The following is a 166,895-nucleotide window of genomic DNA, read 5'->3' as shown; positions in this document are numbered from 1 at the left end:
TTGGGTAAATAATTTTATGTGTTGTAATGATTTAATCAATTTAAATGCCGGTAAATACAAATCAGAGCAAGAAATCCAATTTAAAAAAGAGATCATCAAAGGTCAAGGTTGGCCAGAATGGATGGTCGAAGCCTTTAATGCAACGTCACAAGAAGAGTTAGCTGAAATCAAACAAAAGTATCATGTTAAACCATAATGAGTAGCTTGGATATTAAGTAAAATAACAAAGAGTAAGGAAAAACCATGCCATCAAAATATCGTCCACAAATTCTAGGTTGGATTGGTGATTTAGATAAAGGGACTCAATATATAACCGGTGCCGATGATCGCTTACTTTATGCCAATGATAACTATTGTGCTTTTATTCGGAAAATAAAATCAGATCAGATTTTTTATTTATGTATTTTTTCTTTTGTAGCTATTGGTTTAATTCCAATAATGATTTTATGGTTATTATTAATTTTCGTATATAATATTTATAATCAATTACATATAACAATTTTAGGTGTTTCAGCGTTTATTATATGTTTTATTGCCTTCTACGTTATTATCCCTGAAGTATATCAAAACCTTTTTACTCGTCGTGGTAGCCCAATTATATTTAACCGTAAAACAGGTAAAGTGTATGTGAATGAAAGCTATTTTTTTAACTTCAAGGTATTAAGAAATCCGCTTACCTTTTTTCACCCAAACAAAAAGCGAATCAAAGAGTATGATTGGGCGTATTTACAAGGGGTAGTGGTACATAATTTTTCCAATTATTCGCTCAATACGACCATATTAATGGTTTGTAAGCCCCATACCCATAAAACAATTGACCATATCCTGTTAGATCCAGCACGCGTCGGTGTAGGGAGTTATATGGTCTGGGGTTGGGTAAATAATTTTATGTGTTGTAATGATTTAATCAATTTAAATGCCGGTAAATACAAATCAGAGCAAGAAATCCAATTTAAAAAAGAGATCATCAAAGGTCAAGGTTGGCCAGAATGGATGGTAGAAGCCTTTAATGCAACGTCACAATCAGAGTTAGCAGAAATCAAACAAAAGTATCATGTTAAACCATAATGAGCAGTTAGGATACTAAGTAAAATAATAAGGAGTAAGGGAAAACCATGCCATCAAAATATCGTCCACAAATTCTAGGTTGGATTGGTGATTTAGATAAAGGAACTCAATATATAACGGGTGCCGATGATCGCTTACTTTATGCCAATGATAACTATTGTGCTTTTATCCGAAAAATAAAATCAGATCAGTTTTTTTATATATTTATTTATTTAATAGCACTAATTTTGGGAATTGGAATAATAATTACAAGTTTAAGTATGGTTATTTATTTTAATCCCAAAACAGAAAAAATTATATTGTATTTGACAATATTTATTTTAATAACAAGCTGTTTTGCAATTTACGCAAGTGTAATTCCAGAATTATATCAAAATCTGTTTACACGTCGAGGTAGTCCAATCATATTTAACCGTAAAACAGGTAAAGTGTATGTGAATGAAAGCTATTTTTTTAATTTTAAAGTATTACGAAATCCGCTTACTTTTTTACACCCAAACAAAAAGCGCATCAAAGAGTATGATTGGGCGCATTTACAAGGGGTAGTGGTACATAATTTTTCCATTTACTCACAGAATACGACCATATTAATGGTTTGTAAGCCCCATACCCATAAAACAATTGACCATATCCTGTTAGATCCAGCACGCGCAGGTATAGGGAGTTATATGGTCTGGGGTTGGGTAAATAATTTTATGTGTTGTAATGATTTAATCAATTTAAATGCCGGTAAATACAAATCAGAGCAAGAAATTCAATTTAAAAAAGAGATCATCAAAGGTCAAGGTTGGCCAGAATGGATGGTAGAAGCCTTTAATGCAACGTCACAAGAAGAGTTAGCAGAAATCAAAGAAAAGTATCATGTTAAAGCATAATGAGCAGTTAGGATACTAAGTGAAATAATAATCTTTAATTTTAGAATAATTGAAGCGGTAAACGATTATTGGAATATATTATTGTTTTACTTAAGTAAAAGAGACGAAAATAAGAAGAAGTTGGCTCCTCCAACAGGACTTGAACCTGTGACATACGGATTAACAGTCCGCCGTTCTACCGACTGAACTATGGAGGAACCGAAATGTAGCGCGCATATTATAGATTTAATTGCGCCATGTCAACAGTTAAATTATTTAAAAGTGTTTTTTCTTTAATTTTCTACATTATTGTGTAGATAATAAGCGAATCATTTTAAATAAATGAGTCTGTCTAAGTAATTGCTGTGGATGTGAACCAAGCTCTCCTTGTGGAATCGATTGCTTGAGCGAACGATAATAATTATGCCAATAAGGTATAATTTTTTGATTTGTTACATCTTTAAAATTCATTGGATATAATTGAAAATAGTCACTGTTATCCTCTGTTTTGAAAGCGTAAGTAATAAGTTGGCTACAATAAAATCCTTCAGCTTCGGGGTGAAAGCTATGATTGTAAGGTAAACCTAAGCAATTTTGCACTCGCTCTACTGCGTTTTTAATCATTTTTGAATTGTAAATGGTTGCAACAATATGATATTTACCATCCAATAAAAAATCACTAATAGGCTGTTTTATCACACCTTTTTTTTGATTAGCTTCAATAATGATATTATTACCAATATATAAACCAACATGGTTGATACTGTTAGTTAACTCATCCTTATTAGGTGCTGCACCAGAACGGCTTACAGCACCATTGAATGAATTGTTTTGTTTAACTGTTTGGAAAATAATATCACCACATTGGAGATTATTGCTTTTTAGCACGGTAGCGCCATAGTGAAAACATTACAGTGGTTGCAATGATAAATTTAAGAGCATCAATACCAACAAATGGGAAATAACCCACTTTTAGAGCATCGATAAATGTAATGTGTAAATAGCCCATTAAATAAACCACACCAAAAACAAATAATAGTTGGTGAGCGCAAGCGAACGCAATTAAGCCTAAAATAAAGTGACGATCGTAACCTTTTTCAGCGGCAAAACCAGCTAAATAAGCACTAAATACATAGCCATACAAGTAACCTGCAGAAGGTGAAGCTAGTGCCATAAATCCACCACTACCATTTGCAAATAGTGGTAATCCCATTGCACCTAAAAAGAGATATTGGAGTATGGCTAATGCACCTAATTTACGACCTAAAAAAGCACCAATTAGTAATACGGCCAATGATTGTAAAGAAAACGGGACTGGATAAGTTGGGATACTGATATTAGCCGCTACTCCTAACAATAACGCTGCACTTGTTGTGACCAAAAGTTTGCGCTGCCATGAAGTTAAATCAACCAGTGTTGAGATAAATGTTGGATAATAAGATGTTATTTGTTGTTTCATTGTTTTTTACCTTTAAGACATAATGGTAATGTTATGATAGCGCAATAATTCTCAATGTAAACTATTTTTATTATAAAAAGTTTACTTATTTGAATTTTTATTAGTCTAGTATTTATGATGTGAGTTACCACACACTAACGCGTGTGATAACTATATAATAAGTTGTTTTTGATTAGATTAAATATGGATTGGTTTTGCGTTCATTGCCAAATGTTGACATTGGTCCATGTCCCGGTATGAATACAAAATCGTCACCAAGAGGGAGTAATTTATGTGTAATTGCAGAGATTAAACTGTCATGATTACCTCGTGGAAAATCTGTCCGTCCGACACTTCCTTTAAAGAGTACATCACCAACAAAAGCAAGTTTATCTGGATGATTTATAAACACAATATGTCCTGGAGTATGACCTGGACAAAATAGTACATCAAGAATTATTTTACCAACTTGAATTTGCGCACCTTCTTGTAACCACTGATCGGGTAGAAATTGTTCAGTATAAGGAAAGCCAAATTGAACACTTTGTTGAGGTAAACTATTAAATAAAAATTCATCTTCTTGGCTAGGTCCAATAATTTTGACATTAAAATGGTTAGCCAATGAAACTGCTGCACCGACATGATCTAAATGACCATGAGTTAATAAAATTTGTTTTATGTTGACGCCAAGTTTTTCAACTGCTTTTTGTAGAAGCTCTGGTTCACCACCAGGATCAATAAAAGCCGCTTCATTGGTTTCATCACACCAAATAATGCTACAATTTTCTTCAAAAGAGGTAACTGGGATGATCTGATATTGAAACATATTTTTATCTCCTTACCGATGAGCGATTAGGTTTTGTCCATCTTGCCCTTTTAATCGAGCAAAAATAAAGCTAGATAGCACCGTAACCACTCCGAGTATAATAAAGGTTATTTGAAAAGCATGAATGGTACTAGTTGTATTACTGATTAGTCGTACTAATACGGCTCCAAACCCAGTACCAAAACTGATTGCGAGTTGTTGATTAACTGCCATTAAACTATTGCCACTACTTGTTGTTTCTCCATGTAAGTTAGCTAATGTAATGCTATTCATGGCAGTAAATTGCATTGAATTGACACCACCAATGCAAAACAGTAATAAACATATTACTGCAATGGGTGTAGATAAATTGAGTTGAGACATTAAAAAAATTAATATACCAGCAAAAATAGTGTTGGCAATCAGCACCAAACGATAGCCAAGTCGCGATAAAATACGTGGTATAAATAATCTCAGGCAGATTGAAGCAAGAGCCATTGGCACAAGCATTACGCCTGCAAACATCGGTGTATAACCAAACCCAACTTGGAGCAATAATGGGATGAGGAAAGGTACTCCAGAGATACCTAATCGACAAACTAAATTACCCACGATACCAATTTTAAATGTCCTAATATCAAATAGAGAAAGCGGGAAAAGTGGCGCTTTAGCTTTTTGGGCATATCTACGGTAAATAAATAAGAAAATTATACTAATTACCGCCAGAATTAATGAAAAATGACCAACTTGATTATGACTTAAAAACTCAACACTTAATGTGGCACTAATAAAAGTGATAACAATAAATAGAAAGCCGAATAGATCAAAAGGCATGCGTTCACCTTTGATATTTGGCATGTAACGCCAACTAATAATTGCGCCTAATATTCCAATTGGCAGATTAATGAAAAAGACCCAGTGCCAACTTACCATATCAACTAAGTAACCACCCAAAACCGGTCCTAATACTGGCCCGACTAATCCTGGAATTGTTGCGGTATTGAGTGCAACTAAAAACTCACTTCGTTTGAATGATTTAATTAATACTAAACGAGAGACCGGTACCATCATTGAGCCACCAATACCTTGGATAACTCGAGAAATATCTAAAAAAATTAATGAATTTGATAATGCACAAAGTAATGATCCCACAGTAAATAGTGAAACCGCCATGACGAAAATGTTTCGAGTTCCAAATCTATCTGATAAAAATCCACTCACAGGAATAAATAAGGCTAAGGTCAAAGCATAGCTAATGACTGCAGATTGCATATTCAATGGTGATTCATTGAGATCTTTTGCCATCGTAGGTAGTGCGGTGTTTAATATAGAGGTATCAAGTGATTGCATAAAAAACGCGAATGCTGCAATCCACGGTAATATGCGATAAACAAAAGGTGATAACTGTATTTCGCTATTCATTCTTATTTGGCCTAAAATTGATCCGGAAGTGGGGGTGCAGAAATTAGAGATAAGTATGCACCAAAGATTGTACTCTCCATTCTATTATAAAGAAGGAGAGTACAAGACGAGTGTTATTTTACAATATTATTTGTCAATTGTTGTTTTTTTCTGCTGCTTTGTTGGTTTGCCTTGCCAATAGCCAGCTAGTAGTGAACCAGAAATATTATGCCATACAGAAAAGACAGCGGCTGGTAGTGCTGAAAGAGCAGCGAAGTAATTTGTACCAAGTGTAGCAGCTAAAGCAGAATTTTGCATACCGACTTCAAGTGACATAGTTCGACAGGTTGATTCATCAAATCCAAATAGTCGTCCTCCCCAATATCCACCAAGCAAGCCTAATCCATTATGCAATATGACGGCAAAAATCACTGTAAATCCAACTTGACCAATTTGGGTATGGCTTCCTGCCACTACTATGCAGAGAATTAACAAGATGCAGAGCATTGACATTAATGGTAAAAAACGTTCACATTTTTTTACGACAGGGAATAATAAATGATGAACTAAAAGACCAAATAAAATAGGGAACAAAACTATTTGGATAATATGCGTTAACATATCCCAAATAGGCACTTCGACAGTGGTTCCTACTAAAATGTACGTTAATATAGGTGTCACAATGACGCCGACTAAAGTCGAAACTGACGAGATAGTGATCGACAGTGCTACATCGCCTTTGGCTAAATAAATCATCACATTTGAAGCAGTGCCACTGGCAACACTACCTACTAATACCATACCGACTAATAATTCAGGTCGCATTGTAAATAATTTAGATAACAATAATGCAGCTAAAGGCATCACAATATAATGTAGCAAAGTGCAAATAATGACAGCTTTAGGGCGTGTTACCACTCGTTTAAAATCGTCAAAGCTCAATGTTACACCCATAGTAAACATGACGAACATTAATAATTGTGATGTATAAGGTCGTATTGGAAGAAAAGTATTGGGTAAGAAATATGCTATTATCGCGCAAATGATTGCCCATAATGGAAATAATCGAGTAAGCGAAATAATAGATTGAACAAAGAGTTGATTAAATCGTTGTGCCATAAAAACCTACCGCGCAGTTTAATAAAATAACTTCATAATAATTATATGGTTATTTTAAAATTTGTTTTAGAATTTTATTTTATTGATTCTATTAAATAGCGTCAAGGTATTTGTTAAAATTTCGTTAAGTATTTGTGAAGATGGTTCACTACGAAGTTGCGAAAGAATTTTGAAAACTTCGACGATATTTTCCGGACGATTGATTTGTCCTTGCTGACCGCTAAGGGGCATATCAGGTGCATCAGTTTCAAGGACTAGACTTTCTAATGGTAATTTGGCAATAGCATTACGCGTTTTATTGGCTCGAGTGTAACTGATGACGCCACCAACACCGATATAATAGCCGAGTTTAATAAATTGCATGGCTTGTTGATAACTACCTGAAAAACCATGTATTACGCCACGGCAGGGTAAATTGGCTTGATGTAATTCATGATACATTACGTCGTGTGTTTTGCGAGAGTGAATTAAAACAGGCAAATTAAAACGTTTAGCTAATGATAATTGTGATCTAAAAAAAGTTAATTGTTGTTGCCAGTCTACAGTTAAATTATATCGATCTAATCCTATTTCACCTATGGCTACTAACTTGTTAGGACTTTCTTCTATAATTTGGGTTAATTGTTGTAGATCTGTTTCAGTATGTTGATAAATAGGGTGTAAACCTAAAGCTGCATATATTTCTTCATGCTCATTAGCTAGTTGTAATATAGTTTCGTAATGGGTTACAGATACGGCAGGTATAATTAATCCGGCAATATTAGCTTGACGAAGACGATTTATTGATTCATTTAGATTATTGGTAAAAGCAGGAAAATCAAAATGACAATGTGTATCAATAAACATAATATTTCCTATTCTACAGTTACTTGATGTAATAAAATTGGCAATAAAAAACGTTTTGCATATAGTGTGATTTGTTCAATTAATGTTGCCGTTAATTCTGGATAAAGACGTGAATAATAACTGTCGCACTCTCCAGGATTATGGTTATTTCCTTGCCAAGTACTTAATAGATCTTTAATAGCTTTTTCACTTGGTATTATTTCGCAAGTTTTGGTGTTATAAGCAGAGGTTAACCAGCTCCATGCACTTTGTATTGGCATCATTAATGGGTGGTTAATTCCTTGTAAATAACCTTCCACTAGTGTGGTTAATAGGTTTAAAGCATCTTTGGGATTCAAATGTGAAAAGCGCCATTCATTGTCTTCTCGACCATACAAGCGACTTTGATTATCCCAATTATTTGGATATAAAATACAATAAATCAAATGATCAATCCATAGCGATATCCCATTACGAATCGAAAGTTTAGACGGTCGCCATGTTAAAATACCATCTTGTTGAATATGTGTTAACCAACCTTGCAATTGATAGTTTTGTTGGTTAGTGGTGATCGTTAGATTAACTTCTTGAGTATCAATACCAAGTAGCTCTTGCTGGATTTTGTCTGCTAATGATTGCATAGTTTCATTTTGCTCATCATAGAGAATTTGCCCAAAAGCGCCGTCCGGTAATTCACCTGTTAATGCTAATCGTTGATAAAAAACATCACTATCTTGGCTATCTTTGTCAATCAGTTGATTTAAGATCTGTAAATTTAATTGGTAACGCTTCAACGCATTGAGATTAAAATTTTCCGCATCGGGTAAGGTATCATCGAGATAATTAACATAATAATTAAACCGTTTTTGTAAAAATAATCTAATAGGGTGTTGATAGAAACGTTTTAATTCATCAAGGTTTATATTATCAATGGCAATCGTCGAGATTTCACTAATAAAGGATTCGCTTTCACCTTTTTGTAGGGCTGCGGGTAACCACTCATCAGCATAGCTTTTGGGGTTTTGTAGGTAGTTTTTCGGATTGAAAGGTGTTCGTGTATGCATAATCTTCAAAAAATCAAGAGAATGATTTACTTGTGGTGAATTATCGGGCGTTGGTAAACAATAATGCTGATCAATATATTCCCAAAGTTCATCGACTAATACTGATGGATAACGCTCACTGTCATCTTTCATGTCACGCCCTATATAACTAATATATAGTTGTTGTTGGGCGGATAAAATAGCTTCTAAAAATAGATAACGGTCATCGTTACGTCGGCTACGATCACCTCGTCTAGGATGCTGTGCAATTAAATCAAAATCAAGAGGAAGCGATGTTCTTGGATAATCACCATCATTCATTCCTAATAAACAAACAATTTTAAAAGGAATAGAGCGCATAGGCATCATGGTACAAAAATTGATTTTGCCAACTAAAAATCGATGAGCTAAATGATTTTGTTCTAATCGAGATTGCATTGCATCATGTAAAACCGTAACTGAAATATTGTCAGAAAACTTGGCAATTAAACCGCTACTGATTAATTTCTGCCATTCATCTTCAATCATTAGTAAGATTGATTCTCTTTGCTGATTACTTACAAAAAAATCATTTATCAGTTCAAAGCAACAACTTTGCCATTCTATCAAGGGTTTGGCTTCACTTAAGATGGTAAACCATTTACGAACCACACTAATAAACTCAGCTAACTGGCCAATTAATTCTGCATCAAGTCCAGTTGCACCGTCATAAGGCAATATCTGTTGCCAACCGCCTTGCTCACTACTCATTGTATAGCCGAGCAGTAATCGTTCTAATCCAAATATCCAACTATGCGCATTATCAAGTCCAAAACGAATTCCTGATTCGATTATCCAGGTTCTGAGTAACGTTAACTGAGATTCATTGATAGCAAATTTTTCTGCTATTGCAGGAATTTCGAGAAGATTAAACAGTTCTTCAGCGGTAAATCGACTTTGTGGAAAATTTAGAATAGCAAAAAAACCTTGAACCATTGGATCGATATTTCGTGCTTTTTGATCAGATATAGTAAAAGGTAAATAGCGCTGACCTGAAGCATTACCAAATACGGCTCGAATATAAGGAACATATCGGTCGATATCCGAAACCATAACTATACAATCACGTAATTCAACAGTAGGATCGGCATCAAAAACAGACAATAGATAATCATATAATACTTCGACTTCACGTTGTTCACTATGGCAGGCATGAAAAGAGATCGATTGATCGGTCAATGCAATGGGGTGTTTATCTTGGTTACTTTGATAAAGTTCTAAAATATCTTGTTGAACAGCATGAAGTAAGCAAGAATGTGTCTGATCGGCAAATGCTTCAATATCTTGTTTATTACTAAACTCTTGTAATAAAAATAGGTTATCACGCCCCAATTTTCCCCATGAAGTAAGCAAGGCATTTGGTACTTGGTCGTAAGTATTTTGTATATCAGTTAACTGTTTCTCTATGATATCTCCCCAATACCATTTACAAGGGTTATTAAACATTAAATGTACTTCAATATGTTCCCCAAGCGCTGAAAGAAGCGATAAATAAATAGGAGGAAGGGAAGTGATACCAAAAATGAATACCCGCTTTGGTAGTTGTTTTAGCAGTACACTGTCAAGCTCATCATTTAATAAAATATCAAGCATTTGTTGATAAATATTAGCGCGATGATAAGGTGGACTTACTGATACGAGTTGACGCCACAATTCAGCTTGCCATATTTCATCAGGGTGATGATTTAATTCAGCAACAGTGTTATTGGCTTCCCATTTTGCTAGCCAATCAGGACGGTACACTAAATATTGGTCAAATAAACGAGCGATACGTGTTGCCAGTTGATATAGTTTTCTATCTTGTTTATCTATACTTAGATAATGTTTAAGTGTGCTAAATTCGACTTGTTCAATGATTTTTGGCAATAGAGTATATAATCGCCATGTCATGGATTCTGTATTGTAGCTATTTTCAGTGGGTGCATCGGGCAATAGGATTTGATACATTTGCCAAATAAATTCAGTAGGAAAAGGAAAAGCAATATTAGCTACAATGCCAAGTTCTTCCGCAAGTTCAATTTGTAACCATTGAGCCATCCCTTGACTCTGAACGATAATCTGGTCAGATACAAATACCTCTTCTAACGGCTGTAGTCGCATTAATTGACACATGAGTGATTTAAGCAAATCGACTTGGTTGGAATGATAAATGTTAAACATAGTGGCATGGGCTTAAATAAGATTAAACAGATTATCGCTGATAGTAACTAATAAATCCAGCTAGTCTTATAGGTTGTCATGTTTTAATAAAGAAAAGTATGGATAGATAAATTGAGATAAAGTTAATTACTTTTTTGTAAAGAAGTTTCAGGTTAACCATATGTTTACGTATAAGATGTAGCTGAATTCAACAACGTTTTTATCTGTAATTTTGCTTTTTAAAACGTAGTTTTACTCTACATTTGGTTTGGTTAATTACAAAAGTTTGAGTTGAAAATATCAGTAAAATAGAATAAAGATTAGAAAAATCGAATAGTTAACTTGATGAAGTTATCTATCTTTTTGAATGTATTAAATTATTAAGATCAGATTGTTGCTGTAATTTAAAAGGTTACAAAATTGTTTTCGTAACCTTTTATTTTTTGAGATAAGACATCTAAATGTTAATTATTGACCTATACGACGAGTTAATTCAATAACACGTATTTTGGCAAGCGCTTTAGATAGTTCAGCCGATGCTTGTGCAAAAGACATATCGTTATTTGGATTATTGATATGTTCTTGTGCTTGTCTAACGGCTTCTTGCGCTCTTGCTTCATCTAGATCTTCACCACGAATAGCTGTATCTGCTAGGATAGTTACTATCTTTGGTTGCACTTCTAAGATGCCACCAGATAGGTAGATAAACTCTTCTTCACCATCAGCTTTAACAATTCCCACCATTCCCGGTTTAATGGTTGTCAGCAGTGGTGTGTGGCCTGGATAAATTCCCAGTTCACCTTCTCTACCTGTTACTCTGATTCGCTGAACATCACCCGAAAACAGGTGAGATTCAGCACTAACAACTTCTAATTGATAGGAAGTTAGTGCCATAATACTATCTCCGTTCAATGAATCTCTTAGAGAGATTTCGCTTTCTCAATCGCTTCATCGATTGAACCAACCATATAAAATGCCTGTTCAGGAATATGGTCATAATCACCTTTCATAATGCCACTAAATGCACTAATAGTATCTTTTAATGGTACATATTTACCTGGTGAACCAGTGAACACTTCGGCAACGAAGAATGGTTGAGATAAGAAACGTTGAATTTTACGAGCGCGAGCAACGATCAATTTATCGTCTTCAGATAATTCATCCATACCAAGAATAGCAATGATATCTTTTAATTCTTGATAACGTTGTAGAATTGATTGTACACCACGTGCGCAGTCATAGTGTTCTTGACCAACCACTAATGGATCTAATTGGCGACTAGTTGAATCCAATGGATCCACCGCTGGATAGATACCTAAAGAAGCAATTTGACGACTTAATACGATAGTTGCATCTAAGTGGGCAAAAGTTGTTGCTGGTGATGGGTCAGTTAAGTCATCCGCAGGTACATATACTGCTTGGATTGAAGTAATTGAACCTGTTTTAGTTGATGTAATACGTTCTTGTAATAATCCCATTTCTTCGGCTAGTGTCGGTTGGTAACCTACCGCAGATGGCATACGACCTAATAGTGCAGATACTTCAGTACCGGCTAAGGTATAACGGTAAATATTATCGATGAATAATAGTACGTCTTTACCTTCATCACGGAATTTTTCTGCCATAGTTAATCCCGTTAATGCAACACGTAAACGGTTTCCAGGCGGCTCATTCATCTGCCCATAAACTAACGATACTTTATCTAATACGTTAGATTCTTTCATTTCATGATAGAAGTCGTTACCTTCACGAGTACGTTCACCAACACCTGTAAATACAGAGTATCCTGAGTGTTCGATCGCGATATTACGAATTAATTCCATCATGTTAACGGTTTTACCTACACCGGCACCACCAAACAGACCAACTTTACCACCTTTTGCAAATGGACAAATTAAGTCAATAACTTTAATACCCGTTTCGAGTAGTTCGGTGGAGTTAGCGAGTTCTTCATATGAAGGCGCTGCACGGTGAATAGCCCAACGTTCTTCTTCGCCAATTGGACCTGCTTTATCAACAGGATCTCCAAGCACGTTCATAATACGACCAAGTGTTTTAGTACCAACAGGTACTTCAATACCGTGACCTGTATTTACTACTTTAAGTCCACGTCTTAAACCATCAGATGATCCCATTGCGATACAACACACAACGCCACCACCTAATTGTTGTTGAACTTCCAGAACTAATTTTTCAGTGCCAGTTTCCACTTCTAATGCATCATATACCTTTGGTACTGCATCTTCTGGGAATTCGACATCAACCACCGCACCGATGATCTGGACAATCTTTCCAGTAGCCATTTTTATTCCTCTACGTCTTTTTCTTAACTATAAGCCAATATTTAGCACTAACCTGAAACAGCGGCTGCACCGGACACAATATCAATCAATTCATTGGTGATAGCACCTTGACGTGCTTTGTTATACACAATTTGTAATTCATTAATTAAGTTTGCACCGTTATCTGTTGCTGCTTTCATGGCCACCATTCTTGCTGCTTGTTCACTCGCTAGATTTTCAACCACAGCTTGATAAACTTGTGATTCTATATAACGACGTAAAATCACATCTAATAATGATTTTGCATCTGGCTCATAAATATAATCCCATGATGAAGCTTTAAGTTCGTTATCTTCTGATGATGGTAATGGTAATAGTTGCTGTATTGTCGGTTTTTGTGACATAGTATTAATAAATTTATTGGTTACAATATACAATTTATCAATTTTTCGGTCATCATAGGACTCAAGCATTGTTTTTACCGGACCAATCAAATCTGATAAAGTTGGTTCGTCGCCCAAGTTGGTGACTTGGGTTAAGATGTTGGTTTTTACTGAAGAGAAAAACGACACACCTCGAGAACCAATTAAAGCAACATCAGCTTCAACACCTTTTTCCTGCCATGCTGACATATCAGCAAGGACAGTTTTAAAAAGATTGATATTTAAACCACCACATAAACCACGATCGGTTGAAATGATAAGATAGCCAACTCGCTTAACATCCCTCTCTTCTAAATAAGGATGTTTAGTACCTATTTGAGCTAACGCTAAATGTCCAATTACTTCTCGAATCATTTCAGCATAAGGGCGACTTGATGCCATTCTATCTTGCGTTTTACGCATTTTTGAATTAGCAACCATTTCCATTGCTTTGGTGATTTTTTGCGTACTTTGGATACTGGCAATTTTCGTTCTAATCTCTTTTGCATTAGCCATTTTTTACCTCACCCTTACCAAGTTTGAGTTGATTTGAAGCTTTCAAGCATTGCTTTTAACTTACTTTCAATCTCATCATTGTAATTTCCTGTTTCGTCAATTAATTTGACAAAATCAGCATATTGACTATGGGCATAAGCAAGTAGTGCAGTTTCAAATGATAACACTTTAGCTAATTCTACATCTTCCAGATAACCACGTTCAGCTGCATAAAGAACAATTGATTGTTCAGCAACTGTCATTGGCGAATATTGCTTTTGTTTCAATAATTCTGTTACTTTTTCACCATGACTTAATTGATTACGTGTTGCTTCATCTAAGTCTGATGCAAACTGTGAGAATGCCGCTAGTTCACGATACTGTGCTAGTGCGGTACGAATACCACCAGATAATTTTTTCATTATCTTAGTTTGTGCAGCACCACCTACCCGCGAAACAGAAATACCTGGGTTAACCGCAGGACGAATACCTGAGTTAAATAGGCTTGTTTCAAGGAATATCTGACCGTCAGTAATTGAAATTACGTTAGTTGGTACGAACGCAGAAACGTCACCAGCTTGAGTTTCAATAATTGGTAATGCGGTTAACGAACCAGTTTTACCTTTGACTTCACCCTTAGTAAATTCTTCAACATAAGCTTCGTTTACACGTGCAGCACGTTCCAATAAGCGGGAATGAAGATAGAATACATCACCAGGATAAGCTTCACGTCCAGGTGGACGACGAAGTAATAAAGAAATTTGACGATAAGCAACGGCTTGTTTAGATAAATCATCATAGACAATCAGTGCATCTTGACCACGATCGCGGAAGTATTCTCCCATTGCACAACCAGCATATGGTGCTAAATATTGCAGTGCAGCTGATTCAGATGCAGAAGCAACAACGACAATCGTATTTTTAAGTGCGCCATGTTCTTCAAGTTTACGCACTACGTTAGCAATAGTTGATTGTTTTTGACCAATTGCTACATAAATACATTTAACACCAGAATCACGTTGGTTGATGATTGCATCAATAGCCAATGCAGTTTTACCGGTTTGACGGTCACCGATGATAAGTTCACGTTGACCACGACCAATTGGAATCATTGAGTCAACCGCTTTATAACCAGTTTGTAGTGCTTGGTCAACAGATTGACGATCGATAACGCCTGGCGCAACCACTTCAACCGGTGAGAATCCATCATGTTGAATTGATCCTTTGCCGTCAATTGGCTCACCAAGTGTATTAATAACACGTCCTAATAAACCATCACCTACTGGTACTTGCAAAATACGTCCAGTACACTGTACTTTCATACCTTCTGATAAGTCTTCATATGGACCCATAACGACGGCACCGACTGAATCTCTTTCTAGGTTTAATGCCATTGCATAACGGTTACCTGGTAAAGCAATCATTTCGCCTTGCATTACATCGGTTAATCCGTGGATACGAAGAATACCATCACTTACTGATATGATAGTTCCTTCATTGTGAGCGTCACTCACAATATTGAACTGAGCTATCCGCTCTTTAATTAGTTCACTTATTTCAGTTGAATTTAGATGCATTATCAGTCCCCTTAAGACTGTAGAGCGTCATTTAAACGATTTAAACGCCCTCTGATACTACTATCAATAACCATATCGCCCGTACGAATAATAAAACCAGAAATGAGCGAATTATCGATATGACATTTTAGTTTTACTTTTCGTGATAAACGTTTTTCGACAGCGATAGAAATCTTATCAAGTTGTTCACTAGATAGTGCTTGAGCTGATATCACATCGACATCTGCTTGCGCTTCTCTATCTAAACAAAGTTGTTCAAACAAGCCAAGCACCTCTGGAAGAAGTGGTAATCGCTTGTTTTCAGCCATAATCTTAATAAAATTAGTGCTAAACTCATCCAATACATCTTTACAAATGTTAATGAGTAGATTAGCCACAGAATCAGTTTTCATGTCAGATGTTAGAATACTTCTTATTTGTTCGTCTTGACTGACTTCAGAAGTTAACACCAACATTTTATGCCATGATTCAATGCTGTTCTTTTCTACCGCAAAATCGAAAGCGGCTTTAGCATAAGGGCGAGCAATCGTAATTAAGTCAGCCATTGCTCTTTTCTCCTTATAATTCAGCTACAAGTTTATCAATGATGTCGCTATTTGCGGCTTCATTAACAGAACGTTCAATAATTTTTTCTGCACCGGCAATAGCGAGTGTAGCGACTTGCTGTTTGAGCTCTTCTCTCGCTCGTTTGCGTTCAGCCTCTACTTCGGCAAGTCCTTGAGCAACAATTCGTTCTTTTTCACGAGAAGCTTCTTGTTTTGCTTCTTCAAGAATAACTGCTTTGCGTTTATTCGCTTGCTCAATAATTGCATTAGCCTCAACCTTAGCCTGTTGCATTATGTCAGATGTATTTGCTTTGGCTAATTCCAAATCTTTTTTTGCTGTTTCTGCAGAAGCAAGCCCATCAGCTATCTCTTTTTGGCGTTTTTCAATCGCTCTGATAACGGGAGGCCAAACAAACTTCATGCAGAACCAAACAAACAATACAAATGTAATTGCTTGGCCGAGGAGAGTTGCGTTCATATTCATGAGACAATTCCTCTTAAATTATTGTTAGCCGGCAACAGCAAAAATAACATATAGTGCAATACCCACACAGATCATAGGGATCGCATCAACTAAGCCCATAACGATAAAAAATTGAGTTCGTAACATAGGCATTAATTCTGGTTGACGAGCGGCACCTTCTAAGAATTTACCACCTAATAAACCTATACCAACTGCACCACCAATCGCAGCTAATCCCATCATTATGCCAGCGGCTACAAATAACATACTATCCATTATATACTCCAGTTTATTATCAAAAAAATATTAAAATTAGTGATCTTCCGTTGCCGACGCCATTGCTAAATAGACGATCGTCAACACCATAAAAATAAATGCTTGTAATGTAATAATTAAAATATGGAAAATGGCCCACGGTAGTGATAATACCCACTGTGACCACCAAGGTAATAATGCAGCTATCAAGATAAAGATAAGTTCACCAGCATACATATTACCAAAGAGTCGAAGACCTAAAGAAACAGGTTTAGCCAGAAGGCTAACCAGTTCAAGTACTAGGTTAATTGGTGCAAATGCCCAGTGATTAAATGGGTGTAGTGTGTACTCTTTAATAAACCCAGATATACCTTTGTACTTGATAGAATAAATAATGATTAAAGCAAATACGCCTAAAGACATTGACATGGTAATGCTAACATCTGCTGTAGGCACGACTCTTAAGTGTGAAAGACCGAGATATTGTCCTGCATAAGGAAGGAAATCAACAGGAATCAGATCCATTAAATTCATCAGGAAAACCCAAATAAACACGGTTAAAGCTAGTGGAGCTATGAGTTTATTTTGGCCGGTGAACATATCTTTCACGGTATTATTGACAAATTCAAAGATCATCTCTACGGCGCATTGTAATTTACTTGGGACTCCACTGGTTGCTTTTCTGGCAACACGATGAAAAATCCACAAGAAGATAACGCCAAGCAGAATTGAGAAAAACAAAGAGTCAAGATTAAACGTCCAAAATCCTGAACCTGCTTGCAGATTCTCAAGATGATGCTTGATATAAGCTTGTGGTGAAGCTGGAGAGGAAACTGCCATATAACCCTCTTACCTATTTCTAAAAATAAAAAAAATTGTTTATTTTTAACCTCGAAAGGTATAAACAATCGCTCTAATAATTTAAGGTTGTTATTTTAAACCTAATTCCCTATATTAAGTCAACCTTTGATTAACAAAATTAAGAATTTAAACACTTTTTACTAATTTTCTGTAAAGCTATACAGCTTTCACAATCACTTTATTAAAATTATCATCGTTATTATCGATTAATTAATGGGCAAAAAAAGGTGTTATTTTATCCTTTAACTGCATTAGCAATTAATTCTGCTAATTTACGAACTTCTACCTCATCGCTCCCTTCAACCATTACCCGAATAAGTGGTTCAGTGCCAGATTTTCGAATTAATACGCGACCATTACCAGCTAGTTGTGATTCGACTTGTTCAATAGCAGCGGTAACTTCAGGACTATTTAACGGATCATGTTCACCTGTAAAACGCACATTAATAAGAACTTGTGGTAACATGGTCATACCAACACATAAGTCTGCTAAAGACATATCATTACGTACCATAGCACTTAATACTTGCAAACCTGCGATGATACCGTCTCCTGTGGTGGTTTTATCTAATAATAGAACATGTCCAGAATTTTCAGCACCTAAGCGCCAATTTTTTTCAATCATTTTTTCAAGCACATAGCGATCGCCAACTTTTGCTCGAACAAAAGGAATACCAATATTTTTAAGTGCTATTTCCAGTCCCATATTACTCATCAGTGTGCCAACGACGCCACCTTTGAGTTGACCATGCCTTAAGGCTTCCCGGGCAATAATATAAATAATTAAATCACCATCTATTTTACGACCTTGAGCATCGACCATAATTACCCGATCGCCATCGCCATCTAACGCAAATCCTAAATCAGCCTTTTCATTGATAACGCGTTGAGCTAATGCTTTAATATCAGTGGCACCACAATTTTCATTTATATTAACGCCATCGGGTTCACAACCAATTTTAATGACATGAGCGCCAAGTTCACGCAATACTTTTGGCGCAATATGATAAGTTGCGCCATTGGCACAATCGACCACAATTTTCAAACCAGATAAACTTAGATCGTGATCAAAGGTACTTTTACAAAACTCAATATATCGTCCAGCAGCATCGGTAATTCTACTCGCGCGACCAAGTTGTTCTGATTCAACACAATCAATCTCTTTTTCAAGTTGTGCTTCAATTTCTAATTCAATTGAGTCGTCCAGTTTTTTGCCTTCCGTTGAAAAGAATTTTATTCCGTTATCATAAAAAGGATTATGCGACGCAGAAATCACTACCCCTGCATCAGCACGAAACGTGCGGGTTAAATAAGCTATAGCTGGTGTCGGCATCGGGCCTGTAAATGCAGTTGCCACACCGGCTGATGCAAATCCGGCTTCAAGCGCGGATTCAAGCATATAACCTGAAATACGGGTATCTTTACCTATTAAAACTTTTTTAACGCCATCTTTGGCAAGCACTCGTCCAGCTGCCCAACCCAATTTAAGCGCAAAGTCAGGAGTGATAGGATATTGACCAACCCTGCCACGAATTCCGTCAGTACCAAAATATTTTCGATTAGACATCTAGTTCCCTCACACTAAGTTTATATTTGTGGACAACTTTTGATTTAGCGCTAAGTTATTATTTGTTAGTCAGCCCTTTCAAAGTTGAATCACTATTTTAATTAAACTTATTTACTGTAACTGCCTATTTTTTGTAAATAAGTTTCAGGTTAAGTATACGTTTTAGTATAAAACTATTCTCGATTATCGTTAGCGAATTTTAATAACACTTGGCTTTCTTTGATAAAACGCTGAGCATAACGACCAAACCAAGTTCTAACCTCATTAAAATTTTCGATAAACTTAGTTTTATCACGTTGCGCAATTAGCTCAACCAGTTGACCAAAACGTTTATAGTAGCGCTTTATCAATTCTATATTATCGTCTGATGCCATAATGATATCGGCATATAGTTCTGGATCTTGAGCAAAAAGTCTGCCAACCATCATTAGTTCTAGTCGATAAATAGGTGAAGAGAGCGCAATAAGTTGTTCTAAATCTGCGTGTTCTTGTTGCAAATTCACACCATATGCAAATGAGGTAAAATGCCGTAAAGCTTGAATAAATGACATACATTTGTCATGCTGTTTGGCATCAATAGAACATAAATTTGCCCCCCAAATTCGCATTTGTTCAATTAACCATTGGTATTTATCAGGTTCTCGTCCTTCACAGTAAACAATAATTTGTTTGGCGAGGTTAGGGACATCAGGACCAAACATTGGATGTAAACCCACCACCGGACCTTGATGCTTGTCTAGCATCGCTTTTAGTGGTTTAACTTTTATCGAGGTGAAATCAGTCAAAACACAATCTTTGGGAAGAGGTGGTAATTGATTAATAATTTCACAGGTTTTATTAATTGGTACAGTGACAATGACGGCAGCGGCATCTTTGATTACTTCAGCGGCTTGATGCATGGTTTTAGAACCTAGCGTTTTAACGTTATATCCTGACAGGGTAAATAAACGCGAAAAAAGTCTTCCCATTTGTCCATTACCGCCGATAATCACAATTGATCCTTGACCGGTATAGATTTTTTTGAAACCTTTATCATTCTCACTAATATAAGATTCTCGCATTAATCGGCGTAAAATATCTTCAATTAAGGCAGGAGAAATGCCAGCGTTTTCAGCCTCTTGACGTCTTTTGGCTAGCATATCTGTTTCACGTTTGGGGTCGTAAATAGGAATACCTTGTTTGCTTTTGACTTCACCGACTTCGGTAACTAATGCTAATCGCTTGGTAATAAGAGATAAAATAGATTTATCAATTTCATCAATTTTATCACGCAATGCAAGTAATTCCTTAGACATATTCAGTTATTCCTTTTGTCACAAGTAGTAGCTTTTTCTGTAATAGTTTAACAGTATAACGTATTTTTGCTAAAATAGGACAATGGCAATATTAATTCAAATACAATAAATTAATCATGAAAGTTATCTCATTTAATATAAATAGTCTTAGGGCGCGTATCCACCAATTAGCTGCCATTATTGATAAATATCAGCCGGATGTGATTGGTTTGCAAGAGACGAAAGTGCATAATGATCAGTTTCCAGTTGAAGAATTAAAACAATTTGGCTATCACTTAAATTATCACGGGCAGAAAGGTCATTATGGTGTTGCACTGTTAACCAAACAACAACCTTTATCAGTACAATGTGGATTCCCGACCGATAATGATGAAGCACAATGCCGTTTGATTATGGTCGAGTTACCAACCAATCAAGGTAATTTAACTGTAATCAATGGTTATTTTCCACAAGGTGAGAGTTTACATCATGAAATCAAATATCCTGCAAAGCGCAAATTTTATCAAGATTTGATTAATTATTTGCAACAAAAACAATTGAGTAATCAGTTATCGTTGATTATGGGGGATATGAATATCAGCCCCACAGATTTAGATATCGGTATTTCCGATGAAAGCCGTAAGCGATGGTTGCGTACGGGTAAATGTTCGTTTTTACCGGAAGAGCGAGAATGGATGACAAATTTGATGTCACTGGGTTTTGCTGATACCTATCGTAAGCAGCATCCAAGCGAACAGCAGTATTCTTGGTTCGATTATCGTTCTAAAGGTTTTGACACTCATACAGGACTTAGAATTGATTTGATTTTAGCCAGCCAAAAATTGATGTCATATTGCCAGCAAACAGGCATTGATTATGATATCCGTGCCATGGAAAAACCATCAGATCATGCACCTATTTGGGCTAAATTTGATTTAGTATAAATAATGACACAACGACTGGAAGGAAAATAGCATGCAAGGTAATAAGATTCTTTCTGTTAAAGATCTTAATCAAATGGTCAAAGATTTACTTACTGATGCTATTGGTCAGATATGGCTTGTTGGTGAAATTTCCAATTTTTCACGCCCATCATCTGGACATTGGTATTTCACTTTAAAAGATGATACCGCCCAAGTCCGTTGTGCTATGTTTCGTAATAGCAATTTTAGGGTCGGCTTTACGCCGCAAAATGGACAACAAGTGTTAGTTAGAGCGAGCGTGACCCTTTATGAAGCTCGTGGTGAATATCAATTAGTCATCGATAAAATGCAAGCTGCAGGAGCAGGGCTATTACAGCAAAAGTTTGAACAGTTGAAACAAAAACTCAGTGAAGAAGGGTTATTTGATGCAGTTTATAAAAAAACGTTGCCAGATAATATTCGCACTGTTGGTATTATTACCTCATCAACTGGCGCTGCACTGCATGATATTTGTCAGATATTAAAACGCCGAGATCCGAGTTTACATCTAATTATTTATCCAACGCAAGTACAAGGAAATGAAGCGGCTGCACAAATAGCCAAAATGATTCAAATCGCCAATTTACGCCAAGAGTGTGATGTGTTAATTGTTGGACGAGGCGGTGGATCACTTGAAGATCTTTGGTCATTTAATGAAGAAGTGGTCGCACGAGCTATTTTTGCCAGTCAATTACCTATTGTCAGTGCGGTTGGGCATGAAATCGATTTTACCATTGCTGATTTTGTGGCTGATGTCAGAGCGCCTACACCTTCAGCTGCTGCTGAGTTAGTGAGTCGGGATAAATTAGATCAAATTAGGCGTATAGAAGAACAGAATCAACGTTTATCACTGGCGATGGATTACTATCTAATGCGACGCCGTGAAATGCTTAATAAATTGCGTCATCAATTACAAACGCAGCATCCACAAGCAAAACTGTCAAAGCAGTTAAATCGGTTATTAACTACGCGTCATTCATTATATGAAAATATTCAACAATATTTGCTCAGGCAGTCAAATCGCCATAATTCTTTAGATAAAAGATTGTCACGCGTTTCTCCGCAAAACAATATCATTTATTTAACTCAGAAATTAAGCCAAAAACAGCAGCAAATGTTTAATTTAATTCAACAAAAATTAGTTAAATCAAAACACCAGTTTGCCATGCAAACAGCACAACTTAATAGTGTTAGTCCGCTTGCGACACTTGAAAGGGGATATACGGTTACAACCAATCAAGCGCAAACGGTGATTCGTAGTCGTGAACAAGTCACGGTTGGCGAAGTGATTATAACCCGATTAAAAAATGGCAAGCTAGTTAGTCAAGTTGTTGAAATAGAATAAATAATATTAATATATATTTTTAATATCTTAGTCTAGATTTAGCATAGAGTCGAAAAACTTAACAAGTAAAACCAACAAATTGGGTTACGGTTTATTAGTGTGATTGGCAATTGCACCATAAACTATAATACTTATATAATACCGTTAATATGAATGATTGTATTTTTAAGGAAATAAGATATTGATGCTCCCTCCAATAGGTATTGATCTAGGTACAACCAATAGTTTAATTTGTGTTTGGCAAAATGGGAAACCCACACTTATCCCTAATTCAATTGGCGAAGTTGTTACGCCATCGGTAGTAAGCCTTGATGATGATAATTCAATTTTGATTGGGCGTGCAGCTTTGTCACGTTTAACTACTCACCCAAATCGTAGTGCAGCAGCATTTAAACGTTTTTTAGGTTCAAATAAAGTCTTTGAATTAGGTGACCAAAAGTTTAGCCCAACTGAACTTTCGGCAATAGTTTTGAAATCCTTAAAAGCCGATGCAGAAGCTTTTCTTAAGCAAGAAATCAGCGATGTAGTCATTTCTGTCCCAGCTTACTTTAATGATGAGCAACGTAAACAAACTCGATTTGCCGCTGAGCTTGCAGGCTTAAATGCGGTGCGGTTAATTAATGAGCCTACAGCAGCTGCTATGGCGTATGGATTACATGAGGAACAATCAGGTAATACCTTGGTTTTTGATTTGGGTGGCGGTACTTTCGATGTCACAGTTCTTGAATATTCAATGCCAATTATTGAAGTTCATGCCTCTGCAGGTGATAACTATTTGGGTGGTGAAGATTTTACACAGTATATTGTTATGGCCTGCTTAAAAGAATGGGAACTGAAACAACAGGATATTCCGGTAGATGATTATGCTCGCTTATTAGATTTAGCCGAGCAGTTAAAATGTAAACTAAATGGTGATGAAGTTCATCATTTAACTTGGACTTGGCAAGATAAGCAATGGCAGTTTTCATTAAATAATAATCGGGCTGAATCAATTTGGTTACCTTTGCTTAATCGTTTACGAGCGCCGGTTGAACAAGCATTAAGTGATGCAAGATTAAAACCTAATCAATTACAACACATTGTCTTAGTTGGAGGATCGTCACAACTTGGGGTAGTGCGAGAGTTGGTTACCAAATTATTTGGTAAATTACCTTATCGACATGTTAATCCAACTACTATAGTAGCTCAAGGCGCAGCGATTCAAGCTGCGTGCAGGCAACGTAACCAAGATGTTGAAGAAGTGATTTTAACCGATGTATGTCCGTATACTCTTGGTATTGAAAGTTGTACCGATAATATAAGCGGACTATTTTCCCCGATTATTGAGCGCAATACCATTGTACCAACATCAAAAGTAAAAACTTTTTACACTATGCATCCTCAGCAAGAAGTGATCCGCCTATCAGTTTATCAAGGTGAAAGTCCACGCGTTGAAAATAACGTATTAATTGATGAATTTGATGTGCCATTAACACCAATGGAAAAAATACAAGGCATTGAAGTACGCTTTAGTTATGACTTAAATGGTTTATTAGAGGTTGATGTAGTATCACTGGAAACGGGTACGCAACATGGTAAAGTGATAGATCATAGCCCAATAGGTTTAACTGAAACACAAAAAATGGAAAGTCATAATCGCTTAAAATTACTTAAAATTCATCCGCGCGATGAAATGCCAAATCGCGCATTATTAGCTCGATTAGAGCGAGCTTGGACACAATCTCTTGGTGATGAACGACTTCTTATTGGTTCATACATTGAAGCCTTTTTAAGCGCAATAGAACAACAAAAAACCGATGTAATTGATGAGTTGCGTAATGAAATTGAGTCCAACTTACAACAACTCAATAGGTAATCACAATCCCGGAATATTTGATGTTATTACGCCTAATAATGCTATAGGTTTAATCCCCCTTTGATTTATCAGTAGAGTCAGGGGGATTTTGGGTTAAGACTTTGTCTTTTTTGCTTTTGATAGGCATCCCATAGCGATTAGCATAAGGAAGACCTTGTCGATAGCATGAATAAAAGAAAAGTGGTAAATTCGTAATACGCTTAAGAAAGAAAAACCTCTCACCGTTATAATGATCATTTAAGCGCCTTTTTATCGCAAAAATAGTATTGATTAATATAATAGCTACAAAAATTATCGTAATCGTGTTCTCATTGCTTACAATAAATATTTTGTTAAATCTATATAAACAAAAACTAAAAAATAGTTGTAATAAAAATGCTATCTGATTAGCTCTTCCATTCCAACGCCAAAATTGGCAAGCTTTATTTATCGGTATTGGGGCTGAGGTAAGTTCATTTTTATTATCTGCATCTTTTGCCAACAGTAATGCGGCACAAAGTCGCAATACGAGGTCATTATCACCATTGATTTTAAAAGTAATTAACATCTGCACTTCATCTTCACTACATACACCATAAGAGTGGGATAATCGATCAGCGAGTTTTTTTAACTTATCTACTGATTCGCTATAGTGATATTTTTTACGATCAAAAGTAAATGGTATATTGCGATGTTTTGCAAATCGATCAGCAATGATTTGTAATTCTTTGCTATCATCAGCAATTTTCCCAAGTATTTTGTGTAACTTTTCTGTTTGTGAAGATTTATATAATAAAATTGTCAGTAATAACATTAAATAAATTGGTTCATGATTTGCTAATTTTAATTGCCATAATTGTGCTATGTTTTGTTGTATATCATAAAAATCAATTCGCTCTGGATCATCATCAAGAACTGATTCAATTGAATTTGGATAATTGATTAATATAGAATTAACTATTCTATTGTCATTTTCAATTTCGTTATATAGTTGGTTCTCATTTTGCCAATTACTATGTTTAATGGTGTTAACAATAGAAAGGATCGGACTATCGTTGGGTATATTAAAAGTACTATTATTTTGTTTAATAGATGTTGCAATTTTGACAGGATCACTTGCCAGAGCAATGACTAACATACAATATCGATACCACTGCCAGTATGCGTCCCGATCATTTGCATAAGGCGGATTCGGAAAATCGTAATCTAAATTAAATGAGAAAAATATCATCCAATCAAACATTTCCATTTGAAAATAGTCAAGATAGTTATAAAGATGCAATTTGGCAACCAAAGGTAAATGACGGAATCTATCTAGCCAAAAACGAGCAAAAATAAAGTCATTATTTTCTTCTTCAAGACTGAATTCTACAGGAATCGATGCATCTTCATCATTGTCGTATAACCAGGTTTTAAATTGTTGGATTGGCTTAAGTTTGGTTATCCATTCGAGATACTGTTTGGCTTGGCGTTGTAAATTTTGGATAATAAATAATTCAAAAGCGTTATCACTCTTTTCTTCAAGAATTTCTTGCAATAAAATTTCATCACCATGACGTAACATAATGGCATGACGATATAAATGAAGTAAGCGATTACTGCCGTCATCATTTAATAGTGGCAAAAGAATTTGTCGATAATTCCAATTTTCAGCTAAAGCCCAATCAATGAAGTCAGCAATTTCAGGGGGATAATCGTCTTTATTGAGTTTGACTAAGCGGGTGATAGTGGTTGCACTAAATCGTGGAATAGTATAGTTCAAATCTTCGGTGGTGTTAGTGGGTAAACTAGCGAAACGATTAAGTGCGACAATTAATAAAGGTAAATGATCTTTAGCATATACCGAACACCAATAAATTATCCAACCGGCTGATTTTCCCTGATAATTTTTTGAATTATAAAGTTCTAACCAATATTTTAAGCTGTTGTCTTTATCCTCAAGTAAGGTATATTGTTGCGCGACAATATATTTCCATTCGATGATTAAATGTGGTTCAAGCCCTGTTAAGGCTAACTGTGATAACGCATAATCTAGAATTGCTGAGTTAGCTTGTTTGGCATAGCAATGCCAGTTTGCATATTGCAACATCAGATCTTCATCATTAGGTAAGTAGATCACAGTATCTTGTGACAAGAAATAATCTAATTCTCCAGCTGAACGTTCCCAAAAAATCCATTTGGCAAAATCTAAATAATCTAAAGTTACACTTTGAAATGTCTTACTGATAGTCGATAAAGTGGCATAATTGAAATAATCACCTTGTTCAATTTGATTCAAAAAATCGTCATAACGGTCGATTTGATCGGGTAATTGTGTCATCAATTGTTGGCGCCAGCGCAAATTATCCGCTAAAACTTTAGTACAAGAAAGTGATAAATGATTAGCAGAGTAACTTATTTCCAATAACTGCCATTTGACACTATCAATAACAGTCATAGAGTAGTCATAAAACGAAGCGACAAATTGATGCCATTGGTTAATGTCATAGCAACGCTTTGGATCGGCTAATAATGATTGATAATTTTGGCAGATCTCATTAGCTTGTAATTCTTCTTCGGATAGCGATTGGGTTACGTTATGGTCAATTTGTAATTCTAATCGTGACGTATCAATGGTTGTTTCTGAGTAATCTGCATATTGCATGGCATCTTCATATGCTTCACGTAATGCTTTAAAACCATCTGGATCAGTTTCCGGGTGATATTGCGGTAGTTTTGCTCGATATGCTTGTCGAATAACTGTTTTATCCGTAGTTTTTTCAATTCCTAACAGTTGCCAACATTTTTCGTTCATGACCAATCGTACTCCATTAATGATTCGGGTTTTTCTAACTCTTCAATGTCAATAAACCAAGGTAAACGATTACAAGGTGAGTTAGCATCGGTTTGTAACTCTGTCATGGATTGCATTTGGTATGCTCTGGATAAATTATAACGTAATACATCTAAACTTGGTTCATCTCTCAATGTTTTCCAGTAAAAATAGCCAAAAAAATGACCAGCAAAATATTGTTGCCAAGTTTTATAATAATATTGAGAGCGTAGCGCCATACGATATAAGATCCATAACGCTTCTTGCTCAGTAATATATTTATTAGTAATGCCATTACGCAAAATATATCCCATTCGAGAATAATCCCAAGCTCTAATGCCTCCCACGCCACACTCAGTAAAAGTTTGCTCAACCATTTCTAGTAATACTTTTTGAAAATCAGTTTTCGATTGACTATATTCTAACCACTTGTATTGAGGTAAACGGTCATACAAAAAATAGTATTGAGATAATGCTGGCGCATGGCCAGCATCAATCATTCTAAAAACACATTCAAATAAGCTCTCACGCGAGTCAATTCCCCAATCATCGTCCATTTTAACAAACTCTCTATCCGGGAATAGATTCGGTCCGGTATAACTTGCGCCGTATTCTTTATTCAGCGCAACCATTGGCGCAGATAATCCATATAACCAATCAATATAATTTTGATCCATATTAATTATCCATTAATAATGTTTATATTATTAAGTATAAAAGATAGCAGATTTTATGATTAAAAAGAATCTATTACCGATAAGAAAAAAAGGGTGATGAAAATCTGGATCTATTTTATTTAAAATTGCTAGCGTTATTGCTGTATAAATTACAAAATTATTTTGCAAAACAATTTGGACAAGGCATAATAAAAAAATGTCCTCAGTATTTATCCTTTACTGAGCAATATGTAATAAGGAGTTATAATGAAAAGAGTTGCATTAACTATACTATTAATGTCAGCAACGGGATTAATGTTACAAGGTTGTGTTGCTGCTGTAATAGGTGCGGGAGCAGGAGCTACAGCTAAAGTTGCAACAGATCCTCGTACAACAGGAACTCAGATTGATGATACAACACTTAATTCAAGAATTGCGTCCAAATTAAAAGATAATGCAACAGCGTTTATAGGATCGCGCATTTCATCTAGTACTTATAATGGTAACGCTCTTTTGACCGGACAGGCTAATACTGATCAAAGTGAGAAAGCGGAAGAGTTAACGCGTGAAGTCGATGGTGTTAAAAAAGTCTATAATCAAATCCGTATAGGTGACCCAGTAGGTGTTGGTACTATTACCAATGATTCATGGATCACAACTAAAGTTAAATCTCAATTAGTGATGAATGCACAGACTAAAGCACGTAAGATTAAAGTTGTGACTGAAAATAGTGAGGTGTTTTTAATAGGTATTGTCACCAATGAAGAGGGCAAAGCAGCGGCTGATGTAGCAAGTCGAGTCGATGGTGTGAAAAAAGTAGTGACTATATTTAATTACATTGAATAACAATGTAAAGTTAACAACGGGGAGGGATTCTCCCTTGTAATTTATAGTGATTTGCTTACCGATTGGATTCGTTCAATTAATTTGGTTAATCCTTGTAAGCGTGATTGACTAAGTTCATCCGTAATTTTGAGTTGGCTTAACATGGCTTGAAAGTCGATGGCATCAATCTCTTTGGCTGTTTTATGATTCGCCATTATAATTAAAATCGCCAATAAACCTTTAACGATACGTCCTTCGCTATCACCTTGAAAAATATAAGTATTATCCGATTGTTTTTGATAGGTAAGCCATACACGATTTTCACATCCATTGACTTGGTTTTTATCGGTTTTTTGATCTTCTGGAAAATCGGGTAATTGTTTCGATAGTACAATTAATTGACGATAGCGATCTTGCCAGTTATGTAATCGGGAAAATAATCCTAATAATGTTTGCTCTGAAAGCATAATATTGACCTATAGAATGGTAAATTGATTGTAAAGATGTTTCAGGTTAACTATACGTTTCAATATAAATTATCGTAATATTGCCACTGTATCTTGCATTGCTTGAATGAATTTATCTACATCTTGTTGGTTATTATAAGGCATCAATGAGATCCGAACTACCCCATGACAACCAAGCTTTTTCATCAAAGGTTGCGCACAAAGTTCTCCGGTTCTAATTGCTATATTCTGTTCACTGAGCAAAATGGCAATATCATTATGATGAATATTTTTTAAATTAAATGTAATAATTGGACTTTGATTAGTACTATAAAATTCAATATCAGTTAATTTTGATAATTGTGATTTTGTGTAATTTGCTAATTGTTCAGTATAGCGATCAGCTTGTTTAAAATCCCAATTTCTTAACCAATTTAGCGTCGCATAAAAACCAATAATACCTGCAATATTAGGCGTGCCTGCTTCAAATTTATAGGGAAGATCTTCAGGCTGAAAATCCTCAAAAGAAGCGGTTTTCAACATCTTTCCACCACCATGCCAAACCGACATTTGGTTAAGTAACTCTTTTTTGCCGTATAAAACACCAAGTCCGGTTGGACCATATAATTTATGGGCTGAAAAGGCATAAAAATCAATATCGAGTTGTTTGACATCAATCGCATTATGCACAACACCTTGTGCGCCATCTACTACTAAAATTGCCTCATTTCGATGTGTAATACGACTAATTGCCGCTAAATCAGGACAGAATCCGGTAACATTTGACATTTGGGTTACTGCCACAATTTTCGTGCGGACTGAAATCAGTGAAGCTAATTCATCAAGATCCGTTGACCATTTAATTATATTGGCTCCAGTTTGCTGCGCCACAATTAACCAAGGTAACAAATTACTGTGATGTTCAAGTTCACTAACAATAATCTCATCATTAGGTTTTAATATGCTTCGTGCGTAACTTTGTGCAACCAAGTTAATCGATTCGGTGGTTCCACGAGTCCAAATAATCTCTTTATTGTCATTGACGTGAATAAAATCAGCCACAAATTGCCTAGCTTTAGCTACATTTTCGGTAACTTGTAAGGCATCACGATGCAAACTGCGCTGAGCCGTTGCAGTAGTGTGCATATAATATTCTAGCGTTGCATCAATCATCGCTAGCGGTTTTAAAGCAGTTGCAGCTGAGTCAAGATAAACGCTTTGATTATTCAGGGCAGGAAAGTTTGCTCTAAATTGTTCAGGTAAAAAGTGTTTATTGAGTGAGTTCGAGTCCTGCAATACCATTCCAGTAACCATTACAATCTCGTTTATGTTCAACTTGTAGTGGATGTAAACCATCTTCATTCGCTTTGAACTGGGTAACAATATCAAGTGTTTCTAGTCCAAGCGGAGAAATTCTAACAATATCCACCAATCCTTTCATATCTTTAAGATTATTACCTAAGTTATAGCAATAACCGCTTTGTGTTTGAATACCATTTAATACAAATACTTTTTGCTGCTCTTGTGAAAATACCTCACGACCAACTGGATATTTAATACAGCAAGTTTCACATTTATCTTTTGGTCTATCTTCCGACCGAGCGGTGAAGCAACGCGCTGAATAAGCTAATGGTAAATAGCCATAACTAAACACTTCAACTTCAAATTTACGTTCTATATTTAAACTGGCAAACTGTTTAAGCACATTACTTAACCAGTCGCGAGAAAGTTCAACCGGCATACACCAGCGAATCATACCTTGTTTTTGTAATAATTTTAGCGTTAAAGCGTTATAACAGTTTATGGCAGGACCAGCAACAAAGGGTAATTTATTATCATGGGCAATATTGATGGCAGCCAAATCATTGGCTTCAACTAAAAACTCGCCATTGTTCACCAATTGTCGTAAGTCATTAAGTTCAGATGGCGCTTCAAGCAAAGCAAGTGTTGAAAGTACTACCTGTTTACCTGATTTAGCTATCTCTTTTGCTAATTCTAGCCAGTTTGGCACTCTCATTTCGCGGCGTTTAGTACAAACCGTTTCTCCCATATAGATAATATCGGCCTGACTGTCTTTCGCCGCATGATAAAAAGCTTCAGTTTCGATTTTAGGCCAGTAATAAAGCACTGGTCCTAAGGCATATTTCATCATTTTGCTCACTATATTTATTTATGTTTGATCATCGTTAATTTATCAACGTTAATGCTTTAATTCCAGTGGTTAACCAAAAATACACTAATATGAAATTTCATATTACATTTTTCAAAAGAGTTAACTTCATTGCGTATCGATTAGTATAAGGTTATTGCCATTTACGATGATAAGCGCCTAATGTAGTTTGCGTCCCTTCTGACACAGAGCCTAGCGTATCCATCCAACTTTTTTCAGCTTGGAATGATTGTGGATTAGCTTTATAGCGATCTATTGCTTGACGCCATACTTTAGTTACTTGCTCGACATAAGCGGGACTTCGTTGACGTCCTTCAATTTTCACCGAAGCAATATTGGCGGCAAAAAGTTCGGGTAAAAGTTCAATTGTATTTAAACTGGTTGGTTCTTCAATTGGGTGATAAAGCTCATTACCCACGAAATAACGCCCTTTACATAAAGTGGGGTAACCTGCATTTTCCCCTTTTTTATGACAATCAATTAATACGTTATTTAAGCGAGATTCTAACCCTTTATCGGTTTCTTCCCAACGGACAAATTTTGCAGGGGAACAGGCACCGACAGTATTTGGTGATTCTCCGGTTAGGTAGGATGATAAATAACAACGTCCTTCGGCCATAATACAAAGGCTACCAAAAGCAAATACTTCAAGCGGAACAGGTGAAACTTGGGATAACTGTTTTACTTGATGCATAGAAAGAACGCGAGGTAAAACAATACGATGTACATGAAAATTATTATGGTAAAACTTAATTGATTCCTCATTGGTTGATGAGGCTTGTACTGAAACATGGCGCTCGAGTGCAGGGTATTTTTCAGCAGCATAATCAAGCATAGCTAAATCGGCAATAATCAATGCATCAGCACCAATACTGGCTGCTGTATCAACGGCATATTGCCAACGCTCAAAATTTTCAGGATGAGCAAAAGTATTAATGGCAATATGTAATTTTTTACCATGTTTATGCACATAATCAGAGGCTTCAATTAATCGCTTTTCATTGAAATTTAAACCGGCAAAATGGCGAGCATTGGTATCATCTTTTAAACCAATATAAACTGCATCAGCGCCATTATCAATTGCCACTTTAAGAGAAGGCAATGAACCAGCCGGACAGAGAAGTTCCATAATAATTTTTACCTCAATTCTGTATTAAATACGCTGTGTATTATGCAATATTTTACCACGTAATGCGAATGGAAAGAGTGTATTCCATTTTCTCTAAGATGTTTAAGAATTAAATAAAGCTTAGTTATTAAAATTAACTTAAAAAATGTTAATGTTCACGGATTTTATACTGAAACGTATAGTTAACCTGAAACATTTTTACAAATAGCTCTAGCAATTCTATCTCGCCCTATAAGATCGCAGTTCTTCAATTTATAAAAACACACTTTATCAACGTATTCTTATACTGAAACGTATAGTTAACCTGAAACATTTTTACAAATAGCTATAGCTGTTCTAACTCGCCGTATAAGATCACTGTTCTTCAATTTATAAAAACACGCTTTATCAACGTATTCTTATACTGAAACGTATAGTTAACCTGAAACATTTTTACAAATAGCTCTAGCAATTCTAACTCGCCCTATAAGATCACTGTTCTTCAATTTATAAAAACACGCTTTATCAACGTATTCTTATACTGAAACGTATAGTTAACCTGAAACATTTTTACAAATAGCTATAGCAATCCTATCTCGCCGTATAAGATCGTAGTTCTACAATTTATAAAAACACGCTTTATCAACGCATTTTTATACTGAAACATATAGTTAACCTGAAGCATTTTTACAAATAGCTCTAGCAATCCTATCTCGCGGTTTAGGATAGTAGTCATTCAATTTTTGTTCTTAAAGTGAGATAAAATGTAATCAAAAACGTATTGATTCAATCTTGAATAACGTTCTTTTTTAGGTCTACACAGTAATACCTTCCAATATATAGGATCATTAAAACGTCGCTCAACAATATTATGATTAGAATAAATATCAAGAATTGGTGAGGGTAAAATTGTCAAAAATTTTGAGTTTGTTGCGATCAATAGTAAAAAATCCCAAGAAGCTGACATAGTACATTTTTGTGGCTGTATATTATATTCACCAAATTTTTTCATCAGTTTGTGATGGATCATAAAGCTAGGTTCAAAAATAGCTAACATCTGATCATTGAGGTCTGACCAATCCAATTTGGGTTTTTCGGCAAGGGGGTGTTCATGATTGAAAAAAACTGATAGTTCACTCTGTTGTATAAGATGTTCATCAATAATAGAAGAATTTATATTAGTAGGATCGAGTAAGATAGCAAAATCTAACTCATCAACCATAAACATTCGACTTAATTCATAAGCACCCTTTTCAATAATTTCAACTTCAATATTAGGGTGGTTAATAATTAAATCAGCAATAATATCCGAAAACACCACACCTAAAATTAATGGTGGTATACCGATTCTTACTTTTCCTTTTAATTGACCGGCATCTTCACGGATAGCGGTTAACATGGAGTTATATTGCGATAATAGCTGTTTTACTTGTTCATAAAATAGCTCTCCTGTTGGTGTTAATCCTTGTAGGCGACCTTTATATCGTTCAAACAATTCAACTTTTTCGGACTCTTCAAAAAGTTTGATGAATTGGCTTAACGCAGGTTGCGAAATATAGAGTCTTTTGGCAGCAAGAGATAGATTAAAATCGGCTTTTACAATCGCAACAAAATATTGAAGATGTCGAATATCCATATTTTTTCCTATTTACTAACATGGTTTGGTTGAAATAAACAATACAAAACTATAAGTTCATCTTATAGATACTATAATAAACAAGACTTGGACAAAGGTAAATCCATAATCTAGCATAAGTTAAATTTATCATTTACATTAAAGGATGATCTTATGCAAGATGTTGTAATTGTGTCAGCAGTCAGAACACCAATTGGGAGTTTTGGTGGTGTGTTTAAAAATATATCTGCTGTTAATTTAGGTGTTGTCGCTTTGAAAGAGGCGATGAATCGAATTTCGCTAAATCCTAATGAAGTTGACGAAGTGATTTTAGGTAATGTATTGCAAGCAGGACTCGGTCAAAATGTAGCAAGACAAATCGCTATTAATGCTGGCATTCCTGATGTGGTACCGAGCTTCACTGTCAATAAAGTTTGTGGGTCAGGATTAAAAACGGTGCAACTTGCAGCCCAAGCTATTGCTTCAGGTGAAGCTGATGTGGTTGTTGCTGGTGGTGCTGAAAGTATGAGTTTATCTCCATATGTGATACCTCACGCCCGTTTTGGTTTAAAAATGGGCAATGCACAGATGATTGATACTATGATTTGTGATGGTTTAACCGATGCTTTTAACCATTATCATATGGGGATCACTGCTGAAAATGTTGCAGAAAAATATGGCATCTCGCGTCAAGCCCAAGATGAATTAGCGTTAGCCAGTCAACAAAAAGCGTCATTAGCATTACAAACTGGACGTTTTAAAGATGAAATTGTTCCTGTATCTATTCCAAATAAAAAAGGTGAAGCAACGGTGGTAGATACTGATGAGTATCCTAAAGCGAGTACGACTTTAGAAAAGCTTGCAAGCTTGCGTGCTGCGTTTAAAAAAGAAGGTACAGTTACTGCGGGTAACGCTTCTGGGATTAATGATGGTGCTGCGATTTTAATTTTAATGAGCCGAAATAAAGCCGAAAAATTAGGACTAGAACCATTAGCTAAAATCACTAGTTCCGCTTCAGCAGGCGTTGCGCCAGATATTATGGGGGTAGGTCCTATTCCGGCAACCGAAAGAGCATTACAAAAAGCGGGAATGACAGTTGATAATATTGATTTATTCGAAGCTAATGAAGCATTTGCCGCCCAAGCTTTAGCCGTTTGTAATACTTTAAAACTACCTGCTGAAAAAGTGAATGTGAATGGTGGAGCTATTGCCTTAGGACACCCAATTGGCGCAAGTGGTGCAAGAATTTTAATTTCATTGATTTATGAAATGAAGAAACGTAATGCTAAACATGGCTTAGCTACACTATGTATTGGTGGTGGGCAAGGCATAGCGATGATTGTTTCTCGATAAGGAGGATTTATGGATAAAGTAGTTGATATCGAGAAAGCACTATCTTGTATCAAAGATAATGCCGCGATAATGGTTGGTGGCTTTATGGGGAATGGATCCCCTGAAATGCTAATTGATTATTTATGTCAAAAAGCGGTGAAAGAGTTAACCTTAATATGTAACGATACTGGTTTAACTGACAAAGGTGTCGGTAAAATGGTTGTGTTAAAACAATTCAAAAAAATCATTGCGTCACATGTTGGATTAAACAAAGAAACCGGTAGGCAAATGACAGCCGGTGAAACTGAAGTTGAACTTATTCCTCAAGGTACATTGGCTGAACGCATTCGCTGTGCCGGTTATGGCTTAGGCGGCGTTTTAACGCCAACCGGTATTGGTACGCTAGTTGAACAAGGTAAACAAAAAATAGCGGTAGACGGTCGGGATTATTTGTTAGAAAAACCGTTACCTGCTGATGTAGCTCTACTGTATGCAGCTAAAGTCGATCGAGCTGGCAACATGATCTATAAAGGTTCAATGAATAATTTCAACAACGTTATGGCGAGTGCGGCAAAAATAACTATTGTTGAAGCGGGTGAAATTGTTGAAGTGGGCGAGTTAGATCCTCAAGAGATTGCTACTCCGGGAATTTTTGTTGATTATATTGTAAAAGGGAGACTTTGCTAATGGATAAGGAACAACTGCAAAATTATATTGCAAGTCGTGTTGCCAAAGAGTTATGCGATGGTGATATTGTAAATCTCGGTATTGGCTTACCAACTCGAGTCGCTAATTTTATTCCGGAAGGAATTGAAATCATATTACAATCAGAAAATGGTTTTCTTGGTTTAGGCCCAACGCCTTCAACAGATAATCGTGATGACAGTATTGTTAATGCTGGAGGTCAGCCAGTCACTATTTTACCCGGAGGCTGTTTTTTTGATAGCGCAACCTCGTTTGGTATTATCCGTGGTGGGCATGTTGATGTTTCTGTGCTTGGTGCTTTGCAAGTGGATTTACATGGTAATATTGCCAACTACATGATCCCCGGTAAAATGGTGCCGGGTATGGGTGGTGCAATGGATCTTGTTACAGGAGCAAGAAAAGTGATTGTTGCTATGGAACATACCGCCAAAGGCGCGCATAAAATCTTAAACGCATGTAATTTGCCATTAACAGCGGTGAATGCAGTTGATCTAATTATTACCGAAATGGGTGTGATAGAGGTGACTCCAGAGGGGTTAAAACTCATTGAAATTAATCCTGAATATACACTAGATGAGGTCATTGCAGCCACTGAGGCGCCTTTAATCGTGGCGTTATAATGGGTTTATTTACTTATAGTTTTCAAAAAAGTTCCTAAAACAATAATTATCTACTCTTACCATCAGCATTTGCTGATGGTTTTTTTTATCAAAAATAATAAGTTAATTATCATTATTATTTTGTTTTTTTAGTCTGTTTTTATTGACAGTGAATATCATATACTTTGTATATCAATACAACATAGGCTGGCAATAAAACTTTAAAAGCTTTATACTAGCTGCAATTTTAGTATGGTGAATAGACTGTTACTATGCTAAATAAACCCGTTCTTTAACATTATCAATTGGAAAAAAATTATGCATCCGATGCTGAATATTGCTATTCGCGCTGCCCGTAAAGCAGGTAATGTGGCCATTAAGGCTTATGAAAATCCTGGATCAATAGAAGTTGATACTAAAGGTTCTAATGATTTTGCAACTAATGTAGATCGTGCAGCAGAAGCTTTAATTATCGAAACAATCAAAAAAGCTTACCCAGATCACACTATTATTGCCGAAGAAAGTGGACTGGCTAAAGGTAATGATAGTGAAACTCAATGGATAATTGATCCAATTGATGGTACCACCAACTTTATTAAAAATATTCCCCATTTTGCGGTTTCAATTGCGGCTCGCGTAAAAGGTAAAACCGAAGTTTCCGTTGTTTATAATCCTATGAGTAATGAACTATTTACGGCCTCAAGAGGACAAGGCGCTCAACTTAATGGTTATCGTATTCGTGTGAGCAATGCTAAAGATTTAGAAGGTTGTGTTTTAGCAACCGCTTTTCCTTTCAGAGCAAAACAGTATAGTGATAGTTATTTCACGGTATTACAAAAATTATTTACCAAATGCGGTGATTTCCGTCGTACCGGTTCTGCAGCGTTAGATTTAGCCTATGTTGCTTCAGGTCGATTAGATGGTTTTTTTGAAATTGGTTTAAAACCATGGGATATCGCAGGCGGTGAACTTATTTTGCGTGAAGCTGGTGGTGTGATCACCGATTTTGCTGGGGGAAATAATTACATGGTTTCAGGCAATATTGTTGCTGGTAATCCTAAGGTAGTAAAAGAGCTACTAATCGCTACTCAAAACGAATGGCCTGAAAAATTACGTAATTAATTTATATAGATATATAAATAAAAATGTCAAAACATCCACAAATACAGGGCACCCTTGTAGGGTTCCCCACCGCATAGGCTTATCAAGGCGAAAGGGAATTTTTAAACCTCAACGCTCATCAGTGCAATTTTTTGAATATGGGTATATAGGGTTATATACTACCCTAAAAGGGGAAAACGCATCTACGGACGTTTAAATGACTTTCCAAGCTCCCCCTTTTATTTCATCCAAGTTCGAGATTCTAAAAAGCCTTTTAATGTCTGAAATTCTTTTTGCATATTCAAGCATTTAATTAACAGCATCTGAGTCCGTTACATGATCTTCTAAAACTGTTTTTTCAATGGCTTCACTAGTTTCATCTGGATAAGGACTCTCAAGAGCTAATATAGCTTTTGCTTCCCTGTTTGCTTCAATCCATTTTTCTTTTTCTTCTGGTGTCATCATGATTTTACCCCCTAAATGCTTCGGTAACTTCTGGTCTATTTTCATAACTCAAGGCAAGCCAAGGCAAGCCAATCCAATCAATGGGCAGTGCTGAAATTTTATATATCTTTGCAATTTTATAAAACATCATTAATATAACAATGATACGTGTTTTTTTTAAAATCTAGGATGAATTAAAAATGCTTGGTTGGTCAGTGAGTATAAAAAATGAAACAAAAGATCAAACTATTGCCTATTGGGTAACAACGAAAAACCCCCATGAATGGATTAAAAGTCTTATAGAGCAAGGAGAAACCTCTTACGAATCAGGTCAAAACGAATACAGCCAAACACACAGAACCACAGCAAAATCGATCAGGAAATTTTTCTGGCATGCAAAATATAACATTAGTAATTTAGATATTCATGAATTGGTTAGATTTGATATGAAAGTGATTAATTTAAGTGATGATGACGACATTATTGTTATTAGTACGCTAGATCAGTCTTAAATTCGAGAAAGGGAAAATGAATAAATCTAAATCCTTAGAGAAATGGTTAAAATTAATAAGCGTTGGTATTTTAGTTGTTCTGGTTGTTCTTTGGGGGGAAATTCACAGGGGTTTTTCTGTTGAATATCTCACAAACAGGACTAATTAGTTTTGCTTTAATTGCTTGTATTGGTTTAATTCCTGCCCTTGTTTGGCTTACGATGGGTACAGATCAAGCAATCAGTAATGCTCCTAAAAAGTTTTATAGTATTCTAGTCATTGCATGGATTTTACCTGTTGTTTTGTTGTGGTTGCTTCAATTAACACACATTTTTACCTTTAGTTCGTTTTGGATGTTAGTTCTAACTTTTTACCCGCTTTCGTTGCTTTTACTCACTGGTTTCATTTTGGGTATTGTTTTCATTGTAATTAGTCTAACTTAACTAACTTAAAAGGTCATAAATATCCACCCTAAAAGCAAATACGCCTCTAAGGGGGAATTGTGGCGTTATGGGAGGTTGCGATAAATGAGATTGAAAGATGTGCTTTCAGATAGATCTCTAAGAACCGCATCAGTAAAAATACATAACAATATGATTTATTTGGTTTTTCACTCATTAATTTTTACTTAAGATAGTTTTTATGTCTTAAAACGCTTTCCAAGCCTGCCTTTATTTTGTCCACTCTCTCGATTCTAAAAATCCTTTCTGTGTTTTATGCTTTTTAACATACCCCAAGCATTCTTCCACTGCCTGCCGTTCGGTCACTCTTCCATCCAAAACAGCCTCTTCAATGGCATCGTCAATTTCATTTGGATAAAGACCCTCAAGAGCTAATATAGCTTTTGATTCCCTGTTTACTTCAATCCATTTTTCTTTTTCTTCTGGTGTCATCATGATTTTACCTCCTAAATGCTTCGGTAACTTCTGGCATATCTTCATAACTCAAGGCAAGCCAATCAATGGGCAGTGCTGGAAGTTTTATATATCCTAACAATTTTATAAAACATCATTAATATAACTATGATACGTGTTTTTTTAATCTAGGATGAATTAAAAATGCTTGGTTGGTCAGTGAGTATAAGAAACGAAACAAAAGATCAAACAATTGCCTATTGGATAACAACGAAAAACCCCCACGAATGGATTAAAAGCCTTATAGAAAAAGGGGGTAAACCTCTTACGAATCGGGTCAAAACGAATAAGCTGATTAGGTATTATTAATCGATATGGGGAACAAAAGGAATGTTATAAATCAGGTCTGTATGTTCCGCAAAAAATACATGATTCACTATATAAGTGCTTTAGGTTTGATAGAAGAAAAGAATCATCGCCTATAGTGCAGGATGTGTTTTATATAATGAACGTATAGGGTTAACCAGCCCTTTTGTTTCTTACCTGTTTTTTATATGTATCTTGCTTAGTAATTGGTATAAGGAAAATGAGCATACAATCTATATCAGTAATTTAGCTGAATATAGTTAAGATTAGTCAGTTATCGCAACCATTGAACAATCAACATCTAATCCTTGATTCTTTAAACAATGGCTTCCCCATTTATACATTGCTTCTAATACTGGTTTAATACTTTTACCAAAATCGGTTAAACAATATTCTACTTTTGGTGGTACGACAGGAAAAACAGTTCGGCTAATTAAGCCATTCGATTCAAGTTCACGTAGTTGAGAAGTTAGCATTTTAGGTGTGGCTCGCGGGATTTCCTTACGTAATTGAGAAAACCTTAAGGTTTTTGTTGTCATCAGTTTCCATAAAATTAAGGATTTATATTTTCCTCCAATCATACTAATTGTTGTCTCAACTGGGCAATGGATGATCGGATGACAATCCTCAATGGGATCAACTGACTTACACACATTATTATTCATGTAGATGTCTCAATAGTATCTTTTTGGATAGTATATATCAAAAAAGTGCATTCTTGTTAAGAGCAGAATAAAGACTAAAATATTAATGAGACATATGATTGAAAAAAAATGTTAATCATACCTTTTTGCTATTACTACAATTATGTAACCGTTAATTTGATTACTACAATTGATAAGAGAATAAATAGCTTGTTTATAAACAGGCTAGCTATTAAAACAATAGTGTAGTTTGCATGGAAAATGATTGCTTATCAGTTAGTATATACTCAGTCCAAACAACACCAATAATTAAGGGATGCGTCAAATGAAAACAGTCGAATATAATTTTTTTGTTAAAGAGATGAGCTGCGCATCATGCGTTAGTCGTGTTGAAAAGGCATTAAAAAAGATTGATGGTGTGATTGACGTCAGTGTTAATCTTGCTACAGAGAAAGCAACGGTAGCAGCTAACGCCAATGTTGAGTTAGAAACATTAATGGCTGCTGTAGACAAAGCCGGTTATCACGCGGTTAAAATTACTGAGCAAAATGCTAGCGGTGAAGAAATCAACCAACAAGCATCTATCTGGCCGATTGTCATTGCTGTATTATTTGCTATCCCTTTTGTATTACCGATGCTATTTGAACCGTTTGGTTGGCATTTGATGATGCCTGCTTGGTTGCAACTCATTCTTGCATCAATAGTCCAATTTGGATTAGGTGCAAAATTTTATCGAAGTGGTTTTAAATCTGCAATCGCACTATCAGGTAATATGGATTTACTTGTAGCAATTGGAACAAGTGCCGCTTATGGATTATCTGTCTATCAACTTATAAACGGACATGATGATCATCTTTATTTTGAGTCATCAGTTGTTATTATTACGCTAATTTTAATTGGTAAATGGTTAGAATCCAGAGCTAAACACCAAACGACGCAAGCGATTAAAGCGCTTTCTGCATTAAGACCACAAGTGGCTTTAGTCAGACGCAATGAACAAGAGGTAACGCTACCTGTTAGTCAAGTACAAATTAATGATATTGTTGTGATTAAACCCGGTGAGCGAATTCCTGTTGACGGTGTGATTATTGAAGGTTCATCGAGCAGTGATGAATCCATGCTTACCGGTGAGAGTTTTCCTGTTAATAAAACAGTGAATGATAAAGTTACAGGTGGGGCGATAAATGGCGAAGGCTTAATTATTGTTAAAACCACTGCCATTTTGGCAGATTCAACATTATCAAAAATTATTGAAATGGTTGAGTCAGCGCAAGCTAAAAAAGCGCCAATCCAAAGAATTGTCGATCGTATTAGTGCCATTTTTGTACCGGTCATTTTATTGATTGCACTTATTACTTTACTGATTTGGGGTTTTATCACTCAAGATTGGCAACAAGCTTTATTACATGCGGTGGCAGTATTAGTCATTGCTTGCCCGTGTGCTTTAGGATTAGCAACACCAACCGCAATCATGGTGGGAACAGGGGTGGCTGCTCGGCATGGTATTTTAATTAAAGATGCTGAAGCATTAGAAACATTGCACAATATTAATATTGTCGCTTTTGATAAAACAGGAACGTTAACGGTAGGTAAACCTGAATTAGTTGAAATGGATATTATGGGAACGGAAACACCTGAACAAATTTTATCAATTGCAGCTTCAATGCAGGCAGGTAGCGAACACCCTTTGGCTAAAGCCATTTTAGCAAAAGCTAAACAGTTCAGTTATGGGCAAAATATAACGTCGGTATCTGGTTCGGGCGTAATGGCAACTATAGATAATATAGACTACTATTTAGGTAGTGAACGTTGGATGAAATCATTAAATGCCTATTTTGTCGATATGCAGGATAAAATTTCAGAATTTAATCATAAAGGTTATACTGTTTCGTTTTTGGCTAAACAACAATCAGAAGATAAGGTTGTTATATTAGCACTATTTGGATTCTCTGATGTAATTAAAGAAGAAGCTAAAACCGCTATTGAAGCGTTACATCAACTCAATGTAAAAACAGTCATGCTTACCGGTGATAATCAAAATGCGGCCAATTATGTTGGTCAGCAGTTAGCTTTGGATAAAGTCGTTGCTGAAGTGTTGCCACAAGATAAAGCGGATCATATTTATCAATTACAACAAGGTGATAAGCAAGTGCATCATTATAAAGTTGCAATGGTTGGTGATGGAATTAATGATGCACCAGCCTTGGCCGCAGCGGATATTGGCATTGCAATGGGAACCGGGACTGATGTTGCTATGCATGCATCAAGTATTACTTTGATGAGAGGTAATCTATTTTTAATTGCCGATGCAATTGATATCTCACGTAGGACATATAATAAAATTAAACAAAATCTATTTTGGGCCTTTTTCTATAATTTAATCGGTATTCCTTTAGCCGCATTAGGATTTTTAAATCCAATGATTGCAGGTGCTGCAATGGCTTTAAGTAGTGTCAGTGTAGTAACAAATGCCTTATTACTTAAACGTTGGAAAGCAAGATCTTAATATTAAATCTACTAAAGTTGATTTTTCGTTTTTAGGAGGAGGTAAAATACCTCCTCTATTTTAAATCTTTTGATTTCCAATCCATTTATAACGCTATATTTATGTTGGATTAAATCATCGTAAAGTTAATTTCAGTACCTTGTCCTGATTTAGTGATAAATACACCTACGGCCGATATTAGCTGTTCATTGTAATAAATTAAGGGGATGCGGGTACGCATCCAAGGTGCAACATGATGTTCTTGCCAGAGTTTTTTTATCGAACGCGATCCTTGCCGATTAACAATATCAAATTGACCTTGTGCATGAAATCGCACCGTGACTTGTTCATCACAATTAGGTAAACGGCACTTTAAATTCGTTTGATAATTTGCCTGTAATTGACCTAAATTATCCGGCAATATTAGAGGCGAAATTAAATCCCAATTAAGTATATCATGTTCGATTTCTTGATAGATTGGCAATAAATAAAGCTGGTTTTGGTAGCGGCGTATTTGCCGATTATGTAGTAAAAATTTGGGATTAGCATCTTCTTTGGCTAAAGCAACGGTTTGCCAAATTAGGGCAATTTGTTGCCGTGTTGGCATATTAATTTGCTGAGATTTGAACCACATGCGTAAAATAGCATTACGTTTATATTCAGAATAACAGATTAAAGGCTCAATTGATAATTGACCAGATTCACCAATTATTTGATTAAAATCAGTCATTAACAATTCTTCTATAAGTTCTTGTTGTTGCTGACAAAGTTCAGCACTACGCGCAACCATTTGTGAAAAATGTGGCCAGCGCCTATTAATAATAGGCAGTATGTGTAAACGTAAAAAGTTACGATCATAATGGTCGTCTCGATTACTTTCATCTTCGATCCAGGTCAATTGATGTTTGTTGGCATAATTTTCAATTTGTTGGCGAGTGACGGTTAATAATGGTCGAAGATGCCGCTTACTTTCTTGTGGCATTGACGCTAAGCCAGTTGGTCCACTACCTCGCTTAAGTGCGAGAAAAAAAGTTTCACATTGGTCATCTAAATGCTGAGCTGTGCATAAAGTCTCATCATCACTAAGATGTTTAAAAATAGTTTGATAACGAGCATTTCTGGCTTGTTCTTCAATGTTCCCAGCGTTGATATTTAGTTTAACTTTTTCAATGATTAATGGTACCTGCCATTTTTGACACTGACATTGACAATGTTCAGCCCAGTGATCGGCATTTTGACTTAAACCATGATGAATATAAATAGCTCGTAGTTGTAAGTCTGATAAAATGTGCTGTTTTAGCTCAACAAGTCCTTGCAAAAGTACTGACGAGTCCACCCCTCCGCTAAAGGCGATGAGTAATTTCCGTCTATGTTTAAGGCTCTGCAAAAGGGCATGCTCAATGGTGTTATCCAAAGTAGAGGTGAGTTGGTTTTTCATCTTGCAACCGATTTATACTAATGTTTGTAGTGCATTGGTTTTATTTTTATGTAATCGGATGCGATCTAAACCTGCTGACAGATCGGCGATTAAATCATCTGGATCTTCAAGTCCAATATGTAGTCGGATTAATGTCCCTGTAAAATCCACACCAGACACAGGTCTGATTTTAGCCAGCTCTTCCGGTTGATTGGCTAAAATTAATGATTCAAATCCACCCCAAGAATAAGCCATTGAGAAGTAAGTCAGCCCGTCTAAAAAATCGGATAACTGTATATCAGTTAGATGATCTTTAAGTACAAACGAAAATAGTCCACTTGCCCCAGAAAAGTCACGTTTAAAGAACTCATGTCCTTTACAACTCTCTAAGGCTGGGTGATTGACGTTTGCGACTTTAGGATGATTCGCTAACCATTTCGCTACTTTTATGCCGCTGCCATGATGTTGTTTCAACCTTATAGCTAAGGTACGTAAACCGCGAGCAGCCATATAGGCGGTATCAGCATCACACATTTGTCCCATTAAATAAGAGCGTTCACGTAGTGTATCCCAACAACGTTGGTTAGCGACAGCAGTACCTATCATCGCATCGGAGTGTCCAATAAGGTATTTCGTGCCAGCTTGAATGGATATATCAATATCATGTTCGAGAGCTTTAAATAGTACTCCAGCTCCCCAAGTGTTATCCATCATAATGATTATTTCAGGATTAACCTTGCGAATAGCTTTAACAATTGCTGGAACATCATGAACTTCCATAGTAATAGAACTTGGCGATTCTAAAAATACGACTTTAGTATTCGGTTTAATATGTTTGTTTATATAACGCCCAATGAGAGGTGAGAAATAATCGGTTTCAATACCTAAATCTTTTAAAATATGCTGACAAAATTCCTGAGTCGGTTCATAAGCTGCTTCAGATACAAGAATATGGTCACCTGATTTAACGAATGCCAAAATAGCATTAGCAATAGCAGCAGCGCCACATGGATAGAGATAACATCCAGCACCTCCTTCAATTTCAACCATCGCATCTTGTAAAGCAAAATGAGTTAATGTGCCTCGGCGACCATAAAATAAAGCGCCTTTGGTACGATTTTCTGTCGCTTCTTTTTTGGCATCAATCGTATCAAAAACTAATGAAGATGCCCGCTGAATGACAGCGTTAACAGCGCCTTGAGTATAACGTTTTTTGCGACCAGCATTAACTAATTTGGTTTGTAATGACATGATGTGTCCTTCGGCTACTTAATAAATTTTAATAACAGTTAGCATAGCATGCTGTTAAAATAGTAAAAAATAATTTTTATTAATACTGGTTTACCGATAATGTTAATTGTACAAATTGCTGATCTAAATCAAGCAACGGTGGATTTTTCTCTTTTATCTCCGCAAATTGTTGAACACGCCGATAAATTAAGTGTAGCGCGCAAAAAACAGTTTTTAGTTTGTCGATCTATATTGGCAAGTTTACTCAAACAGTATTGTGCGATTCCTACCTTACCACTTATGACTATTGGTGATAATAGTCGTCCGTGTTTTGTCGATCGAAATTTACCCGATTTTAATATCAGTCATAGTAATAATAGTATAGCGGTGGCGATTTCGTTAGAGGGAAAAGTTGGTGTAGATATCGAAGTGGATCGTGAAAGGAAAAATTATCTTAATGTAGCAAAAAATTTTTTTGCTGAGAATGAATATCAATGGATGATTAAGCAAACCGATACATTAGCTGCGTTTTGGCAATTATGGACCTTAAAAGAGTCAGCTCTAAAATTATATGCAAAAGGGGTATGGCAAATTAAGTCAGTTAGTGTTGATATAGATAACGGCATAATTAGTGCGCCTTTTGGCGAACATTTTTTTTATCAATATAAGCAAATTAAAAATGTCCATCTTGCGCTTAACAGTAGTATTCCAATAAGTAAATGTGAATTGCGGGTATAATTGAAAGTAATTCATTATTTTTTAAACACTTGAATTACTAGAAATTATTATTTGTACCTATTTACATAGGTACGCTGGATACGAGCATTTTAATATTGTTCAAGTAATTAAATGAGATATATTTGTTGTAGAATTTTTTTGTTCTTTTCATCTAACTGATATTCTTTAGCTAACCAATTATCAATTGTGTCATACTGCTCTTTTATTGCAGTAATAGCCGCTGATAAATACTCTTTTTTGGCGGCAAAAATTAGTCTACGATTTTCCAGTTTATCAGGATTTAATTTATATTTTTCTTTTTCTTTATATTGGTTTAATAACCATTCACGATAATTTGTTAACAGTTGTTCAGTGAGTAAGTAATCTTGCATGACATTATCTTCACTCACACCTAATGCAAATAGGACTAACGCCACGCCAACTCCGGTACGATCTTTACCCACGGCACAATGTTGTACTAAAGGTTTACCATCAGCATTAAGTAAAATAGAGGTGAGTTTTTGATAAGCGAGATTATTAAATGGTAACTTTTGATACAGTTTTATCATAAAATCGAACGGGGAACGTGTTTTTAGAATTTTATTATCATCTTCCAAATCACTGGTTAAACTAGCGGTAACCTCATTATTCAAAGGGTTGGCTGGAACATTAATATAATTGGCGTTATGCCATAGCCTATCTGGAAAGTGTTCAATTTCTTTTTGATCTCGATAATCGATCACATAATGTAGTTTTAATTGATTAGCTAAAAATTCACCCTCGCTAGGTGTAATATGTGCAAATGATCCTGATCGGTATAACATGCCGGAACGTATTTGGCGACCGTCTACTGTCTTAATCCCACCCAAATCACGAAAATTAACGCCATTTTTTATTGGTACAACAGATGTCATTGCTATCCCTTATTTATTTTTAACTCCGCTTGCTATATTAACATGTTTCTGATTAGAATTAATTCATTCTTTTCTGCTTTATCAATTTTGAGGTTCTTCTTATGTCAATATTATCTATTTTACTTTCTGATAAACCCGCTCCAGCCAAATGGGGAAAAGATGCACTACTTAGTTTTTCAGATGATACGGTTACAATTCATTACAAACCAGAACATCGTTTGGGTGCGATACAACGCGCAGGACGTAAATTTGATAATCAAGGGATTAATTCGCTTAAATTAAGTGGTGATAATTGGGATCTCGAAGCGTGTTGGCATTTTTGGCTAGGATACCGAAATGCCAAAAATACGAATAAAATTACCTTTGCTAAACTCAATAGCAAAGATAAAGAAGAACTTAAAAATCGTTTAACGATTATTGATTGGTGTCGTGATATTGTAAATCAACAAGCCGAAACCTTATCTCCACTAGAGCTTGCGACACAAAGTGCCAAATTGATTGGCTCATTTACATCAGAAGTGAGTTATAACATTATCTCAGGTGAGGCATTAAAAGAACATGACTACATGGGGATTTATACGGTAGGGAAAGGGTCGGATCGGCCAGCCGCTTTACTTGAGCTTGATTATAATCCAACTAAAAATCCTAAAACGCCAATTACTGCTTGTCTAGTTGGAAAAGGTATTACCTTCGATTCTGGTGGCTATAGTTTAAAACCGAGTAGTTTTATGGAATCAATGCGTGCTGATATGGGTGGGGCAGCATTGGTAACTGGTGCATTAGCTTTAGCGATTGCTAGAGGATTGAATCATCGTGTAAAACTCTATCTATGTTGTGCTGATAATTTAGTCAGCGGCAACGCATTTAAATTAGGGGATATTATCTCCTATCGTAATGGTAAAACCGTAGAAGTGGATAATACGGATGCTGAAGGGCGTTTAGTGTTAGCGGATGGCTTAATTTGTGCCGATAATGACAAACCTCATTACATTATTGACTGTGCAACACTAACAGGTGCAGCGAAAATTGCCGTTGGCAATGATTATCAATCATTACTCTCATTTGACGATAAATTTGCTAATCAATTATTAGCTACAAGTGAAATTGAACATGAAGCTTTTTGGCGATTACCGTTGGCCGAATTTCATCGAAGCCAGTTTCCATCATCATTTGCCGATATAGCCAATTCTGGATTGCCTAATACAGCTGGTGCTAGCACAGCAGCCGCATTTTTGTCTTATTTTGTTAAAAATTATAAACAAAATTGGTTACATATTGATTGTTCAGCAACATTTCGTAAAAGTGCAACGGCCTTGTGGGCAACCGGTGCAACCGGAATAGGTGTAAGAACTATAGCGAATTTATTAAGTAAACTAAAATAAAATATCATTATTACAGCGAATGACTTATTTAATTGTTGTTTTTTACAAATGTAGTGAAATAAGTGTTGGCACAAATTGATGTTCATCAATAGCGGTTAGTACATAAATGTTATAAATTTCAATTTATTGATTTATAACATTTTATTTTAGAGATAATGAAAAAATCATTATCGTTAGTTATGTTATTGATTAGTTTTTCTGGTTTTATTTTTGCTGACCAATGTGATTCTTATATAAAAAAGAAAAATTATGAAAAAGCATTCGTTGTATGTAAAGAGTAAGCTGAACAAGGAGATGCAAAATCACAATTTAATTTAGCTGCAATGTATAGTTTAGGTAATGGTGTTGGAGTTGATTATAAACCGGTTTTTTATTGGTATCAAAAGGTAGCAACCCAAGGTAAATGGCATTTACAAGAAACAAATCATGATTAGTTAGAAACTATCAATAAATTAGGTCTTCTTTACTATTATGGAACAGGGGTAAACGAGATCTACCTTTAGCAAGACAATATTTTAAGCAAGTTTGTGATAAAAATTTTAAAGCAGGTTGTGATAATTATAATAATCTAAAAAAAATTAATGAAGATACGATTAAGTCAAAAATTAACGTTTATAACAGATAAACAATAAACTGCCTTAGTAGGTTAAGACAGTTTATTGAACAAGCAAAGAAATCGACTATTTATCTTCAGTAACGATAATAGCTTTTTTGATATAAATAGGTTCAACAGGTACATTTTGATGAGGACCGACTCGTTTAGTTGGTACATTAACAATTTTATCTGCCACATCCATACCTTTAATCACTTTACCAAAAACAGCATAACCATAGTTTTCTGGAGATTGGTAGTTAAGTGAATCGTTGTTGACAACATTGATAAAAAATTGACTGGTAGCACTATCAACAGCACTCGTTCTTGCCATAGCAATCGTTCCGCGATCATTTTTCAAACCATTGTTGGCTTCATTTTTGATTGGCGCATTATTATCTTTAAATTTTAACTGATCATCAGCACCACCACCTTGAATCATAAATCCAGGAATGACACGATGGAAAATAAGATTTTCATAAAAACCACTATTGACATAATCAATAAAGTTTTTAGTCGTAATTGGGGCATGTTGACTATCAAGTTCAATTTCGATATCACCCATGCTAGTTTGTAATAAAACTTTGGTATCAGCTAAAGCGATAGTAGAAAGTAATGTTAAAAACACAGAAATAAATAACATTTTGATTTTTTTCATATATAAAATCCTTAGTCAATTTTGATGGGCTGATTATACCGAATATCAAATTTAATTAAATAAAAAATATGTAAAATTATATAAATTTTTGTGAGATTGATTATAAGACTTTTATTTTATAAGTAATTTTTTTCTTCAATACACTATGATGAACTTATTCATTCAGTAATAACAACATTCAATATGCAAAAATTAGATAAATTTATATCGAAACGTTATGCTTTCCTGAAATATCTTTACATTTCGTGTGCTTAAAATGCGCTGTATTTTATGTAATATGCCACTATTTTTATCTCATCATGGGATTTGTAGCCAGTGCATAAAAAATTTGCCAACGCAAAATAAAGTCTGTCCTCAGTGTGGTTTACCTCATTCATTATCAACGCCTATCTGTTATCGATGCCGTGAACAAAAACCATCTTGGGATGAACTTATTGCTGTTTCTAATTATATTCATCCATTAAAAAAATTGATTCATCATCTTAAGTTCTATCATAAGATTGAATTAACCCATGCACTAGCAAGATTAATGTTGTTAGCATGGTACAAAAGGAGAGTAACTAATGGTATTAGTAAACCAGATTTGATTACTTGTGTTCCATTGCATCATATTCGTTATTGGTCACGAGGTTTTAATCAAGCGGAACAGTTAGCTAAACCGATTGCTAAATGGTTAAACCGGATGTTTTATCCCCATTTATTACAACGTAAACAAATAGCTTCAGACCAGAAAAGTTTGTCACTTGAAAAGCGTGTGCAGAATGTTGAAAAACTATTCAGTTGCTATCATCATCTTTCAAATAGATCGATTTTACTTATTGATGATATAGTCACAACCGGTAATACAATTAATGCTATTAGCCAACAGCTAAAAAGATGCGGTGCGACCAATGTACAAGTTCTTTGTTTGTGTCGTACAGTATTGTAAAATCCCAAACAGACCCTATAATAACCAAGAGATACAGTCAACTATTATAATCAATGATGTCAGTTGTTATTAATGCCAATTGCGTCAAAGTGAGGGAATATGTCTATTATTACCATTTCTGAATCAGCGCAACAACATTTTAAAAAGTTACTTGCTAATCAAGCTGAAGGAACTCAAATCCGAGTATTTGTTATTAATCCAGGTACACCTACTGCTGAATGTGGTGTTTCATACTGCCCTGCCGATACTATTGAGGATAGTGATATCGAAGAAAAACAGTCTGGTTTTTCAGTGTATATTGATGAAATTAGTGCGCCTTTTTTGGAAGAAACCGTAATTGACTATGTTACCGACGAATTGGGTTCACAATTAACTTTAAAAGCGCCAAACTCCAAGATGAAAAAGGTTGCGGATGATGCGCCATTGATTGAACGAGTTAATTATGCAATTCAAGCACAAGTCAACCCACAACTAGCAAGTCACGGTGGGCATGTCAGTTTAGTTGAATTGACGGAAGATAATTATGTCGTGTTACAATTTGGTGGAGGTTGTAATGGTTGTTCAATGGTTGATTACACTTTAAAAGAAGGGATAGAAAAGCAATTATTAGCCGAATTCCCAGAGTTGGCAGGCGTGAAAGATATCACCGAACATCAAGCTGGAACTCACTCTTATTATTAAAATAATTTTATTTAAATCTTGCTTATTGCTAAGATTAAGTCATAATCGCACGATATCTGTCAGTTGATATTATGATGGGGTGTTATGAATCAAGTTAGCATTATTTCAGCTCTAATCGCTTGGATTGAAAAAAATCTTGAGCAGCCGTTATCTATTGATAATGTGGCGCAAAAATCAGGTTATTCCAAATGGCACTTACAGCGAATGTTTAAAGAAGTTACTGGTCAAGTACTCGGTACTTATATACGTCATCGCCGTTTAACCTATGCAGCGCTATCATTACGAATGACGAGTAAACCCATTTTAGATATAGCAATGCAATATCGTTTTGATTCACAACAAACATTTACACGTTCATTTAAAAAACAGTTTAATGAAACGCCAGCAAGCTATCGTCGAGGTGAATTTTGGGATCCAACAGGATTAACACCCGCAATTGAGTTAAATAAAAGTCAACTGACCCTACCTGAACCTAAATTTGTTAATATGCCGAGGCAAACTTTTTGGGGAATTTCATATAAGAATAATTGTAATTTGGGTAAATTACTTGATGAAGAAAATAAGCTAAGAGCTCAATTTTTTCAAAACTATTTATCACGCTACCCACATAAAGGTGAAAACCTTCCTGATAAAATTTATGCTTTTAATCGTATTTTAAAAAGTAAAGACAACGCCAATGAACAAGAGCTTCTCTATACTATTGCTTTAGATCATAATAATCACCTTGAACATATCGAACAATATGTCAGTGAAGGTGGACTTTACCTCTGTTTTAAATATATGGGCCCCCCTGAAAATTTCAGAGATTTTATTTCACAAGTCCATTTAGCTGCAATGCCTGCTTTACAAGTCTGTTTACGTTCAGGATGCTTAATTGAAATCCATCATAATCGCCTAAACGAAACTGTCGAATCGGTTAAAGATATTAAAAATATGGAGTGCGATTATTGTGTACCTGTGGTGACCAAAAATGAAGTTGATATCCAACAAGAGCTTTGATTACACAGGCAAAATGATGGTTTAATTATTTATAATTTTAAGAGATCTTGGTAATTATACATCTGACTTCAATAAGTTTTTTTCTAACCATGTCTTAAATTCTGGTGTTGCTTCTTTTAGGCTATTTGAACCACGTGTTACCGTTGCAATGCCTATACCTAATTGTTCTTTGAGCTGACGTTGATTAATTGAGCCATCAAGTAATGAGTGAATGATTTTTACTCGTGTAATTAAGGCATCTCGTTCGTCAGCGGTCAAAAGTAATTTTAATATATCAATTGAATATCCTTCATTAAAGGCTTGATGTAATATTTCAACAGTTTGTTGCCATTGTTCAGCTTTCATTGTAAATACCATTAATATTGTCTGTTAATTTCATTTTCAGTAAGAATATTGTTATTCGGTTTGCCTAAAATTATCTGATAAATATAGTCGTAAACTAAGACATTTTTCACATAATTACGTGTTTCTGTAAACGGAATACTATCTATAAACGCTACTGCATCAAGTTTGCCACCACTATTATTAAGCCAAAGCTTTACACGATTTGGCCCTGCATTATAAGCTGCGGAGGATAAAATACGATTATTATTATTGGTTAAATACATATTATTTAAAAAATAAGTTCCTAACTCTATATTGGTTTGTGGTTCAAACAGTTGAGTTGGTGAATAGTAAATGACTGAGCTAACTTTTTTAGCTGTCTCTTTGGCCGTATTTGGCATTAATTGCATTAATCCACTAGCACCAACTGGCGATTGTACAGTAGTATCAAGCGCACTTTCTTGACGAGAAATAGCTAAAGTATAAGATAAAGGAATGGCTTTATCTTTCAATGCATCTTTATAGAATTTTTGATACATGATAGGTAAACGTTCGTTCCAATTATCCCATAATTTACCAGCAATAGTGGCTTGAATACATAAATCTCCCCAATCTCTGATAAAGGCAAATTTAGCTAAATCTAAATATTCATTATTAGTTGCATTATTGTTTAGCATATATCGCCATTCGCGGTTTGATTCTGATAACATTCCCCAATAACGTAATTCTTCAATTCGTTTTACAAAGGATTGATGATTATATTTTGCTTCTAACTCTTTGATTTCAGTTTTAGAAATTGGACGAGATAAATTTTTAAGTGAATAGGTTTGATTAAGCGTTTGAGCGCTTATCATGCCATAAAAACCTCGTTTGGATGACAGTGCTTTTAAAATTGCTTCTGCTTCTTTCTTTTGATTGTTATTCAGTAATACACGCGCTTGCCAATATTGCCAATCTTCTTTTGATTTGGCTTCTGGAGAGAGTTGTGTTAACCAATAAGCAATGTCAGTATAATTATATTCATCTATCGCCAGACGAATGCGCTTTTCAATCAATGCCGTATCATGACTTTGGGTTATATATTCATCGCGCCATTTTATTTGTTCATCAGTGGTATTATTATTAAAGTAACTATTTGCTAGACTTTTTTGCAATGCATCTACTTCTGTTTCGCTTAGTGTTTGTTGTTTCGCTAATTGAGGTAACAAAGTTTGAGCTAAATTATTATTGACTCTGACTAAACGTGGAAAAGTAGCTAACACAATCTGTTTGGTAAATGAACTAGCTTTGATGTTTTTGGAAAAATCAGCCAATTTTTGTGGATTATCCAGTAGTGCTAATAAATTGTCCTTAGTGGTTTTGTAATCGTTATTTAATAAATTAGTAAGGTATCGCGCAAATTTTATATTATTTGCCTCAACCGCAAGTCCAATACGTAATAGTATTAAATTAGACGTTCGTTTACCTGCTTGCACCCACACATCAAGTATTGGATCACATGCGGAAGGTAATTCTTTCCCTGTTTTCCATAAATCTTCAACCGTGGTAAACAGCGATTGATTATTACCTTGTTGGAATAGTGCATATTGATATCGACAATTTGTAGCAGTCGAGTTATCGCGTGGAAAGGAAACTATTGCATTCCAATCTTGACGAGAGGTTAACTCAGCTAAAAAAGATTGAGTAAGTGAAGAAGTTACAGGTAAATCATTATATTTGGCGACAAATTCACTGACTTCTTCCGGTGAAACGGTTTTAATATTATTTTGAAAAAATTGTGTCGCAACATAAGGATATAATGAATAATCCTGTAAAGATTTAACTAGCGCTTTTTGTTCTTCAAAACTAATAACTTGATTATAGGTTACCCATTTTTGAAAATTAGTTCGAAAACTGTCTTTTGTATTATCTGCAAAAGCACTATTTAAAAAAAATAGACCAATTATTGTCAAAAAATGTAAAACTAGCTTCATCCATTAACTCCTGTATTAAATCAGTTTATTAGATTAGCATACAAGTCTATGATTCGTCGATGAAGAACTTATGGATAATTCCCACTAAAACACTCAACTAAATACTTGACTAAATTAAGAGGATATATACAATACTTAGTAATATACAGGGGGGAATGATTAATGAAATTGACATCAAAAGGGCGATATGCGGTAACTGCAATGTTAGATGTTGCATTACATTCTGGCTCAGGACCGGTATCACTGGCTGATATTTCAGAACGTCAGGAAATCTCACTATCTTATCTTGAACAATTGTTTGCTCGGTTACGGAAAAACGGCTTAGTCATGAGCGTTAGAGGTCCTGGTGGTGGCTATATACTTAGTCGTGGTATGGATGAAATTGCGATTAGTTCTATTGTTAAAGCTGTTGATGAGACAGTTCATGCCACAAAATGTCATGGTGAAGCGGGTTGCCAACGGGGTGTTAAATGTCTCACCCATACACTATGGAACGATCTAAGTGAACGCATTGATGATTTTTTAACGAGTATCACTTTAAGTGAATTAGTCAAAAATAAAGACGTTAGAGCTGTAGCTGACCGACAAAGTAATATACAGCACGTCAGAGTTAATTAAAAAAAAGAATATAAAATTTATAATTGGGAGTAGTAAATGAGATTACCTATTTATATGGATTATGCAGCGACAACACCTGTAGATCCTAGAGTTGCCGAAAAAATGATGCACTATTTAACTCCAGATGGTATCTTTGGTAATCCCGCATCACGTTCACACCGATTTGGCTGGCAAGCTGAAGAAGCAGTTGATATTGCACGAAATCAAATCGCTGATCTTATAGGTGCAGACTCTCGCGAAATAGTTTTTACCTCAGGTGCAACAGAAGCAGATAATCTTGCTATCAAAGGATCTGCACATTTTAACCAAGCCAAAGGTAAACATATTATTACCTGTAAAACGGAACATAAAGCAGTACTTGATACTTGCCGTCAACTTGAGCGTGAAGGATACGAAGTGACTTATTTAGCACCCGAATCCGATGGTATCATTGATCTTAATAAGCTAGCTGCTGTAATGCGTCCAGATACAACAGTTGTATCAATTATGCATGTAAATAATGAAACAGGCGTGGTACAAGATATCGAAAAAATTGGTGAAATGTGTCGGGAAAGGGGGATTGTCTTCCATGTCGATGCAACACAAAGCGTTGGTAAATTACCAATTGATCTCACTAAATTAAAAGTGGATTTAATGTCTTTTTCAGGGCATAAAATTTATGGACCCAAAGGTATCGGTGGACTTTATGTAAGACGTAAACCGCGAGTACGAATAGAAGCACAAATGCATGGCGGTGGTCATGAAAGAGGTATGCGTTCAGGTACTTTACCTGTTCATCAAATTGTTGGTATGGGTGAAGCATATCATATTGCTAAACAGGAAATGGCAACTGAAATGCCTCGTTTATTAGCCTTAAAAAATCGTTTGTGGAATGGTCTAAAAGATATTGAAGAAGTATATCTTAATGGTTCATTAGAACACAGCGCGCCAAACATTTTAAATGTAAGCTTTGCTTATATTGAAGGTGAATCGTTGATGATGGCATTAAAAGACTTAGCAGTATCTTCGGGTTCAGCTTGTACATCCGCGAGTTTGGAACCTTCATATGTTTTACGCGCGTTAGGTTTGAATGATGAACTTGCACATAGTTCAATTCGCTTTTCATTTGGTCGATTTAGTACTGAAGAAGAAGTTGATTATGTTATTAAGTTGATTAGAGAATCTATTGGTAAATTAAGGGATTTATCTCCACTTTGGGAAATGTTTAAAGATGGCGTTGATCTAACTAAAATTAAATGGTCAGCACATTAAAATTAGGAGTAAATTATGGCATATAGCGAAAAAGTAGTTGATCATTATGAAAACCCTCGTAATGTTGGTTCTTTTGATCAAAATGATCCTAATGTCGGTAGTGGCATGGTTGGCGCACCAGCATGTGGTGATGTAATGCGTCTTCAAATCAAAGTTAATGATGACGGTATTATTGAAGACGCTAAATTCAAAACTTATGGTTGTGGAAGTGCAATTGCATCAAGTTCATTGGTTACTGAATGGATAAAAGGTAAATCATTAGATGAGGCCGAGGCAATTAAAAATACAGATATCGCCAAAGAGCTAGCTTTACCACCAGTAAAAATTCACTGTTCAATTCTAGCTGAAGATGCCATTAAGGCTGCAATTGAAGATTACAAAACTAAAAAAGGGCAAAGTTAATGGCTATTACATTAACCAATAATGCAGCTAATCGCGTTCAATCCTTTTTAGCCAATCGGGGTAAAGGTGTAGGACTTAGATTAGGTGTAAAAACATCAGGTTGCTCTGGTATGGCTTATGTTCTGGAATTTGCCGACGTGATTAATGATGATGACAGTGTGTTTGAAGACAAAAATGTCAAAGTTATCGTAGATAAAAAAAGTTTAGTCTATATTGATGGGACTGAACTTGATTTTGTTAAAGAAGGATTAAACGAAGGCTTTAAATTTAATAATCCCAATGCACAAAATGAATGTGGTTGTGGTGAAAGCTTTAACGTTTAATTGGAGCAATTACTGTGGTTAATTACTTTGAGTTATTTCAGTTACCTGTTCAATTGCCTGTTGATATGGCGATGCTAACAACCCATTATCAACAGCTGCAAAAACAGTTCCACCCAGATAATTTTGCTTCTGCGAAGGATAATGAAAAAGTCTCAATCATGCAAAAATCAGCCATGATTAATGATGGCTACCAGACATTAAAAAATTCGATTAGTGCAGCCGAATATTTTTTATCGCTGCAAGGTTTTGATGTTGCGACTGAACAAAATATTATTCATGATCCTGACTTTTTAATGGAGCAATTCACTTTGCGTGAACAGCTTGATGATATTGAAAGTCAGGATAATCCTGAATTATTAGATGATTTTCATAAAGAAATGATTAAACGTAAAAATAGCGTTTATAACCAGTTATTGCACTATATTCATGAGCAAGATTGGCAAACTGCACTTAATCTCATCTATAAAATCCGTTACCTCACTAGATTGCTTGAACAAATCGAAAAATTACAAGAAAAACAATTTGTTTTATAATTTTAGACAAGCAAACATCAATTAGAGATATATTACATGGTACTTTTACAGATCAGTGAACCGGGACAAACACCAGCACCTCATCAGCGTCGCCTAGCAGTAGGTATTGATCTTGGTACAACTAATTCATTAGTTGCAATTGTACGAAGTGGACAATGCGAAGCTTTACCCGATTTAGAGGGAGATCCTTTGTTACCATCGGTGGTGCATTATGGTCTTGATCACGATGACAATCTTATTGTTACCGTAGGAAAAAATGCCAAAGCAAATTCAGCTAATGATCCACAAAATACCGTCAGTTCGATTAAACGATTAATGGGGAGAAGTTTATCAGATCTTGATATGTCATATTTCCCTTATTCGTTCTCGCAAAGTGCAAATGGTGTGCCGATTCTTAATTTACCTAATGGCAAAGTTAATCCAGTTCAAGTTTCCGCAGAAATTTTAACAGCTTTAGCAAATCGAGCAAAAGAGACACTAAATAGCGAAATTGATGGTGTAGTAATTACCGTTCCGGCCTATTTTGATGATGCTCAAAGACAAGCAACTAAAGATGCAGCCAAATTAGCCAAATTACATGTATTACGCCTTTTGAACGAACCAACAGCAGCCGCTATTGCTTATGGTCTTGATTCTGGTAAAGAGGGTGTGATCGCAGTTTATGACTTAGGTGGTGGAACTTTTGATATTTCTATTTTGCGTTTACATAAAGGTGTATTTGAGGTCTTAGCGACCAGTGGCGATTCGGCACTTGGTGGTGATGATTTCGATCGCTTACTTGCTGATTATATAAAACAAGAACTAGGACTGACCAACAATACTGATCCTCATATTAACCAAAAAATTATGAATCAAGCTGTGGCGTTGAAAATAGCATTAAGCCAGCAAGATTCGGTTCTGTTTACTTTCAATAATCAGTCATTGACCATTACTCGTACGCAGTTTGAAACATTAATTGAACCATTAGTTAAACGAACTTTAGCTGTATGTCGTAGAGCATTAAAAGATGCCAAAATCGAGCTTGATGAAGTGGCAGAAGTTGTTATGGTCGGTGGTTCTACCCGCGTACCATTAGTTCGCCAGTTCGTGGGTAATTATTTTAAACTAAATCCTCTTACATCTATTGATCCAGATAAGGTTGTTGCAATTGGTGCAGCTATACAAGCGGACATTTTAGTCGGTAATAAGCCTGATTCGGATATGCTATTGTTGGATGTAATTCCATTATCTTTAGGTATTGAAACTATGGGTGAATTAGTTGAAAAGATTATTCCTCGTAATAGTACCATTCCTTGCGCTCGCGCTCAGGAGTTTACAACATTTAAAGATGGTCAAACGGCAATGATGATCCATGTTTTACAAGGTGAACGAGAAAAGGTTACTGATTGTCGATCGTTAGCCAAGTTTACTTTACAAGGCATACCACCCATGCCTGCTGGTGGCGCTCATATTCGAGTTACTTTCCAGGTTGATGCTGACGGTTTATTAAGTGTTACTGCTATGGAAAAGTCAACTGGTGTTGAAGCCGCTATTCAGGTAAAACCATCTTATGGGCTTAGCGATAACGAAATTGCAAGTATGATTCAAGATTCAATAAGTTATGCTGAACAGGATAAACAAGCAAGAATGTTGGCAGAGCAAAAAGTTGAAGCGGCCAGAGTGCTTGAAAGTTTACAAAGTGCTTTAGATAAAGACATGGATTTATTAAATGAACATCAACTTAACCAAATTTTAACCGCTAAGCATCAGCTACAAGCTGCTAGCCAAGCTAACGATAGTTACGAAATTGAAAAACAGATTAAAATTGTTGATAACGTAACTCAGGAATTTGCTGCTAAACGTATGGATCGCTCTATTCGCCATGCATTAACAGGTCATAATGTTGATGATATCTAACTAACGAGATTATTATGCCAAAAATTACTTTTTTACCTAATGCCGATCTCTGCCCTGAAGGAAAAACCGTTGAAGCAGAGGAAGGGGAATCTATTTTAGAGGTCGCATTACGTAATGATATTGAAATTGAACATGCATGTGAAATGTCTTGTGCCTGTTCAACTTGTCACTGTATTGTCCGAAAAGGATTTAACTCACTGGAAGAAAGTGACGAACAAGAAGATGATATGCTTGATAAAGCTTGGGGTGTAGAGCCTCAGAGCCGATTAAGTTGTCAAGCTCGTGTTACAGATGAAGATTTGGAAGTTGAGATTCCAAGATATAGCTTAAATCACGCTAAAGAAGATCACTAGTAAGTCGCCTTTATGGCGACTGACCATAATTAATTGATAATAACAAATTGATTTGATTTTAAAATACAACGATGTTTTATTAAACATTATCAAAACACATTTATTTATCTACAAGGATGCTAATTATTAATTACTCCTTGCATTAGTTGATAATTTCCGTATAATTACCACCACTTTGCTTATTGGTTTCCTTTGAGCAAATGCGTATGAAGATATAAGCAATAAATAACATATTGTATTATATCAACAATACTCCCGATCTGGGGGTTACGAAAAGAACGGATTACACTCTCCTGTCAATCGAAACAGGGTAAGAGGAGTAATCTTTTGTTATAACTTTTAAATAGTGGAGCTCTGGTCTCATGTCGAACCAAAGAATCCGTATCCGGTTAAAAGCGTTTGATCATCGTTTGATTGATCAATCAACTGCTGAAATTGTAGAAACTGCGAAGCGCACTGGTGCGCAGGTTCGTGGTCCTATTCCATTACCGACACGCAAAGAGCGTTTTACCGTATTGATTTCTCCGCACGTTAATAAAGACGCGCGCGATCAATATGAAATTCGCACTCATAAACGTCTAGTTGATATTGTTGAGCCAACTGAAAAAACAGTTGATGCTTTAATGCGTCTAGATCTTGCTGCCGGTGTTGATGTGCAGATCAGTTTAGGTTAATCCTGAGCTGAATGATTGAGAGGTCTAAACAATGATTGGTTTAATCGGTCGTAAAGTAGGAATGACACGAATCTTTACCGAAGAGGGTGTTTCTATTCCTGTCACCGTAGTTGAAGTTCAAAGCAACCGCGTTACTCAAGTAAAAACACTTGAGAATGATGGTTATCAAGCAATTCAGGTTACTACAGGTAGCAAAAAAGCAAGCCGTATAAACAAACCTGAAGCAGGTCATTTCGCTAAGGCTGGCGTTGAAGCTGGTCGTGGTCTATGGGAATTCCGTTTTGAAGAAGGCGAATTTGCTGTAGGTCAAAGCATTAACGTTGATATTTTTATAGACGTTAAAAAAGTTGATGTTACTGGTACATCTAAAGGTAAAGGTTTTGCTGGCGTAACTAAACGTTGGAACTTCCGTACCCAAGATGCAACACATGGTAACTCTTTAGCACACCGTGGTCATGGCTCTATCGGTCAAAACCAAACTCCGGGTAAAGTGTTTAAAGGTCGTAAAATGGCAGGTCACTTAGGTAATGAACGTGTAACTGTTCAAAACTTAGATATTGTACGTGTTGATGCAGAACGTAATCTTTTATTAATTAAAGGTGCTGTTCCTGGTGCAATCAATAGTGACGTAATTGTTAAACCGGCAATCAAGGCTTAACGTCAAGGAGATAGAGATGGAATTAGTAGTTAAAGACGCGCAAGCGCTTTCTGTTTCCGAAACTACCTTCGGACGTGAGTTTAATGAAGCGTTAGTTCATCAAGTAGTTGTTGCTTATGCATCTGCTGCTCGTCAAGGCTCTCGCGCACAAAAAACTCGTGCAGAAATCGCTGGTTCAGGCAAAAAACCATGGCGCCAAAAAGGCACAGGTCGCGCTCGTTCAGGTTCTATTAAGAGCCCAATATGGCGTAGCGGTGGTGTAACATTTGCAGCAAAACCACAAGATCATAGCCAAAAAGTTAACCGTAAAATGTATCGTGGTGCATTAAAGAGTATTTTCTCTGAATTAGTGCGTCAAGAACGTTTAATTGTGGTTGAAAAATTTACTGTTGAAGCACCTAAGACTAAATTATTAACTCAGAAATTAAATGATATGGAACTTAACGATGTTCTTATTATCACTTCTGAAGTTGATGAAAATCTTTTCTTAGCAGCACGTAACTTATACAAAGTTGATGTGCGTGATGTGGCAGGTATTGATCCAGTTAGTTTGATTGCATTTGACAAAGTGGTTATCACTGTTGATGCTGTTAAACAAGTAGAGGAGATGTTAGCATGATTCGTGAAGAGCGTCTGCTTAAAGTCCTGCGAGCACCACATGTTTCTGAAAAAGCATCTATTTCAATGGAAAAAACAAATACATTAGTATTGAAAGTTGCTAAAGATGCTACTAAGAGAGAGATTAAAGCCGCAGTTGAACAACTATTTGAAGTTAAAGTAGATGACGTTAATACGCTTATCGTTAAAGGTAAAGTTAAACGTCGTGGTCAACAAATCGGTCGCCGTAGCGACTGGAAAAAAGCTTACGTTACTTTAGCAGAAGGTCAAAATTTAGACCTTGCTGGCGTCGCTGAGTAATTCGGAGGAGTATGAACAATGGCAGTTGTTAAGTGTAAACCTACATCTCCGGGTCGTCGCCACGTTGTTAAAGTGGTTAACCCAGAGTTGCATAAAGGTAAGCCTTATGCACCGTTGCTTGATTCAAAAAGCAAAACTGGTGGTCGCAATAATAATGGTCGAATCACTACCCGTCATATTGGTGGTGGTCATAAACAACATTATCGTATTGTCGATTTTAAGCGTAATAAAGATGGTATTCCAGCAGTTGTTGAACGTTTGGAATATGATCCAAACCGTAGTGCAAATATTGCATTGGTTTTATATAAAGACGGTGAACGTCGTTATATTTTAGCGCCTAAAGGCTTAAAAGCAGGTGATCAGATCCAATCTGGTGTTGATGCAGCAATTAAAACAGGTAACTGTTTACCAATGCGCAACATCCCAGTAGGTTCTACCGTACATAATATTGAAATGAAACCAGGTAAAGGCGGACAACTTGCTCGCTCTGCTGGTAGTTATGTTCAAATCGTTGCACGTGAAGGTGCATATGTAACATTGCGTTTACGTTCAGGTGAAATGCGTAAAGTATTATTAGATTGCCGTGCCACTATTGGTGAAGTTGGTAATTCTGAACATATGCTTCGTGTATTAGGTAAAGCGGGTGCAACGCGTTGGCGTGGTGTTCGTCCTACTGTTCGTGGTACTGCAATGAACCCGGTAGACCATCCACATGGTGGTGGTGAAGGTCGTAACTTTGGTAAACATCCTGTGTCTCCATGGGGTCAAAAAACCAAAGGATTGAAAACGCGTAGCAACAAACGTACTGATAAGTATATTGTTCGCCGTCGCAATAAGAAATAATTAATATAGAGGATTAGCTATGCCACGTTCTCTCAAGAAGGGTCCTTTTATTGACCTACACTTGCTGAAGAAGGTAGAGAAAGCGGTGGAAAGCGGGGACAAGAAACCAATTCGTACTTGGTCCCGTCGTTCAACGATCTTTCCTAATATGATCGGTTTGACCATCGCTGTCCATAATGGTCGTCAGCACGTTCCAGTTTATGTATCCGACGAAATGGTTGGTCATAAATTGGGTGAATTCGCGCCGACTCGTACTTATCGCGGCCACGCGGCTGATAAGAAAGCTAAGAAGAAATAAGTAGGAGAAAGAGATGGAAACAATTGCAAAATATCGCCACGCTCGTTCTTCTGCACAAAAAGTTCGCTTAGTAGCAGATCTTGTTCGCGGTAAGAATGTGTCTCAGGCACTAGATATTTTAACGTACACCAATAAAAAAGCGGCTGTACTAGTTAAAAAAGTATTAGAGTCTGCTATTGCTAACGCAGAGCATAACGATGGTGCTGATATTGATGATCTAAAAGTTGCGAAAATATTCGTTGACGAAGGCCCAACCATGAAGCGTATTATGCCTCGTGCGAAAGGTCGTGCAGATCGAATTTTGAAGCGTACGAGTCACATCACCGTGATCGTCTCAGATCGCTAGGCTGGAGAATAGCAATGGGTCAAAAAGTAAATCCAAATGGTATCCGTTTAGGCATTGTCAAGCCTTGGACATCTACATGGTATTCGGGTACAAAGACATTCGCTGATAATTTAGAAAGTGATTTTAGAGTGCGTGAATTCTTAAATAAAGAATTAGCACAAGCATCAATCTCTAAGATTGTAATCGACCGTTCAGCAGAAACTAACGTTCGCATTACTATTCACACTGCTCGTCCGGGTATTGTGATTGGTAAGAAAGGCGAGGACGTTGAAAAATTACGTAATGCCGTAGCTTCTATTGTCAATAAGTATAAAGACAAAAGAGAAAAACGTGATGTTGCAGTACAAATTAATATTGCCGAAGTTCGTAAACCTGAACTTGATGCAAAATTAGTTGCTGATAGTATCACTTCTCAGTTAGAACGCCGAGTTATGTTCCGTCGTGCTATGAAACGTGCGGTGCAAAACGCAATGAAAGCGGGAGCTAAAGGTATCAAAGTTGAAGTAAGTGGTCGTTTAGGCGGCGCTGAAATCGCTCGTAGCGAATGGTATCGTGAAGGTCGTGTTCCTTTACATACATTACGAGCTGATATCGACTATGGATTATCTGAAGCATTAACTACCTATGGTATTATTGGTGTTAAAGTGTGGATCTTCAAAGGTGAGATCCTTGGTGGTATGGCTGCCGTTGAACAAGCAGAAAAACAACCTGCTGCTCAACCTAAAAAGCAGCGCAAAGGCCGAAAACAATAAGGAGCGTCGCTGATGTTACAACCAAAGCGTACAAAATTCCGTAAAGTACACAAGGGCCGCAATCGTGGTCTTGCTGTGAGTACTGATGTTAGTTTCGGTACATTCGGTCTTAAGGCTGTAGGACGTGGTCGTTTGACTGCGCGCCAGATCGAAGCAGCACGTCGTGCAATGACTCGTGCAGTTAAGCGTCAAGGTAAAATCTGGATTCGAGTTTTCCCTGATAAGCCAATTACCGAAAAACCACTTGAAGTGCGTATGGGTAAAGGTAAGGGTAACGTTGAATACTGGGTTGCACAGATTCAACCAGGTAAAGTCCTTTATGAAATGGACGGAGTACCGGAAGAAGTTGCTCGTGAAGCATTTGCGTTGGCAGCTGCAAAACTGCCAATTAAAACCACCTTTGTGATTAAGACGGTGATGTAAATGAAAGCAAAAGAGCTACGCGAAAAAAGCGTTGAAGAGTTAAATACTGAACTTCTTAATTTATTACGTGAGCAATTTAACTTACGTATGCAATTAGCTGGAGGTCAGTTGACACAAACTCATATGTTAAAACAAGTGCGTCGTAATATTGCACGTGTTAAAACGTTATTAACTGAGAAGGCGGGTGCGTAATATGACTACTGAAGTAAAAATTCGTACTCAGCAAGGTCGTGTTATTAGCGACAAAATGGATAAATCTATTACTGTAGCTATTGAACGTAAAGTGAAGCATCCGTTATATGGTAAGTTCATTAAACGTACGACTAAATTGCATGTACATGATGAAAACAATGAGTGTGGTATTGGCGATACTGTTGAAATTAAAGAGTGTCGACCATTATCAAAGACCAAATCTTGGACTCTTGTTCGAATCGTTGAAAAAGCAGTTATTTAATCTATTTGGTTAAAAACTGTACATAATATAATAAACGGCTTTATTTAGCCGTTTATTTTATGCTATCCATTTTATTTGAGTGGTGTTATACTATGCGCCCTCACATAAGTGGGTTTTTGGTTGTCTATTCTTATCCATGGTAGTTGAGGTGGATGAAGGTAGATTAGACAATAATTTATTTATACGGAGCATTAAAATGATCCAAGAACAGACTAGGCTCGATGTTGCTGATAACTCTGGCGCACGAAGCGTAATGTGTATCAAGGTTCTCGGTGGATCGCATCGTCGTTATGCAGCAGTAGGTGATATCATCAAAGTAACCATTAAAGAAGCAATTCCTCGTGGTAAAGTAAAAAAAGGTGATGTACTTAAGGCAGTTGTGGTGCGAACTCGAAAAGGTGTTCGTCGTCCTGATGGATCTGTCATTCGTTTCGATCGTAATGCTTGTGTTATTTTAAATAATAACAGTGAGCAACCGATTGGTACGCGTATTTTTGGACCGGTCACTCGTGAACTTCGTTCTGAGAAGTTTATGAAGATCATTTCATTAGCACCAGAAGTACTGTAAGGAGCGGGTAATGGCAGCGAAGATCCGTCGAGAAGATGAAGTTATCGTGTTATCTGGTAAAGATAAAGGTAAACGCGGTAAAGTTAAAAGTGTTTTGTCTACAGGCAAAGTGATTGTTGAAGGTATTAATTTGGTGAAAAAACATCAAAAACCAGTACCTGCATTAAATCAAGATGGTGGAATTGTTGAAAAAGAAGCAGCTATTAATGTTTCTAACGTAGCAATTTTCAATCCTAATACAGGCAAAGCAGATCGTGTAGGCTTTCGTTTTGAAGACGGCAAAAAAGTCCGTTTTTATAAGTCTACTAATGAATTAATCAATTAAGTAATTTGGAGTGTACGATGGCGAAACTGCATGATTACTACAAAGCACAGGTAGTAAATAAACTGCAAGAACAGTTTGGCTACAAATCTGTCATGCAAGTCCCTCGGATCGAAAAGATCACCTTGAATATGGGTGTGGGTGAAGCAATTACTGATAAGAAATTATTAGATAATGCGGTTGCAGATTTAGCAGCAATCAGTGGTCAAAAACCACTAGTCACTAAAGCACGCAAGTCAGTTGCTGGTTTTAAAATCCGTCAAGGGTATCCTATTGGTTGTAAAGTGACTTTACGTGGCGAACGTATGTGGGAATTTTTTGAACGTCTAGTTTATATTGCTCTTCCTCGTACTCGAGATTTTCGTGGTTTAAGCGCAAAATCTTTCGATGGTCGTGGTAACTATAGCATGGGTGTTCGTGAGCAAATCGTTTTCCCTGAAATCGATTATGATAAAGTTGATCGTGTTCGTGGTTTAGATATTACTATCACCACTTCTGCACAATCAGATGAAGAAGGCCGAGCTTTATTATCTGCCTTTAACTTCCCATTTCGTAAGTAAGGTAGGGCATAATGGCTAAACAATCAATGATTGAACGCGATAAGAAACGCGTAAAGCTAGCAGAAAAATATTTTGCAAAGCGTCAAGAATTAAAAGCGATTATCTCTGATCTTAATGCATCAGATGAAGATCGTTGGAATGCAGTGCTTAAATTGCAAACGCTTCCTCGTGATTCTAGTCCATCACGTCAACGTCGTCGTTGTCGTCAAACTGGTCGTCCACATGGCGTCCTTCGTAAGTTTGGTTTAAGCCGTATTAAGGTTCGTGAATCAGCCATGCGTGGTGAGATTCCTGGTCTTAAAAAGGCAAGTTGGTAATCAGGGGAGTGTTATAGATGAGCATGCAAGATCCTATTGCAGATATGTTGACCCGTATTCGTAACGGTCAATCTGCGAATAAAGTTGCAGTCACGATGCCTTCCTCTAAGCTAAAAGTGGCAATTGCCAATGTGCTAAAAGAAGAAGGTTATATCGGGGACTATAAAGTAGTTGGTGACACTAAGCCAGAATTGGAAATCACCTTAAAATATTTCCAAGGTAAGGCTGTAGTAGAAAGTATCAAACGTGTTAGCCGTCCAGGTTTACGTATTTATAAACGTAAAGATGAATTGCCAAAAGTTATGGCAGGATTAGGTATCGCAGTTATTTCTACTTCTAAAGGTGTTATGACTGATCGAGCAGCACGCCAAGCTGGACTTGGTGGTGAAATTATCTGCTACGTAGCGTAAGGGAGAAAAGAATGTCTCGTGTTGCAAAAGCACATGTCGTTATTCCTGCTGGCGTAGAGGTTAAACTCAATGGTCAGGTAATTACGATTAAAGGTAAAAATGGCGAGTTAACTCGTTCAATTAATGATGCTGTTGTTATTAATAATGAAGAAGGCAATATTAAATTTGCTCCTCGCGACGGTCATGCTGATGCTTGGGCTCAAGCAGGTACTGCTCGTGCATTGATTAATTCAATGGTAATTGGTGTTACTGAAGGTTTTACTAAAAAACTTCAGCTAGTTGGTGTCGGTTATCGTGCGCAAGTTAAGGGTACAACAATTGGTTTATCACTTGGATATTCACATCCAATTGAGCATCAATTGCCTAAAGGTGTAACAGCTGAATGTCCATCTCAAACTGAAATCGTACTAAAAAGTGCTGATAAACAGTTAATTGGACAAGTAGCAGCAGATATCCGTGCTTATCGTCGTCCTGAGCCTTATAAAGGTAAAGGTGTTCGTTACGCAGATGAAGTTGTGCGTACTAAAGAAGCTAAGAAAAAGTAAGGTAACACTATGGATAAGAAATCAGCTCGTATCCGTCGTGCAACTAAAGCGCGTCGCAAGATGCATGAACTACTTGCAACTCGCTTAGTAGTTCACCGTACTCCGCGTCATATTTATGCGCAGATTATCGCACCAAACGGATCAGAAGTACTGGCAGCCGCTTCTACATTAGAAAAAGCTATCAGTGAAAGTTTAAAATACACCGGAAACAAAGATGCAGCAGCTGCAGTTGGTAAAGCAATCGCAGAACGTGCATTGGCGAAAGATATCAAAGAAGTTTCATTTGATCGTTCAGGTTTCCAATATCATGGTCGAGTTCAGGCGCTAGCAGATGCTGCTCGCGAAGCTGGCCTACAGTTCTAAGGTAGGAGTTAAAGATGTCAAACATCGAAAAACAAGCTGGTGAACTGCAGGAAAAACTAATCGCAGTTAACCGTGTTTCTAAAACCGTAAAAGGTGGCCGTATTTTTAGTTTTTCTGCACTAACAGTGGTTGGTGACGGTAATGGTCGCGTAGGTTTTGGATATGGTAAAGCACGTGAAGTGCCAGCAGCAATCCAAAAAGCAATGGAAAAAGCACGTCGTAATATGATTAACGTTGCTTTAAATAACGATACTTTACAGCATCCAGTTAAAGGTACTCATACTGGTTCTCGTGTTTATATGCAACCAGCATCAGAAGGTACAGGTATTATTGCCGGTGGTGCAATGCGTGCTGTTTTAGAAGTTGCAGGTGTTCGTAACGTTCTAGCAAAAGCATATGGTTCTACTAACCCAATTAATGTGGTTCGTGCAACTATCGATGGCTTAGAAAATATGAAATCACCAGAAATGGTTGCTGCTAAGCGTGGTAAAACCGTCGAAGAAATTTTGGGGTAATTAGCCATGGCAAAGACAATTAAAATTACACAAACCCGTAGTTCTATCGGTCGTCTTCCGAAGCATAAAGCAACGTTAGTCGGTTTAGGATTACGTCGTATTGGTCATACTGTAGAACGTGAGGATACTCCTGCGATTCGTGGTATGGTAAACCAAGTTTATTACATGGTTAAAGTAGAGGAGTAATAGTAATGCGTTTAAATACTTTATCTCCTGCTGAAGGTTCAAAGCATGCACCAAAACGTGTAGGTCGAGGAATAGGCTCTGGATTAGGTAAAACAGGTACACGTGGTATTAAAGGTCAAAAATCTCGTTCAGGTGGCGGCGTTCGTCGCGGCTTTGAAGGTGGTCAAATGCCTTTATATCGTCGTTTACCAAAATTTGGTTTTACCTCACGTAAAGCTCTAGTTACAGCTCAAATTCGTCTTTCAGATCTTATGAAAGTCGAAGGTGATATTGTTGACCTAAATAGCTTAAAAGTTGCAAATGTGATTAATTCACAAATCGAATATGCCAAAATCATGTTATCTGGTGAAGTAACTAAACCAGTTACAGTTCGAGGTATTCGTGTAACTAAAGGTGCTAAAGCTGCAATTGAAGCTGCTGGCGGAAAAATTGAGGAATAAGTAGAAAGATGGCAAAGCAACCAGGATTAGATTTTCAAAGTACACGTGGCGGTAGTGGTGAACTTAAAAAACGTTTAATATTTGTGCTGTTAGCACTCATTGTTTTTCGTCTTGGTTCTTACGTTCCCGTTCCTGGTATTGATACTAAAGCGTTATCGGACTTACTAACACAAGCTTCAACTAATGGTATTGTGGGTATGTTCAATATGTTCTCTGGTGGTGCTTTAAGCCGTGCTTCAATTTTTGCTTTGGGGATAATGCCTTATATTTCTGCATCAATCATTGTGCAGTTATTAACAGCAATCAGTCCAAAATTAGCAGAATTGAAGAAAGAAGGTGAATCTGGTCGTAAAAAAATCAGTCAGTACACACGTTATGGCACATTGGCTATAGCTGTTGTTCAGGCTTTTGGTATTGCGACTGGTTTACCAAACATTCCTGGTTATGGTCATGTTGTGATTAATCCAGGATTTTCTTTCTATTTTATCGCATCGGTTAGCTTAGTTACTGGCACTATGTTTCTTATGTGGTTAGGTGAGCAAATCACAGAACGCGGTGTAGGTAATGGTATTTCTATCATTATCTTTGCTGGTATTGTGGCAGGCCTTCCTCATGCAATATATGAAACAATTGAACAAGCTCGTTCTGGTTCATTGCATCCGATTTTATTGTTAGTTGTCGCAGCATTAGTGGTTGGAGTTACTTACTTTGTTGTATTTGTAGAACGTGGTCAGCGCCGTATTGTGGTTAACTACGCACAAAGACAACAAGGTCGTCGTGTTTATGCGGCACAAACTACTCACTTACCATTTAAAATAAATATGGCTGGTGTTATTCCTGCAATATTTGCCTCAACAATTGTTATGTTACCATCTATGATGGCTTCTTGGTTCCAAGGAGATGGTGAAGGTTGGCGATATATTATTGTTCTTATCGGACAATATTTCTCACATGATCAGCCGTTATACATAATCTTTTTTGCGGTAGCGATTGTTTTCTTTTGTTTCTTTTATACAGCATTGGTTTTCAACCCAAGAGAAACAGCAGATCAACTTAAGAAATCTGGTGCATTTATTCCAGGTATCCGTCCAGGTGAACAAACATCTAAGTATATTGACAAGGTGATGACGCGTCTAACACTTGTTGGCGCAATATATATCACTTTTGTATGTTTGGTACCAATGTTTATGACAAGTGCAATGAAAGTTCCAGTTCAATTTGGTGGAACTTCTTTATTAATTGTGGTTGTGGTAATCATGGATTTTATGGCACAAGTACAGACTTTAATGATGCCGAATCGTTATGAGTCAGTGTTAAAGAAAGCGAATCTTAAAGGCTACGGCCGATAAGTTAGCAAGAAGTTACGGAGAGAAAAATGAAAGTTCGTGCTTCAGTCAAGAAATTATGCAGAAATTGTAAAATCATCAAACGCAATGGCATCGTTCGTGTTATTTGCATTGAAGGTAAACATAAACAACGTCAAGGTTAATTAATTTAACTGTAAAGTTGGACTTTTGCATATTTTACTTGCCAAAGTATAGTAAAGCTGGCTAGAATAGCCAGCCTAAAATTTTTTTGTAAATCCACTGTTTGAGTATCCTGAAAACGGGCTTTTCAGTATAGTGGGTTTGCTGAACATTAACAAAAAGGAGTGCATAGTGGCCCGTATAGCAGGCATTAACATTCCTGATCAGCAACATGCTGTAATTGCTTTACAAGCAATTTATGGTATCGGTAATACTCGCGCTAAGACAATTTGTGCTGAAGCGGGTATTCCTGAACATGTTAAGATCAGAGAACTATCTGAAGATCAGATTGAAAAGTTACGTGAACAAGTCGCTAAATTTACCGTTGAAGGTGATTTACGTCGTGAAGTAACAATGAGTATCAAGCGTTTATTAGACCTTGGTTGTTATCGTGGCATGCGTCACCGTCGTGGACTTCCTGTCCGTGGTCAACGCACTAAGACTAACGCTCGTACCCGTAAGGGACCGCGTAAGCCAATCAAGAAATAATTGAGGTGATAAATAAATGGCAAAGACACCTGTTCGTGCACGTAAACGTGTAAAAAAGCAAGTTTCTGATGGTATAGCTCATATTCATGCATCATTTAACAATACAATCGTAACTATTACCGATCGTCAAGGTAATGCGTTGGGTTGGGCAACCGCTGGTGGTTCTGGTTTCCGTGGCTCTCGTAAGTCAACTCCGTTTGCAGCTCAAGTTGCAGCAGAACGTTGTGCTGAAGCCGTGAAAGACTACGGAATTAAGAATCTAGAAGTTATGGTTAAAGGACCTGGTCCTGGTCGTGAGTCAACAATTCGTGCATTAAATGCAGCGGGTTATCGCATCACTAATATTACTGATGTAACTCCGATTCCTCATAACGGTTGTCGTCCACCAAAGAAACGTCGTGTTTAATTTTAATTAAACAATGAATGTTTAGGATTATTGGAGAAATAAAATGGCAAGATATTTGGGACCTAAGCTCAAATTAAGTCGTCGTGAAGGTACAGATTTATTCCTTAAATCTGGTGTCCGAGCGGTTGATAGTAAATGTAAGTTAGAACAAGCTCCTGGACAACATGGTGCGCGTAAACCGCGTTTATCAGATTATGGTGTTCAGTTACGTGAGAAACAAAAAGTTAGACGTATTTATGGAATTCTAGAACGTCAATTCCGTAATTACTACAAAAATGCAGCGCGTATTAAAGGTAATACTGGTGAAAACCTACTTAGCCTTTTAGAATGTCGCTTAGATAACGTTGTTTATCGTATGGGATTTGGTGCTACTCGCGCTGAAGCTCGTCAATTAGTTAGCCATAAAGCTGTTCTTGTTAATGGTCGCGTAGTTAACATAGCATCTTATCAGGTATCGCCTGAAGATGTGATTAGTGTTCGCGAAAAATCAAAAAAACAAGCACGTATCAAAGCTGCTTTAGAGTTAGCTGAACAACGTGAAAAACCAACTTGGTTAGAAGTTGATGCTGGCAAAATGGAAGGTGTATTTAAACGCTTACCAGAACGTTCAGATTTATCTGCCGACATCAACGAACATTTGATCGTCGAACTTTACTCTAAGTAAAGTTTAGCACTTAAGAGAGGACATAATGCAGGGTTCTGTAACAGAGTTTTTAAAACCTCACCTAGTTGATGTTGTTCAATACAGTCAAACTCATGCTAAAGTGACTTTAGAGCCACTTGAGCGTGGTTTTGGTCATACTTTAGGTAATGCACTACGCCGCATTTTATTATCATCAATGCCTGGATATGCAGTAACCGAAGTAGAAATTGACGGTGTTCTGCATGAGTACAGTACTAAAGAAGGCGTTCAGGAAGATGTACTTGATATATTGCTTAATCTAAAAAAACTAGCAGTTCGTGTACATACTAAAGATGATGTTATGCTGACTTTAAATAAATCAGGTATTGGCGCAGTAACTGCATCGGATATCACACACGATGGCGATGTTGAAATTGTTAATCCTGATTTAGTAATTTGTCATCTTACTGATGCAAATGCTTCAATAAGTATGCGTATTCGTGTACAACGAGGACGTGGTTATGTCCCTGCTTCTGCTCGCGTTAAGTCAGAAGATGAAGAGCGACCAATTGGTCGTTTATTGGTTGATGCATGTTATAGTCCTGTTGAGCGTATCGCTTATTCTGTCGATGCAGCTCGTGTGGAACAACGTACGGATCTAGATAAATTAGTTATTGATATGGAAACTAATGGTACTATCGATCCTGAAGAATCTATCCGTCGTGCGTCAACAATTTTGGCTGAACAACTTGAAGCTTTCGTTGATTTACGTGATGTACGTCAACCTGAAGTTAAAGAAGATAAACCGGAATTTGATCCAATTCTTCTACGTCCAGTGGATGATTTGGAATTAACTGTTCGGTCTGCTAATTGCTTAAAAGCAGAAGCAGTTCATTATATTGGTGATTTAGTCCAGCGTACCGAAGTTGAGCTACTTAAAACTCCTAATCTTGGTAAAAAATCACTTACTGAAATTAAGGATGTACTCGCATCACGTGGTTTATCATTAGGCATGCGCCTTGAGAATTGGCCACCAGCAAGTATTGTTGAAGACTAAAATAAAATTTATATAAGAAGGATAAAGTTATGCGCCATCGTAAAAGTGGTCGTCAACTGAACCGAAATAGCAGCCACCGTCAAGCAATGTTTCGTAACATGACAAGTTCACTTGTTGAACATGAAATCATCAAAACTACATTGCCTAAAGCAAAAGAGTTGCGTCGTGTCGTTGAACCGTTAATTACGCTAGCCAAAAGCGATAGCGTAGCTAATCGCCGTCTGGCTTTTGCTCGTATCCGTGATAAAGATACAGTTAAAAAATTATTTTCAGATTTAGGTCCACGTTTTGCTACACGCCCAGGTGGTTATGTACGTATTTTAAAATGTGGTTTCCGTGACGGAGATAATGCTCCAATGGCTTATATTGAATTAGTTGATCGCCCTGCAGTAGAAGCAGAAGCTACAGCTGAATAATTATTCAATTAGTGTATATTAAAACCGGCATTATGCCGGTTTTTATTTTTCTACTTATTTTAAATAACCACTCTTTTCTAAACTACTTTTCGGTTATTACCTTTCTTTATTTATTATATATTTTCTCTTCACACGATATTTGTAGGTAAATAACTTTACTCAATGAAATAAAGGATTTAAGATTTGCAGCTACAATATTTTCCAACATTATTTTTGTATGATAGATCTCAAACGTAACGGTGAATGGATTTTAGTTTTTGTTACTATATTAGCGGCATTAGGTTGGGTATTTTCTAAAGAGTCGATTTTAGGTATGCCCCCGTTAGGATTTATGGCTCTTCGCTTCCTCTCAGCTTCGGTTATATTATTTCCAGTTTGTATTGGCGCTCACCAACGCATTGAACTACCAAATTTACCGAAAGCAATATTTGCGGGTTGCTTACAAGCAATCAATATCATATTTTGGATTTTAGCAATTAGTCTTGGTGGTGAACTTGGCGAAGGGTCATTTATTATGAGTCTATCGGTATTAATGGCACCATTAGTCGGCTTGATTTTTTTTAAGGAAAAACCGTTATTGATTTTTTGGATCTCGTTACCCATAGCGGTTGTTGGTCTTGCTTTTTTAACATTGTCTAATGGTTGGCATGCAAATATTAATCAGGTTTGGTTTTTTACATCCGCTTTAGCACAAGCCATATTTTTTATTTTTAATAGCCGATTTGTGCAGAAAATTGCAATTTTACCGCTTATTGTGATACAGCTCTTTTGTACGGGTTCTTGTTGCTTAATCTTATCTCTATTTTTTGAAACTTGGCCTTCTACTGTTAGCTGGGTGACTCTTGGTTGGTTTGTCGCAAGTGTACTTATTGCGACAATTTTACGTTATGCATTGCAATTGGTAGGACAGAAATATGTGCCAGTAGGCAATGCAGCGATTATTATGATATTAGAGCCTATTTTTACCACTATCGCTGGTGTCATTATTTATTCTGAACCTATGCCTTGGATGAAGTGGATTGGTTGTTCATTAATATTAATTTCTTTATTAACTTATCGCGGTTATGTTTTTATTCGAACACGGCGATCGATTTTATTTAAAGTAGATCAATCCAGTGAAAATATTCAAAATTAATCGTAACGACAATTTAGTATGTTTAATTAATCTGGCATATTAGTGATATATTAATAATATACAAAACTGTTACATTAATAATGTGGTGGAGGGGTTTCTTCAGAAAGGTTCGCAATATTAGAAGGTTGGCTGGCTTGTAATTTTTGTGATAATAAAATTAGCTGCTCTTTTAATTTGCTTACGTCTGCTTGAAGATTAGTGACCATTTGATTTAGTTCTTCAATTGTTATTTCTTGAAAGGCTAGTTTAGTTTCTAAAAGCTCTAGCTGTTGGTTCATAAAAATACCTTTTTCAATGAGTTAATTTGCTATAAATTACGTATTGTAAGTAAAAATAGTTATGAAATCCATCCTCGCTCAGCAAAAGAGACATATTCACCTTTACCAATCACAATATGATCTATTATTCGTACATCAATTAATTGACAAACTTGTTCAATTTTTTGGGTTAAATTGCGATCTGCTTGACTAGGCTCAGCCATTCCTGATGGATGATTATGAGCCAAAATCAAAAAGGCTGCATTATATTGTAATGCTCGTCTGGCTACTTCACGGGGATGCACTTCAACACAATTATAAGTACCAATAAACATCTCCTCAGAAGTAATAACATGATTTTGGTTATCTAAAAAAATCACCATAAAAATCTCCCGATCTTTATTTGCTAATCGACTGGCTAAATAGTGATGTGTTAAAGATGGTGAAGAGAGTGAATTTTCATTGGTCATTTTTACTTTTAAATAACGATGTGAAAGTTCGACAACCGCTTTGAGTTGAGTATATTTAGCGGTACCAAGCCCGTGTTTTTGACAAAAATCATTATGGCTTGCATTGATTAAATGATAGAAAGATCCAAATTCATTTAATAATTTTTGCGATAATTCTAAAACGGATAATTGACGAGTACCGGTACGTAAAAAAAGAGCAAGTAGTTCGGCATCACTTAATGCTTCAACACCAAAAAGTAACAGTTTTTCTCGTGGCATTAATTTTGTCGCTTGTAAAGACATAGTAATGCGATTTCCATAATCGATAAAAAGTAGATTATTAATAAAATGAGTCAAAAGATAAAACTTAATACTAAAATGTTGGGAATTTTGTCACAAAAATATTTATTATTTTACAGTTATGAAAAAAGCGCTATATAGCGCTTTATTAAATTATGAATTTTGTATTCATTAATGGCAACCACAGCCACCATGACCACCGCCACAGCAACCGCTGTTTTCATCCTCTTCATCATCATGATCATGACCACCACAACCGCAACCACCATGACTATGATCGTGACCATGTGCGCCATGAATATGTCCATGAGCAATTTCTTCCTCAGTGGCTTCACGAATACCAAGCACTTCAACATTAAACAGCAGATCTTGTCCTGCTAACATATGATTACCATCGATTGTAATACTATCACCATCGATAGCGGTGATCTCAACTGGTAATGAACCATGTTCAGTATCAGCAAAAAAACGCATACCGACTTCAAGTTCATCAATACCTACAAATACATCACGAGGAACATTTTGAACAAGTGCATCATTGAAATCACCATAGGCATTAATTAATTCAACATCAAATTTATCACCAACCTGATGACCTTCTAATGCTGTTTCAAGATCTTGCAATAAGTTTCCTGCACCATGTAAATACTCTAGAGGGGCGACAGTTGTAGCCTCATCAACCAGAACACCATCTTTAGTTCGAACTTGATATGCCAAACTAACTACTGTATTTTTTGCTATTTTCATTTTTTCTCCGACAGACTATTACCAAGCAAATTGTAATAGATTTTAACGGAAAATGAGGCATAAGTATTCATAATTTTTATTTTATATAAAACCGAAAAAAATAATTTAGATATAATCAATGTTAACTTGTTAATTTTACTGATTTAATATATTGTAACGCTATAACACGGTTTCACATCAATTATCAAAATTTGTTTAATTCAATCAGCTATTAAGCTATTTTGCCTGTAGATTATTTATTAAGGATTATTATGTCATATAAAACAATACAAATCTTAGCGCCACTGGCATTATATTTGTGGCTCCCTTTATGTACTATCGTTTTTTGTTACCTTAGTTATCGAGTCGGGAAAAAAGTGTTAAAACGTTGGAATGAAAAAGGTGGATCACTTCTAGGGATGTGTTTTATTTTTATGCTACCTGCAATATTTCTCTTTGTCATTATTAATATTCCAGTTTTTTATATTAATCATTTAGTTGGTCAATATGATGTATGTATGAATATTGTTAGAGTGAACAAGATAAAAACAGTCGATAATGAGTTCTTACAAGAAAGATGCGGAACTTTTGATTTACCTGAATTGATTCAAAAATCAAATGCAGAAGTCAAAGTTGATAATTAAGCTAAATTAAAGCTGTGACACTGAATTCATAAATTTAAATATGCGTAACAGCTACTGATTAATGTGATTACTGACTTTTTATCATAAAAAAACAGAAAATAGACGAATAAAAAAGGCATCAAGATAATCATTGATGCCTTTTTTATTTTTAATAATACATGTTATTTAAGTTCTAATTCGTTCATTGCAGCGATGCTAAATCCACCATCAACATGCACCACTTCACCGGTAATGCCTGAGGCTAAGTTTGAACATAAAAACGCTGCACTATTACCAACATCTTCTGTTGTTACTGTACGACGAATTGGTGTGACTGATTCACAGTGAGATAGCATTTTTTTGAAGTCTTTTATACCTGATGCAGCTAGGGTACGAATTGGTCCAGCTGAAATAGCATTAACACGAATACCTTCAGGTCCCATTGCATTTGCCATATAACGCACATTTGCTTCTAATGATGCTTTAGCAAGCCCCATAACATTATAATTAGGAATAGCGCGTTCAGCTCCAAGATAAGAAAGCGTTAATAATGCAGAGTTAGGGTTTAACATTGCACGACATGCTTTAGCTAGGGCAACAAAACTGTAAGAGCTAATATTATGTGCAATTGAAAATCCTTCACGTGTAACCGCATTAACATAATCACCGTCTAATTGATCGCCAGGAGCAAAAGCTATAGCATGTACAAATCCGTCAAATTTATCCCATACTTTTGCAAGCTCGGTAAACAAGTCTGTGATACTTTCATCATGTGCAACATCACAAGGTAGGACGATTTTAGAACCAAAATCAGCTGCAAACTCTTCGACACGTGCTTTTAATTTATCGCTTTGATAAGTGAAGGCTAGTTCAGCACCTTCACGATGCATTGATTGCGCGATACCGTAAGCAATAGAACGATTACTTGCAACACCTGTAACGAGTATACGTTTGCCTGTTAAAAATCCCATAAATTTTTCCTCTAATGTTTTTACTCTATCGACTAGGATAGTGACGATTATATGTTGATAAAGCCAACTTCGCCACCATAAATTTATTTTTAGTTGACATGTTGCTGTCTATTTTTTAGCAAAAAAAGTTGTTTATATCCCAAATAGTTTACTATAATAGTCAACTATTAACCGCTATTGACAGTGATACAATCATGGAAAAATTAGTTTGTTATAAAACGTTAGCCATTTGGGATGCAAAGACACTACCTCAACCATTTCGTGAAAAACATAATACCCAAGTAGGTACATGGGCGAAATTACAAATTATGGCGGGTAGTTTAGATTTTGACATATTAACACCAGAAGGTGAAATTGTTGATCGGCATCATTTTAATACTCAACATCAGCCTCCATTTATAGCGCCTCAACAATGGCATCGGATAGCATCGGTTTCAGATGATCTAGTATGCCAATTATCTTTTTATTGTTTACCTGAAGATTATACTAATAAAAAGTATCAGATGACCAAAACACATTCTGATGTCTATGAAACTTGCCAATTAATACCAACTACGGGTAGGGCTTTAGATCTTGGATGTGGTTCTGGGCGAAATTCATTGTATCTACAACTAATTGGTTTTGATGTTGATGCCGTTGATAAATCTGAACTGAGTATTGATAATTTACAACAGATCATTACTAATGAACATATACCCAATATTAAAGCTTCTGTTTATGATATTAATCAAGCTTGTTGGCAAGGTGAATACGATCTGATTATTTCCACTGTGGTAATGATGTTTTTACAGCCAGAACGAATTCCAGATATTATTCATAATATGCAAGCAATGACTAAATCCGGCGGATATAATTTAATTGTTAGTGCTATGTCTACCACAGATTATCCTTGCCCTGTTGCATTTTCATTTACGTTTAAAGAACAAGAACTACTCAACTACTATCAAGATTGGGAAATTTTAAAATATAATGAAGATATTGGTGAATTACATAAAACCGATATTCATGGTAATCGAATTAAACTTAGATTTGCCACTTTGTTAGCCAAGAAGAGCAAATAATTACAGGGTGATACCCTGTAATTATTAGGTTTTAATATTATTGGTTAATTTAGTTTTTCACCAACAATAAACCAAGCTTTACGAGAGTTTAATAAATCTTGTGCTGACATTGGTTTTTTTCCAGCAGGTTGTAGAAGAGTCATATTGAACGCCCCGTCACTTGTAGCAATACAAATCCCTAGTTTATCTGCTTTGAGAATGGTGCCTGCAGGTTGGTTATGTTCAATTGCTGTCACTTGAGCTTGCCATACTTTAATCATCTCTCCGTTAACTTCAAAATAACTGACCGGCCATGGATTAAAAGCGCGAACACAGCGTTCAAGTTGTACAGCAGGTAAATGCCAATCTAATTTGGCTTCTTGTTTCGAAAGTTTTTCGGCATAAGTGGCCTGTGTTGCATCTTGTTTTTCAGGCTTAATTTTTCCTTCTTTTATTAAAGCCAGTGTTTGCAGTAAACCTTGTGGTCCTAATTGGGCTAATTTCTCATACAATGATGCGCTTGTATCCGTTGGCTCTATAGGGCATGTCAGTTTGTATAGCATATCGCCTGTGTCTAGCCCTGCATCCATTTGCATAATTGTGATGCCAGTTTGTGTATCACCCGCCCAACATGCTCGTTGAATAGGTGCTGCACCACGCCAACGTGGTAATAATGAACCATGTACATTCAAACAACCTAATTTAGGCATATCAAGTACTGCCTGTGGCAAAATTAAACCATATGCAACGACGATCATAATGTCAGCATTTAACTCAGCGATGACTTTTTGATTCTCTTCTTTTTTCAACGTATCAGGCTGATAAACTGGCAGATTATTTTCTAGTGCTAATTGTTTTACTGGACTTGCGGTTAATTTATTACCACGACCAGCAGGGCGATCAGGTTGAGTAAACACTGCGATCACATTATGGTTAGCATTAATTAATGCCTTTAAATGGGTGGCTGCAAAATCTGGAGTACCTGCAAAGATAATATTTAAAGGCTGGGTTGAATGTAACATCAGTATTGTTATCCGTAATTGAAAAAATTAGAGGCATTATATACGATATTTGGGTTAGGATCTTTAATCAAAAAGGAGTCATCTATGATTAATAACCCCTTTTTTCACTATTTGGCGAGCTAGAAACGCTATAAAGGAAGGTTGCGTTTTATCATACCTTGTTTATAAGCTTCAAATAATATATTTTGCATCTTGATATAAAATTTGTATGCAATACCAGCCATAAGTATTGCTACTAATTTATTATCTTTCCATTTTTTAAAATTATTATATTGATGTGTTAACTTATGATCACTTATTTTTCCAGCATTAATTTGACGAATAATAGCTTTGCTTTTGAGTGAAGCGACTAAAATGACCAATAATTCTAAAAATAGTAATAATATTAAGACAATGGCAAGTGCCATGACAATTTGTATTAATCCATTCATTTTGAGTTTTCTTTTCTATCCTTTATTTCTTATAAAAACGTTATTAGTTAGTTATCTTGTACATTACACCGATAATATTACTTCGATTACTAACCTTAATTAGGTTAACAAATGATTTATCTATAAACAACAAAAAGATGTTTCCGATTTAAAATGGGAAGAATATAGGTACTAAAACAATATTTACTGCCATAACTAAAAAAGTTAACGGCACACCAATTTTTACAAAATCACCAAAACTATACCCACCCGGAGCAACAATCATTGTTTTAACTGGAGATGATACCGGCGTGATAAATGAAGCAGAGGTAGCAATAGCAACCGTCATAGCAAAAGGATAAGGTGAGTAACCAAATTTTATGGCTAAATCAATAGCAATAGGCGCAATTAAAATAGCTGTTGCAGTATTTGATATGAACAATCCAACGGTTGAACAAAGTAAAAAAATAAAGGTCAATACCACATACGGACCGTATGATTTTAAGTGTATTTCGAGCAAATCAGAGATGAGAGAAATCCCACCCGTTTTATTTAATGCTAAAGCAAAAGGCATCATACCGATAATTAAAATTAAAGTTGGCCAATGTATCGATTTATATGCATCATTCATATCAATACAACGTGTAGCGCCCATTAATAAACAGGCGATTAGTGCAGCGACGACATTAGGTACAATTCCTGTTACCATTAATATAATCATAATAGCGAGATTGATAATAGCCAGATAAGCTTGTGAACTAGCGGGTGCTACATCATCAATATCTGCTGGAAAGTCTAATACCACAAAATCATTAGTACGGGTTTGTAATTTTTGAATTGATCCCCAACCGCCACAAACTAATAATGTATCACTCATTTCTAAACGTTCTTGGAATAAGTTATTCGTTTCGACGGGGGCGTGGTTACGCCAAATTCCAATTACAGTTAAAAAATATTTGGCTCGGAAATCGAGTTCATTTAAAGTTTTACCACATAGTGTTGATTCTGGGAGTAGAGCCACTTCGGCCATACCGACTTCTTTAACTTGTTCGGAAAAATATTCACCACGCAAAACCTTTGGTTCAAGGTTATTAGTATTTAAAAAAGTACGGTAATCAGCTTCCGAGTGAGACATATCAAGTAATAGAATATCATTTTCACGAAATTCGGTAGTACCATTAACCGGAATTAATACTTTTCGGAATTTACGCCAACGTTCAATACCGATAACATTAACACCTTGTTCGCTACGTAAATGTAAACTATCTATAGTTCTTCCCACAAAAGGCGAACCAGCGAGTATTTGAGCGCGATGCGCTCGACCAATTAATTTATAGTCTCTGATTAAATCGGTGATTTTTCGTCTATTAGGTTGTGAATTATTTGAGGTCACTTGCTCAGCGGTGAGTAACCAGTTACGTGTTAATATACAGTAAATAATCCCAACAATTAATACACCTAAACCAATAGGGGTAATAGAGAAGAACTTAAATTCGGTTAATGATGAGCGATCAAGTTCACTGTTTACAACTAAATTTGGTGCGGTGGCAACTAATGTCATCATGCCGCTAATTAATGCAGCAATACAAAGAGGCATCATCAGTTTTTTGACATGAATACCAGTATGATTAGCAATACTAATAGCAACAGGAATAAAGATAGCAACAACCCCTGTTGAACTCATAATTGAACCGAGTAAAGCAACGCCTAACATAATACAGGTAATAATACGAATATCATTTTTACCGGCTATTCTTAAGATATACTCACTCATCTTATAGGAAATACCGGTTCTGACCAGACTTTCACCAATAACGAACAGTAACGCAATTAAAATAATATTAGGATCGCTAAATCCTGCTAGTGCTTCCGCTGGCGTTAATACACCCGTAATGGTAATAGCGGTAATTGTTAATAACGCAATAATATCTAATCTTAATTTACTGAATGAGAAGAGTAAAATAGCAATAAACAGTAATAGGCAAACAATAATGAGTGGGTAATACTCAATAAAATAATTAGGCAAAATTGAAGTAAACCATGACATTAACCCATGCCCTGATGACAATTGTTTCACAGAAAGTAACTCTATTAAGTCGGCTAGATTTTCGACATAATACCTTGATTTATTGCAATAGGGAATATGTTTAATTAAAGTTTGCTGTACAAAAATATAACATTTTTGCAGTTTTTAACATTTATTGCTTTTTGTTATCTAGCCTATTCGCATTATTAAAAGTTGGGTGTAATTTAAACAGGTTGTTCTATTTAATCATTAAATCTATTAGGAGAGAGTATGTCATCAAAAAAGACTGTGGCACAAATTATAGTAGATATTTTAGCAGAAGCAGGTGTTAAACATTGTTATGGAATTGTAGGTGATACATTAAACCATATAACTGCTGCAATCGAAAAAAGTGATATTGAATGGATACATGTTCGTCATGAAGAAGTCGGGGCTTTTGCTGCCGGTGCTGACGCTTATCTTACCAACCAAATTACAGCTTGCGCAGGCTCTTGTGGTCCGGGGAGTTTACATTTTATTAATGGTATTTATGAAGCTCAACGAAATAAAGTTCCGGTTATTTTATTAGCTAGCCAATTAGTTACTTCTCAACAGGGAACCGATTTTCCACAAGAAGTTGATTTTGAATCCCTTTATAAAAACTGTTCAGTGTTCTGCCGACAAATTAACGATCCTACTCAGGTGCGGGAAATTACTACGGCAGCGATTCAAGCGGCGATAAATCAACGTGGTGTTGCAGTGTTGGTCATACCTTATAATATTAGCGTGGTACATGTAGAAGATAACAGTGGTCATAAAATTTATCATCCTAACCCAATTATTCGTCCTTCCGATAAAGAACTTTCGCAAATAGCCAATATATTGAATAAAAATAGCAAAGTAGCTATCTTTGCAGGGCAAGGTGTGTATGAAGCCCACGATGAATTAATTGCACTGGCGGATAAGTTAAAATCACCGATTGTACACACTTCTAGAGCGAAAGACTTTGTAGAGTACGACAACCCTTATAATGTTGGCATGACTGGTATGTTTGGAATGGAATCAGGTGCGACAGCGATTAAAGAGTGTGATGTGCTTTTAATGTTAGGTGCTGATTTTGCATGGTCACAGTTCTACCCAGATAAAGCCACTATTATTCAAGTTGATATAGATGCAACTCATCTTGGTCGTCGTCATCCAGTAGATATAGGCGTTGTTGGTAGTAGTAAACCAACTTTATCGGCATTAATTCCTTTAGTCGATCAGAAGATAGACGCTAAATTTTTAGAAATGTGTCGTCAATTGTATATAAAATCAATGAATAAATTGAATAAAAAAGCATTGCCTTCACATTCTACTATTCATCCTCAATATTTAACTGAACTGATTGATAAGTATGCCTCTGATGATGCTGTTCTTTGTGCTGATGTCGGTTCGGCAATGGTGTGGGCTTGTCGCCATTTCAATACCAATGGTAAACGACGAACAGTAATAAGTCTTAAACATGGCACAATGGCCAATGCCATGCCTCAAGCATTAGGTGTACAAAAAGCCTTTCCTAATCGTCAAGTTATTACACTCTCAGGTGACGGTGGATTAAGTATGCTGTTAGGCGATTTATTAACCACCATTCAAGAGAAATTACCTATAAAAATAATTGTACTGAATAATGGTTCACTCAATTTTGTAGAATTAGAGCAAAAAGTAGAAGGATTAGTCGATCACTATACTGATTTACAAAATCCTGATTTTGCAAAAGTGGCTGAATCCATAGGATTATTTTCCATAAGAGTAGAAGATTCAGATTTACTGGAAGCAGCGGTGCAATCATTTTTAGCTCATTCAGGTCCGGCTTTATTAGACGTAAAGACCAGTCCTAACGAACTGGTTATGCCTCCAGAAATTAAAGCATCTCAAGTAATGGGAATGGCACTTTATGGCGTGAAAGCTTCTTTAAGTGGAAAAATGGGAGATGTAGTTCATTTATTGGTCGATAACTTTGTTAAAAAGTAAGTTAACAGAAACAATTTCATCTAAATAAAATTACTATTTTCGTGAAAAAGTTTCAGGTTAGCTATAGGTTTATTGGGCGTTTCTGCCACGTATTGTGGCAGAAGGCTCAGATTAAAAACTGACAATATCTTCTTACGTTCAATTCAGATTTTACAAATTCCCCAAAAGAAAGGGCTTTTTATAAAGCTATAATCCTTTTAAGTAAAACAAGGATTGAGATTCATTTATAGATTTTTAATTTTGTAAAAAATATTCAGGGATCTGTACCATTTCATTTCTCTTTCAACGCAACAAATAGTAACTAAGTGGATTCTAACAGGGTAGGTTTGTAAATAACTTGACGCATTTTTTGTAAAAATTATTCAGGAGTCTATACCGCTTCATTTTCTTTCGACGCAACAAATAGCAATTAAGTGAGTTCTAACAGGGTTGGCTTGTATAGAATTTGATGTATATTTTGTTTTGTAAAAAATATTCAGGGATCTATACCGTTTCATTTCTCTTTCAACGCAACAAATAGTAACTAAGTGGGTTCTAACAGGGTAGGTTTGTAAATAACTTGACGCATTTTTTGTAAAAATTATTCAGGAGTCTATACCGCTTCATTTTTCTCTTATAGCTACATGTAGCAGCTAATTGAGTTATAGCGAGGTTGGTTTGTATATAATTTGACACATTATTTGTAAAAAATATTCAGGGATCTATACCGTTTTATTTCTCTTTCGACGCAACAAATAGCAACTAAGTGAGTTCTAACAGGGTTGGTTTGTATAGAATTTGCTACATATTTTGTAAAAATTATTCAGGAGTCTATGCCGTTTTATTTTTCTTTTGATGCAACAAATAGCAACTAAGTGAGTTCTAACAAGGTCGGTTTGTATAGAATTTGCTATATATTTTGTAAAAAATATTCAGGAGTCTATACCGCTTCATTTCTCTTTTGATGCAACAAATAGCAATTAAGTGAGTTATAACGGGGTCGATTTGTATATAATTTGATGCATATTTTGTAAAAAATATTCAGGAGTCTATGCCGCTTCATTTCTCTTTTGATGCTGAATATAGTTGCTAAATGGGTTCTAACAGGGTTGATTTGTATATAACTTGACGTATATTTTGTAAAAAATATTCAGGAGTCTATGCCGTTTCTGCCACGTTTTGTGGCAGAAAGCTTAGTTTAAAAACTGACAGCACCTTCTTCCGCTGAAGTAAGATTTTCACGAATAACTGTGAAAAGTTCACGACCAAAACCATGATGGGAATCGGTTAAATCAAATGGATAAGGTTCACGTTTAGCTAATTCTGCTTGATCAACTAATAATGTCATCTCACCGCTTTGACCATTGACGCGAATCATATCACCATTTTTTACCTTACTTAATAACCCACCGTCATAGGCTTCCGGTGTCACATGAATAGCAGCCGGTACTTTACCCGATGCTCCAGAGAGGCGTCCATCGGTTAATAATGCCACTTTGTAACCACGATCTTGCAGTACTCCCAATGGAGTAATCAGTTTATGTAGTTCAGGCATGCCAATCGCTTTTGGCCCTTGGTAGCGAACAACAACGATACAATCTTTATCAAGTTTTCCAGCTTTATATTCAGCATCTAAATCATATTGACTGTTAAAAACCACTGCAGGAGCTTCAATAATCTGATGTTCAGGTGCGATAGCCGATGTTTTCATTACAGCGCGACCAAGATTACCTGACATGACTTTTAGTCCACCATGGGAATTAAAAGGCTTTTTCATTGATGCAATGACATTTTCATCTAATGATTTTGTTGGTCCGTCGCGGTAGATCAATTGACCATTTTCTAAAATAGGCTCTTTGGTATAACGACTTAGACCATGTCCAGCAACGGTTTCTACATCTTCATGTAATAAACCACCATTTAAGAGTTCTCTCACTAACAATGGAGTGCCTCCCGCCGCTTGGAAGTAATTAATATCCGCAGGTCCATTTGGATAGATTCTACAAAGTAAAGGAACAACAGTGGATAAATCAGAGATATCATCCCAATTAATAATAATACCTGCTGCTTTGGCCATGGCAACAATATGCATCGTTAGGTTGGTAGAACCACCAGTAGCAAGTAATGCAACTAAACCATTTACAATCACTTTTTCGTCAACCATTTTACCAACCGGCATATAATTTCCTGACTGGTTGGTTAGACGAGTAATTTGCTTGGCAGCGGCATTAGTTAATTCAAAACGTAATGCCGTTTCAGGATGAACAAAAGCCGCGCCGGGTAGATGTAACCCCATCAATTCAATGACCATTTGGTTACTATTGGCTGTACCGTAAAAAGTACACGTCCCACTGGTATGGTAAGATGCTGACTCTGATTCTAACAAATCTTCACGCGTGGCTTTACCTTCTGAATAAAGTTGACGAATACGGACTTTTTCTTTATTAGGGAGTCCGGAAGGCATTGGACCGGCGGGTATAAAAATTGCTGGTAAATGTCCAAAGGTTAATGCACCAACAAAAAGTCCCGGTACGATTTTATCACATATTCCTAAATATAAAGCGCCATCAAACATATTATGGGAGAGAGCCACTGCAACAGACATGGCAATCACATCCCGACTCATCAATGATAATTCCATTCCGGGTTCACCTTGAGTAACACCATCACACATAGCCGGCACGCCACCGGCCATTTGTCCGACCGCGCCTACCTCATGTAATACTTTACGAATCTGTTCCGGATAAAATTCATAAGGCTTATGAGCTGAAAGCATATCATTGTAAGAACTAATAATGCCGATATTACTTTTCAAGATATTTTTTAAATCATTTTTTTCATCGATACAACAGGCAGCAAAGCCATGTGCCAGATTACTACACGGCAAAGTGGCTCTGGTTACTTTTTGAAACATAGCGCGTTCTATTTTTTGCAAATAAACTTCACGGGAAGCTTTAGAACGCTCAATAATACGCTGAGTGACAGCTTGAACAATTGGATTCACATTAACCTCTTAGACTATCTTTTTTATTTTTTCATTCCATTTATATTACTAACAATCACATATGGCACGGATTGCTTCTTTAGTATCATGTACAACACCATCTAGCGATTGTTCGATGTTAACAGTATAAACATCTTTTTCATCGGAAGTTGGTTCTTCTAGCGTATCAAATTGTGATTGTAACATGCCAGTTTTTTGATAATGTCCTTTACGTTTAGCTAAGCGATCGGCGATAACATCGAAGCTTCCTTTTAAATAGATAAAATGAACGTTTTCATTTTCACCCCGAATAATGTCCCGATATTGTCGTTTTAATGATGAACAGATAATAATTGAAATATCATTGACGTTACTCATTGCAAAAGCTGCATTACTAATTAAATGGAGCCAAGGCATACGATCTTCATCATTTAATGGTGTCCCACTACGCATTTTTAAAATATTGGCTTTAGGATGTAAAAAATCACCGTCTAAAAATGCAGCATCAAGGTCATATGCTACTTGTTTAGCTACAGCTGATTTACCACTTCCTGATACACCCATTAGTACAAAAACTTGTTTACTTTTTTTAGTCACTTTAAATCCTTATTTTTCTTAATTACGCTTTGTTACGGGTAACATTTTGTCATTTTAATCTTATTTTGCAATATAAAAAATTTCTTTTTGTGATCTGGATCATGTTTTATTTACGAGGGTGACATGGGAGCAAAATCTTAAATTTCAGCTTAATTTTTGAAAAATAGATTTCGATCACAAAAAAACACTTTTCTGTTTGCTTTTTATTTCGAAAGTAAATAATCTTTCGATATACCTTTTGATTTCGAAATTAATAATAAGAATCTAAATGAATAACCAATGTGGAGATCAAGTATGAATAAATGTCAGCTTCTTTTCGAAGATAATCTAGTTTTTAATAACGAGACAGAAGCATTAACTTATATAAGTAAGCAATTACAACAAAAAGAGATTGTCAAAGAGAGCCATTTAAACGCTTTGATTAAACGAGAAGCTTTATTTCCTACTGGTATCGCACTTGATGGTTATGCAGTCGCTATTCCTCACTGTGAGGCAGAACATGCAAACAGTCCAGCTATCTTTATCATTCGAACCCAATCGCCAGTTACTTTTAATCGCGCTGATGATACAGGTACTGTCGATGTTTCACTGATTATTTCATTGGTCGTTACTTCACCTAAAGATCAACTCGAACTGTTAAAAGCCCTTTTTACAAATCTACAGAATAAAGAATTCTATCAATTCTTGTTAAATGCATCGCCAAATGAAATAGCTGTGCGTTTTAACCGTGTGATATTTAATCAATAAGTTTCAGGAGGCATTATGAAAAAAAAGATAATCGTTGCATGTGGTGGTGCTGTAGCAACCTCAACATTAGCAGCAGAGGAGATTAAGGATCTGTGCAATGACAATAATATTCAATTAGACCTTGTGCAGTGTCGTATTAATGAAATTAGTTCTTTTATTGATGATGTGGACTTGATCTGTACCACCGCCAAGATGGATCAAACTTTTGGAGATATTCCTATTGTACATGGAATGCCTTTTGTTTCAGGCGTTGGCATTGACCAACTTAAAGAAAAAATATTAGCTATTTTAAAAGGATAAATCTATGTTTACTGAAATTATGCAGTATATTTTGGATCTAGGTCCATCTGTGATGCTACCTATTGTCATTATTCTTTTTTCATTAGTGTTAAGAATGAAAATTGGTGATGCGTTAAAAGCAGGTATTCATATTGGGATCGGATTTGTCGGTATTGGTTTAGTGGTCGGATTATTAACCAGCTCTGTTGGACCCGCAGCCCAAGCAATGGCGGAAAGATTTGACATTAGTTTAAATGTTGTTGATGTTGGTTGGCCGGGCGCCGCGCCAATGACGTGGGCTTCACAAATTGCCTTAGTTGCTATTCCAATTGCCATAGCCGTAAATATCTTAATGCTAGTTTTAAGGCTAACTCGCGTTGTTAACGTCGATATTTGGAATATCTGGCATATGACATTTACTGGTGCGCTGGTTTATATCGCAACAGGTTCGTATTGGTTAGGTATTGTTGGCGTAATTGTGCATGCTGTTATTGCTTATAAATTGGGTGATTGGTTTGCAAAAGATACTAAAGAATTTTTTGAATTAGACGGCATCGCTGTTCCTCATGGAACTTCAGCATACTGCGGTCCAATTGCTGTGTTTGTCGATATGGTAATAGAAAAGATTCCAGGTATTAATAAGATCAATTTTAATGCTGTAGATATGCAAAAACGATTTGGTGCTTTTGGTGAGCCTGTGACAGTTGGTTTATTCATGGGGATTATATTAGGTTTATTAGCCGGATATGGATTAAAACAAACATTACAATTAGCTATTCAAACAGCAGCGGTAATGTTATTAATGCCTCGAGTTATTAAACCAATCATGGATGGTTTAACCCCAATATCTAAACAAGCTCGTAAGCATTTACAATCTAAATTTGGTGGACAAGATTTCCTTATCGGATTAGATCCCGCACTATTATTAGGTCATTCTACCGTTGTCTCTGCTAGTTTGATTTTTATTCCTTTAAGTATATTTATTGCAGTCATTCTTCCGGGTAATGAAGTGCTACCGTTTGGTGATTTAGCTACTATTGGTTTTTTCATCGCTATGGGAGTCGCAATTCATCAGGGTAATTTGTTTAGAATTATTATTTCTGGGGCAATTATTATTGCGATTACTTTATGGATTGCAACCCAGATGGTTCCTCTAACAACCCAGTTAGCTGTTAATGCCGGAACTGTTACTGCAGGTAGTGGGATTTCAGTTGGTGCAATGGATCAAGGTGGCTCACCAATTACCTATATTATGGTTCAACTTGTTAATTTAAAACAACCTATTGGTTTTGCGCTTATTGGATTGTTTTATCTCTTCTGTCTATTTTTGACCTGGAAACGTGCGCAAAAATATAAATTATTGTTGAAAGAACAGCAAATAAATCAAGTCGATAAATAAAATAACTAATCGATAAATAACATACCACCTAATTAATTTAAATCTTTCACTGAGCAATCAGTGAAAGCTATACATTAACGTAATTTAATTACCAATAAAGGAAAAGAACATGAAAGCGGTCGTTGTTAATGAAGGCGGATCTCTATCTATTGAAGATATTGCAATACCCAAAATAAAATCTTCACAGCAGATACTTGTAAAAGTTGCTTATTCTGGATTATGTGGTTCGGATATTCCTCGCATATTTCATCATGGGGCGCATTTTTATCCTATCACGTTAGGTCATGAATTTAGTGGTGAAGTTATTGAAAAAGGAAGTGATGTTCCTGAATTTGAAATTGGCGATTTAATATCTTGTGTTCCCTTATTACCATGTTTTAAATGTGATGAGTGTCAGAAGCATTATTATTCACTTTGTAAAAATTATGTATTTGTTGGATCAAGAGTTACCGGAGGCCTTGCAGAATATATTGTATTAGACAAAAAAAATGCTTTTAAATTACCAAAGGGCGTAAGTGCGATGGAAGGAGCTTTTTTTGAGCCTATGACAGTTGGTATGCATACACTCTTATTAGCTGGTGGTTGCCAAGATAAGCATGTGATTATTGTGGGAGGAGGTACCATTGGATTACTTGCAATGCAATGTGCGAAAGCGATGGGGGCAAAATCCATTACCGTGGTTGATATCAATCAAGAACGTCTTAACCTAGCCAAACAATTAGGTGCCGATCAAGTTTATAATTCTAAAGATCTTGCCGCGTCAGATATTAACCATGCCTTATTACCTTGCCGTTTTGAGCAAATTGTTTTAGAAACCGCAGGTTCGCCTGCTACGGTTCGATTAGCTATTGAAATTGCAGGCCCGAGAGCAAAAATCGGCTTAATAGGCACCTTACATACCGATATAACACTACCGGAACAAGTGTTTGGATTGATTTTAAGAAAAGAACTAGAAATTCTGGGAAGTTGGATGAATTATTCCGCCCCATGGCCGGGTAAAGAGTGGCAATTAGTGAGTCAATTTTTTATGGACGGAAAAATCAAACTAGATCCACTTATTGCCGGTGTCGGCGATTTCAATTGGTTTATTAAGCAAGTGAGTTCCTTAAATGGTAAACCGATGAATGGCAAGATATTATTAAATTGTAGGTAGTTATTTGATTTGCACCCGTCATTAAAAGAAAGCTTATCTTTTGATTTTGTTTGTTATACACTGCTGAAAAGTTTTCGAAAAAGGAAATATTATGAATGCAAGTGAAAGACGTCAGCAAATAGTAGAACTTCTTAACCTGAAAGGTACGGTGTTGGTCAGTGACTTAGCAGGACAGTATGAAGTTTCAGAAGTGACAATTCGAACCGACCTAAGATTGTTAGAAAAACAGGGTGTTCTGACTCGATTTCATGGTGGGGCAACCAAAATCATGATTAATGACGAAACAAAATCATTTAAAGAATTGCAATTAGAAGAGCGTTATCAGCGATTTATTGAAGCTAAAAAACGTATTGCAATTGAAGCGGTTAAACATGTAAAAGAGGGTGATACTATTATTTTAGACAGTGGTAGTACCACCATGTTGATAGCTGAAGAGTTGGTTAAATTAAAAAATATTACCGTTATCACCAATAGCTTAACTTCTGCTTTTATCCTTTCCGATAACAGTGACATTATGTTGTTTATGTGTGGTGGTACGCTTAGGCAAAAAACACGTTCTTTTCATGGAAAAATCGCCGAGCAGTCATTAGATGGCATTTCTGCTGATGTTTTATTTGTAGGTGCAGATGGAATCGATGCTAACAGGGGAATAACAACTTTTAATGAAGGTTATACTATCAGTAGTGTTATGGCAAATGCAGCAAAAAATGTCATAGCAGTTTTAGATTCATCAAAGTTTGGACGTAATGGATTTAATGTCGTATTACCACTTAATAAATTAAATACCATTATTACTGATACTGGTGTGGACAGTAAATGCCAACAAGAGTTTGAAGCAAAAGGAATAGGTTTTATCACTGTTTAATTTTGCAATTACTGATAGTTTAAACGGGTAAAAATACTGTATTGACTCTAAATATAAAGCAAATTGATTTTTTTGCGATTGAGTACAAGATCACAAATTGGTATTGACAAAATTCAGATGATTGTACTTTATTTAGTAATATTGGGTTGTTATTTCTCGCAACAGTATTAAAACGTAGGTGAGAATATGATATTAACAATTACGATGAATCCTTCAGTGGATATATCGTATCCATTAAATAAATTAGTTATTAACGACATTAACCGTGTAACTAATGTAAAAAAAACAGCCGGAGGAAAAGGTCTGAATGTGACCAGAGGGATCAAATACTCAGGCATTCCCGTTTTGGCTACCGGTATTATTGGAGGCACAACCGGTCAATATATTCAAAAAGAGTTAGATAACGATAAAATTGCTTATAATTTTTATGTGACTCAACAAGAATCCAGAAATTGTATTGCGATTTTACACGAAGGAAATCAAACCGAAATTCTTGAATCAGGTCCGGTTTTAGATGATCAAGATGTCAGTGTATTTTTTCAGCACTATCAATCTTTACTCAGTCAATCAAAGGTGATTACCATTTCAGGATCGTTGCCACAAGGTTTTCCGAATGATTTTTATGCAAGATTAATTGCACAAGCCAATAAACATCAAATCCCAGTATTACTTGATTCATCTGGAAAAGTCTTACTGCAAACGCTGAGATTAAAAGATAAACCTTTTTTAATTAAACCAAATAAAGATGAGTTACAGCAAATTATTCAAATGGATATTGATGCAAATGATCCCCACTCTTTGATGAAAGCGGTTAGTCACCCACTACTTGATAATATTACCTATGTCATCATGTCATTAGGTAAAAACGGTGCATTTGCTCGATGTCATAATCGTTGTTATCAAATCAGTATCCCCAACATAAATGTAGTTAACCCAGTTGGCTCTGGTGATGTGACTTTGGCAGGCCTTGCCGTTAGTATTCATGAAAATGAAAATATAGAAGTTATGCTTAAGCGAGCCATGACAATGGGAATGCTTAATGCAATGGAATCACAAACCGGATTTGTTAATATGAATCATTTTGACAAGTATTTTCAAAAAGTGACCGTTACCGCGATGATGTAAGCATAACCGGTAAGTTAAACATAATTATAGTGTTTATTTTTATCATGATAGGACTAAACACTATCAGACATAGCGGTTATTTCATTGTAAGGTTTAACGTCACTAACATAGAAACGGATCAACTTATGTTTATTATGATCTAAAAAAGAGTCATAACATCTCTTGGCAGGCATTATTCATCATGTCTGTTGGTTAGCGAGCTAAAACCAATCCGTTAAAGTGTATATGACTAACACAATCACTGAAATTTAACCTTTCTTTGTCATTTATTTAAAACTTAGATGTTGAATTCAGCGAAATTAAATCTTAAAAATTTTTGTGAAATGTTATCTAAAATTGCAGTACCAATTTATTGAATTGTTGTTGATTTTTCACTATTTTGTATTTAAAGAAAGCATTGATATTATTGATAAAAAAGGTTATTTTAGCCTTAAAATTTTTTATTCAATGTTAGATCCGTATAAGCGGTAGGGTAGGGACGTTATAAATGAAAGCCAAAGGAATTCTTTTTGATTTAGATGGGACTTTAGTTAATTCACTTTCTTCAGTGGAGCGCTGTTATTTAAAATTTGCTGATCGGCATCAACTCGATCATACCTATTTACTAAATAATATTCATGGTAGGAAAGCGATAGATAACATCAAGTTTTTTTTACCTAATAAACCCGATGAGTATATTGAGCAAGAGTTTTTGTGGTTGGAACAATTAGAAGCCAAAGACATTGCCGAAGTAGATGAAATATCTGGTGCATCAAACTTTTTACAACAATTATCTGCGCTTAATATTCCTTGGGGTATTGTCACTTCGGGAACCAAACCGGTAGCACAAGCGCGATATAGCAAACTTAACTTACCTAAACCACCCATATTTATTACTGGTGAAATGGTTGCAAAAACAAAACCAGCGCCAGACGGTTATTTGCAGGGAGTTAAGGCACTTGGGTTAGAGGCTGAGCAATGTATCGTTTTTGAAGATTCAGTTGCAGGTATTGAATCTGCTTATAATGCTAATTGTCAAATTGTTGGTATTGACTCACCTCAATCAGTTAATCATAAAGTAGGATTATCAGTCCATTGTTTTAATGATCTGACTTTAGCAAAAACAGCAACAAATGAAGTAATAATTGAGAAAAAATAAGTGTGACAAGTGGTTTATATTAAAACGTAGCCTTTTCCTGAAACATCTTGATAGTAAAAATTAACAAAATCAACAAGTTTGACTTATATATTATGCTGTTAAGATGATTACACGAAATAATACTAGGCTACTAAACCTCTATTTTTGACCGATCGTTGATAAAATAGTTTTTTCAAAAAATCCATTTTCATGCAAATATCCGTTAAATTATTAAGTCAAAGCAGACCGATTTATTTCATTAATAAATTGTCTGCTTTTTATGTTTTTAGTCACACTATTGTTGGTGATCCCTTCTTACCACTGGACTAAAAGTTGACTAAAAGGGAGTTAAGAAACAACAATCTTAATCTGTTTGAAAATTAAGATGCTACAGCCGATTTAGTTACACGATTAACAAACATCACGACCACAAAAGCAATAATACTTAAATAGATAATATATGCGCCATAAGTTGCTAACATATCGATTAATGACCGCCCTCGCATAGCAAAATCTCGGAAAAAACGGAATAACCAAACTAATGGGAAAGCATGACTAAGATAATATGTCCATAGAGGCATAATACCTACAGCCATAGTTGATCCGCCCATTATAAATCCAGGCGGAATTAAAAAAATCATTCGACTAGCCCCTTCGCCAGGATTATTGGTGGTCCAAGAAAGTAAAAGACCTAACCAGCCAAAGGCCAATCCTGTCATAAATACACTCGGTAAATAAGCAAAATAATTACCGTCAAAACGCAGTTGTCCAAAATTGACTAACAGAGCCGTAATGAGGGTTAATGCGGTAGTGTAGAATAATGCGTAAGGAATTGTTCTGGCTAATAGAGCTAATGGCCCTCTTTCTAAGGCGATATTCCACATTCCGGTTACTTTTAAACGACCAATTATCATTAACGAGGTTAGGCCGTAGGTTAAAGAGGAGAAGAAATAAACAAAATAAATAATCGTTGATATTGTTGAAGCGCTAGCTGGATTAAACATATATCGTGTTTTAAGTTGCATAGGCGATAATACCGCTTCAGTACCATCTCGCCCTAATCCTAGCGCGGCAACCTGATTAACACTTAATTCAGCACCTAATTCAGGAATATATTCATTGAGACTTTGAAGTACTTTAGCATTTTGGGCATCATTAGTATCATCGGCAAAATAGCCTAAACGAACGGTTTGATCACCTTTTTTTAAACTTTTCTCCAAACCTTTAGGAATATATAACACACCTAAATTACGATCATGTGAAACAAGTGGTATTGGATTTACCGGAGATCTGATCACTTCAGATACTTCAATATAAGGCGAAGTATTAATTTTGCTAATTAATTCAGTTGAATAATTAGAAGCATCCAGATCAATAACGGCAATTTTTCCTTCAAAAACTGCACCATGACTTAATACTAAGGAAAAGATTAGCGCAATAATAGCCGCTAATCCAAGCGAAACTTTATAGTAAGGTATAAAATGGCCTGATAACATTGCATCAAGCTCTTCTAAAATAGATTTAATGATGTTTTGCATCATCGACCTCAAGTGTCATTCCGGTTAGTAGTTGTGGAATCGGTTCGATATAAATTCTGACTTGATAAGAGGTTAAATCGGCTTGTCCTCTTTCTCGTGTCATTCGTAAGTCAGCAAAAGAAGGTGCTGCTGTCGCAAAACGGATAACGCCTTTCACCTCTTTATTTAATGCGATGACGTTGGCGGTGACAGATGTTCCGGGTTGATAATCATTGACCATTTTTTCGTTGACATAAATATCAACATATTTGCGATCAGTTTCTAATAATACTGCCGGAGCGCCGTTTGGCACGACTTCACCATCTTCATACATAATTTTTAGTACTTTACCATTTTCAGGTGCAACTAAAGTAAGTCGTTGATAATTTACCTGTAGTTGTTTCAACTCTGCTTCCGCTTGCATTAATTGTGCTTTGAGTTGTGCTAATTGATTTTGACGATTTTCGATTTTTTGTCTTGCAATCGTGATAGATTGTAACGTCATACCTGTCGCACTTTTGGTTTGTTCGAACTGACGAATTTGTTCAGGTGTAGCACCGATCATCAATGTGGCTAATTGACTCTCAATTTGTACTACTTGCATTTTGGTTGCAACATAAGTGTTACGGGTACTATCTAGTTGCGACTGTGATGTACCTCCCGTCTTACGTAGTTGTGTATGTCGAGCATATTCAGTGTTAGCTAAATCACGAGCCGATTGCGCAGCCTCTAAATTGGCTTGAACCTCTTCAATTTTACGCCAAGTAGATAATTCAGTAAGATTTGTATCATTCACCGCTATTTCGATCGCTGCTTGCTCTTGATTCACAGAGGCTTGTTGGCTATCAACAAGTGCAGTAAGGCGCTCAATAGCTATTTTGGTATCAATATCATCTAACTGCATTAAAGCATCACCCTTTTTTACAAGTTGTGATTCTTGTACAAAACGTTTGATGACTTTACCTCCCACATTTTCGAAAGCAACATTGACTTCATCAGCGGTTAATACCCCGGATTTAATGCTTTTAGCTACAGTAACCGCATCATTTCTTGAACCAAAGTAAATTAAACATGATCCAAACGTAAGTAATAGTAAAAATATAACAGGAATTTTGATATTTTTTTTCATAATCTAGCTTATTTTCCATTTATTTAGTCAGCTAAGTATTTAAGTAAAATAAGGTCACTTTAAATCTTTTAAAGTTAATTATTTTCGTAACAATTTACGTAACATTAATATTAAGGATTCTTGTTCTTGAGGATTTAGAACCTGAGCAAAAGCACGAATCGATTTAAGGTGATTGGGTAATGCATTTTGAATAAGATTCACACCTGCAGGAGTTAATGCTATTAAACGTGAACGACCGTCTTCACCGTTTTTTGTCATTGAGATTAAAGGCTCTGGTGCAACCAGCATGCGTTTAACCATTACTGATACGGTCGCAGCTGTTACACCTATTCGTAATGCCAGATCACCAGCACAAGTTTCACCTTCTGAAAACAATGACATTAATAAGGCAAATTTCCCTTCAGATACATCGTAATCTTTAGCTAATTGAGCGTAAATGTTTGAACGAATTAAATCGGCAGTTGTAATCAAACTTAAAACTAAATCAACGCCAGAAACATCGACGATGTCTTCATTATTAAATCTTTGCGCTCGTGCTAATGTTTCACGAGAAGGAAGTATCCTTGAATTGTAATTCAATTATTATCACCCAATTTATTTAGTCGGCTAATTATAATGTTTTAATTTTAATTTGCAATCATTTTTAATAGATATTTTTATTCGCTTACTTATTCATTAATTGGGTTTTTTATACTTCTTTATCATCATTATCAGCTACAAATAACCTACGATAAAGTTAATAAAATTTTGTAAATTGCACACATTAATAATCTCTTAATTGCCCTGCATCTTACTCATATTTAATGAATGAATTTGTGAGTCAAGGAATGGTCAATTAATTTTTATAAATCTTAACTTTTGCTTAGTCATTCATCTATCTTCAATATTAATCGGCAAGCTTATCATAGATAAGATAAATAATTGTAAAAGATTAATAGCCTATAATGTTATTAACACCATGATTGATAAAATCATCCTCTCTCAGTAAAAAAACGTAGGTAAGTTAACCTTTGTTGATCACTGTTGATTAAATTAACAAGTCAATATTCATAACAAATTGATTTTATGTATCTTAATTCGATTACTACTAAAGTGGTAATCCTTGAGGGTAATTATATTCTGTACAAAGTTTCATACAATGTGGAGAGAATAAAAATTAAATAATTGAATAAAATAGAATTGGAGTTTGTTATGAGTAAAACCAATCTCGTTATTATCGGTAATGGGATGGTCGGACATCGTTTTATTGAAGAGTTAATTGATAAAATGCAGTCCGATCAGTTTAACATTACTATCTTTTGCGAAGAACCTCGTCTTGCCTACGACAGAGTACACCTCTCTTCTTATTTTTCCGATCATACTGCTGAAGCGCTTTCTTTGGTACGTGAAGGATTATACGAAGAAAACAATATCAATATTTTATTGAGTGAACGCGCGATCTTAATCAATCGCCAACGTAAAGAGGTACATTCGCAGACAGGTAGAATTGTTGCCTATGATAAATTGATTATTGCTACAGGCTCTCATCCTTGGGTTCCACCTATCAAAGGTGCTAATGGCCCAGACTGTTTTGTTTATCGTACCATCGAAGATCTTAATGCTATAAAAGAGTGTGCTAGCCATTGTAAAACAGGCGTTGTTGTTGGTGGTGGTTTATTAGGACTTGAAGCCGCAGGTGCGATGAAAAATTTAGGCATGGAAACTCATGTAGTTGAATTTGCGCCAGTCTTAATGGCAGAACAACTTGATGTTATGGGTGGTGAACAGTTACGCCGAAAAATCGAAGAGATGGGTGTTAAAGTTCATACCAGTAAAAATACCCAAGAAATCATTCATACGCCTAACGGTAAAGTCATGCAATTTGCAGATGGTTCTTCACTCGAAATCGATTTTATCGTGTTTTCAACAGGTATCAGGCCCAATGATAAATTAGCCAAAGAGTGTGAACTCGAAATGGGTACTCGAGGTGGCATAGTCATTAATGATTTTTGCCAAACATCTGATCCAGATATTTATGCTATTGGTGAATGTGCTTGTTGGCAAGGTAAGGTTTTTGGTTTAGTTGCGCCTGGTTATAAAATGGCTCAAGTTGCATTAGGCCACTTAATGGGTGAAACAATCCAATTTGCGGGCGCAGATATGAGCGCCAAATTGAAACTTATGGGGGTGGATGTAGGTAGTATCGGTGATGCTAAAGCTAAAACGACCGGAAGTCGGAGTTACATTTATTTAGATGAAAATGTCCCTGTTTATAAAAAATTAGTTGTGTCTAATGATAATAAACAATTATTGGGCGCAGTGTTAGTTGGCGATACAGCAGATTATAGTAACTTATTACAATTAATGCTGAATAATATGGAGTTACCTGAGCATCCAGATACATTAATACTCCCGTCCCATGCTGGCGCTAAACCGGCAATGGGGGTTGAAGCGCTTCCTGACTCGGCGCAAATCTGTTCTTGTTTTGATGTAAGTAAAGAGAAGATTATTAATGCGATAAAAGCCGGATGCCATACTGTAGCTGCAATTAAAGCAGAAACAAAAGCGGGGACAGGGTGTGGTGGTTGTATCCCATTAGTGACACAAATTCTTAATTTAGAATTAAAAAAACAAGGTATTGAAGTAAGTCATGCATTATGTGAACATTTTAAATATTCCCGTCAGGAGTTGTATCATCTAATTCGTTTTGAAGGTTTAAGGTCATTTGATGAAGTCATTAAAAAACATGGTAATGGCTATGGTTGTGAAATTTGTAAGCCGATAGTCGCTTCTTTATTAGCATCGTGTTGGAATGAGTATGTGCTTAAACAAGATTTAATTCCTCTACAAGATAGCAATGATATTTTCTTAGGTAATATTCAAAAAAACGGTACATATTCGGTCATCCCAAGAAGTGCTGGTGGCGAAATCACACCAGAAGGATTAATTGCTATTGGTAACATCGCCAAAAAATATCACCTCTATTCTAAAATTACTGGATCACAACGTATTGGTCTATTTGGTGCGCAAAAAGATGATCTTCCAGCTATTTGGAAAGAACTTATCGCGGCCGGTTTTGAAAGTGGTCACGCTTATGCCAAAGCCTTAAGAATGGCTAAAACCTGTGTAGGTAGTACTTGGTGTCGATATGGTGTGGGTGATAGTGTCGGCTTGGGTATTGAACTGGAAAACCGCTATAAAGGTATTCGCGCACCACATAAATTCAAATTGGGTGTCTCAGGTTGTACTCGTGAATGTGCAGAAGCTCAAGGTAAAGATATTGGTATTATTGCGACAGAAAAAGGTTGGAATCTTTATGTATGTGGTAATGGTGGTATGAAACCACGTCATGCAGACTTATTGGCAGCAGATTTGGATAAAAACACCTTAATTCAATACATAGATCGTTTTATTATTTTCTATATTCGCACCGCAGATAAATTACAACGAACCTCCGTCTGGCTTGAAAATTTAGAAGGTGGAATGGATTATTTACGTAGCGTAATTATTGATAATAAGTTAGGTATTAATGCAGAACTCGAAAGTGAAATGGCTCGCTTGCGTAAATTAATGGTATGTGAATGGACAGAGACTGTTGAACATTCTGAAAATCAACGACGATTCGCACATTTCATTAACAGTGATAAACGCGATGAAAATGTTCAATTTGTTCCAGAACGTGATCAACACCGCCCAGCTACAGAAGCTGAACGTCAAATAAATGTTAGGAGAATAATATGAGTCAATGGGTAACTGTTTGCAAACTTGATGATATTCTGCCCGAAACAGGTGTTTGCGCACTGGTGGGGAATGATCATGTTGCTATTTTTCGTCCTTATAACAATGGTGAACTTTATGCCATTAGTAATATCGATCCGTTTGCCAAAGCGAGTGTTTTATCGCGCGGTATTATCAGCCAGCATGAAAATCAGTTATGGGTTGCCAGCCCTTTAAAGAAACAACGTTTTCGTTTAAAAGACGGTTTTTGTTTGGAAGATGAACAACACTCGGTTGCACATTATGAAGTGAAAGTTAATGACGATGGATTTGTGCAAGTAAAATCACATTAACAGCAAATTTTAAAGGTTAACTAATTATGTATACTGAAACTATTAATAAATGCGCGACTAATGCAGCGCGTATTGTTCGTTTAGCAAAAACGAATCCTTGTGGATTTTGGCTAAGTTCCGCTATGGCTGGAGCATATGTGGGATTAGGTATTATCTTAATTTTCACTTTAGGAAATCTTCTTGATCCTTCTATTAGACCTTTAGTTATGGGTGCGACCTTTGGTATTGCATTAACATTAGTGGTTATTGCTGGATCTGAATTATTTACCGGACATACCATGTTTTTAACCTTTGGTGTGAAATGTAAAAAAATCACACATCTTCAGATGTGGTTAATACTACCGCAAACTTGGTTAGGTAACTTATTAGGTTCAATTTTAGTTGCTGCATTGTACTTTTATGCTGCGACCCCTTTACTTTCAACAGATACCAGTTTAGTTCATACTGCCGCGTTAGCTAAAACATCGGCTTCAGCATCTGCACTATTTTTTAGAGGGATCTTATGTAACTGGTTAGTCTGTTTAGCAATTTGGATGGCCAATCGGGTAGAGGGAAGTGCGAAATTTATTGCTATCTGGTGGTGTTTACTTGCCTTTATCGCCTGCGGTTATGAACACTCGGTTGCTAATATGACTTTATTTGCTTTGTCTTGGTTTGGTCACCACAGCGAAGCTTACACATTACTCGGTATTGGTCACAACCTGCTATGGGTATCATTGGGTAATATTGTATCGGGGGTAGCATTTATGGGGCTAGGCTATTGGTATAGTACGCCCAAATCCGAAAGACCCTAAATTTATCCGATAAAGATACCTTATCGCGATCCTAAGAATAACAAATAGCGGTGGTTGTTAATACATTGTAGATAACAATCAACCGCTTATAAAAATATAAAATATAAATTACCTATGACAACTTTTGTTTTAGTGAAGTTAATGTTCCTCCAAATGACGTGGTACAAAAAATAGAATAATCAATAAGGTTGTATATTTAAAACAGAGTTGGCACTGAACATTTAACAGATAATTTTCTATTTTGAGGTACTATGGATTATTTACCCCTATTTTGTAAGTTAGAAAATCGTGAATGCCTATTAGTTGGTGGCGGTGAAATTGCTGAACGAAAAGCTCGATTATTACTTGAAGCTGGTGCCAAACTTACGGTTAATGCGCAAACATTTAACGAACAATTCATGTGTTGGAATGCTCAGAAAAAATTAGTTTTGGTTCAAGGTGAATTTAGTGCCGAATTACTTAATAAGAAATGGTTAGTTATCGCAGCTACTGATAGTCAAGAAACTAACCAAAAAGTGAGTATTGAAGCTGAAAATCGTTGTATTTTTTGTAATGTGGTTGATTCTCCGAAAGATGCGAGTTTCATTATGCCCTCAATTATTGATCGTTCTCCCATTATGGTTGCTGTATCATCAGAAGGTCATGCGCCTGTTTTAGCACGTCTATTACGTGAAAAATTAGAATCAATTTTACCGCAACATTTAGGGCAATTAGCTAAATATGCAGGTTATCTGCGTAATAAAGTAAAAACCACTTACCAAACAATAGCTGAGCGCCGTCGATTTTGGGAAAAATTGTTCGCTCATGATAGATTAGCTCAAGCGCTGGCAAATAAAGATTTCGAACATGTCGAGAAAATAACAAATGAATTGTTTGATACCTCGCTTGATTATCGAGGTGAAGTCGTTTTAGTCGGTGCGGGACCGGGTGATGCAGGATTATTAACCTTAAAAGGTCTACAACAGATCCAACAAGCTGATATTATTGTTTACGATAGGTTAGTCTCTGATGAAATTATGGATCTTGCACGTCGTGACGCTCAACGAATATTTGTTGGGAAACGTCCGGGATTTCACTGTGTGCCACAAGAACAAATTAATCAAATACTGTTAGAGCAGGCTCAAAAAGGTAAGCGTGTGGTGCGTTTAAAAGGAGGTGACCCTTTTATTTTTGGTCGTGGAGGCGAAGAGCTTGAAACCCTGTTTAATGCAGATATTCCTTTTTCTGTTGTACCGGGGATCACCGCTGCTTCCGGATGTTCGGCCTATAGTGGAATACCGTTAACACATCGGAATTATGCCCATAGTGTTCGTTTAGTCACCGGTCATTTGAAAGATGGCAGTCATCTTGATTGGCAAAGTTTAGCTGCTGAAAAACAGACGTTGGTATTTTACATGGGGCTATCACAAGCAGAAAATATTGGAAAACAATTAATTAAACATGGTATGGATATCAATACACCTGTAGCCATTGTTGAAGAGGGTACTACAACTAAACAGAAAGTCATCTCTGGCGTATTGAGTAATCTAGCCCAACTCTCTATACAAGCTTGTAGTCCAAGTTTAATCATTATTGGGCCGGTTGTAGCACTACGAGAAAAGTTAAATTGGTTTTCTCAACATTAATATTATCAGGTAAATAATCCTATTATTTACCTGCCTTATTGCAATAAAGCTCACTCTTTACTTTGTAAGTACCATACTGTCATTTCCATACGTGATTTAAAATTAAGTTTCTTAAAAATGCTTTTGATATGTACTTTCACTGTGCTTTCTACGATGTCCAAATCCTTAGCAATCAATTTATTGGATAATCCTTTGACTAATAGATTAAATATTTCATTTTCTCTAGGTGTCAATAAATTAACATCATGGATCTGTTTTGTCGTCGGCTCACCACCTTGTCGCATGTAATTAAGAATAATATGCGAAATTGCCTCATCCATGATGACTTTACCCATTGAAATATCTTTTAGCGCTTTTAAAAAATCTTCGGGTTCCATGTCTTTAAGTAAATAACCATCAGCACCCATTTTTAATGCTGTAATAATGTCTTCTTTAGCATCTGATACCGTAAACATGATGATACGACTTGAAATATTTTTTTCGCGCAAATAGCGTAAAATTTCTAATCCGCTTACATCAGACATATTAATATCGAGTAAAATAATATCAGGATCAAGTTTTTCAGCTAATTTTACCCCTTCTATGCCAGAGCCTGTCTCACCGACAATTTCAAAATGACTTATGGTATTAATTAATTGTTTAACACCATTTCTTAACATAGGGTGATCATCAATAAGCAGTATTGAACTATTTAATTGTTCCATGTATTACTCTTCTATTATTTTAAAAGGAATGGTCTTATTCGCTTTAAATGTTACCATAATTTGTGTCCCTTGGTGGGGTTGACTATTAATCGTTAAATTACCATTAAGTATCTCAACGCGGTCACGCATAATAATCAGTCCATAATGATTATCTTGCTTAATATCATTTGGTAAACCAACACCATTATCTTCAATGCAGACCGAAATAATTTGATTGTCATCGATTGTTAAACTTATCCTAGTATGTGAAGCTTGAGCATGTTTATAAATATTGTTCAAGGCTTCACGAATAAACTGTAATAAATGAAATGCGTATTTACTATTGATAATATTCAAAGGTAATAAATATTCTAACTGAATGTTAAATTGTAATTTTTGATTAAACTCTTCAATTAATTCAATTAAACTAGCATAAAAACCGGTTTGATTAAGTCGTAAACGGAAAGAAGTAATCAGCTCTCTTAATTGTGAATAGGTAATATTCACTTCTTTGCGCATAGTTGTAAGTAGATCAATGCTATTTTGTGAGGTTAGATCTGCTTGCATCTGTAAACAGCTAATATGTATTTTCAAGCAAGATAGTGACTGGGCTATCGAATCATGTAATTCTCTAGCCATAGCTGAACGCTCTTTCATTAATAAATATTGTTTTTGTTGTTCTATTTGCCTATCTAACATCATGGCAGTGGTCATCTGTTCAATAAGCCCAGTAATCAAATTTTCTTGTTCATTACTAAGTACTATATCGGTAGGTTGAATAGCAAATAAAATCCCATATTTTTCGCCATTGTCTTGAAGATACCAGTAGCGTTGGAAACTATTTTTTTTATGCGGTTTAGATGAGATCAAACAAGCATTACATTTTGGATTCTGACAATAGGGTAGTTTTTGTTGGTTGTCGTAGCTGATTTGTTGATAATGTTCGAGATCATCCGATTCATAAAAACGGATTTGAAATTGGGTTAATGGTACTAACTCTTCTAATTCACGCAAAATTATTAAAAAACGTTCACATAATGGCTCAGGAGTATGTAATTGTTTAGTTGCTTGATACTGAAATGAAACAATCTTGTTGGTTTGTTGTAATGCAGCTGTTTTTTCAGCAACGCGCTCTTCCAATATTAAATATTGTGACTCTATTTGTTCGGACATTTTATTAAAAGCTTGTCCTAAAAGATCAAACTCATTTTTTTTTGCCCTAATATTAAAACGTTTACTAAAATCATGTTGCGAAATAGCATTAGCCATATCAATAAGTTTTCGCCATGGAGCGAGAAGATAACACCGTAAATAATAGATTTGGATAATTAAAAACAGCACAATTATGACAATAAATAATTGTTGTAACCGAGAAATAGACTGAATTTGACTCTCTGTTTTTTGGTCTATCTTATGTACTAAATGATTAATGCGAGTAACATAGGAATCAATGTCATTTTTGATATCGTCAATCTTTTGCGCTTGCTGTATTTTAGGGGTAATTTGGTTTATCCATTCCTCTTGTAATTGGTTATACTCATCAAGTAAATCATAACGTTTAAACAGCGCTAAATATTGCTCAGAAGAAGGTATGTCGGTAAAGAGATTTAATCGGTAATCATCTTGTTGATTTAATGGAACCATTGCCAAAATTTGGTAGTTTTTCATTCTCAATAAACCTAATTGATTAATCATATATGCACTACCTTTAGTATCATTAGCTATCTGGATTGACATAGATAATGCGACTAAAGCAAGGGTTCCTAAAAAAAGCATTAATAGGGTTAAACGATTAATAATTGACGCATTTTTGCTAACTTTTTTTTTCGGCATATTGATACCCAACAGGTGATCACCATAAAATAGTTCAGATTGATAATAATTGATAATTATTGTAACGTGAAAATAGTATCACCCTGATCTTTTTTATAACTTTTTGCGATCTTTTGGAAAACAGCACTTGCAACAAAGGCTATTTTTGCGTAAAATTCACGCCCTATATGATTAATCAATGCAGACATATTTGTTAAATCAGTGATCGTCTGCTTTTTATTGCGGAGTTAAGTATGTACGCAGTTTTCCAAAGTGGTGGTAAACAACACCGAGTTAGCGAAGGACAAGTCGTTCGCTTGGAAAAAATTGAAGTCGAAACAGGTTCGGAAGTTGTTTTCGATAAAGTTTTAATGGTAGCAAATGGTGAAGACATCAAAGTTGGTGCTCCGTTTGTTGAAGGTGCAACAATTAAAGCAGAAATTGTTGAACACGGTCGTGGTGACAAAGTGAAAATTGTTAAATTCCGTCGTCGTAAACACTATCGTAAACAACAAGGTCACCGTCAGTGGTTCACTGATGTGAAGATCACTGCAATCGCTTAATAGGAGTATCGAACAATGGCACATAAGAAGGCTGGTGGTTCATCACGTAATGGTCGTGATTCCCAAAGTAAACGTTTAGGTGTAAAACGTTATGGTAGTCAAGAAGTTCTTGCTGGTAATATTTTAGTTCGTCAACGTGGAACTCAATTCCACCCAGGTACTAACGTAGGTTGTGGTCGCGATCATACCCTATTTGCTTTGATTGACGGACAAGTTAAGTTTGAAGTTAAAGGACCTAAAAATCGTCGTTATGTTAGTGTGGTTGCTAACAGCTAATTAACCTCGATTCAAAAGTTATAGAAGCCTCACAATATTGTGGGGCTTTTTTCATTTCTTGAATATTACATAAATTTATTCATTATGATAAAGCAACAAAATGTTAAATTAGGTTTTGCATTAGCTATGTTAACCGCAGTGATGTGGGGAATAGTGCCAGTTGCAATGAAATATGCATTGGTTGTTGTAGATCCATTGACATTAGCGTGGTCACGTTTAGGGATGTCAGCAATCGGAATTACCATTTGGTTAGCTTATAAAAAACAATTTCCTAATTTTGCGCTGTTTAAAAAGCGTCGTCGTTTTATCCTATTGATGATTGCTGGTTTCGGACTACTGGGTAATTTTGCGCTATTCGCTAGTGCTGTACAGTATCTATCTGCTACAACTTCCCAAGTTATTGGTCAAACTGGTATTGTTATATTTATGATTTCAAGTGCTTTTGTTTTTAAAGAGCGATTAAGACCTACTCAGATTATTGGTATTTTAATATTACTCACTGGGTTAGTATTATTTTTTAATAAAAATATTGCCGATCTATTTAACCATATGTCCTCATATGGTATAGGTGTTTGGCTTGGATTATTAGCGTCACTCTCTTGGGCGTGTTATGCTCTGGCGCAAAAAGTGTTATTACGTAAATTACGTGCAGAACAACTACTTTGGTTAATTTACCTAATCTGTACGGTCTTTTTATGGCCATTTGCTTCACCAAGTAAAATTGCTAATGCAGATGCAACCCAACTATTTGCGATTATCTTTTGTGGTTTGAATACGATTATTGCTTATGGGGCATTAGTGATGGCAATGGAGAGGTGGCAAGCAGCGCAAGTTAGTGCTTTGACAACACTAACCCCTCTGTTTTCGCTGATTTTTTCAGATCTGTTTGCTTTGATTTGGCCAGAAAAATTTGCTATGCAATATTTAAATATTTTAGGTTATATTGGCGCAATATCTGTCGTTGCTGGTGCTATGTTTGCCACAATTGGACATCATGTATGGCACCCAAGAAAAGGATGGCTAATTAACCGGAAAAAAGAGGAAAAGACATGAAATTTGTTGATGAAGCTTCAATCCGAGTTGAAGCCGGTGACGGCGGAAATGGTTGCGTAGGTTTTCGTCGTGAAAAATATATTCCAAAAGGGGGACCTGACGGAGGAGATGGTGGTGACGGCGGTGATGTGTTTTTTATTGCCGATGAAAATCTCAATACCTTAGTTGATTTTCAATTTGAAAAAAACTATCGCGCTGAGCGTGGACAAAATGGACAAGGTTCAGATTGTACTGGTAAACGTGGTCGTGATATCACCGTTAAAGTTCCAGTAGGGACACGAATCACCGATAAATATACCGGAGAAGTTATTGGTGATCTAACGCATCACCAACAAAAAGTATTGGTCGCAAAAGGTGGTTTTCATGGTTTAGGTAATGCACGCTTTAAATCATCGGTTAATCGAGCGCCAAGACAAAAAACTGACGGTACACCAGGTGAAAAGCGTGATGTCTTGTTAGAACTATTACTTCTGGCTGATGTTGGGATGTTAGGTTTACCTAATGCCGGTAAATCAACCTTTATTCGATCTGTTTCAGCAGCTAAACCAAAAGTTGCAGATTACCCATTTACGACTTTAGTTCCTAGTTTAGGCGTAGTAAGAATGGATAATGAACAAAGTTTTGTGGTGGCAGATATTCCCGGATTGATTGAAGGTGCTTCTGACGGTGCAGGTTTAGGTATTCGTTTCTTAAAACATCTAGAGCGCTGTCGTATTTTAGTGCATTTGGTTGATATTGCTCCGATAGACGGTTCCGATCCGATCGAAAATGCCAAAGTTATTATCCAAGAACTTAATCAATATAGCGAAAAATTAGCTAATAAACCACGTTGGTTAGTCTTTAATAAAATGGATGTATTAGGCGCAGACGAGAGTGCCAAACGAGCAGCCGAAATTGCTTTAGCTCTTGATTGGCAAGATAAATATTATGTTATCTCAGCAGTTAATCGTGAAGGAGTTAAAGCATTATGTTGGGATCTCATGGACTACATGAGTACTCATCCTCGTGAAGCAGAGCAAGAAGAGTCATCATCTGAAAAAGTTGAATTTATGTGGGATGATTATCATCAAAAAGCAATGGAAGAAGTATTTGACGATGATGATGACGATTTTGACGACTGGGATGAAAGCGATGAAGAGGGTGTCGAAATTATTTATCAAAAATAATTATCAATCAATTTTACCCACATCCAATTAAACATGATCTAGTCAAAATTCTTAAAAGTGCAGAGGCTACTTTGCACTTTCAAATCTTTTCTTATGTATATTAATCATTGGTCTTTCTTGCAAAGTTATTGAGGAAGAAAAATATTTTTTATTATTTTGCAAAAAGTCAAAATAACGCTTGCTTTTAATAATGAGAATGATTATCATTATTCTGTACTTTGTTGGAACGTCTCAAGACTTCTAAGAAAGTATGACATTGCTCACATTGCTTCCAATGTTTGCCAGCCTAGTATTTCTAAGCTGGCTTTTTTATTGATTAGGATCAACATGATCAGTCACTTCATTTAGAAATAATCAATCATGCTATAGCAACTATTATCCTTGGGTTAAGGTATCTTTCACACTATAAAAACGCATGTATCAATTTTAGCGTTATCATTGGTAAATTTTTTATATTGATCTTTTTTTTTGTAGTAAAAGCAATCTTTGCGTTAATCGTATCTTATTTATTGTTTTGAAAATCTTGGTTATTGGACAATTGATTATTAATATCAAACAAAATGAGTAATGCAGCATTACCACCAAACTCTTTAGTCGCTTGATGAAAGCAGATAATTTGTGGGTGTTGTGCTAGCCACATCGGCGTTTGTTTTTTTAAGATATTTTTACCATGACCATACATAATACAAGCACAGTGCGCTCTTTCACGTAAACACGCTGCAATAAGTGCAGCTATCTCTTTTTTGGCTTCAAGTAGTGTTAATCCGTGTAAATCTAAAAAAAATTCCGGCTCATAAAAGCCACGACGTAATTTTTTGATTTCATTAGGATCTGCATTTTCTCGACTGTAACGAATGGGATCTTCTTGCAATAATGGATGATAGTCATCAGAAAAATAAAACTCAGCATTAACTTTTTCATTTTGGTTTTTCTGAGATTCTATCGCTTTTTGAGAACGTTTTAATGGTTTATGGATAACAGTGTCTTGTTTGAGTTTTTTTGTATTACCAATACTACTTTTAAACAAGTTTATCTCATCATGGCTTAATTTAAATTTATCTGACATTGATTCTCACTCAGGGTAAACTTTATGTTTAAATTCACATAAATCTTCAATAACACAAGCCCCACATCTTGGTTTCCTTGCTATACAAGTATAACGTCCATGCAAAATTAACCAATGGTGGCAATTTATTTTATATTCATCAGGCACCACTTTAAGTAGTTTTTTTTCTACTTCTTCAACCGTTTTTCCTGGTGCAAATCCTGTTCGGTTGCTTACCCGAAATATGTGAGTATCAACGGCTATTGTTGGCCAACCATAGGCGGTATTTAAGACAACATTCGCTGTTTTTCTACCTACTCCGGGAAGTTCAATCAGTGATTCAAAATTTTCTGGTACTTCACCTTGATATTTATCTACCAATATTTGGCATGTCTTAATAATATTATCTGCCTTGCTATTATAAAGTCCTATTGTACGAATATAGTTTTTTAACTTATCTACTCCAAGCGCTAAAATTTGTTCAGCAGTATTGGCGACAGCAAATAAAGGCTTAGTTGCTTTATTAACACTAACATCAGTTGCTTGCGCCGAAAGTACGACGGCAATAAGTAACTCAAAAGGTGTTGTATAAACAAGTTCAGTTGTTGGATCTTTAATATGATCTTTTAATCGCGCTAAAATTTGAATACGAGTTGCTTGTTTCACAAAATAATGATTTTCAGAAGTATTGAGTCTGTTATTATATACTCTATTTAAAGATTTTATGCAGGCTAAATTAGATTATTTATATAAATTAGCTTTAAGTAACCTAATATAATTAACTTATTTTGTAAAAATAATCGATTTTGTACTCTATATTCTCTTCTGTTCCAAAGAGCATGATATTCATGCATCACCTGCTTTTTAGCAAGGTGTTTTTATGATAAGCTAGCCGACTAATTTTTGAATTTATAAACAGGATTTTGAATTTATATGTCGTTACCAATGATTGTCACCTTTGCTGTGTACATTTTAGGCATGATTGCAATTGGCTTTATTGCGTTTCGTGCAACGCAAAATTTTGGTGATTATATTTTGGGTGGACGTCGTATCGGTAGTGTTGTTACAGCGCTCTCAGCGGGAGCTTCCGACATGAGTGGTTGGCTGTTAATGGGGCTGCCAGGTGCGGTTTTTTTATTTGGTATCTCTCAAAGTTGGATTGCTGTTGGTTTAATTATAGGTGCTTATTTAAACTGGTTACTGATTGCAGGACGATTACGGGTTTTTACTGAAATAAATCATAATTCATTAACTTTACCCGATTATTTTGCTCGCCGTTTTGACGATAAAAGCTCATTATTACGCATTATATCAGCAGTTATTATCCTAATCTTTTTTACTATTTATTGTGCTTCAGGCGTAGTTGCTGGTGCCAAGCTATTTGAAAGTACTTTAGGGATGAGTTATGGCTGGGCGATGTTAGCAGGTGCAGGTGCAACTATTGCTTATACATTTATTGGCGGTTTTTTAGCAGTTAGTTGGACCGATACTATTCAAGCGAGCTTAATGATGTTTGCACTTATTTTAACCCCAATTATGGTAATGGTTAATGCTGGCGGGTTTAGTGATGCAATGGCTAATATTGAGTCTTTAAATCCTGATTATACCAATATATTTGCGCATATGGATTTTGTTGCCATTATTTCATTATTAGGTTGGGGGCTTGGTTATTTTGGTCAACCGCATATTTTAGCTCGGTTTATGGCGGCTGATTCTCACGAGGTAATGAAAAATGCACGTCGCATTAGTATGACATGGATGATTTTATGTTTACTCGGTGCAATTACAGTTGGTTTTTTTGGTATTGCTTTTTTTGCTAATCATCCAGATTTAGCTTATTTAATTGATAATAATAAGCATGAACGTATTTTTATTGAGTTATCTAAATTACTCTTTAATCCTTGGATTGCAGGTATACTACTTGCTGCTATTTTAGCAGCGGTAATGAGTACTTTGAGTTGTCAATTACTGGTTTGTTCAAGTGCTTTAACTGAGGATTTTTATCGTGCTTTTATTAGACCAAAAGCAAAGCAAAGAGAGCTTGTTTGGGTGGGGCGGATAATGGTGTTATTTGTTTCGCTAGTAGCCATTTTATTAGCAATTAATCCAGACAACAGTGTCCTTGATTTAGTCAGTCATGCATGGGCTGGGTTTGGTGCTGCGTTCGGTCCTATCGTTGTGTTTTCAGTTTTTTGGTCGCGAATGACGCGTAATGGTGCATTAGCAGGAATGATAGTTGGCGCGGTAACAGTATTACTTTGGATTAATTTTAACTGGTTTAATCTTTATTCACTAATTCCGGGATTTTTATTTGCTTCGATAGCAATCATTATTGTTAGTCTATGTGGTAAAAAACCCAATGAAATAGTGGAAGATCACTTCAAACAAGCGTATAACCGTTATCATACTAAAACAGAATAAACTTAACTAAAATAGAATATAAACGAAATAAAAATTTAATAGGTAAATATCATGACAAAAAATGTGATCAAACAACTGCAAGAACGTGGACTGATTGCTCAGCTTACAGATGAAAAAGCTCTAATTGAGTTGATTGAACAGAATCCTATTGCACTTTATTGTGGTTTTGATCCAACTGCCGATAGCTTGCATCTTGGTCATTTAGTCCCTTTACTTTGTTTAAAACGCTTTCAATTAGCTGGTCATAAACCAATAGCTTTAGTTGGTGGCGCAACAGGATTAATTGGAGATCCAAGTTTTAAAGCAGTCGAACGTAAATTGAATACGGAACAGACAGTTGTTGAGTGGAGCGAAAAAATCAAACAACAAGTTTCACCTTTTTTAGATTTTAATTGTGGAGAAAATGCTGCTATCGTTGCCAATAACTATGATTGGTTCAGCGGTATGAATGTATTAACTTTTTTACGTGATATTGGTAAGTATTTTTCGGTTAATGCCATGATTAATAAAGAGTCGGTGAAACAGCGTATTGATCGTGATGATGTTGGTATTTCGTTTACTGAATTTTCTTATAGCTTATTACAATCTTATGATTTTGCTTGTTTAAATAAGTCTCATGATGTTGTTTTACAAATCGGTGGTTCTGATCAATGGGGTAATATTACCGCAGGAATCGATCTAACTCGTCGTTTACATCAAAAACAAGTTTATGGTTTAACCGTGCCACTTATCACTAAATCAGATGGTACCAAATTTGGTAAAACTGAAAGTGGTGCTGTATGGCTCGATCCGAAAAAAACTAGCCCTTATAAATTCTATCAATTCTGGATTAATACCGCTGATGCAGATGTTTACCGCTTCTTAAAATTCTTTACCTTTATGCCGTTAAATGAAATTGATGCTTTAGAACAAGAAGATAAAAATAGTGGTGTTGCTCCTCGTGCGCAATATGTATTAGCTCAAGAAGTTACTCGGTTAGTACATGGAGAAGAAGGACTTACTGCAGCTAAACGAATTACCGATAGTTTATTCTCCGGTAAATTAAGCGACTTATCTGTAACAGATTTCGCTCAATTAGCCCAAGATGGTATGCCAACTGTCACTGTTTCAGGTGATGTAGACTTACAACAAGCTATCGTTAATGCTGAATTTGCGCCGTCGAGGGGGCAAGCTAGGACAATGATTGAATCGAATGCAATCTCAGTCAATGGTGAGCGTAATACCACAATTGATTACCGTTTTTCAGATAGTGATAAACTTTACAATCGCTATACATTACTTCGTCGTGGTAAAAAATATTACTGTTTACTCATTTGGAGTTAATTTATGAAGAACATTTTATCTATTCAGTCACATGTTGTATTTGGTCATGCCGGTAATAGTGCAGCTGAGTTCCCTATGCGTCGTTTAGGTGTAAATGTTTGGTCTCTAAATACAGTACAATTTTCAAACCACACTCAATATCGGCAATGGACAGGTACAGTTATGCCTGCATCTCATTTAGTTGAAATCGCAGACGGTATTAATGCTATAGATGAATTAAAGCGATGTGATGCGGTATTAAGTGGTTATATGGGATCACCTAAACAGGGCGATGCAATCATTGAAATAGTCAAAAAAGTAAAGGCTGCTAATCCTAATGCCCTTTATTTTTGTGATCCAGTGATGGGACATCCTGAAAAAGGGTGTTTTGTTGCACCAGGTGTGTCTGAGTTTTTGTGTCATACCGCTTTATTCATAGCCGATATGCTGGCACCTAATATTTTAGAGCTAGAAGAGCTAAATGGTAAGCAACGTATAAATAATGTTGCGCAAGCTGTTTTAGCATGCCGAGAACTTTGTAAAAAAGGACCTAAGGCCATTTTAGTTAAACATTTAAGTCGCGCTGGATACCATAAAGATCGCTTTGAGATGTTACTTGTGACCCCAGATCAAGCGTGGCATATCGATCGTCCGTTAGTTGATTTTGGTATAAGACAGCCTGTCGGTGTAGGCGATATGACCAGTGGACTATTTTTAGCTAATATTTTACTTGGAAAATCAATGGTAGAGGCTTTGGAACATACCACCGCAGCAGTTTATGCTGTGATGCTTGAAACCTTAAAACAAGGCGAGTATGAATTACAGATAGTGGCCGCACAAAAAGAAATAGAAAAACCGACACAGTGGTTTACTGCAAAAAAAATTGATTAATTATCAAAATATGTAAAAATGGAAGCAATTTAAGACTTATAAATATTATTGAGGGGATAATGGACAATATTTCGTTGGGTATGATGCTCTGCAATTTAAGAGAACAAAAAGGATTAACTCAAGATGATATTGCTAGTAAAATTCATGTTCGAAAAACGGTGATTGCAGATATAGAAAACGATCATATAGTTCAAACTCCTCTAGTCTATATAAAAGGTTATATCCGTTCTTATGCTGAGATTGTGGGTTTATCTACCGATGAATATCAGCCTCATATCGATGCACTGGCACAACAATATACCTCCCAACAAAAAAATTACATACAAAAATGTAAAAGAAAAAAAATTGGTAAAAAACTCTTACTCATCTGTTTACTTTTTATCATTGGTACTGCAGGTATAGCGTTTTATTTTATTAGCAAAGAAAATAAGACGAATTTTGTTGAAGTTAGTCATTACATTTCTCCATCATCATCTGATCATATTAATAGTTAGCAATTTTTCTTATTCTGATACAGACATTTGTCTTAAATCTTGTTAAGATTGCGGGCTAGATATTTTATGATAAAGTTAGGCATATTATGAGTCATCAAGGTTCACCGATTAAGAGGCGAGAATCTACCCGAATTTATGTCGGTGATGTGCCTATTGGCGGCGGCGCTCCAATTGCAGTCCAATCGATGACAAATACTCGAACAACCGATGTTGAAAAAACGGTTGCTCAAATTCAAGCTCTTGAGCGTGTTGGAGTCGATATTGTTCGAGTTTCAATACCAACGATGGATGCAGCTGAAGCTTTCAAATTTATTAAACAACAAGTAAAAGTACCGCTTATTGCCGATATTCATTTTGATTATCGTATTGCTTTAAAAGTTGCAGAATATGGGGTTGATTGTTTAAGAATTAACCCCGGTAATATTGGTAACGAATCGAGAATTCGTGCCGTAGTAGATTGTGCCAAAGATAAAAATATTCCGATTCGAATTGGTGTTAATTCAGGATCGCTTGAAAAAGATATACAAGAAAAATATGGTGAACCGACACCACAAGCGATTGTAGAGTCAGCCATGCGTCATGTAGACATTCTCGATCGGTTTAACTTTGAACAATTTAAGGTTAGTGTTAAAGCCTCTGATGTTTTTACGGCGGTTGATGCTTATAGATTGCTTGCTAAACAGATAAAACAACCGTTACACTTGGGGATCACTGAAGCTGGTGGTGTGCGTAGTGGCGCTATTAAATCTGCAATAGGATTGGGTTTGTTATTATCAGAAGGAATTGGTGATACTTTGCGGGTATCATTAGCCGCAGATCCGACCGAAGAGGTAAAAGTCGGGTTTGATATTTTAAAATCTTTGCGGATCCGCGCTCGAGGTATTAATTTTATTGCATGCCCAACTTGTTCTCGTCAAGAATTTGATGTGATTAGTACAGTAAATATTTTAGAGCAACGATTAGAAGATATTGTTACACCTATGGATGTATCGATTATAGGTTGTGTTGTAAATGGTCCTGGTGAAGCATTAGCCTCTACTATGGGGGTTGCCGGAGGTCATAATAAAAGTGGTTTTTATGAAGATGGTGTTCGTATCGGTCGTATTGATAACGAAAAGATGATTGATGAATTAGAGGCTAAAATTCGCACTAAAGCATTAATGTTGAAGAATCGAATCACCACCACAGAATTATAATTTATGAGATAGCGAATTGAACGAATGACAGAGAAAAAAATCCAATCTATACGGGGAATGAACGATTTACTCCCAACAGAAAGTGCGAGTTGGCAAAAGATTGAAAAAATCGTCAAAAGTGTCTTAAATAGTTATGGTTATAACGAAATTCGAACACCTATTGTAGAAGATACAGCTCTTTTTAAACGAGCGGTTGGTGAAGTAACCGATATTGTTGAAAAAGAGATGTATACCTTTAACGATCGTAACGATGAAAGTATCACATTACGTCCGGAAATTACGGCAGGTTGTGTTCGAGCAGGTATTGAACATGGTCTTTTTTATAATCAAGAACAACGTCTTTGGTATCTAGGACCTGCATTTAGGTATGAAAAGCCTCAAAAAGGACGTTATCGTCAATTTCATCAGTTCGGTGTAGAAGTATTTGGACTAGAAGGCCCCAATATTGATGCTGAACTTATTCTTTTGACTGCTCGTTTTTGGAAAGCGCTAGGAATTGAAAAACATACTTCACTCGAACTTAATTCTATTGGTTCATTAGAAGCAAGAGCAAATTACCGTAAGGCATTAGTTGATTTTCTTGAACAGCATAAAGATAAATTAGATGAAGACTGTTTACGTAGAATGTATACTAATCCATTACGTGTACTTGATTCAAAAAATCCGGTGGTACAAGAACTACTTAATCAGGCACCAAAACTGTTTGATTATTTAGATGCTGAATCGAAAGATCATTTTGAAGGTTTGTGCAAATTGTTGGATAATGCAGGAATAAAATATAATATTAATCAAAGATTAGTAAGAGGTTTAGATTATTATAATCGTACAGTCTTTGAATGGGTTACCAGTAGTTTAGGTGCTCAAGGTACAGTTTGTGGTGGTGGGCGTTATGATGGGCTTGTTAGTCAGCTTGGTGGTCAATCAACACCTGCCGTTGGTTTTGCAATGGGTGTTGAACGTTTAGTTTTATTGGTTCAGGCTGTTAATCCATTATTAAATTGTGATAATTCAATTGATATTTATATGATATCATCAGGTGATGAAAAAACGATCTCTGTTGCACAAGCTATGGCAGAGCTATTACGTGATGGATTACCTGATAAAAGAATTATGACTAATTATGGCTCTAACAATTTTAAGAAACAATTTGCTAAAGCAGATAAGTTAGGTGCTAAAATAGCGGTTATTATTGGGGAAGATGAACTAGTCAACCAATCAGTAACGATCAAAAATCTACAAACAGGCAAGCAAGTTCAAGTAGCACAAAAAGAGATTGCTCAAACTTGTTTGGCGATAATGTAAGTAAGGGAAACAGGAGAAAAACGTGAGTAATCAATTATCTAGTGAAGAGCAACTTGCCGGTTTAAAAGAGTTTCTTGCTAAAACATGGAAAATTATTGTTGCGGTTATTGTAATTGGATTATTAGCTTTTTGGGGTTGGCGCTATTGGCAATCTCATCAAGAACAGAAAATGCTTGAATCATCTGAACAGTATGAACAATTAGTTGCAAAGTTAGATACTAATAATCCTACTTCAGTTGATGAGTTAGTCGCGTTTGCTAAAGAGACGAGTAATATTTATAGTGTCTTTGCTAATCTTAGAGCGGCACAATTTTACGTTGAAGTACTGAAAAATTATTCAGGAGCTCAAGAGTTATTAGCAGATGGATTAAAGAAAACCGATGCAGAACCAATTCAAGCGATTATTAATATTCGTATCGCACGTTTACAACATCAACTAGAGCAATATCAAGATAGTTTAGATACTTTAACTAAAGTTACTGAGCCTACATGGGCGCCTATAGTTAATGATATTCGCGGTGATGTGCTAGTGAAAATGACTCGATACGCAGATGCTATTGATGCTTATAAAGTTGCGTTAGATTCGTCACCAACTCCAGATTCAGAAATAAATATCAAGATGAAATTGAATCAAGCTGAATATTTAAAAGCTAAACAACAAGTTGAACAACAAGAAGCACAAGCTGCTCAGGAAAATGCAGCTCCAGAGGCTCAGGCTAAAGACGAAGCCAAAACAGAAGAAAGTAAAAATTAATTTATCCTGCTATAAGGGTCTATAAAATGAAGTTATCAAAATGTCTTTTTACCGGTGTATTAATGTTTTCACTTGCTGGATGTTCTTTATTTGGTGGTGAAGAAGAAGTTGTACAGGTGGCTCCTTCACCAACGGTAAATAACCAATTTCCTATTCAACAAATATGGCAAAACAGTACATCAGGTAATACACTTATTTATTCGTTATTAGGTCCTATCAATTATGATAATGCCATTTATGTAGCAAGCCGTAGCGGACAAGTTAAAGCGATTGATTTATCAAGTGGTCATACATTGTGGGATATAAATTTATCTAAAAGTTCACTTTTCAGTAGTAAAACAGCCCTATTTTCTGGAGGCGTAAGCGCTGATGAAAAATATGTTTATGTGGGTAGTGAGCGTGCTGTTGTTTATGCATTAGAGCGTGATAACGGTAAAGTTGTATGGGAAAAATCAGTAAAAGGTGAAGTTCTTGCTCGTCCTGTCTCATCTGATGATAAATTAATCATCCATACCGCTAATGGTTTCTTGCAAGGGTTAAATCGTGATTCGGGTGAGGAGCTATGGGATATTTCACTTGAAGTCCCACCACTTTCACTAAGAGGTAATTCAACACCAACTATTGCGCATGATGCTGCGATTGTTGGTGATGATAATGGGCGAGTCGATGCTTACTACATTAATGATGGTCAACTAATTTGGCAACAACGTATTTCACAACCATCAGGCTCAACTGAAATAGCCAAATTAAATGATGTTGATTCAACGCCAGTAGTTGAAGGTAATCAGGTTTATGCTGTAGGTTATAATGGTAATGTTGTTGCTCTTGATTTAAGTAGTGGTCAAATTGTTTGGCGTAAACAATTAGGATCAACTCATAGTTTTGCAGTTGATACTGGTCGTTTATATGTCGTTGACCAAGATGATAATATTCAAGCCATAGCTAAAAACGGTGGTGAAGTAATTTGGAAACAATCAGACTTTTTACATCGCCAATTAACTGATCCAGTTATCTATCAAAATTATATTGTTGTCGGTGATTTTGAAGGTTATCTATACTGGTTAAATATTGAAAATGGTGAACTTGCTGCTAAATCTCAAGTAAGTAGTAGTGGATTAATATCTAGACCGTTAGTTGTAGACGATAAATTAATTGTTCAAGCAAAAAATGGTGATATTTACGCTTTTACAAAAAACTAAAATAATTAGAGAGTAAGCATGGTACCTGTAGTAGCATTAGTTGGCCGACCGAATGTTGGAAAGTCAACTTTATTCAATCGGTTAACTCGAACTCGAGACGCGTTAGTTGCTGATTTTCCCGGATTAACTCGTGATCGTAAATATGGACGCGCTGAAATTAAAGGTCATGAGTATATCGTCATAGATACCGGTGGTATAGATGGTACTGAAGAAGGGATTGAAAGCTTCATGGCCGATCAATCTCTACAAGCTATTGAAGAAGCCGATATAGTCCTTTTTTTAGTCGATGCAAGAGCTGGCGCAATGCCTGCCGATCATGCGATAGCTAAGCATCTACGTTCCCGTCAAAAAGCGACTTTCTTAGTTGCTAATAAAATTGATGGTATCGATGCTGATACTGCAATTTCTGACTTTTATGCATTAGGTTTAGGTGATATTCATCCTATTGCTGCGAGTCATGGTCGAGGTGTTAATTCGTTAATTGAAACGGTATTAGATCCTATTTTTCAATTTGAAAAAGTTGATGAAGTTAATTTGGATGATAACCATGATGAGCAATATCAAGATTTACCCGAATCTTATGATGATTTAGCGTTAGATGAAACGGAATCTTTGATTAACCAACCAATCAAAGTTGCTATAGTTGGTCGTCCTAATGTGGGTAAGTCAACACTAACTAACCGGATATTAGGCGAAGACCGAGTAGTAGTATATGATATGCCCGGCACCACGCGTGATAGTATCTATATACCAATGACGCGGGATGAACGTGAGTATATTTTAATTGATACCGCAGGAGTTCGTAAACGAGGTAAAGTTACTGAGACAGTTGAGAAATTCTCGGTAATAAAAACGTTACAAGCTATTGAAGATGCCAATGTAGTTATATTAGTTATTGACGCAAGAGAAGGGGTTTCTGATCAGGATTTATCCTTACTTGGTTTTATTATTAATAGTGGGCGCTCACTTGTAATAGCAGTAAATAAATGGGATGGTTTATCACAAGATATTAAAGAGCAAGTGAAAACTACGTTAGATGATCGACTTGATTTTATCGATTTTGCTCGTCTTCATTTTATTTCAGCACTACATGGTAGTGGTGTTGGTAATTTATTTGATTCAATCCAAGAAGCATATGATTGTGCTACGCGTCGCGTCAATACGGCATTATTAACTAAAATCATGCAAATGGCGCAAGATGATCACCAACCACCATTAGTCCGAGGTAGGCGTGTAAAATTAAAATATGCTCATGCCGGCGGTTATAATCCTCCTATTGTGGTTATTCATGGAAATCAAGTAGAAGATTTACCTGATTCCTACAAACGTTATTTGATGAATTATTTTAGGCGATCATTAAAGATTATGGGTTCTCCGATACGAATTCAATTTAAAGAAGGAGCTAACCCATTTGAAGGAAGAAAAAACAGTTTAACTGCTTCCCAGCAACGGAAACGTCGCCGCTTAATGAAACATGTTAGAGGACGTAAGTAGTTTATGCCAAACAAAAAGTTGGATAGTCATAATCAAGAAGGTTTATGTCCTAAATGTGACAATAAAATGGAGGTGGTTTCTCCTGAGCATTATTATTGTCAGCAATGTAAACAACATTATCTAGAACAGTTTATTTGTCCTATCTGTCAACAACAAGCTCAAATAATCAAAGGTTGTGGAGCAATTAATTATATTTGTCCAAACGACGGTTTAATATCGAGCAGTAAAGTTATATTTCACTATTTACCAGAATAAAGAAGTCTATTTATTAAAGCCATAAGAGGTTATTTCATGCGAATTATTTTATTAGGAGCACCTGGCGCGGGGAAAGGAACCCAAGCACAATTTATTATGCAAAAATATGGTATTCCTCAAATTTCAACCGGTGATATGTTACGTGCGGCAGTAAAAGCTGGAACGGCACTTGGTTTACAAGCCAAAGAATTAATGGATGCCGGTAAATTGGTTACCGATGAATTAGTTATTGCTTTAGTTAAAGAACGTATTGCCCAAAGTGATTGTGCTAATGGTTTTTTATTAGATGGTTTCCCTCGCACTGTTCCACAAGCGGATGCGATGAAAGCTGCAGGGATAAATGTTGATTATGTGCTTGAATTTGATGTACCGGATTCTGTTATCATTGATCGTATGAGTGGTCGCCGAGTTCATCCGGGTTCAGGGCGTGTTTATCATGTTCGTTATAATCCACCAAAAGTTGATGGTATTGATGATGTAACGGGTGAACCATTAACCACACGTAAAGATGATAATGAAGAGATCGTACGTAAACGTCTGGTTGAATATCATGATTTAACTAAGCCTTTAATTAACTATTATCAACATGAAGCGAAAGAAGGCAATACTAAGTATTTTTGTATCAATGGAACAAAAGCTGTGTCTGATGTAACAAAAGAGTTAGAGAATATTTTAGGTTAGTTCATTTCATATTATCCAAAATGGGGTAAGCGTTTACTTACCCTTTTGGATATTTCGTTATAGTGTGGCTTTCAATGCTTGTTCTAGATCAGCAATAATATCATCAATATGTTCAATACCGATGGATAGCCGGATCATTTCTTGACTGACTCCTGCCTTTTCTAACTCCTCAGCATTTAATTGACGATGAGTCGTGGTTGCCGGATGACAAGCAAGTGATCGGGTATCACCAATATTAACTAAGCGAATAATTAATTTTAAGGCGTCAATGAATTTAGCACCAGCTGATTTACCACCTTTAATTCCAAATGATAAAATCGCAGCAGGTAATCCTTTATCCATCTGTTTTACTGCTAAGTGATGTTCAGGATGATTAGGTAATCCGGCGTAATTTACCCAACTTACTTGTGGATGTGATTGAAGATATTGAGCAACTTTAAGTGCGTTTTGGCAGTGCCTTTCCATACGCAAAGATAACGTTTCGAGTCCTTGTAGCAAAAGAAAACTATTAAATGGTGAGAGAGCCGCCCCCATATTTCTTAAAGGAATGACTCGACAGCGAGCAATATATGCTGCATTACCAAAAGTTTCGGTATAAGAAACACCATGATAAGAAGGATCGGGTTGGTTTAGCATAGGATATTTGTCGGCATATTTTTGCCAAGGAAATTTACCCGAATCTACAATCATTCCCCCTAAACTACTGCCATGCCCACCTATATATTTGGTTAAAGAATGCACAACAATATCAGCGCCAAATTCAAAGGGACGGCAAAGTGCAGGGCTAGCAACGGTATTATCAACAATTAAAGGAATACCATGGCGGTGAGCAATATCTGCAAGTGCTGTTAAATCAACAATATTGCCTGCAGGATTACCGATACTTTCACAAAATAGTGCTTTAGTTTTATCATCGATAAGTTTTTCAAGAGCAATTAAATCATTATGAGGCGCAAAACGAGTCTTAATTCCAAAATTAGGTAATGTATGGGCCAGCAAATTATACGTACCACCGTAAAGTTTAGCGACTGAAACAATATTTTCACCGGCAAAAGTAATTGCTTGAATAGCATAAGTAATGGCCGCCATACCGGATGCAACGGCTAAAGCTCCTACGCCACCTTCAAGTTTAGCAACGCGAGTTTCAATTACGGCATTAGTGGGATTAGTGATACGAGTATAGATATTACCCGCTACTTTTAAGTCAAATAAATCTGCGCCATGTTGAGTATCATCAAATGCATAAGAAGTAGTTTGATAGATAGGTACAGCGACTGCATGCGTAGTCGATTCAGGTGTATAACCTGCGTGAATAGCAATTGTTTCCGGTTTCATGTTAGAGCCTCATAATTTATCATATAAGGCTCTATTTTTAGCTAAGAATAGTCGAAAAGTAAAGCATTATAAAACCATTCTCACAATATCAATTTCACCTAACTCTTTATATAAATTTTCGACTTGATCAATGTGTGTGGCATTAATCGTAATTGATACAGAGTGATAATTACCTTTACTACTTGGTTTAATAGACGGTGTATAGTCACCAGGCGCATGGCGTTGGATCACACTAATCACTTTATCAACCAATTCTGGTTTAGCTTCTCCCATTACTTTATAAGTAAAGGAGCATGGAAAATCCAATAATTCATTTAATTTTGTCTGTTGCATAATTTTATTGTTCTCATTTTAAAGACATATGTAAGAGGTAGTATTACCAAGACTAACTACAATATATAGGCATTTTGTCATACTTCAAGTAACTAACCGTTAAACATTACTTTTTAAAGCACATAATTTGATCTATGATATTAAACTTTAAGCAGAGTTGGGTTTTTAGCGTTTAATTCTCTATCAATATAAGCAATATAAGGTCAATGCAGTATGTTAGTTAATCCAGATCATAAGGAACCTTTTGGTACATTATTAGGTTATGCACCGGGAGGGGTTGCAATTTATTCATCTAATTATGATTCTTTAGATAAGCAACAATATCCAGATGATTCTTCATTTCGCAACTATTTGGAGCGTGAATATATGGGCTATAAATGGCAATGCGTTGAATTTGCTCGGCGATTTTTATATTTAAATCATGGTATTGTTTTCACTGATGTTGGTATGGCGCACGAGATTTTTTCATTACGTTTTTTACGACAAGCAATTAATGAAGCTATTTTACCCTTACAAGCATTTGCTAATGGCAGCAAAAAAAGGCCGGAGGTAGGAGCCTTACTAGTTTGGGATGATGGAGGCGTATTTAAACGGACAGGACATATAGCGATTATTACTGAAGTATTTGATGATAAAGTTCGCATAGTAGAACAAAATCTGATGCATACAAGATTACCGGCAGGTCAGCAATGGACAAGAGAGCTGGCAATGACCGTTTCCGATAGTGGTTATCTATTACATGATACCTTTGATGATACCACCATTTTAGGGTGGATGATTCAAACTGATGATACCGAATATAGCTTACCACAACCCCATGTTCCAAAAGCACTACTCACTATTCATAGTGCATATATTAATCATCAAAATCAATTTGCTAGTAAATGGTTAGATGAACAAGAGCCATTAGAAAAGGCTTACATATTAGCAACAGGCCATGCAGTTAATCATGATGACCAGTATCGTTATTTCACCATTTCTGAAAGCGCCCGACAAGAGTTAATCCGAGCGACCAATGAATTACACTTAATGTACATGTATGCAACCGATAAAGTTCTGAAAGATGATCACTTATTACATTATTTTAATATTCCTGAAATATTATGGCCAAGATTACGCTTGTCTTGGCAGCAACGCCGTTACCAAATGATTTCGGGACGATTAGATTTTTGTATGGATGAACGCGGTTTAAAAGTTTATGAATACAATGCTGACTCAGCTTCATGTCATACTGAAACCAGTATTATTCTGCAAAAATGGGCAATACAAGCAGGATTAACAGAAGGCACCAATCCTGGTGAAGATCTTCTAAACTCTCTTGCAAGTTGCTGGAAACATAGCGATGCTAAGCCTTTTGTCCATATCATGCAAGATAATGATAGTGAAGAAAACTATCATGCTCTTTTCATGCAAAAAGCATTAACACAAGCGGGTTTTAATAGCAAAATCTTATGTGGTTTAGATGCTCTTCATTGGGATAAACAAGGTCGTTTAGTGGATGATGAGGATCGTCAGGTTACCTGTGTATGGAAAACATGGGCGTGGGAAACAGTTTTAGAACAACTGCGTGAGGAGAGTGAAGCGCAAACCGCTGGATTACCCATTCGGACAGGTCATCCAGAAAACGCAGTAAGATTAATTGATGTATTATTGCGACCAGAAGTATCGGTTTTTGAACCGCTATGGACTGTTATCCCAAGTAATAAAGCTATTTTACCAGTATTGTGGTCTTTATTCCCTAATCATCGTTATCTATTAGAATCAACTTTTGAACTTAATGATAGTTTAATAAAAAAAGGTTATGCAATTAAACCTATTGCCGGGCGTCGTGGTAGTGATATTCAATTAGTGAGTAACCAGCAGATATTAGATCAAACGGTGGGAAAATTTGCTGAACAAGAGAATATTTACCAAGAATTGTGGTGTCTACCTAAAGTGGATAATCGTTATGTACAAATCTGCACTTTTACAGTAGGTGGGCATTATGGTGGTACTTGTTTACGTTCAGATCCTTCGTTAGTTATTAAAGGCGAAAGTGATATGCAACCTTTACGAGTTTTACCGGATGAACAATTTCTTAAATAGCTAAATATTGTAAAGATGTTTCAGGTTAGCTATATGTTTGAGTATAAAAACAAAATGAGTATTACATTAAAATAGTTAAAAAATGATTATGTTATAGGCATAATCATTTTTAATATTTTTTTGTTGTTTAAATTTCACTCAAATTTTTATCAAAAAATATGACTAAAAAGTCATAATATCTGTTTATCTACCAATTACATCAATTCATATTTCTGTTAAAATCAATCCAGTTATCTAAAAAGTATAAAACTGATAAGCAGGGATACCAAGGAATATATGGCAAATACATTACTAAGAAGTGGTGATATTAAGGATTTTAAAATACTCGGTCATGATGGTAAGGCGGCTTATTTAGTCGCTACCCAAATACGGGAAATGTTCAGAGTGAAATTAGGCAAACAATATGCCGATTTTCTAGCTATTCCCCAACGTAATGATCAAGGAAATATTGTTGATTGGTATATCCCTTTTGACTCAAATCAACCTGATGGGCAGTATGATATTATCCCTTGGACATCGGCCAGCGAAACAGAACAAAGTTCAGCACTGATTTTACTTAAAGAGTTTGAACAACAGGTTGTGAATCTGGGTAAAAAGTTAGCCGAAAACCCTAATTTAGAAGGTGATCAATTACTTTTTAGTCGTCTTATTTATGATCCAAAGTATGATGCCAATAGTCCCGAACCTAATTTGATGGCGATACGTTTTCCAAGTAATCAGTTTGTTTACATTGTTGATGGTAAACCGGTGATTACCTTTTGGGGATTTATTAACTCGCAAACCCCACAAGCCAGTTCACCATTTTATTGCTTAGAGCCAGTAACTAAACAACCAGCAACTCCTGTTATAGCCGAATCCCTTATAGCCAAAAAACCTTGGTGGCAACGTTGGTGGGTGTGGCTACTTGGTTTATTACCTTTGTTATTACTGTTGTTGGCAATATTTTGGTTACGAGGGTGTTTTGAAAAACCGCAAGTCTCAGTTAATCCAAATGTTTCATTAGATAATGGTCATACCAGTTTACCTGTTGCCGAAACTGAACAAAAAAATGAAAAAGATCCACAACCTAAAGAGGTTATTGTTGATAGAAATCTTGGCGTTATTAATGGGACAGCAGTCAATAGTACTACCACGAGTGATACTAATGGTGTAGCAACTAATGTTAATGAAAAAGATACCAATATAGCTAATACAGCTGATGTGGATAAAGATGCTAGTAATAATAATCAAAATATAGATGCTCAACTTAACGATGGCAAAGTAAATAATCCTGATGTCAATAATTCAGACACTCAAAACCAGCAACCGAATCCTGTGGATTTGAATAACAAAGACAATCCAGAACTACCAACAGGTACAGATAACAAAGATAATTCAGAACCACAAACTGGTACTGATAACAAAGATCAAACTTCGATACCAGTAAATAAAGATAGTAATACTAATGCAGCCTCTGATGCTAATAAACTAACTTTACCTAAAGATTCAATGCAACAAGGTTCTACAAAATTTCTTAATGGTCAATGGTCCGTAGGTGGTGGTATTCAAGATAAGGCAACCGGTAAACCATTACAGTTATCTTACAATTTTAATGAAGGAAATGGCGAAGTTACTGTCACACGCAGTGATGGTGTTAAATGTGTTGGTAAAGTTGACAGTGGTATTCAAAATGCCAATTTAAATATTGCTAGTAATACCGAAGCTATTTGTAGCGATAATACTAAATATCAATTACCAAAAATTCAGTGTACATCTGGCAAAAACAATCAAGCTAATTGTCAGGGAATTTATAATAACGGGATTTCGTTCCCAATTACTATGAAAAAACAATAGGGTTGTATATGCTTCCGGAAATACGCAACTATGGTCAAGAAGTTACTTTAATTATGAATAGTGGTATTCAATTTCTTGATTTTGCACTAAAAATAGATTGGAAAGATAATCAATGGCGTAATAAATTAAATGGTTGTTTTATCGATCCTTCAGAAAGTGGCGCTCTAATTAGACTGATTGAAGATGTTGATAACGGTAAATTTTTTGCTCCCGATAATCTATCTTTTGCGGTTAAGCCAACACAAGAAATCAGTGTAGATCAATCTTTGAAATTGTATGATGGTATTTGGTTACCGATTCCGGTGTTAAGATCAATACCACCTGAACGTTTTGATAAAGGCCCTCATAATTGGAGTCGAGTCCGGATTGTTAGTATTCCTGAAGGAGAAGATCCGGAAGGTAATACTCACCGCATTACCTTTGCATTTGATACTAAAATTTTTACTAATATGCAGGATGTTGCTTATCTAGCTCCAACCGATAACGATGTAAAAACCGGTTCGATATTTAGCTTAGCGCATCGTTCCGATCAAGTTTCATGGTTTTTAGAATTAAAATGGATAACCAGTTGGTTAATTGACTTATTCAAAGAATTAGCGCCACAACCAGAGCGCTTAAAAATGCATAAAGATGATATTAACCAAGAAATTAACCATAAAGCTTATTATGGTCATTATTTAAATATCATTCATTTACTGGCTGATTCATTACATATGCCAACCATTAAGATTGTCTCAAATAATAGAGATGATATTGTCAAATCGATTCCAGTGGATATGATTCTTGATGTTGGTAATTCCAGAACCTGCGGAATTTTGATTGAAGATCATGTTCAGGATAAAGATAGCTTAAATCGTCGATATGAGCTTGAAATCCGAGATTTGACGCAACCAGAGCAGATCTACAACGAACCTTTTGAAAGCAGAGTAGAGTTTGCACAAACCTTTTTTGGTAAGGAACATTTTTCATTACAGAGCGGACGGCGAGATACATTTCGTTGGCCAAGTATTGTTCGGGTTGGTAAAGAAGCAAGTCGCCTAGCCAGTCGAAGAGAAGGGAATGAAGGTGCAACCGGACTCTCTAGTCCAAAACGCTATTTGTGGGATCAAGATAAGTATGAACAAGGTTGGCGTTTTAATTCTCATTATGTAAAAAGTGATCATGAACCATTTGCCACTTCAGAACCTTTTTCCAGTTTAATTAATGAATATGGTGAAGCTCTACATATCCTAAGTAATGATATCGCTGAAGAGTATGATCGTAAAATGCCGGTTTTTCATCCAAAATATTCGCGTAGTTCTTTAATGACGTTTATGTTATGCGAAGTGCTAATGCATGCCTTAATGCAGATGAATAGCGTTGCTCAGCGCAATAAACTTGAACACGCCAAAACGCCGCGTAATTTACGCTCGATTATTTTAACCATTCCACCCGCGATGCCTAAACCAGAGCAAGCTATATTCAAGTCGTGTGTATACCAAGCAATTGGGTTAGTTTGGAAAAGTCTTGGTTGGGATAATTCGGATGATAATATTGATTTTAACAATCCGGAACAATTAAAAAGTGTTTGGCCGAATATTCCTGAGGTTCATGTTCAATGGGACGAAGCAACTTGTGGACAAGTTGTTTACCTGTTTAATGAAACCCAAAATAATTATAATGGACGCTCGGAAGAGTTTATTGCTTCAATGGTGCGTCCGGATAAAACTAATAAACAAAAATTAACCATTGCAACAGTAGATATTGGTGGTGGTACTACTGATTTAGTGATCAACGATTATGCACTTGATTATGGTACAAGTAATCAAGTAAATAGTAGTAATGCTTATATTGTGCCAACACAGCGTTTTCGGGATGGTTTTAAAGTTGCCGGTGATGATATTTTGCTTGATTTTATACAAGATACAGTGCTAACCGCATTAACTAATGGTTTAAAACAAGCTGGACTGGCTGATCCTAACCCTATTTTATCTACCATTATTGGTTCACAGCAGCTTTCTATTCAAGATGCAGTATTACGACAACAACTGACTTTACAATTATTCATGCCGATTGGTTTGCAGGTATTAAAAGAGTATGAACTCTACGACCCACTACATACGGAACAACATGTTTATAATGCGACTTTTAAGGAGTTATTACAACATCATGTAATGACTGATAATGTGCTTAATTTTATTAATGAACCAATTAGACGTGCATTAAATAACTCAGAATTTTCAGTTCTTGATTTGAGTATCGAAATTAACCTGAAACGTATTCATCATCTGTTTATTCGCGGTGACTATTACAATATTTGTAAAACATTTGATGCATTATCTGAGATTATTAGCTGTTATCAATGTGATGTGTTGCTATTAACAGGGCGCCCTTCACGGTTACCGGGAGTCCAAAGCTATTTCCGTTCTCGGTTATCAATTCCAGCTGGGCGTATTTTACCTCTGCATGGTTATTATACAGGTAGCTGGTACCCGTTCCATAAACAGGAACGAATTGATGATCCAAAAACCACTGCAGCAGTCGGTGCGATGCTTTGTTTCTTAAGTAAAAATCTACGGTTACCTAATTTCTATTTTAGATCATCTAATATAAATTTATATTCAACTGTTAAATTTATAGGATTATTGGATAATCTAAATATGATAAAAAAAGAAAATGTTTATTATCGCGACATTGACTTGGACGATCCCGATTATGATTTTCCAGAAATTGCTTTTGAAATTAGGGGAACAACTAGACTTGGTTTTAAACAACTGGAAATTGAACGTTGGCCGGCATCACCAATTTATACAATCACTATTGAGAATAGCGAAGTAGCTAAACGGCTTAGTGCTGATGGTGTCGTGCTTGAAGTGACATTAGGAATTAATAATAGACAAAAATCCGCCGAAAGTTTTTATATTAAAAATGTCAGTGCCTCGGATGGTCGTTCATGTAGTAAAAATCAGGATATTAAACTGAATTTAAATACGTTGGTTAATTCGGGCTTAATTAGTACGCAGTATTGGCTGGATAGTGGAATGATAAAACGATGAAAAATTTAAACGAACAACTTCCTAAATCTTGGGATCAGGTTTATCAAGCGTCAGCTAAAGCAATTACATGGGTAGAACAGACTCGCGCTTCATCAAAACGTTTACATAATGAGGCGGATGGTTTAATTCTTGAGTTACGACGTCTTCGTAATAGTGCAAAGCGATTAGGTGATGTATCAACTAAATCTGTTGCTGTAGGATTTTTTGGTTTATCACAAGCGGGTAAATCTTATCTTATCTCGGCATTAGCTGCTGGAGCAAATGGTAAACTTGAAACTGTGGTCGATAATGAAGTATTAGATTTTATCGATCATGTTAACCCAGTGGGGAGTGGTAAAGAAGCAACTGGTTTGGTAACACGCTTTAGTCGTATTGCCAAAGGTGGTATAGCTAATTATCCACTAGAGTTAAAATTATTCCAAGAAATTGAAATTATTAAAATTCTTATTAATGCCTATTTTAAAGATTTCGATCAACAAAAAGTAACCAATAACATAGAGTTTTCACAACTCAACCAATTGATTCAACGACTAGAAAATAAAAAACAAGCAGATAAAACCGGTGGTATTACTGAAGATGATATTGTGGATCTGTATGATTACTTATCTGAAAATTTTGGTAATTCCCTTGAAGGATTAAAAGGTGGTTATTGGGAAAAAGCTATACATTTACTCCCTTACCTTTCGATTGTAGAGCGCGGTGAGCTTTTAGCCGTTCTCTGGGGTGGAATTTCTGAACTGACCACAATTTACGTGCAATTAGCCACTACGTTATCCAACTTAAATCATGCTAATACTGTATATGCACCTCTAACGGTATTAATTAAAGACAATAATGGTACTAAGTCACAAATTGACAGTATTATGAATGTGGATATTCTTGAACGTCTAAACACTGATCGTGACTCCACTGTAACTATAACGCCACTAAATGGTGTGCCAACGTCTATCTCTTTAGCTCAATTGGCTTTTTTGACGGCAGAGTTAATTTTTCCATTAGTCAATAAAACGCGAGTAGCAACTTTTGAAAACGTCGATTTATTGGATTTTCCTGGTTATCGAGGTCGTTTAAATTTAATTTCTATTGCGGATGTTAAAGAGGGTAACCCCATTGCGCAACTTTTGTTGCGAGGTAAAGTCGCTTATCTTTTTGAAAAATACACTGATAGCCAAGAAATGAATGTTTTAGTTGTTTGTACCCCTTCAGACAAACAGTCAGATGTTAATGATGTTGGTCCGGTGCTTGAGCGCTGGATTGACAAAACCCAAGGTGAAACAGCTGAAAAAAGAGCCACCAAAAAAGCGGGATTATTGTGGGCAATCACGATGTTTGACAAGCGTATTGGTACCTCATTAACCCTATCAGAAGATAATCTCAAAAACAGTTGGGGTAAAGGTGGTTTACTTCAACAAACTATTTTGGAGCGTTTTGGTAGTTATGATTGGTTAACCAATTGGTCGAATAATCGTAAATTCAACAATGTTTTTCTGGTACGTAAACCTGGATTTGATGTACCGTTTTTAACGGTGGATCCTGCTACTCATCAAGAGCAATCTTATAATGATAGTTATCAAGAAAAGATGCTTATGCTGAAAAATACTTTTGTTAACAATGTGGATATTCAAGAGTATGTGAATGAACCCGAACTAACTTGGGATGCTATGTTAAAGTTGAATGACGGTGGCATTGAACGTATTAGTCAATATCTAGAACAAGTCGCTATCACCGAAGTAAAACAGCAACGTATTGTTGAGCAACTTAACGAGAAAATTGATTATATTATCAATATGCGTTTTGATACTTGGTATCAAGCTGATAGTGATGAAGAATTAGGCAAGAAAAAACAAATTATTGCCGATGTAATTAAAAAATTACAAGGTAAAGCTTTATTGCTGGGTGAATTGCTGAAAACGTTGGAACTGCCGGAGCAGACGGTTAGAGGGCTTTATCACTCAAATCAGGCAGATAGTGAAATAGCTAGCGATAGCCGAGACGATAATATAGGTGATTTAACCAATGATTTTGGGTTAAATACTGATTTTGAATTATTTTCGGATAATAATTCACCTTTAGATATTAAACCAACCACTACTTTACCTACTGAATCAAAATTTGCTAAGTCAGTATTTACCACATGGTTAGAATATTTGAGAAATATTGTATTGGATAAACACATTGTGCAGTTTTTTGGTTTAGAACAAAAAACGCTTTCTTTTGTGGTTGAAGAACTTATTACCGCCGCTAACCGCTTAAAGCTAGAAGCTAATTTAAGTGAGCGAATTTTAAAAAATGAAAATACTGGTAATAAACGTGATGATCTTGAGTCTCGACAACTCAGTACTATTCATACCTTGCTCGCTGATTTTATTGCCTGGCTAGGTTTTATCCAAGGGCAAGCAACTGAGATACCGATGAGTCGAGTTAATCAAGGTAAGCCAATATTTTCTTCACCAGTGAGTGAATTTACTAATCAATCATCCCACCCGTTGCCGAAACTGGATGATAAAACCAAGAACTATTCTCAGTATGCCATATTTGATTGGTTTATTGCTTTTGCTATCTTGGCTCAAGAAAATGTAGGTCATCATGCCGGACGTGAAATAAGTCAGGAACAAAATAGCCAACTAGGTGAGATTTTAAACGCTTATAAACAATCTCAAATAAATTAAGGTAGTTAGAAACTGGTTGGTAAGATTCTTAAAAAATAAATAGTGGGGTAGTTCCCCCTATAAATAGGTACTTTTCTTGTAACTGCTGATGAAATAGTACTTAGGTATAAATATAGAGGATATCATGGCATTACGAATTGAATTAGATGGCTTTAAACCTGGTATTGCTAAGTTTTTAGCTCAAAAATGGGATGGTAGTCCTGAAGTTGATATGCTTATCCAGCGCAATCAAGATAGTTATTATTTATCAGGTCTAAAGCAATGGGGGCCTGAAAAAACTTGGCATCCGGTAAATAATTTAAGTGTTGATAACCAGCAATTAACCGGAGAAGTTAGCGAGTGGTTAGTTGATTCGTTATTATCCCAAGATAATTCTGTCAGATTTTTTATCCAGATACGGGATAGACAAAATGAAAACTATATTGATGGCGGTGTTGCCAATATTACTGAGTCAGTATTAGCGTCTTCTGCATTAGATAATCCTTCGTCATCGACTGATAATAATCAAGTTGAGACAGAATCACAACCAGAATTATCGGTGGATCAGGTTATCAATACGACACCAGACCAATCTACTGCTGAGCAGGAAATTACGCTCGATCCGATTTTGCCTGATGAACAACTGGTAACGGAATCGACAATTAAGCCAGAGATAATTGAACCAATCAAAGCTAAAAGTAAACTGGGTTTAATCGTTGTTATTTTATTACTTTTAATTGGAATAGGTATTGCCTCATGGTACTTTTTATTTAACCAAAATCAGCAAAAAGAGACTTCTTCAGTACAAATTAGTAGCCAATGTAGCTTAAGTAATGCGACAGGTGATGATTTAAGTTTCATTCAACAGTGTTTACAAACAAAACCTGAAGCTGATGCAATTATTCAGTTAATAGCTGAAGCTAAAAAAGCTGATAAATGTAATATTGCTCAGCGGTTATATGCCAATCAAGCACAGCAAAATGCAAAAATTGCTATGCTTTATGCCAAAGAGTATGACGATAAGTATTATCAAGAAAATAATTGTTTTAAAACTGATAAGGAAACAGCTATTTATTGGTACGAAACTTCTTTAACCCATGATGCAAATAATACCTTAGCCAAAGAACGTTTATCTGAGTTACAAAAATAGTTAGGAATAGCATATGAAAAAATCAGTGATCTCAAATATATTTATCGCAGTAAGTTTGATTTGCCTTCCTTGGCTAAGTTTTGCAGCTGAACCGCTAAAACAAGAGGGAAAATCAACACTTTTTCAGCGAATTCTTAGTACACCAACTTGTGAGTTAAAAAAAAATATTACTGATACAACCGGTACGTCTGTCGCTGCCTTCTCGCGTTTTTATGTTTATGAACGTAAAAATGAGAATAATCAAGAATGGCTCAATGTTGGGCCTGATTCTTATGGAAAAACCGTTGGCTGGCTAAATGGCTCATGCGCTATTCCATGGAATATGCAAATGACACTGGTATTTACTAATCCGGTTGATCGTGATCCACTGTTATTTTTTAAAGATAAAGCATCGTTAACAAATATTATTGATGCTAGCCAACCAGAATCTTTGTTGAAACCGATCCGTGATGCTTTAAAAGCGGATAAACCAACTCCAGAAATTGTTGCCCAAGAACCAAAAGAGTATGTAGATTTTAAGAATAACTTTTATTTACTGCCGATTTTACAAGGTGAAGAGGTGATGAACGGACAAGGATATTATGAACGGGTTTTAGAAATTGCCTCAGTAAGTAAACAAGATGCACTAATTAAAAACAATGGCAAATCAACTGATCCCCAAACTGCAGATAAAGATGCTAACCAAGTTGCGCCATTTAAAGCGGCTATTGTGTTTGTGATTGATTCAACTATTTCTATGGATCCTTATATTTCACGAACTAAAGAAGCGGTTACCCGCGTTTATCAACATATAGAAAAAGAGAAGTTACAAAACCAAGTGAAATTCGGCTTGATATCTTTCCGTTCCAGTCTAAAAGCATCGGATAAACTCGAATATGTCACTAAGGTATTTGCTGATCCTAACCAAGTTAACTCTAAAGAAGATTTTAAAAATTTAAGTGCATCTTTAAAACAGGCTACTGTTTCTACAGCTTATTTTGCTGAAGATTCTTATGCTGGAATTTCGCAAGCATTAAATGATATTAATTGGAATAACTTTGGTGCGCGTTATATGATTTTAATCACGGATGCGAGTGCAATTCCTGGTGATGATAAACTTTCCAGTACTGGTATGGATGCTGCACAACTTCGATTAGAAGCACAACATAAAGGTGTGGCTATTTACGCTTTACATTTAAAAACGCCAAGTGGTGAGAAAGATCATCAAATTGCTGCCACTCAGTATTCTGACTTAACGTATAATGATTTCATCCATAAATCATTATATTATCCGGTTAATGCCGGCGATGTGAATGAGTTTGGTAAGAAAGTTGACTCGTTAGCGACAGCATTATCTGAACAAGTTAAGCTTGCCTATAAAGGGGAAGCATCGGTGGGTAATGTACTTAATGCCAAAGATGATAGTTCTGATATGTTAAAAGATGCTTTGTTATTAAGTAAAGCAATGCAACTGGCTTATTTAGGTGATACCAAAGGAACCAAAGCCCCAACAGTTTTCAAAGCGTGGATTGCTGATAAAGATTTTATTAAACCGACTATCCCTACCGCTGAACCTCGTATTTTATTGACTAAATCTCAACTAAGTGACTTGAGCGATGTGGTGAGTAAAATTGCTAATGCAGCGAATGATGGTTTGATTTCTGCCGATAATATGTTTTCACAACTTCGTTCCGTTGCTGCTGCTATGGGGCAAGATCCAAGTAAATTGAAATCAGATACAGTAACCAAAATTGCCGACTTAGGTTTGCTCGGTGAATATTTGGATAATATCCCCTATAAAAGTGATGTAACCGGCCTTGATCAGGATACCTGGAAAAGTATGAGTGGACTTGAACAAGAAAAATTTATTCGTAATTTAAATAGTAAAATCCGCTATTATCAAAAATGTAATGCGGATGTGGATCGCTGGATTTCGTTAGCTGAAGGAAGTGATCCACGTGAAAATGTTTATCCTATTCCTTTAGAAATGTTACCGTAAAACCAATGTTAACCATAAAGCAACTGGCCATTTCACGATCTACCGGCAAATCTTTATTTAAGGTTTGCCTGCCGGAGCTAATGGTTAAAGCTGGTGAGGTAGTGGTGATTAAAGGTGACAGTGGTAGTGGTAAAAGTACTCTTTTAGAAATGATTGGTATGATCCTCAAACCTGATGAGGTAGAGTGTTATAATCTCACTGTTGATGATCAAAATATAAATATAGCTTCACTAATTAATGATGATAATGTTGATCAACAGGCAAGAATTAGATCTCATTATTGTGGGTTTATGCTACAAACTGGTGGTTTACTCCCATTTCTGACTATTCGCGATAATGTTCTGTTGCCATTTAAGTTGTTACAACAAAAGGTTGATTGTGTACGACTTGACTATTTGGTGGACAAATTAAGTATTTCTCATTTACTCAGTAAATACCCTAAGCAGTTATCAATTGGTGAAAGGCAACGAGCCTCTTTTATTCGTTCAATTATTCATAAACCAGCCTTACTACTAGCTGATGAACCTACTTCAGCTCTTGATCCCTATAATGCCAATTTACTGTTTGATTTAATCATACAACAAGCACAACAAGATAATATCGCCGCAATAATCGTTACTCATGATTGGCAACGTATTGCTAATAAAGGGTTATTTACCTTATCTGCTCATTTAGCTTCCCCACAATCATCGGTATTTTTGCCACTACAAGGCAAGGCAGGTGAAGATGATTAAGGTTATAGCAAAATGGTTGCTTGTTACAAAGTTATCTTTAGCTGATTTATGGTATGACAAGAAGGTTTCATTTTGTATTATTGCTTCAATTATATCGGTAATTACACCGTTATTACTGTTATTTAGCTTAAAATATGGTGTGGTTTCGCAACTGCGCCAGCAATTACTTAGTGATCCACAAAATTTAGAAATTAAAGTAGTTGGTAATTTGCAACTTGATAATGCCAAGTTAGATTGGATAAAAAAACAGCCTGAAACAGCTTTTGTTATTCCACTTACTCGTTCATTAAATACTCAAGCAGATTTAATTAATGATTCTAGTCATTTTGTTAATAATGCCGAGATTATTCCAACTGATTCCCATGATCCTATCACCCATACCTTGCCTTCTCTTAAAAGTAACAATCAAATTTTGTTAAGTTCACTTGCCGCCGAAAAAATGCAAGCAACGATAGGTAGTTGGATAAAAATGGTTATTACACGGCAGCTTGATGGTAAACTTGAGAAGGGAATAACTCAACTAGAAGTAAAAGGGATTATACCTGAGAGCCGTTATAGTCGCGTGGCAGCTTTTGTCCCATTAGATTTGCTTATCGAAATGGAAAATTTTTATGACGGTTATCAAAGTGCAATTTTTCTGACTTCTACCGGTCAACTAAATCCACCAAAACATACCTCATTTGCCAGAGCGCGAATTTATGCTAATTCATTAGACGACGTGGCTCCATTGTCTTTTAAGTTACGTGAACAACATATTGAAACTCGTACTCAGGCAAATGCAATTGAAAATATGCAAGCTATTGATCGTGTACTTACATTTATTTTTAGTGTTATTGCTATTACCGCTATATTTGGATGTATTTTGTCATTCACTGGATCTTTTTTATCTAATATTGAACGTAAGCGTAAAGATATTGCTTTTATGCGGTTAATTGGCTTTCAATCACATGAAATTATGCTGTATTTAATTACCCAAGCTGTGATTTTAAGCTGTTTAGCATTTGTTATATCTTGTCTATTCTTCTTATTAGGAAATTATGTATTTAATATGGTGTTAGGTAAAAATTTAGTTTCACAACCAATCGTAAGTCAATTACAATTTTATCATCTTACTATTGCATTTTTACTGACCTTATTTATTTCAAGTATAGTGGTGATTATAGGAGGACGGCGTGCCGTTAAAATTCAACCAGCAGAGAGTTTGCGGGAAGTATAATCAGATAAAATATATTTTTTGCGGTTTGGTAATAAGTCTATCCCCATTATTAAGCTATGCTGAACCATGGGACAGCAAATTTTATAACCCAAAACCAGCCAAAGATGATGTTATTTTACCTATGCCTTGTGATGGTAGTTTGGTCATGAAAAAGGTTTTTACACCCACTAGTAAACCATTAGATGATGTTAAAGTTGTATTAGGTAGTAACCAAAAAGAGTTAGGTTTTGCTGAGTATGCGACCCCAAACTATATTTCTGGTAGTTTTTCTGATGCCGGGAATGAACGATATTTTCTAATTGGTAAATATGAACTGACTATTCTACAGTATCAAGCGGTAATGAATGACACTTGTCCGACCGCAAAAATTACACTTTCTTTCCCGATGACAGATGTAAGTTGGTTTGATGCCATTGCATTTACTGATAAATATAATCGTTGGTTAATTGAAAATCAGTCAAAAATTAAAACAAATAGTGTACCTAAAGGTTATGTGCGTTTACCTAATAACACCGAGTGGGAGTATGCAGCTCGAGGTGGATCTAAAGTGACCGAATCAGAATTTCGAGAAGCACGTTTCCCAATGGTTAATCCTGTAGAAAATTATGCGTGGTTTTCAGGCGCCAAATCGGCAAATGGCAAATTACAACTAATTGGAAAACTCGAACCTAATCCGCTTGATCTCTATGATATTTTGGGTAATGCCAGTGAAATGATGTTTGATTCTTTTAGAATGAATAAGCTTGATCGTTATCATGGTCAACTCGGTGGCATAACGGTTCGTGGTGGCAGTTATTTGACCTCTGAATCATCAACTAACTCTTCATTTCGTACAGAAAAGCCTTTTTATGATGATAAAGGTGCTTATAAAAGTAAAGATGTTGGATTTCGTTTAATTTATACCACAGAAATAATGAATTCTTCGGATCTTATTAAAGAGTTAGATAAAGAATGGAATGCACTTGGTGGTGATGCTGAATCATCAACAAATGGTAGTGTGGTTAATGAGTTAGAGAAAATAACTAAACAAGTAGAAGATGAAAAAACTAAAAAAGAGTTAAATCAATTAAATACGTTGTTACGTAGTGCAAATCAGGCGCGCGATGAACAGCGCGATCGCTCTATCCAATCAGCTCTACAATTAGGCGCTTTTTTATGTGCTAATGTTTCAGATCTTAATAGTAAGTATGAATACAATAATAATTTATATAATACGATGACCAATGAAGTTTGTGATGTCAAAGAATCTGAAAATGTGGATAATGATAATATGTGTTCGAAAGCGAAATTAAATAATTTAAAACAAGTGCTGGATGATTCAAAAAATGCCCGAGATTTTATTTTAAAATATTATTCGGATACTATTGTTAACACGGCTTCAAATTATGAAAAAAATACCATTAATGATCAAGCAAAAGCAACGCAATTTATTCTTGAAAATAGTGGTAAAGCAAATATGAGTGATTATTTAAAACTCTATTTCAAACATATTAATCAATATATTGAATCAGGAAATATTGAACGAACGATTTGGCTGAAAACTTGTAATGAAGTAAAAGGAAATAAATAATGAATAAAATTATGCTAATCATAGCACTATGTGTGTCACTGGTATTAACTGGTTGTCAGTCTTCATCAGGTGTTAATACTAAGGATGTTGATCCAGAATTAACTAAAAGCAATTCAGCACAATTTTTTAGTAAATCAGCATGGCAATCTTGCGCAGTAGGTGCCGGTGTGGGTGGTTTTGCATGCCTGTTACTAGGTGGAAAACCTGAAACATGTATTGCATCTGCGGTTGTGGGTTGCGGTGTCATGATGGGAGCAAACTACTATCTTGATTCAAAACGTGCTGAATATGCCAATGAAGAGATGCGTATTGATGCTTATATCCAAGATATTCAGAAAAATACGTTAGAAGTACAATCGGTAACACAAACAGCTAAAGGTGTGTTAGATAAAAATTTAGCCACACTTAAAGTTTTAAACAAACAAATCAAAAATTCTACTGTAGATACCAAACAAGCCCAAAATGATTTGACTCAAATTGATGCTAATATCGCTTATTTAAAGGATAAGTTAGCTCGCATGAAAGAGGTTGAAAAAGATTGGGTTTCGCTTTCAGCTAAAGAGAGGGAATCAGGGGTTAATGTATCGAAATTAGATAGAGAAATTGAACAATTAAATAAACAAATAGCAGGATTAGAAAAACAAATTAATCTTGTAATGCAACAACGTTCAGCAGTAAGGGTAGGCTAATTATGCAAAAAAGATATCTTATTTTACTTTGTCCGCTAATTTTATTAGCTGGTTGTTCAACAACACCTGAGCAGTGTGATCCTACCAATACGAATATAGGTATTGTGGATAAGATTAGTTGTAATTATTCAGGTAATTACCAAGCTAGGATTGATCAGAAAAAACAGATTTTAGACAATGAAACAAGAGCTAATCAACAGTTTAAAGAGATCTATGCAACCATAGAGAAACAAAAAAATGATACATCATTAAGTGTTAAACAAAAACAAGCTCAGATGCAAAAATTGAAAACAGATTTGACGAAGTTAACTAATGAAGTAAAACAAAAAGCTAAAGGTCGTGATGATTTACAGGCGCAAGTTAATGATATTGAGCAGCAACTTAAGAAAGTCAATACTTCAAATGGTTCTGAAGTTGAAAAACAAATAGAATTGGATAAGTTAAATAAAAAACTTCAACAATTACAGAAAGCATTAAATATTTAAAGATGTTGCAGTTGGAGAATATGTTTTAATAAAAAGCATAAAGTTTTATATAAAGGGAAACGCTAACCATGCAACGAATAACAAGAAATGTGATTGATCCTAATAATACTGACAAGATGTCTTTGTTGGATCAATATAATTTCTTGTTATCATTTTTGAAGCCACATTTAACTGAACGAACTTTTTCAATTTTACCGACCCCAAAATTGATTGAGAATAATCAATATGTTGCTTGGTATACACATCTTGAAGGTCAACCCATTTTACTGAGTAGTATAACCGATGATGCTCGTAAAAATCAGGTAGAAGAAACACTTAAAACACGGATTAATGATATTGAATTGGCGATTAATTCAATACCGTTAACGGATGAACAGCAAAATTTGGTTTTGTTTTGGTTACCTAGAATTAAAAGTTTAGGTAACCAAATTTATGTTATCAATGATGATCCCGTAATTGTAAATACTTTCGAAGAACCTGTGTTACCTAAACCGGCTATAGTGCCACCTGTCACTCCTAGAAAAACATTTTGGCGCTGGTGGCATTTTTTATTGTTAGCCTTGTTATTAGTTGGATTATTAGCTTTACTTTGGTATTTTTGGTGTCCATATGGAAAAGAAAAAACACCAGATTCTCTACCTATAGTAAACCAGCCCGTTGCAGAAGTAAAACCTGAGCCTGTACCGGTTATTGAGCAGCCAGAAGAGCCAAAAGCAGTTACAACTTCAGAATCTGCACCTATTCCAGAACCAGATCCTAACCTACAATCGCAACAACCCCCAGATCCTGAACCAAAAGTTATTAATCCTCCTAACTGTATTAGCAAAGAAGAGATGGCTAATAATTCTAATCCACCTAAAATGGCACTTATATTCGATAATTCATTATCGATGATTGCCACAATAGCTGAATCGCCAGCTGAAGTAGAACACTATTTTGAATATTTGGTTTATGGTCCTTCAAGTTATATGTCAAGACAAGAAAAAATAGCATATGAAAAAAAGATGACTCGTTTACCAAGCCGTTTATCAGCAAGTAAGAAGGTTGCATTATCCAGTATTGATCAAATACAGCAAGATATAGATATTTCTCTGGTGACACTTTCTACTTGTCCAGGGGCTGGTGTGACGTCATTTTTTAGTTATCCAAATCGAGATAAGTTAAAAAAGAAAATTAATCAACTTCAACCTATTCATGCTGAATATTTTAGTTATGCCAATCGTAGTGTTTTAAAGAGTAAAGCTGATATACCTAATAACTCAGATAAAGGAGGAACACCACTTTATAGTGGTTTAGAAAAAGCGAGTAAAATGCTTGATGGTGTTACACGTGATGATTATATTCTTATTATTAGTGATGGCGAAGATACTTGCTCAGAAAAAAATATTTGTACTTTAGCTAAATCGATAGCAAAACAGAAACCACGATTAAAAATTAATATCATCGATATAGCTGGCGAACATAAAATTGATTGTGTAGCTAAAATGACGGGAGGAAAGGTTTATATAGCTCAAAATCCAAAAGCTATGATTAAACAGATGAATAATGCGGTTGCAGATCTGAAAATTAACAGGCCGTTGTGTCAATGAGTTAGCTCAATAATAATTTATTCAGTGGGATAATTTTACAGCAAAACTAATATTATAATTTAGCTATAAAGTTATGCTGTTTTATAAGAAATAACAAATGTTAAATATTTAAAAAAGGAAGTTAGTAATGCAACGAATAACACGAATAGTGTTAGATGATAATGATGTAAATAAAATATCTTTATTGGATCAATATAACTTCTTATTATCTTTTTTAAAGCCTCATTTGACTGAACGAACTTTTTCGATTCTGCCCATACCCAAATTGATCGAAAACAATCAATATGTTGGTTGGTATACACACCTTGAAGGTCAACCTGTATTATTAGAGAGTTTAACTGATGAAGTGCGTAAAAAGCAGGTTGAAGAAACACTTAAAACACGTATTAATGATATTGAAATGACGATTAATTCAATACCATTAACGGATGAACAACAAAAATTAATTACGTCTTGGTTACCCAGAATTAAAAGCCTAGGTAACCAAATATATGTTATCAATGATGATCCAGTCATTGTGAATTCTTTCGAAGCGCCTGTGTTACCTAAACCGGCTGTAGTGCCACCGGTCACTCCTCAAAGAGCATTGTGGCGCTGGTGGCATTTTTTATTGTTAGCATTATTATTAATTGGATTATTGAGTTTACTTGGCTTGCTTTGGTATTTCTTTAGCCCATACGGGAAAGAAAAAGAACCTGAACCATTACCAGAAGTCATCCAACCCATTGAAGATAAGAAACCTGAAATTGTTCAGAAGATTGAACCTCCGCAAGAACAAAAAGTTGAACCGGTGGTTAGAGAAGAACCAAAGGTCGAACCAGATGTTGTTACGGTAACGGAACCAAAAATAGAACCAAAACCGGTTCCAGCTCCCAAAGAAGAGGCAAAACCACAAGTTAAGAATCCGCCTAACTGTATACCGCAACAAGAGATAATAAATAATCCAAATCCATCTAAAATGGTGTTGGTGTTTGATAATTCGTTATCCATGAATGTAACGCTTGCTGAGCCTCCGTCAGAGATTGAAAAATATAATTATTACCATTTTGAAGTCGGTTATCCAAGTTATATGTCCAGCAAGGATATAACTGCATTTGAAAAAAGAATGACTCGTTTACCTACCCGTTTGACGTCAAGTAAAAAAGTTGCATTATCCAGTATTGATAAGATTCAACAAAATATTGATATTTCACTTGTTACACTATCAACTTGTCCGGTTGCAGATACTACTCCATTTTTTAATTATGCTAATCGAGGTAATTTAAAACGTAAAATTAATGCGTTAACACCAACTAATTCTGCCAATTCGGGAACAGCACTCTATAGTGGTATAGAAAAAGCCAGTAAAATGCTTGATGGGGTAAATCGGGATGATTATATTCTGGTTATTAGCGATGGTGAGGATACTTGTGTAAATAAAAATATCTGTACGTTAGTTAATTATATTGCAAAACAAAAGCCGAAGTTAAAAATTAATATTGTTGATATAGCCGGTGAACATAAAATCGATTGTGTGGCCAATATGACTGGCGGTAAAGTGTATATTGCTCAAAGTCCCAATGATATGATTAAACAGATGAATAAAGCTGTTTCTGATATGAAATTAAATAGACCTGTTTGTAAATAAATTCACCTAACTAAAATCATTTAGTTAATTTGTTGATAGTTAATTTTATTTATAATCGGTGTCGGATTTATTAATAACAACCAGACATTATGTCTGGCTGTGTTTTATTAATTTAACTTTTAAAAAGCTCATTTAAAAATCTAAATTTGCAGCTTTAAGGGCATTTTCTTCAATGAATAATCGTCGTGGTTCAACTTCATCGCCCATTAGTGTGGTGAAAAGCTGATCTGCTTCAATAGCGTCTTTAATTGTCACTTGTAACATGCGGCGACTAGTTGGATCCATTGTTGTTTCCCATAACTGCTCTGGATTCATCTCCCCAAGACCTTTATAACGTTGGATTGTTAGTCCACGACGAGACTCTTTAATTAACCAATCTACCGCTTCTTCAAAAGAGCTTACCGGTTGATTGCGTTCACCTCGTTTAATGAAGGCACCCTCTTCAAGTAAATCTTGTAATTGTGCGCCTAAATGGCAAATATTACGGTATTCATTACTATGAATAAAAACTTGGTCTAAAGCATAATTAGTATCAACACCATGCGTTCTTACTTTAATGATAGGTACATATAATTGTGTCTTTTCATTATAATTGACTAAATAACGATAGCTACTGCCATGTTGTTCTTTGTTGGACAATTTAGTTACCATGGCTTTTGCCCAATCTTCAGCTTGTTGTTGATTACTTAGTATATTTTCGTCTAAAACTTGTTGATAAACTAATTCAGAAAGCAATGCTTTTGGATAACGTCGTTCCATTTTAGTAATGAGTTTTTCAACTTTTTGATATTCAGCAATGAGTTTTTCTAATGCTTGACCTGCTAGTGCTGGAGCATGATTATTTACATGTAATGATGCATCTTCAAGAGCCAATGCTATTTGAAATTGTGTCATGGCATCATCATCTTTAATGTATTGCTCTTGTTTACCTTTTTTAACTTTATAAAGTGGTGGTTGAGCAATATAAACATAACCACGCTCGACAATTTCAGGCATTTGACGATAAAAGAAGGTCAATAGCAAAGTTCGAATGTGCGAACCATCGACATCGGCATCAGTCATAATGATAATACTATGATAACGCATCTTATCAGGATTATATTCATCTCGACCTATACCACAACCGAGTGCTGTAATCAGCGTGGCAACTTCTTGAGAAGATAACATCTTATCAAAACGCGCTTTTTCAACATTTAAAATCTTACCTTTAAGCGGTAAAATTGCTTGGTTTCTGCGGTTGCGTCCCTGTTTTGCCGAACCTCCCGCAGAGTCCCCTTCCACTAGGTAGAGTTCAGATAAAGCAGGATCTTTTTCTTGGCAATCAGCAAGTTTACCTGGTAAACCACCTAAATCTAATGCACCTTTACGGCGAGTCATTTCGCGAGCTCTACGCGCAGCTTCACGAGCTCTAGCAGCATCAATTATTTTACCAACAACAATTTTGGCATCAGCAGGATTTTCAAGTAAATATTCAGTTAATTTTTCACCCATTACTGATTCAACAGCTGATTTAACTTCGGATGAAACTAATTTATCTTTGGTTTGAGATGAAAACTTAGGATCTGGCACTTTAACTGATACCACCGCAATTAGACCTTCACGGGCATCGTCACCTGTAGCACTTATTTTAGCTTTTTTACTATAACCTTCATTTTCCATGTAATTATTCAAGGTACGTGTCATCGCACCCCTGAATCCAGCTAGGTGAGTACCACCATCTCTTTGCGGAATATTATTGGTGAAACAATAGATGTTTTCTTGATATCCATCATTCCATTGCAACGCCACTTCTACACCAATATTGTCTTTTTCGGTACTGAAATAGAATATTTTGGGGTGAATTGGATTTTTGTTTTTATTTAAATATTCAACAAAGGCTTGAATACCACCTTCATAATGATAATGTTCACTTTTACCGGTACGTTCATCAAGTAATTTGATGGAAACACCAGAATTTAAAAAAGAGAGTTCACGTAAGCGTTTAGCTAATATTTCATAGACAAATTCAATATTGGTAAATGTTTGTGGACTAGGCCAAAAACGAACATAAGTTCCTGACTCGGTGGTTTCATCAATAACTTTTAAAGGTGCTTGAGGAACCCCTAAATGATAAATTTGTTTATGGACTTTTCCATCTCGATAAATAACTAACTCTAATTTGTCTGATAGGGCATTAACCACTGAAACACCAACCCCATGTAAGCCACCAGATACTTTATAAGAGTTGTCATCAAATTTACCGCCGGCATGAAGTACGGTCATAATGACTTCAGCCGCAGAGATGCCTTCTTCTTTGTGTATTCCCGTTGGGATACCGCGACCATCATCTCGAACAGAAACAGAGTTATCAGGGTGAATGATTACTTCAATATGGCTACAATAACCGGCTAATGCTTCGTCAATGGCATTATCAACTACTTCAAAAACCATATGGTGAAGCCCAGTTCCATCATCGGTATCACCAATATACATACCAGGACGTTTTCGGACGGCATCAAGCCCTTTAAGCACTTTAATGCTAGATGAATCATAAGAATTAGACATGGATTTCTCGACTTATTTAATTTCTGTTATCATTTTGTATATTTAGGAAATTATACCAGATTTTATGTAAAAAATCTTATCATTTTCATCGATCATATGGGTAATTTGGTCTTGACTAACTGCTGTGATAAAAACCTGTGAGTGTGCGGATTTTAACCGTTTAGCCAATAGACCTCGTTTTTCAAGATCTAATTCAGAAGCAAAATCATCAATTAAGTAAATACAAGATTGTGCTGTTTGTTTAGTATAGTATTCACCTTGCGATAAACGTAACGCACACATCAATAATTTTAGCTGACCTCGAGATAGCAGATCTTCAACAGGAATATTGTCGATACGTAATTTGATATCGGCTTTGTGTGGTCCTAGCGTGGTATAATTGATCAATTTATCACGTTCGTACTGTTTATGTAATATTTCGGCATAATTAAGGCCATATTCCCAGCCTTGGTAATAGGAGCAGTTAAGTTGATATTCCGGAAGAAAATCCTGACTAGTCTGTACAATTTCCGGAAAAATATGCTGTGTATAATCTTCCCTAAATTTACTTATCTTTTCCGCTATAGGGGCAAGTTCTTTATCCCAAGGTAACATCTGATTATAACTATTTGATTGTTTTAATAATGCATTGCGTTGTTTAAATAAACGCTTTAAGTTATGCCACAAAAATACAAATTCAGGATAATGATGAAAACACCCCCAATCAATGAAAGCGCGTCGATATTTAGGGCCACCTGTGAGTAAATCAAATCCTTCTGGTGTAATTAACTGAATAGGTAATAATTTTGCCAAATCGGTTAATCGGTATCCTTCGTCACCATCAATTTTAATGGTGTTATCATTATTACGGGTTTTGGCTAGTCCGATCGAACGTGATTGTTGATTTGCAGATTCAATTTTACTAAATAATACTAACTCAGGTTGTTCATGTTGAATGATACGATTGGATTGTATGTGTCTAAATGATCTACCATGCCCTAGCATATAGATTGCTTCAAGAAGACTGGTTTTTCCACTGCCATTATCACCTATAACAAAGTTGAAATGGTGAGATAGATGCAATTGAGCATATTCAATATTGCGAAAATGATGCACTTTAATGTGTGAAAGAGTCATATAAGCTAAGTAATATGTAATATGACCGGCCGAAGCCGGTTAATTGAATGAAATTTGATTATAATCGCATTGGCATGACGACATAAGAAGCAGATTGGTCATTAATATCTTCAATTTGAACACTTGATGTAGCATCAGTTAATAAAAGCTGTACGCTGTCACACCTTAAAGTATTTAATATATCTAATAAATAGGTAACATTAAAGCCAATTTCAAGCTCTGCTGATTCATATTTTACGTCAACGACTTCTTCGGCTTCTTCTTGTTCAGGGTTATTTGCTGTGATTTTTATTTGATTATTATGAACATAGAGTCTGATACCTCGGAATTTTTCATTGGATAAAATGGCGACGCGCGATAGCGCATTTCTTAATTCCTCACATGAAACTTCCAATGGTTTATCAGGATTTCGAGGTAGGACGCGTTTATAATCAGGGAATCGTCCATCAATCAATTTAGAGGTAAAAGTGAAATCACCAAGGTTTACACGTAAATTATTATTACCAATTTGTACATTGATGAGTTCGTCGTTGTCGCCCACTAATTTTGCCAGTTCAATTACTCCTTTTCTTGGCAGAATAACCGAACAGGAAGCAGGGAGATCTTGTCCAATTGGTTGTGCGCAAAAGGCCAATCGATGTCCATCTGTGGCAACAGTTTTCAATAAACCATCTTCGATTTCAAATAACATCCCATTTAAGTAATATCTGACATCTTGATTTGCCATTGAAAACTGAACAGCATCAATTAAGCGTTTAATGGTTTTTTGAGGTACAGAAAAATTGACATCACTTTGCCAATTTTCTAAATTTGGAAAGTCACTGGCTGGTAACGTTGATAATGAGAATTTACTCCGACCTGATTGAATTATTAACCGATTATCATCAACGGTTATCGAAATCTGCGCGTTGCTAGGTAAGTTACGGCAGATATCTAGAAATTTTTTAGCCGGTACTGTAGTTGCCCCTGCTTCTTGGGTTTCAATTAAAGGTAAATGCGAGATCATCTCTATTTCAAGATCTGTACCAGTCATTGATAACGTATTATCACTCACTTGCAGTAATAAATTACCCAAAATAGGTAATGTTGGACGACTACTGAGTGGAGCGCTAACCAGTTGCAAAGGTTTGATAAGTTTTTCACGATCAATAATAAATTTCATAGTTTTGATTCTTTTTTAAGTTGATAATGTTCGAATTAAATTGGAATAATCCTCTTTAATATCATTGCTCTCTTCTTTTAATTCTGCGATTTTTCGACATGCGTGCAATACAGTAGTATGATCTCTGCCTCCAAATCCATCACCAATTTCGGGAAGGCTTTTATTTGTTAGCTCTTTAGCTAAAGCCATAGCTACTTGACGAGGCCTTGCAACCGAACGTGAACGCCGTTTAGATAATAAATCTGAAACTTTAATTTTATAGTATTCGGCAACCGTTTTTTGGATATTCTCAATAGTAATTAATTTTTCTTGTAAGGCAAGTAAATCTTTTAATGCATCTTTTACAAAGTCAATAGTAATTGATTTACCCGTAAAATTAGCATTAGCAATCACGCGATTAAGGGCGCCTTCCAACTCACGGACATTAGAGCGTAAACGTTTAGCAATAAAAAAAGCCACTTCTTCAGGCAGTCTAATATTATTTTCTTCTGCTTTTTTCATCAAAATGGCAACACGAGTTTCAAGTTCTGGCGGCTCAATGGCAATAGTCAATCCCCAGCCAAAACGAGATTTTAAACGATCTTCAACACCATCAATCTCTTTAGGATAACGATCTGAGGTTAAAATAATTTGCTGATTCCCCTCAAGCAGTGAATTGAAAGTATGAAAAAATTCTTCTTGAGAGCGCTCTTTATTAGCAAAGAATTGGATATCATCAATGAGCAATGCATCGACAGAACGATAATAATTTTTAAATTCTTCAATAGCGTTATTTTGTAAGGCTTTTACCATGTCTTGAACAAATCGTTCAGAATGCATATAAACAACTTTAGCATTTGCTTTTACTACCATAATTTGGTTACCAACAGCATGGAGTAAATGGGTTTTACCTAAACCTGTTGAACCATATAAAAACAGTGGGTTATAAGCCTTACCTGGATTTTCAGCTACTTGTTTGGCCGCAGCAACAGCTAATTGGTTAGATTTACCCTCGACAAAACTATTAAACGTATGTTTGTGATTAATACCTGAATGGTAAGTATGATTATTATTACTTTCTTTAGTTGTTTTCCATGCCGGAACAATATCTGCTTTGGGTTGGCTGTTTTTTATTTTTTTATCAGTTGATAACGTTGAACCAACTTCTAGGCATAACTTTAGCGAATCATCATTAAAAAGTTTATTCAATAATTGAGTTATAGAGGTGAGATATTTATTTCTAACCCAATCAAGTACAAATCGATTAGGTGCATAAATATAGAGTTTATTATCAACCATTTCCGCTTGCAACGGGCGAATCCATAAATTGAATTCCGTTGTAGGAAGCTCTTCTTGTAATTGAGAAAGGCAATCTTGCCAAATAGCGGTAGGCACAGTAACTCCTCTAACTTTGATTACTAACAATGTGCTAATGATTATAAACTTTTTTGTGGATAATTTGTAGAGCCAAGGTGAGATATAATTTAGTTATTAACAAATACTAAAAAATAAAAAACTCGGTAGATACCGAGTTTTTTATACGAAATTAACTAAAAATTAGTGTGTTGTTTGGTTTACACGAACTTCTTGAATATTACGTGCTTTAACTTCGATTTCAACACGACGATCTGGTGCTAAACATGCTTTTAAATCAGCGCCACGAAGAGCGTTACATTTAGAACCAGTAACTGGTTGAGCTTTACCCATACCACGCGCACTGATTAAATCAGCAGGAACGCCTTTAGCCACTAAATATCTCATGACAGAGTGAGCACGTTGTTCAGATAATTTTTGGTTGTAACTTTCTGAACCGATACGGTCGGTATGACCAATAACGACGATAGCACTTTGAGTTGGATTGATTTTAACAAGTGTAGTTAATAAATTGTCTAATGCAATGCGACCTTCTTGTTTTAAGTCAGCTTTAGCATAAGCAAATAGAACATCTTCGTTAAGTACATAACGATTTTCTTGTGTTTTTACTTCAACTGGTGGTGGAGCTACATCAGGTGAACCTAAACGGTAAGTAATACCTAAACTTACTAAACCATTATCAGGTGAAGCTTTTGAATCAGTATGAATATGGTGAACATATTGATACTCTAAACGAGTAGTGAAATCTTCATTGATACGATAATCTAAACCTAACGCAGCAACTGGAGAAACATCAGTTTTAGTACCACCTTCGCGACGATATGCATCTTTATAATCGCCATTATTTCTCCATTTAGCGATAGTTACCATTGCACCACCGCGACCATAGATATCTAAATCGTCAGTAATAAATGATAGAGGGTAACTTAATTTACCGGTTAAAGAAACACCTTGTGCTGTAATTTTACTATTACCAGCTTTAGTATGATCAGCATGATTAGCAGACCAAGTTCTTTTATATTTAGCTGAACCTAACCAATCATAACCTAATTCGAATGCTAGGTAAGGATTTGCTTGGAAACCAACAAATGCACCGCCACCAAGATTACTACGATCAGATGTTTTGATACCTGTTCTATATCCATCTTCATCGTATAGACGAACTTTATTGGCATCTAGGTTATACATTTCTGACCAACCTAATTTAGCACCAATATAAAAAGTGTTGTCTTGGTATGCTGCATTTGCTGCAGTAGCAGTTAAACTTGCAACTGCAATTGCTAGAGCTAGAGTTGTTTTTTTCATTTTCTTGCCTCAACTTATATATTGTTATAGACGTTATTTAATTTTCTTTTAATTAAATTTGGCTTTAATTAAAAGAATAATTACTTATTTTTATTAATTATGCTGTACATAATCTAGCGGGATTATAGCATAATTTATATGCAAATCCAGATTTAATGGCACTTAATGTGAAAAATATTTAAATTTTATTTATGACGCGATAAAAGTCATTAATGGTATTGGATAATGTATTTGCCATTATAAAAAAATCCGCTTCGAGTCTTTTTTCAAATTCATCAGATCCAATATCTTCATTTTCATCAAGAATCACTGAGCCAAATTTAATCCGTTTAAAGGTCAAATCAGTATTAACAATAAAGCTAACTCCTCGTTCATCAATGATCTGAATTTTAGTTATCCATTTTCCAGATTCGAAATGTACCAAAATTTCATTGCTGGTGATATCTTGATTTTTGCAGCTAATAATAGCATTGCCTTCTATAGGATCTTTAAGCTCGGCTTGATCTCCTAAAATAAATGGAGGTAAATTGAGCTTTTCTTTGACCCAAGTGGTCATGATTTGTTCAAGTGGTTTGTCAATGGATAACGGTGTTAGTGCAAGTGAACCAAGCTGTTTACGTAAAATAGCTAATATATCTTCAGATTGTTTAAAACTAGCACAGTCAACAATAATCCGTTTGTTATGAGTATCAATCCATAACCAGTAATGATTATATTTACTAAATGCTCTTGGCATTAGATCAATCATGACTTCATCTTTTAACGTTGCTTTTTCATTTTTGCTAAGTTTTCTATTTAAAGTTTGTTCCTGTTTATCGATTTTTTCTAATAATGCTTGTTTAATCACAGGGGCTGGTAATATTTTAGTCTCTTTTTTTATGCGTAATAGTAGATGTCCTTGCATATCGACAATTAAGTCATCTTGGTTATGATCATCGTAGGGTGATACCCAACCCATTTTATTATTATCTAAATTGCTACAAGGTATAAATGGATGAGATTTTATCGCATTTTCGATTGCTTTTTTATTAAGCAATGTATCGTTATTTAGTTGGTAAATAATGGCATTTCTAAACCAAAGCATATTGGTGTTTTTCCTGTTTTTTATATGTGATAACCATTGTATCACGATGAATATTGCGTAATCACTACATCTAAATGTAGTGATAATATTATTAATTACTTCTCAAAATGGGCGTTATCATCATTAGAAATTATAAGATACACCCATATAAACAGAGGTAACCGCACTATTGCTGACCATAGGGCTATCAGCTGCATCTCCGGTTAATTTATCAATATGAACACCACCATAAGTAGCAAAGTTGTCGGTTAATTTATATTGCGCGCCCAATTCGGCATAAGGGGTAAATGAACTGTCAGCATTATGATAACGTAATTTCGAACGAGATGACTCTTTATGGGAAATACCATAATAGTAATTATTGTGATTGCTATTAGCCCAGTTAATACCAAAGGTAGGAACAATAATAAGATCGCCTTCTACAACCGGTAGACTATAGTCAGCGTTGATTAAAAGGCTATTACTTTCATCTAAAACATCGGCACCGATATTACTGGAAAAGCTCCCCCAATTGGTATCAATGTTATATTCAATTTCAGCTAATAAAGTTGAGTAACGTTTATCTAATTTTTTTAATTGATGATTATCTGAATCATGAGGTTTAAATTCATTAGCTAAATAACGGCCACCAATAGAGATACTTTGATTATCGCTATTATAAATATAGTAACCAGCTGATAAATCATCAATAAAAAATGACCCATTATCATAATCAATATGTGGGATAGGATAGAAATTTGAGCTGTAACTTTTATAAGGTGAGTCTGTCCATCCAACTCCAACACCTAAGGAAGTGGGATCGGCTGAGGCACTTAATGAGTATCCTAAAGTAAATAGTGATAAAATAGAGGTGATACAAATTGTGTTTTTCATTTTCTTTATACTCTTTTATAAGCGTTTCCTAATCTTAATTTTATGCCCAAATAAGTGAGTGAGACAAGAAAAACACATTTACCATGCTCAATTTTCATCTGGGTAAAAATGTCGTCACAAAATCTATACATTAATTGTACATTGTAACAAGCCAATTTCTTGAATAATAATGCCACATTTTATCGTGTTTGAATATGGATTAGTGAGATAACTTATGAGTAAACCAACTTTAGAAATGATTAACAGTCGTCCTGATGATGCAGTATTACTTGCAGACGAAGCCAAATATTGTTCTTTTGGTGATACGGTGCATTATGTTGAACCACCTAAAATCTTTGATGGTTGTGAAGGTAGTTACATGTATGATAAAGAAGGTAAAGCCTTTTTAGACCTACAAATGTGGTATTCAGCGTGTAACTTTGGTTATGCTAATGAACGATTAAATAATGTACTTAAAAAGCAGATTGATACCTTACCACAATGTGCGAGTCAATATTTACATCCAACCAAAATAGAATTAGCTAAAACCATTGCACAAGGTATGAAACAGCGATTTGGATATGATGGACGAGTCCATTTTAATGTTGGTGGTTCACAATGTATTGAAGATTCTCTCAAAGTGGTTCGTAATGCCACTAATGGTAAATCACTAATGTTTGCTTTCCAAGGTGGCTATCACGGTAGAACACTCGGCGCATCTTCAATTACATCAAGTTATCGTTATCGTCGTCGTTATGGACACTTTGGCGATCGTGCCATGTTTGTTCCATTCCCTTATCCTTTCCGTAGACCAAAAGGCATGACGGCTGAAGAGTATGGAGAGCATTTAGTGGCTGAATTTGCACGCTTATTTGAAACTGAATATCACGGTGTTTGGGATCCAAAAGTTGGGCAAGCAGAATATGCAGCATTTTACGCAGAACCTTTACAGGCAACTGGTGGTTATATTGTTCCTCCGCGTAATTACTTTAAAGGTCTTAAAAAAGTCTTAGATCAATATGGTATTTTATTAGTGGTTGATGAGATCCAAATGGGCTTTTATCGTACCGGTAAACTGTGGTCTATTGAACACTTTGATGTTAAACCTGATGTGGTTGTCTTTGCCAAAGCATTGACTAATGGATTAAATCCATTAGGTGGTTTATGGGCGCGTGAAGAGTTAATTAATCCACAAGTATTCCCAGTTGGATCTACTCACTCAACATTTGCTTCAAACCCACTCGGTACGGCTGTTGGTCTAGAAGTATTAAAAATGACCTCAGAAACTGATTATGAAAAAATGGTAATGGATAGTGGTGCTTATTTCCTTGAAGGATTAAAAACGCTAGAGAAGAAACATAAAGAAATCGGTGAAGTTGACGGTTTAGGTTTAGCGCTTAGAGCAGAAATTTGTACTGAGGATGGCTTCACCGCTAATAAAGCATTAGTGGATAAAATGGTTGATATCGGTATGTCAGGTGATCTTGATTGGAAAGGTAACAAAATGGGCTTAGTACTTGATATCGGTGGTTATTATAAAAATGTAATTACATTTGCACCATCGTTACACATTTCACGTCAAGAAATAGATCAAGGTATTGAACTACTCGATCAATTAATTACACGTGCAAAAAAAGAACTTTAATATTCAATTCATAATTTCTAATCTGCCCGTCAACGTTTTGTTGACGGGATTGCTATATCAAAATCAATCATATATACATACTTATGAAATACATCAATCAGTTAGAACCTACTGAACTAATAGATATTTTTTTAACTCATCCACCAGAACACTTTGCTGCATGGTTAAGTAAAGATGAAGTGCCTGCTTTTTCAGCTAAATTTGATTTATTAACAACAGCTGATGATGATTTCAAAAATAAAATCCAGAAACTACCGTTTTTTAACAGGTGGCAGCATTGGTTCAAACCCAAAACTTGTTTTGTTGGTACCACTGTTTCTGAATATGCTTTACTTAATGATCATGTTGATGCCAACCAATTAGCCCAAAACCTTAAAACCGCTTATGCTAAGCAATATCCTTTTTTGATTGTTAAAGATCTACCATTAGCATCGCCTTTGCTTAGCGAAAAAGATAATGTCTATTCCTCACAACTTATTACCTCATTAAAAGATCGAGGCTTTTTAGAAGTAGAAGGGCAAGCATTAGCTTGGGTGCCTATCGATTTTACAAGTATTGATGATTTACTTACTCGTTTTTCCTACAGTCGTCGTAAAAATTTTAGGCGAAAATTAAGATCACGGGAAAAAGTACAGATCAATGTTTTAAATTGTGGTGATGACTGTTTTTTTAATCAAGCGGTCATAGATGAATATTACCAGTATTACCTTAATGTTTATCAGCAAAGTGAAGTTCATTTTGATTTATTAACTAAACCATTTTTTACACAGCTGTTGCAAAATAAAACGATAAAATCACCTATTTTTACTTATCATCAAGATGATCTGTTTATTGGTTTTAACCTCTGTTTTATCGTAAATAACATGTTAATTGATAAATATATAGGCATGATTTATCCTAAAGCGAGAGAGTTAAATCTCTATTATGTGAGCTGGTTTGTTAATCTGGAATATGCCTTACAACAAGGATTTACCCATTATATTGCTGGTTGGACAGATCCTGAAGTGAAAGCATCGTTAGGAGCAAGTTTTACATTTACTAAACATTTAGTTTATATTCGTAATCCGCTATTAAGAGGAATATTACGTAAACTAATTGGACATTTCGAAAGTGACAAGGAGAAAGTAGCATGAGATATCCTGTTATACTCAATTTTGATCAGAGTGTAGGCGAGATTAATAATGCTAAAAAAATTGATGTTACAAAATGGCAAGATACGATTCGCTTTGGTTGCTCTGAAAAAAAGTTTCGGCAATTTAGAGACATATTACAACATACACTAACCGAAAATTACGGCACGGTATTAATGGGTAGTGGCGATTATCACCATATTTCCTTATTACTTATAGAACGTCTGGCTCAGCAATACTCGGCAGATAACCCTATTGAAGTAGTAATATTTGATAATCACCCAGATAATATGCGGTATTTATTTGGTATTCATTGTGGTTCATGGGTCAGCTATGTCACACGTTTACCTTTTGTCAGTCATGTACATGTATTAGGTATCACTTCTCATGATATTGGTATAACCCATTTTTGGGAGAATAGGTGGAAACCGCTTTTTCACAAAAAACTCACATATTGGAGTTTAAATGTCAATGTTTCCTGGGCAGAAAAAATTGGTTTGGGGCATGCCTTTCGGCATTTTGCATCACCAGATGATTTGATCGCCAATTTTTTATCAGAACAATATCATAGTACTCAACCAGTATATCTATCGATTGATAAAGACGTGCTAAGTGAAGAAGTTATTCACACTAATTGGGATCAGGGGCAATTACAAACCTATCATCTCCTTGACACAATTACCTCAATAAAATCAAGAATTATTGGTAGCGATATTACTGGGGAGTTATCAATATGGCAATCATCTAACTGGTTTAAGCGTTTCTTAAGTTCCTTAGATAAACAACCTGCGATATCGCCAGCTAATCTTAGTAACTGGCAACAAGAACAACATCAACTTAATATGACACTACTGAAAGCATTGATGTAGTATGAGATAAAATGATTGTAAAAAAGTTTCAGGAAAGGTGGGCGTTTTAGTATAAAATCGACCACCTAAGCGGCTAAACAAATGATGTGAATCAAGGTTAAACAGTAGAATTTTGTTTGGTAAGTTTCGCTTCAGCAACAGCTAAAAATAAAATACCTGAGATAATTAATATTGCTCCAATTAATTTATACAAAGTAATCGGTTCATGGAATAACCAAATAGAAACAATCATTACAGTAACAATTTCGAAATGCGATGCGGCAAAAGCTGGTCCAACTGGCGCTTTTTTTAGCAGCGTCATCCAAGTAAAAAAAGTTAAAATATAACCCGCAATGGAGATGTATATCCAAGGATTAGTAAAAACTCTCATCAACCAATCGACACTCATGGCTAAAGGTTGGGCATGGATAGCGGTTAATTTGAAACTACATTGAGCTATAGTATCAAAAAGCAGTAATACTGAAAATCCGATTAAATAAAATCTCGCCATATTAAGACATCCCTACAAAAATTACCCCAGAGGTAATTAACAACATACCGATGATACGATACATGGTTAATAGTTCCTTGAACAAAATGCGACCAACCAACATAATTGTAATAATATTAAATGAAGCCAGTAATACACCTTGAGAAAGGGGAACTAAAGTTAAAAATGCTAGCCACAACAAGAACTCAACAATATAAGCAATAATACCTACCCAGATCCAAATATTTTTTGATAAATCTAACCAGTAATACCAACCATCTCGATTATTGGGCGAAATAGCAGCAAATTTGAAGGCGACTTGTCCTAATGTATCAAAACAGATATTGCTGACCCAAAGTAAAATAACTAATGGCGACATGATACTTTTATCCTTCTTCTGCAATTTTATTGAAAAAAGACACCGACTCCTTAATTACCTCTCGCCGTTGACTATCAATAGTCACTAAGTGGTAGCTATCATTTAATACAATAAGTTTTTTCGGTCCAGAAACTTGTTTTTCGACCAATTTAGCATTAGTTTCAATATTGGCGATATCATCATTACCTGAATGGATGATTAAACAAGGAGAGGTTACTTTAGGTAACTGTTTACGTACCTGTTTGGCTAATAACTGCATCTCTGCTAAAGCTGGGAACGGATTACCAGCAAGTCCAGCTGCGCCACTATCACCACTGAGCATACTCTCAGATACCACCGCTCGAATACGTTCATCTTTGAGTCCATAAGGTGGTTTTTCGATAAAAGAGACTTTTTGAAAAATGCCGAGTTTTTTAAAATAAACCAATAAAAAAAAGAACTTCTTCGCCCAAAATGGCATGCTCCAACCATCATAATAAAATGTTGGAGCAAACACACCTACCCCTTTGATTTGCAAAGGCCTATCTGCAGCAAGCTGCAATGCAAGCAGAGCGCCCATTGATAATCCGGCAACAAAAAGATTATCAACATGTTTGGCTAAATAATCCGCACCATCTTGGACACTTTTATACCAATCTTGCCAGGTTGTTTTACATAGATCTTCTTCAGTACCACAATGACCTGCTAATTGTACTGCATAGACGGTAAATCCTGCTTTGTGTAAACCATTAGCAAGAATACGCATTTCATTTGGCGTACCTGTCAGCCCATGGATTAATAGCACGCCATTTTTATTTCCTTCTAGGAAATAAGATAAATCTTGAATTGAACTCATTACCCTTCCTTTATTTTATCATCATGACAGGAATAAGCGCGTGTTGAGCCTGTTTTAATGCTTTGGTTACATCAGCAAAACCATTAATTGCGCAATGTTCAATTTGATTTTTCTCACAATAATTAATGAGTTTATCCTTAGCAAAAACAAAATCGACATTATGAGAGACACAATAGTCAGAGGTACCGTCACCAACATAAAGTATTTGATTAAAATGTTGCTGTTTCTTGACATGATTACACTTACAATTACCACTTTGCTTAATACAGTTCTTATTAGCATAAGGAAATTCAAGGCGCCAACTGCGATTATTATCATGCATTAACTTATTAGCAAAAATCGGTAAATGCTCCATACCATGACGTTTTAAAATAAATTGGATAGCATAATCTAACCCGTCACTGACAATATGCACAGGGATATGATTTTTCTCAGTATAATCAATAAATGATTTGAATGTTGGGTCAATTTTGATTTGTGACAAAGCATGATTGAGTTCATCAAGACTGGCATCCATTAAGGCAATTTGTTTACTCATACACTCTTGAGAACCAATTTTGCCGTTAACCCATAACTCTTCAAGTTCATCACAGCCATCTTGACCAAAATGACTGAGTAAAGTATCAGTCACATCTTTCACACTAATGGTACCATCAAAGTCACACAAAACAATCGGGGTTTGGTGTTGAGTATAAGATGGATTAAAAAGATGGTTTGCAATCGATGAAAAAGTATTCATTTCTTAAAAAATAACCAATTTATAGATAATGGCACAAATTCTCTCACAGAGTGACTTCAAATATTGTAGGCTCTTTGTATATATTTTGTAACGGCAATAAAATTGTCTGTATAATGAGGTATCACGAATTACAAAACACAGTAATGAGTACATAAAATGAGTGAACGAATACTAATCATCGAAGATGACCAGCGACTAGCCAATCTAATTCAAGTTTATCTTATACGCCAAGGGTACACGGTTGACTGGCATAATAGTGGTGACGGCGCAGAAGAAAAAATTCAGAAATTGAATCCTGATCTGGTTATTTTAGATGTCATGTTACCGGAAAAATCAGGTTTTGACATTTGTCGTGATATCCGCGGATGGTTTAATAACTATATTCTCATCATGACCGCCAGTGAAGATAATATTGATGAAATTGTTGGTTTAGAATTAGGCGCTGATGATTATTTGGCAAAACCCGTCGAACCACGATTACTTCTTGCCCGAATTCGTGCTTTGTTACGGCGAAAACAGATAGAATCAGACAAAGAAAGTAGTAAAGAGATACTTATTTCACCAAGTAACAAAGCCATTGTTTTTGATAATCTAGTGATTGATAGCGAAAATCGCAAAGTATTATTAGAAGATCAAGAAATTGATTTAACTACTGCCGAGTTTGATCTCTTATGGCTACTTGCCAATAATGCAGGTAAGATCTTATCGCGAGATGATATTTTTTCACAGGTACGAGGAATCGACTTCGATGGTAGTGATCGCTCAATTGATGCTCGTATTTCCCGACTTCGTCGTAAACTACTTGATGATCCGGATAATCCGTCACGAATCAAAACCGTGCGAGGTAAAGGCTACTTATTTTTGCGAGAAGGGGATAACCATTGAGCCATTTACTAGCCAAGCCACTATTTTTTAACCGTCGTATTATATTCTATTTAGTCATTTTACTCTCTTTACAGTGTATTATTGCCTATGGTGCTTTATTGGTCTTTGATTCTTTACCTTCATCATTAACCGATATGCCTGATGATCATATTGTATTTCGCGAATCTCAGCGAGGAACAGTAAACTTAATACGCATGCAAATCAACGAACACAAAGATCGCCCACTTGAACAAGTGGTAGAAGAGTTACAACCCTATTTTGGTTATCCAATAGAAGTACTTCCGTCTAACACATCATTGCCTGATTCAGTTCAAAAAGAGTTAGTGAAACTTGGTTTTTCTTATGATAGCGACAATGAGGTGGTATACATCGACTTAAATGATGGTCATTTATTGCAATTAGGTCCCATTTTGATGCGAGATATCTTGGAATCTAATACCATGTCCTTAAGTGTTTTTCTCATTATTTGGGCATTGTTTAGTGCGATTATCTTCTTTATTCTGATCTATTTTGCCTTTAGTGCCGTATGGAAAGATTTGGTCAATATTCGACAAACAGCCGAACAACTTGGACAAGGAAACTTGCATGCACGAACAGAAAATGTAAAAGGATGGTTATTTAAACCACTAGCAAATGTCTTAAATAATATGGGGACACATATTGAACATTTAGTCAGTACCAACCAGACTATCTCTCATGCAATGGCGCATGAGTTACGCACACCACTGGCAAGAATGCGATTTGAGCTAAGCATGCTAGAAGAATCGCAAGATGAACAAGAAAAATTACTTTTGCAAAAAGGCATGAGTGATGACATAAACGAATTAGAAACCCTCATCAGTGCCAGCTTAAATTACTTCAAAATGCAACAAAGTAATATCGAATTGAATTTGACCACGGTATCTTTAAAAGAGTGGAGTGAAAAAATTTGCCAATCTTTAGAACTATTTAAACCGCCAGAATTTGAATTGATCTGTAACAGCCAAGATGTTAATGCCCTAATAGATACCAATTTAGTTGAAACAATTGTTAAAAATTTATTACTAAATGCATTTAAATATGCCACACATAAAGCGGTATTGAATATTACTAAACAACATAATAGTGTGGTAATTGAAATTGATGATGATGGTGCAGGTATCCCTTTTAATTCGCGTGAAAAGATTTTTATGCCTTTTGCCAGACTTGATACCAGCCGTACCCGCTCAACTGGTGGTTACGGGCTGGGTTTAGCCTATGTAAAACTAATGGCAGAGTTTCACAATGGTAAAGCTTTTGTCGTCACAAGTCCCCTTGGTGGAGCAAGGTTTGTAGTTTCACTAAAAGCAGAAGATGAATAAAAGCTAATCTGATAGCGACAGATAAAATTTGTAAAAAATATTCCGGAGTAATATCCGTTTTAGTAAAAAAATAATGATGCCTATCTAAATAAATAGCTTACCCATTTCGAAACAAATAAAAATTTGTTATATTCTTTGCCCAACACGGCAAAATGACAAACTATTTTCTAGAATTCGTCATTGATAAACATACAATTAGAGGTTTTTTATGAGCGGTTCATTACCGACAGAGACAGAGACTCGTCCAACTAACTTTATTCGTCAAATTATTGATGCGGATCTACAAGCGGGAAAATATAAAACAACTCATACACGATTCCCTCCAGAGCCAAATGGTTATTTACATATTGGTCATGCTAAATCGATATGTTTAAATTTTGGTATTGCTAAAGATTATCATGGCAAATGTAATTTACGCTTTGATGATACTAATCCGGCTAAAGAAGATGTTGAATATGTTGAATCGATAAAACAAGATGTACAATGGTTAGGTTTTCAGTGGGATGGTGAAATATGTTATTCATCAGATTATTTTGATCAACTTTATAGTTATGCTATTGAATTGATTACTAAAGGTTTAGCTTATGTTGATGAACTTAGCGCTGATGAAATTCGTGAATATCGAGGAACCTTAACGCAAGCTGGTAAAAATAGTCCTTATCGAGATCGTAGTATAGATGAAAATCTGTCACTATTTAAACAAATGAAAGAAGGTAAATTTGCCGAAGGAAAAGCATGTTTACGAGCAAAAATCGATATGGCTTCGCCATTTATGGTTATGCGCGATCCTGTTTTATATCGCATCAAATTTGCTGAACATCACCAAACGGGTAACAAATGGTGTATCTACCCGATGTATGATTTCACTCACTGCATATCGGATGCCATTGAAAATATTACGCACTCACTTTGTACTCTTGAATTTCAAGATAATCGTCGTTTATATGATTGGGTTTTAGATAATATTACGATTGACGCGCGTCCACATCAGTACGAATTTTCAAGATTAAACTTAGAATATGCAATAACATCAAAACGCAAATTAAACTTATTAGTCTCTGAAAAAATTGTCGATGGCTGGGACGATCCACGCATGCCGACCGTATCAGGTTTACGCCGTCGAGGTTATACACCCGCTTCTATTCGTGATTTTTGTCAAAGAATTGGTATTACTAAACAAGAAAATACCGTCGAAATGAGTACACTTGAATTTTGTATTCGCGAAGATCTTAACCAAAACGCACCACGCGCAATGGCAGTACTCGATCCGGTAAAAGTGGTCATTGAAAACTTTTCAGAAACGCTTGATGAAATACTAAGTATGCCAAATCATCCAAACCGTCCTGAACTCGGTCATCGGGAAGTCACTTTTACCCGTGAGATTTATATTGATCGTGCGGATTTCCGTGAAGAAGCGAATAAAAACTACAAACGTTTAGTTTTAGGCAAAGAAGTACGTTTACGTAATGCTTATGTTATTCGTGCCGATCGAGTTGAAAAAGATGCACAAGGTAATATTCTAACTATCTATTGTACCTACGATCCGGCAACGCTTAATAAAAATCCTGAAGATGGACGCAAAATTAAAGGTGTTATTCATTGGGTTTCAGCTAAATTTGCTAAACCGGCAGAGATCCGTTTATATGATCGCTTATTTAATACTCCAAATCCTGGCTCAGCAGAGGACTTTTTATCAACGATTAATCCTACCTCATTAATTATAAAGCAAGGGTTTGTTGAACCGAGTTTACAAAATGCGATTGCAGAACAGGCTTATCAGTTTGAACGTGAAGGTTACTTCTGTTTAGACAGTAAGTATGCAACGGAAGACAACTTAGTGTTTAACCGCACAGTTGGTCTAAGAGATAGTTGGAATGAAGCGCCAACAAAATAAAAATTATCGCCGACCAACGTCGGCGAATCTTTTTTTAACACTTTTTATTACTGTGTTTTTTTAATCTCATTGATAAGTTTTAACGCTAAGATAATTAAGAACACAGCGCCTGCAATTAAACAAATCCAAATTATCCATTTAGGAAAATAGGAAGAATCATCATTAATTTGTGTTAATGCTTTTTCCCCCGCCAGTTCAACTTTCTCACCAATATACGCTTGTGGTAAATCAATTGCTGATTGTGAATTTGAAAGTAATTCTTGTTCTGACAGTGAAGCTGAAGTTGCCTTAATCGAACCCCAAGCTAAAACAAAAGGTCCATTATTACTACTATTAAAGATAATACTCATCCGGTCACGAAAAGCAGTGATCTTTGGTGCTTCATCAAAACTGGCATTGATAGCTTTGATTTGGAGTTGTTTGATATTTAAACCTTCACTATGTAAAGTAATTCGTTGGGGTTCATCACCTTCATCAACTCTACGGATAATATAATCATTCAGTTTGCGCCATGTTGTATTATCACGACTTGTCTTAAAGTAAATGCTAAGCGGTAATACTGAACGAGTATTAGCAAGTTGAATCGATAATTCTTTCACTGGTTGCGCAGAAGGTAAATCATAAATCGCTTCTATATCAGTTGAATCTGTTAGCTTGAAATCGATGGGAAACAATGCGACTTGTGAACGATTATTTTTAGTCGTAAATTCAACAGTTTTAATATTAGGTACTGGCTTTTGTTTTGCTTTTAATACGATAATCCAATAGCGAGCGCGGTTGTTATAATATGAAGGAATATCAATTGTATTTAGTTTAAGTGATTGATTATTATTGTTATCAGTAAGTGACATAAGTGGTACATTATCCACTACTAATTGCCAATCTTTTAAATCATTACTACACATTAAATTAGCGGTAGCTTGCCAATTTTGATTTGTGGTTGCATCAAAATTAATCGATAAATTATTTATTGCTTGTTTTAACTCAATATTATCTGGGATTTGCAATAAATAAGTTGAACTATTTCCGTCTTTATTGATTGTTTTATCGAGGTTAATTTGGACATCTTTACTATTGATATTAATATTGTATCTCTCAAGATCTTGTTCAGAACTGTCATCTGGATTAACTTTTCGACTTTCGTCTAATGAATAGATCGTTGCTGGAAATGTTTCACTCTGATCATTTTGTTGATAAACATTGACTAAAGAGAAGGGTACTGGTTGTCCTTTTTGGTTAAATACTCTAACGTCATTTAATTGACTAGAAATGGTTTGTGTATAAACATCTTTGGTCAGATCTATTCGATAATACATACTTGAATCATCAATTAAATTGATTTTTGCACCATAAGCATAATCAAGAGAGGTCTCTGTGGCTTGGCTTGCTGTACTGATCAACAATAGCAAACATAGAAATGCTTTTTTCATAATATTAAAATCCAAATTTAACCTAGATATAATTTATACAATTATATAACTAAGTTCAACTACAGCATTTTAAGAGATATTACGTAGGATTTAACA

Annotated in this window: 166 protein-coding genes and 1 tRNA gene; 103 read left to right on the top strand and 64 right to left on the bottom strand. The window is 35.8% G+C overall.

The genetic code is table 11. The features are described 5' to 3' along the window. The 3 genes from A9G11_RS13310 to A9G11_RS13300 all read left to right on the top strand — a co-directional run. Nucleotides 1-196 (top strand): hypothetical protein (locus tag A9G11_RS13310; protein ID WP_218056156.1); only part of this gene is annotated, 196 nt, incomplete at its 5' end. A 47-nt stretch (nt 197-243) separates the two neighbouring features. Continuing rightward, complete coding sequence (locus tag A9G11_RS13305) at nt 244-1,068, top strand: DUF6708 domain-containing protein (RefSeq protein ID WP_065620059.1); 825 nt, start codon at nt 244-246, stop codon at nt 1,066-1,068. Nucleotides 1,069-1,115: 47 nt separating this feature from the next. Next, nucleotides 1,116-1,943, top strand: coding sequence for a DUF6708 domain-containing protein (locus tag A9G11_RS13300; RefSeq protein ID WP_065620058.1), 828 nt, complete (start codon nt 1,116-1,118; stop codon nt 1,941-1,943). Nucleotides 1,944-2,064: 121 nt separating this feature from the next. On the opposite strand, the gene A9G11_RS13295 is transcribed toward A9G11_RS13300, so the two are convergent. The 18 genes from A9G11_RS13295 to tyrA form a co-directional block, all read right to left on the bottom strand. Next, a tRNA-Asn gene (locus tag A9G11_RS13295) sits at nt 2,065-2,140 on the bottom strand. 88 nt (nt 2,141-2,228) lie between these two features. Continuing rightward, on the bottom strand, nt 2,229-2,810 hold the full coding sequence (locus A9G11_RS13290) for a YiiX/YebB-like N1pC/P60 family cysteine hydrolase (RefSeq protein WP_065620057.1): 582 nt from the start codon (nt 2,808-2,810) through the stop codon (nt 2,229-2,231). Then, nucleotides 2,794-3,381 carry a biotin transporter BioY gene (locus tag A9G11_RS13285; protein WP_065620056.1) on the bottom strand — a complete coding sequence of 196 codons (588 nt, stop codon included), beginning with the start codon at nt 3,379-3,381 and terminating at the stop codon, nt 2,794-2,796. The genes A9G11_RS13290 and A9G11_RS13285 overlap by 17 nt, the downstream gene beginning before the upstream one ends. A gap of 172 nt (nt 3,382-3,553) precedes the next feature. Further along, nucleotides 3,554-4,186: an MBL fold metallo-hydrolase gene (locus A9G11_RS13280; protein WP_065620055.1), complete on the bottom strand. Its 633-nt coding sequence runs from the start codon at nt 4,184-4,186 to the stop codon at nt 3,554-3,556. A gap of 12 nt (nt 4,187-4,198) precedes the next feature. Further along, on the bottom strand, nt 4,199-5,587 hold the full coding sequence (locus tag A9G11_RS13275) for a DHA2 family efflux MFS transporter permease subunit (RefSeq protein ID WP_065620054.1): 1,389 nt from the start codon (nt 5,585-5,587) through the stop codon (nt 4,199-4,201). Between the two features lie 126 nt (nt 5,588-5,713). Beyond that, the gene (gene panS, locus A9G11_RS13270; protein WP_065620053.1) at nt 5,714-6,685 is read right to left on the bottom strand and encodes a ketopantoate/pantoate/pantothenate transporter PanS; all 972 of its coding nucleotides are present in this window, start codon (nt 6,683-6,685) and stop codon (nt 5,714-5,716) included. Between the two features lie 66 nt (nt 6,686-6,751). Further along, a complete protein-coding gene (locus A9G11_RS13265; protein WP_065620052.1) occupies nt 6,752-7,531 on the bottom strand; it encodes a TatD family hydrolase in 780 nt (259 codons plus the stop codon). Nucleotides 7,532-7,539: 8 nt separating this feature from the next. Further along, the gene (gene recC, locus A9G11_RS13260) at nt 7,540-10,752 is read right to left on the bottom strand and encodes an exodeoxyribonuclease V subunit gamma (RefSeq protein WP_065620051.1); all 3,213 of its coding nucleotides are present in this window, start codon (nt 10,750-10,752) and stop codon (nt 7,540-7,542) included. 447 nt (nt 10,753-11,199) lie between these two features. Further along, entirely contained in the window at nt 11,200-11,625 is a 426-nt protein-coding gene (locus tag A9G11_RS13255) for a F0F1 ATP synthase subunit epsilon (RefSeq protein WP_065620050.1), read from the bottom strand. Nucleotides 11,626-11,651: 26 nt separating this feature from the next. Next, a complete protein-coding gene (gene atpD, locus A9G11_RS13250) occupies nt 11,652-13,034 on the bottom strand; it encodes a F0F1 ATP synthase subunit beta (protein ID WP_065620049.1) in 1,383 nt (460 codons plus the stop codon). A 47-nt stretch (nt 13,035-13,081) separates the two neighbouring features. Then, nucleotides 13,082-13,951, bottom strand: a complete 870-nt coding sequence (atpG, locus tag A9G11_RS13245) for a F0F1 ATP synthase subunit gamma (protein ID WP_065620048.1) — start codon at nt 13,949-13,951, stop codon at nt 13,082-13,084. Nucleotides 13,952-13,965: 14 nt separating this feature from the next. After that, a complete protein-coding gene (gene atpA, locus A9G11_RS13240) occupies nt 13,966-15,507 on the bottom strand; it encodes a F0F1 ATP synthase subunit alpha (protein ID WP_065620047.1) in 1,542 nt (513 codons plus the stop codon). A gap of 11 nt (nt 15,508-15,518) precedes the next feature. Further along, nucleotides 15,519-16,052 (bottom strand): F0F1 ATP synthase subunit delta, encoded by a 534-nt coding sequence (gene atpH / locus A9G11_RS13235; protein WP_065620046.1) that lies wholly within the window; start codon nt 16,050-16,052, stop codon nt 15,519-15,521. A 13-nt stretch (nt 16,053-16,065) separates the two neighbouring features. Then, nucleotides 16,066-16,536: a F0F1 ATP synthase subunit B gene (atpF, locus tag A9G11_RS13230; protein ID WP_065620045.1), complete on the bottom strand. Its 471-nt coding sequence runs from the start codon at nt 16,534-16,536 to the stop codon at nt 16,066-16,068. 24 nt (nt 16,537-16,560) lie between these two features. Then, nucleotides 16,561-16,791 (bottom strand): F0F1 ATP synthase subunit C, encoded by a 231-nt coding sequence (atpE, locus tag A9G11_RS13225; RefSeq protein WP_034901511.1) that lies wholly within the window; start codon nt 16,789-16,791, stop codon nt 16,561-16,563. A 36-nt stretch (nt 16,792-16,827) separates the two neighbouring features. Further along, nucleotides 16,828-17,610, bottom strand: a complete 783-nt coding sequence (gene atpB / locus A9G11_RS13220) for a F0F1 ATP synthase subunit A (RefSeq protein WP_065620044.1) — start codon at nt 17,608-17,610, stop codon at nt 16,828-16,830. Between the two features lie 256 nt (nt 17,611-17,866). Then, nucleotides 17,867-19,198: a phosphoglucosamine mutase gene (gene glmM / locus A9G11_RS13215; protein WP_065620043.1), complete on the bottom strand. Its 1,332-nt coding sequence runs from the start codon at nt 19,196-19,198 to the stop codon at nt 17,867-17,869. A gap of 173 nt (nt 19,199-19,371) precedes the next feature. Next, a complete protein-coding gene (gene tyrA / locus A9G11_RS13210; RefSeq protein ID WP_065620042.1) occupies nt 19,372-20,493 on the bottom strand; it encodes a bifunctional chorismate mutase/prephenate dehydrogenase in 1,122 nt (373 codons plus the stop codon). Between the two features lie 116 nt (nt 20,494-20,609). Between tyrA and xthA the strand changes: the two genes are divergently transcribed. The 3 genes from xthA (at nt 20,610) to A9G11_RS13195 (ending at nt 24,634) form a co-directional block, all read left to right on the top strand. After that, a complete protein-coding gene (gene xthA, locus A9G11_RS13205; protein WP_065620041.1) occupies nt 20,610-21,416 on the top strand; it encodes an exodeoxyribonuclease III in 807 nt (268 codons plus the stop codon). Nucleotides 21,417-21,447: 31 nt separating this feature from the next. Continuing rightward, a complete protein-coding gene (xseA, locus tag A9G11_RS13200) occupies nt 21,448-22,779 on the top strand; it encodes an exodeoxyribonuclease VII large subunit (protein WP_065620040.1) in 1,332 nt (443 codons plus the stop codon). 184 nt (nt 22,780-22,963) lie between these two features. Beyond that, on the top strand, nt 22,964-24,634 hold the full coding sequence (locus A9G11_RS13195) for a molecular chaperone HscC (protein ID WP_065620039.1): 1,671 nt from the start codon (nt 22,964-22,966) through the stop codon (nt 24,632-24,634). Nucleotides 24,635-24,683: 49 nt separating this feature from the next. Here the strand turns inward: A9G11_RS13195 and A9G11_RS13190 are convergent, their stop codons facing one another. Next, nucleotides 24,684-27,407 (bottom strand): J domain-containing protein, encoded by a 2,724-nt coding sequence (locus tag A9G11_RS13190; RefSeq protein ID WP_065620038.1) that lies wholly within the window; start codon nt 27,405-27,407, stop codon nt 24,684-24,686. Beyond that, nucleotides 27,404-28,102 (bottom strand): DUF1266 domain-containing protein, encoded by a 699-nt coding sequence (locus A9G11_RS13185; RefSeq protein ID WP_065620037.1) that lies wholly within the window; start codon nt 28,100-28,102, stop codon nt 27,404-27,406. The genes A9G11_RS13190 and A9G11_RS13185 overlap by 4 nt, the downstream gene beginning before the upstream one ends. 246 nt (nt 28,103-28,348) lie before the next feature. Between A9G11_RS13185 and dolP the strand changes: the two genes are divergently transcribed. After that, nucleotides 28,349-28,927, top strand: a complete 579-nt coding sequence (dolP, locus tag A9G11_RS13180) for a division/outer membrane stress-associated lipid-binding lipoprotein (RefSeq protein WP_065620036.1) — start codon at nt 28,349-28,351, stop codon at nt 28,925-28,927. 41 nt (nt 28,928-28,968) lie between these two features. On the opposite strand, the gene csdE is transcribed toward dolP, so the two are convergent. The 5 genes from csdE to A9G11_RS13155 form a co-directional block, all read right to left on the bottom strand. Further along, entirely contained in the window at nt 28,969-29,373 is a 405-nt protein-coding gene (gene csdE / locus A9G11_RS13175; protein ID WP_065620035.1) for a cysteine desulfurase sulfur acceptor subunit CsdE, read from the bottom strand. A 69-nt stretch (nt 29,374-29,442) separates the two neighbouring features. Then, nucleotides 29,443-30,666: a cysteine desulfurase CsdA gene (gene csdA / locus A9G11_RS13170; RefSeq protein ID WP_255308550.1), complete on the bottom strand. Its 1,224-nt coding sequence runs from the start codon at nt 30,664-30,666 to the stop codon at nt 29,443-29,445. Then, nucleotides 30,623-31,501: a U32 family peptidase gene (locus A9G11_RS13165; protein WP_065620067.1), complete on the bottom strand. Its 879-nt coding sequence runs from the start codon at nt 31,499-31,501 to the stop codon at nt 30,623-30,625. The genes csdA and A9G11_RS13165 overlap by 44 nt, the downstream gene beginning before the upstream one ends. A gap of 154 nt (nt 31,502-31,655) precedes the next feature. Beyond that, complete coding sequence (gene ubiU, locus A9G11_RS13160; RefSeq protein ID WP_065620033.1) at nt 31,656-32,651, bottom strand: ubiquinone anaerobic biosynthesis protein UbiU; 996 nt, start codon at nt 32,649-32,651, stop codon at nt 31,656-31,658. Between the two features lie 715 nt (nt 32,652-33,366). Further along, the gene (locus A9G11_RS13155) at nt 33,367-34,266 is read right to left on the bottom strand and encodes a LysR family transcriptional regulator (protein ID WP_065620032.1); all 900 of its coding nucleotides are present in this window, start codon (nt 34,264-34,266) and stop codon (nt 33,367-33,369) included. Between the two features lie 153 nt (nt 34,267-34,419). Here A9G11_RS13155 and A9G11_RS13150 point away from each other — a divergent pair, with 153 nt between their 5' ends. From A9G11_RS13150 to suhB, 4 genes are all read left to right on the top strand, one after another. After that, complete coding sequence (locus tag A9G11_RS13150) at nt 34,420-35,598, top strand: acetyl-CoA C-acetyltransferase (RefSeq protein WP_065620031.1); 1,179 nt, start codon at nt 34,420-34,422, stop codon at nt 35,596-35,598. 9 nt (nt 35,599-35,607) lie between these two features. Next, complete coding sequence (locus A9G11_RS13145) at nt 35,608-36,264, top strand: CoA transferase subunit A (RefSeq protein ID WP_065620030.1); 657 nt, start codon at nt 35,608-35,610, stop codon at nt 36,262-36,264. After that, nucleotides 36,264-36,902, top strand: a complete 639-nt coding sequence (locus A9G11_RS13140) for a 3-oxoacid CoA-transferase subunit B (protein WP_065620029.1) — start codon at nt 36,264-36,266, stop codon at nt 36,900-36,902. Before A9G11_RS13145 ends, A9G11_RS13140 begins: the two co-directional genes overlap by 1 nt. 297 nt (nt 36,903-37,199) lie before the next feature. Continuing rightward, nucleotides 37,200-38,003: an inositol-1-monophosphatase gene (gene suhB / locus A9G11_RS13135; protein WP_065620028.1), complete on the top strand. Its 804-nt coding sequence runs from the start codon at nt 37,200-37,202 to the stop codon at nt 38,001-38,003. Nucleotides 38,004-38,291: 288 nt separating this feature from the next. Here suhB and A9G11_RS14520 read toward each other — a convergent pair whose 3' ends face one another. Next, nucleotides 38,292-38,447: a hypothetical protein gene (locus A9G11_RS14520; protein WP_176701280.1), complete on the bottom strand. Its 156-nt coding sequence runs from the start codon at nt 38,445-38,447 to the stop codon at nt 38,292-38,294. A 179-nt stretch (nt 38,448-38,626) separates the two neighbouring features. Here A9G11_RS14520 and A9G11_RS13130 point away from each other — a divergent pair, with 179 nt between their 5' ends. Both A9G11_RS13130 and A9G11_RS13125 read left to right on the top strand, forming a co-directional pair. Then, a complete protein-coding gene (locus tag A9G11_RS13130) occupies nt 38,627-38,938 on the top strand; it encodes a hypothetical protein (protein WP_065620027.1) in 312 nt (103 codons plus the stop codon). Nucleotides 38,939-39,057: 119 nt separating this feature from the next. Further along, nucleotides 39,058-39,360, top strand: coding sequence for a hypothetical protein (locus A9G11_RS13125; RefSeq protein ID WP_065620026.1), 303 nt, complete (start codon nt 39,058-39,060; stop codon nt 39,358-39,360). Nucleotides 39,361-39,588: 228 nt separating this feature from the next. Here A9G11_RS13125 and A9G11_RS13120 read toward each other — a convergent pair whose 3' ends face one another. Next, the gene (locus A9G11_RS13120; protein WP_065620025.1) at nt 39,589-39,813 is read right to left on the bottom strand and encodes a hypothetical protein; all 225 of its coding nucleotides are present in this window, start codon (nt 39,811-39,813) and stop codon (nt 39,589-39,591) included. A 590-nt stretch (nt 39,814-40,403) separates the two neighbouring features. Continuing rightward, the gene (locus tag A9G11_RS13115; protein ID WP_065620024.1) at nt 40,404-40,802 is read right to left on the bottom strand and encodes a winged helix-turn-helix transcriptional regulator; all 399 of its coding nucleotides are present in this window, start codon (nt 40,800-40,802) and stop codon (nt 40,404-40,406) included. 304 nt (nt 40,803-41,106) lie between these two features. Here A9G11_RS13115 and A9G11_RS13110 point away from each other — a divergent pair, with 304 nt between their 5' ends. Further along, complete coding sequence (locus A9G11_RS13110; protein WP_218056154.1) at nt 41,107-43,287, top strand: heavy metal translocating P-type ATPase; 2,181 nt, start codon at nt 41,107-41,109, stop codon at nt 43,285-43,287. A 109-nt stretch (nt 43,288-43,396) separates the two neighbouring features. Here A9G11_RS13110 and tilS read toward each other — a convergent pair whose 3' ends face one another. Together tilS and metC are read right to left on the bottom strand one after the other, a co-directional pair. After that, nucleotides 43,397-44,704: a tRNA lysidine(34) synthetase TilS gene (gene tilS, locus A9G11_RS13105; protein ID WP_065620022.1), complete on the bottom strand. Its 1,308-nt coding sequence runs from the start codon at nt 44,702-44,704 to the stop codon at nt 43,397-43,399. Between the two features lie 12 nt (nt 44,705-44,716). Next, nucleotides 44,717-45,934, bottom strand: a complete 1,218-nt coding sequence (gene metC, locus A9G11_RS13100; protein WP_065620021.1) for a cystathionine beta-lyase — start codon at nt 45,932-45,934, stop codon at nt 44,717-44,719. Between the two features lie 99 nt (nt 45,935-46,033). On the opposite strand from metC, the gene A9G11_RS13095 reads away from it, so the two are divergent. Continuing rightward, complete coding sequence (locus tag A9G11_RS13095) at nt 46,034-46,651, top strand: 4'-phosphopantetheinyl transferase family protein (protein WP_065620020.1); 618 nt, start codon at nt 46,034-46,036, stop codon at nt 46,649-46,651. Between the two features lie 107 nt (nt 46,652-46,758). On the opposite strand, the gene A9G11_RS13090 is transcribed toward A9G11_RS13095, so the two are convergent. Continuing rightward, nucleotides 46,759-47,544 carry a tyrosine-protein phosphatase gene (locus A9G11_RS13090; RefSeq protein ID WP_065620019.1) on the bottom strand — a complete coding sequence of 262 codons (786 nt, stop codon included), beginning with the start codon at nt 47,542-47,544 and terminating at the stop codon, nt 46,759-46,761. Between the two features lie 101 nt (nt 47,545-47,645). On the opposite strand from A9G11_RS13090, the gene pepB reads away from it, so the two are divergent. Then, the gene (pepB, locus tag A9G11_RS13085) at nt 47,646-48,926 is read left to right on the top strand and encodes an aminopeptidase PepB (RefSeq protein WP_065620018.1); all 1,281 of its coding nucleotides are present in this window, start codon (nt 47,646-47,648) and stop codon (nt 48,924-48,926) included. A 680-nt stretch (nt 48,927-49,606) separates the two neighbouring features. Here the strand turns inward: pepB and A9G11_RS13080 are convergent. Then, entirely contained in the window at nt 49,607-50,176 is a 570-nt protein-coding gene (locus A9G11_RS13080; RefSeq protein WP_065620017.1) for a peptidylprolyl isomerase, read from the bottom strand. Between the two features lie 256 nt (nt 50,177-50,432). Here A9G11_RS13080 and A9G11_RS13075 point away from each other — a divergent pair, with 256 nt between their 5' ends. From A9G11_RS13075 to robA, 3 genes are all read left to right on the top strand, one after another. Beyond that, entirely contained in the window at nt 50,433-51,104 is a 672-nt protein-coding gene (locus A9G11_RS13075) for a phosphoribosyltransferase family protein (RefSeq protein WP_065620016.1), read from the top strand. Between the two features lie 105 nt (nt 51,105-51,209). Beyond that, nucleotides 51,210-51,785, top strand: coding sequence for a Fe-S biogenesis protein NfuA (gene nfuA / locus A9G11_RS13070; RefSeq protein ID WP_065620066.1), 576 nt, complete (start codon nt 51,210-51,212; stop codon nt 51,783-51,785). 84 nt (nt 51,786-51,869) lie between these two features. Then, nucleotides 51,870-52,784, top strand: a complete 915-nt coding sequence (gene robA, locus A9G11_RS13065) for an MDR efflux pump AcrAB transcriptional activator RobA (RefSeq protein ID WP_065620015.1) — start codon at nt 51,870-51,872, stop codon at nt 52,782-52,784. A 54-nt stretch (nt 52,785-52,838) separates the two neighbouring features. Here robA and trpR read toward each other — a convergent pair whose 3' ends face one another. Next, nucleotides 52,839-53,129, bottom strand: coding sequence for a trp operon repressor (trpR, locus tag A9G11_RS13060; protein ID WP_218056153.1), 291 nt, complete (start codon nt 53,127-53,129; stop codon nt 52,839-52,841). An 11-nt stretch (nt 53,130-53,140) separates the two neighbouring features. Continuing rightward, on the bottom strand, nt 53,141-55,081 hold the full coding sequence (sltY, locus tag A9G11_RS13055; protein ID WP_065620013.1) for a murein transglycosylase: 1,941 nt from the start codon (nt 55,079-55,081) through the stop codon (nt 53,141-53,143). Between the two features lie 162 nt (nt 55,082-55,243). On the opposite strand from sltY, the gene iscR reads away from it, so the two are divergent. The 36 genes from iscR to A9G11_RS12875 all read left to right on the top strand — a co-directional run bounded on the left by iscR (nt 55,244) and on the right by A9G11_RS12875 (nt 75,700). Then, nucleotides 55,244-55,699: a Fe-S cluster assembly transcriptional regulator IscR gene (gene iscR, locus A9G11_RS13050; RefSeq protein ID WP_065620012.1), complete on the top strand. Its 456-nt coding sequence runs from the start codon at nt 55,244-55,246 to the stop codon at nt 55,697-55,699. 36 nt (nt 55,700-55,735) lie between these two features. Beyond that, nucleotides 55,736-56,950, top strand: coding sequence for an IscS subfamily cysteine desulfurase (locus A9G11_RS13045; RefSeq protein ID WP_065620011.1), 1,215 nt, complete (start codon nt 55,736-55,738; stop codon nt 56,948-56,950). A 15-nt stretch (nt 56,951-56,965) separates the two neighbouring features. Beyond that, entirely contained in the window at nt 56,966-57,352 is a 387-nt protein-coding gene (iscU, locus tag A9G11_RS13040; RefSeq protein WP_065620010.1) for a Fe-S cluster assembly scaffold IscU, read from the top strand. Beyond that, a complete protein-coding gene (iscA, locus tag A9G11_RS13035; RefSeq protein ID WP_065620009.1) occupies nt 57,352-57,675 on the top strand; it encodes an iron-sulfur cluster assembly protein IscA in 324 nt (107 codons plus the stop codon). The genes iscU and iscA overlap by 1 nt, the downstream gene beginning before the upstream one ends. A gap of 14 nt (nt 57,676-57,689) precedes the next feature. Further along, nucleotides 57,690-58,208, top strand: coding sequence for a Fe-S protein assembly co-chaperone HscB (gene hscB, locus A9G11_RS13030; RefSeq protein WP_081298574.1), 519 nt, complete (start codon nt 57,690-57,692; stop codon nt 58,206-58,208). A gap of 36 nt (nt 58,209-58,244) precedes the next feature. Continuing rightward, nucleotides 58,245-60,104 carry a Fe-S protein assembly chaperone HscA gene (gene hscA / locus A9G11_RS13025; protein ID WP_065620008.1) on the top strand — a complete coding sequence of 620 codons (1,860 nt, stop codon included), beginning with the start codon at nt 58,245-58,247 and terminating at the stop codon, nt 60,102-60,104. Nucleotides 60,105-60,118: 14 nt separating this feature from the next. Next, nucleotides 60,119-60,457 carry an ISC system 2Fe-2S type ferredoxin gene (gene fdx / locus A9G11_RS13020; RefSeq protein WP_065620007.1) on the top strand — a complete coding sequence of 113 codons (339 nt, stop codon included), beginning with the start codon at nt 60,119-60,121 and terminating at the stop codon, nt 60,455-60,457. 362 nt (nt 60,458-60,819) lie between these two features. Next, nucleotides 60,820-61,131 (top strand): 30S ribosomal protein S10, encoded by a 312-nt coding sequence (gene rpsJ / locus A9G11_RS13015; protein ID WP_006120582.1) that lies wholly within the window; start codon nt 60,820-60,822, stop codon nt 61,129-61,131. A 31-nt stretch (nt 61,132-61,162) separates the two neighbouring features. Beyond that, nucleotides 61,163-61,789, top strand: coding sequence for a 50S ribosomal protein L3 (rplC, locus tag A9G11_RS13010; protein ID WP_065620006.1), 627 nt, complete (start codon nt 61,163-61,165; stop codon nt 61,787-61,789). 16 nt (nt 61,790-61,805) lie between these two features. Beyond that, nucleotides 61,806-62,408, top strand: a complete 603-nt coding sequence (gene rplD, locus A9G11_RS13005) for a 50S ribosomal protein L4 (protein WP_065620005.1) — start codon at nt 61,806-61,808, stop codon at nt 62,406-62,408. Continuing rightward, complete coding sequence (gene rplW / locus A9G11_RS13000) at nt 62,405-62,707, top strand: 50S ribosomal protein L23 (protein WP_065620004.1); 303 nt, start codon at nt 62,405-62,407, stop codon at nt 62,705-62,707. Before rplD ends, rplW begins: the two co-directional genes overlap by 4 nt. A gap of 18 nt (nt 62,708-62,725) precedes the next feature. Further along, nucleotides 62,726-63,550, top strand: coding sequence for a 50S ribosomal protein L2 (rplB, locus tag A9G11_RS12995; RefSeq protein WP_065620003.1), 825 nt, complete (start codon nt 62,726-62,728; stop codon nt 63,548-63,550). A gap of 19 nt (nt 63,551-63,569) precedes the next feature. After that, complete coding sequence (gene rpsS / locus A9G11_RS12990; protein ID WP_024496505.1) at nt 63,570-63,848, top strand: 30S ribosomal protein S19; 279 nt, start codon at nt 63,570-63,572, stop codon at nt 63,846-63,848. 13 nt (nt 63,849-63,861) lie between these two features. Further along, the gene (gene rplV, locus A9G11_RS12985; protein ID WP_034947997.1) at nt 63,862-64,194 is read left to right on the top strand and encodes a 50S ribosomal protein L22; all 333 of its coding nucleotides are present in this window, start codon (nt 63,862-63,864) and stop codon (nt 64,192-64,194) included. A 14-nt stretch (nt 64,195-64,208) separates the two neighbouring features. Continuing rightward, the gene (rpsC, locus tag A9G11_RS12980) at nt 64,209-64,946 is read left to right on the top strand and encodes a 30S ribosomal protein S3 (protein ID WP_025314388.1); all 738 of its coding nucleotides are present in this window, start codon (nt 64,209-64,211) and stop codon (nt 64,944-64,946) included. A 12-nt stretch (nt 64,947-64,958) separates the two neighbouring features. After that, the gene (gene rplP / locus A9G11_RS12975) at nt 64,959-65,369 is read left to right on the top strand and encodes a 50S ribosomal protein L16 (RefSeq protein WP_025314389.1); all 411 of its coding nucleotides are present in this window, start codon (nt 64,959-64,961) and stop codon (nt 65,367-65,369) included. Then, nucleotides 65,370-65,561 carry a 50S ribosomal protein L29 gene (gene rpmC / locus A9G11_RS12970; protein ID WP_034902373.1) on the top strand — a complete coding sequence of 64 codons (192 nt, stop codon included), beginning with the start codon at nt 65,370-65,372 and terminating at the stop codon, nt 65,559-65,561. It abuts the gene before it with no gap. Between the two features lies 1 nt (nt 65,562). Then, a complete protein-coding gene (rpsQ, locus tag A9G11_RS12965) occupies nt 65,563-65,823 on the top strand; it encodes a 30S ribosomal protein S17 (protein WP_034911151.1) in 261 nt (86 codons plus the stop codon). 196 nt (nt 65,824-66,019) lie between these two features. Then, on the top strand, nt 66,020-66,391 hold the full coding sequence (gene rplN / locus A9G11_RS12960) for a 50S ribosomal protein L14 (protein ID WP_025314392.1): 372 nt from the start codon (nt 66,020-66,022) through the stop codon (nt 66,389-66,391). Nucleotides 66,392-66,401: 10 nt separating this feature from the next. Continuing rightward, nucleotides 66,402-66,716, top strand: coding sequence for a 50S ribosomal protein L24 (gene rplX, locus A9G11_RS12955; RefSeq protein ID WP_065620002.1), 315 nt, complete (start codon nt 66,402-66,404; stop codon nt 66,714-66,716). Between the two features lie 17 nt (nt 66,717-66,733). Beyond that, nucleotides 66,734-67,273 carry a 50S ribosomal protein L5 gene (gene rplE, locus A9G11_RS12950; RefSeq protein WP_065558584.1) on the top strand — a complete coding sequence of 180 codons (540 nt, stop codon included), beginning with the start codon at nt 66,734-66,736 and terminating at the stop codon, nt 67,271-67,273. Nucleotides 67,274-67,284: 11 nt separating this feature from the next. Next, nucleotides 67,285-67,590, top strand: a complete 306-nt coding sequence (gene rpsN / locus A9G11_RS12945; RefSeq protein WP_025314395.1) for a 30S ribosomal protein S14 — start codon at nt 67,285-67,287, stop codon at nt 67,588-67,590. Nucleotides 67,591-67,607: 17 nt separating this feature from the next. Next, the gene (gene rpsH / locus A9G11_RS12940) at nt 67,608-68,000 is read left to right on the top strand and encodes a 30S ribosomal protein S8 (protein ID WP_065557252.1); all 393 of its coding nucleotides are present in this window, start codon (nt 67,608-67,610) and stop codon (nt 67,998-68,000) included. Nucleotides 68,001-68,011: 11 nt separating this feature from the next. Further along, nucleotides 68,012-68,545 (top strand): 50S ribosomal protein L6, encoded by a 534-nt coding sequence (gene rplF / locus A9G11_RS12935; RefSeq protein WP_065620001.1) that lies wholly within the window; start codon nt 68,012-68,014, stop codon nt 68,543-68,545. Between the two features lie 9 nt (nt 68,546-68,554). After that, nucleotides 68,555-68,908 carry a 50S ribosomal protein L18 gene (rplR, locus tag A9G11_RS12930; protein WP_025314398.1) on the top strand — a complete coding sequence of 118 codons (354 nt, stop codon included), beginning with the start codon at nt 68,555-68,557 and terminating at the stop codon, nt 68,906-68,908. Between the two features lie 14 nt (nt 68,909-68,922). Then, entirely contained in the window at nt 68,923-69,423 is a 501-nt protein-coding gene (gene rpsE / locus A9G11_RS12925; RefSeq protein ID WP_065620000.1) for a 30S ribosomal protein S5, read from the top strand. 6 nt (nt 69,424-69,429) lie between these two features. Next, the gene (rpmD, locus tag A9G11_RS12920; RefSeq protein WP_025314400.1) at nt 69,430-69,609 is read left to right on the top strand and encodes a 50S ribosomal protein L30; all 180 of its coding nucleotides are present in this window, start codon (nt 69,430-69,432) and stop codon (nt 69,607-69,609) included. 5 nt (nt 69,610-69,614) lie between these two features. Next, on the top strand, nt 69,615-70,049 hold the full coding sequence (gene rplO / locus A9G11_RS12915; RefSeq protein WP_065619999.1) for a 50S ribosomal protein L15: 435 nt from the start codon (nt 69,615-69,617) through the stop codon (nt 70,047-70,049). Nucleotides 70,050-70,057: 8 nt separating this feature from the next. After that, complete coding sequence (gene secY, locus A9G11_RS12910; RefSeq protein ID WP_065619998.1) at nt 70,058-71,398, top strand: preprotein translocase subunit SecY; 1,341 nt, start codon at nt 70,058-70,060, stop codon at nt 71,396-71,398. A gap of 26 nt (nt 71,399-71,424) precedes the next feature. Beyond that, a complete protein-coding gene (gene rpmJ / locus A9G11_RS12905) occupies nt 71,425-71,538 on the top strand; it encodes a 50S ribosomal protein L36 (RefSeq protein WP_034884218.1) in 114 nt (37 codons plus the stop codon). A 169-nt stretch (nt 71,539-71,707) separates the two neighbouring features. Next, the gene (gene rpsM / locus A9G11_RS12900) at nt 71,708-72,064 is read left to right on the top strand and encodes a 30S ribosomal protein S13 (RefSeq protein ID WP_025314404.1); all 357 of its coding nucleotides are present in this window, start codon (nt 71,708-71,710) and stop codon (nt 72,062-72,064) included. Nucleotides 72,065-72,080: 16 nt separating this feature from the next. Then, on the top strand, nt 72,081-72,470 hold the full coding sequence (gene rpsK, locus A9G11_RS12895; protein ID WP_065619997.1) for a 30S ribosomal protein S11: 390 nt from the start codon (nt 72,081-72,083) through the stop codon (nt 72,468-72,470). Nucleotides 72,471-72,513: 43 nt separating this feature from the next. After that, complete coding sequence (rpsD, locus tag A9G11_RS12890) at nt 72,514-73,134, top strand: 30S ribosomal protein S4 (protein WP_065619996.1); 621 nt, start codon at nt 72,514-72,516, stop codon at nt 73,132-73,134. Between the two features lie 25 nt (nt 73,135-73,159). Beyond that, nucleotides 73,160-74,149, top strand: a complete 990-nt coding sequence (locus A9G11_RS12885; protein WP_034911133.1) for a DNA-directed RNA polymerase subunit alpha — start codon at nt 73,160-73,162, stop codon at nt 74,147-74,149. A gap of 29 nt (nt 74,150-74,178) precedes the next feature. Then, nucleotides 74,179-74,565 carry a 50S ribosomal protein L17 gene (gene rplQ / locus A9G11_RS12880; protein WP_065558593.1) on the top strand — a complete coding sequence of 129 codons (387 nt, stop codon included), beginning with the start codon at nt 74,179-74,181 and terminating at the stop codon, nt 74,563-74,565. Nucleotides 74,566-74,782: 217 nt separating this feature from the next. Next, nucleotides 74,783-75,700, top strand: coding sequence for a DMT family transporter (locus A9G11_RS12875; RefSeq protein ID WP_081298573.1), 918 nt, complete (start codon nt 74,783-74,785; stop codon nt 75,698-75,700). A gap of 74 nt (nt 75,701-75,774) precedes the next feature. Here A9G11_RS12875 and A9G11_RS12870 read toward each other — a convergent pair whose 3' ends face one another. From A9G11_RS12870 to slyD, 3 genes are all read right to left on the bottom strand, one after another. Next, complete coding sequence (locus A9G11_RS12870; RefSeq protein ID WP_176701281.1) at nt 75,775-75,996, bottom strand: SlyX family protein; 222 nt, start codon at nt 75,994-75,996, stop codon at nt 75,775-75,777. A gap of 41 nt (nt 75,997-76,037) precedes the next feature. Then, nucleotides 76,038-76,709, bottom strand: a complete 672-nt coding sequence (gene radC / locus A9G11_RS12865; RefSeq protein WP_065619994.1) for a RadC family protein — start codon at nt 76,707-76,709, stop codon at nt 76,038-76,040. 168 nt (nt 76,710-76,877) lie between these two features. Then, a complete protein-coding gene (slyD, locus tag A9G11_RS12860; protein WP_065619993.1) occupies nt 76,878-77,453 on the bottom strand; it encodes a peptidylprolyl isomerase in 576 nt (191 codons plus the stop codon). Nucleotides 77,454-77,704: 251 nt separating this feature from the next. Between slyD and A9G11_RS12855 the strand changes: the two genes are divergently transcribed. Next, on the top strand, nt 77,705-78,076 hold the full coding sequence (locus A9G11_RS12855; RefSeq protein ID WP_065619992.1) for a hypothetical protein: 372 nt from the start codon (nt 77,705-77,707) through the stop codon (nt 78,074-78,076). Between the two features lie 161 nt (nt 78,077-78,237). On the opposite strand, the gene fabI is transcribed toward A9G11_RS12855, so the two are convergent. Next, nucleotides 78,238-79,026, bottom strand: a complete 789-nt coding sequence (gene fabI, locus A9G11_RS12850; RefSeq protein ID WP_065619991.1) for an enoyl-ACP reductase FabI — start codon at nt 79,024-79,026, stop codon at nt 78,238-78,240. A gap of 194 nt (nt 79,027-79,220) precedes the next feature. Here fabI and tehB point away from each other — a divergent pair, with 194 nt between their 5' ends. After that, nucleotides 79,221-80,087 carry an SAM-dependent methyltransferase TehB gene (tehB, locus tag A9G11_RS12845; protein WP_065619990.1) on the top strand — a complete coding sequence of 289 codons (867 nt, stop codon included), beginning with the start codon at nt 79,221-79,223 and terminating at the stop codon, nt 80,085-80,087. A 44-nt stretch (nt 80,088-80,131) separates the two neighbouring features. Here tehB and fmt read toward each other — a convergent pair whose 3' ends face one another. From fmt to A9G11_RS12830, 3 genes are all read right to left on the bottom strand, one after another. Next, nucleotides 80,132-81,088, bottom strand: coding sequence for a methionyl-tRNA formyltransferase (gene fmt, locus A9G11_RS12840; RefSeq protein ID WP_065619989.1), 957 nt, complete (start codon nt 81,086-81,088; stop codon nt 80,132-80,134). 128 nt (nt 81,089-81,216) lie between these two features. After that, nucleotides 81,217-81,519, bottom strand: coding sequence for a hypothetical protein (locus A9G11_RS12835; RefSeq protein ID WP_065619988.1), 303 nt, complete (start codon nt 81,517-81,519; stop codon nt 81,217-81,219). Between the two features lie 148 nt (nt 81,520-81,667). Further along, nucleotides 81,668-83,545: an SLC13 family permease gene (locus A9G11_RS12830; RefSeq protein ID WP_065619987.1), complete on the bottom strand. Its 1,878-nt coding sequence runs from the start codon at nt 83,543-83,545 to the stop codon at nt 81,668-81,670. A 249-nt stretch (nt 83,546-83,794) separates the two neighbouring features. On the opposite strand from A9G11_RS12830, the gene A9G11_RS12825 reads away from it, so the two are divergent. After that, nucleotides 83,795-85,516: a thiamine pyrophosphate-dependent enzyme gene (locus A9G11_RS12825; protein ID WP_065619986.1), complete on the top strand. Its 1,722-nt coding sequence runs from the start codon at nt 83,795-83,797 to the stop codon at nt 85,514-85,516. Nucleotides 85,517-86,693: 1,177 nt separating this feature from the next. Here the strand turns inward: A9G11_RS12825 and edd are convergent. Beyond that, the gene (edd, locus tag A9G11_RS12820; RefSeq protein ID WP_065619985.1) at nt 86,694-88,499 is read right to left on the bottom strand and encodes a phosphogluconate dehydratase; all 1,806 of its coding nucleotides are present in this window, start codon (nt 88,497-88,499) and stop codon (nt 86,694-86,696) included. A 48-nt stretch (nt 88,500-88,547) separates the two neighbouring features. After that, nucleotides 88,548-89,075, bottom strand: a complete 528-nt coding sequence (gene gntK, locus A9G11_RS12815) for a gluconokinase (protein WP_218056152.1) — start codon at nt 89,073-89,075, stop codon at nt 88,548-88,550. Between the two features lie 294 nt (nt 89,076-89,369). Here gntK and gatA point away from each other — a divergent pair, with 294 nt between their 5' ends. The 7 genes from gatA to A9G11_RS12780 all read left to right on the top strand — a co-directional run bounded on the left by gatA (nt 89,370) and on the right by A9G11_RS12780 (nt 95,781). Next, nucleotides 89,370-89,822 carry a PTS galactitol transporter subunit IIA gene (gatA, locus tag A9G11_RS12810; protein WP_065619984.1) on the top strand — a complete coding sequence of 151 codons (453 nt, stop codon included), beginning with the start codon at nt 89,370-89,372 and terminating at the stop codon, nt 89,820-89,822. A 15-nt stretch (nt 89,823-89,837) separates the two neighbouring features. Then, nucleotides 89,838-90,122: a PTS galactitol transporter subunit IIB gene (gene gatB, locus A9G11_RS12805; protein WP_065619983.1), complete on the top strand. Its 285-nt coding sequence runs from the start codon at nt 89,838-89,840 to the stop codon at nt 90,120-90,122. A 4-nt stretch (nt 90,123-90,126) separates the two neighbouring features. Beyond that, nucleotides 90,127-91,500 carry a PTS galactitol transporter subunit IIC gene (locus A9G11_RS12800; protein WP_065619982.1) on the top strand — a complete coding sequence of 458 codons (1,374 nt, stop codon included), beginning with the start codon at nt 90,127-90,129 and terminating at the stop codon, nt 91,498-91,500. A 109-nt stretch (nt 91,501-91,609) separates the two neighbouring features. Further along, the gene (locus A9G11_RS12795; protein ID WP_065619981.1) at nt 91,610-92,653 is read left to right on the top strand and encodes an alcohol dehydrogenase catalytic domain-containing protein; all 1,044 of its coding nucleotides are present in this window, start codon (nt 91,610-91,612) and stop codon (nt 92,651-92,653) included. A gap of 91 nt (nt 92,654-92,744) precedes the next feature. Then, nucleotides 92,745-93,518 (top strand): DeoR/GlpR family DNA-binding transcription regulator, encoded by a 774-nt coding sequence (locus A9G11_RS12790; RefSeq protein ID WP_065619980.1) that lies wholly within the window; start codon nt 92,745-92,747, stop codon nt 93,516-93,518. Nucleotides 93,519-93,704: 186 nt separating this feature from the next. Then, on the top strand, nt 93,705-94,643 hold the full coding sequence (locus tag A9G11_RS12785) for a hexose kinase (RefSeq protein WP_065619979.1): 939 nt from the start codon (nt 93,705-93,707) through the stop codon (nt 94,641-94,643). 487 nt (nt 94,644-95,130) lie between these two features. Continuing rightward, nucleotides 95,131-95,781, top strand: a complete 651-nt coding sequence (locus A9G11_RS12780; RefSeq protein WP_065619978.1) for an HAD-IA family hydrolase — start codon at nt 95,131-95,133, stop codon at nt 95,779-95,781. 359 nt (nt 95,782-96,140) lie between these two features. On the opposite strand, the gene A9G11_RS12775 is transcribed toward A9G11_RS12780, so the two are convergent. From A9G11_RS12775 to A9G11_RS12765, 3 genes are all read right to left on the bottom strand, one after another. Beyond that, complete coding sequence (locus A9G11_RS12775) at nt 96,141-97,298, bottom strand: ABC transporter permease (RefSeq protein WP_065619977.1); 1,158 nt, start codon at nt 97,296-97,298, stop codon at nt 96,141-96,143. Further along, nucleotides 97,282-98,406, bottom strand: a complete 1,125-nt coding sequence (locus A9G11_RS12770; RefSeq protein ID WP_065619976.1) for an HlyD family secretion protein — start codon at nt 98,404-98,406, stop codon at nt 97,282-97,284. Before A9G11_RS12770 ends, A9G11_RS12775 begins: the two co-directional genes overlap by 17 nt. A gap of 78 nt (nt 98,407-98,484) precedes the next feature. Then, the gene (locus A9G11_RS12765; RefSeq protein WP_065619975.1) at nt 98,485-98,985 is read right to left on the bottom strand and encodes a MarR family winged helix-turn-helix transcriptional regulator; all 501 of its coding nucleotides are present in this window, start codon (nt 98,983-98,985) and stop codon (nt 98,485-98,487) included. Nucleotides 98,986-99,597: 612 nt separating this feature from the next. Between A9G11_RS12765 and nirB the strand changes: the two genes are divergently transcribed. From nirB to cysG, 4 genes are all read left to right on the top strand, one after another. Continuing rightward, nucleotides 99,598-102,126, top strand: coding sequence for a nitrite reductase large subunit NirB (gene nirB, locus A9G11_RS12760; RefSeq protein ID WP_065619974.1), 2,529 nt, complete (start codon nt 99,598-99,600; stop codon nt 102,124-102,126). Continuing rightward, a complete protein-coding gene (gene nirD, locus A9G11_RS12755) occupies nt 102,123-102,455 on the top strand; it encodes a nitrite reductase small subunit NirD (RefSeq protein WP_065619973.1) in 333 nt (110 codons plus the stop codon). The genes nirB and nirD overlap by 4 nt, the downstream gene beginning before the upstream one ends. Nucleotides 102,456-102,481: 26 nt before the next feature. After that, the gene (gene nirC, locus A9G11_RS12750; protein ID WP_065619972.1) at nt 102,482-103,249 is read left to right on the top strand and encodes a nitrite transporter NirC; all 768 of its coding nucleotides are present in this window, start codon (nt 102,482-102,484) and stop codon (nt 103,247-103,249) included. Between the two features lie 251 nt (nt 103,250-103,500). After that, nucleotides 103,501-104,874: a siroheme synthase CysG gene (gene cysG / locus A9G11_RS12745; protein ID WP_065619971.1), complete on the top strand. Its 1,374-nt coding sequence runs from the start codon at nt 103,501-103,503 to the stop codon at nt 104,872-104,874. Between the two features lie 50 nt (nt 104,875-104,924). On the opposite strand, the gene narL is transcribed toward cysG, so the two are convergent. Together narL and narX are read right to left on the bottom strand one after the other, a co-directional pair. Further along, nucleotides 104,925-105,578, bottom strand: a complete 654-nt coding sequence (gene narL, locus A9G11_RS12740) for a two-component system response regulator NarL (RefSeq protein WP_065619970.1) — start codon at nt 105,576-105,578, stop codon at nt 104,925-104,927. A 3-nt stretch (nt 105,579-105,581) separates the two neighbouring features. Then, nucleotides 105,582-107,390, bottom strand: coding sequence for a nitrate/nitrite two-component system sensor histidine kinase NarX (gene narX / locus A9G11_RS12735; RefSeq protein WP_065619969.1), 1,809 nt, complete (start codon nt 107,388-107,390; stop codon nt 105,582-105,584). A 233-nt stretch (nt 107,391-107,623) separates the two neighbouring features. Between narX and rplU the strand changes: the two genes are divergently transcribed. From rplU to cgtA, 4 genes are all read left to right on the top strand, one after another. After that, the gene (gene rplU, locus A9G11_RS12730) at nt 107,624-107,932 is read left to right on the top strand and encodes a 50S ribosomal protein L21 (RefSeq protein ID WP_034948580.1); all 309 of its coding nucleotides are present in this window, start codon (nt 107,624-107,626) and stop codon (nt 107,930-107,932) included. A gap of 15 nt (nt 107,933-107,947) precedes the next feature. After that, complete coding sequence (gene rpmA / locus A9G11_RS12725) at nt 107,948-108,208, top strand: 50S ribosomal protein L27 (RefSeq protein ID WP_034915250.1); 261 nt, start codon at nt 107,948-107,950, stop codon at nt 108,206-108,208. Nucleotides 108,209-108,292: 84 nt separating this feature from the next. Beyond that, nucleotides 108,293-109,261 carry a DMT family transporter gene (locus A9G11_RS12720; protein WP_065619968.1) on the top strand — a complete coding sequence of 323 codons (969 nt, stop codon included), beginning with the start codon at nt 108,293-108,295 and terminating at the stop codon, nt 109,259-109,261. Next, complete coding sequence (gene cgtA / locus A9G11_RS12715) at nt 109,258-110,427, top strand: Obg family GTPase CgtA (RefSeq protein ID WP_065619967.1); 1,170 nt, start codon at nt 109,258-109,260, stop codon at nt 110,425-110,427. The genes A9G11_RS12720 and cgtA overlap by 4 nt, the downstream gene beginning before the upstream one ends. A gap of 502 nt (nt 110,428-110,929) precedes the next feature. Here the strand turns inward: cgtA and smrB are convergent. Both smrB and nth read right to left on the bottom strand, forming a co-directional pair. Next, nucleotides 110,930-111,493 carry an endonuclease SmrB gene (smrB, locus tag A9G11_RS12710; protein WP_065619966.1) on the bottom strand — a complete coding sequence of 188 codons (564 nt, stop codon included), beginning with the start codon at nt 111,491-111,493 and terminating at the stop codon, nt 110,930-110,932. A gap of 6 nt (nt 111,494-111,499) precedes the next feature. Then, nucleotides 111,500-112,138: an endonuclease III gene (nth, locus tag A9G11_RS12705; protein ID WP_065619965.1), complete on the bottom strand. Its 639-nt coding sequence runs from the start codon at nt 112,136-112,138 to the stop codon at nt 111,500-111,502. A 261-nt stretch (nt 112,139-112,399) separates the two neighbouring features. Between nth and putP the strand changes: the two genes are divergently transcribed. The 11 genes from putP to adk all read left to right on the top strand — a co-directional run bounded on the left by putP (nt 112,400) and on the right by adk (nt 123,461). Continuing rightward, a complete protein-coding gene (gene putP / locus A9G11_RS12700) occupies nt 112,400-113,893 on the top strand; it encodes a sodium/proline symporter PutP (RefSeq protein WP_065619964.1) in 1,494 nt (497 codons plus the stop codon). A 51-nt stretch (nt 113,894-113,944) separates the two neighbouring features. Further along, complete coding sequence (gene tyrS / locus A9G11_RS12695; protein WP_218056150.1) at nt 113,945-115,216, top strand: tyrosine--tRNA ligase; 1,272 nt, start codon at nt 113,945-113,947, stop codon at nt 115,214-115,216. A 3-nt stretch (nt 115,217-115,219) separates the two neighbouring features. Next, nucleotides 115,220-116,086, top strand: a complete 867-nt coding sequence (pdxY, locus tag A9G11_RS12690; RefSeq protein ID WP_065619962.1) for a pyridoxal kinase PdxY — start codon at nt 115,220-115,222, stop codon at nt 116,084-116,086. Nucleotides 116,087-116,145: 59 nt separating this feature from the next. Beyond that, nucleotides 116,146-116,580 carry a helix-turn-helix domain-containing protein gene (locus A9G11_RS12685; RefSeq protein WP_065619961.1) on the top strand — a complete coding sequence of 145 codons (435 nt, stop codon included), beginning with the start codon at nt 116,146-116,148 and terminating at the stop codon, nt 116,578-116,580. An 86-nt stretch (nt 116,581-116,666) separates the two neighbouring features. Further along, on the top strand, nt 116,667-117,776 hold the full coding sequence (gene ispG / locus A9G11_RS12680) for a flavodoxin-dependent (E)-4-hydroxy-3-methylbut-2-enyl-diphosphate synthase (protein ID WP_065619960.1): 1,110 nt from the start codon (nt 116,667-116,669) through the stop codon (nt 117,774-117,776). Nucleotides 117,777-117,800: 24 nt separating this feature from the next. Continuing rightward, the gene (gene hisS / locus A9G11_RS12675) at nt 117,801-119,078 is read left to right on the top strand and encodes a histidine--tRNA ligase (protein WP_065619959.1); all 1,278 of its coding nucleotides are present in this window, start codon (nt 117,801-117,803) and stop codon (nt 119,076-119,078) included. Nucleotides 119,079-119,100: 22 nt separating this feature from the next. Continuing rightward, nucleotides 119,101-119,832: a YfgM family protein gene (locus A9G11_RS12670; RefSeq protein WP_065619958.1), complete on the top strand. Its 732-nt coding sequence runs from the start codon at nt 119,101-119,103 to the stop codon at nt 119,830-119,832. 26 nt (nt 119,833-119,858) lie between these two features. Beyond that, nucleotides 119,859-121,031 (top strand): outer membrane protein assembly factor BamB, encoded by a 1,173-nt coding sequence (gene bamB, locus A9G11_RS12665; protein ID WP_065619957.1) that lies wholly within the window; start codon nt 119,859-119,861, stop codon nt 121,029-121,031. An 18-nt stretch (nt 121,032-121,049) separates the two neighbouring features. Beyond that, nucleotides 121,050-122,525: a ribosome biogenesis GTPase Der gene (gene der / locus A9G11_RS12660; protein ID WP_065619956.1), complete on the top strand. Its 1,476-nt coding sequence runs from the start codon at nt 121,050-121,052 to the stop codon at nt 122,523-122,525. A gap of 3 nt (nt 122,526-122,528) precedes the next feature. After that, a complete protein-coding gene (locus A9G11_RS12655; RefSeq protein WP_065619955.1) occupies nt 122,529-122,780 on the top strand; it encodes a YfgJ family double zinc ribbon protein in 252 nt (83 codons plus the stop codon). Between the two features lie 36 nt (nt 122,781-122,816). Then, nucleotides 122,817-123,461, top strand: a complete 645-nt coding sequence (gene adk, locus A9G11_RS12650; protein WP_065619954.1) for an adenylate kinase — start codon at nt 122,817-122,819, stop codon at nt 123,459-123,461. 57 nt (nt 123,462-123,518) lie between these two features. Here adk and A9G11_RS12645 read toward each other — a convergent pair whose 3' ends face one another. Both A9G11_RS12645 and ybeD read right to left on the bottom strand, forming a co-directional pair. Then, entirely contained in the window at nt 123,519-124,796 is a 1,278-nt protein-coding gene (locus A9G11_RS12645; RefSeq protein ID WP_065619953.1) for a bifunctional O-acetylhomoserine aminocarboxypropyltransferase/cysteine synthase, read from the bottom strand. Between the two features lie 66 nt (nt 124,797-124,862). Continuing rightward, nucleotides 124,863-125,129 carry a DUF493 family protein YbeD gene (ybeD, locus tag A9G11_RS12640; RefSeq protein ID WP_065619952.1) on the bottom strand — a complete coding sequence of 89 codons (267 nt, stop codon included), beginning with the start codon at nt 125,127-125,129 and terminating at the stop codon, nt 124,863-124,865. A 213-nt stretch (nt 125,130-125,342) separates the two neighbouring features. Between ybeD and gss the strand changes: the two genes are divergently transcribed. The 13 genes from gss (at nt 125,343) to A9G11_RS12575 (ending at nt 145,768) form a co-directional block, all read left to right on the top strand. Beyond that, on the top strand, nt 125,343-127,214 hold the full coding sequence (gene gss, locus A9G11_RS12635; RefSeq protein WP_065619951.1) for a bifunctional glutathionylspermidine amidase/synthase: 1,872 nt from the start codon (nt 125,343-125,345) through the stop codon (nt 127,212-127,214). 276 nt (nt 127,215-127,490) lie between these two features. Next, a complete protein-coding gene (locus tag A9G11_RS12630) occupies nt 127,491-129,047 on the top strand; it encodes an SrfA family protein (protein ID WP_065619950.1) in 1,557 nt (518 codons plus the stop codon). 8 nt (nt 129,048-129,055) lie between these two features. Beyond that, nucleotides 129,056-132,082 carry a virulence factor SrfB gene (locus A9G11_RS12625; RefSeq protein ID WP_065619949.1) on the top strand — a complete coding sequence of 1,009 codons (3,027 nt, stop codon included), beginning with the start codon at nt 129,056-129,058 and terminating at the stop codon, nt 132,080-132,082. Next, nucleotides 132,079-134,751, top strand: coding sequence for a putative virulence factor (locus tag A9G11_RS12620; protein WP_065619948.1), 2,673 nt, complete (start codon nt 132,079-132,081; stop codon nt 134,749-134,751). Before A9G11_RS12625 ends, A9G11_RS12620 begins: the two co-directional genes overlap by 4 nt. Before the next feature lie 124 nt (nt 134,752-134,875). Then, complete coding sequence (locus tag A9G11_RS12615) at nt 134,876-135,880, top strand: hypothetical protein (protein ID WP_065619947.1); 1,005 nt, start codon at nt 134,876-134,878, stop codon at nt 135,878-135,880. 13 nt (nt 135,881-135,893) lie between these two features. Then, nucleotides 135,894-137,858, top strand: a complete 1,965-nt coding sequence (locus A9G11_RS12610) for a vWA domain-containing protein (protein ID WP_065619946.1) — start codon at nt 135,894-135,896, stop codon at nt 137,856-137,858. Between the two features lie 5 nt (nt 137,859-137,863). Then, nucleotides 137,864-138,592 carry an ABC transporter ATP-binding protein gene (locus tag A9G11_RS12605; protein WP_065619945.1) on the top strand — a complete coding sequence of 243 codons (729 nt, stop codon included), beginning with the start codon at nt 137,864-137,866 and terminating at the stop codon, nt 138,590-138,592. Beyond that, nucleotides 138,585-139,808 carry an ABC transporter permease gene (locus A9G11_RS12600; RefSeq protein WP_065619944.1) on the top strand — a complete coding sequence of 408 codons (1,224 nt, stop codon included), beginning with the start codon at nt 138,585-138,587 and terminating at the stop codon, nt 139,806-139,808. The genes A9G11_RS12605 and A9G11_RS12600 overlap by 8 nt, the downstream gene beginning before the upstream one ends. Next, entirely contained in the window at nt 139,765-141,378 is a 1,614-nt protein-coding gene (locus tag A9G11_RS12595; protein WP_081298572.1) for an SUMF1/EgtB/PvdO family nonheme iron enzyme, read from the top strand. Before A9G11_RS12600 ends, A9G11_RS12595 begins: the two co-directional genes overlap by 44 nt. Beyond that, entirely contained in the window at nt 141,378-142,067 is a 690-nt protein-coding gene (locus tag A9G11_RS12590) for a hypothetical protein (RefSeq protein ID WP_065619943.1), read from the top strand. Before A9G11_RS12595 ends, A9G11_RS12590 begins: the two co-directional genes overlap by 1 nt. Before the next feature lie 2 nt (nt 142,068-142,069). Further along, complete coding sequence (locus A9G11_RS12585) at nt 142,070-142,552, top strand: hypothetical protein (protein ID WP_065619942.1); 483 nt, start codon at nt 142,070-142,072, stop codon at nt 142,550-142,552. 68 nt (nt 142,553-142,620) lie between these two features. After that, the gene (locus A9G11_RS12580) at nt 142,621-144,141 is read left to right on the top strand and encodes a hypothetical protein (RefSeq protein ID WP_065619941.1); all 1,521 of its coding nucleotides are present in this window, start codon (nt 142,621-142,623) and stop codon (nt 144,139-144,141) included. Nucleotides 144,142-144,268: 127 nt separating this feature from the next. After that, the gene (locus tag A9G11_RS12575) at nt 144,269-145,768 is read left to right on the top strand and encodes a VWA domain-containing protein (protein WP_065619940.1); all 1,500 of its coding nucleotides are present in this window, start codon (nt 144,269-144,271) and stop codon (nt 145,766-145,768) included. A 132-nt stretch (nt 145,769-145,900) separates the two neighbouring features. Here the strand turns inward: A9G11_RS12575 and gyrB are convergent, their stop codons facing one another. The 7 genes from gyrB to A9G11_RS12540 all read right to left on the bottom strand — a co-directional run bounded on the left by gyrB (nt 145,901) and on the right by A9G11_RS12540 (nt 155,205). Then, nucleotides 145,901-148,312, bottom strand: a complete 2,412-nt coding sequence (gene gyrB / locus A9G11_RS12570) for a DNA topoisomerase (ATP-hydrolyzing) subunit B (RefSeq protein WP_065619939.1) — start codon at nt 148,310-148,312, stop codon at nt 145,901-145,903. A 42-nt stretch (nt 148,313-148,354) separates the two neighbouring features. Then, a complete protein-coding gene (recF, locus tag A9G11_RS12565) occupies nt 148,355-149,428 on the bottom strand; it encodes a DNA replication/repair protein RecF (RefSeq protein ID WP_065619938.1) in 1,074 nt (357 codons plus the stop codon). Nucleotides 149,429-149,486: 58 nt separating this feature from the next. Next, a complete protein-coding gene (gene dnaN / locus A9G11_RS12560; protein ID WP_065619937.1) occupies nt 149,487-150,590 on the bottom strand; it encodes a DNA polymerase III subunit beta in 1,104 nt (367 codons plus the stop codon). Nucleotides 150,591-150,605: 15 nt separating this feature from the next. Further along, nucleotides 150,606-151,964: a chromosomal replication initiator protein DnaA gene (dnaA, locus tag A9G11_RS12555; RefSeq protein ID WP_065619936.1), complete on the bottom strand. Its 1,359-nt coding sequence runs from the start codon at nt 151,962-151,964 to the stop codon at nt 150,606-150,608. A 162-nt stretch (nt 151,965-152,126) separates the two neighbouring features. Continuing rightward, nucleotides 152,127-153,248, bottom strand: coding sequence for a porin OmpA (gene ompA / locus A9G11_RS12550; protein ID WP_065619935.1), 1,122 nt, complete (start codon nt 153,246-153,248; stop codon nt 152,127-152,129). A 178-nt stretch (nt 153,249-153,426) separates the two neighbouring features. Then, nucleotides 153,427-154,332, bottom strand: coding sequence for a recombination-associated protein RdgC (locus A9G11_RS12545; protein ID WP_065619934.1), 906 nt, complete (start codon nt 154,330-154,332; stop codon nt 153,427-153,429). 123 nt (nt 154,333-154,455) lie between these two features. After that, nucleotides 154,456-155,205, bottom strand: coding sequence for a MipA/OmpV family protein (locus A9G11_RS12540; protein WP_065619933.1), 750 nt, complete (start codon nt 155,203-155,205; stop codon nt 154,456-154,458). Nucleotides 155,206-155,419: 214 nt separating this feature from the next. Between A9G11_RS12540 and A9G11_RS12535 the strand changes: the two genes are divergently transcribed. The 3 genes from A9G11_RS12535 to A9G11_RS12525 all read left to right on the top strand — a co-directional run bounded on the left by A9G11_RS12535 (nt 155,420) and on the right by A9G11_RS12525 (nt 158,828). Then, nucleotides 155,420-156,829, top strand: a complete 1,410-nt coding sequence (locus A9G11_RS12535) for an aspartate aminotransferase family protein (protein ID WP_141674429.1) — start codon at nt 155,420-155,422, stop codon at nt 156,827-156,829. Between the two features lie 83 nt (nt 156,830-156,912). Further along, nucleotides 156,913-157,962 carry a peptidogalycan biosysnthesis protein gene (locus A9G11_RS12530; protein ID WP_065619932.1) on the top strand — a complete coding sequence of 350 codons (1,050 nt, stop codon included), beginning with the start codon at nt 156,913-156,915 and terminating at the stop codon, nt 157,960-157,962. Further along, on the top strand, nt 157,959-158,828 hold the full coding sequence (locus A9G11_RS12525) for an arginase family protein (RefSeq protein ID WP_065619931.1): 870 nt from the start codon (nt 157,959-157,961) through the stop codon (nt 158,826-158,828). The genes A9G11_RS12530 and A9G11_RS12525 overlap by 4 nt, the downstream gene beginning before the upstream one ends. Nucleotides 158,829-158,925: 97 nt before the next feature. Here the strand turns inward: A9G11_RS12525 and A9G11_RS12520 are convergent, their stop codons facing one another. Genes A9G11_RS12520 through A9G11_RS12505 form a run of 4 tightly spaced genes read right to left on the bottom strand, consistent with a single transcriptional unit; the run spans nt 158,926 to nt 161,250 of the window. Next, on the bottom strand, nt 158,926-159,318 hold the full coding sequence (locus tag A9G11_RS12520) for a DMT family transporter (RefSeq protein WP_065619930.1): 393 nt from the start codon (nt 159,316-159,318) through the stop codon (nt 158,926-158,928). 1 nt (nt 159,319) lies between these two features. Beyond that, a complete protein-coding gene (locus A9G11_RS12515) occupies nt 159,320-159,676 on the bottom strand; it encodes a hypothetical protein (protein ID WP_065619929.1) in 357 nt (118 codons plus the stop codon). Nucleotides 159,677-159,683: 7 nt separating this feature from the next. Continuing rightward, a complete protein-coding gene (locus A9G11_RS12510; protein WP_065619928.1) occupies nt 159,684-160,511 on the bottom strand; it encodes an alpha/beta hydrolase in 828 nt (275 codons plus the stop codon). A 10-nt stretch (nt 160,512-160,521) separates the two neighbouring features. Beyond that, nucleotides 160,522-161,250 carry an MtnX-like HAD-IB family phosphatase gene (locus A9G11_RS12505; protein ID WP_065619927.1) on the bottom strand — a complete coding sequence of 243 codons (729 nt, stop codon included), beginning with the start codon at nt 161,248-161,250 and terminating at the stop codon, nt 160,522-160,524. Nucleotides 161,251-161,406: 156 nt separating this feature from the next. On the opposite strand from A9G11_RS12505, the gene A9G11_RS12500 reads away from it, so the two are divergent. The 3 genes from A9G11_RS12500 (at nt 161,407) to glnS (ending at nt 165,369) form a co-directional block, all read left to right on the top strand. Then, the gene (locus A9G11_RS12500; RefSeq protein ID WP_065619926.1) at nt 161,407-162,135 is read left to right on the top strand and encodes a winged helix-turn-helix domain-containing protein; all 729 of its coding nucleotides are present in this window, start codon (nt 161,407-161,409) and stop codon (nt 162,133-162,135) included. Next, entirely contained in the window at nt 162,132-163,475 is a 1,344-nt protein-coding gene (locus A9G11_RS12495; RefSeq protein ID WP_065619925.1) for an ATP-binding protein, read from the top strand. Before A9G11_RS12500 ends, A9G11_RS12495 begins: the two co-directional genes overlap by 4 nt. A 208-nt stretch (nt 163,476-163,683) precedes the next feature. Then, nucleotides 163,684-165,369, top strand: coding sequence for a glutamine--tRNA ligase (glnS, locus tag A9G11_RS12490; RefSeq protein ID WP_065619924.1), 1,686 nt, complete (start codon nt 163,684-163,686; stop codon nt 165,367-165,369). 47 nt (nt 165,370-165,416) lie between these two features. Here the strand turns inward: glnS and A9G11_RS12485 are convergent, their stop codons facing one another. Then, nucleotides 165,417-166,799, bottom strand: coding sequence for a DUF3999 family protein (locus A9G11_RS12485; protein WP_065619923.1), 1,383 nt, complete (start codon nt 166,797-166,799; stop codon nt 165,417-165,419). Nucleotides 166,800-166,895: the final 96 nt, after the last annotated feature.

This window comes from Gilliamella sp. wkB108, assembly GCF_001690195.1.
GTDB classification, from domain to species: domain Bacteria; phylum Pseudomonadota; class Gammaproteobacteria; order Enterobacterales; family Orbaceae; genus Gilliamella; species Gilliamella apicola_L.
Note: the sequence above shows the minus strand (reverse complement) of the source record. Positions and strands in the feature narration are given on the sequence as shown.

Excerpts from the sequence above, each read along its gene's own strand:
- A9G11_RS13120 (WP_065620025.1), bottom strand. The coding sequence starts at position 39,813 with ATGATGACACCAGAAGAAAAAGAAAAATGGATTGAAGTAAACAGGGAA.
- A9G11_RS13045 (WP_065620011.1), top strand. The coding sequence starts at position 55,736 with ATGAGATTACCTATTTATATGGATTATGCAGCGACAACACCTGTAGAT.
- rpsS (WP_024496505.1), top strand. The coding sequence starts at position 63,570 with ATGCCACGTTCTCTCAAGAAGGGTCCTTTTATTGACCTACACTTGCTG.
- fdx (WP_065620007.1), top strand. The coding sequence starts at position 60,119 with ATGCCAAAAATTACTTTTTTACCTAATGCCGATCTCTGCCCTGAAGGA.
- A9G11_RS12575 (WP_065619940.1), top strand. The coding sequence starts at position 144,269 with ATGCAACGAATAACACGAATAGTGTTAGATGATAATGATGTAAATAAA.
- A9G11_RS12625 (WP_065619949.1), top strand. The coding sequence starts at position 129,056 with ATGCTTCCGGAAATACGCAACTATGGTCAAGAAGTTACTTTAATTATG.
- A9G11_RS12775 (WP_065619977.1), bottom strand. The coding sequence starts at position 97,298 with ATGCAAAACATCATTAAATCTATTTTAGAAGAGCTTGATGCAATGTTA.
- tyrA (WP_065620042.1), bottom strand. The coding sequence starts at position 20,493 with ATGTCTAAGGAATTACTTGCATTGCGTGATAAAATTGATGAAATTGAT.
- atpA (WP_065620047.1), bottom strand. The coding sequence starts at position 15,507 with ATGCATCTAAATTCAACTGAAATAAGTGAACTAATTAAAGAGCGGATA.
- rplE (WP_065558584.1), top strand. The coding sequence starts at position 66,734 with ATGGCGAAACTGCATGATTACTACAAAGCACAGGTAGTAAATAAACTG.
- nirD (WP_065619973.1), top strand. The coding sequence starts at position 102,123 with ATGAGTCAATGGGTAACTGTTTGCAAACTTGATGATATTCTGCCCGAA.
- nirB (WP_065619974.1), top strand. The coding sequence starts at position 99,598 with ATGAGTAAAACCAATCTCGTTATTATCGGTAATGGGATGGTCGGACAT.
- atpH (WP_065620046.1), bottom strand. The coding sequence starts at position 16,052 with ATGGCTGACTTAATTACGATTGCTCGCCCTTATGCTAAAGCCGCTTTC.
- A9G11_RS12580 (WP_065619941.1), top strand. The coding sequence starts at position 142,621 with ATGCAACGAATAACAAGAAATGTGATTGATCCTAATAATACTGACAAG.
- A9G11_RS12600 (WP_065619944.1), top strand. The coding sequence starts at position 138,585 with ATGATTAAGGTTATAGCAAAATGGTTGCTTGTTACAAAGTTATCTTTA.
- A9G11_RS12515 (WP_065619929.1), bottom strand. The coding sequence starts at position 159,676 with ATGTCGCCATTAGTTATTTTACTTTGGGTCAGCAATATCTGTTTTGAT.
- gatB (WP_065619983.1), top strand. The coding sequence starts at position 89,838 with ATGAAAAAAAAGATAATCGTTGCATGTGGTGGTGCTGTAGCAACCTCA.
- A9G11_RS13285 (WP_065620056.1), bottom strand. The coding sequence starts at position 3,381 with ATGAAACAACAAATAACATCTTATTATCCAACATTTATCTCAACACTG.
- rplW (WP_065620004.1), top strand. The coding sequence starts at position 62,405 with ATGATTCGTGAAGAGCGTCTGCTTAAAGTCCTGCGAGCACCACATGTT.
- rpsE (WP_065620000.1), top strand. The coding sequence starts at position 68,923 with ATGTCAAACATCGAAAAACAAGCTGGTGAACTGCAGGAAAAACTAATC.
- rpmD (WP_025314400.1), top strand. The coding sequence starts at position 69,430 with ATGGCAAAGACAATTAAAATTACACAAACCCGTAGTTCTATCGGTCGT.
- sltY (WP_065620013.1), bottom strand. The coding sequence starts at position 55,081 with ATGAAGCTAGTTTTACATTTTTTGACAATAATTGGTCTATTTTTTTTA.
- fabI (WP_065619991.1), bottom strand. The coding sequence starts at position 79,026 with ATGGGATTTTTAACAGGCAAACGTATACTCGTTACAGGTGTTGCAAGT.
- ybeD (WP_065619952.1), bottom strand. The coding sequence starts at position 125,129 with ATGCAACAGACAAAATTAAATGAATTATTGGATTTTCCATGCTCCTTT.
- fmt (WP_065619989.1), bottom strand. The coding sequence starts at position 81,088 with ATGTTACATTCAACCCAGCCTTTAAATATTATCTTTGCAGGTACTCCA.
- A9G11_RS13165 (WP_065620067.1), bottom strand. The coding sequence starts at position 31,501 with ATGAAATATGCCTTAGGACCAGTGCTTTATTACTGGCCTAAAATCGAA.
- metC (WP_065620021.1), bottom strand. The coding sequence starts at position 45,934 with ATGTCATTACAAACCAAATTAGTTAATGCTGGTCGCAAAAAACGTTAT.
- rplR (WP_025314398.1), top strand. The coding sequence starts at position 68,555 with ATGGATAAGAAATCAGCTCGTATCCGTCGTGCAACTAAAGCGCGTCGC.
- atpD (WP_065620049.1), bottom strand. The coding sequence starts at position 13,034 with ATGGCTACTGGAAAGATTGTCCAGATCATCGGTGCGGTGGTTGATGTC.
- A9G11_RS12530 (WP_065619932.1), top strand. The coding sequence starts at position 156,913 with ATGAAATACATCAATCAGTTAGAACCTACTGAACTAATAGATATTTTT.
- radC (WP_065619994.1), bottom strand. The coding sequence starts at position 76,709 with ATGTCTTTACAAGCGACAAAATTAATGCCACGAGAAAAACTGTTACTT.
- A9G11_RS12795 (WP_065619981.1), top strand. The coding sequence starts at position 91,610 with ATGAAAGCGGTCGTTGTTAATGAAGGCGGATCTCTATCTATTGAAGAT.
- A9G11_RS12485 (WP_065619923.1), bottom strand. The coding sequence starts at position 166,799 with ATGAAAAAAGCATTTCTATGTTTGCTATTGTTGATCAGTACAGCAAGC.
- A9G11_RS12525 (WP_065619931.1), top strand. The coding sequence starts at position 157,959 with ATGAGATATCCTGTTATACTCAATTTTGATCAGAGTGTAGGCGAGATT.
- rplO (WP_065619999.1), top strand. The coding sequence starts at position 69,615 with ATGCGTTTAAATACTTTATCTCCTGCTGAAGGTTCAAAGCATGCACCA.
- A9G11_RS12610 (WP_065619946.1), top strand. The coding sequence starts at position 135,894 with ATGAAAAAATCAGTGATCTCAAATATATTTATCGCAGTAAGTTTGATT.
- A9G11_RS13305 (WP_065620059.1), top strand. The coding sequence starts at position 244 with ATGCCATCAAAATATCGTCCACAAATTCTAGGTTGGATTGGTGATTTA.
- cgtA (WP_065619967.1), top strand. The coding sequence starts at position 109,258 with ATGAAATTTGTTGATGAAGCTTCAATCCGAGTTGAAGCCGGTGACGGC.
- A9G11_RS12855 (WP_065619992.1), top strand. The coding sequence starts at position 77,705 with ATGTCATATAAAACAATACAAATCTTAGCGCCACTGGCATTATATTTG.
- rpsC (WP_025314388.1), top strand. The coding sequence starts at position 64,209 with ATGGGTCAAAAAGTAAATCCAAATGGTATCCGTTTAGGCATTGTCAAG.
- recF (WP_065619938.1), bottom strand. The coding sequence starts at position 149,428 with ATGACTCTTTCACACATTAAAGTGCATCATTTTCGCAATATTGAATAT.
- pepB (WP_065620018.1), top strand. The coding sequence starts at position 47,646 with ATGTCAATATTATCTATTTTACTTTCTGATAAACCCGCTCCAGCCAAA.
- A9G11_RS12620 (WP_065619948.1), top strand. The coding sequence starts at position 132,079 with ATGAAAAATTTAAACGAACAACTTCCTAAATCTTGGGATCAGGTTTAT.
- narL (WP_065619970.1), bottom strand. The coding sequence starts at position 105,578 with ATGGAACAATTAAATAGTTCAATACTGCTTATTGATGATCACCCTATG.
- rpsK (WP_065619997.1), top strand. The coding sequence starts at position 72,081 with ATGGCAAAGACACCTGTTCGTGCACGTAAACGTGTAAAAAAGCAAGTT.
- rplC (WP_065620006.1), top strand. The coding sequence starts at position 61,163 with ATGATTGGTTTAATCGGTCGTAAAGTAGGAATGACACGAATCTTTACC.
- A9G11_RS12585 (WP_065619942.1), top strand. The coding sequence starts at position 142,070 with ATGCAAAAAAGATATCTTATTTTACTTTGTCCGCTAATTTTATTAGCT.
- A9G11_RS13115 (WP_065620024.1), bottom strand. The coding sequence starts at position 40,802 with ATGAATAATAATGTGTGTAAGTCAGTTGATCCCATTGAGGATTGTCAT.
- A9G11_RS12510 (WP_065619928.1), bottom strand. The coding sequence starts at position 160,511 with ATGAGTTCAATTCAAGATTTATCTTATTTCCTAGAAGGAAATAAAAAT.
- der (WP_065619956.1), top strand. The coding sequence starts at position 121,050 with ATGGTACCTGTAGTAGCATTAGTTGGCCGACCGAATGTTGGAAAGTCA.
- rplU (WP_034948580.1), top strand. The coding sequence starts at position 107,624 with ATGTACGCAGTTTTCCAAAGTGGTGGTAAACAACACCGAGTTAGCGAA.
- rpmC (WP_034902373.1), top strand. The coding sequence starts at position 65,370 with ATGAAAGCAAAAGAGCTACGCGAAAAAAGCGTTGAAGAGTTAAATACT.
- hscA (WP_065620008.1), top strand. The coding sequence starts at position 58,245 with ATGGTACTTTTACAGATCAGTGAACCGGGACAAACACCAGCACCTCAT.
- A9G11_RS13255 (WP_065620050.1), bottom strand. The coding sequence starts at position 11,625 with ATGGCACTAACTTCCTATCAATTAGAAGTTGTTAGTGCTGAATCTCAC.
- rpsH (WP_065557252.1), top strand. The coding sequence starts at position 67,608 with ATGAGCATGCAAGATCCTATTGCAGATATGTTGACCCGTATTCGTAAC.
- tyrS (WP_218056150.1), top strand. The coding sequence starts at position 113,945 with ATGACAAAAAATGTGATCAAACAACTGCAAGAACGTGGACTGATTGCT.
- rplF (WP_065620001.1), top strand. The coding sequence starts at position 68,012 with ATGTCTCGTGTTGCAAAAGCACATGTCGTTATTCCTGCTGGCGTAGAG.
- xthA (WP_065620041.1), top strand. The coding sequence starts at position 20,610 with ATGAAAGTTATCTCATTTAATATAAATAGTCTTAGGGCGCGTATCCAC.
- rpsJ (WP_006120582.1), top strand. The coding sequence starts at position 60,820 with ATGTCGAACCAAAGAATCCGTATCCGGTTAAAAGCGTTTGATCATCGT.
- panS (WP_065620053.1), bottom strand. The coding sequence starts at position 6,685 with ATGGCACAACGATTTAATCAACTCTTTGTTCAATCTATTATTTCGCTT.
- A9G11_RS13110 (WP_218056154.1), top strand. The coding sequence starts at position 41,107 with ATGAAAACAGTCGAATATAATTTTTTTGTTAAAGAGATGAGCTGCGCA.
- atpF (WP_065620045.1), bottom strand. The coding sequence starts at position 16,536 with ATGAATATGAACGCAACTCTCCTCGGCCAAGCAATTACATTTGTATTG.
- trpR (WP_218056153.1), bottom strand. The coding sequence starts at position 53,129 with ATGAAAGCTGAACAATGGCAACAAACTGTTGAAATATTACATCAAGCC.
- A9G11_RS13190 (WP_065620038.1), bottom strand. The coding sequence starts at position 27,407 with ATGAACGAAAAATGTTGGCAACTGTTAGGAATTGAAAAAACTACGGAT.
- nirC (WP_065619972.1), top strand. The coding sequence starts at position 102,482 with ATGTATACTGAAACTATTAATAAATGCGCGACTAATGCAGCGCGTATT.
- A9G11_RS12790 (WP_065619980.1), top strand. The coding sequence starts at position 92,745 with ATGAATGCAAGTGAAAGACGTCAGCAAATAGTAGAACTTCTTAACCTG.
- smrB (WP_065619966.1), bottom strand. The coding sequence starts at position 111,493 with ATGTCAGATAAATTTAAATTAAGCCATGATGAGATAAACTTGTTTAAA.
- bamB (WP_065619957.1), top strand. The coding sequence starts at position 119,859 with ATGAAGTTATCAAAATGTCTTTTTACCGGTGTATTAATGTTTTCACTT.
- slyD (WP_065619993.1), bottom strand. The coding sequence starts at position 77,453 with ATGAAAATAGCAAAAAATACAGTAGTTAGTTTGGCATATCAAGTTCGA.
- rpmJ (WP_034884218.1), top strand. The coding sequence starts at position 71,425 with ATGAAAGTTCGTGCTTCAGTCAAGAAATTATGCAGAAATTGTAAAATC.
- rpsQ (WP_034911151.1), top strand. The coding sequence starts at position 65,563 with ATGACTACTGAAGTAAAAATTCGTACTCAGCAAGGTCGTGTTATTAGC.
- A9G11_RS13265 (WP_065620052.1), bottom strand. The coding sequence starts at position 7,531 with ATGTTTATTGATACACATTGTCATTTTGATTTTCCTGCTTTTACCAAT.
- A9G11_RS12835 (WP_065619988.1), bottom strand. The coding sequence starts at position 81,519 with ATGAATGGATTAATACAAATTGTCATGGCACTTGCCATTGTCTTAATA.
- atpE (WP_034901511.1), bottom strand. The coding sequence starts at position 16,791 with ATGGATAGTATGTTATTTGTAGCCGCTGGCATAATGATGGGATTAGCT.
- rplB (WP_065620003.1), top strand. The coding sequence starts at position 62,726 with ATGGCAGTTGTTAAGTGTAAACCTACATCTCCGGGTCGTCGCCACGTT.
- rplD (WP_065620005.1), top strand. The coding sequence starts at position 61,806 with ATGGAATTAGTAGTTAAAGACGCGCAAGCGCTTTCTGTTTCCGAAACT.
- A9G11_RS12785 (WP_065619979.1), top strand. The coding sequence starts at position 93,705 with ATGATATTAACAATTACGATGAATCCTTCAGTGGATATATCGTATCCA.
- ispG (WP_065619960.1), top strand. The coding sequence starts at position 116,667 with ATGAGTCATCAAGGTTCACCGATTAAGAGGCGAGAATCTACCCGAATT.
- A9G11_RS12770 (WP_065619976.1), bottom strand. The coding sequence starts at position 98,406 with ATGAAAAAAAATATCAAAATTCCTGTTATATTTTTACTATTACTTACG.
- rplQ (WP_065558593.1), top strand. The coding sequence starts at position 74,179 with ATGCGCCATCGTAAAAGTGGTCGTCAACTGAACCGAAATAGCAGCCAC.
- secY (WP_065619998.1), top strand. The coding sequence starts at position 70,058 with ATGGCAAAGCAACCAGGATTAGATTTTCAAAGTACACGTGGCGGTAGT.
- iscR (WP_065620012.1), top strand. The coding sequence starts at position 55,244 with ATGAAATTGACATCAAAAGGGCGATATGCGGTAACTGCAATGTTAGAT.
- A9G11_RS13145 (WP_065620030.1), top strand. The coding sequence starts at position 35,608 with ATGGATAAAGTAGTTGATATCGAGAAAGCACTATCTTGTATCAAAGAT.
- atpG (WP_065620048.1), bottom strand. The coding sequence starts at position 13,951 with ATGGCTAATGCAAAAGAGATTAGAACGAAAATTGCCAGTATCCAAAGT.
- dolP (WP_065620036.1), top strand. The coding sequence starts at position 28,349 with ATGAAAAGAGTTGCATTAACTATACTATTAATGTCAGCAACGGGATTA.
- A9G11_RS13130 (WP_065620027.1), top strand. The coding sequence starts at position 38,627 with ATGCTTGGTTGGTCAGTGAGTATAAAAAATGAAACAAAAGATCAAACT.
- A9G11_RS12720 (WP_065619968.1), top strand. The coding sequence starts at position 108,293 with ATGATAAAGCAACAAAATGTTAAATTAGGTTTTGCATTAGCTATGTTA.
- A9G11_RS12830 (WP_065619987.1), bottom strand. The coding sequence starts at position 83,545 with ATGTCATGGTTTACTTCAATTTTGCCTAATTATTTTATTGAGTATTAC.
- A9G11_RS12500 (WP_065619926.1), top strand. The coding sequence starts at position 161,407 with ATGAGTGAACGAATACTAATCATCGAAGATGACCAGCGACTAGCCAAT.
- rplX (WP_065620002.1), top strand. The coding sequence starts at position 66,402 with ATGGCAGCGAAGATCCGTCGAGAAGATGAAGTTATCGTGTTATCTGGT.
- A9G11_RS12655 (WP_065619955.1), top strand. The coding sequence starts at position 122,529 with ATGCCAAACAAAAAGTTGGATAGTCATAATCAAGAAGGTTTATGTCCT.
- ubiU (WP_065620033.1), bottom strand. The coding sequence starts at position 32,651 with ATGGAACTTCTCTGTCCGGCTGGTTCATTGCCTTCTCTTAAAGTGGCA.
- A9G11_RS12615 (WP_065619947.1), top strand. The coding sequence starts at position 134,876 with ATGGCATTACGAATTGAATTAGATGGCTTTAAACCTGGTATTGCTAAG.
- rpsN (WP_025314395.1), top strand. The coding sequence starts at position 67,285 with ATGGCTAAACAATCAATGATTGAACGCGATAAGAAACGCGTAAAGCTA.
- robA (WP_065620015.1), top strand. The coding sequence starts at position 51,870 with ATGAATCAAGTTAGCATTATTTCAGCTCTAATCGCTTGGATTGAAAAA.
- A9G11_RS13095 (WP_065620020.1), top strand. The coding sequence starts at position 46,034 with ATGTTAATTGTACAAATTGCTGATCTAAATCAAGCAACGGTGGATTTT.
- A9G11_RS12540 (WP_065619933.1), bottom strand. The coding sequence starts at position 155,205 with ATGAAAAACACAATTTGTATCACCTCTATTTTATCACTATTTACTTTA.
- tilS (WP_065620022.1), bottom strand. The coding sequence starts at position 44,704 with ATGAAAAACCAACTCACCTCTACTTTGGATAACACCATTGAGCATGCC.
- A9G11_RS12545 (WP_065619934.1), bottom strand. The coding sequence starts at position 154,332 with ATGCTTTGGTTTAGAAATGCCATTATTTACCAACTAAATAACGATACA.
- ompA (WP_065619935.1), bottom strand. The coding sequence starts at position 153,248 with ATGAAAAAAACAACTCTAGCTCTAGCAATTGCAGTTGCAAGTTTAACT.
- iscA (WP_065620009.1), top strand. The coding sequence starts at position 57,352 with ATGGCTATTACATTAACCAATAATGCAGCTAATCGCGTTCAATCCTTT.
- csdA (WP_255308550.1), bottom strand. The coding sequence starts at position 30,666 with ATGGTTACTGGAATGGTATTGCAGGACTCGAACTCACTCAATAAACAC.
- A9G11_RS13090 (WP_065620019.1), bottom strand. The coding sequence starts at position 47,544 with ATGACATCTGTTGTACCAATAAAAAATGGCGTTAATTTTCGTGATTTG.
- A9G11_RS12685 (WP_065619961.1), top strand. The coding sequence starts at position 116,146 with ATGGACAATATTTCGTTGGGTATGATGCTCTGCAATTTAAGAGAACAA.
- recC (WP_065620051.1), bottom strand. The coding sequence starts at position 10,752 with ATGTTTAACATTTATCATTCCAACCAAGTCGATTTGCTTAAATCACTC.
- rplV (WP_034947997.1), top strand. The coding sequence starts at position 63,862 with ATGGAAACAATTGCAAAATATCGCCACGCTCGTTCTTCTGCACAAAAA.
- gyrB (WP_065619939.1), bottom strand. The coding sequence starts at position 148,312 with ATGTCTAATTCTTATGATTCATCTAGCATTAAAGTGCTTAAAGGGCTT.
- A9G11_RS12630 (WP_065619950.1), top strand. The coding sequence starts at position 127,491 with ATGGCAAATACATTACTAAGAAGTGGTGATATTAAGGATTTTAAAATA.
- pdxY (WP_065619962.1), top strand. The coding sequence starts at position 115,220 with ATGAAGAACATTTTATCTATTCAGTCACATGTTGTATTTGGTCATGCC.
- A9G11_RS12825 (WP_065619986.1), top strand. The coding sequence starts at position 83,795 with ATGTCATCAAAAAAGACTGTGGCACAAATTATAGTAGATATTTTAGCA.
- hisS (WP_065619959.1), top strand. The coding sequence starts at position 117,801 with ATGACAGAGAAAAAAATCCAATCTATACGGGGAATGAACGATTTACTC.
- A9G11_RS13150 (WP_065620031.1), top strand. The coding sequence starts at position 34,420 with ATGCAAGATGTTGTAATTGTGTCAGCAGTCAGAACACCAATTGGGAGT.
- rplP (WP_025314389.1), top strand. The coding sequence starts at position 64,959 with ATGTTACAACCAAAGCGTACAAAATTCCGTAAAGTACACAAGGGCCGC.
- A9G11_RS12875 (WP_081298573.1), top strand. The coding sequence starts at position 74,783 with ATGATAGATCTCAAACGTAACGGTGAATGGATTTTAGTTTTTGTTACT.
- atpB (WP_065620044.1), bottom strand. The coding sequence starts at position 17,610 with ATGGCAGTTTCCTCTCCAGCTTCACCACAAGCTTATATCAAGCATCAT.
- A9G11_RS13275 (WP_065620054.1), bottom strand. The coding sequence starts at position 5,587 with ATGAATAGCGAAATACAGTTATCACCTTTTGTTTATCGCATATTACCG.
- narX (WP_065619969.1), bottom strand. The coding sequence starts at position 107,390 with ATGCCGAAAAAAAAAGTTAGCAAAAATGCGTCAATTATTAATCGTTTA.
- A9G11_RS12885 (WP_034911133.1), top strand. The coding sequence starts at position 73,160 with ATGCAGGGTTCTGTAACAGAGTTTTTAAAACCTCACCTAGTTGATGTT.
- rpmA (WP_034915250.1), top strand. The coding sequence starts at position 107,948 with ATGGCACATAAGAAGGCTGGTGGTTCATCACGTAATGGTCGTGATTCC.
- glmM (WP_065620043.1), bottom strand. The coding sequence starts at position 19,198 with ATGTCTAATCGAAAATATTTTGGTACTGACGGAATTCGTGGCAGGGTT.
- A9G11_RS13140 (WP_065620029.1), top strand. The coding sequence starts at position 36,264 with ATGGATAAGGAACAACTGCAAAATTATATTGCAAGTCGTGTTGCCAAA.
- A9G11_RS12780 (WP_065619978.1), top strand. The coding sequence starts at position 95,131 with ATGAAAGCCAAAGGAATTCTTTTTGATTTAGATGGGACTTTAGTTAAT.
- csdE (WP_065620035.1), bottom strand. The coding sequence starts at position 29,373 with ATGCTTTCAGAGCAAACATTATTAGGATTATTTTCCCGATTACATAAC.
- cysG (WP_065619971.1), top strand. The coding sequence starts at position 103,501 with ATGGATTATTTACCCCTATTTTGTAAGTTAGAAAATCGTGAATGCCTA.
- A9G11_RS13195 (WP_065620039.1), top strand. The coding sequence starts at position 22,964 with ATGCTCCCTCCAATAGGTATTGATCTAGGTACAACCAATAGTTTAATT.
- rplN (WP_025314392.1), top strand. The coding sequence starts at position 66,020 with ATGATCCAAGAACAGACTAGGCTCGATGTTGCTGATAACTCTGGCGCA.
- adk (WP_065619954.1), top strand. The coding sequence starts at position 122,817 with ATGCGAATTATTTTATTAGGAGCACCTGGCGCGGGGAAAGGAACCCAA.
- A9G11_RS12800 (WP_065619982.1), top strand. The coding sequence starts at position 90,127 with ATGTTTACTGAAATTATGCAGTATATTTTGGATCTAGGTCCATCTGTG.
- A9G11_RS13080 (WP_065620017.1), bottom strand. The coding sequence starts at position 50,176 with ATGAAAAAAATCAAAATGTTATTTATTTCTGTGTTTTTAACATTACTT.
- xseA (WP_065620040.1), top strand. The coding sequence starts at position 21,448 with ATGCAAGGTAATAAGATTCTTTCTGTTAAAGATCTTAATCAAATGGTC.
- A9G11_RS12590 (WP_065619943.1), top strand. The coding sequence starts at position 141,378 with ATGAATAAAATTATGCTAATCATAGCACTATGTGTGTCACTGGTATTA.
- A9G11_RS13075 (WP_065620016.1), top strand. The coding sequence starts at position 50,433 with ATGCGCTGTATTTTATGTAATATGCCACTATTTTTATCTCATCATGGG.
- suhB (WP_065620028.1), top strand. The coding sequence starts at position 37,200 with ATGCATCCGATGCTGAATATTGCTATTCGCGCTGCCCGTAAAGCAGGT.
- A9G11_RS12535 (WP_141674429.1), top strand. The coding sequence starts at position 155,420 with ATGAGTAAACCAACTTTAGAAATGATTAACAGTCGTCCTGATGATGCA.
- A9G11_RS13155 (WP_065620032.1), bottom strand. The coding sequence starts at position 34,266 with ATGGATATTCGACATCTTCAATATTTTGTTGCGATTGTAAAAGCCGAT.
- gss (WP_065619951.1), top strand. The coding sequence starts at position 125,343 with ATGTTAGTTAATCCAGATCATAAGGAACCTTTTGGTACATTATTAGGT.
- A9G11_RS13300 (WP_065620058.1), top strand. The coding sequence starts at position 1,116 with ATGCCATCAAAATATCGTCCACAAATTCTAGGTTGGATTGGTGATTTA.
- A9G11_RS13185 (WP_065620037.1), bottom strand. The coding sequence starts at position 28,102 with ATGGATCAAAATTATATTGATTGGTTATATGGATTATCTGCGCCAATG.
- gatA (WP_065619984.1), top strand. The coding sequence starts at position 89,370 with ATGAATAAATGTCAGCTTCTTTTCGAAGATAATCTAGTTTTTAATAAC.
- tehB (WP_065619990.1), top strand. The coding sequence starts at position 79,221 with ATGGAAAAATTAGTTTGTTATAAAACGTTAGCCATTTGGGATGCAAAG.
- iscU (WP_065620010.1), top strand. The coding sequence starts at position 56,966 with ATGGCATATAGCGAAAAAGTAGTTGATCATTATGAAAACCCTCGTAAT.
- rpsD (WP_065619996.1), top strand. The coding sequence starts at position 72,514 with ATGGCAAGATATTTGGGACCTAAGCTCAAATTAAGTCGTCGTGAAGGT.
- A9G11_RS12505 (WP_065619927.1), bottom strand. The coding sequence starts at position 161,250 with ATGAATACTTTTTCATCGATTGCAAACCATCTTTTTAATCCATCTTAT.
- A9G11_RS13280 (WP_065620055.1), bottom strand. The coding sequence starts at position 4,186 with ATGTTTCAATATCAGATCATCCCAGTTACCTCTTTTGAAGAAAATTGT.
- A9G11_RS14520 (WP_176701280.1), bottom strand. The coding sequence starts at position 38,447 with ATGATGACACCAGAAGAAAAAGAAAAATGGATTGAAGCAAACAGGGAA.
- glnS (WP_065619924.1), top strand. The coding sequence starts at position 163,684 with ATGAGCGGTTCATTACCGACAGAGACAGAGACTCGTCCAACTAACTTT.
- A9G11_RS12645 (WP_065619953.1), bottom strand. The coding sequence starts at position 124,796 with ATGAAACCGGAAACAATTGCTATTCACGCAGGTTATACACCTGAATCG.
- A9G11_RS12605 (WP_065619945.1), top strand. The coding sequence starts at position 137,864 with ATGTTAACCATAAAGCAACTGGCCATTTCACGATCTACCGGCAAATCT.
- dnaN (WP_065619937.1), bottom strand. The coding sequence starts at position 150,590 with ATGAAATTTATTATTGATCGTGAAAAACTTATCAAACCTTTGCAACTG.
- A9G11_RS12520 (WP_065619930.1), bottom strand. The coding sequence starts at position 159,318 with ATGGCGAGATTTTATTTAATCGGATTTTCAGTATTACTGCTTTTTGAT.